This is a genomic window from Candidatus Trichorickettsia mobilis, assembly GCF_963422225.1.
Lineage (GTDB): Bacteria > Pseudomonadota > Alphaproteobacteria > Rickettsiales > Rickettsiaceae > Trichorickettsia > Trichorickettsia mobilis_B.
The window spans coordinates 57,672-288,357 of sequence record NZ_OY728607.1; the positions used below are offsets into that span (position 1 = coordinate 57,672).

The following is a 230,686-nucleotide window of genomic DNA, read 5'->3' on the forward strand; positions in this document are numbered from 1 at the left end:
AACAGGCAGGCTGTTGAAGCGTTGCGTGGCCCTATCTTAGAAGAAAAGGCAGTTCAGCACATCTTTGAGCATGAGCTTTCAATTATCGAAAAAGCATATTTTTTAGAGGAACTAGAAAGCCTTTTAGATCAAGAAAATGATAATGATATCGCTTAATTCTAAAGAGCATTCAATAGACATAGACATCCAGCGTAACCTAGAAATTTGAAGAATTTTTTAAACAAAATGCTGCAGAAGAAGATCACAAGTATCAATAGTACATGCTGCGTCTTGAGTCAAGTTTTGACGACAAAGTAAGCTTCGCGAGTTTCGAAAGAGGTCTAATACCACATACAAGACGTCATCTTTTTCTAAAAACCGTGAACTATAGCTGAAACAGTTGAATTAGCTTAATAAACACTATGTCATCCCGAACTTGTTTCGGGATCTCATGATTGCTTCAGGAGATGCTGAAATGAATTCAGCATGACTTAATAAAATTAAACGCCAATTCAACTGTTTTAACTATATAAATACGATTACTTAGTAATCACCCCATGAAATAACTGTAAAACCATGGCAACCAGAATAATTTAGAGGTCTAATGAATAAATGGATATATTATTTTGGTACTGGAGTTGCTGAAGGTAGTGATGACATGCAACATCAACTTGGTGGTAAGGGCGCAGGCCTAGCTTGTATGTCCAAATTAAGGATGCCGGTACCCCCAGGTTTTACTATCACTACTGAAGTTTGTAATTATTATTATGAACATCATGATATATTACCATTAAGTTTTCATAATGAATTGCAACATAGTTTACAGCGCTTAGAAAAAGATACTGGAAAACTCTTTGGTGGAACTATCAACCCATTATTGTTATCTGTTCGCTCGGGAGCAGTAGTGTCGATGCCAGGAATGATGGATTCTATCTTAAATCTTGGGATGAATGATGAAGTCTGCAATGCTATAATTAATCAAACTCAAAACAAGCATTTTGCGTTTGACTGTTATCGCCGCTTTTTAGAAATGTATGGATCAATTGTATTAAAGATTCCCTATTACTTATTTGAAGATAGTTTTGAGCTAAATAAAACGCAAACAAGTTTACAACAAACCAATGATATAGTTAGCATTGAATCTTTAGAAAAAACTATAGATGATTTTAAGAAAATTATTATCAAATATTCTGGTCAAGAATTTCCTACCGATCCTTATCTACAGCTACATTCTGCCATTGAAGCGGTATTAAGATCCTGGAAAAATGATCGCGCTATTACATATAGAACACTACATGATATTTCAGAAAAATTAGGAACAGCAGTTAACATCCAATCGATGGTATTTGGCAATACTGGCAATCATTCTGCTACTGGAGTAGTGTTTACTCGTTGTCCGTCTACAGGTGAGAAAAAGCTTTTTGGTGAATTCTTAATAAATGCTCAAGGAGAGGATATAGTCGCCGGGACTAAAACTCCAATGCCGATTATGAATAATCATAATTCCATGCAAGCCCTACTGCCTTCTGCCTTCCAAGAGCTGCAAGATCTTTGTCAGCAGCTTGAACTCCATTATCGTGATGCCCAAGATATAGAATTTACGGTAGAGAATGGTAAATTATATTTATTACAAACTCGTAGTGCTAAAAGAACTGCTAGTGCTGCTATTAAAATAGCAGTAGATATGGTACAAGAAAAATTAATCTCAAAGACTGATGCGCTGATGCGTATTGAACCGGAATCATTAAATCAATTATTGCATAGCCGGGTTGATTATAGTAAGCCATTGGAAGTAATAGCTCAAGGTCTACCGGCTTCTCCAGGAGCAGCAACTGGTATTGTGGTGTTTTCTACGCAAGAAGCTGAATTAATGGCTGCACATCATAAAGTAATCCTGGTACGTAATGATACCAGCCCAGAAGATATAAAAGGAATACATGTCTCTGCAGGGATAGCTACTGCTCGCGGAGGAATGACTTCACATGCTGCAGTGGTCACCAGAGGTCTTGGCAAGCCTTGTATATGTGGCATCAGCGGTAGCACTATTGATGAAACCAATAAGGTTTTTAAAATTGGTGACATAATGATTAAACAAGGTGACGAAATCACTATTGACGGCACTAGTGGGAAAGTATTTTTAGGTAGAGTTCCATTAGTTCATCCAGTATTTTCTGATGAATTTATCACCCTACTTGACTGGGCTGATGAGGTTCGTGACTTAAAAGTTAGAGCTAATGCAGAAACAGCACTAGACGCCAAAATGGCTTTAAAATTTGGTGCGCAAGGTATTGGCTTATGTCGTACCGAACATATGTTTTTTGATGCCGATAAAATTCCATTAATAAGAGAAATAATTGTAGCACCTGATATCACACGGCGGAAATCAGCAATAGCAAGATTATTGCCCTTACAAATTGAAGATTTTAAAGAACTATTTCGCATTATGAATGGCTTGCCTGTAAATATCAGATTACTTGACCCACCATTGCATGAATTTTTACCAATACAGGAAGTTGATAAAATAGCCTTAGCAAAAAGCCTAGATCTCCCTTTGGCTATTATACAACAAAGGCTACACGCTTTGCATGAGGTCAATCCAATGCTTGGCCATCGAGGATGTAGACTAGGTATTTCCTATCCTGAAATTTATCAAATGCAGGTACGAGCAATTTTAGGCGCAATTCAAGCCTTACAAGAAGAACCAACACCAGTACCAGTAATTCTTGAGCTGATGATCCCGTTAATTAGCAATGTTAATGAGCTAAAAACACTAAAACTATATATCCAGGAAGTTGTTAATGATTTTCCTCAAATATCAGCACCTATTTTAAATTGCACGAATGAGTCTCCAGAAACTGCTACCATACATTTCACTATCGGCACGATGATCGAGTTACCAAGGGCAGCTTTGCAAGCTGGAATAATAGCTGAAGAAGTAGAATATTTCAGTTTTGGCACTAATGATTTAACACAAACTACTTACGGTATTTCCAGAGATGACATTGCTTCCTTTCTTCCTGATTATTTAGCTCAACAAATTTTTCCACACGACCCATTTATTCAATTGGATGAAGTTGGAGTAGGAGAATTGATTAGCATTGCTGTAGAGCGTGGTAGGTTGCGTAATTCCAAGCTGAAGTTAGGAGTGTGTGGAGAGCACGCTGGTAATCCACAATCAATAAAATTTTTCCATAAATTAGGATTAGATTATATTTCCTGTTCTCCTTACCGCATCCCGATTGCCAGAGTGGCTGCAGCGCAAGCAAAAATATTAGGATCATCCAGGAATAATAATTCAGGAATATCATGAGTTTTATAGACAATCTGGATAAAATTCTACAAAAACATCACGAATTAACGGAAAAACTTGCTAGCGGTATTACTGGCGATGAATTTATCAAAGCTTCAAAAGAATATGCTGAGCTAGTTACTATAGTCTTTACCATCAATCAATATCACAAAGCCTTAGCTGATTTAAAAGATACTCAGGAATTAGCGAGAGATACTAATTTGGATTCAGCGACACAAACGATGATCGAAGAAGAATTACGCACTCTTGAAGGGCTTATTCCAAATCTGGAGCACCAGGTAAAAATTGCGTTACTGCCAAAAGATGAAGCAGATAGCAAAAGTGCAATTATCGAAGTACGAGCCGGTAGTGGTGGTGAAGAAGCAGCGCTATTTGCTGCACAATTATTTAATATGTATCAAAAATATGCGGAATTAAAAGGGTGGAAGTTTGAGATACTCTCTATCTCTGATACTGGAATTGGTGGTTATAAGGAGGCAACAGCTTCTATTAATGGCAATAGTGTATTTGCTAAATTAAAATTTGAATCAGGAGTACACCGAGTTCAGCGTGTGCCTGAAACCGAATCTAGCGGTAGAATTCATACTTCTGCAGCAACAGTTGCTGTATTGCCGGAAGCAGAAGAAATTGATATTAAGCTTGAAGATAAAGACTTAAAAATAGATACCTACAGAGCTTCTGGGGCTGGTGGGCAACATGTAAATACTACTGATTCAGCGGTACGAATTACTCACCTGCCAACAGGCATTGTGGTCGCCTTACAAGATGAAAAATCGCAACATAAAAATAAAGCTAAGGCTTTAAAGATTTTACGCTCTAGAGTATATGAAGCAGAACGACACCAGAAAGAAATGGAAAGATCTTTATCAAGAAAAGGCCAAGTAGGCTCTGGAGACCGTTCTGAACGAATTCGTACTTATAATTTCCCGCAAGGACGGGTGTCTGACCACCGCATTAATCTAACATTGTATAAAATAGATGAAGTTGTAAGGGAAGGGCAATTAGATGAATTTGTTGAAGCCTTAATTGCTGATGATGAGGCTAGAAAACTAGTGGAGGCTAGTATAGCGTTATAGCATCAGCCAGTTGAACATGCTGGATGACCTCAGTTCAAAAAAATTTGTAAATCAAAACAGCTCGCAACCACAACAATGTTGTTGTTCATCTAAGCGTCCTACAAGCGGTGTCTGATTTAATTCAAATTCAAGAAATGCACTACCTATAAAATCTACTTCAGCTTCTATTTTCGATTTTTTATCGTTGTACTCTGAGGTAAAATGTAAATTACCTATGCTATCAGTGGTTAGAACTTTTATTATTCTCGTATCAGCATTTGGTAATCCATTACGAAATGCATTACCTATTCCGTGGATCCATGCAGCAGGGTTAAAAATTTGTACACTATCAATTGCTTTATCGATGTATGATGTACTTTTGCTAAATTTATTTTGAAAACCCTTAAGTGAAAACTCTTGTAGCTTTAGATCCTCTGGACTTGATTCATAATAGACCTCTTTCGAAACTCATTTACCAAGCTCCCAATTATATAAACCAGCAATTAAATTGAACCTAAGACCAAATCTTTTGCGTCTATTTCGATATTTATCAGCAATTATTTTAAAACGCTTTAACATACCGATAACATTTTCATTTAATACTCTGTCACTTGCTAAACTTCTATTATTTTTCTTATCTTCTTTAGTTAAAGCATTCTTTTTACTCTTTTTCTTTGGTAGCTCAGAATTTGTATGAATCTTCTGTAAGCCTTGATAACCAGTATCAGTAATCACTTTAACCTCAGGCAGTATATGGGTTCTTGATTCTTTAAATAATTTAAAATCATGACGCTTACCATTGGAAAAAGAAGTGCATATGACTCGTTTGCTTTTCTTATCTACTACTATTTGAGTCTTTAACGTATGTCTTTTCTTTTTACCTGAGTAATAGTATTTCTGTTTTTTTGGGGTCGCTCTATAGGGCTTTCTGTAGCATCTATTAAAACTAATTCATACTCCATACCGCTTTTAACTAGAGCCTTCTTACCTGGAAGAGCAAAATCCGGATGTTTTATTAGAGTGTCTTCAACAAAACGAATTGTTTTAAATGCACTGCTTTCGCTAACTCCATAATTCTTAGCTATATGAAAATAGGTACGGTATTCCCTTAAATATTCAAGTGTCATTAATAGGCTGTCTTCCATACTAAGACTAGCTCTTCTGCCACCTTGGTACCTCCTATTTATTTGTTTCTCTGTCTTTAAAATCCCTACCATCTTTTCAAATGTACTATTTCTTACCCCTGTTAATCTTCTAAAATGCTCTTCCGATAAAATGCTTAAATTTTTATATCTCATATAGTTCTAAATTAAGTAAATTCGACTTTATAACATATTTAGTCCAGTTTCGAAAGAGGTCTAATGAATATACTTATCACTATTTGATGAAAAAATTACTTTTATTTTTTCTACCCCACGTTTATTGGCACTACTCATCACAGACAATTGATCTTCTTGCAAGCTTAGATTAGTCTGCTTGCCTCCAACCACATTAGTCTCTCGCGGTATGATAATAGTACATTCCTTTACTGGAGCCATAGAATCAGATAAGTGTTCTTTCCATGATAAGTTACTAGTTAATAATTTTGCAGCTTTTGGAGATACAGGCACTACAACCTTTTCAATTCCCTGAAACCGAGCCTTAATTAAACCTGTTTCTACCTTATCTAGCAGTAGATTATTTCTTAACCAAGATTCTTGTCCTATTTGTTCTGCTGATGGCTGCGGAATAACTTTTTCTATAATACTGTTTACCGAGGTGCTTTTAACTTCTTCTATATTTTGTTTTTTCATATGAGCTATACCTTTTTTATAGTTATTTAGCATATATTAAAATAATATGTATTACTTCAATATATTCATATAAAGATATCAAGTCAAATAAATTAAACTAAAAGGTGGAATTTTTTTATTTTATGACCCAATAGTTGTCTAAAATAAATATATCTCATAACTTAATGTCACAGCAAAATTAACCATAGACTCCCTCACAAACTCAAACGTAAAAGAGGTCTAAGTATAATAACTTGCTTTTCATGTCATAACAAAAAATGAACTTAATAAGTAAAAAATATTGAGTTATAAGTTGTTTGTTTACAAAAAATTAACTTCTGAGTTGTATATATATAAATAGTACTTAAATCTATACAAAGTACTTAAGATCACAATCGGAGAAATTAGCGATAATTTCTAGATCACTACTAGATAAAGCTACCGAATTCCTAGGTAATCGGTAGCTTTGACTAATCATTAGCCATGCTTCTGCAAAATCTCCTGGATAATTTTACTTGCAAGTGGTGCTGCTGCTCTGCCACCACTGCCACCGTGATCTACAAATACTGAAATTGCATATTGGGGATCGTTATAGGGTGCAAACCCGATAAATACTGCATGATTACGTTTTTCCCACGAGATAGATTGTCGACTTAGATCATCATTGGCATTCGCCTTTGATTGCACTTGTGCAGTTCCAGTTTTACCTGCAAACTGAAATTTCTCTTCTAGAATACGACTATAATAAGCAGTGCCGCCTAAGCTATTGACCGTTTGATACATTGCTTCTTTGATAAGCCCAAGATGCTCTTGGTTAATATCAATTTGAGTATAATTAGGGGTGTTTTTAGCTAGTCTTGGTGTATAAAGCTTGCCATTATTTGCTATGGCTGCACAAAAACGAGTTAATTGAATAGGGGTAGCTAAAAGAAATCCTTGTCCAATCGATAGGTTTAAGGTATCGCCTAATGTCCAATCTAGTCGTAATTTACTTTTTTTCCATTTTTTGGAAGGAACAAATCCTAGCACTTCCCCTGGTAAATCAATGTCAGTTGGGGTACCAAAACCGAATTTTTTAGCCATGTTAATAATTCGATTGGCACCTATTAATTTTGCAATCTCGTACATATAAGAATTACAAGAACATTTAAGTGCTCCAATCATATCCAAGCCGCCATGCCCTAAACGGCTAGCACAACGGAATCCACTTTTTAAAGCTGGAGTACCATTGCAATACACCACCTTATCTGGAGTGATACCAGCTTCGAGCGCCGCTAGAATAGTAATTATTTTAAATACCGAACCTGGAGGATAAGCATTCTGCACTGCCTTATTAATCAATGGTTTATAGGGATCATTAATTAAACTGTGCCAATATTCTTGTGATAGTTTGGTAAAATTGTTGGGTTCAAAACTAGGGCTAATAGCAAGAATTGGCAGATTACCATTACGGCAATTCATCACAATTGCTGAGCAACCATATTGGTTTAAATAAGGTTCAATTTTGGTATGCAATTCTGCATCAATATTTAAAGTAATATTTTGACCAGGCACACTATTTACTTGTGTTAATTCTCGAATATATTTACCAAAAGCATTAACTTCCATTTGCTTATAGCCAAAACTTCCACGTAGCTCTTCTTCATAATATTTTTCAATGCCTGATTTTCCTATAATAAAATCACGACTACTAACTGGTAATTCTCGAGATTCTTGCTCATTCACTTGTCCAATGTAGCCAAGTATATGTGCGGTTGCATTGTGCACTGGATAAAATCTTACTTGTCCCATATCAATAGAAATAGCACTTAATTTATGTTTATATTCTTCAATAATAGCTATTTGTTCCCAGCTAAGTTGATCAAGAATCATCACCGGCATTCTACGATCAGCTCTTTTTACTTTTTTCTCAATATATTCTTGTTGTTCAAGATTAAGTCCTAAAATTTGACTAATTAATATTAACTCCTGTGAATAGCTTAGTTGACTATTCTTATTCAATAACAACCTAAAACAAAGCTTGTTAGTAGCTAATAATTGACCACTAGTATCATAAATTTGACCACGATTAGGGGGGACTAGTACTAAACTAATCCGATTTTTATCTGATAAAGTAGTGTATTCACTTTTCTTGATACATTGCATATAAAACATTTTGCTTGCGAGTATCGATAGTAATCCTAGCTTACCTGCGCCAAGCAGAAAAGTACGACGTGATATTATTTGATTATGGAATATTTTATTTAGCATGCTTCTTTAAATAGAGTGATGATTTATCAAACAAGATCATTAATAGTGGATAAGAAAAAATAGTCGTTAAATATTGAAATAATATCGTCACTGGATTTAACACAGCTGATGATTTGCTAGTAAAAATTAAATACCTAATAACTAGCGCCAAAAAGGCATAACCACAAAATACGATAAAATTTACCGTGTTTGTTCTAATTATCAGCCAAATGCGTAATTTATTTAATAGCAAATTAGTCAGTAAGAATGTTACTGTACTTGTACCAATAGGAAAATGGTATAGTTGATCAAGGAATATGCCAATAATAAATATTTGCCAATATTTTATTTGATAATTTAAGCTAAAATAATAAATAATAATTATTTCTAATGCCGGAAAAATTTCACTTTCAATACCAAGACGATATAGTACTAATGGCAATAATAATAATAAAAACAAACTTATTATAAAACATAATATAATAAAAATATTAAACAATTTTTTGAACATGGAGTGCATTACTTACAAAACAGTTATAAGTTTAATAATAGTCGTAAACAATGCATAATAACGAACTCCGATTGGGTAGTTTTAGCTAATGCTTTTATAAATTTATGTGTCGGTGTACCTGCACATTCATCACTAAGCCAAACCCTATTAACATTGAAGCCATCATTGTACCACCATAAGATATAAATGGCAATGGCACACCTACTGCCGGCAACATTCCCATCACCATTGCTATATTAATAAATACGTGACTGAAAAAGATTGCGGTTACACCCACAACTATCAGCTTGCCAAAGATACCTTTAGTATTAACCACAATAGTCAGGCAAATTGATATTATTAATGAGTATAGTGTTAATAACCATATCCCGCCAGCAAAACCAAATTCTTCAGCAAAGGTAGCAAAAATAAAATCTGTCTGATGTTCTGGCAAAAAACTTAAATGGCTCTGAGTCCCATTCATTAATCCTTTGCCAAAGGTTCCCCCTGAACCAATAGCAATTTTTGATTGAATTATATTGTACCCAGCATTAAGGGGATCTTTTTCTGGATCAAAGAACACTAATACCCGCTTACGTTGATAATCATACATTAAATGCCAAATTATTGGCAAACTCAGCAGTATACTGACTCCAATAACAATAAATTTCCATAGTCTTACACCAGCTGCAAAAAACATGAAGCCAGCAACAATCAAGGTAATGACTCCTGTACCTAGATCAGGCTGCTTAATAATTAATATAACCGGTATTACTACTCCAATCACTGCCATGCATAATTTTGATATTTTTGTAAGATCTATAATTGGTAGTTGATGAAAATATTTTGCCAGCATTAATACGATCGCAAGTTTTGCTGGTTCTGATGGTTGCACTCTGGTAAAACCAAAATCTATCCAACGTTTTGCACCCATAGCAATAGTACCAAATACTTCAACGCCAATAAGTAATAATAAAATTAAGAAATAGAATAGATAGGCAAATTTAAAAATTATCCTGGGATCAAGAATAGCTATTAAGATGCTAAGCGGCATAAATAAACAAAAATTTATTATTTGCTTATAAGCCCACGGGTATATACTGCCTTCAGCAGCAGAATAAAGTATAATAAAACCACTGCAGCAAAGTACACTAATAATTAATAATAATGTGAGTGGTAATTTAGATAGTAATTCTAAATAATTCGTTTTATACATGCCTAATTATTATAAAAGTGAAGTGTTTACACTGGACAAGGTAGACCAATTTCATTTGATACAGTTATTGAACCATACGCGTCAAGTTAAGGAAAAAAAGACGTAGGAAAGTCTTGCTTGGGCACAATACACCCGTCATTGCGAGACAAAGTCGAAGCAATCCAGAAAGTGGAACGACTATTTAACTGGATTGCTTCGACCACTTAACGTGCTCTCGCAATGACGATGTAGATTCTTTTTCCTTAGCTTGACACATATGATTCATTGAACACTCTCTGATTCTCACTTAGTATTATATATTAGTTTATATTTGGGAAAAATGATCGTTACCTTCGTACCAACATTTGGTTGACTCTTGATTAAAAATGTTGTCTCATGAGCATCAAGCAGCATTTTTACTATTGGTAGGCCAAGACCATATGAATCTATTAAATTATGATTCTTTTTTAAGATAATCCCGTGATTGCTAAGAGCTATTTTTATTTCTTCTTCAGTCATACCTATGCCTTGATCGATAATATCAAGTACCAGACTGTTTGAGATAATTTTAACATCTATAGTAATTATTGTTTCTTCGTTGGAATATTTTATGGCATTACTCAGCAGGTTATTCATTACTTGTATCATACGTCGGCTATCACAAATCAACCCAGGTAATGAATTCGGCATATTAAGATTTATTTTTATTTTTTTCTTATCAGCTCTTGCCTGATTAACATATATAGCTGTTTTTAGTATTTGCGTAATAGAGGTAATATCATTTACGATTTGAAACTTACCTTCAATAATCTGATTCTCATCTAATATGTCAGTAATAAATTTTAATATTACTTCTGCACTTTGATGAATGCCTTTAGCATAATCACAATATGTATCTGATAATGGTCCAAAATATTGTTTAATCATCGCTTCTGATCCAGTGGTAATAAATCCTAACGGTGAACGAATCTCATGAGCTGTAAAAGCTAGGAAATCAGATTTAGCTTTAGTAGCAAGATTTGCAGCAATAGTTGCCTGTTCTGCTTTTTCTCTTAAATAGGTTTCGCGACGATAAATTGAAATTACGATCAACAAAAAAATAGAGACAAATACGGATACTTCAAGAAATTTTTTAATGACGTCATCCAAAATGTTGTTTTTTATTTCATCATCATCTAGATTTACTATTAAGATAAAAGGTAGGTTACTTATTTTTTTTATATAATAATTTACTCCGCTGAGTACATCTAAATATGCTATTTCTTGTTCTGTCTTATTAAAGAAATCAATGCGTTCCAGTACTTCATTTAAATAAGTCGAAATTACGCCATTATCATTAATAATATTATGAATTACTGGTTGAGATTGTGCTATAACCGTATTTTTATTATCTAAAATAATAAAGTTAGTATAATTCTCTTTACTAGCATTTAACCTACGAATTATGGTAGCTATATCATAGCTTAAGACCATGTAGCCAACATACTTGTTATTTTCTGTGTTTTTAGTTCCTGCAATTAATTTAAGACTGTCATTTTTATAAATAGTTTTGCTCATGTAAAACATTATTTGTTCTTGATCACTTAACTCTTTAGTAATGGTTTCCATAAAATCCAATCTTCTTGGATGGGCAATGATTCCTTGAGCACTAGTGACAACTTCACGGAAATTAACATCTACCCAGCTATATTTACGCCATCCAAAGACGGTATTAAATTTTGCTAATTCGCCATAATCTTGCAATACCCTTTGAATATATTGTAAATTCATGTGATAATTACCCAGCTTACGCGTTACAATATTCAAAAAATATGAAGAATAATTTAAATCGGTAGCAAAAACATTGGCTAAGAGCTCAGCTTCTGTCCTAATATCATACATGATACTTTGCTTTTTGCTGGTGTATATTCTGATACAATATATAAACATTACGATTAAAAATACTAAAGTTACAACGAATGTTATAATTCTAATGTTTACATGATAATCAGTCGATTCTTTGCTTAATTTAAAATCCATTTTTATAATCAACTTATAGTTTAATATTAAGGTAATGTCATAAATATTTAAACATATAAAATAAATACATAAAATATATCTGAAAATAAAATGCAATTATTTCTAAATAACACTAAAACCAGAACTAAAGAAATATTTAGACCTATAAATAATAACTTGGTTAAAATGTATGTATGTGGACCAACAGTATATGATCATCCGCATATTGGCAATGGTAGATCAGTAATTATCTATGATATTTTATATCGAATGTTGATTCATCTTTTTGGCAAAGGTCAGGTAGTATATGTACGTAATATCACCGATATTGATGATAAAATCATCGATCGTGCAATGGAATTACAAATTAGTATCGAAGCTTTGACTCAACAAACGACTAAGGATTTCCATGAAGATATGGCTTATCTTCAATGTTTAAATCCTAATATTGAGCCTATAGCTACTGAGCATATTGATTGTATGATTGAGATTATTCAGAAACTCATAGCACTAGGAGCGGCTTATGTAATAGATAATCATGTTTATTTTGATATAACCAGCAGTATAAATTATACCGAATTATCAGGTCGTACCATTGACGAAATGATATATAATGTAAGAGTTGCCGCAGATGAATCGAAAACACATCCAGGAGACTTTGTTTTGTGGAAACCGATGGCCGGTACTGATATATCAGCCAATTTTGATAGTCCTTGGGGATGTGGACGGCCAGGGTGGCATATTGAATGTTCAGCGATGAGTTATAAATATCTTGGTGAAAATTTTGATATTCATGGTGGCGGTGCTGATTTAATTTTTCCACATCATACTAATGAAATTGCGCAAAGCAAATGTGCTTTTCCCGGTTCCAACTATGCCAATTATTGGGTGCATAATGGATTTCTTACTGTTAATGGTGAGAAAATGAGTAAATCTTTAGGTAATTTTATTACCGTTCGTGATTTAATTATTAAGGGAGTAGATGGAGATACAATTCGTTTGGCGCTACTCGGAGCACATTATCATAAGCCATTGGATTTTAATGATAATACTCTTGCGAATGCCACTAAGACACTAAATTATTGGTATCGAGCGGTTGAAGGTATATCATATGACTATTTACCAGAGGTACCATTAAACTTTATTGCCAGTTTGTTGGATGATATGAATACATCTCTAGCTATTAAAATCATTAATGATTATGCAAAATTAACTTATTTATCAACCACTAATAATGAGAAGAAGCTTAACGCTTCATCAATGCTGGCCTGTGCAAGATTTATTGGTCTGATGGAAAAATCAGCTGCAGCATGGTTTAAGCAAGATATTAATGATGAAGCTATTATTAGTTTAATTAATCAACGTACTCAAGCCAAAAGAGATAAAAACTGGCAACTTGCCGATAAAATACGTGAACAACTATCTAAGCAGGGGATAGTATTAGCAGATAAGGCTGATGGTACTACAAGTATACTCGGTAAAAATTGAGAATTGCGTTGTCGAACGCGTAAGAATCTGCGATGCGAAACAAACTAAAGTGTACGCTCCGTTTCGCAGACGGAGGAACTCCTAGCACTTCTTCAATTTTGACCTTTGTCTACCTCGACTCATGCTAATTTAATTTTCGGTAGAGATTCACATATAATGACTAGACTTAGGCAAACATTCTTTGAAAATCATGTGGTGGAAGTAGCGCAAGGGTTGCTTGGCAAAATACTGGTGTTTCAACAATATCAGGGAATTATTACTGAAACCGAAGCTTATAGAGGTACGGATGATGAGGCTTCGCATGCATTCAAGGGACCGACTAATCGTGCTCGAATAATGTTTGGATCTCCAGGGGTAAGTTATGTGTATCTGATTTACGGTATGTACCATTGTCTAAATATTGTTACCGAGCCTTTAGGGCAACCAAGCGCAGTCTTAATTCGTGGTCTTAAGCTATTATCTCCATCTTCTGTATTATTGGATGGTCCAGGAAAAATCTGTCGTACTCTGGGAATTAATTTAATTCATAATGGTATTGATATAACTACAAATGATATATTGTATGTTTTAAATAATGACACGACTTCGCTTACCATCAACCAACAATTTATTGCTACAAAACGAATTGGTATTAACAAGGCTACGGATAAATTATGGCGATTTACTATAACTGCAGATCATGTTTATCCAAAACCTTAAGTCATGCTTACCAATTTTGAAAACCTAAATTCTGTCCAAAAGACAATAAATCCTGCAGCTGCTTGATGGCAAACTACTGTTGCTGGTATAAAACTAAAGACGAGAGTGTTCATTGGGAAGGCGAAGCAATCCAGAAAAAACTCAGGCGTCAATAAAATTGGCTGGATTGCTGTGGCCACTAACGTGGCCTCGCAATGACGATTCTTACTTTAATTGACACAGTTCATTGAACACTCTCCTAAAGACTGATAGTTGCCATGAAATAATTGTAAAATCATGGCAACTGATTTTGCCAGCACTTTAGTTAGTATAATATTTCACAATTGTGAGAACTCTGAATAATCATAATTTTGTTCATCTCTTCCTAATAAAGGTGAAAGCACATCTGGACTCTGTTGATTTTGTGCATCAATAATAATCATAGGTGCAAATTCCTCTAAACTTGAGATTTGTGTTACTTCCCCTAGTTTAGTTTGAAGCAATACTGCCGTTATCGGAGATAGATTAATATAATAGACCTCTTTCGAAACTCATTTACCAAGATCCCAATTATATAAACCAGCAATTAAATTGAACCTAAGACCAAATCTTTTGCGTCTATTTCGATATTTATCAGCAATTATTTTAAAACGCTTTAACATACCTATAACATTTTCATTTAATACTCTGTCACTTGCTAAACTTCTATTATTTTTCTTATCTTCTTTGGTTAAAGCATTCTTTTTACTCTTTTTCTTTGGTAGCTCAGAATTTGTATGAATCTTCTGTAAGCCTTGATAACCAGTATCAGTAATCACTTTAACCTCAGGCAGTATATGGGTTCTTGATTCTTTAAATAATTTAAAATCATGACGCTTACCATTGGAAAAAGAAGTGCATATGACTCGTTTGCTTTTCTTATCTACTACTATTTGAGTCTTTAACGTATGTCTTTTCTTTTTACCTGAGTAATAGTATTTCTGTTTTTTTGGGGTCGCTCTATAGGGCTTTCTGTAGCATCTATTAAAACTAATTCATACTCCATACCGCTTTTAACTAGAGCCTTCTTACCTGGAAGAGCAAAATCCGGATGTTTTATTAGAGTGTCTTCAACAAAACGAATTGTTTTAAATGCACTGCTTTCGCTAACCCCATAATTCTTAGCTATATGAAAATAGGTACGGTATTCCCTTAAATATTCAAGTGTCATTAATAGGCTGTCTTCCATACTAAGACTAGCTCTTCTGCCACCTTGGTACCTCCTATTTATTTGTTTCTCTGTCTTTAAAATCCCTACCATCTTTTCGAATGTACTATTTCTTACCCCAGTTAATCTTCTAAAATGCTCTTCCGATAAAATGCTTAAATTTTTATATCTCATATAGTTCTAAATTAAGTAAATTCGACTTTATAGCATATTTAGTCCAGTTTCGAAAGAGGTCTAATCTTGAAATGTTGTGCGTAATCCTGAATTTTGTTGTAAATTAGCGATTAGTTGTTCCTTAAGCTCTGGATTGTTAGCGACAATATCTAGCAGTTGATCTATGCGTGCAGGATATTTTTCATAAAATTCTAACGTTTTTATATGCAGATTTTGATCCCATTGACTAAATCCACTAAAGCTATTCATGCTATTAAGAACAAACTGATCTCCATCTTTGCTATAGTCTGTTTTTAATAATTCAGGGGCAAGTGTACTTAAGCCTAAGCAATTTAATAGCATACATCCTATATTGAGCTTAACTGTTTTTAGTTCACTTAGAGCTGTCATTAGTTCTGGATTGATTTGTTCTATAAAATTTAGAGATTGTTCTACATTCTGGACTGTCTCAGGAGACTGTTGCATCATATTTATAAACTCGTTAGTAACGCGTTCTTGTAAAGCTGCAAACTGATCTTCTTCTAAACATTCTTTTATATCTATTAAATGTTTTGTAATTTCTGGATTAAGCTTGAATAGATCATTGGCAGTATTACAAGCAAATTCTGGATTAAGTTTGAATAGATCATTGGCAATAATACAAGCAAAAATTTCTCCTAATTTTTGTTGTATGTTTTTTTGTACAGCAAGTTTATATTCATTATCTAACGTGTTTAGTATTGCATGCTGATTATCGAGCACATGAGTTAGCTCATATAATATAGAGTGTTTAGTAGCTGTCTCATAATCTATGTCTGCTCCAACAATTATAAGTTTTTTAGCTAGTATGACTATGTTATCCAGTTCATTATCCAGTTTATCTGTGTACAGCTTACTATTCTCTAATAATTGCTTTATGTGTGCTCCAGCAGTTACAAACTTTTGGTTTAGTGAGAAGATTGCTTTGTCTAGTTCATCTGCATCTAAGCTACTATTTTCTAAACTACGTCTAGCAGTTATAAATTTTTTAGCTAGTGAGATTAGATCATCTAGTTCATTTGTATACAAGCTACTATTTTTTAATATTTTTACTTTATAAGTTATAAATTTAGCTTCAATAAACTTTGAGATTAGTGCGTTTACATCATTAGTCAGTTCATTTGTGTTCTGGAGGTTATCTAATGTGCGCTTTAGTCCAGCAGGTAGTTCAGTCGAAAGTTTAAGGTATTTATTAAATTTGATCCTAAATAGGCCAATTATATCACTTAAATGTTTATTGCATAGGTCGTCACCGCTTCCTCCATTTTCTAGAAACTGTTCAACTGTAGTTTGTATAGAGGTTTCATATTCTACAAGTGATTTGTTGCTAGAATTAGCAAAACTTCTAATTCTAGCAGGTACCTTATGTAATGGCTTACCCTGAAGATTACTCCAATCATCAATATTTATAACCCTCGGCCGTCCTTTCATAATTTTTCTCTCAATATTTAGTTCTATTTAAAAATTATAGATATTATTTTAGTTTCTGTCAAGTATTATTGATATAATTATATAAATAATTAGTTTTATATGTATGTGACCTGATTTTTATTGCGATATAATTTTTTAAGCATGTATTGACGTTAATAAGTATAAGCGACAGATAACGATAACTAGATATAAATATTAATATGATAACAATTGAATTTCAAAATAAAGAGCCGGCTCCGGAACATAGTTAATAGTGATTTGAGGAATGGAGCTTACGAAATTTTGGAAGAGTAATTCTTGAAAGATGCGGAGTATATAGCTATTAATTTATAGGCTTCACTCCTCTTACGTCTAGCACTCAATCCTACTAAATTGACTACTATAACTGAAGATCATGTTTATTCAAAACCTTAAGCCATGCTTGCCAATCTCGAAAACCTAAATTCTGCTCAAAGGACAATAAATCCTGCACTGCTTGCTGACAAACTGCTGTTGACGGTAAGACTAAAGATTGATAATTGCCATGAAATAGGCATTGTGTTTTACAGGCTTGCTCCAAATGATAAGTATAAAACATGGCTTCATGAATAGTGCGACCGGAGGTAATTACACCATGATTGCGTAAAAACATTACGTAATTTTTTTGTAAATCCTGTATTAGATCGACTCCATGTTGCAGCTGATCTAATGCTAATGAATTATAGTTATGATATGAAACTCTATTATAAAAATGTAGCGCCCATTGACTGATAGGTAATAACCCCTCTTTCATTGCAGACACTGCAACTGTAGCTGGAGTATGGATATGAAAAATAGCATTAATATCAGATCGTGCCTGATAAATCGAACCATGAATGACGTATCCTGTTTTATTATATTGCTCTTCGTAACCGTCAATTACCGTGCCATCAAGATTTACTGTCAAGAGATTAGCTACTGTTACTTCTTCAAAGCGTAAACCAAATGGATAAATATAGTAAAAATCTGCTCCTTCAGGTCTTGCCGACAAATGGGTATAAGTATGGTCATCAAGCTGTAGCATTGATAGAATGTGATACCGATTGCAATAATTAACACGGTGTATTTATCCAGTCTCTATACATAATTGATTTTACTAAATCTACATTCTGAGCAAGTTGATTCCAAGCGTAACAAGCCATAGTGACAATATCTTCATATGCACCGTAACATTGGTTAGACAAGAAATGATTTTTGATCCACTCCCAAACTTGTTCCATTGCATTAAGTTCTGGTGCATAAGGCGGAAGCGGTATCAAAGTGATATTGCTTGGAACAGTTAGTTTTTTGGCTGTGTGCCAACCTGCATTATCCATTAGTAAAGCTATATGTCGGTTGCTTTGAGTAGTGAGAGAAAGGTCTTCTAAGAATTTATTCATTGCCCGTGTGTTGGCATATGGTAAAATTAATGCAAAAGATTCTCCCGTATCATGGCAAGCAGCTCCGTAAATGTATGTTGAAATGAATTGCTGTTGCCGAACTTTACGGGGTCTAGTGCCGCGTTTAGCCCATATACGAGTTAAGCTACCTTGTTGCCCAACTCGAGTTTCATCCTGAGACCATATATCAACGTTACATCTATCGATATTTTTTGGTAATAATTCTGTTAACATGTCTGGGAAGTTTTTTTATATGTATTTTGAGTCTCTTGATTTGACTTTGGATGCATTGAACGAGAAGTAATCCAGCTAAAACCAAGGCGATGCATAGTATTGTAGACTGTTTTTAAAGCGCATTTAGCGCCATATTCCTCAAGCAACATGTTATGTAGCTCCTTTGCGGTTATATACCCGCCAGTTTCACTTTCACTGAGCATATTGATTTTATCAAAAAGAGCAGATTCTTGTAGAGTGTTAATCTTCCTAGGAGCGCCGCTTCTTTGTGATTCAAATAAACCTTCAAAACCATGATTTCTAAATCTTCTGAGCCATGATTGCACGGTTTTCCAGTGCAACTTCACTATTGCAGATATGGCTTTAAAAGATTTGCCTAATTGAAGGTGATACATCGCCAATAAACGTATGCGATTCCGACCATGCGGCTCATGTTTCATCATTTTTATAAAATCATGATCATGAAAACCTAGCGGCAATATTAACTTAGCTATTTGAGTACCTTTTATCCGTTAAAAATCCATTTTAGGCCACCGCGTTAATTATTGCAATTGGTATGATAAGCTGCAGCAAGGTTATATTTAATATCGTGAATGTTCATGACTTGATGCTCATGAACTTCATCTACTGACACATATGGCTATTCCCATACCACCACCAATACAAAGTGTTGCCAGCCCTTTTTTAGCCTGACGAGCAATCATGCCATTGATTAATGTTACTAGCACTCTTGCTCCACTAGCACCAATAGGATGACCAAGAGCTATTGCTCCACCACTAACGTTAACTTTACTTAAATCCCATTCTAGTTGTTGATTAACATAAATTGCTTGAGCAGCAAAAGCTTCATTGCATTCAATTAAATCGAGATCGTTAACGTGCCAATCAGCTTTTGCTAAAGCTTTTTTTGCTGCTGGAACGGGGCCAGTACCCATGATACTAGGGTCTACTCCAGCCTCAGCAAAAGATACTATCCGCACTAAAGGAGTTAGATTATATTTTTTGATAGCCGCTTCAGAAGCTAGCATCATTACTGCTGCACCATCATTAATAGTTGAAGCATTACCAGCGGTGACAGTACCATTTGGATCAAATGCCGGACGTAGTTTTGCTAGCGCTGCAATATTGCTATCAACTCTTATACCTTCATCTTGGTCAAATATTATATTTTGTTTTTTTACATTAATTTCTATCGGTACAATCTCATCTTGAAAATATCCAGATTTTTGTGCTTGTGCTGCTTTCTGATGCGATCCCAGTGCGAACTCATCTTGCATTTGCCTAGTAATATTAAATTTTTTAGCAATATTTTCAGCAGTAATTCCCATTAAATTGCCAGAGAATACATCTGTTAACCCGTCATATTGCATTAAATCAATCATATTAATCGATCCTAGTTTAGTACCAGCTCTAATGTAAGCCCCATGAAGGCCAAGCGACATATTTTCCTGACCACCAGCAAGAATAATTTCTCCATTACCTAGAGCTATCGATTGTGCTGCCAAACATACAGTTTTTAAACCCGAACCACATACTTTATTTACCGTAAAAGCTGGTACTTCTTGTGGAATGCCAGCCAAAATTGATGTTTGCCTTGCCGGATTTTGACCGGCGCCACCGGTTAGTACTTGACCGATAATCACTTCATCAATAGCGCTAGGGGCGATGGCACTTGAGTGCAATATTGATTTGATCACTGTTGATCCAAGTTCTGGTGCAGTTAAATTTTTTAAGCTCGATAATAAAGAACCAACGGCTGTTCTTTTTGCATAGGTAATATATACTGCTTTATCATTCATTAGACTTTCCTCCAAACTCTCTGATAGTGGTAATTTTGTTGTCGAAATTCGTCTGCGCTCCTCACGTACAAGTAGTACGTTGCGGTGCTCGTCTATAATTTCTCCTAAAACTTCCTCACTACCAGAGAGTTTGGAAGGAAGTCTATTGTTTTTCCTCAAACCATGATTTATACATTTGAAAAAATTTTCCGTAAGCATTTTTTAGTAAATAACTAATATGCCCACCTTCAACTTCTATTATTGTAGAATGTTTTAAATTTTGAAGCAAAGTCAAAATAGATGACATTGGTGCAATTTTATCTGTTCGTGCTATTATTAAGCTCACTGGAACATTGATTGTTGATGGATCGATAATATTATTATTTATCTGCCAAGAGTTGCGAGCTGGTATATTTGCAGTTACTAGCTCTCCGGTAATCTGAAAATAAGTTGCTGCTGGTAGGTCATAGCCAGACATTAACCAATGCTCAATTTTAAAAAATAATTGCCGATCTTCTTCTAAATCTAAGTCACAATATCTGACAATTTTAGTGTTGAAATATTCTGGCGCTAAAAAAAAGAATAAAATTTTGGTATATATTTTAGGAATTACTGGTAATGATTGGATGTTTTTGTCTAAATCAAGATATTGTTGAATTTGATAATTAGCACTAAAATGAGTGAAATCCCAGGGCGTAGTGAGTAAAGTTAAGGTTTTAACTAGTTCCGGTTTAATTACTTGAGCTGCTATTGATAAATTTCCACCTATACAGTGTCCTATTAAGTTTATCAAATTCTTTGTAGTATTATTTAATATATCTAAAGCATGTGCTAATTCCAATACGTAATCATCAAGCGAATAATCAGCATCGGTAATGGATTGCCAATGAATCAAATATACTGTACCTAACTGTCGGAGCTTGCTGACTAAACCGCCGGTTTTTCCTAAAAATAAAATTTCTGGAGAATTAAAAATCGAAGGTACAACTAAAATTACTCGGTTGGTAACAGTTTGATCAGCTTGATACTTTAAAATTCGAAAATTCTTGCTGGAATATTCAATAGTTGTAGCTTGTAATATGAACTGATTGCCAATGTTATTTTTGTTAATAAAATCATTATATTGGCCAACATATTGTTCGTATTGCTGCATATAATGTATCCTGAGTATCCTGAGCGCACAATGTTCTCGAACACAGATGGTTCATTCTGACAGAAGGGTCATCCCGAACTTGTTTCGGGATCTTATGAAGTCCTGATGAGATCCCGAAACAAGTTCGGGATGATAGCTGTTGTGAGTTCGGGATGACCTTATGTATTCGGATGACAACTCAACCAATCACTAAAACTCCATCCTCTATTGTTATTTTTATAACATCATTACTGTTAACTTTACCAGCTAATAACAATTTTGCCAGCTTATTTTGTAGCTCTCGCTGAATCACTCTTTTTAATGGCCTGGCGCCAAACATTGGTTCATAGCCCTTTGTTGCCAGCCAATTTATTACTGCTTCATCAAATTCTAATTTAATATGCTGTTGCATCAAATTATTACACAAGCCATCCAGCTGAATTTTTACAATATCATGGATATTGCTCCGGCTTAGCCGATGGAATAAAATAATCTCATCTAATCTGTTTAAAAATTCTGGCCTAAACGCTGCACTTACATAAGCCATTACCTGGTCTTTAACTTTACTAGTGTCTTCGTTCTCTGGTTGATTAATTAAAATCTCTGCTCCTAAGTTGGAAGTCAAAATAATAATAGTATTTTTAAAATCAACAGTGACCCCTTGGCTATCAGTTAATCTACCTTCATCTAATATTTGTAACATGACATTAAAAATATCTGGATGCGCTTTTTCAATTTCGTCAAATAAAATTACCTGGTAAGGACGTCTGCGCACTGCCTCAGTTAATATCCCTCCTTGTTCATAGCCAACATATCCTGGTGGGGCGCCAATTAAACGTGAAACTGCGTGCTTCTCCATATATTCGGACATATCAATTCTAAGGCTAGCATGACGATCATCAAACAAAAATTCAGCCAAAGCTTTACTTAATTCAGTTTTACCAACGCCGGTAGGTCCAAGAAATAAAAATGAACCCAAAGGGCGATTAACATCCTGTATACCGGCACGTGAGCGGCGTATTGCATCACTAATTGCTGTTATTGCTTCGTCTTGTCCAATCACTGATTTACGTAATTGTTCTTCCATTTGTAGCAGCTTATCACGCTCACTTGATAACATTTTATCAATTGGAATACCGGTAACTTTGGAAACAATAATCGCAATATCGCTCTCTGAAACTGCTTCTCTTAACAGTTTATTACCACTTGCTGCCTCTGCTTGTTGTAGCTTTTTAGTTAATTCTGGAATGGTGCCATATTTTAATTCACTGGCTATTGCAAGGTCAGCATTACGTTCTGCACGCTCAAGTTCATGGCGAGCACGTTCTAAATCTTCTTTAATTTTTTGACTGATTTGCATGGTTGATTTTTCAGCTTGCCATTTAGCAGTCATATCCAATGATTTAGCTTCCAGTTCATCTAAGGTTTTGATTAATTCAGTAACTTTTTTCTGTGAATGCTCGTCAGTTTCTTTTTTAAGTGCAGCAAGCTCGATTTTGATTTGAATAACTCGACGGTCAAGCTCATCAAGTTCCTCAGGTTTGCTAGATACCTCAATTTTTAAGCGACTTGCTGCTTCGTCCAATAAATCGATCGCTTTATCTGGGAGATAACGATCGGTAATATAGCGATTAGAGAGGGTAGCAGCAGCAATTATCGCATTATCAGAAATTCTAATACCATGATGCAGTTCATAGCGCTCTTTTAACCCACGTAAAATTGAAATAGTATCGGCGACTGTCGGTTCACTGACATATACCGGTTGAAAACGCCTAGCAAGTGCAGCATCTTTTTCAATATATTTCCGGTACTCATCTAAAGTAGTAGCGCCAATACAATGCAACTCACCGCGAGCTAACATCGGCTTGAGTAAGTTTGAGGCATCCATCGCACCGTCAGTTTTACCGGCTCCCACTAATAAATGTAGTTCATCAATAAATAATATGATCTCACCACCGGCATTCTTGATTTCGTTTAATACTGCTTTTAATCTTTCTTCGAATTCACCACGATATTTTGCTCCGGCAATCAACGCACCCATATCAAGCTCAATAATGCGGCAATCACTTAAAGTATCCGGTACATCTTTATTAAAAATTCTAGTGGCTAGACCTTCGATGATTGCAGTCTTGCCAACTCCAGGAGCGCCAATTAATACCGGATTATTTTTGGTACGACGTGACAATACTTGGATAGCTCGTCTAATTTCTTCGTCGCGACCGATAACCGGATCAAGTTTACCTTGTGCTGCTTTCTCGGTAACATCTCGGCCGTATTTTTTTAGTGCCTCATAGGTACTTTCTGCACTTTCACTATCTGCTACTCGTCCTTTTCTAAAACCCGTAATGGCGCTAGTTATTTTTTTTGATTCTCCACCAGCTTGCTGTAAAATCTTGCCAGCAATGGTATTATCGAATGATAAAGCTTCAAATAGACGTTCAATGGTTACAAAACTATCATTATTATTTTTGGCAAGTGTAATAGATTTATCTAATATTTTTAATAATTCTGAAGAAGAATAAAGTTGTCCGCCACCGGTTACCTGTACTTTAGGAAGTTTATTTAATTCAATATCGACATTTTGATTGAGCTGGTTGATATCAATACCAACCAAGTGAGTCAAGTTATTAATAATACCAGTCTCTTCATTTAATAATGCATATAATAAATGTAATGGTAAAACCTGCTGGTGGTCATTAGCAGCTGCTGTATTTTGTGTCTTGCTAAGTATAGATTTTGCGTGAGCAGTAAATTTATCTATATTCATAACTAACTCCTAATCAATTCCAAATAAACATTTAACATTCTTAATATATGATCATCGACAAAATAATTATCAAGTGATAATAATGATTTTAGATCGATCTAAAATTTATACAAATAATTAATTAAAAATGGGTTGTTAATATGGCAAAAGTAACTTTTAACGATAGTAAGACTGAACATGGTAGTATAACTATTACGGGAGCAGCTAACTTGAATCTTAATCCAATTGCTGAACTAGGAGATATTAACCTTGGCGGTGGTAACATAAACTTGCTAGGAGCAGATAACTTAAACTTTTGATTTCTTTAATCATCATCGTCATGATGATAATGATCCTGAAGGTGGTGCAGGAGCATGTGGAGTGCTAGTTGGTGAAGATGCTTCACAAGGAATTGAGGTGTATTAAACTGTTATTACTTTCTTTTTATTTTAATCTGAGTTCAAGCAATGCTTGGGCTCAGATACTTGCTTCAACCAACGCTGCGCTGCTAATCTAAACTAATCAAAAGTTATTTTTCTTACATTAACTTCAGCATAAGACTTGCAATTTAGTCGTGAAATGTTTATTTGATTAATATCAAATTATTTTTTATTGAACTTAAGTGATATTAATCAAATTTTATGTCAAATAACATAGCATTACATGGCACTACTATATTGTGTTTGCGTAAAGGCAATGAAGTAGTCATTGCTGCTGATGGTCAGGTATCATTTGGCAACACTATCTTAAAATCTACTGCCAGAAAATTACGAACATTATCCAATAAAAATATTATTGCCGGTTTTGCCGGTTCTACCGCTGATGCGTTGACGTTATTTGAACGACTGGAGGCAAAGCTTGAGAAACATTCTGGGCAACTGGTTAGAAGTGCGGTAGAGTTGGCAAAAGATTGGCGTACTGACAAATATTTAAGACGCTTGGAAGCAATGCTTATTGTTGCCGACAAGCATAATATCTTGATATTAACTGGTAATGGTGATGTAGTTGAGCCGGAAGATCATATAGCTGCAATTGGTTCTGGTGGATTATACGCTTTGGCGGCAGCTAAAGCTTTAATGACCATAGAGAATAATCTCACTGCAGAAGAAATTGCCTTAAAATCTATGCATATTGCCGCTGATATTTGTGTGTTTTCTAATCATAATATTATTTTAGAGAAAGTAGTATGAGTAAAATTTCCAAGAAAAATATCATGGGGCTAACGCCAGCCCAGATTGTTGCTGAGCTGGATCGATTTATCGTTGGTCAGTTTGATGCTAAAAAAGCTGTGGCAATTGCCTTAAGAAACCGTTATCGCCGTCGGTACGTAGACATCGCAATGCGTCAAGAGATTGTACCAAAAAATATTTTAATGATTGGTCCAACAGGGGTAGGTAAAACTGAAATAGCTAGAAGACTTGCTAAGTTGGCCGGAGCACCGTTCATCAAAGTAGAAGCAACAAAATTCACTGAAGTGGGTTATGTTGGTCGGGATGTGGAGTCAATTATTCGTGATTTGGTTGAGGTGGCTGTAACTACTCAAAAAATTAATGCCAAAAAAGAAGTAATAGCTAAGGCTGAAGCTAAAGCAGTTGAAAGAATCCTTGATGCAGTAGTAGGGAAGTCAGCTACTGAAGAAACCCGTGATAAATTTCGTAGCAAAATTTTAAATAATGAATTGGATAATACCGAAATAGAAATCAATGTTGCGGATACTGCGCCAATCGGTGGTGGTAGCTTTGAAATCCCAGGAATGCCTGGAGCAGCCATGGGAGTTTTAAATATTGGTGATATGCTTGGTAAAGCTTTTGGTGGTAGTAGTAAAACCAAACTACGAAAAATGACTGTTAAAGAAGCCATTGAGGTGATCATCTCAGAAGAATCTGATAAATTAATTGATCAGGATAAAATTACTGCTGCAGCTTTAAGTCTGGTTGAAAATGACGGTATAGTATTTCTTGATGAAATCGATAAGATTAGTTCGCGTAATGAAGCAAAAGGCGGAGAGATCAGTCGTGAAGGGGTGCAAAGAGATTTATTGCCATTAATTGAGGGTACTAATGTTAGTACCAAATACGGGACGATAGCAACTGATCATATATTATTTATTGCTTCTGGCGCTTTTCATTTATCAAAACCATCTGATCTATTGCCTGAGTTACAAGGGCGGTTGCCAATCAGGGTAGAATTAAACCCTTTAACTAAAGACGATTTGGTTAAAATTCTTACTGAGCCTGAAGCTAGTCTAATTAAACAATACATGGCTTTAATGGGCACTGAGGGAGTTAAATTAAAATTTACTGATGCAGCAATAATTAAAATAGCTGATTATGCTACAAGTTTTAATGCTGAAGTTGAAGATATCGGCGCTAGAAGATTACATACTATTTTAGAGAAGTTGTTGGAAGATATTAGCTATAACGCTAGTGAGCTCGAGGATAAGAACATCGTTATTGATGATAATTTTATTGACAAACAATTATCGAACTGGGTTAAGAATATTGATTTGGCACGTTTCATTTTGTAATATATTTAATGATAGTTCATGTAGCAAGCCTAACCTTTAACGGTATCGAGATTATAGACGTAGACGTAGACGTACAAGTACAAATTGCGCCCGGAATTCCCAATTTTATTATCGTCGGCCTTGCGGATAAAACAATTGCAGAGTCACGTGAACGGGTGAAAGCAGCTTTATCTTCTATTGGTCTTGCCCTTCCAGCAAAAAAGATTTTAGTTAATTTAGCACCAGCAGATCTAGTTAAAGAAGGTAGTCATTTTGATCTGGCAATTGCCTGTGCAATTCTTAGCTCTATGAAAATATTGCCCGCAGAAGAGATCATGGAATATTTGATTTTAGGTGAAGTGTCGCTGGATGGCACTATATTGCAAGTTAATGGCGTGCTACCAGCTGCTATTGGTGCTTCCATGAGAGACAAAGGTTTGATCTGCTCTAAATATAATGGTATTGAAGCGGCTTGGTCTGGTAATGAAAAAATTCTGGCACCAGAGAATTTGCTGGAGTTAATTAATCATTTTAAAGGTTCGCAAATATTGGTATCACCTAAAACAGAATTTGATGATACGCCAATAAATTATTTGGATCTTAAAGACATCAAAGGACAGAAAATTGCCAAGAGAGCGCTTGAAATTGCGGCGACTGGTGGTCATAATATGTTGATGTTTGGACCTCCTGGAACCGGTAAATCGATGTTGGCGCAACGTTTGCCTAGTATTTTACCAAATATGAGTGCTAAAGAAATTTTGGAGTGCAGTACTATTGCCAGTATTGCAGGTCTCATTCAAGGTGGTAAACTAACAAGAACTCGTCCATTTCGTGCTCCACATCATTCCTGTTCTATGGCTGCAATGGTTGGCGGTGGTATTGGCAAGAAAGTGCGTCCTGGTGAAATTTCATTAGCTCATAATGGTGTATTATTTTTAGATGAATTACCTGAATTTCCTTCTCACGTCATTGAATCTTTGCGGCAGCCGATTGAAACTGGCGAAGTATTAATTTCCAGAGCCAATGCTCATATAAAATATCCAGCTAACTTCCAATTAATTGCAGCAATGAACCCCTGCAAATGTGGGTATATTGGTGATAGCCATAAAGAATGTGCAAAAGCACCAAAATGTGCTAATGATTATCAGATGAGGATTTCCGGGCCGATTATGGATAGATTTGATCTACATATTGAAGTCGCGGCAAGTAATATTTATCATTATGAGAATCTGGAAAATGATCAGGAAGAAAGTTCGAGCATTATTGCCAATCGGGTTCTTGTTGCCAGAAATATTCAGTTACAAAGATATGATGGTTATAATATTCAAACTAATAATAATTTGGATGGGCAGTTACTAATTGATTATGCCTTGCCGGTTGATGATGGTTTAGAATTGTTAAAACAGGCAACTATAAAATTTCGACTGTCGATGCGAGCACATAATCGTGTACTTAGAGTAGCTAGAACCATTGCTGATCTTGAAGGTGCAAATAGAGTGCATAAACCTCACATTGCTGAAGCCCTATGTTATAAAACATTGACTCTAAAGTGTTAGTATGATCCAGTTAAAATCATTGTTTAAAGGATTATTTAACCTAACTTTAGTTAGAACTTACCTGATTATTCAGTTGATGACTAGGATTGTTTTAACTGTTTATGGGTTGTTAAATGATCAAGTTCAACTAATCGAACTGCCAGCAATATTTTTTATTGGTTTAGTCAATGATCTAATTCCTCTTTGTTACTTTTTGCCACCATTTTTGGTACTATCTGTTTTATTTTATAAATCATCAACTCGCAGCCGTTATTTATTTTCTATCACCACTTATTTTTTTGCAATCATTATCCTGCTGCTTAACGCTATTGCTGAGATCATTTTTTGGGATGAGTTTGGCACACGATTCAATTTTATTGCGGTTGATTACTTAATTTATACTCATGAGATTATCGGTACGATCAGAGAATCTTTGCCTCTACCGTTAATTATCGGTGGTCTTCTGGTTGTAACATTTGTTATTGTTTTTATTACACGACGTTATATATCACAGCAAATCACAAATTTTCAAATTAGTCAGCATTTAATTTACGCAGGAAGTCTACTATTTCTTAGTATTATTACTTTTAACTTTTATGATAGTCTAAAGCTTAGTTTGAGCAGTAATAGATACGCAATAGAGCTTGCTCGCAATGGTTATTACGAACTTTTTTCGGCATTTCGTAATAATAGTTTGGACTATAATAAATTTTATACAATCATTGATGATAATACTGCATTAAATATTGTGCGGGTGAGAATTGGGCAAGATAGTCATGAATTTTTAAATACTCATAATATTGATCGGTATAGTAATAGTGCTGACCATAATGATGGAGCTTCAGTATTTAAAAACTATAATTCGGCAAAGCAGCAGAAATATAATGTAATTCTCATTACCGTTGAAAGTCTAAGCGCTGAATTTATGACTGAATTTGGCAATAAGAATAATATTACACCATATTTGGATAGACTAGCAAAAGCTGGGCTATTTTTTACTAAAATATATGCTACTGGTACCAGAACGGTAAGGGGTTTAGAAGCTATTACTTTATCAACACCACCAACTCCAGGATCATCGATTATTCGTCGGCCTAATAACCAACATTTATTTAATATTAGTAGTGTATTTAAAGAACAGGGTTATGCGATAGATTTTGTCTTTGGTGGCTACAGCTATTTTGATAATTTAGAAAATTATTTTGCTGGTAATAATTATAAAATCACTGACCGCAGTAATTTAAGAGCTGAGGAGATAAGTTTTTCTAATGTTTGGGGAGTAGCTGATGAAGATATTTTATCTAAAGCACTCGAGGTTGCTGATCAGAATTATAAATTAAACCAACCTTTCTTTTCTTTAATTTTAACTACTTCCAATCATCGTCCTTATACTTTTCCCGCAGGAAGAATTGATTTACCTTCTGGTGGTGGTCGTAATGCTGCTGTAAAATATACGGATTATGCTATTGGTAAGTTTATTGAAGCTGCTAGAATTCATCCATGGTTTGCAAATACCATTTTTGTAATTGTAGCCGATCATTGCGCTGCTAGTGCTGGTAAAACTGATCTACCAGTTGAGAAATATCATATTCCACTGATAATCTACGCCCCCGAAATACTACAACCAACAGTAATTAATCACCTGGCTAGTCAGATTGATATAGCACCAACTGTGTTGAGTCTTGCCTTACCTGGATATAGCTATAAAACCAAATTTTTTGGTCAAGATATATTACAAACACCACCAAATCGGGCTTTTATTAGCACATACCAGCTGCTAGGATTTATGAAAGATGATAATCTGGTGATTCTGGCACCAAATTCTTTACCTAATACTTATCAATTAATAGCTAATGAAAAGCATAAGATAGAAAATCTGCCAGCATTAGTGCAAGAAGCAATCAGTTTTTATCAGCTAGCTTATAAATTATATATTAATGATGAGATGCAGGAGTTTAAAGAATAAAACTAAATAATCAAAATAAACAAGCGAAAATTAGAGAACATTCTCCTACAGTGAATTAGCTATAGCTAGAGTAAGCTAGGTGATGACAGTGAAATTTTAAGGTGAGAAAGCGCAAGCAAGGTGAGTGTTATTCACGAGTTTTTAGCCATAAAATAGCTTACCAAAGCATCTAACAAGAATTGTATCTATAGTTTAAAAAAAATAACATTACAACTAATGGATGCAGTACTATCAACATTTACAGCAGCTAGACTCCGCAAGAATTGGATGTGCTAAAAGTACATAATCGGTTACTGCAGTGTAGAATTGAAGAGAATATAAATTCTACATTTTATCAAATCATAGTTGATCCAGCAGTCTTTAATTGACTATAATCCAATTCAAGTAAAGAGTTGGATTTATGATTTTATTACCAAAATTTGTTCTTTTGTAATAGTCTCACCACCTGCTAACTCAAAATATAGTTGTTCATTTTTGACTATTGAGCTTTTTATTAGATCATTAGTAACACTACTAATTTTTGTTGGAGTAATTACAGTTGTAATATTATCGACTGTTGTTGTATGAATTTCATAACGATATTTTCCATTTTCAGCAGGCAGTCCATTTATTAAACCGTCCCAGGAAAATTTAACGATCTCCATATTTTTCAGTTTAGTATTTTCATCACGAACTTGCAGCTGTGTAAACATATTTCCTGCTCTGAATTCTGCTGCAATATAAGGCGCAACATAAGGAGCAACAGCTATTTGATGATCTAAGTTTAAGTCTGTATAATGGTTAAATCCTTGAATCAAGAATTTATTTTTAATGTAATTATCAACCATATCCTTACTAGCTGCATCTAACTGATCATATCTTGGGATAGGTTCTTGATCATGATAACATAAGTCAGCAACTAGCTTTGGCACATCTGCCACTAATTGTTCACCTTTATATATTTTTAGTCGAGCATCGCCCAAACGTTGACCTTCAGCAGGTTTCTGAATCCTTACTTCTCTAGTAAACTGATCACCACTATTATGATTGAAATCACTATTGTCATATTCAACCTGTGTGCCAATATAAGAAGCTGCTAAACCAGTTAAAAATCTTTCTTCTCTTGATTCTCCAATAGTACCAGTTATGTTGGCCAGCGGATAAGTTGCGCTACCTGCAATAATTTTCTTAGCCTTGACATCTACGCCAGTAACATCAACTAACTTTACCTTACCTAACTGTACATTTTGTTGGCTATCTTTGTCTTCCACAAATAATGTACAACTATACTCTCCATCAACAAGCTTATGCTTTCTCGTGTCTAACTCTATAGTACCGACACCTGCTTGCAAAGGTTTATCATACACAACTGTAGTTACCGGTTTACCATTTTTATCTACAATGTCAATTCGTACATTTCCTTGGTGTTCTATCTGAGCCTGATTGTCATAAATAATCTCACCTTTACCTTGCACCACTCTAAAGGTAGATAGATCGATAGTAGCTTGCTTACCAATAAGACCTACACTAGCATTCACTGAAATAGCTCCAGCATCTGCTTTTACATTCTTATATTCAGTGATATTATCTGGGTCAACTAACTTACCATTAACAACCAATAGCCGGTTATCGTCTACTACTCTAATACCATCAACAATACCACTAAGAGAAGAAGTAACATCAATCGGTAGTGTAGCTCTAGTGCCACCCAGGGTAGCTGAAGCTGAAACTTTTATTTTATATTTGCCTTCAGCAACTTCTTGACCTTTGTCGTCTCTACCATTCCAAACAAATTTATTACTACCATTACTACTATTACCTTTACCGTTAAATACCTCTCGACCATCTTCATCAAAAATGCTAATTCTAGCCAACACATTAGTCCCTTGCGGTAAGTCACCATATTTTAATTCATAATCAAAGGTAATATCGCCCTTTCCACTATAATTTCTGATACTATCATCATAATAAATTTCTTTCCCTAGATACAAATCAATTTGAGACTGCTCATTGCTTTCTACTAACCGCTCCATCTGGTTTATTAAAATTCTATTCTGAGCTGTCTCAACAGTCATTTGGCTAAGCTTCATAATAGCATCTTGCTGAGAATTGTTGTTTCCCCCAGAACCATCCCCAGATAGCATACCAACAATGTTTTGATTCTTTAATGATGCAAGAGTTAGTGCTTGAAAGTCGTCCATTATTTTTTGAAAATGTTTTTCTGCTTCTTCAAGACTGTTTCTATCATTATTTAACTTATTATATGCATTAGTATAACCTGCTTGAGTCTTACCACCAAAGGTTTTTGCTAATTCTGGTTCATGTCTTGGATTTAAAACTTTCATTAATTTACCTCAAACTTCAATATCAACACCACCTGCTCTAAGGAGGCTAGCGCCATATCTATTCTTTTTACTATTATCACTAGCTGTATCTTCTTGTAGCATCAAAGGCGTTGATAATATATCTTTCTTATTTTGTTCAGCTTGATGGCTGCTATTACCACTATTATCACCTTTAAAATCAAAACTCAAAGAAGTCTCCCTATCTATATTCACTACTTTACTCAGTTCACGCTCTAAAACAGCAAAATCTTTAGCCAATAACTCACTGGTATTACGATTTTCAGCCATAAACCTTATTGAAACCACTTTTTCATCATTAAATTCAATGATTATACCTACATTTCCCAGGTTATTTGGATGCATTTGTAATGTAATTTTACTATAACCATTTTTGACTGCAGTTTCAACAGCCATTCTCACCTGATCGTTACGATGTGGAATATTTTCCAATTGCTGACTTGCAATCTCTTTAAATGAGATAACCGGCTTCTTATCACTGTCCAGTTGAATAACAAACCCCCTAGAGTTGCTATCTATTAACTCTCTATCACCACTTAACTGATCATTTACATCACCTGTTGCTTCTATCTCTTGCCTCAGCATTTCAACGGCTGGCACAACTATTTTTGCATGAACCAAAAATTCAGGTTTTGCATCATTCTGACCAAAATTCTTCACATCACCACCATCAGACTTAGTGATAATATCAATCTCCACATCTACTTTTTCTTGTTTTTCTTTTCTAATACCCGATAATTGCATTACTTCTACAGATAAAGGATTTTTTATTAGATTATCACTCAAATCTAATAGCTCTGAATCTAAATTCAATTTTTGCACAGATGGTAAAGGCAAAAATTGACTTCCTAATACTAATTCTTGAATTAAATCATCAGTCTTCATACCTTCTTGAGGAAGAATAACATCAATTTCTTTAGCTTGTTTCTCCTTCTCTTCCGGCTTTATTGGTAATTTTATTGGAATATAGCCATCGACATCTGCATCCGCAACAACCAATTCTTGCATAATATCTACCTCTACTATACTCTCTTCATCTACTTTAATTTTTTGTGGCAATATCTGCTGCTGTAAATCAATATCTATCTCTGTTGGATTAACTACAAACATCTCTTGTTGAAGATCTACATCAGTAGCTTCTTTTACTACAAGTTGTTCACTTTCTGTGTTTAAATTAGACAACATAAAACCTTGTATACTATCTTCAACACTATCAGCTTTGCTATTACTTGCAACAAACTCAGGCTCAAGCTCAGCGTTAATATCCTGAGTTTTTTCGGTTTCTTTACTTTCTTGCGCCTCAGGATTTCGTTCTTTTCTGCTTTCAGCTATTTCTGATTTATTACCAGCTTTTTCTAACATTTCCTTGAATTTAAATTTATTATCCCGGCTATTCCGGCTAAAGTCAGATTCAACCGCCAATATTTTATTACTGTTATTACTCATAACACTTAAAACCGCTAAATCAGCCATAACTAAATCCAATCAATGTTTAATATACAATTACGCATAAATCATGCCAAAATTCTAGATAAAAGCAAATAATATTGCTATCACAGATAGAAATTAAAATATATATGCGTTTTTCAAGAGAGTTTTCAATGAACCATACGTGTCAATGAGGTGCTACCACACATAAACTCGCCATTCTTTTGCCATCAACACTACCAAATTCTGGTAGCAAGGCTATCAACGCTTTCATCAATTTAGCCATCAATTGCATCAGTCTTTGCATGACTATAATGGACTGAAGCAGCAAAATTAAAATCAATGCTTACGATTGTGATAGAGGTCTAATGGATTTCCATCCAATTATCTCCTGCTTTTACTTCTACAATTGTTGGAACACTTAAAGGTGAAGCTTGTTCCATGATATTTTTCAATATCGGCAAAACCATTGCGACTTCGTGTTGTGGCACCTCAAATAATAATTCATCATGAATTTGTAAAATTAATTTAGTCTGTAATCGCTGCCGTGATATTTCTTTGTCGATATTAATCATTGCAATTCTGATAATATCTGCGCTTGTACCTTGAATAGGTGCATTAATCGCTGCTCTCTCAGAAAATTGTCTTATATTACTATTTTTATCATTAATTGATGGGATAAAACATTTTCTATCAAACAAGTTTTGAACATATCTATGTTCTCTTGCATAAATCTTGGTAGTTTCCATATATTCTTGAATTTCAGGATATTCTGCAAAATAGCTCTGCATATATTCTGCTGCTTTTTTGGAGGTAATGTTAAGTTGTTTTGCTAGACCGAAAGCGCTAATTCCATAAATTATCCCAAAATTAATTGCTTTAGCTTTACGTCGATGCTCACTTGTTAACTGTGATTGATCCAGTTTGAAAATATTACAGGCAGTTAAACTATGTATATCTAGACCATCCATAAAAGCCTGTTTTAATTTTGCTACATTAGCAACATGACTTAAGATGCGTAGTTCAATTTGAGAATAATCAGCAGAAATCAGCTTATATCCTTGTTCAGCTATAAACACTGCTCTAATTTTATTGCCTTCTTTAGAACGAATAGGAATATTTTGTAAATTAGGATTTTGAGAGCTTAATCTGGCTGTAGTAGTAGAAGTTTGTAAGAAAGTAGTATGTATTCGATGACTTACTGGATTAATATGCGACTGCAAGCCATCGGTATAGGTATTTTTTAGTTTACTTAAAAGCCGCCATCTTAACAATAGGTCTGCGATCATGTAACCATGTTCACTTAAAACCTCTAATATTTCGACATCAGTTACGTAATTTTTGGATTTAGCTGATATTTTACCGAATGGTAGCTGCATTTTCTCAAATAAAACTGTTCCTAATTGTTTAGTAGAAGAAATATTAAATTTAACTCCAGACAAATTAAAAATTTCTTGTTCTAGTGATAAGATTTCAGTAGTAAACTCACTTGATAATCGTTGTAGATAACTTAAATCTACCTTAATACCACTACGCTCCATTTGATAGATAATTTTACTTAACGGCAGATCAATATCACTATATAATTGTAAGATATGATTGCTTCTTAATTCATTGATTAATTGTTGATAATTATCATGAAATTTTGTTACTATTTTTGCTGAATCATTAATAATATCAGCCAGCTTCAAATGTTGTTTTGCCGTCTCAAATATATCTTGCCTGGCAGCTCCGGCAGATAGTATATATTGCATTAATTCTATATCTTCACAAGAATTTATCACTGTAAATAGACTATATAATAATTTTATATTTACCGTAATTTTCTTGATTGCTTTATTTTTTAAATAGGGGGCTATGATTGGTATAAACCAATCATTATCTGCTATCATTGCAAATAAATCTTCGGCTTTGCTATCATGAGACCGAGAAATTATGTAACTTTTATCAGCCTTTACTGATAAAATTAATGCTACTGGCTGATGCTGGTGTTCCATAACATAGATTGACAAAAAACCAATATGCTCTGCTATATGCAATATTGGTGCTAATTCCTCTTTAGTAAAAATTTCCTGGATCACCACTGTATCTACATCAACTAATTGGTGATCGTTAATTTTAATCTGAAATAGACCCTCAGCTCTTTTATATAATGATTTAAAGCCATAGCTTACCAGAAAATCAGACAACTGATTAACATTAGGCGGACTCCATTGAAATTTCTCTAAATCAATTTCAATATCAACATCATGATCTAAACCAACTAATTGCCAAGAGATTAAAGCTTTAGCTTTGGATGCTTCAATTATTGCTCGTTGTTTTATATTGCTGATTTGCTCAGTAGAGCTGAGCATTGCGGCGCATGAGCCAAATTGTCGAATTAAGGTAGCGGCGGTTTTAGGACCAATACCAGGAATTCCTGGTATATTATCCGATTTATCGCCAATTAAAGCCATTACTTCTCTTAAACGATCAGGAGTAACGCCAAATTTCTCTACTACATTATCTGATGATATATATTTATTTTTTATGGGATCATATATTTTAATATGATCACTCATCAACTGTAGCAAGTCTTTGTCTGAAGAAATAATTACTGCATTCTGTTGTTGTTCAGCTACTTTAGTGGCTATAGTTGCGATAACATCATCTGCTTCATAGCCGGATTTTTCAATCACGAAAAAATTAAGACTTCGTGCTGCAGTGCGCATTATCGGCAATTGTGAGATTAACTCTTCAGCTACTGGTGGCCGATGAGCTTTGTATTGATCATAGATTTGATGACGAAAATTCTTATCACCACAATCAAATACCATAACTGCAAAGGTTGGTTTAAAATCATGTAAAATTTTCATCAGCATACTAGTAAACCCATACACCGCACCAACAGGAGTGCCATCTGGTGCAGTTAATGGTGGTTGTACATGATATGCTCTAAAAACAAAACCATAGCCATCTATAATTAATAAAGTATTTTTATCAGTCATCAATAATCATTAATAATATGTGAAATTTATTGGGTAAGGTGGTGGTGTCGTTCTTGCTTGCTATCCCAGTGAACACATGAATGTTATCCCGAACTCAGACGTCATCCTGAATTTATTTCAGGATCTTATGAAGTCCTGATGGAGATCCCGAAACAAGTTCGGGATGACCGCTCGGTTCGGGATAGCATATGAAAGGATTGAAGCACAAAATGACATTAACTATTTACCCCTTGCCTATATAGATAAGGCTTCCAGTATTTTCAGGTGGACTTGTTGTGGATTTAATTGTGCAGCCTCTATTCTGACTATTCTATTTGAAAATTGTTTAGTTATCGCCTGAAATCCTTGGTAAATTTTGTTGTGGAATTCTAAGCCCTCATTCTCGAATTTATTACAATCAAGATTATTTGATATTCTATCTAATGTTTCAGTTGGTGGTACATCAATAAAGAAGGTAATATCTGGCATCAGATTATTAAATATCTCGTCGTGTAATTGGTAAACTTTTTCTGACCCTATATCTGATAAGCCTTGATAACAGGCGGTAGAATCTACAAAGCGATCACAAACCACCCATTGTTTTAAAGTTAGAGCAGGAATAATAATTTTATGAATATGTTCATATCTTGCTGCCATTATTAGTAATAATTCTGAGAAAGGTAACATATGTTCATAAATTACTATATCACGTATCAGTTCTGCAACTCTTGTTCCACCGATTTCCCTAGTTCTGCATACTTCCAAGTTTTTGCCTGATAAATATTCATAAAGCATTTTGCTTTGAGTGGTTTTACCACAGCCAACAACACCTTCAAAAGTAACAAATTTTGGTTGGTTATAGTCTATCATTGCATCTTTCTTAATTATTATTCCGGAAAGTCACCAGCTATAGTCTCTATTATATCGGTTATAGTTACGATGCCAACAAAATTACCAGCTGTATTTGTAACAAAAGCGATGGAGGTTTTTGCTTTTTTAAAAGCGTTCAACATATCCAATACTGAGGTATTTTCTTTAACCGTAAGTACTTGCTGTTTAAGAACTGATGATATTGATATTTCGTTATTACTAAGTAAGCTATTTAGAATGCTTTTCTTGTCTATAATACCAATTGGTTCAGCATCCATCTCTTGGACAACTATAATCTTTGAGAAAGGAGAATCAAGTAGTTTTGCTTTAATGGTTTTAATATCAGCTTGTATACTTATAGTATATAATTTATCGCATGTGGTCATAATGGATTTTGTTGAAAGCTCAGCAAGGCTTAATATTCCGCCAATCATGTTACGTTCATCAGCATTAAAAGCAATAGCTTCGGTTTTTACGCCAGCAATTGCTATAAGATCCTCATTATTTAGATTTATTTTTCCTCCGAGCAAACGATGTATTACCGCAGCTGTTTTTGCTCTTATGCGAGCTTTGGTCAGTGTCTTTCTTCGTTTAGACATGGAACACTGGTTAAATAATTCAACAAGCACTGAGAAAGCAATAGCAGCATAGACATAGCCTTTTGGTACATGATAGCCTAATCCTTCAATTACCAAGCTAAATCCTATCATTAGTAAAAATCCTAAACATAATATAATCAGAGTAGGATGTCGATTTATAAAATTTGTCAGTGGAGTACTGGCAATAAGCATCAGGATTACCGAAATTACTACTGAAGTAATCATTACTGATAATTCGCTAACCATACCAACTGCAGTAATGACTGAATCTATAGAAAACACTGCGTCAATGACAATAATTTGAACTACAATATTCCAGAAACTTGCATGTCCATTAATCTTATGGTCTTCATTATGGTAGCCTTCGAGTCGCTCATGTAATTCCATGGTAGCTTTAAATAATAAAAATACCCCACCAGTGAGCAGGATTAGATCTCGCCCCGACAAAGCTTTTCCTAGGATATGGATACATGGATCGGTAAGAGTAACTATCCAGGAAATGCTAGCTAGCATAGCAATGCGTAGGATGAGCGCAAACCCAAGTCCTATTACTCTTGCTGTTTTTTGTTGATTTTGCGGTAACTTATTCGCAAGAATAGCAATGAAGATCAGATTATCAATACCTAAAATGATTTCTAAAATAATTAATGTAAATAATCCAGCCCACATAGTAGGGTTTGTCATCCATTCCATAATATAGCTTCTAATTTAAAAATATTGTTTTGATGTATTTGTTGAGAGCGTTCGCTGAGCTGTGTCAATTAAAGTAAGATTCGTCATTGAGAGAGCTTTGCCCGAAGCACTCCAGCAAATAGTCGTTTTCACACTTCCTGGATTGCTTCGGGCAAAGCCCTCTCAATGACGATGAGCATAAATTTTCCTTAACTTGACGAGTATAGCTCAGCGAACACTCTCTAATTTGTTAAACTTTGTCAATTTTACCCTAGCTATTATATTTGACCAAAATTTTATCAAGAGTTAGTAGTTTAATTATTTGTTTATGGTGGATATGAGTCGCTATTCATTTCATATAACCTTGAGATTGTACGCTTAAAATCTTCAGCTCGCCGACCTTCTGGGTATATTTTTCCTGGTGTATCCTGTAAGGTAATAAATAATAATACTTTGTAAAAATAGGCGTTATCAATAAAATTGATGAATCTGGTAATAAGGTCATTGTTATTAGCAGAAATTGGGGTAACATTTTTAAGTACTACTACTTTAAATCGCTGACAAATATTGACATAATCAGCATAACCATATTCCTGCATACATAATTCCTGAAAATTGGTTACTAAAATATTTTGATAAGCATGTTGAAATGTTATTGAACGCCCAAACACTTGAAGTGTGATTGAGGTTAAGCTATTATTATGTGTGAGAACGGTAATAATATGTTGAATTTTATCCTGCGTATCTTGAGTTAATGGGTATAAAACACGATCACCTGCGGTAATGAGTTTATCTAACCGATAATCGTGATGGTTATCAAGATGCAATAGCTCAAATTGATGTTGGAGATAATCAATAAAAGATAAAAAAGAATCTCTTTGTAAACCATCTTTGTATAATTCTTCTGGCTTAGTATTACTGGTAATAAAAATGAAGACATTACGTTTATTCAGTTCAACAAATAATTTACCAATAATCATCGCGTCGGTGATGTCTTTGATTTCAAATTCATCTAAACATAATATTTGCCATTCTTTGGCATAGTTGGTAGCCAAGTTAGCGATAATTTTGCTGGTTGTTGTTCCTTGTAAATTATGAAGGTTTTTATGGATAGATAACATAAAATCTTGATAATGAAGCATTGTTTTGGTTAGTTTAAGGTTATTATAAAATGCTTGCATTAACATGGTTTTACCACGCCCAACTCCACCGTATAAATATATTCCGCTCTTAGTATATTTTTTTGATTTAAAGAATTGTGGTATCCACTTGTGTTGAGTTAAAGAGTTTGTAATTGTTTCTATTTTGTCAATAAGAGTTAATTGAACTGTATCTAAATCAAAATCTGGTGGTAAGAAATCTTGGATACTCATACTTAATTAGCGTCCCGAAATGGTAATATTATGCGCTATTAATTTGTAATTTGTCATCTCTTATCTCTGTATAGGTTCAGCAACTTGGTTCCAGAATTGTTAAATTTATATAATCCCAAACATACAATATCATCATTTCGGACATCAATATCATCTTCTGAACACACTAGTCATCCCGAACACCTAATGTCATCCCGAACTTGTTTCGGGATCTTATCAGGATTTCATGAGATCCCGAAACAAGTTCGGGATGACTTGCAAGTTCGGGGTTGACTATTAAGTTCAGATAGTAACTTATAGCGCAGTTTGAAACAGTTTAAAACATTCTCAGATCTCAGGTCTAAACCTATGTTCGTGGATGACATTGGACACTAAGAGCTTGGATTTGTTCTGGTAAGTTAAGATAAGTAGCAATTGCTATTAATAAATGCCAATATAGCTTACGATCAATTTGATTTGATAATTCTTCGTATATGGTATCAGCTGGCATATTAGCAAATTTTATATAAATCTCTGCCATGGCAAAGGAGGGCTCGGCTGTAAATGCTGATTTTAGAATTGAAAGTTGGTTTGTTGTTTTAGGTAAGCTTGCATTTATTGTAAAATATAGATCCAGTGCTTCTAAATATGTAGGATATAGTTCAAGTGCAGATTCCAAGTAATGAACTGCTTCTTTATCTTCACCAAGTTCTAAATAATATTTGGCTGTTGTTAAATAATGTTTGGCAATTTTATTAGCAAGTGTTGTTAATCTTACAGGATTAACTCTGCTAAATTTAGCAACTGTGACTACAAATTTATTCCATAAACCAAGATTAGCATAACAGTCAATTAAGATCTCTAATACCTCACTATCAACTTCAACTAAATTAAACGCTAGAGTGGCGTATTTTTCTGCCTGTTCAAATAACTCACGTTGATGAAAAATCTGAGCAAGTCTCTTTAATGAAAAGTAATTATAATTTTTTGATGAATTTAACTGTTTAAAATACTGTATTTGCTTTTCAAAATCTTTTTCAGTTTCAGCATTGATAATGTCATATAATTCCTGATATTCTGGTTTTATTTTAGCCGGTAATTTTTTAATGATTAGCAAGCTATTTTGTTTATTCCCGAGCATCAGATAAGTCATAGCCTGCGTTAGCAGAGCTACCATCTTTTGTGCATTATTTTTATCTAGCTGTTTATTAATTAAGTATGGTATTTCAAAGAATAATGAAATTATTTTTAAGATTATTATTATTAGGCATACCGTAATAGCTATTAGTCCCAGACTAACAAAGATTGTAGTTTCAATAATATAGTCGTCATAAGCGGTGATAAGAATACGAGAATCTAGTTGTTCAAGTAATATAAAAGATAAATATAACAAAAATAATATGGTGCAAAAGCCTAAAAATCTTAGCATATGTTCATTTACCTTTATTCATTAAAATATTTTGCGACTCTTCTGAATAAATAAAATTAATAAATATCTCTAGGTTAGAAATTATTTTTGTTTTTAGGGCATCTTTATTTTTAAGCTTGTCGCTTTTTTTTGTAATTTTAATCACTCGTTCCACTACACTTGGTTTAACCGGAAAGATTTTTTCATAGTCAGTGTTGTTATTGGCTAATAAATAATTTTTATCATATTCGGTAAAATCTATAATAATGGCTTTGATTTCTGGCGGAAATTCTTGCATGTTAAGCTGGTTTAATTGTTTCAGATAAGATTTGTCCTGTAAGAAATTTGTTACCAAGTACTGGGCATTAGCTAAGTGGCGCCTGTAATTACTAAGCTCTTTTGAGTGAGATATATTTGTTGCTGTTGAGTCCAATGTTGGGTTTGGATCCAGATCTGGAGTAGGGGTGGCAGCAGCTGCATATCCTGGAATATTGTTGATTATTGATGAAATTATTGATTTTGGTTCGTTGGCAATAGTTTTCGATGATTTTATTTCTGAGGTGATAGCTGCTTGTGTCGATGTCACATTCGTATCCTTGCCTATATGCAAGATACTTCTAATTTGTGCAAGTAAACCTCCTTCTTCTGGTATTTCACTCTTAGGCTCGAGTTTTAAAAGAGAGATGCTTTTATCTAAACCTAAGGTGATTTGCTGATAATTATAGAAAGCAAACAATGCAATAATGATTATCGATAATAGTATGAGCCAAAGATAATATTTAGTTTTTATCATAATTAATTAATAAATTTATCATTTGCTGGTGCTCGGCTTGGTCTACATACACAACATTGCTGAAATATATATTTACAATATTAGCTACTTTGGCACTAATGGTAATTACTATCGTATTTTTTAATGTATTTATCAAATTATATTTAGCTAATAGTTTAATTAGGGTTTTTGCGCAGTTTTGAGAGTAGAGTAGTATATAATCAATTCCTGCTATTAGCTCGTTAAAATCTTGAGTTTTTAATGTCTCTTTATAGCTAACTTCATAAATTACTTGTCTTGTAATTGCAGTTGGTAATGAGCTAGTGATTTCGTTAGCAGATAGATAAACAGCTTTATTATATATAGTTTTAGGTAAATTATTAATTAAATCTCTAACATCATTGGCGATATATTGAATCTTTATAAAGGGCATTGATTTTAAAATGACAGCAGATGTGTGACCGACAACCCATAATTCCATATCTTTACTATAATTAGCTGATAAATTATTTAGTGCAGAATATATTAGTTTGGCTGCATGCTTACTGGTAATAATTATATTGGAATAATGGTCAAAAATAGCAACATAATCAATCGGCAAATTTTTATATGTAATTAAAGGGCATGAAATGCAGTTGAAATTATATGGTTCAAGCTGCTTCATTAGTTTCTGATTCTCATTTATACTCCTTGTTAATAAGACTCTGGATTTATATGAAGAAGTGGACATATATAGTAAGTTAAATAGCATTGAATGGTTATAAAATGGTGAGTAAAAGAAAAAAGAGTTAATATTAATCGTCACTGTAAGCAAAATTCGTCATTACGAGTGTAACGAAGCAATCCAGAAAAAATGATATCTAAATAAACTGGATTGCTTCAGTTACTAACGTGGCTCCTCACAATGACGTGTACTTACCTCTAACAAGGTTTGTGCTATGCGTGTTTCTTATTTAAGTATAAGGATTTTTAGTTTTAGTAAAAACAAAACGAATAGGTATACCAGGAAGTGAACAATATTCACGCAAGTCGTTAATTAGATATTTTTTATAACTATCAGTAATTTGATCGGGATTATTAGCAAATATTTTAAAAGTAGGTGGTCTAGTTTTGATCTGAGTCATATATTTTAACCTGAGACGCCTATTACCTACTAATGGCAGCTGGTGTTTTTCAGTCGCTTGGTTTAACCATACATTAAGTTTACCGGTAGAAATTTTGCTGTTCCAAAGCTTATATATTTTTATGCATTCAGTTAATAATAAATCAATATTTTGTTTATTAAGAGCAGAAATAAATACTGTTGGCACTCCTTTTGCTTGTGGTAAACTCTGTGCTAATTGATAATGTAATTCTTCTTTAAAAAGGATTTTATCTTTAATGAGATCCCATTTATTTACCGCAATTATCAGTCCTCTGCCTTGTTCTATTACATATGATGCAATTTTTAAATCTTGTTGTTCAAGAGGATTTCTAGCGTCGAGTATTAATATCACTGTGTTAGCAAAATTAATACTACTTATAGCGTCACTAGCTGATAGTTTTTCTAAATTATCTTTGATCACTGCACGTTTTCTTAAACCAGCTGTATCAATTAGTTTGAGCTTGGTATCTTGATACTGCCAATCAATGGCTATGGACTCTCTGGTGATGCCGGCTTCACTACCGGTAAGCATACGTTCCTGTCCTATAATTGCATTAATAAGAGTTGATTTACCTGCATTTGGTCTGCCGCTTATTACTATCTGTAAGGTATCAGATTTTAGAGGATCTTCTATGGTTGCTTCTGAGTGGTTTTTTTGGGGGTCTTTTGTTTCTTGAATAGTAATATGGTGTTGAATAGCTTCGTATAAATCCATCATGCCGATAGCGTGTTCGGCAGAGATTGCTACTATAGTACTAAAACCTAAAGTATAATATTCTGGATCAATATTAGACTGCTTCTCACATTTATTGATTATTAATATAGAATTATTTGTATATTTTCTGACAAAATTTACAAAAAATTGATCAATAGGAGTGATTTGTTCCCTGCTACTCAACATTAAGCAAGTAATATCTGCTTCCTGGAGCGCAGCAATAGTTTGCTGCATCATGCGGTGTTCAAGTTTGCCATCTTCAGATTCCTCAAGACCCGGTGTGTCGATTACCATAAATTCGAAAGGACCAATACGTGCCTCAGCATATTTACGGTCACGGGTTACTCCTGGCTGATTATGTACTATTGCTTTATTATTGATGCTTAAACGGTTGAATAAGGTAGATTTTCCAACATTTGGTCTGCCAACTAAAGCAATAATTTTTTTCTTCATTTTATTCCTCAGAATATTACTAATTTAAATAAATGATCGGTTTAAGGCTTGCGAACGAATTACCAGTTTATATAATAAAATTGTATAAACTATAGTTATTTAATAAATATTAAACCTTTTCTATGCTATAACAAAAATTGTCATACTAACATGTTTCACAAGGAGAGCTAAATATATGCATAAGTATGTTTCCGATAATTTTAATTATTTGTATTATATGGTTGAAGCATCAAGAATGCAAATGTCTCCGATACGACTTGGTGCGATGTCGTCATTACAATGGTTTGAGAATAGCCATAATCCCATATATAATACCGAATTTGCCAGAACTACTAGAGCATATCTAGAAATTGTTGAACGTATGACTAGAAAATATCAGAAGCCTGATTTTGATATTACCGAATGTAAAGTTGCTGATGAACTTTACAAAATTGAGAAACGAACAATATTAGGTAAAGCTTTTTGCAATCTGCAACATTTTGTTAAGCTTGGTTTAAAACGGCCGCAGCCAAAATTATTAATTATAGCTCCTATGGCTGGACATCATGCGACTTTGTTACGTGGCACAGTGCAGGATACATTACCACATTGTGATGTCTTTATTACCGACTGGATTGATGCTAGTCAAGTACCTTTAAGTCTTGGCGGTTTTGATATGGATGATTTTATTGATTACATCATTGATTTTATGAGAATTCTTGGTCCAGATTTACATGTAATGGCAGTATGTCAACCAACGGTTCCTCTACTTGCTGCTACTGCGATTATGTCTGCAGAACAGGATCCATTGGTGCCAAAATCGATGATTTTAATGGGTGGACCCATTGATGCCAGAAAAAACCCAACCCAAGTCAATGCATTTGCTACTGGTAGAAGTATTGAGTGGTTTGAAAATATGGTAATTACTGTTGTTCCACCCAATTATCCAGGGTATATGCGTCATGTTTATCCGGGGTTTTTACAATTAGCAGGATTTATGAGCCTTAACTTACAACGCCATGTTGATTCTCATTTTGATATGTTTAAGAACTTATTAATTGAAGAAGATGATAAAGCTGATGTGCAAAAGAAATTTTATGATGAATATTTATCAGTGATGGATCTGCCGGCAGAATTTTATTTACAAACTATTAAAGAAGTATTCCAGGAATTTTCTTTAGCTAAGGGTGAACTGGTTTCCAGGGGGCGTAAGGTGGATCTAAAATCTATCACTAATTGTGCTTTACTTGGAATTGAAGGTGAAAAGGATGATATAGCTGCAGTCGGGCAAACTAAAGCGGCTCTTAATTTATGTACCAATATACCACAAGATATGAAAAAATATCATCTACAAAAAGGAGTTGGTCATTATGGAGTATTTAGCGGTAGTAAATTTAGACAATTTATAGTCCCAGAAATTAAAGACTTCATTTATACTCGACACTGAAAACATTATGTTATACTGGTCGATTTATGCGTATTTTTAAGAATATACTTCGCTCACAAACTCATTTTGGCTGTAATTTTGTCGTTGAAACTTGTTTTCGGTTCTCACGTACTTCTATGTACGCTGCGGTTCTTGACTGCGTTTTGCCTAAAAATCCTTCATCCATTTCTGAGTTTGTGAGTGAAGTCTAATGTTCGCGGAAACCTAGGCGTCAAATTTTTCTTAACTTGACGCCTAGGTTTATGAGAACACTCTCTTTTTTCATCTTTTAGTCCTCAATATATACTGCGAGTAAATGAAAAGTTGTCATGACTCTTTGTCATTGCGAGCTTGATATATCCTCACGAATTTGAAGTGGCTAAAAAACACTCCAAAAGCCCGTCGCGGCAAAGAATGTGCGTAAGCACATGACGAAGCAATTCAGAAAAAATCATAACAGTGACACAGCTTTTACTGTGTTAATCTTTCTGAATTGCTTCGTCATAACCTAAAGGCTACTCCTCAGCTCAGACGACATATAGCGCATTTCAGCACTTTCAAATTCGTGGGGATATATCAGCTCGCGATAACATCTTTTGGTTACTACCAACTTTTCATTTACTCACAATATATACATAAATATATATTTATATACATATATTAATCCTTGTTGTTTTTAATAATTCATATTATTATATAATTATATAGTAATATTAAGATTAATAATATGATAGTGAAAAAGACCAAATTATATGATGAACTTGCATGCAGAATAAGCAATGTATACAGAATAAGCAATATGACAGAGCTGTCCCAGTTGACGGTCATGCTGCGTGGTGTTTATTCCACCAAGGGAGAAAGAAATGCAATAGTAGAAAAATTACATGTGCACAAATTACATTTAGATTTACAGTATGATGATAATAGCTTGGGAATTTCGGAAAAATTATGTGATCTATTACGGACTCTCAAGATAGAAGAGTTATCTTTATCACCACAACAACTATCGTTGCAGCATATAAAGCTTTTAATTGCTAACTTACCTAAAACAATTAAGAGTCTAAATTTTGTCGATCATCAACATAGTAATAGACCTCTTTCGAAACTCATTTACCAAGCTCCCAATTATATAAACCAGCAATTAAATTGAACCTAAGACCAAATCTTTTGCGTCTATTTCGATATTTATCAGCAATTATTTTAAAACGCTTTAACATACCGATAACATTTTCATTTAATACTCTGTCACTTGCTAAACTTCTATTATTTTTCTTATCTTCTTTAGTTAAAGCATTCTTTTTACTCTTTTTCTTTGGTAGCTCAGAATTTGTATGAATCTTCTGTAAGCCTTGATAACCAGTATCAGTAATCACTTTAACCTCAGGCAGTATATGGGTTCTTGATTCTTTAAATAATTTAAAATCATGACGCTTACCATTGGAAAAAGAAGTGCATATGACTCGTTTGCTTTTCTTATCTACTACTATTTGAGTCTTTAACGTATGTCTTTTCTTTTTACCTGAGTAATAGTATTTCTGTTTTTTTGGGGTCGCTCTATAGGGCTTTCTGTAGCATCTATTAAAACTAATTCATACTCCATACCGCTTTTAACTAGAGCCTTCTTACCTGGAAGAGCAAAATCCGGATGTTTTATTAGAGTGTCTTCAACAAAACGAATTGTTTTAAATGCACTGCTTTCGCTAACTCCATAATTCTTAGCTATATGAAAATAGGTACGGTATTCCCTTAAATATTCAAGTGTCATTAATAGGCTGTCTTCCATACTAAGACTAGCTCTTCTGCCACCTTGGTACCTCCTATTTATTTGTTTCTCTGTCTTTAAAATCCCTACCATCTTTTCAAATGTACTATTTCTTACCCCTGTTAATCTTCTAAAATGCTCTTCCGATAAAATGCTTAAATTTTTATATCTCATATAGTTCTAAATTAAGTAAATTCGACTTTATAACATATTTAGTCCAGTTTCGAAAGAGGTCTAATGAAGAGATAAAAGAATTAACTGGCATTTTAGGTGCTAAAACGCTTCCGGAACTTACTAGTCTGCGGTTAGATGATATCAATGAAATTGATATACGTAAGCAAAAGAAGTTGTTAGAAGCAATAGAGACTTGTGAGCTTCAAGAATTTAGTGATAAAACTGATCAAATATATAGATTGGCTATTTCACATGCCGCAAAAAATCCTAATACTGCAAAAAATCTTAGAGCCAAAATTCATTTCAAAACTGACGATCAGTGTAATCAAACATATGATAGCATTTTAGAAAAAATAGCTGATTTTGATATAGCTGAATTTGATGAGGTGCCTAGGGATAAAATTTTTGAAGACATTTGTAATAGTTTAATCGAGCATGGATATTTTGCATCTTTAGCTGCATTTCTTTTAGCTGAGGAAAAAAATCTTTCAGCTAAGGAAAAAACTTTGGGCAACACACTTAATTCTACTAGCCTTGTTGGATCAAGGATATTCTCTTTTCACCTATCAGAGCAAAATCAGCAAACAACGCAAATTGCGAAGATATGCTGTAAGTTAATTGAGTTAAAAAAATATGGAGTATTAATAAAGTTTATTAAAAACAATCAAATACTAGATGCAGCTGATATAAAGAATAAAATAGTAGAAGCAAGCATCAGTTTTGAAACATTATGTGCTGCATTTGAGGATAACGGGGAAGTACTTTATAAGACGTTGTCGACTTATGTGGAGCAAGTAATGGATTTTAATACTCCATTGTCAGATTTAGGTAATAATACATTATTACAACATATATTTAGATATGTTAATAATAAAGATCAATTATTAACAGTAATGCAATACTTAAAAGCTTATGAAAATATCGACTGGAATCAAAAGTTACCTTGCACTAACGGTAGCAATATTCTTGAGATAGTATCATATCATAATAATATCCAGCAGGAGGATATTATTACTACATTGCAATTTATTGCTCAAGGGTATGGAATAAAGCTTCACCTAAATAGTTTTAATTTGTTGAGTGCAGTAACAGTAAATTCAAGCAGTGATTTACGTACTGGTATTATTGAAGTCATCAAGGATATTGAAGATGTAGGACATGTAGTTAATGAGGGATTAATGGCTGCTGTCTGTGCTTACAAGCACAAGCTTTCTTTATCCGAAGTATCAAAATTGCTTGATTTCAAGCCTGTTAAAGCACTTCCTAGCAAAATATTCGAGCTTGATGATATATTATGCATAGCTCAAATTGTGGTAACAAGTAATATTCCATTAGGTCATAATAGTAAGAAAGGTAAGAAATATTATGGTAAGAACGTTGACGAAGTAAAAGAGAATTTTAAGAAATTAGCAAAACTGGGTTTTAACCAATGGCAAGATGATTTCGGTGAAGGTAAAAGATTTTTAGATATTATACTGGAACATTGTGCAAGTAGCGTTCAGCTATTATTCGTACTATCAGCTCTCAGTAAATTGCATTCTACTACGTTAGATTTTAATCAAAAGACTTGGGATCTGATATTAACAATATCATCTAAAGATCCTAGTATGCGACTAGTTAAGATAATAGAGGTATTATCCCGATTTGATAATATAAATTGGGATAAATTTGGCTATAAGTTATTCAATGATGAGTTGTTAAAGGTGCATGACCTGAGCTTTATAGAGTTGATGGACTCATTAAAGGATAATAAAGTGGACATGTTCAGAGTTGCAGAAAAAAGTGGCAGCATTTTAATGGACAGGTTGTTATCACAGATAAAAACTACCGAAGAATTAACAAAATTGATCTCTGTATTAACAGAATGTAATGTTGACCTTGATAATTTAGGAATAGAGGTATACAAAATAGCAGAAGACGGCAGCACTTTAATCAGTAGGTTATTATCACAGATAAAAACTACCAAAAAATTAATAGAATTAATGTCTGTATTAACAGAATATAATGTTGACCTCGATCATTTAGAAATAGAGATATACAAAATAGCAGAAGACAAAAGCACTTTAATGGGCAGGTTATTATCACAGGTAAAAACTACCGAAGAATTAATAGAATTAATGTCTGTATTAATAGAGCGATTTAAGATTGACCTTAACCATAAAATTGGGATTAATGAAGATCATATCATAAGCTTAATACCACTACCACTAAAGCTTGGAGAATTAGTGCCGATACTAAATAACTTTGGAATAACAATAAAAGATGATGATTGGTTATCTACTAATAAAGATGGTGTATCTTTATTAGCAAAGATACTGCAAAATAGCAAAGATAATCTGGTCAATAACTACAATTATTTAGTAGAATTATTACCGGTAAAGATTTGGACGCAGCCGTTAGATAAAGACAAAAATACTTTGCCATTCATTCTAGTTAAAATTGGTGGTATGAGTCAAATATGCAAATTATTTAAATTTGCAAATGAGCAGAAGACACCCAATCCAATATGGCATATTAATTATAAAAATCGGCTAGGGGAAACGGTTATGGACCTAGTGGCGGAGGAATATACTAGTGAGTTACGGGTACTCGACCATATTATGGTTCCAAGACATATTCATACTATTAAGCTGATTAAAGATTTACGTACTTTTGGTTCGGATGAGCCAAGAAATATTATTTCAACTGGAAAAGTTAATAAGTTAGATCTCACGAGTAATGGCTTTGAATCGCCAGCTAATAAGCTCAATGCGTATCTCATATTACAGTTATTATACCAGAAATGCCCTTTCTCTGTAGATAAAGATCAAGCTGAGGTTGAGATAGATCAAGAAATAAACTATTTTAAAGATAAATATTTGAGCAATGATAAAGAGTTCCACTGTTGGAGAAATACTCTATGGGATACTACCAGGATATTATCTCTCTCAAATATAATAGATATATAGCTAAACCCCTATAAAACGGTTATAACATGTACTTTTCAAACAGAGTGTCTACGTCACAGCGATATTTCCTTCTTCTAGATTTAGCTTGAGCCCATTTTGGTTCAATAGGATTCAAATCAGGAGAATAAGGCGGTAAGTACTCCAATATATGACCAGCTTTTTCTATCATAGTTTTTAAATACGGACTTTTATGGAAACTTGCATTGTCTGTCACAACCACGGAATTATTAGGTAATTTCGGTATTAAATCTTGTTCTACCCAGCTGTTAAAAATAACTGTATTAACATTGCCGTCAAAAATTGACACGGTTAGCAGCGATTTACCTACTAATGCCCCTATAACATTAGTTCTTTTTGACGGATGCCAATCATGAACACCATAACACCTCTTGCCTTTTGCCGAATATCCGTGAGTTCTAGGCGCGCTATGGACAAACCCGCTCTCATCGGTAAAGACAATAACTTTTTCCTCTGCCTCGTACTTTTTTATCTTATTCTGAAATTCTAACCTCTCTTCTTCTTTTGCCTTCGGATGTTTTAAAGCTTTTTTTATACGTAATGTTCAACTTCTTTAATGCTTTTTGTATTCCAGATTTACTCACTCCTAACCGCTCAGCTCTTTCATATTGATACGCGTCACTATATTGCACCACGTCTTCTCTCAATTTATCAATCGGTATTTTTTTCGAAGCTCTATTCCTATTCTTTAGAGGAGATATTTTTTTAGTCCATACAAATACCGTGTTTTTTCCTACTCCAAAACGTTTTGATATTGATTCAAAACTCATCTTCTCTTTTTCTTTGATAGCCAGTACTTTCTTTCTAAAATCTATCGAATATGTCATAACAATTATTTTAATTATACCCTTTGATTATAACCGTTTTATAGAGGTTTAGCTATATTATCAGAGATGAGGGATGAAAACCAATTTATAGCTGTGCATTGGGACTTTAAAAAAGTACTAGCTGCAATAATATACGTGCTTCGCCATAGCAATAGTGAGGAGACGAGTGCCTATTATTTTGCTGTTTGTTTACAAGAATTACGTATGTGTTCTTTTGGGAAATTAGTTAATCTGCTTTCTATAGTACAAGATCTACTTATTGACGAAAAACAATTCAACTATGAACAGCAAGAATTTTCAAGCTTTTCACCTGTTCTAGATAAAATGATTGAGGAAATAAAATCCAGGCTTGGAAAAGAGCAAGCGCCATCAGCATTAACTGAATGGTTTTTAGATATATCTCGAAGTCATTTTCCTGAAAACTGGACAAGATATACTTTAAAAATCCAAGGGATAATTAATGAAGTGTTTGCTGCAACAGGAGATTACTTTGACAGTAATAATTTCTTTGAATTAAGAAAATACATTATAATGCCCTTAATTGAAAAGCTAATACATACAGAGAAAGTGGAGGTTGACGATCAGCATATTATACAGAAATGGTATGATATATTAAAAGACGGTATAGTCCAGAAAGTGGAAGCATTCTTTAATAAGATAAAAGATACTAATATTGATGACATAGAAAATTTATTTACAGATATATTTGACCATTCTGACGAGCTTTATGGTGATTTTACGTTTATAAACGCAAAAATGATACGACATCATTATGTGCAGATGCAAAAAAACCAAGGGGCAGGTGGAGAAAAAGCCTACAAATTTTTAGAACAGTTAATACTTAATACTAATCTTAATGCAGCAAGCATAGATTATATAAAAGGAGAGCTTAATATAAAATTGTTTGAGCAATTAAAGAACACTCCTGAACAATGTAGCAAAATAATTGATGACTTTGTTGAAAAATTTGAAAAGCACTCAGAATTTAAAAATAAAATCATTGATTTCAGCTTAATCTCTGCAACACAAATAATAGAATTATTACAAGTAGCTACAGGAGAATTAATTAACCTATTAGTTAATAATGAACATATACTAATAAATTGGCTTGCTGTCACTAATACAGATAACACTCCGTTGTGTGAATTAGCGCAGATGAAAGACGGCTGTTATCAATCACAAGCTATGGAGTTATATGATGCTCATCCTGAATGGAGTAATTTAGTTCATGAGAATTGGATTGTTGAACTTAGTGGTGCAGGGAATGAATCAGTCTTGGACTGAAAACATTTTACTTGAAGAAGCCGTTGTTGCTCGCAGGTCAATTCAAAACAAACTTCTATGTACGCTGTGGTTGTGAGCGTCCACGGATTAAAAAATCGTCTGAGCTGAGGAGTGAAACGACGAAGCAATCCAGTTGAAATCAATGTTTTTTAGCTATTTTCTAGATTGCTTCGTCGTTTCACTCCTCAGCTCAGACGGTAGTTGTAGCTTTAGCCGCTGACTTGCGTTCAATCTTAAAAACCAGTGAACAACGCTTACCTGTGGTTACCAGCCTTGCAGTGCAGAAGGAGTCTTCAAGTAAAACTTCGTCTACCAACTTTTCATTTACTGCAGTATACTGGTCAATAAATTGTCTCATAATAATAATGTTTCAGTGTAAAAATCAAGTAGTGTGTTGTCGTCAACTAGAGACCTTCGGTGCCCATATACTTAGGTACATGAGCACCACAAGTTTGATGACTACTAGCACTTCTTGATTTTGACCTTCGTCTAGTAGAGCTTCACTTCAGTATAGTTCATAGAGCTATCCTTAGCTGAAAGGACTTAAGTAAATTAAGCTTCATCCAAGCTAGAATGATCTCCTGCAATTTTTAAATTATCAGTGTGATGATGGTGATGATGACTGTCATCAAGCGCTAATTTTGTTAGTTCTAGCACTACATCTCTATGGTCTGCGACATCATGGGTTTTGCTGTGAGTGTGTTGACTAAACATGCCTGGAATCAACAATTCATTGCCACTACCACCTTGTTTTGCTTCTAACTCTTGTTTAGGAGTATTGTCTTTTGTTGTTGGTGTAAGCGCTGTTTTTTGCTCACCGTTACCCCCTTGTTTTTTCATGTACTCTTGAAATTTTAAATCTTGTGTATCAGAAAAATTAAAAGTAATAGTAGTTTTGTCGTGCGTTACTTTTCCTTTGTGGTGGTGGTGGTCATCTTTGTGTTCAGGATTTGTTAATTTATTATCAAGTTCTACGCTTGGACGTTGTTCTACATCTACTTCCTTAGTAATCACTAAACCAGCTTCTTGTGTTGTTCTTGATCGTATAGTAACCACATGATATACACATGTGCTTATCGAAGTTAAAAATGAGATTATACCGGTTATTAAAGCAACTGTAATGACGGGATCCATAATCGCCTCTTAATTTTGGTTAATTGAGAAAGTAGATAGAAATAATACTTCCTCAATAATAATTATGAGGCATAAACATTAATTATAAGTTAATAAATTAACGATTCGTGCTGATTTATAATTATAATTACAAAATGCCAAAAATTGTATTTTAATTAATTATATTGACAATGGTTAATATAAAAGTTATACATAAGAATACATTGTTAATCTGTAATATAGTCTTTTAAAGAAACAATTAGTCACAAAGTAGCAGAGTGTTTCGTAAACTAAGTACCACCATATCTTTTTCAGAGCGGCTAATATTATTAGCACCATGGATATGTATCTTACTGATAGGAATATTAGCAATCATTTTCTTTGGAACGCGTGTTGGTGCCAGTAAATTTTTAACCCAGGTACATAATCAAAAATTAGCTATTAGTCTTGACCTGGATCAGTTACCCGATCGTTATTCCAACTACTTGCGGTCTACAAAAAATGCCATCGAGAATATAGAGTTAGATGAAAAAAAATTAGCTGCTTTTTTTGTATCAAACAAAGCATTACTATTAGATCAGGCTAATATAACAACCATTTCAGTTACTGATAAGAATTTTAACGTTATTTATTATAATAAATTTTTATATCCTGAATATTCTAATGGCAATTTACTTGATAGAGATTATCAACAACAAATACAAACCTCTGCTGGAGAAATTATTGTTGCTAATAGTATAGCTGGAATTTTGGTTAGAAAACCTATTATTGATTTGGCTATTAGCTTACAAGATAAAAATACCGGTAATTTTATTGGTGCACTAATTGTTAGTATACCATTAACTCACTTAACTCAATTGAGTCAAACTTTTTCGAAATATTATTTACAGCATATTGATTTTGTTGATAGTAAACTTATAAAAGAAGGTGTCAGCATATATGAAGAGCTGGATAATCATCCAGTTCAGTTCTTTTTAACAAAAATATTATTTAATTTAGATAAAACTTACATAGTAGCCTTGGATAATGTTTTTAAAGATAGCACAATTTTATTAACTTATGATTTATCATTGATCAGAAAAAATTTCTTTTATAGATATTTTATAGTGTACTTTATTCTATTAATTGCCATATTGTTAATAACCTGGATTTTATTCAATTATTATATATTAAGACCGCTGTTACCGATCATCTCTTCTCAAAATAATTTGATAATTCCAGGAAGCAAAAATATATTCGCCAAGATACAAGATACAAGAGATAAATACTATTTATCATTTGTTGCAGGAAAAATCTCTAGAATATAAACAATATAATGAGAAATTCATTGCTGTAATAGGCTGTTTTAGTTTTATAGCTAGTCAGATTAATAATAAAGCAGAAATATTAACTGAGGATATAGAAGACATAGTGCTGGCTAATCCTTTATATGACCAATTTCAGGATTGGTACAAAGATACATTAAGAAATATTTATCAGGTTTCGTTAAATAATCGTGAAGAAATGACTGAGATCATGGAGGTAATGACACTCACTATACAAGAAGTATCTCATAACGCAAGAGAATCAGTAGATATAATCCAAATGTTAACTTCAGAACTAAATATTGAGGCGGAGTTAATCATAATAGATAATAATGTGAAATACGAAACATTTTCTGGTATGTTTTTTAAAAAATTGTTGATTCAATCATTACATAGCGCAATTCTCTACGCTAAAGATTGTGGAAATATTATACAGGTGTTATTAACTCAGAATGAATTAATTTATAGTATAAATTTTGTATGCTCACGTTATGATGTTGATGTTCATGGTCAAGAACTTGATTTAATGAAATGTAGAGCTTGGGCACTGGTTAATTGTGCTTCTATAGATGTACATTATACTTCAAATATTATGGCACTTTCTTTTCAGGTTCACAAAATTTTATTTTAGGCTTACATAGCGTAAATGAAAATAGTTTTACTTGAAGAATTGGCGTTGTCTGCCTTGCGATCTGTGGTGCTCCGTATAATATACGCTCTACTCCTCGACTTGGCGCTTCGAGCGGGATCTTCAAGTAAAACGAGTGTACCTCTTATTTGTCGTTAACTAATAAAGGATATAACTTACCTTGATTTATGGTAAATGCCTGTGCAAACATTGATGCAAATCTTTTGCGATTACTAAAAACACAAAGACCGATATTTTTCTGTTTAGTATAATCTATTATTTGTTTTAGTACTTGTGCACCACTCTCATCATCTAGGTAATCAAAAGGTTCATCAATAATTATAAAATCAGTATTAACTAGAATATCCTCGATAGCATAAATTTTTTACTCTCGCCGGATGAAAAAGGTACTTTTTCAAAATTTATAATTTCTTGCGCTAATCCATGTTCAATTTTATTTACTTTTTCTAATAAGCCAACTTTATTCAAAGCATCCGTAATATCAAGATGAGTTACTGATTGGTTATCCAATTTTAAATTATCCAGAATTGTTCCAGTAAAAAATCGTGCTGTTGCTGGAGAAAAATGTATTTTTGATCTAATATCACTTTGACCAAAATTAGCTAATTCTAGATTGTTAATTTCTATTGAACCTTGATGTATTGTCTGTAGTCCAGCAAGGGCATTAAACAATGTAGATTTTCCTGATCCCGGTTTACCATAGATAAAACTATTGTTTTGGCGATCTAAGGTAACATTTAAGTTATCCAATACCATTTCTCTTGAATTGAAACTTATCGATACCGATTTTACGGTAATATTATCTACTCTTTCAAGTGGTAAGCTGGTGGTATGTTCTAATGGTAATTTAGAAAAATTTTCTAAATTAGAAAATAGCATTTTTAATCGATAAAAATTAAATAATAGGCCGGTAATTTTTGATGTTGAAACAGCTCTTGAAGTAAACATGGAGCAGGCGGCTAATTGTCCAATAGTCAGAGTACCTTCAAGAATTTGTACAGCTCCGATTGATACCACAGCGATTAAAGATCCAAACATTATTAAGGTTGAAACATGATTAATACAAGCAAAAATTGTGTTATAATGTAGCCGGTTAGTACCTTTAACCTCTGCTTTTATTTCTTTATTACAAAAATAATTCTCCATATTTGCTAACTTAATAAAGTTGATAGATTGCATTATTTCTGTTTGGATGTGTTTTTTTTCAAAGGTTTTTTCGGTAGAAAGGTGGACAAAGTTTTTTATTGTTGATTGATAAAATAAATTAATTATCACTACAATTGATATAGCTATAATCGTTACATACACCAGATTACCACCGATAAAATAGATCATGAAGATAAACAGCAACATAAAGGGTACGTCAATTACGGCTATTATATGTAATAATCCCATAAACCTAGTCAAGGATTGGCCATCGCTAATAACTTGCGACAAAAATGAATTAACTTCTGGCGTACTACTTGCCTTGACATGTATTAGTCTATTGGTAAAAAATTCATCTACTTGTTCCTCCAACTCTTCAATATTTTCACCTATAAGAAAAGTTAGAGCTGCTCGATTAATAAACCAAATTAATAAAAATACGATTGCAACGAAAAGTAACCATACTAAATTGCTGATAAAGCCATTAGGTAGTACTTTATCAAATACATTCATGTCAAAAAGAGGTACGATAAAGGCAAGGAGGTTGGTGATCAGACCACCAATGAAAATATATACCCCATTTTTGCTAAATAATTGGCGTATAAACCAATTAAAAGTAATTTGCTCTGGTAATGTTGTTATGTGTGCGTGTGCTTGTTTTTGAGGGCAGAAGGTCAGTGTGAATAGTAGTATATTTTTATTATTAATAGTTAGTATGTCGTTATAGTTACAGATCCTTGATTCAGCATTATCTACTGTATTATAAAGTAAATAACTTTCGTTTTCCTGAGCTACGATATCTTTGATATTAGTAATTTCTGTAATATTAAAATGTAAACTTGCTAATCTTAATTTTAATTCTTCCAGGCTAATATCTTCAGCTGATAATTTTTTTTTGATATACTCAACACCATGATTATCTAAATCATATTGTTGTTTTAATTGTGTTATAATATTAAAAAATACTTCCTTGTTCACATTATCTTCCTTATTCATTAGTTATTAAAGATGATTAGTGGTGATCATCGATAAAATTTGCATCTCCATCAGCTCCATCGTCTATTATTGGAGTAATATGATCTTCTATTGGTGTTATCAAGTCTTCTTGCGGTATAAAATCGATAGAAGAAATATCATTTTGATGAATATTGTTAGAAAAATTATCTAGCGTTACCCGAATTGAAGATAGATTTATTGTGCTAATATCTGTGATAGGTGAGGTAAATACTATCGTATGTGAGCTCTCTCCTGCCTGGAATATAATTTGTCCATTATTTAGCTCGGTATCACCGGAATATATCTGATAATTCATTGATGCCTCACCAGAATTATTAGTAATTGTCTGATTAAGCGTGACCATAAATTCTAACTGCATGTTGCCATTATCTATTGATTGTGAATATATATTGGCAGTGTGACCTGGATCTATCGGGAATCCTGTTACCTCAATATCTCCGGTGGCAGTTATATGATATGCATCACCATATGGAGCCTCATTGGGAAATGATATTGATTGTACAGCTGCTTCTTCTGGCATATAAAACACCCCTAGCGCAATAATATAATCACCTGCTGCTAAATCTCCTAAATGTAGAAAAGAATCTAAGCCAGTAGTAGAATTATCATGACCAAAACCACCATCATCATTAAAGCCTACCTGAGTTCCAAATGTGCCATCAGCTGTTTGTTCAAAAACTCGTAAATATGTATCCCAACTATTATTGAAATTGGAACTAACGTCTAAAGTTAGATCGCCGCCATTATGATGTATATGCCATTGATCTACTGAAGAATATCCATTTTCATTAATGATGGTGCCAGCAAGTACTATCCCTGTAGTTACCGGTTCAGTTAGTGATACTGTAGCATCCGATAACTCAATTTCCAATGGTCTGAACACTCCAATTTGAGCTAAGCTGGATACTATATCATCATTGTGCAATTCATTAACATTAATTGATATATCACCTGCTACTAGAGTTTCGATATTTTCTCTGTTTAAATTTATGCTCCAATTACCATTATCTTCTACATTTACGATAGTAGTAACATTATTACCTAAATTATCAACTAGTCTAAGTTCAACATTATTATTCGCTGAAGCAGTGCCGGACAGGGTTAATAGTTCATTATACCCTATGTTATCCCAAGTTAAATTGTAAATAGTCAAAGGGATAGTGTTATCTGGAGGTGTAACATCCGGAGGTGTAACATCCGGAGGTGTAACATCCGGAGGTGTAACATCCGGAGGTGTAACATCTGGAGGTGTAACATCTGGAGGTGTAACATCTGGAGGTGTAACATCTGGAGGTGTAACATCTGGAGGTGTAACATCTGGAGGTGTAACATCTGGAGGTGTAACATCTGGAGGTGTAACATCTGGAGGTGTAACATCTGGAGGTGTAACATCTGGAGGTGTAACATCTGGAGGTGTAACATCTGGAGGTGTAACATCTGGAGGTGTAACATCTGGAGGTGTAACATCTGGAGGTGTAACATCTGGAGGTGTAACATCTGGAGGTGTAACATCTGGAGGTGTAACATCTGGAGGTGTAACATCTGGAGGTGTAACATCTGGAGGTGTGACATCTGGAGGTGTAACATCTGGAATAATTAGTATGGGATTGTCATTGCTATTCGTATTGGCAAGATTTACTGAAGTAGCAGCTGTACTATTTGTATCTTGGATAGATGAATTCGTCTGAGTTATACTATTAACAATATTACTGGTACTGGCACTAGAAAATGTAGATGAAGATGATTCAGAAGTTGCAGCAGCTGCTTGAGTAGACTCAGTGTGATTTTGAGCTTCTTGTTGTTCTTGGCTATCAGATACCACTGAATGATTTTCATTTGGTGCTGCTTCAGAAGTAGAGCTTTCTGAGGCTGTTGATGTTTGTACTTCCTGTTTCACTGTAATATCATTACCAGCCTGCACATTATTAACTTTGCTGAATTCATTGTTGGCATTGCCAGCTGAATTTAAAATTTTGCTATTATTTTCTGTATTACCTTGATCAGCATCGGTATTATATTCGGTTTCGGTGGAGGTATTGGCAGCATTTGTTGATAGTAACTTAGTTGTTTCTTCTTTAGTTTCAGTTGATTCTTGTACCAAGCTATTCATAGCTGAGGTTACAGTAGAAGTATTAATAGTTGTGCGCATAGCTTCTGTGTCATTACCAGTTTTTTTTGACACTTTAACTTCTCCACATATTAATTTAATTTGCTTAATGTTAGGCCCTTGCGCGCAAGAGCTAGCTTATTACTTAACTATTTTACTAAATCATTTTGTTTCTCATAAATAATTTGTGACAATAACTAAATTAGTTTCCATAGTTTTTTATAAAAACCATTAATTTGGCCACAATATATTTACATTTCTAGCAAGGTATCATAAAATTAACATTAAATTTCCATTAATCACAGAGTTTTATGACAGCACAACGAATTATGGGCTTAAGTTTTTTATTATTATGTCTATTGATCGTTATCAGCAATTTTATTTACATCGAAATATTTTCAAGAGCTCAAGGGGAAGTGGTTCCATATAATTCTATCGCTAAAGCTGATTTTTTTGAGGCTGGCATTATTTCTAAGATCAGTGTACAGGAAGGAGATCATGTTAATGAGGGGCAGGTATTGGCAGAACTTGATGCTCAAGAATATTCCCTACAAACAAAATTACTATCTGATAAAATTCAATATATTACACACAAAATAGATTTGCTTAAGGGATTGTTAGTTGATCAACAAAAAATAATTATTAACAATGAAAATAAAGTATTAGGACAAAGTAATTTTGATGAATTAAGAGAAAATTATATTGATCAGATCAAAAATTTTCAGGATTTATTAGCTGCAGACGCACGAGAATATGATGTAGTACAAGCTCTTATTGCTAAAGGTTCACTTGCAAAAATGACCGATATTACTATAAAACAAAGAGTGCTCAAGGATGAGCAATCTTTAGTAAAGGCGATAAAAGATTTTGAGGAAAAAATTATATTTGAAATGGAAAAATATATAGAACAAAAGCAGGATTTAGAAAATAACCTAAAAATTTATCAAGTATATCTTGAAAGATCAACTCTAAAAGCTCCTGCAAATGGAGTTATCGAAAAAATATATTTCGAGCAAGATGGTCAATACGCAGCAAAAGGGGCAACATTCGCTGATATTATTGAAGATACCACAGCTAAATTTAAAATACAATTAAAGGTGAGTACTGATAAGATTGGTAAAATACACGAGAATGCACCAGTATATATCAGAGTTAATACTTATGATCATGGTATCTTTGGCACGATCATGGGTAAAATTATTAATATTAGCATAAATGCTACAGAAGTGACGCAAAGTGAAAAATTTTATTTAATCGATGTTTTACCTGAAAAGCCTTATTTAACTTATAAAAATAAAACCTATCCTTTAAAATATGGAATGTCATTGTATGGTACAATCGGCCGAGGTAAGGTTTCTGCGTTTGCGTATTTTATGAAGCCAGTAATTGAATCTTTTAATGATATTGGAGCATTGTAAATATTACTGGTTTTTTAATAAAGATTATAAATTATTCCTGTCATTCCCAAATATGGGAATGATGTTTATTGGAAGTACACACGAATCTAGAGCAATGTGAGCGTTGTTCACGAGAGTCTATGTCAATCGTCGTTGTAAGCTCTCCATCTTCAAGCTTTGAGACCATTTATGGTCGAAGCAATAGTAAGAGTTAATTACAACCAAGTTTAATTTTGGTATCTTTAGCTCTTTTTATAGAAGCCGCTGGTCTACTAGGAAATTCAGCTTCAAGTTTCGCGAGTACACCACAGGCTTCTTGCTTTTTATTTAGTTCACTTAGTGCAATAGCGAGTTTCAACAAAGAATCAGCAGCCTTGGCTCCTTTTGGAGAATGTTTATATCCTTTAAGATAGTTTATCGTAGCTTTATCAAAGACAGCACTTCTGAAAAAAACCTCTCCATACCAAAAATAAGCATTACTTATTAACGGGCTTTGAGGATTTTTTGTTAAAAATTCAGCAAATTTTTCTTCGGCGATTTGCAATTTATTCTCTTTTAAAGCAGCCAAAGCTAAATCATATTGTTTTTTATCATCTCCAACATCATTAGCAACAACAGAAGATTTAGGCTCCAGCTCTTTAGGCTTGTTATCAGAACTTAATGTTGAAATATCAAATACATCATTTGGATCGCTAGAATCTTGCGGTGATTTAGGCTTCCCTTGACTTAAATTATTGGGTGAGGGGTTGACAGATTTTATTTGCTGCTCAAGAGCAGATATTTTATGTTCCAATAGTTCTACTCTAGATAGTAGAGCTTGAATTTCTTTTTGCTGCTGTTCAATTTGATTATAATCGTTCTCAGCCTCAGCCTTATCAAATTTAAGTTGCTGACTTTGTATGTTGTAATCTTGACTTGCAAGTAAATCAACTGATAAAACACATATGGAAAATAGAAGCAGAGTTTTTCTGAGCATATTCATATTATTCAATTAAATGCAGCTGCATTATACATACGAATCCATAAGAAATCAATTGTTGACTAAATTTATATGGTAATGCTATCTTCATATTTAAAAGTAAGAGTAATAGTAGTTCCTACACCGATAATGCTGGTTAGGTCAAACTTGCCATGCATTAGCTCTACCAGCTTCTTGGTTAAAGGCAGTCCAAGGCCTGTACCTTCATATTTTCTACTTAATTTATTATCAATTTGTCCAAATGTAGATAATGCTTTTGGTATATCTTTTTCACTCATACCAATACCAGTGTCAATTACTTGAATATATACTTCACTCATGCTAGCATCTATTGTTATTTTTAAGGTAATTTTTCCATTCTCAGGAGTAAATTTAACAGAATTTGACAATAGGTTTAATAAAGCCTGCTTCAGTCTTTTGGGATCAGCCTTGATAACGATATGTTCTTTTGGTAAATCTTCAATTAATTGTATTTTTGCTTCATCTGCTCTAGGTTTTACAAAACGCATGCTAGAAGAAGCCAATTTATTGAGATCAAGTTCAACATGTTCAACTTTAAGCTTATCAACCGATGCTTTTGAAAAATCCAGGATGTCATTAATAATACTAAGTAAATGTTTACCAGAATTATTTATATCCTGAACATATTCTGCGTATTGTTTATTCTCTATAGCACCATAGGTTTCAGAGATGATGATTTCAGAAAAGCCAATAATTGCATTGAGTGGCGTGCGTAACTCATGACTGACATTTGCCAAAAACTCTGTTTTTGCAGAGCTTTCAGTTTCTGCACGAATTCTTGCTTCTTCAAGTCCTCGGTTAGCTTCAAATTGTTTGTTAATTATACGTTGAGCATAGTTTGTGTTATACGTTACTATACTAAAAAATATAGAAAAAATAATCAGGAAAGCTGTAAACACTTTTTGTTCAAGGTATGACATATTTTTCCATTGTTCGGTAACATCCGTATCAATTTCCATAACGCTATCAACTATAAAATCACTTAAATCATCATCAATAATAGGGATATAACTGCTAATAAAAGATGCTGAAGTCGATTTCTTATCTTTATTAATTATTAGAGTTTCTGGCCACAGAGCATGAGTTGTTTTACCATGGAAAGCAGATTCTATGGTTTGATTAGTCATTAAATCGCGTAAAAAATATTTATCAATTTTTGCTAAAATCAATCCATAAATACTACTATCATTATGTTTAAGATGAGCTATATTATCCGATTGCATATTGCTGATAAATTTGTTGCCATACATATCAAATAACGAAATTTGAGCATTGATATGTCTAAAAAAAGCTATAGAATCTTTTACAAAATCTATAAAATCTTGATCTTGTAACAAGTTTTGATAGCTATTTTTTTTGAATTTTTTTATAGCCAAGGGGTGCATATCCCAAATATGCTTTTGATAAATCTCGGCAATACGAGAATTTTCTGTTGCTACTTGTTTTACGATTATTTCTTCAATCATAAAATAACGATATAATATTATATTCGCAACAATGTTGAGAAATAACCCGATAAATGATAGTCTGATAACGTATTTATTCTGTATCATAAAAAATCACTTAATCAAAATTATATATGACAGACATCAACTTTACTAGTGCAAAAATAGCAGCCTTAGCATTAGATACGCAAGCATCCACTAATAAAACTTTAACAGATTTACTAAATGAATTGCAAACTGGTTCAATATTAAAAGGAACAGTATCTGAGATAACCAAAGATGGTCATGCTATTTTTACTACAATAGTCGGTAAATTTATCGTAGAAAATAAAAATGATCTTAAAGGTGGTGATCGTATTGCCATCAAAATTCTACAGTCTGATCAACCGCAATTAATTTGCAAATTAGTTTCTATTAATAATGAAAATACTAATAATAGAGCGGCTAAACTAGAATTAACACTGATTACACGCCAAACACCTAATGTTGAACCGCCTCATGTTCATGCTCATGATCCTGCTCCGGTTAACATCCAAAAACCACTATCAACTCTTAAGTCAGTACAAGCAGTGGTAGCTTATAAAAATCTTTCGCAACTTAGTAAAGACTCCAACTTATATGATATTTTTAAAAATTTAGAAGTTGGCGACGCCATAGAATGCGAAGCAGTACATAACATTAACTTAAAAGCTCCAGCCTATCATCAAATTACTGGAAAAGTTATTAATAATGATAATCTATCTAAACAATTAATAAAAACTGTTTTTGGTATCTTATCAATAGAAGCTCCGCTAACTCCATTACCAATAGGTAAAGAACTTCATTTGGCCATAAAAACTATTAATAATATTCCTCTAAATCTAGAACATACTCCTATTAAATTGGATGTAGCAGATTTTTTATTTAAACTTAATCATAGCTTACCAGCTTTAGAGCAGTTGAAAGAAGTAATGTTAAAGTTAACTACGATAAATTCTCCTCAACCTATAAATAATAATATTGTTGATTTTGAGGCAACTCAAACAACAAAATACAGCGAAAATAGTCTGCTATTGACAGAAGATAGCCGCAATGATAAACCACCTATAACTAAAGAGCATAATCGCCAACCTTATAATCAACAATTGAATAATCTAACCTTAGTCAAAGATAATCAACAACTAGGTTTACAAAATATCAGAGAATTATTTAAAATAATAAATGATAAAAGTCAGGTTAAAGAATTAGTAATAGACCTTGAAAAAATCAAATCATCTTTAACTGCCGGTATGGTGGATAGTGATAATAATCTACCGCAATGGTGTGTTTTATATTTGCCAGTTATTGATAATGATCAGCTTAAGAAACACAAGATATTTTTTAAGCGTACAGCGCAATTAGTAAGGTTTATTGTATCGGTGAATGCAGAGCATATGGGAGAATTACAATTAGATGGTTTGTTAAAAATAGCTGCAAACAATAAACAAAAGATAGAAAATTTTGATTTAATCATAAGATTTAAGGGTCTAGTAAACAAGCAATTACAAGAAGATATAGGTCAAATATTTTCATATGGACAAGGAATGAGTGGCATTGCTGGTAGCTTAAACTTTGAAACAGTAGAAGAAATGACACTTCCTGATGATTTATCAGAATCAATGTAAATTGGCAACTGAGGTTTATATTGATTTTAAGAGAGTAAGCACTAGTTACTTATTGCAACATCTCATGAGATGCTACATCCCATGAATATTGGTGATTATTATCGTGGTATAAATCTTTCCCTAATTTGATTATTAATTTGGGATAAAAGTGAGACTGGAAAGCTCTAATTACATAGTTAGTCTGGAGATCAAATATACCGGTGATTGCTATTTTGTAACCGATTTTTTGCAAATTTTGCTGTAATTTAGCGACCTCATCTGATTTATCACCAAAAGAAAACATAATATCAACCACAGAATCAACCACAGAAGTAGATTTGTGAGCGAGGTCTAGATCTACAGGTATTTTATGCCATAATAGGCCTAGCTTATGTTGTGCCAAATATGACCAATTGAAAAATGGTCCAGGGTCAATTTTTCTGTTTGGAGCAATGTCTGAATGACCCAAGATATTAGTTCTTGGAATGTTATATAGCTGTATTAGTTGATTGCATAAGCTAATACAGCTTTGCATTTGCGCTATTGGGTAATTGGTATAACCTAAATTATCTAATTCTATACCGATAGAATATTCATTAATACCACTATAATTTTGCCAGTTGCTGACTCCGGCGTGCCATGCGCTATGTTGATCTTCAACCAGCTTAAACACTTCACCATCAGCCTTAATCACATAATGAGCGCTAACCTTGGCTTCAATATTACATAATTTGCCGATGGCTTCATCAAACTCCATTTCTGTATAATGAATAATGATAAATCTTATCTCACTTTTTCTGACAGAATAATTAGGAGAACAAAATTTTGTAATTATATTCATAAATTGCTAGATTTCATAGTGGTTGTAAACTATTATCGCCTGGTATTGTAGTAAAGCTTTGCAAGCTAAATATATAACATTAAATAGAAGTGTTAAGAAAAATTGACAGCGATCACTGAAAAAAAAATAAATCATACCGTAAATGAAATTAGATCATTAATATATGTTGTTCTAATAGCTCTAACTATCAGAAGTTTGGTGATAGAACTGTTTTTTGTCCCCACCGGCTCAATGAAAGCAACAGTTCTTGAAGGTGAGTATATATTTTCAACAAAATATTCTTATGGTTACAGTAGGTATTCTTTTCCTTTTAGTCCTAATATTTTTAGTGGCAGAGTTTTTGCATCAGCTCCCCAAAGAGGTGATATTATAATTTTCCGTCCACCAATGAATATGGAGCTTAGATATATCAAAAGATTGATTGGTTTGCCGGGTGATAAAATTCAACTTATTAAGGATGTAGTATATATTAATGATAAACCTATAGTGAGATCCGAAATAGGTGATTATACTGATGAACAAGGGCAGAAATATAATAAATATAAAGAAACATTGCCAAATGGAGTCAGCTATACTGCTTATAAACTTGATCAGCAAATGGAAAAATTTACTATGATGGCTAATAAATATAGCAATACTGAAATATTCTATGTACCAAAAGATCATTATTTTTTTCTAGGAGATAATCGTGATTGTTCTAATGATAGTAGAGTAGATTTAGGGTTTGTGCCATTTGAGAATTTTATTGCCAAAGGGCGGGTTATTCTTTTCTCTACTAAAGAACTATTATGGGTAGATAATGGCAGTATAACTGAACGCGTGGCAAGAATATGGTTATGGTTGAAATCTATTAGATTTGACCGGATGTTTAAAAGTATATATTATGAATAAAAATACAAATTCTTTTAATGATAAAAAATGAAACCATTGCTATTCAAACAATAAGTAAAAAGATTGAACAATCGACTGGATATTGTTTTAATAATCTTGAGTTACTAGTTGAATCATTAAGTCACCCTTCTTTAAAGCAAAATATTCCAAAACACTCAATCAATAAAGATTATGAAAGGTTAGAATTACTTGGTGATGCAATACTTAATTTTATTATTACTGAGTATTTGTTCCAAAATTTTACCAAACAAGATGAAGGTACTTTAGCCAGAGTAAGATCATTTCTGGTTTGTAAAGAAACTTTATGTAAGGTGGCTGCAGCAATTAATTTGGCTGATGATATAATAATGACCCACGGTGAAGAAGTTTCTGGTGGCCGTAGCAATCCTAATAATTTAGAAAATGCTATGGAAGCATTAATAGCTGCAATTTATCTGGACAGTAACACTGATACGATTAGGTCTATTATTATCAATCTATGGTCAGAGTTCTTAAATAATATTAATATTAGCCAGACTGATCCTAAAACTACTTTACAGGAGTGGGCTCAAAGTAAAGGATATCATAAACCGGTATATACAGTTGTAAACAAGTCGGGATATGCTCATTCACCATATTTTACTATTATGGCTAAAGTAGCTCATTATCAACAACAAGGGCACGGCAATTCTATTAAAACAGCAGAAAAAGAAGCAGCGCAGAAAATATTGGATATACTCAAATTATAATAAATTTCTAGTCTTACTAGGCATTGCGTACAATATCATGGTCAGCGTTCACGGTTTTTAGAAAAATCGTCATTGCGAGATTTTGTTAAAAATCGAAGCAATCCAGAAAATCTAGTACAAAGAACTGGATTGCTTCAGAGCTAAAGCTCTTCGCAATGACGTTTTGGTCGCCAGCTTTGTAAGTCGTATATTGACGTTCAATTCTAAAAACCGTGAATGTTCACATATCATGAGTGTTGTTTGGTTTTTGTATGCCTCCGATGTCATTGCTGCGTAATACCATCCGCACACCAGTCATTCCTGAACACATAAAGTCATCCAGAAACAAGTTCGGGATGACTTTGTTTTATTCACTACTATCGTATGGATTACTGGAAGCAGTGCCGCCAGCCGGATTGGAATATGGGTTTTGTAGAGTCTGCTGTAGCTTATTGACACTATCAGTTAATGTTTGTTCATCTGCTTCAGGTGTATAGTCTGGCGGATTATCTAGACAACTCCAAAAGTCTCGTAAATTAGCAATCTTTGGAACACAATACTTGGCAACTGATTTTGAATCGGTTAATGCTTTTGAAAAAACTTTTTCTGTAGCGGTTAAGACCCCAGCTTGTTCAAGTCCTTTGAATACCCAAAATGTTACTACTACCGCACCCACTGCTATCATTAGATACCATTTTGTGATTATGCCGTATACAAAGATCCCCATTGGGTTAGCGGTAATCAATCTTTTTAAAGTATTCCACATTGTAAATAACTTGATCAATATATTAGTTGTCAGGTTACTCTATATATATTAACCTGCAAAGTTTTTTTTACCAGACTTTTTACAAAACCTCATTTAAGAGGTAATTTTGTTATCAAAATCAAGTAAGAAATCCTTTTAATAACCATACTAGAGATAACCGACGCTATATTATCAAATGTTGTAAATATTCTTTATTAAATAAGAAGATAAAAAAATAGTACACGGAACCACTATTAAATCAATACCAGTCATAATGGTAAGCAAATAGAAATTAGTTTCCTCTTGTAGAGTAAGGCCTGCCATTATAATATTTGGAATTATTAATGGCATAATTAATATAGATAAAAAATTAGTGTTAGATCTAAAATAACCCTGCATAGCAGCAATTAACACCAACAAAGCGCTTGCCAGTATTACTAATAATATCAGAATTATACTAAGTTTTATTAATGTTGAACTAGTTAAATTAAAAATTATAAAAATAATCGGCATATTTATTATAGCACCAATAGTACTACTGATAAGAATAGCGCCAAATTTTGCCATAACAATTTCGACAGCAGAAAAACTTGACAATAATAATTCCAATGTCCCATCTTCTATATCTTGCTTAAAGATAATGTTGGCAAAACCAATAAAGGATAAGGGGATATAAATTACCGAAAATAATATTCCAAATTTATTAATTTCTTCCTGCTTGTTAATTAATATAATGCTTAAAGCCGAAAATACAAAAAAAGCAATTAAGTATTTGATTAAATTATTAATTTTATGTTGAATAATTAGCTCTTGTCTGAGTAATGATACTAGTTTTTGCAAATTACTATCCTCTTAAATTTAATTACTATAGTAAAATAACTATAGGCTTGTTGCTTAAATCAGTAAAGTTGCTATGCTTATGTATAGTTTCCTATATAAAACCTAGATTTATATGCCAATTAATTATGATGAGCAAGAAGTCTATTGTTATCACTCGCAACAAAATAATAAGTGGGCAAGTAACACATAAATTGACACTTACTGAACATTTACATGAGCTAAAAGTACGAATAATAATAATATTAGCAAGTTTTATTATTGCCTTTATTACTTGCTATTACTTTAGTAATAATATTTATAATTTTTTGCTACAACCATTAGCTGATCTTAATGAAGAGCATCTAAGGCGCATAATTTACACAGGTCTTGCTGAGGCGTTTTTTACTTATCTAAAACTTGCTGCTTTCAGTAGTTTTCTTATTATTGTACCGGTTATAGCCATCCAGAGTTATTTATTCATTAGCCCTGGATTATGCAATTATGAAAAAAAAATGGCTGCTTTTATATTGTTTATGTCGCCTTTATTATTTTGGGGCGGTAGTATTTTTGTATTTTATTATGTGATGCCTCGTGCCTGGCATTTTTTTCTTAGCTTTGAAAATAGTAATGCGGTAATTCCAATAATGTTGGAAGCTAAAATTAGCGAATATTTAAACTTAGTTATTCATTTAGTAGTAGCATTCGGGGTAGCCTTTCAATTGCCAATAATTTTATTAATATTAAATTTATTAAAAATTGTTAGTTCTACAAATTTAATTAATAAACGTCGGTTAGCTGTGGTTATTAATTTTATTATTGCAGGAATATTAACACCTCCTGATATCTTAAGCCAGTTTGCCCTTGCAATACCAATGCTTTTATTATATGAAATTTCAATTATTATGTGTAAATTTGTAGAAAATAGAGGAAGTAATGTTAGACATCAAATGGATTAGAGAACACACCCACGAGTTTGATAATCTGTTAATAAAAAGAGGCATTGCTCCACTATCAACAGAAATTGTTAGGTTAGATGAGGAAAAAAGACAACTTACTACATTGCTTCAACAATTTCAACATGCTAGAAATAAGAAGTCTAAGATGTTGGGTAATATAAAAAATAAAACCACTAAAGAGTTTGAAGAACTTAGGAGTGATGTCGCTCATATTAATGAGAAATTGAATGAGCTTAATCATAAGTTGAATGGCGATAGTAATTTGCAAGATATATTGGATAATTTGCCCAATCTTCCAGCTGATGAAGTGCCATATGGTACTGATGAGAATATGAATAAATTTATTCGAGATTGGCAAAGTAGTAATCAAAACACCTGCTCTAAACAGCATTTTGAGCTTGGAGAGCAACTAGGTATGATGGAGTTTACGCAAACTGCAAAAATATCCGGAAGCAGATTCGTTACTTTAAAACAAGATTTAGCTAAATTGGAACGAGCTCTAATCAATTTTATGATTGATATTCATACCAAGGAATTTGAATATATCGAAATATCACCACCATATTTAGTACGTCCAAGTGCTATGTATAATACTGGCCAATTACCGAAGCTAGCTGAAGATTCTTTTGTTACCACTACCAATTATCGCTTGATTCCAACTGGAGAAGTGCCGCTTACTAATATGGTTGCAGATATGATTTTGCCACGAGAGAAACTACCAATACGCTATACTGCCTATACTCCATGTTTTCGTTCAGAAGCTGGTAGCAGCAGTAGAGATACACGAGGTATGGTTAGGTTACATCAATTTGGCAAAGTTGAATTGGTAAGTATTACCACGCCTGCTGAATCTGAATATGAACACGAATATATGACTAATGCTGCAGAAGAAGTACTGCGTAGGTTAGACTTATCTTATCGCGTGATATTGCTTTGTAGTGGTGATATGGGTTTCTCAGCTAAGAAAACATACGATCTGGAAGTATGGTTGCCAGGTCAGAAACAATATCGTGAAATTTCAAGTTGTTCAAATTGCGGTGATTTCCAAGCAAGAAGGATGAAAGCAAGGTATAAAGAGTTCGGTGCAACTGAAACAACATTTGTGCATACTTTGAATGGTTCAGCGCTAGCGGTTGGTAGAACGATGGTGGCTATTCTGGAGAATTATCAAAATGAAGATGGTTCTATTTCTATTCCAGATTCTCTGGTGCAGTATATGGGCGGACAGAAGAAAATTGAACCAACTTGTATACTCGTTTAGCTGAGAGTATGATTTTTTGTTATTAGATGGTTGATGACGGCGTGGTGCCAAGCAAACTGTATGATCCGTTGAACTTCTCTACTTAAACTCTGTGAATTAAATCACCATTTCAACCAACTAGCTCAAAAAAGTAATCAAACTTCCCTTAGTGATTGACTATTAAAATAGTATAACTTATATGATGATATTTTATATTAATATAATAATATCATGTTTAAACTATTTATTATTATTCTACTATCAACAACCAATTTATGCTATGCCAAAAAATTAGAGCAACCACCACCATTGGTGTTTGTTAATAAAAATAATTACAGCTTGTCTTTTATTAGTAATAACTATCGTGTTGCTGGTAACGGATACAATAAATTTTTAACTGGCGAACAATATTGTAAGTTCGATATTGAAGAGTGGAATAACCAATATAACGAGTATTTTGGAGAAGTTTATGACGGTGATAATCGTGATTATGATTATTATCACCTTAATCGTGATGGAAGCGATAAGTTTGATCATGAATTTAATGAATTCATAACCGGCCCAAAATACTGTAAGCGCGGCAGTACAAGTTAGGATGAGCAATGTCAGGATGCAGTTATGCATCACGTTTATGGTGAAAATTGGAGCGAATTCAAGCGTGTGGCCTTAGAATTTCAACAAGCATTCATTGCCGAGGATAGATGGGGCGTTGCTAGCTTGTGCGCTATGCCTTTGTTGTATGATATACTAGATTATCGTGGAGCAGATTATATTGGAGTCAGCTATTTCAATAGACCTCTTTCGAAACTCATTTACCAAGATCCCAATTATATAAACCAGCAATTAAATTGAACCTAAGACCAAATCTTTTGCGTCTATTTCGATATTTATCAGCAATTATTTTAAAACGCTTTAACATACCTATAACATTTTCATTTAATACTCTGTCACTTGCTAAACTTCTATTATTTTTCTTATCTTCTTTGGTTAAAGCATTCTTTTTACTCTTTTTCTTTGGTAGCTCAGAATTTGTATGAATCTTCTGTAAGCCTTGATAACCAGTATCAGTAATCACTTTAACCTCAGGCAGTATATGGGTTCTTGATTCTTTAAATAATTTAAAATCATGACGCTTACCATTGGAAAAAGAAGTGCATATGACTCGTTTGCTTTTCTTATCTACTACTATTTGAGTCTTTAACGTATGTCTTTTCTTTTTACCTGAGTAATAGTATTTCTGTTTTTTTGGGGTCGCTCTATAGGGCTTTCTGTAGCATCTATTAAAACTAATTCATACTCCATACCGCTTTTAACTAGAGCCTTCTTACCTGGAAGAGCAAAATCCGGATGTTTTATTAGAGTGTCTTCAACAAAACGAATTGTTTTAAATGCACTGCTTTCGCTAACCCCATAATTCTTAGCTATATGAAAATAGGTACGGTATTCCCTTAAATATTCAAGTGTCATTAATAGGCTGTCTTCCATACTAAGACTAGCTCTTCTGCCACCTTGGTACCTCCTATTTATTTGTTTCTCTGTCTTTAAAATCCCTACCATCTTTTCGAATGTACTATTTCTTACCCCAGTTAATCTTCTAAAATGCTCTTCCGATAAAATGCTTAAATTTTTATATCTCATATAGTTCTAAATTAAGTAAATTCGACTTTATAGCATATTTAGTCCAGTTTCGAAAGAGGTCTAATATAGCCTATTACTGGCAGTTTATTGAGAAATATCAAAAATTATTATCGAAATTTGTAAATTACATACGTCACACAAGATATCAAAGTTTCAGTTTTGGCCATATTAGTGGTCGTTTTTCTAACAGGCTTAGGAGGTCAATAACTTTACAATTAAATAAGGAATATTTTGAGATTGAATTTCAATATAGATGTAATCAATTCAAACTTGAACATAATCAAGATAATTTTTGTAATTTTCTACCAAGAATTGCTGCTATTCATATTAACACAAATCGTCGTCAGTGATTGACTATTAAAAAGCTATTATTCGCATTAATTAATATAAATCTATGTCATTATATAAAAATATGTTTAAAACATTTATTATAACTTTACTATTATTAATAAACTTAAGTAGCTCCAAAGGGTTAACACAACCACAGTCTTTAGTTCTTACTAATAAAAGTTATAATTACACTTATGAGAATTATTCTAGTTCTGTTGTTGGTAGCATCGAATTTAACGAGTTCACGACCGGTAAAAAATATTGTAAACGTGATACCAAAGATTGGGATGATCAATGCCAAGATGCGGTGATGTACCATGTTTATGGTAAAAATTGGCGTAAATTCAAAAGAGTCGCTTTGGATTTTGTCAGAGCAGTTCAAAAAGGAGATAGTAAAGCGATTGCAAGTTTATGCACTACGCCAATGACTTTTGTTGTAGGTCGTGGAATATGGCATGCAGAAGATAAAGATCAGATTATGCAAGAACTAAATCATGAGCTTTTGTTAATAATACCGATTGCAATAATTAACACGGTGTATTTATCCAGTCTCTATACATAATTGATTTTACTAAATCTACATTCTGAGCAAGTTGATTCCAAGCGTAACAAGCCATAGTGACAATATCTTCATATGCACCGTAACATTGGTTAGACAAGAAATGATTTTTGATCCACTCCCAAACTTGTTCCATTGCATTAAGTTCTGGTGCATAAGGCGGAAGCGGTATCAAAGTGATATTGCTTGGAACAGTTAGTTTTTTGGCTGTGTGCCAACCTGCATTATCCATTAGTAAAGCTATATGTCGGTTGCTTTGAGTAGTGAGAGAAAGGTCTTCTAAGAATTTATTCATTGCCCGTGTGTTGGCATATGGTAAAATTAATGCAAAAGATTCTCCCGTATCATGGCAAGCAGCTCCGTAAATGTATGTTGAAATGAATTGCTGTTGCCGAACTTTACGGGGTCTAGTGCCGCGTTTAGCCCATATACGAGTTAAGCTACCTTGTTGCCCAACTCGAGTTTCATCCTGAGACCATATATCAACGTTACATCTATCGATATTTTTTGGTAATAATTCTGTTAACATGTCTGGGAAGTTTTTTTATATGTATTTTGAGTCTCTTGATTTGACTTTGGATGCATTGAACGAGAAGTAATCCAGCTAAAACCAAGGCGATGCATAGTATTGTAGACTGTTTTTAAAGCGCATTTAGCGCCATATTCCTCAAGCAACATGTTATGTAGCTCCTTTGCGGTTATATACCCGCCAGTTTCACTTTCACTGAGCATATTGATTTTATCAAAAAGAGCAGATTCTTGTAGAGTGTTAATCTTCCTAGGAGCGCCGCTTCTTTGTGATTCAAATAAACCTTCAAAACCATGATTTCTAAATCTTCTGAGCCATGATTGCACGGTTTTCCAGTGCAACTTCACTATTGCAGATATGGCTTTAAAAGATTTGCCTAATTGAAGGTGATACATCGCCAATAAACGTATGCGATTCCGACCATGCGGCTCATGTTTCATCATTTTTATAAAATCATGATCATGAAAACCTAGCGGCAATATTAACTTAGCTATTTGAGTACCTTTTATCCGTTAAAAATCCATTTTAGGCCACCGCGTTAATTATTGCAATTGGTATAATACAACCTGAATTGCAAGATGCTCAATATAAGAGTTTTGCTGTTCAAGATTGGGGGAACGTTTTTGTTATTCGAGATGCTATGACTCATTATGCAATATATCTAGTTAGGGGCGTTGCTATAGCTTTTGAGTGTAATCAAAAATGCAATAATCACCACTTTATTCCTAAAATTTTGATCATTAGATACTAAACAAAAACGAAATAAACTTAATTTATAGCAGGTAGAAAATGAGTAGATATGACGGTAAAGACAAAGTAGAAGCAGCTAAGTTAATTCGTGATTTAACTCATAATTTAGATATGGAATCACCATTTGGCAAAGCACAATATGACAAACTGCTTAAACCAATGTTTGTTATGCTTGAAGGTATGAAGCTGCAAGTATATCGTGATACTTCTCCTAAAAACTTATGACAATCGCGGGATCGGCTTTAATATGGAAGCTCCTGGTGCTATAGAAGAATGGAATAAGGCATTTAGTAACGTTCTCAACAAACCATCATTTGATGCATTTAAGAGAGATTTTGAAATGTTTGAGAGAGATAAAACTCATAAATTTTTATTATTTACTGAGGAACAAGCGTGGGTATTATTTGATCAAGCTAGAAAATCTAGGCTAGCTCGGATAGAAAAATCATATGGTGCAGATTGGCACGAGCTGCGAGGGAATGAGCGGCAGGCAATTGAGATTCTTTTTTATAACTGTGAAGGCCTTGTATGTAATGGCACAAAATTTAAACACTATCTTCATAATTATATATACACTAAAGATAAAACTTATCTACTCGCTGTGGTAGATCAGGTAAAAAATCATTCCAATAAAGATAACGATCCAAGAATTCAAATCCATCGCAACGTATGTGCAACGTTAATTAATTCTACCGAAAGCCCTTTTTATGTTCCACCTGGTCATCCGCTATTGCCTTTAAAATCGGTAAAGGTAGTATTCGGAAAAACTGTAATTCCGTTGGATTTCAGTCAATATTCGTCACTTTTTCCGATCAACCGGCATCTGTAGTGTTTAATAAAATATTTTAATTGGCAACTGGGGTAGTTTACTAAACATCTTCAATTTTGTGAGTAAAATTAAGCATCAAGCATAAGCTGCTTAAAAAAGTAAGAATTATTGAGAGTGTTCAATAGACCTCTTTCGAAACTGGACTAAATATGCTATAAAGTCGAATTTACTTAATTTAGAACTATATGAGATATAAAAATTTAAGCATTTTATCGGAAGAGCATTTTAGAAGATTAACTGGGGTAAGAAATAGTACATTCGAAAAGATGGTAGGGATTTTAAAGACAGAGAAACAAATAAATAGGAGGTACCAAGGTGGCAGAAGAGCTAGTCTTAGTATGGAAGACAGCCTATTAATGACACTTGAATATTTAAGGGAATACCGTACCTATTTTCATATAGCTAAGAATTATGGGGTTAGCGAAAGCAGTGCATTTAAAACAATTCGTTTTGTTGAAGACACTCTAATAAAACATCCGGATTTTGCTCTTCCAGGTAAGAAGGCTCTAGTTAAAAGCGGTATGGAGTATGAATTAGTTTTAATAGATGCTACAGAAAGCCCTATAGAGCGACCCCAAAAAAACAGAAATACTATTACTCAGGTAAAAAGAAAAGACATACGTTAAAGACTCAAATAGTAGTAGATAAGAAAAGCAAACGAGTCATATGCACTTCTTTTTCCAATGGTAAGCGTCATGATTTTAAATTATTTAAAGAATCAAGAACCCATATACTGCCTGAGGTTAAAGTGATTACTGATACTGGTTATCAAGGCTTACAGAAGATTCATACAAATTCTGAGCTACCAAAGAAAAAGAGTAAAAAGAATGCTTTAACCAAAGAAGATAAGAAAAATAATAGAAGTTTAGCAAGTGACAGAGTATTAAATGAAAATGTTATAGGTATGTTAAAGCGTTTTAAAATAATTGCTGATAAATATCGAAATAGACGCAAAAGATTTGGTCTTAGGTTCAATTTAATTGCTGGTTTATATAATTGGGATCTTGGTAAATGAGTTTCGAAAGAGGTCTAATAAATTGTGTCAGACCGTCTTTCAAAATTCGCTTCTGAGAGAGGATTTGAAAGAGACACGGAATCTTTACTCGCAACGTACTCTAGGTTTGTTTCGGATTCGAGTACTGGCTTGACGTGCAAATCATCCGCAGAAGTAGAGTTTGTAAGAGAAGTCTACTTAACATTCTCAGTTTTGATAACAAAATTACCTCTTATATGAACTTTCAAGACAGGTTCTAATATCTTTTTGTTGTTTCTCCTGGCATTACTACCTCAAAGTCATAGATTCTGGTGCTGTCTTCGAGTAGTGGGTCGTTATTGTCTATTTCTTCTATAATATGTTCATTGGATAAGTAAAATTTGGTTTGTAACACTCCTAAACTATGATGTTGTATCCTAAAATTTAAATGTGCTTTTTCAGCTTTTAAAGCAGGGGGATAGATTGTGATAAAAACAAATTCTCCTTGATTATTGCTGGTAGCCGTGCCTGATCCAGTAAAGCTGGAGCCGTTATCCAAGTTTAACAAATTTTGGTCAATCCTATTACGTAGCGGTTGATAAGGGTATTTACCATCACAACCAACTTGCCATAGATATATTTTTGCATCAGATATTGGTACACAATTTTCATCTAATATTCTACCTTTAATAATAATCTTTGTGCCACAAAAAATTGGCTGTCTGCCTGTGCTTCTAAGCAAATTATTTGTAGCACCAAATTTTTCTGGTTCATAATCATTGATTGCAGATTCAGTTATAGTACAACTATTCAGCTTATTAGGATATATTTTATCATTTATAGCTAAACTATCTGTAATATACATGATGATACAAAAAAGGCTTATTATTATGCGCATGCTACGTGTCTCTATTTAGTAAGTCTAGTATAGCTTCGTTATGCTAGACTCGTAAATATAATTATTATCAGTAAGCTGTTTGCATTACGATAAAAATCTATATTCTGACTTGCTAACAACTGCCCGAATATAAATTTTTAATATCGCTACGTTTGCTTGCTCTTTTACGTTCGCTAGGGTTTAATATTGCCTTACGCAAGCGAATGGATTTTGGCGTAACCTCAACTCGTTCATCGTCTTCTATATAACTGATAGCCTGTTCAAGGGTCATTAGCACCGGTGGTGTAAGACGCATAGCCTCATCTTTGCCAGCAGCGCGAACATTGGATAATTGCTTGGCTTTAATCGGATTTACCTCAAGATCATTATCACGACTATGCTCACCGATAATCATCCCCAAATAGACTTGTACAGAAGGAGTAATAAACATTTTGCCACGATCTTCCAAATTCCATAATGCATAGGCGGAAGCTACTCCATCTTCATTAGAAATTAATACTCCGTTACGGCGTCCTTCTATAGCACCACGGTAAGGAGCGTAATTATGGAAACTACGATTCATGATTCCGGTACCACGAGTCTCAGTAAGAAATTGACCATGATAGCCAATCAAACCACGAGATGGACCTAAGAATATTATGCGTGTCTTACCACTACCGGAAGGTCGCATGTCAGTCATTTCAGCTTTGCGCATACTAAGTGATTTAACGACAACCCCAACAAATTCATCATCAACATCAATTTGAATTTCTTCAATTGGCTCCAAACGCTTATCCTGCTCATCAGTTTTAAACAATACTCGTGGACGACTGATCGATAATTCAAATCCTTCACGACGCATAGTTTCAATAAGGATACCTAATTGCAATTCACCACGTCCGGCGACGGAGAATGAATCCTTGCTAGGACTTTCGGTAACTCGAATAGCAACATTGCCCTCTATTTCACGCGCAAGCCTTTCACCCAAGACTCGTGACGTTAGTTTTGAGCCCTCAAGTCCAGCAAGTGGTGAGTCATTGATAGAGAACATCATCTCTAATGTCGGTGGGTCTATGGGTAGCGATGGTAGTGCCACGCTGATTTCTGGAGCACAAACGGTATCACCAACAGTAGCATTGCCAATTCCAGCAATCGCAATAATATCTCCGCAGCTAGCCGTCTCTATCGCTACTCTCTCTAAACCTGCGAAAGTCAATATTTTGCTGATGCGACCATTCTCCAACAAATTATTTTCACGGTTTAATACTTTAATAGTCTGGTTTACTTTCACTGAACCACTATGTATACGTCCAGTAAGAATACGACCCAAATAAGCATTATATTCGCGAGTAGTAATAAGCATAGAAAAAGGAGCATCAACATTGCCGGTAGGAGCTGGCACATGTGTTAGAATTAATTCGAAAAGAGGAATGATATCTTTACCATTATCTTCTAAATTACGCATGGCAAAACCTGCACGACCTGAAGCATAAATAATCGGGAAATCAAGTTGAGTATCAGTAGCATCAAGCGCCATAAATAGTTCAAATACTTCATCTACCACTTCATCAATTCGGCGATCTGCACGATCAATTTTATTAATAAGCACAATAGGACGCAACCCAAGTTTCAGAGCCTTGGACAACACAAATTTTGTTTGTGGCATTGGCCCCTCAGAAGCATCAACTAATAAGACTACGCCATCAACCATGCTTAAAATACGCTCAACCTCACCACCAAAATCAGCGTGTCCTGGGGTATCTACAATATTTATATGATGATCATTCCATATAATTGAAGTGCATTTTGCTAAAATAGTGATGCCGCGTTCGCGTTCCAGAGCGTTAGAATCCATAGCACAGTCTGCTACTTCTTGATTGTCTCTAAAAGTACCACTTTGCTTTAGCATGCTGTTGATCAGAGTAGTCTTGCCGTGATCAACGTGGGCAATGATGGCAATATTACGAATATCGTACATAATGAAAAAACTCTTTAAATTTTTGTGTTATACCTTACTGTACTGCTTGACTTAATAAGTAAAGTTATATTTTGAATTATTGTATTAGGTTCTGTGAAGTTATATCTAGGCACTTTTGCCATTTTCTGAAAATAATGATAGAGGACGAATTCGTGATTTTATCTCATTCCAATTCTTGCGTTTTATAACACGTATGTCATACTGGGTTTGTAAATTTAGCCACATTCCAGGGGAAGTATTAAAATATTCAGCAAAACGAAGAGCTGTATCTGCAGTTATTGCTCTAGTTCCTTTTATAATTCCATTAATTCTAGAAATAGGTACGTCAATATCTCTAGCTAATTTACTTTGGCTAATATTTAATGGTTCTAAGAACTCATGATCTAGATATTCTCCAGGGGTAATTGGGTCGTAATGTTCAGTCATAAAGCTACTTAATGCTAATGATAATCTACTATTTCAACGTCGTGAGCTGAACCATCATCTCTCCAACTAAAGCAAATCCGCCATTGCTTATTTATACGTATACTATATTGGCCTTTGCGGTCTCCTTTTAAAAATTCCAACTGGTTACCTGGTGGTGATCTTAAATCAGTTATAGAAGTTGCGATATCAAGGCTAAGTATCCTCATTCTAGCAACTTTAGCAATAGAGACAAAGGCTTTTACTTTAGCATCTAAAAACAAGGCTTCTGTATGTTTACATTTAAATGACTTAATCATTATATAGCAAGTATGTTTTTCTGTCAAACAGAAACTATAATACGGAAAACATTATAAATTTCAAGACGCTTGTTTAATTATCTGCACGGCTATTACGTTGAAAGAATCCAACTACCTCCAGATGTGGACTCCAGTAAAATTGGTCTACTGGTGTCACTTCGTTTAATTGATAATTACTTGAGCATAGAATTCGCGCATCTCTAGCAAAGGTTTCCGGATTGCAAGAAATATAACATATTTTATCAATAGTACTAGTTTTAAGTTGATGACATTGAGTTTCAGCACCAGCTCGAGGTGGGTTAATAACCACAGCATTATATGAGTTTAATTCCTGTTCAGTTAACGGCAAAGCAAATAAATCACGTTTTACTAAATTTATCTGGCGATCAGTATTTAATATTGCCTCACCTAAGGCAGATATGGCAGTGTGATCTGATTCAAAACCGTTAACCTTAAAATGACGAGCCAATGGTATGGTATAAGTGCCGCGGCCACAGAATAAATCAGCTACAGCTATATCTTGTTTTTTATCATTAGCCGGCATAAAAAAGCTCAGCACTAGATCTGCTAAAATCTTATCAGATGAGAAGTTGGACTGCAAGAAACCATAAGCATCTATTTTTACGGCTATGGAATCAAAAATAATATAAGGTTGAGCAATTTCTTGAATAATATCAATCAGTTTACGGTAACGAAATATAAATCTGGTAATAGCATGGTCTTTGGCAAAATTTGATAAAATTAGCCGTTGTTGATCATTGAGTGATGATTGTTCTTGAATAGTAAGAGTGATATCAGTGCCATTACTGGCCTCAGTTAAGAAAATTTGAGCTTTTTGTCTATCTTCTAGAATTTGCGTTAAAGCCGCTTTAAGAGGCTCGAGTAAGTTTGATAATTTAGGTAACAGCGCAGGACAACTATCAATATTAATGATCTGGTGCGACCTGAAACGATGAAAACCCAAGAAAATTTGATCATTTTTCTTTATTGCTTCCAAGTTAGCACGACGCCTCATGCCCGCTTGAATAGTAATGATGGGGTTGATATTGGTTTGGATATGAGCTGTTTTTAAGGCTTGGTTTATGGCTTCATATTTGAATTGATAATAATTTTCATCATTGAGATGCTGTAGTAAGCAACCACCACAAACACCAAAATACTTGCAAACTGGTTGCACTCTAGATGCAGAAGGTTCTATAATTGCTTTGAGGATACAGTTTGATTCACGGCGATATTGGTGCCTTTCGAACTCAACTATCTCACCGGGAATTGTATATGGTAATAGAGCAGTGCCTAAATCAGTTTGAGCTACTCCTAAACCCTGGTTGTTTAGCGAAAGAATTTTGCATTTTCCATGCTCGGTAATAGCCATACAATCTCTTAATTTAACAAAATTTTAGTTGAAAATCATGCGTCGGATTTATTTAATAATCTTCTTATGCATCTATGTTTTATATAGTTTTAATATACTAGGAGCTAACAAAAGTAAATTACCTTCATTTATTATTGCTAAAACTGGAAATTTGCAGTTAGATAAAATACTGGCAGCTCATCAACCAGAGCTCGATGAAAATGCTAAAGTTACTACAAGTTTTAATCAGATAGCTTTATGGGAAACTGAAGGTAAGTCATTTTTACTCAAACTATTACGGTCTTTAGGCTATTATTCAGCAACGATTGATATTAAGCATCCTGAGAAGGCTGCTAGACCTACCATTATTTTTCAAATTACTCCAGCAAAGCAATATACTATTAGAAGAATTAGTATAGAGTTACTTGAACCAACAGCTAACATTAGACTTCCCCCACCAACATGGCTAAAACTGACTACCGACATGCCAGCAGTTGCAGCTCAAATTTTAGCAGAGCAAAATAGGCTTTATGATTTTATAGAAAATAATAATTGCTTGCTTAATCTAGAGGTAAATCACCAGGTAATTATAGATCATTCTCAGCATGTGGTAGACCTTAATTTTATCATTAAGGCCTCATCTACGGCAGCATATATTAGTAAATTAAGCTTTGATGGGCTGCAAAAGGTGAATTCAGAATATATGCATAAAATAGTCTCCGTAAAAGAGTATAGTTGTTTCAGACGATCCATAGTTAATGATTATAGGGTCGCTATCCAAAAGAGTGGATTGTTTACGATGGTGGAGCCAATTGTTACTCCTGTAGTTGACGATGATGCTGCCGTTGATATTACCTTTAAAGTAAAAGAACGGGCACATCGTACAGTTAAAGCAGGAATTAGTTATAGCACGGATTTAGGAGTTGGTATTAATGCTGGATGGGAGCATCGCAATTTCTTCGGTCAAGGAGAAAAAGTAAATAGCATGCTTAGCCTGACTAAGGTCGAAAAAAAACTTAATACTCAATTTGAAAAACCGTTTTTTTTAATTGATAATCAAACATTAAAAGTCAATACGCTCTTGGAACAACAGAATAACAAAGCCTATACCAGCCAGGGAGCTTCCTTAGCTGTATTACTCGAGAGAAAAATATCTTCACACTGGACGGCAGGAGCGGGAGGTAAATATGGTTTTAATCGAATTAAAGAAGAATCAAAAAAAGATTTCGCACTATTTTCTATTCCTGCCCACTTAATATATGATACCAGAGATAATACGCTCGACCCTAAAAGCGGTATAGTAGTAAAGGGTGAAGCTTCACCTTTTATTGATACTATTAGCTTTAATAATAAATTTTTAAAAACAGCTATTATTGGTTCCGGTTATTTACCAATAAAAACTGCGCTTGAACCAGTACTTGCTTTACGAGTGGCAGCGGGCAGTACTTTTGGTATTACTACCCCTAAGATACCGGCTACAGAAAGATTTTATACTGGTGGAGCAAGTTCAATCCGCGGATATGGCTATAAGCTGGCTGGACCTTTAAATCAAAAGAATGATCCTATGGGTGGACGTTCAATGATAGAAACATCGGCAGAACTAAGGTTACGCCTGAATAAAGATTTTGGTATTGTGGCTTTTGTTGATGGTGGTAATGTTTTTGACCTGGCTTATCCCAAATTTGGCGGTAAATTATATGTAGGTACAGGCCTCGGATTAAGATATTACACCGGATTTGGACCACTTAGACTAGATGTTGCTGTGCCTCTTAACAAACGTCGTAAAATTGATAGCGCTTTTCATTTATACTTTAGTATTGGGCAAGCATTTTAAATGACAAAAAATAAAGAAATTAGTTTTTGCTTCACTAAGCTATTAATGCGGAGCATAACTTATGGTGGTGGCATATTATTATTAATTATTCTAGGGTTAGGATTTTGGCTCAATACTAATCGAGCTCAGCAGTATATTAGTTTATTGATCATAAATTCTATCAATCAAAACCTTGGTTATAATGTTGAGCTAGATGGTTTAGAATTTAAGTTTCCTTTAAAACTTCTTCTGAAGTCTATAAGATTATCAGATCATAATGGATTATGGTTGGCAGCAAAAAATACGCAGCTTAGTGTTTCTCCAACAAGATTATTTAGTCGCAAGCTAGTAATTGACGAACTGACGTTTGAGTATATAGAGTTGATTCGTATTCCTGAGCAGGTGAGTGTTAGTGCTAGCAGTACTGATAAAGTTGTTGATATCTCTATTAGTAATATTAATATTCTTAATGCTGTAATCAGTCAGCGCATCACTAGCTTGAACTCTGAATTAGCATTAGCTATAACAGGGAATCTATTATGGCAGGGAGCGGAAAGAAATTTAACATTTATCCTTGATTCAATTGTTGCAACAAATTTTATCGATTCATTATTTGAACAAGTTTATTCCTCTCGTGTAGTACACTCTCTGCCATCCCCACATTTTTTGTCATCCCTGCAAAAGCAGGGATCCAGTCGAATCTACATGGATTCCTGCTTTCGCAGGAATGACAGAGGAGAGTACTGGAATGGATGGTTGAGTCATTCCTCCTTGCGCAAAAACCCAATAGATTTTACTGCTAAACTACATATCGCAGGCAATTATTCAATGAAAAATCAGCAGCTTATATTTGATAATTTATTATTGAATTTTAATAATACTATAATCAACGGTAGTAGTAGTATTAACTTTACAACTGAAATGTTGAATGGACAATATACAATATATACTAATATCTTTCATAAACTCGTTAAAGAGATGGATGAAAATAGCACCATGGACGGGAAGCTAACTCTTGCCGGCACTGTAAAAGCTCCGGAGCTTGCAGCTTTTTTGCAGACAAAAAATATAAAGTATATAGATACTTCTATTCCAGATATTTTATGGACAACCATAATCAAATATAATGAGCAAAAACTATCTGGCGAGCTTACCGCAACAACTACACTGAAAGATATGTCAATAAAAACTGATTTTGTTTTAGGAGCAGATAATTTAATTTATTTTAATAATATTATAGGTAACGCTGATTATGTTACTGCTAAAGGTCAAGCTGTTTGGAACAAGTCTAATAATTTGATTAACGGTAATATAAAGATGGTAAGTGATGATTTATCGACATTATCAGCATTTTTATTAATCCCATTAAAAGGAAAGGCTGCCGTAGAAATTAAGATGGAAGCACCTTCACAGCTTCAAGCTTGCATTATTACGGCTAATATTGAGCAATTATTTACCTCGTTAGCGCAAGCCTCAAAAACTTTGATTGACATTAAAGTGAGTGATCTCTGGAAATTAAGGCTAGAAAAGGCAAAAATAGAGTTTCGTGAGGCTTATGTTCAAGGAAAGATTTTTGATCGCTTAATATTAGAAGCAACTGAACATCATACAGGGTGGAACCTTAGTATGATAGGCTTTAATCAAGAAAAACATCATTCTTTCAATCTTAAAGCTTTAATATCTTTATTATTAAAATCAGCACAAGAGTTTTCTAGCTCGCTCTCCAACATCACTGGCAATTATGGTGAGCACAAAATAACCAGTGATCAACCGATGAATTTTGCCTATGATCATGGTAAATTATCATGGGAGATCAAAAAATTAAAACTGGATAATGGTTTTATTACCGGCAATGGTCAGTTAACTGAGAATAAAATCGATGCAATATTAATATTTGAAAAAATCCCAATTTTGTGGTTGCCATTAACAGCCTATTCTCCGCTAAAGCATGCTAAAGCTCATGGTCAACTTACATTAACTGGTAGTCTTTTAGCACCTCAGTTTGCAGGTAATGTGAGAGTTACTAACATTGATCTTGCAAATACTGTAGCTCCTGACTCAATGATGATACTGGAGGCTAAGCTTATGGAACAATTGCTGCACATAAATCTAAAAATAACATCAAGAAATATTGCAGCACTAACTGGAGAATTGACAGTACCAGTTAAAGCCTCATTATCTCCTTTTTTATTTGAAGTGGTGAGAGACGAAAAGATAAAAGGTGCCTTATCGCTTGATACTTTAATTGAGCCCTTTACCAGAACATATTTGCCGGTCATTCATCAACTTACTGGCGTGTTATCTGGACATCTACAATTAAATGGTAGTCTCAATCATCCTAAACTTGATGGAATTCTTACTTTTGCTAAGGGCAGTTATATTTATGATAGATTAGGGTTAAAGTTACAAAATATCCATGGTATTTTTAAAGCTAATAATGGAATTATCAATATAGATGAATTTAAAGCACAAGATAATCAAGGAAATAAACTATCTGCTACCGCCAGGATAATGTTGGATAAGAACGATAAACCTTTTGAAGCCACTTTAGTCACTAATGGCTTTAATTTATTAAATCATCCAAACGTTCGTGGGTTGGTAAAAACTGATTTAGTAATAAAAGGTAATAATGTTGCAGCACAAGCAAGCGGTGCGATAGAAGTCGGATCTTTAGAAATCACTATTCCCGATCAATTTAAACACGATATTCCTACACTAAATATAGTAGAAACAATTCCACATCCACTAGAAAAAGAATTAATTAACTCAAGTTTTTTATCTACCTATCCATTGTCTATGAAAATATCAATATCTACTAAATCTCAGATTTTTGTTAGAGGTTGGGGGCTTAATGCAGAACTTGGAGGTAAGCTACAAGTTAAGGGCACTATCGATCACCCAAACATTGAAGGCAAGCTACAAGTTATTAGAGGGAGGTATCAGGAATTTGGCAAACAATGGAATCTAAAAGAAGGGTCTCTCATTTTTGAAGGAGATATTCCGCCGTCACCATATTTAAATATTAAAGGTATCACTACTACAGAAAATATCGAAATTAGCCCAGTATTGTCTGGGCCATTACTTACCCCAACTCTTGCCATTGAATCTTCTCCGATATTGCCCCAGGAGGAAATATTATCAATACTTTTATTTGGCAAAGAATCGAAGAATATTAGCGCATTTCAAGCAATACAATTAGCTAATAATTTAAAGCGCTTATCAGGACATGGGAGTGCAGTGAGTTTTGATCCTATATCTTCCGCTAGAAAATTGCTTGGTGTGGATGACATCAAAGTAAAAACTAATAAAAATGAGCTGGGACAACAGGAAACAGCTGTTGGAGTCGGCAAATATTTAACTGACAAAGTATATTTTGAAATTGAACGAGGGATGCAGGCTGGTACTGGAAAGGGGAGAATTGAAGTAGAAATAACAAATCATTTGTTTATTGAAAGTTCAAGTGGTGGCAATGATTCAAACTCGATAGGAGTCAATTGGCGCAAGGATTATTGAGAGGTGAGCATTGTTCACGGGTTTTGAAAAAGAGACGAGATGAACCGGCAAGCTTTAGCTGGAGTAGTTGAAATTTAACTCAAGACGAAGCATGTACTAGAATCGTGTAGAGAGTGTTCAATGAATTGTGTCAATAAGATTCGTCATTGCGAGGGCTTTGCCCGAAGCAATCCAGTCAATTTCAAACACCGAGTTTTTCTGGATTGCTTCGACTTCGTCTCGCAATGACAATTTGACACAGTTCATTGAGCACTCTCTACTTGAAGCTCCGTCTGTACATTTTGCCTGAAAAATTCTTCAACCATTTCTAGGTTATGCAAGAGGTCTAATATAATTTAGAAATTATATTTCTGTAATACTTATCTCATTTTCTCCTAGCATTGCGATTTTAAATGGATTGTTGGTATCTAGAAGATAATTTTTAATAAAATTATCTTCTGCATCATATATGCGTATATTACCATGTAATCCTTGAGAGAAAATAGCAGCAGTTATATCAGTGGCAGGACCAAAATTCTCATCATCGTGATGAAGAGAAATTTCTAGGTCTTTAGTATTATCATCACATTTTGTTTCTATAGGTTGGCCAACTTTATCCATGGCAGCTGATTTAGCAAATAATTTTAACATAATAATTCCTCTATATTTATTTTAAATTAAAGCATAATGCCGTAATTTATATGGTGTAGAAGGTGTAGCCTACTCAAACATTAAGTTGTTTTAATGAATATAAAAAAACTCTGTGATCCGGTCAATAAGATTATAGAGTTGACTAGTTGCTAATATTTCTTGTTATTTCGAATTAGGATTTATAACCCCTCGAGTTTTGCTGACAATAAAACTGATCATATTAATCTGATCATTAAATGTTGTTTCAGTTTTTAAGATTGTTAACATCTTTTTTGAGATCGAGTAGTTTGGCATATTCATCATGATGTTAGATTCTCCAGCCATTTTTAGTGCTTTCATTAGTGCAAAAGCACTATTATATTCAAGATCAATTTCTTCAATATCAACAATAATATCCTGGAAATTAGCTTGTTGTAATAAAGGAGCCATGTGATCAAAATGGATAAAGGGAGGTATATGTTGACTGTGAAAATGATTTGCAGCGGTCTCTGCTTCGATTAAGTAATGACGTAAATTTTTAAGGCTCTTGCCGCCGATAAAATTAGCAATAAAAATTCCGTCTGTGGCTAACCAATTATGGATATTCTTTAAAAAACGAGGAACATTATTAATCCAATGTAGACCTAATGAAAAAGTAATCAGATCAAAATTATTGGCCGCAAACTCCAATTCTTCTTCATCTGCCAATAATTTTATTGTACATTCAACTTTATCAATCATCTCAACTGAGATATCGGTGGCAATAAGAGTGGCATTATTATACTTGTTCAGCAAAGCCAACGATAAATAACCATTACGACAACCAATATCTAAAATATTAACAAAATTTCGATCTAACATTTGCAAGTTTTCTACAATATTGTCAGCAGCGTACTTTTCAAGCGGATAATTATTTATGATATTTGCTGCTTTGTTTCTATTGCTGCGTAATCTTTGTCGATTGAATAAGATTGGTTGTTTAGCTAAACGATCCATTAGACCTCTCTCACAAACTTAGCAATGCGGATGATTTGTACACATGTCAGGTACTCGAATCCGAAACAAACCAAAAGTATGCTGCGAGTCGAGGTTTCGTGTCTCCTTCAAATCCTCTCTTTGACGCGATGTGAGAGAGGTCTATTTAATTATTGGGCTACCGGTTGGCGTGGTGGTACTCGTACCATCATATTGTTACGATTTTTGTTATTTAGTGATATTTTTCTATAAGTTGCATTGTTTTTTGCAGTAGCTCTCTTCTGAAGTTCTATTTCCGCGGATGATTTATATATAGGTTTAGTGCTCGAATTCTTACGAGTGCTAACATATGCTTCTGGCTTGCGTGTTCTATCTCCACGATTGTTATTCAAAGCAGCGGTTTTTAAAAAAGCTCTAGCTTTATTTGGTGTTGAAACATAAGTTTTTTCTGGTTTAGTAGCGAGTTTTTGGTAAGAAACTTTAGAAACTGATGGAGGAGGGTGATTATAATAATGTGGATATGAATATGCTTTTAAAGAATATTTGTATTCATTCATATTATTGGCAATTTTTACCACACTTTCTTTGTATTTTGAGCCAAGCTCATGGGTTGCGGAATGGTAATGGGCAATTGCCTGCAACCAATTACCCAGTTGAGCATATTTTTTTTTAAGAAATTCAGCGCCATAAGTAATATTGCTGACCGGATCAAAAGCATGTTCAATAGATTTAAAGGCATCAGGATGATGCTTAAGATTGATCTGCATGCAACCAATATCAATGCTGGTTTTACCAGTGAGTAGCTGTTGTTTGACGAATAACACTGCTTCTTTTTTATTATCAAAAAAATAACCTTGTCCTTCAACATTCACAGTCCAAGGCCAAACAATCCTGATATTATGTTTAGAGTGAGTTTTTCCGGATTCTTGTAAAGAAATTGAGTGCAAAGTATCTAAAGGAATACGGTGTTTTCTTTCGAAATATGAAAATAACCGTGAGCATTTTAATGATTCTGCCATTTCACGATCAAGTACCGCAAGCGTTTGGTAAGGAAAGTACCAAAGGGTAAACGATAAAAATAACCGCAAAAACATCATATTTATAAATTGTATTTAATTAAAGCAGAGCGACTCCATACATAAAAATGTTCCCTGAGCCTTAGTGTTATCTTGAATAGGTGCTTATTGTACAATACAGCTATTATTAGCTAATATAAATCTTTTCATTAAGTAAACTACAATTTTATAATTTGCCGTGGTTTTTGTTGTTAACAAATAATTGTTTACAAAAGTTTATAGTATATGATAGCTAATTTAAGTATTTACGGAGGTGTTATGTCAAAGACTACTACAGAATTAGCTTTATATCAAGATCCTTTGGAGAGTATAAGAAAATATTACAATCAAATGTTTGTAAATTCATTTCAAGCTCAATGGAATGATTTGAAGTTTTTGGATCTGAGTGATGGAATAGAATTATTAAAATATTATAGCTTATTGTCAGATGATATAACAGTCAAAATACCATATATCTATAAATTTTCAAAAAATGAACAGTCATTTCTTACATAATTGGCAATAGTTCGTTGCAATAATAGAGCGTGAACAACGTTCACAATTAACAAGGTAAAATAACTCCAGATTGTTTATTAAGCACTCTCCTCAAATTCAATTAGAACCTGATTGGCAAATACTTGATCTTTTTCATTGACTAATATTTTGGCGATAGTGGAGGTTCGTTCTGCTGTAATTACATTCTCCATCTTCATTGCTGTCAAAATCATAATATCTTGCCCAGGGACTACTTGTTCACCTACTTGCACTTTAATTGCAGCTATTTGTCCAGCTAGAGGAGCGTGTAAAGTTGTTAAAATATCAACATGCGGCTTGGAAATCATTAGTGCTTCCAGCTCTGACATTCTAGGAGAGCGTACAAAAGCATTAACACTAAGCCCTGAGTGCGTTAGCATATAACCAGTGCGAATTCTTTCAATTTTGACATTTACTTTATTGCCATTAACCAAACCACTAAATAAATGACTGCCTAAATTCCAGTTACTGCGGATGTAGATTCTATTTGATCCTTGTCTGATATTATACCCGTCTGCAACCGGTTTGATTAATATTGGAAACAGTTTATCATCGATAGACACTACCCAACGCGTACCAATATTGTTAGTTTGGTCGATAATTTGTCCGAAGATTGATGCGGCTCTTTTTTGTTCCGCAATATATATATATATTGCAGTTGACAGGAATACTTCGGTAATCTCTGAAGTTAAGGCCGCTCCAGAAAAGCCGTCAGGATATTCTTCTGCGATAAAGCCAGTATTAATATCACCGCTAATAAATCGCGGATTTGACATTACTGCTTCCAAAAAACTTATATTATGAGCTATACCCTTAATGATATAAGAACTTAAAGCGGAACGCATCACTTCTATAGCTTGCTCACGAGTGTCATGATAAGTACATAATTTAGCAATCATCGAATCATAAAACATGCTGACTTCACCACCAGAGCCAATGCCATTATCTATTCTGATATTAGAGCTCTTTGGTGGTTCTGAATATTCGGTAATTCTACCGCTGGAAGGCAAGAATCCTCTTGAGGGATCTTCTGCGCAAATTCGTGATTCAATGGCCCAGCCTTTTAAGACTATATCCTGTTGTGAGAAAGCTAATTTTTCTCCGGCAGCAATTTTAATCATTTCTTCAACAATATCGATTCCGGTAACCAACTCAGTTACCGGGTGCTCAACTTGCAGTCTGGTATTCATCTCAAGAAAGTAAAAATTACTATCAGCAGTCACCATAAACTCAACAGTGCCAGCAGAGTAGTATCCTACCTTACGAGATAATGCTATCACTTCAGCATACATTTTTTGCCTAGTATCTTCATTTAAGAACGGGCTTGGGGCTTCTTCAATCACTTTTTGATGATATCGTTGAATTGAACATTCACGTTCACCAAGACACACGGCATTTCCATGTTGATCAGCTAGTAATTGTATTTCAATATGTCGTGGTGACGAGATCAGTTTTTCAATAAATACTCTACCGTCACTAAAACTATTTACTGCTTCTAATCTGGCCGATGAAAAAGCAGCAGTCATTTCTTGTGAGTTTTTGACTACTCGCATCCCTCTACCACCACCGCCAGCAGCAGCTTTTACTATTACCGGGAATCCAATATCTTCTGCTATGTTAATTGCTTGATTTACTGTATTAATGGTGCCCATATAGCCTGGAACTGTAGTTACTCCAGCTTCAATTGCAATTTTTTTAGCAGCTATCTTATCACCCATTTGTTTAATTGCTTGCGCACTAGGGCCAATTAAAGTTACACCCTCTCTTTTTAAAATATTAGCAAAATTTGAATTTTCTGCTAAAAATCCGTATCCTGGATGAACCGCGCTTGCCCCGCTTGCTCTGATGGCATTGATAATATTTTTTATGGATAAATAGCTTTCAGTAGCCGGAGAATTCCCAATATAATAGGCTTCATCGGCATATTGCACATGCATGGCATTGGTATCAGCTTCAGAATAAACGGCAACAGATTTGATGCCCATTTTTTTTAGCGAACGCATAATTCTAAGGGCGATTTCACCTCTGTTAGCGATTAAAACTTTATCAAATAATGGTTTATTCATTGATTACAACGGTAAATTATCATGTTTTTTCCATGGCGTGTGCACCTTTTTATTCTGCAAAAAATTGAGTGCCTTACATATACGCCATCTGGTGTTTTGAGGTTTAATTATGTCATCCAAATGGCCTCTGGAAGCAGCGATAAAAGGTGAGGTAATAGTTTCTCTATATTCTGCAATTTTTTGTTTTTTTAACTCTAAATCCTTACACTCTTCTTTAAATATTATTTCTGCTGCTCCCTCAGCGCCCATAACCGCAATTTCAGAATTAACCCAGGCGTAATTTATATCTCCGCATAGATGTTTTGAATTCATAACTATGTAGGCACCGCCATATGCTTTTCTAGTAATTACAGTAATCTTTGGTACAGTTGCTTCTGCATAAGCATAGAGCAATTTAGCTCCGTGTTTGATAATACCATTATATTCTTGATCTACACCAGGCAAGAATCCTGGAACATCAACTAGTGTCACTAGCGGGATGCTAAAAGCATCGCAAAAGCGGATAAATCGTGCTGCTTTTCTTGAGGCGTTAATATCCAGGCATCCTGCTAAATGCAGTGGTTGATTGGCAACAAAGCCAACTGATCTTCCTTCCATATAGCCAAAGCCGATAATAATATTCTTGGCAAAATTTGGTTGAAGCTCAAAAAACTCTCCTTCATCAACTATACGTTCTAACAATTCAGTCATATCGTAGGGTTTATTCGGATTTGATGGTACTAAGGTAGTAAGAGACATATCGACTCGATCAGCAGGATCTTTAGTATCTCTAATCGGTAGCGGAGCAGTATTGGATAGTGGTAAAAAATTAAAAAATCTTCTAGTTTCTAATAATGCTTCAACGTCATTTTTAAAAGCCAGGTCGGCAACACCACTTTTAGTGGTATGCATTCGAGCGCCGCCAAGTTTTTCTTGGCTCACTTCTTCGCCAGTTACCGTTTTTACTACTTCTGGTCCAGTCACGAACATGTAAGAAGAGTCCTGTACCATGAAGATAAAATCAGTAAGGGCGGGGGAATATACTGCCCCACCGGCACAAGGACCCATGATTAAAGTTATTTGTGGAATGACGCCAGAGGCTAGGACGTTACGGTTAAATAATTCACCGTAGCCACCGAGAGCATCGACTCCTTCCTGAATTCTGGCACCACCAGAATCATTAATTCCAATAACCGGTGCGCCTACCTTTAGTGCAGAATCCATAATATTACAGATTTTTTTGGCATGATATTCACCAAGAGAGCCGCCATGTACCGTAAAATCCTGACTATAAACAAAGACTAACCTACCATTGATAGTACCGTGACCAGTTACTACTCCGTCTCCAGGAAAGATTTTATCGCGCATTCCGAAATTATCGCATCGATGTTCAACGAACATCCCAGTTTCTTCAAAGCTATCTGGATCTAAAAGAACCTCAATCCGTTCTCTGGCAGTTAACTTCCCTTTTGCATGTTGGATAGAAATACGTTTGATTCCTCCACCTTGCCTGGCAATATTTCGTTTTTCATCCAATATATCTTGACTTTGTAATGTGGTTTGATTCATCGTTAATTTAACCAAATTAAATTACCTTAAATTTTAAGATAATAATAGTATTGAATAGTTATACTTGAGTAGTATTAAAATTCAACAAGATTTATATTTTATTATAGTCAAATTCGCATTATGCCTAAATCAAGATAATTTTCGAGCCTGTTCACGGAAACGCGTTGAGGTTAAGGAAAAGAGATGATATAACTCGTTATTGCGAGCCGAAGGCGAAGCAATTTAGGAAATGAACGGATAGTTTAACAGGATTGCTTCGTCACCTGACGGTTCCTCGCAATGACAAGTCTTATTTAATTGACACAGTCATTGAACCATACACGTCCAAGTTAAGGAATAAAGAGACGACACGAACCGTCATTGGTCATTGCGAGACCACGATAGTGGTCGTGGCAATCCAGTTAAACTATCCGTTCATTTCCTGGATTGCTTCGACTTTGTCTCGCAATGACGGTGGTGGCTCGCTTCATTTCCTTAACTTGACGCGTATGGTTCATTGAACATTCTCAAAAAATGACAGAGATTTTATAAAAATAGTAAATTATTTCAAAAAATCTCTATTAATAGCTTAGCGAACATCAATTGCATTAATAATGGTTTTAAGATTATTATTTTCCATACTTAATGTTTTTGCGACAGCTGAAATATCATTGGCATAACCTTGAAGGTCTATCAAGCTCTCGGTAGAATCAATATTTGCTCCTTCCACGCTCCTTGAGATAATAGTTGCTGTACCGGCCACACCAGGCTCTTTAAGAATGACAGGAAACTTGTTGCGATAGCCAGAAGCATAAGCTTCCATGCCATTATCCAGGTCAATCATAGTAGCAATTGGAATTCTATATAATTTTTGGCTAGTACCATTATCATAAATAGCAATGAAATTACCATTTTCATCAATATTGACATCTGTTAAAGTTCCAGCAGTATTACCATTTGCATCAAACATTAATACATTATCAGCAGCTATAACTTGTCTAATACCTTCCCGAGATCCAACTCCAACAAGGTTTCCTGTGCTTCCCCAATCTATAGTAATGCTACCTGGTGCACTACCATTTGTCCATTCTGCTGTAATAGGAGCTGCTAGATCTCCTATAGACTGCAGCGCGCCATTAGGTTCAAATGTTAAGGTTCCAGATTGGAGAACACCATCTGCTCTAGTCGTTTTAACATCAAAAGTACCATCATCATTTTTGATAGCACCTATCTCTACTGTCCAACGATTCTGGCCAAGTCGAGCAAATCTAGCCAAGAGCGTATGTTGTCCACCCAAACTATCAAATACTACAAATGAATGTGAAAAGATACGGTCTATTGAATGATTTCCACTAGATAGACCTAATTTAGTATCGCTAGCACTATAAGTAGGGTCAAATGTAAATTTTTCTTGATTTAAACTTAAATATTCAAAAGCACGGCTGTAATGATCAACTCGGAAACCAGCACCAAGACTAGCAATGTCATAGGTTTGCATACCTACTATGTCATTACCAGTAGCAGCAAAACCGTCATTTATTACTTCAAAGGTGACGTAATTAGGCGCACCAGCTAGTAAAGCTGCTGCATTTGGTATATCTACTACTTTATATCTTACATTATTTCGTACAGTAACGCCATCAACTACTACTGGTGCTGCTAAACCAGTAAGACGGATAGAGTCACCAATGGTGTAATTATGGCTTGGCATAAAGAGTTTTACTCGATTTGAGTTAAGCCCTAGTCCATTAGCACCAAGAGTAGTCACCATAACGTTGGTATTTATAACAGGTAAACCAGCTCCAAGACCAACTTTCCTATAAGTAAAATTTCCAGCAAAAACTTCAGCTGGAGCAGCAGGTACAGGAACAAGTCCACCTGGACCTGCTAAAGCTACGTTACCTGCGACAGTTTCTATTGGAATAATAGTAAATCTATTGGCATCTACTACCGTAGCTACATAGTACCCATCAGGTATGTGAACGTTCGCATTCGCAGCGTTGCCAAAAATTGCTCCACCAACTTGCACTGCTCCTAGACCGCTAATAAAAATTAGGTCATTATTTGCTAATCCATGGCCAACATTAGTAATTTCCATAGCACCACCTGGATTAGCAGCGGTGATACTTGCATTAATAAGGTTAACACTTGGAGCAAAAGCCTGTCCAGCTATTTTTTGCCAAGTAAAATTTCCGTTGATGTTGAGGCCAGCATTTGGCACATTCAGCGCTTCAATATTAACTGGGGTAGCTGCTAAATAAATGAAAAAAGAATCGCTATTAGCTCCACTAACCATATATTTCCCATCTGGAATATTAGGATGCATTCCACCAGTAATATTAACAAAATCTCCAGATTGTAGCCCATGTTTTGGTGAAGTTATTGCTACAGTAGCTTTAGCTCTTTCTGGAGTTAAAAGAATACCATTCAAGCTGATACCAGTACCACCGATAGTTGCCCTAGAAAAATCTCTTATTCCTAATGATTGGCCAGCAATAGTAAATTGTGAGGTTGCAAGTAATGAATGTACATTAACTGAGCCTGATGTTGGATTAAGTTCAGCAAAAAGTCCAGATGTATCTTTGGTAGCATTAATTTTATCACGCAGCATTTGAAGGGTTGAAAATCTCTCAGTATTTGCGGTAGCTGCAGGGATATTAACTAAACCTAAGGTTTCAACCATGTTGCTGCCGCCAAAATTTTGAAATTCAACAGTTGAATTTCCATCTTTTGGAGCAATAACTAGTCGGTTGTCCTTAATTAAGGTGATTAAATCTAGTGATTTTAGTTTTTCTCCCAGAGACTGCAAACTGTTAAACTCAAGCTGACCAGTATTAGCATTATTAGCAACAGCTTTAAAATTACTCCAATCTCCACCAGCTACTCTTACCATAATACCTGAATCTACCTGTAACTCATTAACATTGGCAGGAGCGCCTGGTACTATTCTAAATTGACCACCAACGCTAGTAGCTCCATAAAAAGAAGTTGTAGATATTTGTTTGGACATGGATATTCCGCCATATACAAACGTTCTAGCAGTATTCTGGTCAGCTCTAAGAGTAAATGAATCACCTAGCGTAAGGCTACCAGAGTTACGGATTTCAGGCATTAAAATTTCATCAATTTTGATTGAAGCATTGATACCGGTTTTATTGACTGCGAATACTTCCCCAGCTCCTTCTAGCACGATTTTGTCTGCATTTAAATTTGCGCCAACTGTTATTTTATCACTGGCAGTTGCTTGTGAGCTGCTGCCACTAACATTGATTCTCTCTAAAGAATCTAATAACGAACTATTGGCAGGTAGATTTCCTCCTGCATCCAATTTCCATCCAAGCAACACGCAGCCGCTGGGATTAAGCCAGTCTCCTTTATTGTTTAATCTGAATGAACCATCGCGTGTATAAAGATTAGCTTTAGATGTGGAGCTTTCTTTGACCACTAGCATACCTTTGCCCTGAACTGAGATATCAGAGACAATACCTGTGTTAACGACAGCACCTTGTACATTTATAGTACTTCTCTTTTGTTCAGTTACTATGGAGGCGGTTCCAGAAACAAACTGGGAGAATGAGGTGGTATCTCCTTTAGCAGCGTTAACTCTGGATCTGTTAATGTTAGTGGTCTCTCTTTTACTGGCGTCCATTAACAATCTTAAATAATTATCCGATTTTGACATATATTACTCCTCCTTAAAATCAATCAATACAACTAATATGGTGATATCTTCTGGCTTCTTTAAGAAACCATTGTAATCCAAAGATCAGCATAAATCGTGCCAAACTCTTTAGCAAGACTAAAATTACTCTGGAGTTGTAGCAATAATTACACAAGATTTTAAGATATCACCAAAATATCATAGTAAATATTAATAAACCAACTGTATTTTTTAATATTTTCTTGAAAAAATTACTTGACTAAATGGTGGATATATTACATTCTCCATGTAGTACCATTAAATCCCAAATATACCCAAAATTGAACGTAAATTGATGATATATTTTGTAAGTTATTTGATAATTAATGTCGAGAGTGTTTAATGAACCATACACGTCAAGTGTAAGGAATTAAAGAGACGATATGAACGTCATTGCGAATGGGAATTCGTCATTGCCGAGACCATTTATAGTAGAAGCAATCTAGCTTTGAGTTTTGGAATAGTTTGAAGAAAAAATACGTAATTTATAATTAAGAATTTAAGAAATAATTTAAATAAATATAAAAATACTACAATTGTGCGATTTTATAAAACTGAATGTGATCACAGTAGAAAATGAATATTTTTTTATCAAAATATATTAATAACCTTGATAAAAAGAGCAGAGTCTCAGTGCCTGCGAGTTATAGGCTTGTGTTGTCTGGACAGAATTTCAATGGAATTATTGCGTATCCATCATTCAGAAATAAATGCATAGAAGCTTGTAGTATTGCCAGACTTGAAACTCTTAGTCAGGTTATTCAAAATCTTGATCCATATTCTGAAGAGCGAGATGCTTTTGAAACTATAATCCTTGGTGAGGCGGTACAGTTAGCTTTTGATGGAGAAGGGCGAGTGGTGTTACCGAAATCATTGCTTGAGCATGCTGAAATGGAAGAGCAGGTATGTTTTGTCGGAAAAGGAGTGGTTTTTGAAATGTGGCAACCTCAGAATTTTGATACTTATTTAGTGGCAGCAAGACAAGTTGCGCAAAATAATCGTTTAACATTAAAGGATAGACCTGTTGCATAAGCTGGAAATGGTTATTTTTAGGCAAAATGCAGGCAAAGAAGAGGTCTATAGTGTAATAAAATATGTTAGCCCATACACCAGTGTTATTAAATGAAATGATAAAGTATCTTGCTCCAAGAGTTGGTGAGAATTTTTTAGATTGTACGTTTGGTGCTGGTGGTTACAGCGCAGCGATTCTGAATAGTTGTGAATGTAAGCTAACTGCTATTGATCGAGATCCTGCTGTGCAGGAATATGCTGATAATTGCTCTCGTGAATATAAAGATCGTTTTAAATTTATTAATAGTAGTTTTGCCGAAATAAGCAAAACTTTTACTGGTATTAAGTTTGATGGCATAGTTGCAGATCTTGGCATGTCGAGTATGCAACTTGACATAGGTGCGCGTGGCTTCTCATTTACTCATGATGGGCCGTTGGATATGAGGATGAGTAGCAGAGGTGAAGACGCGGCCGAATTTGTTAATAATGCCAGTGAAGCTGATATTGCTGATGTGATTTATCAATATGGTGATGAGCCTTTTGCTCGAAAGATAGCAAGGTCAATTATTAATGAACGTAAGATTGAGCCAATAACCAATACAGCTAGATTAGCTAAGATAGTGCGTAGTAGCGTAGGATTCAAAAAAGGTAAAATTGATCCAGCAACTAAGAGTTTTCAAGCAATCAGGATTTATGTCAACGATGAATTGAAACAATTAAGAATCTTATTGGAGCAATCGTTAAAGCTATTAGCTCCTAATGGTAGATTAGTAATTGTATCGTTCCATTCTTTGGAGGATCGTATAGTTAAAGATTTTTTAAGAAGCAATTCAGCAAAAATTATGGCTAGATCAAAATATGCTAAACCAATGATAGAAGTTCAAGATTCAGAATTATTAAGAATTCTTACTAAAAAACCGATTTCACCGTTAAGAGATGAGATTTTGATCAATCCAAGATCTAGATCAGCAAAGCTTAGAGCAGCAATAAGGAAAGGAGCAAGTAAATGATCATACGAGTATTTAATTGTATAGTTTTTGCTATATGCTGTGCTACCGTTTATGGGTTGTTTATCATCAAGAGTCAAGTGAGAACTTTTTGTTATCAAATTGATGAATTAAATAAGCAGATATTAGAAGAAAAGGATAACATTCATATGTTGAAGGCAAAAATGGCCTATTTAACATCACCAGATAGATTACGCCAGCTATCTAGTAAGTATCTTGGTTTAGATAATGTGCGTAGTCATCAGATGATAGCAGACCCATTATTACAGACTGTTAATATCAAAGCAGAGAAACAATATGCGGTAGCTAATTTAAGTACCAAGCATCACATTAAATGGCGTTATAAGAAGATCTCAAGCAAGTATATACAACGGGTTGTTGCAACCAAAATTGATAATTATGGACGTATTCAATAAGCTATATCAATATTGGTTACAGATCATATCCGAATTGTGTTTTTTGTCATTCCTGCGTAGGCAGGAATCCAGTAAAACATGCATGGATTCCTGCCTACGCAGGAATGACAAAGAGTACAGGGATAATAGAGAGCACTGGAATGACAATAAAGGTTTCAAGAACGACGTAAGTCAGAAAAGCATATATCAGATTATTTTTGCGTGGGATTTATATGATCATAGTGCCAGATTCAGGATTGTAATAATTATTGGCATTTTTGCTCTGTGCTTTATCGGTTTGGCTTATCGTTTATTGATTGTAACCAATAGTAATCATCTCAAATCCAATGAATATTCAGCTAAAACTAATTTTAGAAAAGAAATAGTAGATCGTTACGGTAAGGTGTTGACTATAAGCGTACCTTCATCATCATTATTTGCATATCCGGCTAAGATAACTGATCCACGACAGTCATTAAATAAATTATCTAAAATCATCCCAAATCTAAATATAGAAAAATTATTGCTTGAATTATCTGGTAATAAAAATTTTGTTTGGATAGCACGTGACCTTAGCCCAGCAATACAAACTGAAATTACTAATCTTGGGTTACCAGGATTTGGTTTTGAGCGTGAACAAAAACGAGTTTATCTTTTTGGTCGAGTACTTTCTCATATTATTGGTTATGTAGGTAGGGATTTAATCGGACTTGCAGGATTAGAAAAGAAATATGATCAATTCTTACGAAATGTTGACCAGGTAAATAGTGATAATAATGCTAATGCAGCATTAGAATTGTCTGTAGATGTCAGGTTACAGACGATCTTAAGCGAGGAATTAGAGTCTACCATACAACAATTTAATGCGATTGGTGGTGCTGCTATTGTTGCAAACCCTCATAACGGCGAAATCTTGGCAATGGTATCTAAACCAGATTTTGATCCTCATCATCCGCAGAAAGCAACGAATACTCAGCTATTTAATACAGCAAGTCATGGAATTTATGAAATTGGTTCGGGTTTTAAGTCGGTAACGATTGCCATAGGATTGGATACAGAAGCAATAACTGTACATGATGCCTATAACATCAGTTATATGCGAGTAGGGAGATTTGAGGTTAAAGATTATCATCCCAGAAGCGGTTGGCATAGTGTTGCTGAGATTTTTCTACATTCTTCTAATATTGGTACTAGTCAAATTATTCTTGAGATTGGTAAGAATAATTTTAAAAAATATCTCAAAAATTTAGGGTTGCTAGAGCAATTAACTATTGAATTGCCGGAACGTGGTACTCCACTTTTTCCTGCTGATAGTCGTTGGACTGATTTAAGTTTGGTCACTATGTCTTATGGTTATGGGATTTCGATTAGTCCGCTACATTTTGTGCAAGCGATGTTACCAGTAGTAAATGGTGGTTATTTATATCCATTAACTTTAATAAAAAAACAAAATAATCAGCTTATTGGGAAAAGAGTATTTAGTGAAGAAACTTCTAGGCAAATGCGAAAATTGCTACGTTTAGTGGTGAAAGAGGGAACTGGAAAAAGAGCAGATGTCAAAGGTTATTTAGTTGGCGGCAAAACCGGTACGGCTAATAAGTCTGTTGCTGGGCGTTATGCTCAAAATAGTAGAATATCATCATTTTTCGGGATGTTGCCGGCATCAAATCCGCAATATGTTATTTATGTGATGCTTGATGATCCAAAAGGCAATAAACAGACCTCCGGACATGCTACCGCCGGCTGGAACGCTGCGCCCTTAGTAAATAAAATTTTTGAACGGATGGTGGCTTTATACGGACTCAGTGCAATTGATGAAGAAAGTTCGGAAATCCAGAATATATTAAATATAGATTATAAAATTGACCATGAAATCTAAACTGCAACTTTTGTTTAAAGAGCATAATATTACCGGCTTAAGCTTTGATTCAAGAAGTGTTAAACCTGGCGATGCTTTTTTCGCTATAGTTGGAGAACATGTTAATGGTAATAATTATATTCAACAGGCCTTTAATGCTGGAGCGCAGGTAGTAATTACTGATGAGCCAAGACAATTACAGGATCGACGGATGGTTTGTGTTGATGATGCCAGAGTCGCTTTAAGTTGTGCTGCTGGTATTTTTTATCCTAAGATCCAAGAACATTTGATTGCAGTTACTGGTACTAATGGCAAAACTTCAGTGGTAGCGTATATACGCCAATTATTTGGTTTGTTAGGGCAGCGTAGTGCTAGTATTGGTACATTAGGAATAGAATTAAATGCAGAAATTAATAATAATATCAATAATACCAAAGGGTTAACTACAGTCGATATACTAACTTTTCGTAAAACCCTCAATGATCTAGCTAGTAATAACATTAATCATGTAGCATTTGAGGCATCTAGCCATGGCTTACAGCAAAAACGCATCTATGGCATTCCCGTTATTGCTGCTGGTTTCACGAGCTTTTCACAAGATCACTTGGATTATCATCTTACTATGGATGAATATTTAGAAGCTAAGCTGAAGTTATTTACTGAAAATTTGCTGCCTAATGGAATTGCAGTAATTAACGCTGATATTGTTAATATTGATTTTATTAAGTCATACTTAAATGAACGAAAAATCCAAGTAATTACTGTTGGCACAAGCGGGGATGTTAGAATTATTAATGCAAATTCCACAGTTAATGGCCAGCTAATAGAATTTTCTTATTTAGGTGAAAGGTATAATATTTATACAGAGGTTATTGGAAGTTTCCAAGGAATTAATCTGCTGATTGCTGCTATTTTAGTTCATAAATCTGGTTTTGTTTTTGCAGATATAGTCGAAAAATTACCGCTAATAAGGGCTGTACGTGGTAGGCTTGAACGAGTGACGGATAAGAATCATCCATTTCATATATTTGTTGATTATGCGCATACTCCTGACGCTTTAGCAAATTCTCTGCTTGAGCTAAAAAAATTAGTTGCCGGCAGCGGTAAGTTAAAAGTGATATTTGGTTGTGGTGGTAATCGTGATCAGTTAAAGCGGCCAATTATGGGAAAACTCGCAGCTGAGATTGCTGATGTAGTAATTATCACTGATGATAATCCAAGAGATGAAGATCCTACTGCCATTCGTCAAGCTATTTTAGTTGAAGCAAAATCAGCAATTGAGATTCCAGATCGTAAACATGCAATAGTTGATACAGTTAAAGGACTGCAAGCAGAAGATATATTGTTGATAGCGGGTAAGGGGCATGAGAATTATCAGATCATTGGGACGATAGTAATAGCAATGGATGATGTGGAAATAGCAAGACAGGCTTTAGGATTGAAGGTGTAGCTTAGTATCATCTCAAGCACCACATGTGTCATTCCAGGGGAGCTATAATATGCATCAAGTTAAGAAAAAAGAGACGGTTCAAATAGTCTTGTTTGAGCCGGAGGCGAAGCAATCCAGTTAAATAGAACCTCCTGGATTGCTTCGCCTTCGGCTCGCAATGACAATTGAGCATCAATTTTTTAAACTTGACGCATATGCATAACGTTATTGAGTGCAAAATATTCAATACTAAATAACAGATTTAAGGAGAAATAATATGATTTGGTCAGCTAAGCAGTTATCTGAGGCCTTGGGGGTTACGGTAGATAGTTCTATTGAGACGGGGCAGGTACAATTTAATTCGCAAGATGTGCAAAAAGATGACTTATTTATTGCACTAAAAGGTAATCGAGATGGGCACATTTATGTTGAAGATGCCTTTGTACGAGGAGCAGCAGCGGCGATCGTAAGTGAAGCCATACCGGGGTTATCTTTAAGTAAAATTATTATAGTAGATGATACTATGAATGCCCTTCATAAGTTAGCGACATATAAGCGGCAGCATTCAAAAGCTAAGTTTATTGGAGTGACTGGTAGTGTAGGCAAAACTACTACTAAGGAGACTATTAAGACTATGCTTGGGGTTTTTGGTAAAGTATTTGCCAGCCGTGGCAATTTTAATAATTATTTGGGTGTACCTATTAATTTAGCTTCGCAACCAGATGATACAGAATACGCAGTTTTTGAAATTGGGATGAATCATGCTGGCGAGATTCGAGAACTAACTGCAATGGTCAGACCAGATATAGCAGTCATTACCTCAGTGTCTGAAGCGCATTTAGAATTTTTTAATTCGATGCTTGAGATAGTTGATGCAAAATGTGAGATCTTTGAGGGTTTAACTGCCAATGGTGCGGCGATCATTAATTTGGATAGTAAGTATTATGGTCGGATGATGTTAAATATTGAGCGATTAAATATAAAATCGGTTTATAATTTTGGCAAGGCTCAAGCTGCTAATGCCAGGCTTAAAACCTATGAAAAATCAGAGGAGAATGTGCGACTAGTATATGTGATCAATGGGGCTGAGGTAACAGCAACTATACCTTTTATACCAGAGCATTATGCTAGAAATTTTGCCGCAGCTTTTATGGTTATCTCATTACTTAAACTTGATCCAGCCATTGCGGCTATGCAATTGTCACAAATAGAACTTACTGTTGGACGCGGCAAAATTATTAAAGCTCGTTCTGGAACAAAAGAATGTAGATTGCTTTGTGATTATTATAATGCCAATCCCGAATCATTAAAAGCTGCTTTTAGCTATTTACAGCAGCTTGAGAGTAATAAGAAAATGGCTATAATCGGTGATATGCTAGAACTAGGCGATACTGCCGTTCAACTACATGAAAGTGTTATTCCTGCGCTTATTGATTCTGGAGTAAAAAAAGTGGTATTAGTAGGGTCAACTATGCAACGGTTAAAAATTTTGTTGCCTGATACTATAGAGTCAATTTGTTTTGATAATGTTGATTTATTGTGTGCAGAGCTGAATAATTTAATAGAAGGTGATGAGTTAATATTGATCAAGGGATCTCGTGGTATACGTCTTGAGAAAATTATCAGTTGTTTTGATCAAGTTCATAATTTAATTGAAGGAGTTAGCAATGCTGTATAATTTACTTGCGCCATATGCCAGTAAATTTCATATTGCTAATTTATTGCATTATATTACTTTTCGTAGTGGGATGGCTGCTCTCATTAGCTTAATTATCTGTGTTGCAGTAGGTCCGGTATTAATTAGATATTTGCGATCTATTCAGAAATACGGACAACCAATAAGAGGAGATATACCAGCTGCACATCAGGCTAAAGTTGGTACTCCTACTATGGGTGGAATGATGATTATCATTGCGGTAATTATCTCTACCTTGTTATTAGTAGATTTGAGTAATCGATATATATGGGTAGTATTACTGGTGTTTATTGGTTTTGGGATATTGGGATTTATTGATGATTATGCCAAAATCACCAAGAATAACCATAAAGGAATTAGTGGTAGGAAAAAATTATTGACGCAAACGGCTATTAGTGTAATCGCCTGTATATCTATACAAACTATCTCTCAACCAGAATATGCTCATCATCTTGCATTACCTTTTTTTAAAAATTTGTTAATTGATCTTGGATATTTTTATATACCATTTTCGATATTTGTGATTGTTGGCAGTTCAAATGCTGTTAACCTTACTGATGGGTTGGATGGTTTGGCTATAGTGCCTATTGCGATTGCTGCGGGCTCTTTTTTAATAATAAGTTATGTCGTCGGCAATAGTTTTTATGCGCATTATTTACAAATTACTTATGTTCCTAATGTTAGTGAATTAAGTATATTTTGTGCTAGCATTATTGGTGGTAGCCTAGGATTTTTATGGTTCAATGCGCAACCGGCAGAAGTATTTATGGGCGATACAGGTAGCCTGAGCCTTGGTGGGGTACTTGGGGTAATCTCGGTAATTACCAAACATGAGATAGTATTAGGGATAATAGGGGGAGTATTTGTCGTGGAAACGTTATCTGTAATCATTCAGGTATATTATTTCAAGTTTTCTGGTGGTAAACGAATATTTAAAATGGCACCATTGCATCATCATTTTGAAAAAATTGGCTGGCCAGAATCAAAGATAGTGGTAAGATTCTGGATTATTGCGATGATATTTGCACTTGTTGGGTTATCTTCACTTAAGTTAAGATAAGGTGTGTACTCGTTTTAGCTGAAGAATTGGCGTTGTCGTCATCAGAGAGCTGCGCTGCTCGCCCCTGTGACTCTTAGCCATTCTTCAACTAAAACTTCGTCTACCAACTTTTCATTTACGAGAGGCGTATAATGTTTGGACAAAATCCAAAAAGATCAGTAGTTACTGGTGATGGTAGTGGTTTAGAGGTCAAGAGTATTTTTAAAACTTTACAAGGAGAGGGGCCTCTTGTCGGCATGCCTGCAGTATTTGTCAGACTTGGCGGTTGTAATCTTGCCTGTAAATTTTGTGATACTGATTTCGAAGATTTTCAAACCGCTAAGCTAGAACAGATTATACAGCAGGTAATGGCATTGAGTGTTGATGAATATGGCGCTAATATAGTTAAGTTAGTGGTAATCACTGGGGGCGAGCCTTTAAGACAGCCAATAGAATTATGTTGTCAGAAATTAATTGATTTGGGATTTACTGTGCAAATAGAAACTAATGGTACGTTACATAGGGCGTTGCCTAAATCGGTGCTGATAGTATGTTCACCGAAGGCAGGAGCTAATGGATATTCCAGAATTCGTGAAGATTTATTACCTCATATTAGTGCAATTAAATTTTTGGTGGCTAAAAATATTCAAAACTACAGTGATATAGCGGAAATAGGACAAAGTGAGTACAATATACCGGTTTTTATCCAACCGATAGATCAAGAGAATTTGCAAATAAATAATGAGAATACCAAATTGGCTTTAGAATTGGCATTACGTACGGGCTACAGGGTGTCGATGCAGTTACATAAAATTTGGGGAATAGAATAAATTTCTTTGTTTTACTTCATCTGAGAGGTAATTTTGTTGTCAAAATCAAACAAAAAATCCTCACGTACTAAAGTACGCTGCGGTTTTTTATTTGATTTTTTCTAAAAATTTCGCTCTCATATTTAGTAAAACAAAGAAGTTTAATAGTATGAGACATAGGTTATAAGATGAAAAAAGCAATAATATTAGTCAGTGGCGGTATTGATTCTTCAACGATATTAGCTATGGTATCTCAGATGGATTATGAGATTTATGCTCTAAGTTTTAATTATTTACAGCGCCATCATATCGAGCTTGAGAAAATAAAAGAATTGATTAAAGGATATAAGATTAGTCAACATAAAATAATTAATATTGATTTACGTAGTTTTGGGGGATCGGCATTAACTGATGATACTATTGCAGTACCAAAATATGCAGACGTTAAAGAGCTTGCTGATGATATACCGGTAACATATGTACCAGCACGAAATACAATATTTTTAAGCTATGCGTTGGGATTTGCTGAAATTATTAAAGGATATGATATCTTTATTGGAGTGCATGCAACGGATTATGCAAATTATCCTGATTGTCGACCGGAGTTTATTAAGAGTTTTGAAGTAATGGCCAATTTTGCTACAGCAATTGGAGTACAAAAGTCGCAAATAAAGATTCATGCGCCATTAATTGATATGACTAAAACTCAAATTGTAGAAGCCGGTCTTAAATTAGGTGTAGACTATAGCAATACGATATCATGTTATGAGCCGACGTCTGACGGATTATCTTGTGGAGAATGTCATGCTTGTTTAATAAGGTTACAGGCGTTTGCTGAAAATAATATGACCGACCCAATAAAGTATAGCAACTCGCGTTAAGGTAGTGGCGTTGAATTTGAAAGCGAGCTTGCGCAGCGTAGATAACTACGTGAGCACAAGCGAGTCCTGATAAATTTAATGTCACTACCTTACTGGTCGAAGCTATATATAGATAACACGGAGTAATTTGTGATTGTACAATATTTATATGGCCCTTTTCCAGTAATTGAGTTAGGTGATATAGTGCTCAGAGAATTAACTGATGAAGATGCTAAAGATTATTTTAATTATATGAGCAGGCCAGAGATGACGGCTTTTTTAACTGAAGCAAATTGTCCTACTACTATGGAGCAAGCTTTAGAAGAAGTTAGGTATTGGGGTAATTTATTTCGCAATAAAAGAAGTTTTTATTGGGGAATTGCACTTAAAAATACTAACCAATTAATTGGTACCGCGGGGTTTAACATTATTTCACCACAGAACTTGCGGGCAGAAATCAGTTATGACCTTGATTATAATTTTTGGGGTAAAGGAGTGATGCTGAAGTCTATTAAAGCAATTTTGAAATTTGCTGATGTAGCTTTAGGTTTGGTAAGGGTACAGGCTACGGTAATAATAGATAACGAACGCTCAATTAAAGTATTGGAAAGATGTGGTTTTAATAGAGAAGGATTGCTTAAAAAATACGAAGTAGTAGAGGGTGAGCATAAGGATTATTATATGTATGCACGAGTGGTGTAGCGTCGGTCATCTAGCTATACTTTAATCGATTATTAGATGTTAGCCATTAATTTATTATTTTATTAGTTGAGAGAGTACAAATGGGTGTGGATGCTAACCAGAAACAGTGGATTTTTATTGAGAGTACAGAAGATGTTAGAGTTAGTGTTCAACCTGAATTTTATGGTGAAGGTTCTAAAATAGAACACAATTCTTTTGTTTGGTTATATAATATTAGAATTGAGAATCTTAGTGCTGCTCCTATTCAAGTTGTAGGGCGCTATTGGCAGATTTTTGATGCGAATGGCAAGATGGAAGAAGTTAAAGGAGCTGGTGTGGTTGGGCAACAACCAATAATTAAGCCAAGGGAGGTGTTTGAATATACTAGCCAGGTACGATTGTTTTCTAGTTCAGGTTTGATGCTGGGAAAGTATTTTGCTGTTAATCTAGCTACAGAGCAGGAATTTGTTATCAATGTTCCGGCTTTTTCTTTGGATGTTAGTAATGATGTACGCAAAATTAATTGATGTTATAGTTTTTTTACACATTCAATGTCATCCCGAACTTGTTTCGGTTAAAAATAACTGAGCCAGGTACGATTGTTTTCTAGTTCAGGTTTGATCTGGGAAAGTATTTTACTGTTAATCTAGCTACGAGAGCAGAAATTTGTTATCAAGTTCCGGATTTTCTTTGTGTTGTTAGGATAACATCGCGTATGTTCGGGATGATTATAGTGCTTTAATTTACCTAAATCATAGAGATATTTTGGATGTTAGTAATGATGTACGCAAAATTAATTGATGTTATAGTTTTTTTACACATTCAATGTCATCCCGAACTTGTTTCGGGATCTTACGAAATTCTGACGAGATCCCGAAACAAGTTCGGGATGACCTTATGTGTTGTTCAGGATAACATCGCGTATGTTCGGGATGATTATAGTGCTAATTTACCTAAATCATAGAGTGCCACCACTCTCGGACAATTATTTAACTAGCTCAGATTAAAAAATTATTACTGGTATGTTTCAGATCATAACTTCTATTGTTTATTTATTAATCAACTTTTGTAGTTTTGCTAGTAGTACTTCTATAGCAACGGACTTGGATGATAAACTTCCGGTATATCTTAAAATTGATGAATCCAATCTAGAAAATAACAATAGCTTAAATATTAATTGGTGTGAAACAAATACTAGTAATTATTGTCGTACCCCTAATCGCGATCTACAGTTAAGTGGTCAAAAGATTACCAAAGGTATTATTATAGAGCCTAAAATTGAGGGTGAATGGCGTTTTAGTGATAATAATTATGGTATTACTTTTATACCAAAAAATTATTGGTTGGCAGGTACTAGTTATAAAGTTACCCTTGATAAAGGAATCTTACCTTATTTTCTGTTGCTTAATCAATATACTATTAGTTTTCAAACTAAGCCATTATTACCAAGGATTTTGGAAATGCAATATCTCCAGGATCCCAATGATATAAATAAAAAATTTGTTCAAACTAAATTAATCTTTAATTATCCGATTGAGCAAAAATCTTTACAATCCAGTATAGTATTCTCTAGTAGTTTGGGATCAAAGACCTTACCGTTTTCCACGGTTTTTAATAATGATAATACTGAAGTTAATTTAGTAACAGAGATAAAAGCTTTAGAAAAAGAAGAAAAAATAGTTTCTGTGGTAGTTAAAGAAGGATTGAAGCCTAATTATGGTGGTATAGCTCTCAATTATAATGCAATTAATGCTGAATTAAAAGCACGAGCGCAAAGATATAGTTGGTCTCAAGAAAGTAAACCATATTACCTATACAAAGAGCAAGTGTTGATTCCAAATATTTATTCCTATTTTAAAGTTACTGCAGCTGAGATCAAGATAATCAAAAATGATCAATACATTCCAGAGCAAATACTGGTTGTACAATTGAATGCTCCTGCAACATCTGCAGAAGTAAAAAGAAATTTAGAATTAGTTTTATTGCCGCAAGATAAGCCAGCGTCTTTTGTTGGTGGTTTTAGCAAAAAAGATTATCAATGGCTGAGTACTGCTGAAATTACTAAAGAGGTTTTAGAAAATAGTCAAGCTGTAGTATTTGAGGTTTTACCAAATGCAGCTGAGTATTCTACCATACATAGTTTTAAAGTTAGTAGTATTCCTAGTAGATATTTATTATTTAAACTAAAACAAGGAATGAGATCTTATGGAGATTTTGTCTTAGGCAAGGATTATGATCAGTTAATAGTGTTACCTGATTTTGCTAAAGAGATTAAGATCTTGTCAGAAGGTTCGATATTATCATTATCTGGTGAGCATAAATTATCGATTTATTCTTTAGGAATAGATAAATTACATGTAGAAATTGGTAGAATCAATTCTAATAATATTAATCATTTGGTTAGCCAAACTTATAAATATGGAAAATTTGAGAATCCAGTTTTTAAGAATTGGGAATTTAATGAATATAATATTGCTCAAATATTTGAAGAGGATATCGCTTTAAATAATAGTAAGGAATGTTTCCCACAATATTCTACTCTGGATCTAAGTAAATATTTAACCGAGAAAAATAAAACAGCTGATAATAAGGGCTTATTTTTTGTCAATATTTCTTATGTTGATCCTAAATCAAAACAAACAATATCGGATAAAAGATTTATTTTGGTTACTGATATTGGTTTTATGGTAAAAACAAATCAGGATGGTTCGCAAAATATATTTGTTTCATCGATTCGTAAGGGTGCTCCTTTAAAAGGAGTAAAAGTAGGAATTATTGGTTTAAATGGGCAAGAGATAGCAGCAGGAGAAACCAATGGAGCTGGCCATTTACTATTACCTTCATTGAGTGGTTTTAATAAAGAAAAGGCTCCTGTAGCATATATAATGAAGTATGGCAATGATTTGTCGTTTATGCCATATGGCAGAATCGACAGAGAAGTTAATTATTCAAAATTTGAGGTCTCGGGAATATTAACTTCACCAGAAGGGCTAAAAGCTTATTTATTTTCTGATCGTGGAATTTATCGACCAGGAGAGCAAGGTAATATTGGTATTATTATCAAGCAAGCTAACTTGCAAAATAGTTTTGCAGGATTACCATTGGAATTAGAAGTCACTAACCCACGGGGACAAATTATTGATAATCAAAAGATTAAGCTTAATCAAGAGGGTTTTGTTGATTATGTCTTTAAAACTCGTGATAGTTCACCAACCGGGAATTACAATATTTTTCTTTATATTACTAAAGATGGATATCGTGGGAGTTGTCTAGGTAGTGTTAATGTTCGAGTAGAAGAATTTATGCCAGATCGGATGAAGATTACTTCCAGTTTTGCCATAAATTCACAAAAACTATGGGTAAAACCTGAAAGTTTAACTGCAACAGTAGATTTAATAAATTTATACGGCACCCCAGCAGTAAAGAAAAAAATTGCTGCTAAAATAAATTTAGTTCCAACTGCTATTGTCGTACCTGGGTTTAAGGATTACAGCTTTTATAGTGGTATCAGCAATAATAAAGATTTTATTCAACAATTAAATGACACTTTAACGGATGAGCAAGGTAGGGCAGATTTTGTCATTGATTTAAAAAACTATAAGGACACAACTTACCGAATGAATTTTATTGCTGAAGGCTTTGATACTGATTCTGGTCGTAGTGTAAGTACAATGAAATCGATTATGGTATCGTCTTTACCGTATGTGCTTGGGCTGAAAGCAAATGGCGATCTGGAATATATTAATCAACAAGATAAACGACAAATTGAATTTATTGCAATTGATAGTGAAGCTAAAAAGATAGCTACTGCAGAATTAGTACTGCAACTGAAAAAGATCGACTATGTTAATAGTTTGACTAAACAGCATGATGGCAGCTATGCTTATCAATCATTACCGGTAGAGAGTTTAATTGATCAAAATTCTATAAGCGTACCAGTTGCTGGATATAGTTATAACTTACCCACTAGTAATGTCGGCGACTATGTAATCTATATTATTGATCAAGATCAAAATAAGCTAGCTCAAGCTAATTTTACAATAGTGGGAGAAGGTAATGTTGCTGCTAAGTTAACTAAAAGTAATATACTTAAAGTTAAAACTAACAAAACAGACTATAAAGCTGGTGATGAGCTAGAAGTAAACATTATTGCCCCATATACTGGTTATGGGCTATTAACTATTGAAACTAATAAAGTTCATAGTTTTAATTGGTTTAAGGCCAACAGTACTAATAGCGTACAAAAAATAAAAATTCCTGAAGATTTTGAAGGTAAAGGATTTTTGAATATCCAATTTATGCGCTCGCGGGAATCGAAAGAGATTTTTACTAGTCCCTTTAGTTATGCTAGCGTACCGTTTACTGCTAATATTGATCGTAGATCACAAAAGATCACTCTTAATGTTCCAAAAATAGTTAAACCAGGAAGTGAATATATAGTGGAATATAGTACCAAGCAAGCTGGTAAGATAGCAGTGTTTGCTATTGATGAAGGCATCTTATTATTTGGTAAATACAAAACTCCGGATCCAATTGGTTATTTTATCAAAAATCGAGCGTTAGAAGTAAATACTAGTCATACATTAGATTTAATTTTGCCGGAATATTCAATGTTAAAAATGAATGCAGCAGTAGGCGGTGATGGTTTCATCAATGACGGTAAGAATCTTAATCCGTTTAAGCGTAAAGATCAGCCAGCAGTAGTATTCTGGTCTGGAATAATTGATTCATCAATGACTCCGCAAAAACTCAAATTTAATATTCCTGATTATTTTAATGGTACCTTACGAGTAATGGCAGTGGCGGTAGCGAATGATGCTGTTGGTAGTGCTGAGGCTACTTCAATCGTGCAAGGGGATTTTGTTATTAATCCAAATATTCCATTATTTGTTACACCAAAAGATGAATTTATTATGCCAGTAACCATAGCCAATAATATTACAGGTTCTGGAAATGCTAAAGTTAAGCTGATGATCGAAGCTAGTGAACATCTGGAAATTATTGAAAAACCTGTGGATGTATTGATCAACGAAGGCAAAGATAATACGGTTAAAGTCAGGATTAGAGCAAAAGATAAATTAGGCGCTGCTTCAATAAAAATTACGGCAATTTCAAGCGACAAACGCTCTATTATTACTACGAGTACTAGTGTACGCCCAGCAGCACCAAAGATAACTACTATAGATACTGCTTATGTTAATGATAAACAGGTTGATATTCCAATATCACGAAAAATATATCCAGAATTTAGCCAAGTTGATTTATCGGTATCTTCATTACCTATTGGAATTATTAACGGTTTACAAGCATATTTATCCAATTATCCTTACGGTTGTACGGAACAGATAATTAGTAAAAATTTTCCCAATGTTTTATTATATGACCAAAGTAATTTAGTAGCGATTAGCAATAATGCTCGTAAAGAGCTAGATAAGACTTTAAATGAAGTGTTTATGTTATTGCGTGAACGGCAAAATTATGATGGTAGCTTTAACGCCTGGGGTAGGTTTGGAGATGCTGATGATTTTATATCAGTATATGCAATGCATTTTTTAACCGAAGCTGCAGCAAGAAATTTACCAATTCCTGATGATGTATTCAAATCTGGGATGAACTATTTAAAAAATATGGCTAATAGATCGATAAATTCTTTAAATGAAGCTAGAGAGAAATCTTATGCTATATATGTACTAACTAGGAATAATGAGATTACTACTAATTATTTAGCCAATGTCATTAATTATCTGGAAGCAGAATATAAGGATAGTTGGCATAATGATTTAGCGGCAGTCTATATCGCAGCCAGTTATCGGATGTTACAAATGGTGCCGGAAGCTAATGTGTTACTAGATAAATTTATTGTAGATGCAAAAGCTGGTCAGCCTAGCTTAGAATATAATTTTTATAATAAACTAATAAAATACTCGCAATATATATATTTATTATCGCAGCATTTTAGTGAAAGATTGAAGAGTCTCGACAAAAAAATCGTTTATGGTATTGCTAATTTAATTGCTGGGTCAAATAATACCATAGCATCTTCGTATGCGATTATGGCAAGTATAGCTTATACTAATGCAATAGATGACGTAGCTGCAGGAATTTTTAAAGTAACAATGTACGATGCACAAGGTATGCAACAGACGCAAAATTTAAGTGATGATTTAATAAAGACTGCAGCTAATTTACAGTCAGCTGCTAAATTAACCTTATCTTCTGATATACCAGGATTTTTTTATCAGTTATTAACCAGTGGATTTGACCGTGAACTAGATAAAACTGAATCTATTAGTGGCCTTGAGTTGCAAAAGCAATATTTGGATGATCAAGGTAAGGAGGTGAAAACAGTGCAACTGGGTGATGTTGTTAATGTATTGGTCACTATTAGATCCGGGAGTGATCGAGATTTAAGTAATATTGCTGTGGTTGACCTGTTGCCAGGAGGTTTTGAATTACAAAATGCAGTTGACCAAAAGACCATAGGCTCACCATGGAATGTTTTTTACGTTGATCGTAGAGAAGATAGAATTATAATGTTTGGTACTGCTCCAACGCAAGCAGCTCAGTATAAATATCAAATTAAAGCAGTGAATCGTGGTAATGTATTGACTCCAGCTATTTATGGTGAATCAATGTATATACCAACTATTTATTATAGAGGCACAGTAGGGGATATGATAATTGAGTAGATTGATGATGTTCAATAAACTGACATGCGTCAAGGTTACTACCGTCATTGCGAGGGCTAGACCCGAAGCAATAGACCTCTTGCGAAACTCGCTTCTGGGTGAGGATTTGAAGGAGACACGGAACCTCGATCCGCAGCGCACTTTTGGTTTGTTTCGGATTCGAGTACCGGCTCGACGTACAAATCATCCGCAGAAGTAGAGTTTCGCAAGAGGTCTAATCCAGAAAATAAGCTACACAAAATCCTTAGGGCTACTGGATTGCTTCGATTTCTTATGAAATCTCGCAATGACGATTGAATCGCTATTTGTCGTGTAAGTCAATAAGTTGTATAGATGAAGTTTAACTTGACTTAAATCTAGTCAATGGTAGTTTATACCCTAAAAAGGAGAAGATAATGTTGATAACAAATGCATATGCTAGTGATGATACTATAGCAATCGAAGGGGCGGAAACTTTGCCAAAAGCGCCAGATCAATTTCAGTCAAGTTGGACTAGCATAGTACCAATGGTACTTATTTTTGTAGTTTTATATTTTTTCTTAATTCGGCCGCAAGAAAAACGCCGTAAGCAACAAGAAGAATTGGTAGGCGGAGTAAAGAAGGGAGAAGAGGTGGTAACATCTAGTGGTATCATGGGTACGGTGACTAAAGTTAGTGATAACAATATTGTAGAAATTGAAGTGGCAAAAGATGTGCAAATTAAAATGTTAAAGAGCGCAATTGTTGATATTACTAGCCGTAAGCTGGAAGTAAAAGATAAAAAAGAGCAAGGTAAGAGTGCAAAATCTGCCTAAATCAAAGTTAATCATCTCTATATTATGTACGCTAATAGCTTTAATATATGCGATGCCAAATTTTACTGTCGTGAGTTCTAAGTGGTTGCCGAGTAATAAGGTGAATCTAGGATTGGATTTAAAAGGCGGTGCGCATCTATTGCTTGATGTAGATTTTTCCAGTTATGTGGATGATGTCATGGAAGTGATAGGTGATAATTTAAGAAAGCTTTTACGTGAAGAAAAGGTAGGTTATAAAAATTTAGTAATAAAACATAATTTGCTGGAATTTGATTTACGAACTGAAAATGATTTTGAGCAAGTAAAAAAAATTATTCATAAGCTTGATCCCAAAATTAACATCGAATCACAGCAACGTCATCTGCAGTTAAAATATGATGAAGCAGAGTTAAAGCAATTGCTTGGTAAAGTAATAGAGCAGTCTATAGAAATTGTTAGAATGAGAGTAGATAGTACCGGTACTACTGAGCCTATTATTCAGCGACAAGGAGATAGGCATATTTTATTACAAGTGCCAGGAGAAGAAAACCCGCAGCAGTTAAAAAATATATTAGGTAAAACTGCCAAACTAACATTTCATTTAGTGGATGAAACAGCAAATTTGGCGGAAGCTCTTAAAGGACATTTACCGGCAGGTTCAGTGCTGATAAGAGGTGAAACTGATAACACGGCGGTAGTTATTAAGAAAAAAGCGATTGTTAGTGGCGATCAGTTAACTAATGCTCAAGCCAGCTTTGATCAAAATTCACGGGCGGTGGTAGCTTTTTCATTTAGTAATCTTGGCGGAAAGATTTTTGCTGAGGTGACTAAAAATAATATTGGTAAAAGACTGGCGATAGTATTAGACAATAGATTGTTAAGTGCGCCAGTAGTTAATGAACCAATTCTTGGTGGTAGTGGTTCTATCTCTGGCAATTTTACCGTGGAATCCGCTAATGAGTTGGCGCTGTTACTTAGAGCTGGAGCTTTACCAGCTCCTTTAAAAATTGTTGAAGAACGAACAATAGGTGCTAATCTTGGCGCGGATTCAATAGCTTCCGGTCTTACTGCTGCGATTATTGGATTTATCGCTGTTGCTATCTTTATGATTTGGTCTTACGGAATACTTGGTATATTTGCTAATATTGCTTTAATGTTGGCTTTATTATATATCTTAGCATTATTATCAATGTTACAAGCTACTTTAACTTTACCTGGTATTGCTGGTATAATCTTAACTATGGGGATGGCAGTAGATGCTAATGTATTAATTTACGAGCGGATAAAAGAAGAATTACGTAATGGAGCTTCTAATTTGCATGCAATTAGAGTAGGTTTCAAGTCTGCTTTTGCAACAATTATGGATTCCAATATTACGACGTTAGTAGTAGCCTTTATATTATATTTGTTTGGGGTAGGAGCGGTTAAGGGTTTTGCCGTAACTTTATCAATTGGAATTATCTCTTCAATGTTTGCAGCAATTATAATTACCAAGTTATTAGTAGACATCTGGGTAAAATATTATCAACCAAAAAGTTTGGGATTATGACTTTTGTAAACGGTAACTCACAATGGATATTACACCTTTATTATTGCATAACCAAAATTCTATAACAGGCTATAATAGCAATGGTGTTAAAGTTAATAATAAGCTGATTAATTATGATATCATTTTATCACCACAAAATTTATTAATATGGCAAAACCAGTTAGGGATTGATGATCCAGGTAGTTATACTCAAATTATTGAAGAAATAGAGAATCAAGCATATAATAATAATCTAATATTAATCATAGGTACGGGGAGTAAGTACGTTCCTAATTCACAATTAGTACGAGCTTTGTTTAAAAAATATAACCTGGCTCCAGAAATAATGTCTACTTCGAATGCTTGTCACACCTATAATGTATTAATAACAGAAGGAAGGGTGGTGTATGCGATGTTGGTTGTACAAGACTAGACCTGCTAAATTACTGGTAACTAATTGATAAAAAAAATCTTAAAAGCAAAATTTATATTTTTAATATTGTTTATAACTTTATTTATAAGCACAATCAATTTTTATGCGGTATATTTATTGACCCCAGGGCCGCTACTGAATCAAAAAATTGTAATTATTCCTAAAAAATTATCAATTCATAAAATTAGTACTCAACTTAAAGCGTTTGATGTTATTAGATATCCTAAACTTTTTTGGCTAATATCTAGCTTATACTCACTTAAATATCCTTTAAAAAGCGGTGAGTACAAATTCACTACAAAAATATCTCCATTACAAGTACTAAATATCTTGTCTACTGGCAAATCTATCGTACATAAGCTTGTAGTTCCAGAAGGAATAATGGTTAGTGAAGTATTAGCAAAAATTAATACAGAAGACCGATTATTTGGTGAAATTATTACCAAAGTTCCAGAAGGGTACTTGATGCCCTCAACTTACTTTTTTTCGTATGGTGATCAAAAAGAGCAAATAGTCGACCAAATGCGTAAATTGATGTCAGCACAGCTAGATATAGCAATGAGCAAATTATCAGCTGATTCACCATTAAAAACGAGAATTGAGGTATTAATTTTAGCTTCAATTGTAGAAAAAGAAACTGGAAATGACGAAGAGCGTCCAATCGTTGCGGCAGTATTTTTAAATCGGCTTAAAAAAGGTATGAAGTTACAAGCTGATCCCACTACTATTTATGGAATTACTGAAGGTAAGTTTAAGCTTCCCAGGCTTCTGACCAGGAAAGATCTGAGTTTGCAATCGCCATATAACACTTATTATATTTTTAATCTTCCCCCAGGCCCTATAGCCTGTCCTGGAATAAAATCATTGCAGGCAGTAGTAAATCCGGCCAAAACCTCAGCTTTATACTTTGTAGTAAATGGTATGGGTGGACATAATTTTTCCAGTACTCTTGAAGATCACAATCAGCATGTAGAAAGTTATAGAAAATTACGTGATAGTAAATAGTTTTGGGTCTTCCGTATTTCCTGTGGTTTTATGCAAAGGCCTTATATCCTCTTAAAGGCCTTTGCATAAAACCACAGGAAATACAGAAAACCCAAGAAAATTTAATATTTCGCAACAATAAAAATTTTTATTGTTAACCGTCGTGTTGTATAGAATTAATTAAATATTAACTTGACGGTGCCATACAATGGTCAATTCACTAAATTAATAACTCAAAGTTAGTAAATCTTTATCAATTTTAATAGTTTTAAAGCGTGAGATTATAGACATTCCCAGTAGTGAAATATCTAGATCACCCTTCCCAACACTAGCTTCAACATTTTCAAATAGTTTGGAACCAACTTGTAAGGTTTGTAATCTTACTGGAGCAGCAGCACTAGTTCCATTAGCAGTAGCATAAGTTTTAGTGTAGCGTAGCTTGGATAAATCAAATCTTAAGGCTTTGGCATCTTTTTTGGTTAAGGCGATATCGCTTGCACCGGTGTCAATCATAAACTTGACTTCAATTCCATTAATTATGGTAGTGGTATAAAATTGACCATCACTACTGCGAGCTATAATAATTTCTCCATTACTATTCCAGCTATATGATGGTATTATTACTGCCAGCACTCGATCTTTTGCTTCACCTAGTTCAAATCTGAAAGCATAACCAACAATTCCTAAGAGGAAAATTATATACCAACTTATTAGCATTTTGGCAAAAGTTGCGATTCCATGAGTGTTTAGGTAACGATAAAACCCGCTAAGCACTATGACCAGACTAATAATCACTGGAGCAATTTGACCTTCACTTAAAGAAAGAGCAGGAAGGCGGTCAGGCATTATTTTAAATAAAAATAATACTAACAACGCACCCAAGGCTAGTATAATAAAAAGTTTGATTATTTGTTTTTCAATCATGGGATGCGCATATTTACACTTGCAAATTCAAGAAAAATATTACGTTCGAGTAAGAGCAAACTATTCTCGTCAGTGATTTTTAAATCTACTATATGCTGTAGTTTTGATAGCACCTGTTTCTGAAAGCTATTATATGAAGATATATCTAATTCCTCACTTAAGTTTATCTGAGGAATAATTATAGATCCTATGCTCGTAGCTTTTGCTGGCAGTTTAATTGTAATGGCGTGATCTAATAACAGATGTTTATTCATAATTATTTGATAATTACTGATACAATAATCTTCCATGAAGTGCTCAGCTGAAGTAGATTTATTATAAGTCAGAATATTTTTAATGTTGTTGATAAGTTTATTTTTATTACCAAGGCTTCGCAAGAACATTTCTTTAATTCCTCCCCAACCAGGAACAAGACCAACGCTAACCTCCACCAGACCAGCATTTAGTTCAGAATGAGCGATTACCATATCAGAATGTAGTAATAATTCACAGCCACCACCAAGTGCAGCGCCTTGTGCACAACTGATAATGTTGATAGTTGAATGTTTAAGTCTGGTCATTGTTTGTTGACCGAGTAATAAAAATTCACTTAAAGCATTCTGATTGTTGTTTTTAACACAATCAGTGATGAACTTTAAATCAGCACCAGCTGAGAAATGAGCGGTAGGTGAAAAAAGATAAAGATTCTGTTGGTTCTTCTCAGCGTAATCAATCGCTGTTAATAGTAAATTAAAAACATTATTATTTAAGCAATTCATTTTAGTGTTAATTGAGAAAACCAAATTATGCTTATAATCTATCAGCTGTGCTGATTCATTTACCATAATAGTGTTTGTATTATGAAATATCGTAGTTTGAGTAGAAATTTTGTGCTTATAGTTAGCTGCTAATTGATTTATTTGAGACTCTGAGATTGCAAGATTCATTAGACCTCTTGCTGTACCATTATTTATTTGTGTAAATAATAACTCGAATGGACCATACTTCCAGCTATAACCTAAGCGCATTGCCAGATCAATATCATCGATATTATTAATTACTGCAGGTGTCAAATTAATAAGATATGTATAAAACTCTGCCAATACTTGATTGAAAAATATACCATAAACATCTTGGCTACTAAGCAGTTCGTCAATTTTTGAAAATTCGACACTGGTTTCTGCTGTTTGTGCATATGATAAATCATTAAAATTAATAACTTCTTTAACTTTTTTATCATTCACAACCGCAAGACGATAAAATCCACCGCCAGTTTTACGTCCGATTAATCCAGCTGCTGCCATTTTATCAATAAGTATCGTCGGCAAATAAATATTTTGATATTGATCAGTCTCAGGTAGATTAGCTAGTAAAGATGTTGATATCAGCTTCATCACATCATGGCCGATTAAATCATATAAGCCAAAAATGCCAGTACTCGGTAATTTGAATAAACTAGAAAATAATTTGTCAATAATAACTGGATTTAAATTATTAGTGATCGCTTTGCGTACCACTAACTCTAATAAGAAACATCCAACTCGGTTAGCGATAAAACCAGGTGTATCATTACATTTGATAATCGTTTTACCAAGAAAATTATGGATAAAATTAGTAGTTCTGTTAATATGATCAACATTGGTTTCAGAATCTGTAACTAATTCCAGTAATTCCATGTATCGTGGTGGGTTAAAGAAATGAAGAATTAGGAACCGTGTTCTAATATTATGTGGTAGCTTGGTTTTTAACTGTGATAGCAATAAAGTAGAAGTGTTTGAGGCTAAAACCGCATTTGTATTGAGATAAGGAATAATTTTATGATATAGTTCCTGCTTGCTAGCGATATTTTCAATAATTGCTTCAATTACCAGATCACATTCCTTGATTAAATTCAAATTATCTTCCAAATTGCCAATAGTAATAAATTGAGCTTTGTTAGAGTGAGTTAGAGCAGGAGGTTTTTGATTCTTGATACGAGTTAAGGCTTGCTCTAATATGGCGTTACGATTTACTGGATCTGGTGCGGCCATATCCAATAAAACCACCTGTAGCCCCGAGTTGGCTATTAGAGCTGCGATGCCTGAACCCATTGCGCCAGCACCGATTACGCATATTTTAGTTATTTCGTTTTTCATGACATTGTTTTATAGTATTTGTAATTTATATTTAGTTATCCTGAACTTGACAGTCATCATGAACAGGTTTTACAGGGACTAGTTATGAATTGACATAAACATAGTTCTTCTGCGTAATAGCAATTTTTAAAATAATGCTAGCACATACTTAAAGAATGTAAAAGTTTTAAGGCTCAATAAATGCAAGTTTATAATTTTATATTGCCACAATATTTAAATAATACCAGATTAGATAAAGCTTTGAATTTACTGATGGTTGATACCTCAAGGAATCAGATCCAGAAAGCAATTAGAGGTAATCGAGTAACAGTAAATAACCAGCCGGCTATTGATATGTCCTGGAAAATTAAAGAACATGATGTAATCACGATTAATCTACAGGAAGTCATTCATAAATTGCCACAACCAACTGCTATAGAGCTGGATATAATTTATGAAGATGAAGATCTAATGGTAATTAATAAACCAAGCGGATTAACAGTACACCCTGGAGCAGGTAATCATCAGGATACATTAGTAAATGCTTTGCTGCACTATACTAATGCATTGTCGGATGTTGGTGAATCTACCAGGCCTGGGATAGTTCATCGTCTAGATAAAGATACTTCCGGATTAATGGTAGTAGCCAAAAACAATTTTACCCATAATCAGCTGGCAGCTCAAATTGTTGAGCGTTCATTAGTGCGTAAATACAAAGCACTAATATGGGGAAGATTAAATCCGACAACAGGAGTAATCCATGGCAATATTGCTAGAAGTAGAATGGATAGAATCAAAATGACAATTGTGAAAGCTGGTGGTAAATATGCTACTACTTACTATCATACTGAAAGCATATTATTGGATGGTCTGATAAGTATGGTAGAATGTAAATTAGACACTGGTAGAACTCATCAAATCAGAGTGCATCTTAGCCATGTTGGACATTCAGTTGTTGGCGATCAGCTATATGGTCATAATCAGCGCAAAATTGCTGGTTGTCCTCAAGCGTTGCATGATGAGCTATTAAATTTCAAACGTCAAGCTTTGCATTCGTGGTATATTGAATTTCTTCATCCGCGTACTGATCAGTGCCTATCTTTCCAAATTGCCCTTGCAACTGATATACAACAGCTTATTAATCATCTTAATTAGAGCTCTGTGGTATTATAAATATTTTAATTGATAACTCGCGCGTTAAATATTATACCCTTGAAAAACCATGAGAAATTAGCTTTAATAGAAGTATAGTTTATTAGAATAAGGGGGAAATATGAAAAATGATCCACGTGCCTTAGCACAGGCTCAAGCAATAAAAGAAGGTATAGTTAATTTGCGTACAATGATAGCTGAAGCTAGTTGTGTTCCCTCTAGCTTCCTACCTACTCTGAACAATAAGTTCCAAGAAGTGGCTAAGAAATGCTATATACCTGAAAACATAAGCATATTAACACATGATGCACAAGTTCATGCAGACCAATATTTAACAGACTTGCTTGGCAATTATTATTCATATTTACAAGAAATGTAGCTAGTCGCTGTCGTGAAATAGGCCAAACCGTCTTAAAGCTACAATTGACACCGTCGAGTTAAATAAATTAACCTTTAAAATCCCATACCATTGTTTTAGGAGAACGTTCAATGAACTGTGTCAATTAAAGCAAGGCTCGTCTGAGCTAAGACCACGTTAGTGGTCAAAGCAATTCAGTCAATTTATTGACCCGCCGAGTTTTTCTGGATTGCTTCGCCTTCGGCTCAAGCAAGACGATTTGACACAGTTCATTGAACACTCTCTAGTAACTCATTGTCATTTGATAGAATTGCTATTAGTCTTTACTATATATGAGACATGACTTATGCCATAAGCAGCTAAATTTAATTCATTGGTTTTTTTAATATGAATTAGTTGTTCTATTATCTCTAAATCTTTATACATATTGATAATCCATTATATAATCACTGGATTACCCCATGCCGCCTACTGGTGTTTTCGATGATGGACATTTGCAAGCGGCGGCTCGTGATGACGACGTAAGGAGTAAAACTATGAAATTACATTTTGATATCTTCAGCAACCCATTCTTTTTCATTGTTGTTATATTTTAAGATACGTGGCTTGGCATCGATAGTATCAAAGGTTATATCGCCAATTAATTGTTCTTGGGATGAAATAAAACCAGCATCATTAGATTGAAATGCTGGGAAATAAGGTTGATAATTCTTGAATTGTACGTTAATAAATTTTTGTTTGGTTATTTCTGGCACATAAGTGATCAGTTCGTTTAAATTAGTAATCTTTTTTCCTGCAATAATATTTATCACCAATCGATAAAAATTTCGATCATCCTGAATAAAGCTAACTGGGATGCTGCTAAAGCTACTGCCAGTTTGTACATTCATAATACTAACAGCATGTAATGGAATGCCCGTCTTGGCGCTAGTAAAATCGTCAGCCTCAAAAAAAGTTGCGCCAGCAAAATTGATCATTTTTTCTATTTTATTGTGATTAACATCATACAAAGCTATGGTTTTTTCTATTCTTTGACCATCACGATAAATAATAAGTTTAACCATATCTGCTTTTGCATTATCCATTGCCTGATCTAGGACAGCTAAGCTACCACCTAATGGTTTACCGTTAATTTCCCAGATAATGTCACCTGCTTGTAACAAACCTTCTGCTGGCGAACCGGGGATAAGGTTACGGATGGATACAGCTCTGTTCCGAGCATCAGGAAATGTTTTCAGAAATGCATCCATTTCGCTTTTAGGGAAGTTACGGTGTTTTACAGCTTTATCCAAAGAGTGAAGCTCGGTGATGATACCACAATGTTTTCTTACTGGAATTATCTCATCTTTGAGACTGGTTAAAGCATGTTGGACATATGCGCCGTTCAGGGCAAATACATAAGTTTTGCCGCCACCATATAACACGCCGATAGCTTCATTTTTTTTGTTTAATACCGGCGAACCGCTAGCACCACCAGCAGAATTAAGATTAATTACGTAAGAACATTGCGGCATTTCTCCGTTAATTTCATACAGACCTGAGACATATCCGGTATGAAATGAGAAATCCTGTCCTTCAGTATTGCCTACTACCAGTACGCTTTCATTTTGTTTTGGCGGCGTTTTGGCAAAGATGATTTGCGTGGCCTCAGCTGGTATATCTTGTGGATCTACCATTAAAATAGCATAATCCTGCCACATATCATAATATACTAATTTGGCTTCAGATTGCTGACCATTATAAAAAGTGACAAAGTAATTACCTATGGATGCTCTGCCGACTACGTGAGCATTGGTAACAATAAATCCGCTTTTGTCGGTAATAAATCCTGTGCCAGTCCAGCTTCCTACATGACGGTAAGCTGATACCGCTACTCTACTATTAATAGTTACAATAGCTTTTTTTGCCTGTTCTAAAACAGTCGAGCTAACCTCAGGGCTTGCACTTACAGTAAAACTTGTCCATAAAACTATAAAAAATAAAAACTTTGTTAATTTTAATAATATCTGCATTGAGCATTCCTTGTACAATTGTCAATTAATACTATATACAAGACTTCGTATAATTAAAATAAAAAATACTTATGTTAATTTCTATATTGTCCTATATGGGTATAGCTTCTTTATATACTAAATATTTTAAGATTAAGTTTACACATTCTCTTCCCACTTCCTTGTCTTTGATTATCGTATTCTTATATATTTCTGCGATGATTGGGGCGTTATCTTTGGCCACTTATTTTTTGTATATTTTAGGTATAGCTAGCTTATTTATATATGCTTATTTGGATAGAAAAGAATTAACACTCTACTTACGGCAATATTTGCTTGAGATTACCGTTTTGCTTAGCGTTATTTTAATTTACGCCTTTTACACCAAGGATGCATATTTTAGTTCTTGGGATGATTTTTCACATTGGGGAGTATTTAGTAAAGAACTACTATTAAGTAGCGCCATAGAAACAAAAACAATGCCGACATCAATATTGTTGTCGCATGCTCACTATCCAAGGGGACCTGCAATATATCATTAGACCTCTTTCGAAACTCATTTACCAAGCTCCCAATTATATAAACCAGCAATTAAATTGAACCTAAGACCAAATCTTTTGCGTCTATTTCGATGCAATTATTTTAAAACGCTTTAACATAATTTATCACCGATAACATTTTCATTTAATACTCTGTCACTTGCTAAACTTCTATTATTTTTCTTATCTTCTTTAGTTAAAGCATTCTTTTTACTCTTTTTCTTTGGTAGCTCAGAATTTGTATGAATCTTCTGTAAGCCTTGATAACCAGTATCAGTAATCACTTTAACCTCAGGCAGTATATGGGTTCTTGATTCTTTAAATAATTTAAAATCATGACGCTTACCATTGGAAAAAGAAGTGCATATGACTCGTTTGCTTTTCTTATCTACTACTATTTGAGTCTTTAACGTATGTCTTTTCTTTTTACCTGAGTAATAGTATTTCTGTTTTTTTGGGGTCGCTCTATAGGGCTTTCTGTAGCATCTATTAAAACTAATTCATACTCCATACCGCTTTTAACTAGAGCCTTCTTACCTGGAAGAGCAAAATCCGGATGTTTTATTAGAGTGTCTTCAACAAAACGAATTGTTTTAAATGCACTGCTTTCGCTAACTCCATAATTCTTAGCTATATGAAAATAGGTACGGTATTCCCTTAAATATTCAAGTGTCATTAATAGGCTGTCTTCCATACTAAGACTAGCTCTTCTGCCACCTTGGTACCTCCTATTTATTTGTTTCTCTGTCTTTAAAATCCCTACCATCTTTTCAAATGTACTATTTCTTACCCCTGTTAATCTTCTAAAATGCTCTTCCGATAAAATGCTTAAATTTTTATATCTCATATAGTTCTAAATTAAGTAAATTCGACTTTATAACATATTTAGTCCAGTTTCGAAAGAGGTCTATTATTTTATGTTAGCAGCTTCCAGTTATTCTGAGGCTACACTCTTACTGGCGCATTTTATTTTGCATTTAATTTTCTTGGCGCCATTAATGGCTAATAGAAAATTTTGGCATAGTTTCTTTATAATTACTCCAATATTAGCAGTAATTATGTTGTATACCACAGGTATTAGGTCAATTTATAATGACAGTACCATTGGTTTAATGTTTTGCACAATTATTGCTATCTATATTTTGGAGAGCAACAAAAAGAGAGCCATCATCACATCTTTGCCAATTTTTATATTGCTGCCCTTATTTAGAGAGATCGGTTTTATACTAGCTATGATTGCGGCATTAATGATTATTTTAAAAGAAATTAATGGATCAAAGCAATCAATTCAGTATCATTTTATTCTTTATATTTTAATATTTGTGGCTCCTATTATAAGTAATTTTATTTGGGCTAATTATTTTAAAGCCACCCATAATTTTTTTGGCAGAACAGAACATAGCTTTAGTAATTTATGGCTATTAATCAAATCATTTAATGAACAGAACCAACTGCTTGTCCTGCATTATCTTAAATTTTTGTTTAAATTTTTGATTCAAGAAGGAAGTTTAGTAACTTTAACGTTAATTGGCATTAGTTGGTATGCCGTGCGGAGAAGAAGTCGGGAATATATTCAAGAATATAAGTTTTATTTTAAAAGCGCTTTAATATTTTTTGTTACTTTTTGTCTTTGGAGACTATATCTGTATTTCTTTACTTTCTCTTATGTTGAAGCAATAAAAGCAGCGTCTTTAATAAGATATTTAGGCTGCTATTGCTTAATCTTTGCAGTGATAGCTGCTGTATATATTAAAAAATGGTTGTCAGAGTATGATCTAAAGAGCAAAGAATTAGCTGCTTTACTATTAGTGTTCACCACATCTTTGTTAATTGTAATCAATAAAACAACACGAATAGAAACTAACGTAAGTTATTCACAACGAGAATTTATTTTAAACGCTAAGAATACAAGTTTGTTAATTAAACAAGGTATAAAACCACAATTTGATTTTATCAATAAGAAAGAATTGTTTAGTTGTTTTTGGCTGAATTATGAAATGTCTCCGTATTTAAGTACCGAAGAGTTTAAAAAATGTGTTGCTGCTCCAATAAATTACGATCCAGAACATAAGGTGCTATTTCAGAATTTAAAGCATGAGTATCTTGAAGAGTGTATTCATAACAAAGAAAATTGTAAGGTAAAATATTACCCATTTAACAATAAGGTAGAAATTTATTTTGATTAAGGCTTTAGCTGATAATCTAATGAAAGACACCATTAATAATATCTTTAAGGATGGCTTGTATAATGGTTTTCAACAAAGATTATATAAAATTTTGTTAATTTTAATAATTTTTGCATTGAGCAACTCTTGTAAAATCGTGTATCAACACTATATCTAAGCTTATAGCTAACTAAAATAAAAATTTAGTAATTTAAATATATTATTTGAGGAATTCATGGGAAAAGTAATAGGGATAGATTTAGGTACAACTAATTCTTGTGTTGCAGTTATGGAAGGTAAAGAGCCAAGGGTGATACCTAACGCTGAAGGAGCAAGAATCACCCCGTCAATAGTTGCATTTGCCGCTAACGGTGAAATATTAATAGGAGATCCGGCTAAAAGACAGGCGGTGACTAATCCAAAGCGCACATTATATGCCATTAAACGATTGATGGGTAGAACATTTAATGATCCAATGGTAAAAAAAGATCAGGATTTGGTGCCTTATACTATAGTAAAAGCTGATAATAGCGATGCTTGGGTTGAGGTAGATGGTAAAAAATATTCTCCAAGTCAAATTAGTGCATATATATTGCAGAAGATGAAAGAAACTGCTGAAAACTATTTAGGAGAGAAAGTAACTCAGGCGATTGTTACCGTACCAGCATATTTTAACGACGCTCAGCGTCAGGCGACCAAAGATGCCGGCAGAATAGCTGGCCTTGAGGTATTGCGGATTATTAATGAACCAACTGCAGCAGCCCTTGCTTACGGCTTTGATAAATCTGGAAGTAAAACAATTGTAGTTTATGATTTGGGTGGCGGAACTTTTGATGTATCAATTTTAGAGATTGGCGAAGGTGTATTTGAAGTTAAAGCGACAAATGGTGATACTTTTCTGGGAGGAGAGGATTTTGACATTAGAGTTCTTGATTATTTACTGGAAGAATTTAAAAAAGAAAGTGGTCTTGATTTAAGGAAAGACCCGCTAGCGTTGCAACGTCTGAGAGAAGCCGCGGAAAAGGCCAAAAAAGAGTTGTCATCAACACAGCAGACAGAAATTAATTTACCTTATATTACCGCGGATAGTAATGGTCCTAAACATTTGAATATTAAACTGACTAGAGCAAAATTAGAAGCTTTAGTAATGGATTTAATTGACAAAACTATGGAACCTTGTCGCCTTGCTCTAAAAGATGCTGGTTTTAAAGCTGCAAATATTGATGAGGTAGTATTAGTTGGTGGCATGACTAGAATGCCAAAAGTTATTGAAAAAGTTAAGGAATTCTTTGGCCGTGAACCACATCGTGGAGTTAATCCTGATGAAGTAGTGGCACTGGGCGCTGCCATTCAAGGTGGGGTATTAAATAAAGATGTTACCGATATATTATTGTTGGACGTAACGCCTTTATCTTTGGGTATAGAAACCTTAGGTGGAGTATTTACCAGGTTGATTGACCGTAATACGACGATACCAACCAAGAAAAGTCAGACATTCTCTACTGCTGATGATAATCAACATGCTGTAACTATTAGGGTATTTCAGGGTGAGAGAGATATTGCAGTTGAAAATAAATTGTTGGGACAGTTTAATTTAGAAGGAATTCCGCCAGCTCAGCGTGGTATGCCACAAATCGAAGTTACTTTTGATATAGATGCTAATGGTATAGTTCATGTTTCTGCCAGAGATAAAGCTAGCGGCAAAGAGCAGAAAGTGACGATTCAAGCATCAGGAGGCTTAAGTGATCTAGAAATCGAAAAAATGGTTAAAGATGCTGAAGCTAACGCTAGTAGTGATAAAAAACGCAAAGAGTTAATAGAGGCTAAAAACAACGCTGATAGCTTAATTTATTCTACCGAGAAAAGTATTAAAGAGTATGAGGAGAAGATTCCTGTAAAAGATAAAGAAGAAGTACAACAGGCAATTAGCTCATTACAAGAGGCGTTAAGTTCTGAGGATGTAGAGCAAATTACCGCAAAAACAGCTCATCTAACTACTGTTAGTATGAAAATAGGTGAGATTATGTATAAAGATCATCAGCATGATCCAGCTGCAGCTGCGACTGGAACTGGAACTGAAGATGCAGGAGATGATAAGGTGGTAGACGCTAATTATCAGGATTTAGGCAAAAAATAGGTATACTCGATCAAAATCTGCGGATTGCGGTGTCGTCAATCAGAGATCTGCGGTGCTCACGTATGAAGTAACTGCTTGCGCTCCTCGACTCTGTGACTCCTAGCACTCCTTGATTTTGACCTTCGTCTACTCTTGGTGAAAATTGAGAATGCGATCTATACGCATCAAGTTAAGGAAAAAGGGATAATATGAACCGTCACCGTCATTGCGAGGGCTCTGCCTGAAGCAATCCAGTCCATATTACTGGATTGCTTCGACCATAAACGGTCTCGCAATGACAGTGTGAGTGGATCAAAGCTTGACGACTTGACACAGTTCAGTTCAGCATGCCTGAATTCAAAAGCTTCAGTAAAATAAACAAAAATTATTATATATGTCATCAGAAGATTTTTACGCTGTACTTGGAGTTAGCAGATCCGCTACCCAACAGGAAATTAAAAAAGCTTACCATAAGTTGGCAATGCAATATCATCCTGATCGTAATTCAGATAATAGTGAAGCAGAAAAAAAGTTTAAAAAGATAAACGAAGCATATGACGTGCTTAAAGATGAGCAAAAAAAAGCTGCTTATGATAAATTTGGGCATAATGCTTTTCAGAATTCAGGAGGTGGCGGAGGTTTTAATAGAGGCGCTGGTGGCGGTGGTGGAGAATTTCATGATATTAATGATATATTTGGTGATTTTTTTAGTGATTTTATGGGTGGAAAATCACGAACAACAAAATCTTCAGGCAAAATAAAAGGAGCGGATCTCAAATATAACATGACCATCACTCTTGACGAAGCATATAAAGGTGTAGATAAAAATATTAATTTTACCACTGAAATAAAATGTAACTCTTGTAATGGTAGCGGTAGCGAGGGTGATGGTAGCGTAACTACTTGCGATATGTGTCATGGCCGTGGAGTAAACAGAATGCAACAAGGATTTTTTACTTTGGAGCAAACCTGCGGTAAATGCCAAGGTATGGGGCAAATAATTAAAACGCCATGTAAAAAATGTTTTGGTAATGGTCGTCATTCGCAAGTCAAAAATTTATTAGTCAATATTCCAGCGGGTATTGAAGATGGAACCAAGATACGTCTGATTGGAGAAGGAGAAGCCGGTATTCGTGGTGGCAATAGCGGTGATTTATATATTTTTGTTACGATTAAGCAGCATGAGATTTTTAAAGCTGATTCAGCAAATTTACATTGTAGATTACCAATTAGTTTTACCAAAGCAGCATTAGGTGGAGAGATTGAGGTGCCAATTATTGAAGGCGGCAAAGTAAGTCTGAAAATCCCAGCTGGTACTCAGAATGGTGATCAATTAAAGCTACGTGGTAAAGGGATGTCTAAAGTAAGGCTCGCAACGAGAGGTGATATGATTGCGCATGTTTACGTTGAGGTGCCTAAATCTTTAACCAAGAAGCAGCGAGAATTACTTGAATTACTAGATAAGGAATTAGATGATGGTAAAGGTGATGATGTTAGTTTCTTTAATAAAATGAAAAATCTATGGTCTTAAAGAGTAATGTTAAAGGTTACTTCCGGCAATAGCCATATAACACTAGCTAAGCAATTGAGCCAACAGCTTAATATAGAGTATATTGCTGCTGATATCCAGAAATTTGCTGATGAGGAATTACGCATACAATTCACTACTCCATTATATACAGATGATATTATTATTGTTCAATCGACATCAAACCCAGCAAATGATTACTTAATGGAATTGTTGTTGCTAGTTGATGCGGTAAAATGTGCAGGGGCACAACGTATAATTGCAGTAATGCCTTACTTTGGATATAGTCGCCAGGATCGCCCGTCTTATGATTACGGCCCAATTTCCGCGCGTTTAATTGCCACTTTACTGGAAGCTGCTGGAGTTGATCAACTCATTACTATTGACTTACATTCCAGTCAAATCGAAGGATTCTTTAAGATTGGTGTACAAAACATTAACTCTATTCCTCTATTTACCACAAGTATCACTGAAAATCAGAATTTAGTTGTAGTATCTCCAGATATCGGCGGCATAAATCGTGCACAAAAATTGAGCTCATATCTTGGTGTTGATATAGCTATAATTAATAAAATTAGAAATACTTATAATAAATGTTCTATGCAGCAATTAATTGGCAATGTTTCTGGTAAAAAATGTTTGCTTATTGATGATATTGTTGATACTGGAAATACCATATGTCAAGCAACAGACTTATTATTAGACAAAGGGGCTGTTGCCGTAGAAGCTTTCATAACTCATGCAGTATTATCTGAACCGGCAATATCGAATATCATGCAATCTCGGCTGGAGAAGATTAGCATTACTAATAGTATTGTTCATCATCATCTACCTAGAAAATTTAAAGTTATTGGTTTAAATTCTTTACTTGCACAAGCAATCCAAAAGATAAACTCGCAATTAGCTATTAGTTGATAAAGCTCATGGTAATATATTACGAAGTATTTTAATTGGCAACTTACGTTACTTAATAGTACGCTGCGGTACTCGACTTCGTTTTTCCTAAAAATTCCTCTCTTATATCTACTGATCTTACATGCTCTGGTATAACCCATTGTAAATTATTAGTTATGACAGTAATTTCTCTGTCTCTTTTATTAATCGGTCAGCGAATACGATAGTCATAATTGAGCTTTTAGTGAGTTCTATTGCAGCTTTAAAGTTATTTGCATCATCTTCATAATTAGTATTTAGATAATCACTTGCAGTACTATCATTGACTTGTATAGAAACTACTAAAGCAGATAAGGCATTTTTTAACCTTTCAATTTGTCCACCAATCATTGAGAGACCATTAATTACGAATTTATTAACACTATCATTTGCTTGATTAGGGTCAGCGATAATGTTTTGAGCATTAGCCTGATTAATTGGGGTCAATATATCTGTAGGAACACCAAGACCAGTTGTAGGTAATGACAAATCAGGTGTGGTAATCTGAATAACTTCACTCATTAATATATTAACTCTAACATCTATTGGCGCAGCACTGACGGATGTAAGGTCAGCAGCGTCAAAGAGATTTCTGCTGTCAAAAGTAGCTGTGATGAATTGACGATTAAGATCAGCTATGCTTGATAAATATAAATTATTTAAAGCTGTCAACAATGTAGGGTTTGCTGTATTAGCTTGAGCAATAATATCTTGTATTTTTATGAGTTGTTGCTTATTTGATAATAATATTGATCGTGCTATTGTAAGCAGATTAATGCTATAAGCAATATTTTTGGCTAAGCTCTTAAGGATAGGTACATTATTTCGTAATTGTGAACCTACAATGTAGTCTACAATACTAGCTTTACTTCTATCACCACTAGCCATACGCTCGCCACTATCACGTAATTTTATAGTAGCTATTTTAAGCGCGAGGCTAGAGTGGTTGCTAACTGGATTAAGAAAACTAACCATAAACGAACTATGTTTTTAGATAAATTTGTGTTAATTCTATAATAAAATCAAGCAGTGCATTTAATAAATATGCTCGAATCTTAGATTGATTCGCAACCAAAATATTAATTTTTTAGTGTAGCTTAATTATTTAAGTCATTATAGCAATTAGCATGATTTAAGCCAAAATATTATCTATGATCAATCATTTTTAGCGCCTGATTGCGATAGAAGTTGCTAAATTAGATATAGTTCTTCTTACCTAATGTTAGTATTCATATAATATGTTGTAAAGTTCACCATTCTGGTTTAGAAAAACTTGAACTTAGTTCCACGTTGCAAGACATATAACCGTGAGTCACTTTGGTTAAATAGGAAAATTTCTGATTATACTTTCATATTCTGTTTGCACGTTTCCAATATACAACAAAACCTTACACAAATGACAGAACAATAAAATAATATAATTATGACCTCAAATTATGTTGACCAAGGCATTCTATTGTCATAAAAAACTGCTTGATTAAATTTTTTAGCCCCCATATTAATTAAGTTTAAATGTAGTGCATTTATTGCATGTCTTAGGTTTTTAATATCTTTGTTAAAATTCTTAATGTTTATCTTGATAAATACAAAATGTTCAATATACTATTTTCATCAAATTTAAATAATAACTACTACCACCCTCATAGGGTGTTTAAAATATATTTAAGCGCATTAAATTTTAAACATATCAATATAGGAAGAAAGAATTATGGAAAAGAAACCAAAATTTCTTAAAAATTTACTAACTACCGCCTCAGCGATTGCAGTAATCGCAGGTGGGTTAAGTAGCACGGCGTTGGGTGCTACGCATACTACTACAGGCACTCCTGCTGATTTACATATTGGTGGAGTTAGTGATAATGGTTTGCTAGGCTTTGCAGCAAATGACGTTTTAAAAATTGGTGTTGCTGGAAATGTTGTGGTTAATGCTGGTAGTGCTGTTGGTCCAATTGAAGCTATTGAGGTAGCGTTTGCTGGTGCTAACTTTGTAGATAATAAAGGTATGACTATTGGTGCTATAGGAGCAGCTGGTAATACCATGACTTTAAATGTCAATGGTGCTGTCACAACAACATTAATTGGTACTGCAAGTGGTGATGCAGTCAATGCAGCAAGTTCAAATGTTGTAAATCAGTATGATGGTCTAGGTGATGTTACTTTAACTGGAGTTGGTGCTACGTTGGCTATTGCTCCTGCCGCTCCTGGCGCTATTGTTTTAGGCGGCAATATAGCAGGTGCTGGTGCTGGTCAAGGTATATTGACCATAACTAATGATGGTAATACAACAACATTCAATGGAACAATTGGTGCTGGTGTGGGTTCGCTGGCAGCAATAAATATTGGAGCCCCTGGAGCAGCAGCAAGCAATACGGCAATACTGAAAGGAACAGCAATTAAAGCGACTACAATAACACTTCATGCTGACCTTGCTGCTGCTGGTGGTCCTCATGCTTCGACCTTAACTCTTGACAGCACTAACGGTGCACAGACAGTGACTGGAGCGATTGATGCGACTGCAGCTACTAACGGCGGGACGAGTGTATTAAACTTTATTGGTGCTAACGGTACAACCGTAACTGGAGCTATTGGTACAACTGCGCCATTGACGGCAATCAACCTAGGCGTAGCTAATGGAGCTACTGCTTATGCAGCAAAATTAGAAGGTGCAGCAATTAAAGCGACTACAATAACACTTCATGCTGATCTTGCTGGAGCTACTGCTTCGACCTTAACTCTTGACAGCACTAACGGTGCACAGACAGTGACTGGAGCGATTGATGCGACTGCAGCTACTAATGGCGGGACGAGTGTATTAAACTTTATTGGTGCTAACGGTACAACCGTAACTGGAGCTATTGGTACGACTGCGCCATTGACGGCAATCAACCTAGGCGTAGCTAATGGAGCTACTGCTTATGCAGCAAAATTAGAAGGTGCAGCAATTAAAGCGACTACAATAACACTTCATGCTGATCTTGCTGGAGCTACTGCTTCGACCTTAACTCTTGACAGCACTAACGGTGCACAGACAGTGACTGGAGCGATTGATGCGACTGCAGCTACTAATGGCGGGACGAGTGTATTAAACTTTATTGGTGCTAACGGTACAACCGTAACTGGAGCTATTGGTACGACTGCGCCATTGACGGCAATCAACCTAGGCGTAGCTAATGGAGCTACTGCTTATGCAGCAAAATTAGAAGGTGCAGCAATTAAAGCGACTACAATAACACTTCATGCTGATCTTGCTGGAGCTACTGCTTCGACCTTAACTCTTGACAGCACTAACGGTGCACAGACAGTGACTGGAGCGATTGATGCGACTGCAGCTACTAATGGCGGGACGAGTGTATTAAACTTTATTGGTGCTAACGGTACAACCGTAACTGGAGCTATTGGTACGACTGCGCCATTGACGGCAATCAACCTAGGCGTAGCTAATGGAGCTACTGCTTATGCAGCAAAATTAGAAGGTGCAGCAATTAAAGCGACTACAATAACACTTCATGCTGATCTTGCTGGAGCTACTGCTTCGACCTTAACTCTTGACAGCACTAACGGTGCACAGACAGTGACTGGAGCGATTGATGCGACTGCAGCTACTAACGGCGGGACGAGTGTATTGAACTTTATTGGTGCTAACGGTACAACCGTAACTGGAGCTATTGGTACGACTGCGCCATTGACGGCAATCAACCTAGGCGTAGCTAATGGAGCTACTGCTTATGCAGCGAAATTAGAAGGTGCAGCAATTAAAGCGACTACAATAACACTTCATGCTGATCTTGCTGGAGCTACTGCTTCGACCTTAACTCTTGACAGCACTAACGGTGCACAGACAGTGACTGGAGCGATTGATGCGACTGCAGCTACTAACGGCGGGACGAGTGTATTGAACTTTATTGGTGCTAACGGTACAACCGTAACTGGAGCTATTGGTACAACTGCGCCATTGACGGCAATCAACCTAGGCGTAGCTAATGGAGCTACTGCTTATGCAGCGAAATTAGAAGGTGCAGCAATTAAAGCGACTACAATAACACTTCATGCTGATCTTGCTGGAGCTACTGCTTCGACCTTAACTCTTGACAGCACTAACGGTGCACAGACAGTGACTGGAGCGATTGATGCGACTGCAGCTACTAACGGCGGGACGAGTGTATTGAACTTTATTGGTGCTAACGGTACAACCGTAACTGGAGCTATTGGTACGACTGCGCCATTGACGGCAATCAACCTAGGCGTAGCTAATGGAGCTACTGCTTATGCAGCGAAATTAGAAGGTGCAGCAATTAAAGCGACTACAATAACACTTCATGCTGATCTTGCTGGAGCTACTGCTTCGACCTTAACTCTTGACAGCACTAACGGTGCACAGACAGTGACTGGAGCGATTGATGCGACTGCAGCTACTAACGGCGGGACGAGTGTATTAAACTTTATTGGTGCTAACGGTACAACCGTAACTGGAGCTATTGGTACAACTGCGCCATTGACGGCAATAAACGTAAAAGCCTTAGCTACTGCTACTTTGTCAGACGCAGTAGTGAACGCTACCACCATCACTATTGGTGAAGTTGTGAATACAGGTACATTAATACGCGGTGGAAATGTAAATTTTGATCTTAATCCTGGTGCAGCAGTTCAAACAGTTTTTGCTAATGCTGATTCGGTGTTAAAATTACAGAGTACAGCTGGTGCCATACAAACAGTTACTGTACAAAATCACGTGGATCCAGGAGCAAATAAAGGAATAATAGAATTGCATACACAAGGTGCTGGCAGTCAGTTGGTAATTACTGGTGGTGCTGCTGGTAAAACTTTGGGTACTGCTATCAATAAGTTAAAAGAATTGAAAGTGACCAGTACCGGCACTAATACTGAGTCAGTAACTATTGCTGGTGGAGCTAATGCAGTTAATCTTGCTAACATTGATGTATTGAACATAAAGAGAGGCGCAGTACTTTGGAATAAAAGTGGGACTGCTGCTGTGACAACTAATATTGGTGAAGCTGGTGGTGGTGGTGCCGCTGGTTTAGCTCTGGATGCCACTGAAGCTGATCTTGCTTTGCTTAATGGTACAGCGATTAACTTTGTCAATGCTGACTCGAAGTTAATGCTCGGTCACAATAATGCTGGGGCAAATAGAACTATTACATTACATGGTAATCTAGTAGGTGGCGCAGACGATAAGGGAATAGTAGTACTTATGTCCAAGCAAGCGGGTAAGCAATTAATTATTGATTCAATTGGTGGTGCTCAATCAATTGGCCAAGCTGCCGGCAATAGATTTAAAAATTTAGTTATTAAAGGTCTTGGAGATACTGTAATTAATACCAAGGTTTATGCTAAGACTTTAACTTTAGATGGTGGAAATGTTAATTTTACAGCCGGAATTGATCAAGGAACTAATAGTGCTATTACAGTAAATAATAGCACTATAGTGTGTGGTAATATTGGCAATACTGGTGGCAACGCCACTATTACTTTAGGTAAAAACGCTTTAACATATCAGAATGGTATAGCAGCTTTCTCTGGCAACGTAGTAATTAATACCACCATAGATCAGGGTGTAGGGGTTGGTCATATAGTAATTGATGGCGGTGTTGGAGCAGCTAATCTAAATCTTGCTGGAGTACAGGCAATTACAATTAATGTGGATGGTACTTCAAATATAAATGATATTGGTCAATCCTACCCACTTCTACAAATTGTTAATGCTGGTACAATTACACCGCCAGCAGGAGTAGCGCCTGCGTTAAACAACAATGACTTAGCTAACCCAAAACCAGCTTGGGCTTATAACGCTGCTACGGCTATGTTATCAAATCATGCTGGTGGCGGTGGTGATGAAGACGAAGGAGATGAAGGGGATGATGAAGGAGACAATGATGATAATAATGAACCTAAACCAGAGGATCTTAATCCTAAACAAGAAGATCTTATTCGTGACGCAATTGCTAAGACTATGGAAATAGCTGAGTTCAAAAATAAAACAAATGCTTATGTTGGCTATACAGTTGATGCTGGTGGTAATCTAATACCAGTGAACAAGATAAAAGCGGGATTAGAGAAAGATTTTGGTAAAACTAATCCTGGAATAGTGACAGCTTTTGCTGGTGTTAACGTCCATGACAATAGTGATGCTAGTGATGTAGTTAATGAGTTAGGCAAGTTATCTATAACTGATCCAGAACGTCAAAAAAAGATGGCCGATGGATTAAGCGTAGCAGCACCTACTGCAGCTGTAGCAACAGTGACTACTGGGTTGGTACAAGCCGCACAAAGTGCAATCGGCGCCAGGATGGATAATGTAGCTGGAGGAGCTGGTAATAACTTTAAAGTTTCCGAAGGTTTAGGTGTTGCTGCTGGTGATGAGTTGTCAGCAGAGCGTTATGGTATCTGGGGTACTCCATTTTATGCTCAATCAACACAAAAGAAAAAAGGTAGCACTCCTGGATATAAAAGTAAGGCTGGTGGTGGCACTATCGGCTTCGATTGTTTAGCTAATGATAATTTAACTTTGGGTCTGGCTTTCACGGCTATTAGTACCAAGCTTGATCATAAAAATCAAAAAGCAGGTGATACCACAAAAGTTGAAAGTACGTTATTTTCTATATATGGAGCACAGCAATTGCCAAGTAACTTATTTGTCCAAGGTATTGTTTCATTTGGTTCAAGCAGAGTACGTAACTATGAAAAGCGTATAATAAATCTGACTTTAGATCAGACTGCGCTCGGAAAATATAACTCGACTTCATATAGCGGAGAAGTATTAGGTGGTTATAGGTATATACTGCCGGATACGCATACCGTGCTTACTCCAATGCTTGGTTTGAGATATGCCAAATTTAATGATAGTGGTTATACGGAAACTGGTACAACTCGTAGAAATATGAATGTCAGTAAAAAATCAGTTGATAAAATTGAAGGAATTATTGGCGGCAGGGCTTCATTTCAGTCTCAGATAAAAGAGGTGTTATTAATGCCGGAGGTGCATGGTTTTGTCAATTATGATTTTAAAGGTAAAGCACCAAAGGTTGAAGCAAGACTAGGTGGTGCATCGGCACCAATGCCAACAAAAGCTTCCAAACCTGAAAAAACCTTTGTCAACCTTGGTACGAGCTTAACTATAAAATATCGAATGATGGAATATGGTTTTGGCTATGATGCTAATTTGGCAAAAAAATATGTAGGACATCAAGGTACTTTAAAAATTAGAGTTAATTTTTAAGTTCTGACTCTTGGTCTATAGCTTCAACCATTTAAGGTAGGAGAGTGTTGTAAGTTTAAAATCGGATATAATAAATCTAGAAGTCAATATAAGCTGAGGTTTATATTGACTTCTACAAAATTGCTTCTTGGTTCGTAATCATTTAGAGGTCTGGCAAAAAAGCATAACAAAGTACACTTTAAGTGGTAAAAGTATTTATTAGCATCGCTTAAAGTTTAGTAAATCAGATACAAAATCTTTTAGAAATCTGTTGACATTTAGAGCAGAGAATGAAATTTTGAGAGCGGAAAATAAAGCACTTAAAATAAAGAATGGTGAACTTAAAGAAAAACTAGAATTAAATTCGAAAAACTCATCTCTACCAAGTTCGAAAGATTTATACAAGCTAATAAAAGAAAATCAAAATCTGGTAACCATTGTAAGTCTAAGAGGGTAGATGTAAACAAAAAATTCAATTAATGTTTTGTTTACATCTACCCTCTAATTACCACAATTTTAGCACCCCATACCCCACCTGAGCTGAGACCACGATAGTGGTCGAAAATATTTCGTTCATTTACTGGATTGCTTCGACTTCGTCTCGCAATGACGGAGATTGCTCACTTCATTTTCTTAACTTGACGCTTATGGTTTCAGCGAACACTCTCGAATTAATAATCAATTAATGACATTAGTATAGCACATACAAGCCGTCATCAAGAGCTGATCCGAGATCAGCCTGAGTGCGTTTCGTACTTTAACAAAATCTCGCAATGACAACTTTTTCTGACAACCTTAACACTCTTCTCTTTGAAACCTTAATCTTAAACTAAAATCCGAACATTGCTGTTGGTTGCGTGGCTACAAAGCCAATTACATTACTCAATTTATCAAAATTAGGTAATAGTGATAGTTCTATAGTAGAATGTGTATTTTGCTTGTTTACAGAGTAAGTAATACTGGCAAGCTTCCCACTTAATACATTTGCTATAGGCAGCAGACATTTTTCATACTCATCAACCGGTATAATATTTTGTACAGTAATATTAGTAAGTATCAGCTCTTTATTAGTGCTAGGCAGTAAAGTCTTACATATATTGCTCAAATATAAAATCTCTTTACGTTCATTAGCATAAAAAAATACCTGCATGGCATCTTGTAATAAACGTAAACAAAAGCTGCTATTCAAGAAACGATTTTCTTCATTTACAGATTGATTATAGTTTAAGATAAAATTTTTGGTAGTATCCAACAATACATCCAATGAAAAATTTAAACCATAATTTTGGTATATTTCTAAATATTTGACTAATTTATATATACCTATATCTGGTCCTAATATTTCCCATGATCTTATTGTTACAGCTGGAATATTGTAAGTTTTCTCAATATATTCCCTACTTAATCCAGCTTGTTTACGTATATATTGAAGTCTTGATCCGAGTTGTTTTAAATCCATATGAATAACTTGTTTAATATATTTAAATAATTAGTATTATATAACACACTGTCTATTATTATACAACACTTATAATTATCTTTATAGAGTTTATTAAATATTATTTTATATTTGTATATAACAAGACAATAGTACCATAATATAAAATATTATTATTGATTTCCATCCTAAAATAGAGTACTTCCTGCTTATAGATAGAATATTAAAATATCATTTTACTAAACAGCGTGATATATAATTATATGGTACATTATGACACAAACTAATACAACTACTTTTAACAAAGAAGTATTACAAAATATATTTGAGGACTTGATTAAAGATTCATTAATAAAGTTGGCAAAAGATTTAGCTGACAGGATATTATTAGTAGAGTTACAATATTTATATATCAATAAGATTTATAATAATTACGAAGATTCTTCAAAATTCATAGATAAGTTTATAATAGATGTAGATTTAATAATTTCTAAATCTTATCATACAATATCATCTGATATTGATAAAGCCATAGACACTTTAATAGTTGAGATGCGTGCTTAAGGACACTTAGCTGCATAAGACAGAGAGCCGGCTTAATTCAGAAATTTAATAGAACTCAATACTGTTTCTAGAATCATGCCAGCAGCAATAGCATCATCTTGCTGATTTCTCTTGTTTCTTTTTAAACCCAAAGATTTTAGCAAATTATTTGCTGCTCTGGAGGTTAATCGCTCATCTTGCATATATATTGGTAAATCAGTTGTAGTAGATAAATAATTTGTAAAATTTTGTACTGATAGCGCCTGATTACTAACAGTACCATCCATCATAATCGGCAACCCTATAATTAAAGCGCAAGCTGAATACTCATCAACAAAACTTAATATTATTTTTATTTTTTCTGAGTCATTGATACAATTTAACGTTTTTAGAGGCATGGAGATCGTATAATTTGGATCAGATATTGCTAGTCCAAGTTTCTTCTGTCCATAATCTATAGCAAGTATTGGCTTGCTGTTCTGAAGTAACTGGTGGAATTCTTGTAAATTAGATATTATCACAGAACCTAAGGAGTTATAGCAAGATTATATTTTAAATTTACTAATTTAACATGACAATTAATACTACAATGTTTACGTTTTGCTTTATGAGCTGTTCTTGAACCTTCTTTAGGATTTAATGCAATTTTTTTTAGGAAATCTTGAGTTTCTTTATGCATATATTGTACCCGTACTTTAGCAATTCCTTGTCTTTTAAAAGACAGAACATGAGCTGCAGCCTCAGAAACATCCAATATACGATTTTTGTTGAATGGTCCTCGGTCGTTTACCATTAGGATTACTGATTTGTTATTTTCCAAGTTTGTTACTTTGACTAAACTTGGTAGCGGTAATGTTGGGTGCGCTGCTGTTAATGTATATTTATTATAGAGGTCACCATTTGCGGTGTTTTTTCCATGAAACCCGTGCTTACTACCATACCAGGAAGCAACACCGCTTTGATCATATTTAATATTTTTTTCTGGTGTATAGCTATTACCTTTAATGCTATATTCCTTACCTATTTTATAATGTCCTTGATAATTAATATTTTTAGGATCTTCTTTTGATAATTTTTTATGCAACCTATCTTGTTGACTCATGCAACCGGTCAGTAAAAAAAGTAAAATTATGTATACCTTTGATACTTCAAGATTTGGGGTGTCGGACATCGGGTCTCGGTTGTGCTCACGTACTAACGTACGCTGTGCAACCTCGCCACTCGTCCTTTTACCAACTCTTGAAGTATCTGCGGTATATACTCGATGCACTTCAAAGCAGCGCTCGACCATTGAATTAATTTTAGAATGCAAATATTTAAGTATTTTCATCGGCAAGTCTATCTGCAACAGTGTCATTACTTGAAGGTTCTATTATTTTAACATTAGATATAACTTTTTTGACACCATGTACTTTTGATGCAATATCTGCTATTAGCTCTAATTCTTCTTCTGACCTAGCACTACCAAATAAATACACAATATCACTAACAGTTATTACCGTATAATTTACAAACTTAATCTCCCGCTTTAAGAAAGCTTTCGATTTAATTTGAGTAGTAATCATACTATCTCTTGTATATTGCACCAAGTCAAAGTGACCACTGTTTTTATCAACTATCAACTCATTTACTACTTCTTTAACATCCTTCTGATTCCAGGCGATTTGTACAGCAGTTAGCATATCCTCTTCTTTATCGACAGTACCAGTATATAAAACACGAGCATTTAATACGCTAATAGAGATTTTGGTATATAATTCTCTGAAATTGCTTTTCATAAAGTCCGCTTTAATTCTTGCAGCAATTTTGGCATCATCAATTGCAGTGCCTACAGACCGGTCTCCAGCAACAGCCATAGTTGAGCTAACAGCACCAGTAAAAATAGCTGGCATACAGCCACTCAACATTAAGGTTATAATAAAAATGGGCAAAAAATAAATTTTATACATCTATACTTTATAAATAAATTATGTTACGAAAGCAATAAATTTTATATGGCGTTATCCACAAACCTGGCAATCTAGTTATAGTTATTTGCTTTACTAGATTGCTTCGGGCTTTAGCCCTCGCAATGACGTGTAGGCAACGCAACCAAGGTATCTTCAAACATTGAATGATTTGCCACAGCCGCATTTTCCTTTTTCATTAGGATTAACAAATACAAATCCAGATTTGAATTGATCATTATGATAATCCATCTCAGTGCCAATTAGGTACATTAATGCTTTGGGATCAATTAAAATAGTGACGCCATGCTGTTCTATTACTTCATCAAATGGTTTTTTCTCATCTGCATATTCAAAGTAATAGCTATAACCAGAACAACCGCCTGATTTAACGCCAATTCTAATACCAACCACTGGTTTCTGGTTATTTTTAAGTAACAGTTTGATTTGTTCTACTGCTGACTCAGTTAGCACAAGTGCTTGTTTAGGTTTTATTGCTGTCATATTGCAGATTTTGCTTGTTTATCTTTATAGTCTTTTATGGCTGCTTTTACCGCATCTTCAGCCAATAAAGAACAATGAAGCTTTACCGGTGGTAGCGATAAGTACTCTGCAATTTCAGTATTTCTAATTGCTTCTGCTTCATCTACCGATTTACCCTTGATCCATTCAGTTACTAAAGAGCTGGAGGCAATTGCTGAACCACAACCAAAAGTTTTAAATTTTGCTTCTTCAATCATACCTTCTGCGTTAACTCTAATTTGCAATTTCATTACATCTCCACAAGCAGGTGCACCAACCAAACCAGTACCTACAGTAGTATCTGTTTTATCTAAAGATCCTACGTTACGTGGATTCTCATAATGATCTAATACTTTTTTATCATATGTCATAATTTTTACCTCACAGGTTTAAAAAAGTCTCGTATTTGTTCTTATTAAACCTCCTGCCTTACTATATATGAGAGTGGAATTTTTAGGAAAAATCAAACGAAAAACCGCAGCATACTTTAGTATGTGAGGATTTTAAGCTTGATTTTGACGACAAAATTACCTCTCAGATGAAGTAAGACAGGAGGTTTAATGAGTTGCCCACTTAATCTGCTTTAAGTCCACACCCTCCTGCACCATTTCCCAGAGTGGACTCATTTCTCTCAAAAATTTGATTTTAGAAATTATAAGTTCTACCGCGTACTCAATCTCATCTTCACGAGTAAATCTTCCTACTCCAAATCTAAGAGAAGTGTGTGCCAGTTCTTCATCTACTCCAAGTGCTCGTAATACATACGAAGGCTCTAGAGAAGAGGAGGTACAGGCTGAACCAGAGGATACTGCTAAATCTTTGACTGCCAGAATCATCGATTCACCCTCAATATAAGCAAAACTCAAATTAATACTACCAGGGTAACGTTGATCTCGATCACCATTTAAATAAACATCAGGAATTTGACTGGTAATTAGACCTACAAATTTATTAAATAAATTTTTGACATGTAAATAGTCTTGATCCATTTCAGCCAGAGCAATCTCAGCAGCTTTACCAAGCCCTACGATTAGCGGTGAGGCCAGAGTACCTGACCTCATGCCTCGCTCCTGTCCGCCACCGTTGATGATAGGACTTAGGCGGACACGAGGTTTTTTACGCACATATAAGGCTCCAACACCTTTCGGTCCATAAATTTTATGACCAGAAATGCTAGCAAGATCAATATTACATTCATCAACATCAATTGGAATTTTGCCGTAGCCTTGAGCGATATCTGAATGAAAAAACACTCCATTGGAACGACAGATTTTACCAATTTGTGCTAGTGGTTGAATTACGCCGATTTCATTATGTACAGCCATTATTGAAACTAGCATTGTATTTGCGGTAATAGTTTGTTGTAACAATTCTAAATCAACTAAACCATTCTGTTTTACTGGTAGATAAGTTACCTGAAATCCATCCTGTTCAGCATGTCTACATGCATCCAAGACGCATTTATGTTCAGTAGCTAAGGTAATTATATGATTTTTTTTATTACCATAAAATTTCGATATTCCTTTTATCGCCAAATTATTGGATTCTGTCGCCCCAGAGGTAAAAATAATTTCCCTTGGTGTTGCATTAATTAGTTTGGCTACTTGAGCGCGTGCCAGCTCAACTGCTTCCTCTGCCTCCCAGCCAAAAGCATGGCTACGAGAATGAGGGTTACCAAATTTAGTGGTGAAATATGGTAGCATTGCTTCCAATACTCTAGGATCCATAGGCGTAGTGGCCTGATAATCCAGGTAAATTGGAAATGTACAACCATTTGCCAGTAATTTTTGTCTTAGTTGTTCAAGTTTACTCATATTATCTTTTTTAATTATGTATTTCTTTGAAGGCATTAATAAAACCGTCAATATCCTCTACTGAATTATCTGGTGATGTCGAAATTCTGATTGCTGATACTGCAATTTCGGAATTAACACCCATCGCTTCTAATACATGAGATTTATTGACTTTACCGGAAGAGCAGGCAGAGCCAGAACTAACTGCTATATCACGTAAATCTAAAGCTATCAGTTGCAATGAAGATAACACGCCAGGTAAGCTAATAAGGGATGTATTAGGAATGCGTGGAGCAATTGATGATAATATAGTAATTTGTGGAAATATATTATCTAAATTACTTTCTAACCTTTGTTGCAGTAGTCGCATATGCTGAATCCGTTGTGAGAGTTCTTCTTTAGCGATTTTTGCTGCCAACCCTAATCCTGCTATTGCAGCAACATTCTCAGTGCCAGCACGTAAGCCCGTTTCTTGTTTGCCACCAATAATATGGGGCACCAGATGATGTTTGGTTTTAGCAATTAATGCTGCAGCGCCCATTGATCCACCAAATTTATGTCCTGAGATCACCGCAAAATCTAGATCAAGATCAGTGATATCTACTACCATCTTTCCGACAGCTTGTACGCAGTCACTATGTATCAAAGCACCAAATTGTTTAGCAATTTTTGCTATATTTTTTAGCGGTTGAATTGCTCCAGTTTCATTGTTTGCAAGCATTACTGAAACCAGCTTCTTGCTTTTTTTACTTTGGCTCAATAATTGAGTCAGAGAATCAAGATTAACGATACCATGATCATTGACAGCAATAGTTTTTATATCAGGGTAACGATCTTGTTGGCTCAAGATTGATAAATGCTCTACTGTCGAAATAAAAACATCGCCATCAATAAAATTAGATAATATCAAATTATTGGCTTCCGTCCCGGTAGCTGTAAAGATTATGCTATATTCACGAGAGTACGGAGCAATCCCCATTAACTCTTTAATTTGTATTCGTGCTTGTTCCATAATATTTTTGGCATTACGACCACCAGCATGTATAGATGAGGGATTTAATGGTTGTTTTATCATGTTATACATCAAATCTGCAACGTCTTGATGAATGGCTGTGGTTGCGTTATTATCAAGATAAATCATGGTTACAATATATCTGCAACTGAAATTGCAGTAAAATAACTTCTAATATGCTCACTCAAGCCATGCCATAAATCATGTGTCCTACATTTGACGTGATCTGGCATACATCCAGGATATGAGTTAATTTTACATCTAGTCATTTCAATATTTTCTTCTACCGCATCAATGATAGCAGCGATAGTTAGCTGGTTTAGTTCTATATTAATAGTATAACCGCCACCTGGTCCCTTAATTGCATTAACTAAACCAGCTTTTCTAAGTTTAGCAAAAATTTGTTCTAAATAATTTAGAGCGATATTCTGCCGTGCAGCGATTTCAGCCAGACTAGTGGGTTTTTGCGTATCTTGTGTTGCCATATCTAAAATGGCCATAACCGCATATCTGCCTTTAGTGCTAAGCATCATATATAGACCTCTTACATAACCTATTCTGCTACATGTACTAGGTTAATGTTATATTAACCTAGTAATTCAGTCAAGTATTATCAAGTATAATTTGATAGACCTTATCAACTTGCTCAAAAAAGAAATAAACAATTTTATTAAATTTTATCTAAAATTCTAACTATCCGTAATTCGTATATTAAACCTCATCAATATGCTTTCCTTTTATTAACCTATCTAGAGCATAATTCATCCGCTGTGTGATGAATAATTCTGAAATTTGTTGTAAAGAGTTAATGTTTGCAATAATTAATTCACGATTATTAGAGGTGAGGCTGGTATGCAGGGCAATTATTGCTTGTTGTATTTGATGCATTTGGTCGTAAGATAATAGTTCTGGGGTTTCGGTAATAGCTTTTTCCAAATGATAAATTAACGATTTTGCTTCAATAATCGTTTCGCTTATTAGTTTAGTATGATGATCACTAATTGCGTTAATATATGCACTCTCTAAAATTTTATTTATTTCAGAATCATCAAGGCCATAGGTGGGTTTTAATTCCACTATCTGTGAGATACCAGTAGTTTTTTCAAGAGCTGACACCGATAATACACCATCAACATCAATAGAAAATATTACTTCTACTTTAATCAGGCCAGCAACAGCTGGTGGCAGTCCCTTAAGTTCAAAATGAGCTAGTGATCTACAATCATCGGCTTTCTCACGCTCTCCTTGGACAATATGAAATTGCATTGCAGTCTGATTATCAACATAAGTAGTAAATTCTTTGGTAATTGATAATGGTATAGGGCTATTACGCAAGATTATTTTTTCAACAATACCACCATATAACTCGATTCCTAAAGATAAAGGTACGACATCAATTAATATAGAATTAGAATTTTTGCTAGCTGTAGTCAAATTTTCTGCTTGTAATGCAGCGCCAAATACTACAGCTTTATCCGGATCAATCTCAGAAAGAATAGGGGTATTAAAATTTTGTTGTAATAAATTTGTGATTAATGGAATTTTGGTTGATCCACCAACTAGAATAATATTGCTAAGCTCAGGAGCTCCAGCCAGTTGCAGTGCTTCTTGCGTGATTAGAATAGTTTTTTGTAATAGTGGTAAAATTAATTGCTCAAATTCCAGACGGGTTATGTATATTACTACATTACCATATTCCATTATCACTTGATCCTGAACGCTTAATAATTCCTTAATATGTCGAGCAATAATAATTAATTTTGAAGAATAGAGTAATTGGTACTTACTGATGAAATAATCGGCCATTAGTTGGTCTATATCGTCTCCACCAAGCATATTATCACCGGCAGTAGCTATAACCTGCAATATTCCAGTTTGCATATATAATATCGAGACATCAAAAGTACCGCCACCTAGATCATATATTAGATGACAACCAGACATTTCATTATTTAATCCATAAGCATAAGCGGCAGCAGTAGGCTCGCTCATTAGTCTGATTATATTTAAGCCGGCTATTTTTGCTGCTAGCATTACCTCGCCTTTGGCAGCGTCATCAAAATAAGCTGGTACTGTTACTACTGCTTGAGTAATTTTAATGGATAAAGCATCCTCAGCAGTTGTTTTTAAATATTTAAATATTTCTGCGGCAATCATTGGTAAAACCATCAGTTGGCCGTCAAGGTTTAATTTGGGGATGTGATTTTCAGTATCAAGCAAGGATTTTATTAATTTGGATAAAGCCGGATTTTGTTTGATTTCTTGAGTTGATTTTCCCAGTAATCTTTTGATGGAAAAAATAGTATTTTTTGTTTGAGTAGGGTCACCAATGATAAAATTATTGTTTTTAAAAGTAATAATTGATGGAATAAGCTCTAATTTATGTTGATCAGCAATAACAAAAGGTATTTTTTGTTGTGAAATTGCTATTAAAGAATGAGTGGTGCCAAAATCAATACCAACTGCTAATTGTTGATCATCTCTGGTTGTATTTGTATTTAGGTTATCGCTAATTTCTATTACTTGCATAATATATTAATTTTAAATTTTATATTATTAATTAGATTAACCAGATATTTTAGGCGTATTGTTAGATCAACCACAAGAGACCATTGTTTATCTGCAAAAGCTTTGGTTAAATTAACCAATATTTCTGCTTTTACAAGTTGTTGATGTTGGTACTCTAATTCCAGAATCTTATAATCTGAGATTTCTTCAACTTTTTCTAAGTTCTGCCATATATTTTGTAATTCTATTGCAGAAAGTCTAGTTCTGAAGTTAGCGGCATTAATATCAATACTATATAATGATAATAGGTATTCTGCTCTTAAAACTTCATCTTTAAGTATTTTATAGGCATTATTTAGATCAATCGAAACTGATATATTATCTTTTTTGTTATCAGTGGTAATGTTATCTGGATGATGAATTATTTGTAAAGATAAATATTGTTGATGTAGTTGATCAAGATCAACATCATACCCTTCTTTTATGTTCAATAGTTTAAAGTAGTTCATTTGTATCTCAGTATCTCTAAAAAACAAGATATTCAATTAATAATTGAGTATCTAAAATTTGATAAATGTATTAATATAAGCATATGAATCTCATAATGTATACACCAATTAATATAAACTTATAAGTAAAAATATGAGCAAAGATGATTCAGATAATAAAGTTAATGAACTAAGCAATGAGCAATATAAACGACGATCATCTTTCTCTGGTGAAAAAACTAGTTTTTCATCTTTTATAGAAGAAACAAAAGAACCGGAACCTTCAGTACCAAAATCACTTTGGCAACGATTTAAAGGTGGTTTATCCAACATTTATAATAAAGTAAAATCAGCAATTATCGATCCAATAATTAATTCAAAACCTTTTAAAGCAGTTACTGATAGCACGATTTTTAAAATAGTTACTGGTAGTGCAATTGGTAGAGCGGTTGCTATTGGCTTAGCCGTCGCTGGTGTAGTAGCAGCGGCTCCGGTAGCAGTTCCATTCGCTGCAGTAGGGCTTGCTGCTGCAGGAATATCGGTAGGAGTAGGAGTAGTTAAAGATACTTTACAAACCAGAAGCACTCGTAAATTAGATAAAGAACATCAGCTACTTACTCAAAATAATGATAATTTTGCTGCTCAGGAGACACGATTTATAATAGATCCCAAATTAAAAACTGTTTTGGCCAGTGAATTATATACTCCAACAAAAACTGGTAAAAAATCAGTAACTGAGAGATATGTTGAGGGTAAGGAAAGTTCATCAGGTTTTAAGAGTACTGTTAAAATTATCGGTGAAAGAGCTGGGCCGATAGCAGTAAATATTGTTGCAAACGCAACAAATCCAGCAAAGCTTGCTGAAACTGTAGTAAAAACCGCAATTACTGGTGGGCTAGGGGTATATGGACAGCAAGGAATAGATCAAAAACGTTTTGAATTGAAGCAAGGAATAGATACCGAACGTGGAAAACTCGGTGCGCCAGGATATAATAATATTACCGAGTTAAAGCAAGCAAAACACGAACAACAAAAGCAAACCATGGCGATTAAACAGCTTATGGCTGATAAGAATTATCTTAAAATGTCTGATCAGCAAAAATTAGATAAATTTAAGGAAATTAAAGGACAATTAGAACAAAAAGTAGAAAAAGTACAAAAGGTCAAGCCTGGCTTTTTCGCTCGTATATTCCGTGATGTTAAGAGAGCACATAATCCTTTTGACAAATATGCTCCAGGTAATGTCGCAAAAATAGAACTGACAAAAAAAACACCAATATCTCAAGCTTGGGATAAAGCTGAAAAAGTAAATACAGCAATAAATACTACGAGTTTAGTTAATGAAGCTCAGGTAACTAAAAAACAAGTGAATGAAGCTTATGAACTAAACCAGAAAGAGTTGACTGGTATCGAAACTATAGCAAAGAAAATTGGCGCTAATTTATTTGGTGATGGTAATAGAGAAAGCGATAGCAAGCTTATTGAGAGCAGTTTAAAAGATATTATTCAGCAGATTAAGATAGAAAATAAAGGAAAAGATATAACAGAGGTAATGACAGAAAAAAATGCAGAGCAGATCATCGGAACATTAGAACAAAAACTTACTAAATTATATCTTGACCAAGGAGTAAGCAATACCGCAGACGGTACCGGTGGAAAACAGCTTGAGCAAGCTAAAATTAGTAAAGATGCTTTTAAGGCTTCGGTAAATAAAATGGTTGGAGATACAGTACGGCCAATTCTAGTATTAGGACAAAGCTTAGATACTATAAAACCAATATCTAAAAATCAAAATCGTGAAATCAGTGAAACTGATTTGAGTAGAAAACGTTCTGCTTCTGTTGCTCCTCGCTCACAGAGGGGTATCTAAGAACCAATTCAATACCTAGGTTCTTGTGCGCGAACATTCTCTACGTGTGAAACATTAAAAATTAATTGCACGTTTTGCTACCGCAAGAGCGGCTTCTCTAACTGCTTCGCTAAGAGTTGGATGAGCGTGACAGGTTCTAGCAATATCTTCTGCTGCTCCGCCAAATTCCATAACTGCAGCAACCTCAGCAATTAATGTTCCAGCATCACGACCAATTATATGAGCACCTAATATCTGGTCAGTTTTACTATCAGCTAGAATTTTGACCAGGCCATCGGTTGCGCACATGGTGCGTGCTCTACTATTGGCAAGAAATGGAAATTTTCCGATATTATAACTAATGCCTGCAGCCTTCAGTTCAGCTTCATTTAGGCCAACAGAGGCAACTTCCGGTGAGGTATAAACTACGCTAGGGATTATTTTATAGTTTACGTGACCGGCGTGCCCTGCCATAATTTCTACTGCGGCAATAGCTTCTTCTTCAGCCTTATGGGCAAGCATTGACCCTTTTATAACATCACCCACCGCATAAATATTTTTAATAGCAGTCTGGAAATATGAATTTACCTCGATTCTACCGCGTTCATCTGCAGTAATGCCAACTGCTTCTAATTTTAGATCTTCAGTATAAGCCTTTCTACCTACAGCTACTAACACTACATCAGCGGTTAATTGTTCTTGCTTACTACCAGTTACTTCTTGCGTTGTCAAAATCACTTTATCAGCTTTTTGTTCTGCACTAACTACTTTAGTATTTAGCTTGAAACTAAAGCCCTGTTTTTGTAAAATTGTTGTAAATTGTTTGCCAATTTCGTCGTCTAGAGCCGGAACAATACGATCAGCATATTCAACTACAGTAATTTTACTACCAAGCCGACGCCATACTGAACCGAGTTCCAAACCTATATAACCACCGCCAATCACAATTAAAGTTTCTGGTACCTGTTGTAGATTTAGAGCTCCAGCTGAGGAGATAATTGATGTTTCATTAATATCGACACCTGGGATCTTGATTATATCAGAGCCAGTTGCAATTAAAATATTTTTGGCAGTAATTTGTTCTTTTCCTGATTCATTATTTATTTCAATGGTTGTAGGTGATATTAGCATCGCCGTGCCAACCAACTTAGTAATTTTATTTTTTGTAAATAATCCATCTATTCCTTTGCACAGATCACTAACTACCTGGTTTTTTTTACTTATCATTTTCGTTAGATCAAGGCTAGCGTTAGTATTAATACCAATATCCGCAAAATGATGCTTAGCTTCTTCGTATTTTTCAGAAAAATTTAGCAAAGCTTTGGAAGGGATACAACCTACATTCAAGCAAGTTCCACCTAAAGATCGTCGCTTATCAATGCAAGCTACTTTCATTCCAAGTTGTGCAGCACGTATAGCACCAGTATATCCCGCTGGGCCACCACCAATAATTACTAAATCAAATTGTTGCATAATATTGGAAACCTATATCTTTAATAAACATAATTACCGTAGCAATTTTTACAGAAAACTTGCATCAGGTCAAGCTATACTAGCAATATAGAAAATCTCCTAAGAAACTTTTTTATATTTGGTGATGGAAGTATCGTATACCAAAATTAATATCATTTCTTCTGCTACTATAGATTGCTGAGGTCACCTCAGTGACCTCAGCTCAAATGGATTCTCCCTAACTTGATGCATATGGTTTATTGGATACTCTATAATAATTTATTGTTTCTTTATATTACTTATTGACTGATGTAATAAATAACTCAATATATATAATATATTAACTTGAACAGAGGATATTGATATATTCAATTACTCTTTTAAAGCTTCATATCAACTACTAGACATTATTTTAAAGATCCTATACTACAGCAGTATTCGGAGCTCTTTTTCCTCTCGCGTCTACCTATCGCGTCTATATATTATATCATATTTTTATCTTACAATTGCTTCGATTTTTAACAAAATCTGTGATGACTTTTTCTAAAAATCGTGACCGCTTACTAGCAAAAAGCTGCTCGTTTCAGTCGATCGTTGATCGCAAACCCTATACCGTGATTTGGAATTGGAGCAACTGCAATCTGAGTAATGTTATTATTTAGTGAATAATTATCTAACACTCGCAAGAAACTATATAAATTAGCTGCCGCCTCCATCATATTACTAGTTTTACTCAAATTTATCGTATAGATGCTATCTAGGTTACTATTGCCGAAATTTAATCCTATTTCGTCGGTAGTTATACTATCAGCATTGAGCCGCAACCTGGTTTTTGGTGCATAATGCTTATCCAGCATTCCTGGTGCTTTGATTAGGTGAGTTGGTGGTAGTAGATTTGTTATTTTTTTACCTAAAGCTAACTCTATTGCTTCAGGAGTAATAAAACCATAGCGTAAGATTGTTGGAGTAGCAGAGGTGGTATCAATGATGGTAGATTCTAAGCCTAATATTGCCAAAGTATTATTATCATCGATGATAAAAACTTCAGTATCAGCAAAATCAGTAGCTACATGCCCAGCATTGGTAGCACTAATATAACCTGAAGGGTTGGCACTTGGAGCTGCAATGGGACAATTGGCTAAGGCTATTAACTGACGAGCAAGATCATGAGCGGGAACTCTAATGGCAACAGTCGGTAGCCCAGCTAACACTGAGTTAGCAATATGATGTCCTGGTTTTAGTGGAGCTATAATAGTTAGCGGTCCTGGCCAAAATTGACTTAAAGCGTAAGCATCTTCATTAAAATGAGCAATAGATTCTGCTTGGGTAATATTTGTAACATGTACGATTAAAGGGTTAATCTGCGGGCGATTTTTTATTTGAAAGATTTTTTGTACCGCTTGTTGATTGGTAGCATCTGCTCCAAGCCCGTATACAGTTTCTGTTGGGAATGCAACAACTCCACCTTGTTTGATGATATTTGCCGCTTTTATTAATTCGTGCATTATAAATAATCAAAATTAGCTATTTGCAGAAATATTTGCTTAATATTATATAAAAGCGATAAGCGATTTTGTCGTAGTTCAGAATTTTCATCATTTACCAGTACTTTGTCAAAAAAACTATCAAGATATGGAATTATTTTGATGAGTAATTCGAGGTTTGAAGCAAAAGTCGAAGTAAGCTCCCTGGTAATGTTATTTAGAGCCTCATTTAACTCGACTTCTGCTGTTGTTTGCAATAATTTTGGTTGGATAGCTGCGCCGATAAAATTATTAGCCAATATATTATTGATCCTTTTATATGCTGAGATCAAAGCTTGCCCTTCATTACTGCCAGTAAAAGTTTGTAAGATTTCGAGTTTTGCTGCAATAGCTAATAAATCTTGTTTACGAAGATCTAATACAGCATTAATTAAAGCAAGATCATATTGTTCTTTGAAATAAAATTTTACTCTTTCTTGTAAGAACTCGAGAAAGCTAGAAAAATTACTATCATTAATATTTAGAAGCTCAAATATCATTGATAAATCTTTTGAGCTTATTAAAAACTTATTAGTTAAGATGATTCTGATAATTGCTATTGCGTATCTTCGGAGAGCATAAGGATCTTTTGAACCAGTTGCTTTTTCTCCGACGGACATTAGAGTAATCAGACTGTCTAATTTATCAGCGAGAGCCAGTCGTGCTGCCATACCAGTAGGTGCATTATCTGACAGTCCTTGAGGTTTATAATGATCTCTGATTGCAATTGCTATTTCTTCGTGAAGGCCAGCGGATTTGGCATAATAATATCCCATGATGCCTTGCAACTCTGGAAATTCTTGCACCATTTCTGAAACCAGATCAGCTTTACATAGTCTGGCAGCTATTTGTAAATCTTCATTTTTTGGAAAAAGATAATTACAAATCTGTGCAATTCGTTCGCTTTTATCAAACATGCTGCCAAGTTTTGCATGAAATACAGTTTGCTTAAGTTGCTTAGCTTTATGCTCAGCAGTTGTTTTTAAATCCTGCTCATAAAAATACAAAGCATCAGATAATCTTGCAGACAATACTTTCTCATTACCAGCAATAATATTATCTTGATGTTGTGATAAATTATTACTGACAAATAGAAAATACGGCGCAAAGTTGCCGTGTTTGTCAAAGGCGGTGATGTATTTTTGATGAGTTCGCATTGAAGTAATTAGAACTTCAGGTGGTAATTTTAAAAATTTAGCAGCGATTGTACCAATCATTACCGTTGGATATTCAATCAGACCTATTATTTCCTCCAATAATTTAGGATCATGATTCAGAGTGAGCTCATAGCACTTAGTCAGCTGCTGTAATTGCTCATCGATCATTTTCTTGCGCTCAAATCTATCAATTATAACTTTATTTTGTGCTAATCTTTGCTGGTAATCATGAAAAGATTGCATGTTTTCTAATTTACCCTTCGATAGAAATTTATGTCCGTAAGTGTAGTTGTTGGCAGTCAGATGCGCTAGTTTTATAGGTAATAATTGCCGATCATGAATACATAAAATATTGGTTAATGGCCTAACCCATGCGAGCGAATAATTATTCCAATACATAGATTTTGGCCATGAATAACTACTGATGGCTTTAGGTAATAACTCAAGCAGCAACTGCTTTATTTCAGTTGCTGCTTGCTGTTTTTTATGAATATAAAATAAATTATGCGGGGTTAACTGTTCTTTGGTGATCAAGTGAGCTTTACAAAAGCTTGCGATTACTGATTCAGTGGCATCAAGACGTGGCCCTTTGATTTCCAGTATTTTTGCCGGTAAGGTTTCTGGTAAACCGGTTACATATAATGTAATACGACGTGATCCTGCAAAAACTTTTAAACTATCAAATGCTATTTCATTATCTGTAAAAGTTTTAGTAAAGATTTCCAGATAGCTCGTTGCAGCTGCTGTTTGCATTAATGCTGGAATTTCTTCGCTTAGTAGTTCTAGTAATAATTCACTCATAATGTATAGCTCATGATTATTGCGAATAGTATAATTATTGTGCTGAACACCATGGTAACATTCTGAACACACAATGTCATCCCGAACTTGTTTCGGGATCTTGTGAAGTCATGATAAGATCCCGAAACAAGTTCGTGATGACCCTTTGTGTTCGTGATGACATTGTGTTAGTTCGGAATAACAAAATATATGGTTTATTGAACGCTCTCAACAAATTTGATATAGTTTACTTAATACTCTTCTAGTTCAAGCCATTTAACACAACATTGTTTAGCGAGATCACGAATTTTTGCAATATAGGAAGCACGTTCAGTGACACTAATTGCTCCCCTGGCATCCAGAATATTAAAAAAATGACTAGCTTTAATGCAATAATCGTAAGCAACTATAGGTAATTCTTGTTTAATCAGGTTCTGAACCTGTTGTTCACTATCTTTAAACTGACAGCGTAAGAATTCTACATCGGCAATTTCTAAATTGAATATCGAGAACTGTTTTTCTGCCGCAAAGTCAATTTCACCATAAGTTAATTTATGCTTATCAGTTCTACCGTTCCAATTTATATTCTTTACCTCATCAATCCCTTGAATATAAAGAGCAAGTCGTTCTAAACCATAGGTAATTTCACCAGCTACCGGTCTGCAATCAATGCCGCCTATTTGCTGCATATAAGTAAATTGTGATACTTCCATGCCGTTACACCACACTTCCCAGCCACGCCCTGCGGCACCAAGCGTTGGTGATTCCCAATCATCTTCAACAAATCTGATATCATGTTTGGTTAAATTAATACCAATCTCCTGCAAGCTGTTTAAATATAGCTCTTGAATATTATCTGGTGATGGCTTTAAAATTACTTGGAATTGATAATAATGCTGCATGCGATTAGGGTGATTTCCGTATCTACTATCCGTTGGTCTTCTGGACGGTTGGACAAAGGCAACATTCCATGATTTCTGACTTAAGGTTCTAAGTACAGTCGCTGGGTGAAAAGTACCAGCTCCCATTTCAAGATCATAAGGTTGGAGAATAGCGCAACCATGGTGATGCCAATAATATTGCAGAGTTAAAATAATTTCTTGAAATGATAAAAATTTGTTGTTCATAAAATAATATTATTAATATATAGAGCTGAATGACGCTAATTATATAACAGTTCACTGATGAAAATGCAACAATTGCAAAAAACTCTTTCAAGGTTTAAGGATAGTTGCAAACATATGGCGTATTATTTGTGTTACTCTATATAAAATAGTTAAGATCATAAAGATATAAAAATGCCTCCAGCTAATTCGCATCATTTTCCAGCAAAAGTTTCACATAAAACCATGGGGTTAATTACCTTCTTGACGTTTAGTGTCGTAGTAGGCGAATTAATAGTTGGGTATCTGGCTAATAGTTTGGCAGTGATTTCAGATGCGGCTCATAATTTTGCTGATGCAATTGCCGTTGCAAGTTCGTGGTATTCAATGTGGATTGCTGGAAGTCCAGTGACAGATAAACGTACGTTTGGTTTTCATCGCACTGGGATTATTGCTACATTTGTTAATGCCCTTATTTTAATTGTAATGGCGTTGATCATTTGTTATGAAGCCTATCATCGTTATCTTAATCCAGTTGCAGTGGAAGGGATGGTAGTTATTATTGTGGCATTTTGTGCTGCAAGTGTAAATTTATTTAATGGCATGTTATTACATAAAGCTTCAAAAGATGATATTAACATTCGCAGTGCTTTCCTACATATAATAGGAGATGTAGCTACTGCTCTTGGTGTAGTGGTGGCTGGAATTTTTATAATATTAACTGATATATCGATTATTGATCCAATAGTATCTTTTATCGTTGGGCTGTTTATATTATGGAGCTCAATAGGGTTGCTAAAAGATTCTACTGCAGTATTAATGGAAGGAGCACCGTCTAGTGTTAATATAACAGAATTAGAGCAAGCTATTAATAGTACCTCAGGAGTAATTCGTTGTTATGATCTACATGTGTGGGTTATTACCTCAGGATTTATTGCTTGCAGTTTTCACCTGGTTACTGATAAACATACTTTAAAAGATAGTCAAATTGTGCTAAGAAGTTTAGAGCAGGAATTAGCGGCTAAATTTAATATTACTCACACCACAATTCAAATTGAAATATAGATAAAACTCGGTGAAAATTAAGAATTACTGCGTCATCACTAGAGATCTGCGATGCTCACGTATTAAATATACGCTGCGCTCCTCGACTCTGTGATTCCTAGTACTTCTTGATTTTGACCTTCGTTTGCCTAATGTACTTATAGATCTAATACACTTAAGACGGAGAAACATATAATGGATATTATTAATAATATTGGTATTACGAATATAGTTCTTGGCATAGCTGGACTTGTATTGATTATAGTATTTTTTGTAAAAAGATCGGGTGGCAGTAGAGGGCAAAAAGCGGTAGATAGCAATAAAGATGGTCAGTCTGCAGCATATTACCAAAAAAAGCAAAATAATGATCAAAAACTGACTCTACAAGAGAAATTGGAATTATCATGGAAGTTTTTATATGAAATTACTGAAGTAGTAGTAAATAAATTTTCACCGCAGGATAGACAAACAGTGCAAGAAATAGGTAAGGATCTAGTAAATGGCGGAATGAAATATGATCATGTTATTGATTTAGGTATTAAGCCAGAAGTTATTAGAGTGCAGAATTTGGAGCAGGAGAAAAAACAAGATCAAAGTATAGGAAGATAAATTTATGATTAAGAATACAAGAGATGAATATGGAATGGTATCGAAATTATTACATTGGACAATTGCTATAGTTATAATAGGGATGATAGTAGTTGGTTTTGTGATGTCTGGTATGGCTAATTCTGAATTAAAATTTCAAGTTTATGGCATACATAAAGCTACTGGAGCAGTGCTGATATTTTTTATCTTCTTAAGATTAATTTGGAAATTAATTAATGTTAGTGTAGTTGTTGAGATGCCTTCATTGCATCATTTTGCAGCAAAAGCAGGTCATATATTACTATATATATTAATGTTTGCAATGCCAATTAGTGGCATATTAATGTCATTAATGGGTGGTCATGATATAAGTATTTATGGGTTTTATACAATTGAAGCAATAACCAAGGATGAGTTAATTGGTAAAACTTCATGGATATTACATGGTTATTTTGCGTGGATTCTTGTCGGGGTAATTGCAGGACATGTCTTGGCTGCACTATATCATCATTTTATAAGAAAAGATAATGTGCTGAAAAATATGATGTGATTATATAGCTAACACTCATTTATATCTAAACGCGAGCGTTGTTCACGAGTTTTCAGCCTCGAATAAAAGCTATACGCACGCTAACTGCAAACTAAATCTGTTACAAAGGGATTACGAGAGCAGCTCTGAAAAGTCGTGAACACTCACAAATTATCAATTAGATAGTTTTATTATGGTTATAAAATATACTAATATAATCATAATAACTAGTATGCATAGTACAACTATATTCTTTTGTTTTTGCTTATTGTTTTCCGGCGAAGTCATTTGATTATACTTTTAGGAATAACATTGGTTTTAATATCATTAAATTATGCTTAAAAGAAGGTGAGCGTTCACGGATTTAAAAAATCGTCATTGCGAGGAGAGAAACGACGAAGCAATACAGTTAAAACCAATGTTTTCTGGATTGCTTCGTCGTTTCTCTCCTCGCAATGACTGTGGTTGTAGCTTTGTAAGCCGCTGACTTGTATTCAATCTTGCAACTCGTGAACGCTCACAAAAGAAGTCTATATGTGAGTGTTCACGAGTTGTAAGTTTGAACGTTATATATGTGGTGGCGCGGCTTACAAAACTACAACCATTGATTGCGCGAGGCTCCCCCAGCCGAAGCAATCCAGAAAAGCTCACAAACTTTAATTTGCTAGATTAACACGTTCGCCGCGCCCTCTTTCGCAATGACAACTTTTTTAAAAACCGTGAAACTGGTCACCTATTAAATTAAGATCCTGTAACAGTGCATCTAGAGGTAATTTTGTCGTCAAAACTGTTTCTCTTTCCCCACAAACAAACAAAAGACTGCTTGTGGTGCTCGATTTTCGTTTTGACTAAATTCCTCTCTTATATCACTCACTTTCAAGACATGCTCTAAGCCTTCAAAGCAACGTTATCTAATGTCTGATATAATTTACAAATAATAATCTCGGTATTATCTAATTTTTCAGCAACTATTTTTAATATTTTTTCTGATGATTTTTCCGGCAGTTGCATTAATGCACGCAATTGTTCAGCAATTTTATTAAGAGATTCTTGAGCCTCAGTAAAAGATTTCTTTAACTGATTTTTTACAGAAATAGAAGAATTTTCTAATTCATTTAATTTAACATACAGATGCTCTAATAATCGATCTACTTTATTTTGCAGTACGCTTGCCTGTTGTTTTCTCCATTCGACATAATATTTGTTAGTTTCATTCAATTTAGCCTGAATTCTTACTTCTGGAGTACGATCTAAGTCCCATACTAATCCAGCTTTGCTCATTAAGAAAATAATCCACTTATGAACATCAAAATGATACCACTTAACCCCATTACGATAATCAGATGGAAAGGCATGATGAAAATTATGCCAATTTTCACCCAACAAAAATAGTGCCATCCACCAGATATCACCTGCGGTACCTTTATAATATTCTTTGGTGCCGACAAAGTGGCATAAAGAATTCACACAAAACGTGGCCTGTTGTTGTAAAGCTCGACCAATACCAATAAATAGAAAAGCAGTATAACAAGATAATAAGCTGCCTCCTATGCAATAGCCTATTAACATTGGCAATATAACATTCATAAATACTGCAATTTGCCAATAATATTTTAATTGCCACTTAAGCAGGTTATTCCTACCAAGTTTAACCATAGTAAGACGATCGATGGACTTGTAACTACCTTCTCCTGAAAGCATCCATCCAATATGAGACCAAAAAAAGCCAATTATACGGTTTTCAAATTTAAGGGGACTATGTGGATCCTGTTCTTTGTCAGTATAAGTATGGTGCTTATAATGATTTGATGCCCAGGATAATGCTGGCCCTTGCAAGGTGCCCGCTGATAGCATTACTAAAATAAATTCTACAAACTTATTTATTTTGAAAGCATTATGTGACCATAGGCGGTGCAATCCAACGCCAACCGATATATTTGCACCATAGTAACTGATGATTATTAGGGTTATTTCTGTAACACCAACCTGATAATTGGCAGCATAATAAATAAAAAGAGCTATAAGAACTATAGGATAAATAATTAAAGTGAAAAACGCCGGCAAATTAATATTTTTAAATATATTAAACATGGCTATACCTTATCTAAAATCTACGATATGAACACTTATAAAGTATAACACGACTTTAATAAAAAGGCGAAATAAAACTTTATTTGTTATCAAAATTAATATTTAAATCTAATTAGACAAGATTTGTATATTAAACTAACTTAACTACAAAATAACAATGGAGCGGGCGAAGGGATTCGAACCCTCGACTTCGACCTTGGCAAGGTAGCGCTCTACCCCTGAGCTACGCCCGCTAAATATAGATCATTGCTTTCTAGACAATTAGCACTAGCCAAGATACATTATAACAGCAAAAGATCAAGGACAAATTGATAAATAATACTTATAATTTAGAGAAAGATATTATGTTAACGCAAGTTGCCAATTAAAATTGCCAAAAACTCCCGTTTCCACGTCTGAGCTAAAGCTACCTCAAGCAATGACGGCTAGAACTGACCTCTATTTACCAATACAAAAATTACTAAATATTTCTCCCAATATTTCTTCGACAGTAATATTACCAGTAATATTACTCAAAGTACGAATAGCCATTCGAATATCTTCGGTTGCTAACACTAGATCACCTAGCGGATCGCAGCTTGCTAAATGTACCAAAGCTTCTTCTAGTTGATGCCGATGACGGGCTCTGGTAATCGGTGGTTCCTCAGTAAGGCCAGAAATATTACTTGCTATCAACTCAATTTCTTTGAGTAAGTTATCTAGCCCTAAATGTTTGGTTATTGAGATAGGTATAAATTTTTTACTATTATAATTCTCATGTTCCTGATCACTGATCAGATCAATTTTATTGACTACAATTATAGTATGATTATCAATTACGTTAATCAGGATATCTGGGATATTTTGATTTTGTACTTCTATCATCAATATTTTGATGTCCGCAGTGTTAGCAACTGTTAGCGCTCTATTCATTCCTTCTTGCTCAATAACATCATTGCACGATAACCTGATACCAGCAGTATCCTGCAAGATAATTGGATAGCCACCAATGTCTAAATGTGCCTCGATAACATCACGGGTGGTACCAGCAATATTGGAAACAATTGCTACTTCTCTTTGCGTCAGAAAGTTTATTAGACTTGACTTACCAACATTGGGAGCTCCGATAATAGCAAGCTTGAGGCCATTACGTAATAATTCTCCACGTCTATTATCATTGAGGTATTTTGTGATCGTATATTGTAATTTTTCTAGATTAGTTTGTACTTGCTCCAATATGATTGGGGGAACTTCTTCATCAGGAAAATCAATATAAGCTTCCAATAAACTAATGATAGTCAACAAATCTTGTCGCCACTGACCAAAAAGCCGGTGCAGACTACCACCCATTTGTTGGATTGCTTGTTTATGTTGTAAAATAGTTTCAGCTTCAATCAAATCAGCCAACCCTTCAGCGCTAGTTAAATCTAGTTTATTATTAAGAAAAGCTCGGCGAGTAAATTCCCCAGGCTCAGCACAGCTTAAACCTTCTATTTTTAATAAAGCGGTATAAAGCATATTAGTAATTGCGATGCTACCATGAGTGTGTATTTCAACTGTATCTTCTCCGGTGAAGCTTGCTGGAGATTTAAAATATACAACCATTGCAGCATCAATTAACTCAAGGCTTATAGGGTCATAGATTTTTTGATAATACATATATCTTGGAATAATTTTATCTATAGGATTATTATACAATAGTTGCTGTAGTGCATATAAACTCTGAGTTCCAGAGATTCTGAATACTGCAACTCCTGCTTTACCTGATTTCGAACTTTGTGCAAAAATGGTTGGTCTCATTTAGGTCCTTACTTGCGTGCAATAATGATTTAAGGTAGTATTTACGCGAGTTACTAATTAAAATATTTTAATTGGCAACCCACATTATTTAGACTAGTGAAAAATTTATTTAATTATAAATAGGATCCAATGATATGTCTGTTACTTCTTCTTTAGCTCTAAGTCGGCTTACTTGTCATATTCCTGATTATCAAGCAGAAATTCTTAAATTAATCCAAGCTAAGGGTGGGGATCCACTTTATGTCGAATTTATTCGTCAGTTTTTTATATATTTACCAGTTGACTACCAAATACGGGAGCAATTCGAGCTATTTACCAATTTCTCTGACAAAGCGTTTCTATTTTTTAAAAACAGAAAAATTGGCCAAAGAAAAATTACTATTACTCAGTCAAGTTTGTATTCTGATCCCGCAATTACTATCTTATTAATTAATGATAATAAGCCTTTTATCGTCGATTCACTAAGCTGTTTGTTTACAAGGCTTGCGCTCCAACCAAGATTTATACTACACCCGGTGATTTATTGCACTAGAGATAGTAATGGAGAATTACAAAAAATAGTTAATAAGCAACACGATCAGTCAGCTGAATCTTTATTATACATAAAAATACTTGGTAATTATGATCAAGCAATGATTTCTTTGTTGGACAAAGAAATTAATCATACCTTAGACCAGGTAGATGCTACTTATAACACCTGGCCAGTTTTATTACAAAAAATACAAGGTTTGGTAAAAGGAGTAAAAAATAATGAAATAATTTATGAAAATATCGGATTACGCTCATATTCTGCCGAAATAGTAAGTTTTCTAGAATGGTTACAGCATAATAACTTCACTTTTTTAGGTAGCATTGATTTTGATATATCATCAAAAAACTTTATCAGTGAGCAGGGTGCTACCTCAATTTGGCAAGATAATATCGAAGAACTGCAAAATATTATTAACTTCTCAAGCCAAAATATATACCAAAATACCATGCTTATACTTGGTAAAATCAACCGTCTGTCACCTGTTCATCGTAGCAACTTAGTAGATTATATTCTGGTTAAAAAGCTTGACCAGCACGGCAAATATACTTCAGGCACTATAATTCTAGGGTTATATGGTTCAGCAATTTACTATCAATCTATTATCAACATTCCTATTCTTAGACAAAAATTACGTTTTGTTTTGGATAGATCTGGGTTTCCACTAGGAGGTTATAATTCCAAAAAACTTAAAATTATTATCGAATCTTTACCTAGAGAAGCCTTAATTCAAATTGATGAAACTGATTTGTATTGTATGTGCTTACATATGTTATCAAGTATGATGAGCCGTAAGCTTAAATTATTTATCCAACAGGATTGGTCTGGAGCTTTTATTAATGTGCTCATTTTTTTACCGAAAGCACGACTAACCCCAGAAATCCACAATAGCATTAATATATATTTAGCTGCAAAATTGAAGGGCAAGATATTATTGGATAATGTTACTGAAGTAGTGCAGGATTTTTCGCATTTGTTTGTAACTCTAGCTGTACAGGAGAAGATCGAATTTAAAGTAGAAGAAATAGAAAATGATGTCGATCAATTATCTACCAGTTGGGGAGAGTCTTTTTATCATCAGTTATGTAAAAATTTTGGTGAGTACCAAGCTAGTCTTAATTTCAAGATTTTTGAACAGACTTTTCCAGCTGATTATCGGCATAAATTTACAGCCACCATTGCCGTGCAGGATCTGATATCTTTACAAAAAGCATCTAGCAATGGACACGCAGTATTTAACTTAATTCCTATAAATAATATAGATTTTCAATTAAAGATTTATAGCCCAGAGAAAAAATTAATATTATCCAACATTTTGCCATTTATAGAAAATTTAGGATTTAAAGCGATTGATGAACAAAGTTTTATGATTGCAGCTAGTGGTAATGTTAAAGAGAGTTGGATCTATCAATTTCTTCTATCAGCAGGAGCTCCAATTGAACGCGATCTGCAAGAATTAGCAGTCAATGTTGAAGATGCATTAGATAAAATGGCTCAAGGTCATTTGAGTGCAGATTCTTTAAGTAAATTAGTAGTATTATGTGGCTTTAACTGGCATCGTATTAGGTTACTTCGAGCTTTAACCAGGTATCTGCATCAAACAGGTTTTGCTTATGGTAAAGGATATGTGCAGTTAACTTTAATTAAGCATTATAATTTTACCGAACTGTTGATTGCTTTGTTTGAAGCAAAATTTAATCCATTCACTGCCAATATGGATGTAGTAAATCAGATAACAGACAAGGTAATCGTTTACTTGGATACAGTAACCAATAGTACCGAAGACAAAGTATTGCGTAGCATGTTCAATTTATTGGAAGCAATGGTTAGAACTAATTATTATCAATTTATTGATGGTGCCATTAAGAGTTACTTATCATTTAAATTTAACTCTAAAAAGATCAAAGGGCTGCCATTGCCACTGCCTTATGCTGAGATTTTTGTTTATTCCAATGATTTTGAAGCTATCCATTTGCGTGGCGGTAAGGTGGCACGTGGCGGCATTAGGTGGTCTGATCGTGGTGAAGATTACAGAATTGAAGTGCTTGGGTTAATGAAAGCGCAAATGACTAAAAATGCTGTTATTGTTCCAGTTGGTTCAAAAGGTGGCTTTGTGGTGTTCTTTGGTCAAGATGGTCTCAGTTACCAAGAATATATGGCTAAAATTATTGAATGTTATCAAAATTTTTTACGAGGCTTATTGGATATCACCGATAACATTATCGACGGTAAGATCACTCACCCCATAAATACCATTATTTATGATGACCAAGATCCATATTTAGTGGTTGCTGCTGATAAAGGTACCGCCACATTCTCTGATTATGCTAATGGAATTTCTGCAGAATATGGTTTCTGGCTCAGAGATGCTTTCGCTTCCGGTGGTTCCAGCGGTTATGATCACAAGAAAATGGCGATTACTGCAAAAGGAGCATGGATTTCGGTGCAACAACATTTTCAGGAAATAGCAATCGATGTCCAGAATCATCCAATTACAGTTGTGGGTATTGGGGATATGTCCGGTGATGTTTTTGGCAATGGGATGTTAAGCTCGGAATCAATAAAACTGGTGGCTGCATTTAATCATCAGCATATTTTCATTGATCCAGATCCTGATATGGCAGCAAGTTTTAAAGAAAGGTTACGATTATTTAGTTTACCAAGATCAAAATGGTCGGATTATAATATTAAATTAATCTCAAAGGGTGGTGGCATCTTTGAACGGGCAGCAAAATTAATTACAATATCAGCTGAAATGAAACGGTTACTAGACATTCAAGCTGATAGATTATCTCCTGAAGAATTAATCAAAGTTATTTTACAGGCACAGGTAGATTTAATCTGGAATGGTGGCATCGGTACTTATATTAAGGCTTCGTATGAAAATAATTTTGAAATAGGTGATAAAGCCAATGATAATTTGCGTTGTGATGCGCTAGATATCAGAGCAACTGTGATTGCAGAAGGTGGTAATCTTGGAGTTTCGCAACAAGGAAGAATTGAATATAGTAAGTGTGGTGGACGTATCAACACTGATTTTATTGATAATTCTGCTGGAGTTGATTGTTCTGATCATGAAGTAAACATTAAAATAGCTTTAAATAATGCGGTGGCAAATGGCAAGTTAACGATAGTAGAACGTGATGCATTGTTAGTTAACATGACTAATCAAGTTGAATCATTGGTACTTATGGATAATTATAAGCAAACTCAAGCTATAACTATTACACAATTATCAACTGCTCTCAATATCGAAATGTTTAGCCAGTTAATTAGTGGATTGGAAGAAGAAAAATTATTAGATCGTGCAGTCGAGTTTTTACCAGATACTGCAGAATTAGCTAAAAGATCAATTGCTAAAGAACATCTAACCAGGCCAGAGCTAGCGATATTATTATCTTATAGTAAAATGTCAGTTTGCAATGAGTTGGTTAATGCCAAATTAACTGAAGATAAGTATTTTGAGACCTATTTAATTGATTATTTTCCGCAAATTATGCGTGATAAATTCCAAGCTGAAATACTATCACATCCATTGAAGAATGAAATTATTAGAACAGTCGTCACCAATAAAATTGTTAATCAGTTAAGTGGGCCGATTATTAATACTATTAAACGTGAAACAGGTGGAGTAGTTTGTGACATCGTGCGAGCTTATATTATTGTTTGTTGCATCTTTGATTTAGATAATTTATGGAAATCTATAGAATCATTGGGAACTAATGTCAATAATACGATAAAAATTGACATGTTATCAGAACTTGCAAAAATTATGCGTCGGGGCAGTTCATGGTTTATCCGCAACCTAGAACATCCAATTGATATATTAAAAACAATCAATGAATTTGCTGAACCGGCAAGACATCTAAATTCAATTATTGCGTCACTGTTATTAGGTGAAGCTAAACGTAAATTTGATGATCGAATAGAAAAATATACTGCAGCAGGAGTAGAGTTGCGTATATCTCACGCAATTGCAACAGTAGATAGTTTGGTATCAGCTTTTGATATTATATATGTTGCCAAACAAACTAACATCAGTGCTGCTGAAGTAGCTAAACTTTATTTTGCTGTCGGCAATAGATTTAACATCGATTGGTTACGTAAATCATGTGAAAAACAAATTGATGATTCATATTGGAATAGATTATCGATTCAATCATTGAAGGATGATTTATATGATAAACAAAGGCGATTGCTAGTTAAAATTATCAATCAATCACCGATAGCTAATATTGACCTTGACCAATGGCTCAACAATTATCAAGGAATAGCTAACATATTTTTTAATTTTGTTGAGAAAATCAAACTGCAAGAGGATGTGAATCTTAATATGATGATTCTTGCCAATAAAAAATTTGAAATGTTTTTACGTAAGCTTGGATAATACTTAAATATGCCATCACAATTAAAGCAAGCTAGAATAAAAATGGGATGCTCAACCTCAGAAGCAGCGCAAGCTCTGCGTATTAGAGAGCAATACTTAATTGCTCTTGAAGAAAATGATTTTTCTGCTATTCCTGGTAAAGTATATGTAGATGGATATCTAAAATTATATTCTCGGTATCTGGGAGTTAATTTAACGATCAATTCTATCGATACCCCCTATAATGGCATGGCACAAGGCAAAATAGCGGTCGAGCACAAATTTTCTAAATATCTAGTTATTGTTTCAATTTTAATGTTAATTATTACTATCATTAGCTACAATTCTGTACTGCGAAGTAATGTAGATATTGATGTAATGTCTATAGTAGAAAACACAGAAAAAATTTCTGAAACAGATTATAATATTGGCATCAAATATAATGAAAAGTAGAGAGTATTAAATAGACCTCTTCGGAAACTGTATCTAAGAGGTAATTTTGTCGTCAAAACTTGTCTCCGCTCCGAAACAAACAAGAGTACGCTGCGGTGCTCGCCTTCGTTCTTCCTAAAACTTCCTCTCTTACATGCAGTTTCCGGAGAGGTCTAATAAATCATACGTGTCAATATAGTAATCAGAAAACCGAAAAACCGTGAACAACGCTCACTCTAAACTACAATATTTATTATCTTTTGTGGGACTATAATAATTTTTTTAATTGCCTTGCCTGCGATATGTTTTTGCACCTCAGGTAAATTTATTGCCAAATTTTTTATCTCTTCATCAGGGGTCACATTAGCAATATCACTAACAGCTCGTAACTTACCGTTTACCTGTATGGCAATGGTGTAAGTGGCAGATACCAGGAATTTTTCATCGAATAGAGGCCAATTAGTTAAATAAAGTGGAGTGGTGTGGCCAAGAATCTGCCATATTTCTTCGGCATAATGTGGAGTAAATGGGTTAATCAATTGAATTAAAACAGTATAACCTTCTTTTATTAGTTGAATATCAGTAGTGCTAGCCGCTAGCTCATCTGATAATTTATTAAATAATTCACGGATATGAGCGATGGCTTTATTTAATTTGAAACTAGCTATCTCATCAGTAACTTGCTTGATAGTGTAATGAATTGAACTCCGTAAGCTAGAGCTAGTATCTACTGAATTTATGTTTGTGGTAGATTGCTCTTTTGATGTAATTTCATTACACATATTATATAATTTGGTAATAAATTTGGAGCAACCTTCAAGTCCATTGGTAGACCATTCTAAATCTTTTTCTGGAGGACTGTCTGATAATACAAAAAGACGCATCGCATCTGCTCCGTATTGTTTAAGCATCGATTCTAGATCAACGACATTTTTCTTTGATTTACTCATTTTTTCTACTTTGCCTAAAAATACTTCAAGGCCGCTTTCCTGATGGATAAGCATATTATCCTTTTTAACTACTTCATCTGGATAGACCCAATTACCTTGTGTATCCTGATAAGTAGCGTGTAATACCATGCCTTGAGTTAATAGACTGCTAAAAGGTTCGCGAATGTTGACATATCCCTGTTCATTCATGATTTTGGTAAAAAATCTGGCATATAGTAAATGTAGCACTGCATGTTCAACACCACCAATATACTGATCTACTGGTAACCAATAATCGCATGCAGTGCGGTTAGTCATTTCTGGTGCTGATGGGTCGCAATATCTGGTAAAATACCATGATGATTCAAAAAAAGTATCAAAAGTATCAGTTTCTCGGACGCTTGAGCAATTACATTTTGGGCACTCGACATGTTTCCAGTTTGGATGGTTAGAGAGCGGATTACCGCGGCCATCAAAAATGACATCTTGAGGTAAAGTTACTGGTAGTTGGTGGTCTGGCACTGCTACTGTACCACAGCTAGAACAATGAATAATGGGAATAGGGCAGCCCCAAAAACGTTGTCTAGATACTCCCCAATCTTTTAGGCGGTAATTAGATTTGCGTACCCCACATTGTAATTTTTCAAGTTCAATAATAATTTTTTGCTTTGCCTCTACAAGATTCAATTTGTCTAGTAGCTGTGAGTTTATCATTACTCCATCACCAGTGTAAGCTTCTTGATTAACATCAATTGTAATACCAGCATTATCAATTACCTGCTTAATTGGTAATTGTAGAAATTTGGCTAATTCATGATCACGTTCATCATGTGCTGGACAACCAAAAACTGCACCAGTTCCGTAATCAGCCAACACATAATTTGCAATAATTATTGGAATTGCTATCTTTTCGTCAAAAGGGTGTATGGCATGAAGACCGGTAAATATTCCTTGTTTCTGAACTTTGTCGATAGAATTTGCTCCATGATCTAGCAGAGAGCACTGAGTAATAAAAGCCTTGAATTTAGCTAATGCTGCACGCTCCTTGTCATCTTTCTCGTATTCATTGTCATCCGAACGTACATTGTCATCCCGAACTTGTTTCGGGATCTTACGCAGTCCTGACGAGATCTCGAAACAAGTTCGGGATGACAATGAGGAGCTAGATGACAATGAGGGTTGGATAATCATTTTAACCAATGGATGATTATAAGCAATCCCAATAAAACTGGCGCCAAAAATAGTTTCAGGTCGCGTCGAAAATACTTCAATTGATTCGTTTAATTCTTTGATTTTAAATTTGATCTGAGCGCCAATTGATTTGCCAATCCATTTTTCTTGCATCACTCGCACACTTTCTGGCCATTGGGACAAGTTTTTAATCTCGTTTAGTAACTCTTCAGCATAGTTGGTGATTTTTAAGAACCATTGTTTTAGATAACGCTTTTCGACAATGGCACCACTGCGCCAACCTTTACCGTCTACTACCTGCTCATTGGCTAATACAGTCTGGTCTACGGGATCCCAGTTTACTACCGATTCTTTTTGGTAAGCCAAACCTCTTTCATATAGTTCAAGAAAAAATTTCTGTTCATGTTTATAATAATCAGGGGCGCAACTAGTGATTTCTTTAGACCAATCATAAGACAATCCTATTGACTTTAGTTGATCACGCATGGTTGCAATATTATTATAAGTCCATGTGGCTGGATGAGCATTATTGCTAATAGCGGCATTTTCAGCTGGTAAACCAAATGCGTCCCAGCCCATGGGGTGTAATATATTATAACCACGTGCCCTCATGAAACGAGCAAAGCAATCGCCAATCGCATAGTTTCGTAAGTGACCAACATGAATTTTTCCAGAAGGGTAGGGCAGCATCTCAAGGACGTAATATTTTGGCTGTTCTTTGTTAATATCTGCTACAAAAGCTCTTTGTTCCTGCCAAATTTTCTGCCATTTATGTTCGATATTTTTCATATTATTTACTATTCCTTGCGCTCAGATTGAATATATAATTCTCGTGCTCGTCTTAGAATTTTATCTTCTAACACGGCAGCTAGATCTGAAGGCTTATCATTTTGAATCCAGTTACCGTTTTTTAATGTTTTAGAAAAAACTTTCACTTCTATGGCATCTGGACTAATTACTATATCTTTAATAAATAAATTAATCTTAAAGCTAAATTGTAGTTTATTTTTTGGACTATGCCATTCAGTGATAATTACTCCGCCAGTGCTATCAATTGCGGCAAGTGGTGCAAAATTTAAGGTTTCAATGGCAGCTTGCCATAAATATTTGTTTACAAAGCCAACTGAGGTTTTAGTAGATTCATTTTTAATTTTACCAGGTGTAAATACAATGCCGTCGCCACCTAACATTGAACCCATTTCTTCTGCTTTTCGTTCTTCTCGAGTTTTAGGGTAATTATCGTTTGTAGCTAAAACGTTATTAGTAAATAAGCAGATAAAAAAGCTGATGAGGAGGTGATATGAAATATTTTTCATGTATGCATTAATAATGACATTAGAGGTTAGCTAGAGCCTCAATATAAAATAGTACTGATAGTTAGTCAAAAGGAAAAAGTAAATTAATGATGTCGTTCCTCTCTACCTGTTTAAATAACATAAAAGCATCAAAAATATTAACATTACATTTATTTGTTGGATAAAACACAATTAGCAATTGTAGCGATTATTAGTTGATTATATAACTTAGGTTATTCCATGACCTTTAACTAAAAGCTTAATAGTAATGATTATTACATATTTAAATCAAGATAATGCGCTTAAGAAAAGTGAGAATTATGTTCTCGATGAATCAACAATATGGATAGATTTATTTAATATTTCCGATGATGAAGAAAGATTGGTGGAAAGCTTTCTTGGTATTGATGTACCAACTCTAGAAGAAGTAAAACAGATTGAGGTTTCTCGTAGATTATACGTTGAAAATGAAGCGCTATATATAACTACTGTACAATTAACTGTTGCTGAGAGTGATATTCCTACTACTCATTCTGTAACCTTTATTCTTCATAAACATCGCTTAATTACTGTTCGTTATACTGAGCTTAAGGTTTTTAGTGTCTTTGCCAATAAATTAGGTAAGCAATTAATTAATTGTTATTATACGGCAGATGATATTTTTTTAGAATTATTGCGAAGTGTAGTAGAAAGATTAGCTGATATCCTAGAATCCATTCGTGAAGAAATAGACTTATGCAGTAAAAAGATATTTGCTAAAAACATGCCAAACGAAAAGGTAGAGTATCGCGAAATATTGGAAAGAATAGGGTGTAGTGGAGATTTGCTTTCAAAAAGTCGTGAAAGTTTGGTCTCTTTAATGAGAGCGGTGCACCATGTGCTGCAATCTTCGGATTTTTGTTGTGACGAACAAAAAATGATTTGTCTACAAACCATATTTACTGATATTAATTCACTTAGTGATTTTGCTCATTTTTTATCTGGGGAGCTAAATTTTATTTTAGACGCAACTCTTGGTATGATAGCCATTGAACAAAATGACATTATTAGAATTTTCTCAATAGTTGCTGTACTATTTTTGCCTCCTACTTTAATAGCAAGTATTTATGGTATGAATTTTGATTTTATGCCTGAATTAAAGTACCATTATGGCTACCCAATAGCTATATTATTGATGTTACTTTCAATATTTCTAACTTATAAATTTTTTAAAAATAAAAAATGGATGTAGGTTTTGAAAGTGTCTCTCTAATGCTCTTGTTGCATGTCATTTCGTCTTTGAATCTTTTAAGCGGTTCTATGACCAAAATGTCTGTTAATCTAATTGTGAGCAAGACACCTTCATCAAACCTAAAGCACTAAGGTAAAGTGTTTTAGTACTTTGTTATCAGAACAAAATACTGTATTATTTAGATATCAAGCATTAATTTTGGAAATTATGAGAATTATAATTGCTTTATTAACTATTATTTTAAGTGGTGCGGCGTTTGCCTCTGAGCCATTGCCGTGGCAAATGCTATTACAGCCGGCGGCAAGTCCAATTATGGAAGAGTTAAACTGGTTGCATAATTTTTTGTTGGTAGTAAGTGCATTTATAGTATTTGTAGTACTAGCGCTTCTGGTTTATGTGTGTATTAAATTTAATGCTAAAGCTAATCCGATACCAGCAACATTTTCTCATAATGTTTTGATAGAGGTAATTTGGACTGTTGTTCCGGTGATAATTTTGATAGCTGTAGCTATTCCGTCTTTTCGTATTTTACGTATGGAGAATGAGATGCCTCCTGCTGAAATTACTATTAAAGTAGTTGGTTATCAGTGGTATTGGAATTATAGTTACCCAGATCATGGTAATATTGGTTTTGATAGTTATGTAATTGCCAAAGATAAGTTAAAACCAGGTCAAAGGCGATTGTTAGAGGTTGATAATCGTTTAGTAATTCCGGAGAATACTATTGTAAAATTTTTGATTACGGCAGCTGATGTAATCCATAGTTGGTCTGTACCAGCTCTTGGTATTAAAACCGATGCGGTGCCTGGTCGAGTGAATGAAGCTTGGACCAAGGTGACCAAAAAAGGGGTTTATTATGGGCAATGCTCAGAATTATGTGGTGTGGATCATGGGTTTATGCCAATTGCGCTTGAGGTGGTGAGTAAAGATGAATTTGATCGTTGGTTGATCCAAGCAAAAAGTAAATTTGTTCGTAATGATACTAAAATAGCAATAGACTTCTCGTATAACCAAAGATACTGAGGAACTTTTAGTAGCAAGCTTTGCTTAATAGACCTCTTTTTAAACCAGTTTCTGGTAGTCAAATACTAGGAGATTTAGGCGCGCAGAACCGGAGTGTACTTTAACGTACATGAGGATTCGAGCACGAAATCGACAACGTAGTTGGCAGCAGAAACTGGTTTAAAAAGAGGTCTCTAATGTACACAAGTATATAAAAACAAAGGCAAGCATGCAAAAATTATCAACTAGATTAAGTTATACGATAGGTCTAATAATCTACAAATTATTAATATGGTAAATCCAGATATACATTATCCTCATACTTACTTAAAAACTGTAAAAGAAACAGTGTTTTTAAAGCATTTTGTGCATAATCCTAATATTGAGATAGGAGATTATACATACTACCATGATTTAAATAATCCTGAAGATTTTGAATATAAAAATGTAAGAGGTGCATTCTATGTCAAATTAATTATTGGAAAGTTTGGGCAAATTGCGATGAACACCATTTTTATTTTGAGTGAGATGAATCATCATATGCATGGTTTTACAACCTACCCATTTTTTCTGTTCGAACAATGGGATCAATATGCACCAGAAATTGGCTTGAAAGGTAATACTGAAGTGGGTAATGATGTATGGTTTGGAACTAATGCAGTAATTATGCCTGGAGTGCGAATTGGAGATGGTGCCATTATCGGTGCCTATGCAGTGGTTACTAAAGATGTGGCGCCATATAGTGTAGTTGCTGGTAATCCAGCTAGAGTAGTTAAACAAAGGTTCTCTGATGCTATCATTGCAGATTTGTTAGAAATTCAATGGTGGAATTGGGATTATGATAAAATTACTAGAAATGTTAATTTAATAGTTGGTGGTGATATTAAAAAATTAAAGGTAGCGATCTAGCTATTGTGTACAAAATTTAATGGCTTATTTATAGGTTTTTTGTCTGCTAAACAGATTTTATGAAATAGCTGAACTAATTCTTGCAGAATCTTGTTATTTTTAGATTAAGAATAACTATAAATAATCTCCATAAAATTTGTATGCAATGCCTAGAATTTAACAATTAAACTATGGTAATTATGGCTCAAGCTAACGTAAGCGATCATCATACGCCACACGGGTGGAGACGATGGTTGTTATCTACAAATCATAAAGATATTGGCAGCATGTATATCATGTTTGGTATTCTTGCCGGAATTATAGGTGGCTTATTTTCTTTTTTGTTTAGATTGCAATTAGCGGTTCCTGGTAATGATTTTATTGAGAATCACCAGTTGTACAATGTTTTGATTACAGCGCATGCTATAATCATGGTATTTTTTATGATTATGCCAGCTTTGTTTGGTGGTTTTGGCAATTGGTTTGTACCACTGATGATTGGTGCTCCAGATATGGCTTTTCCAAGAATGAATAATATTAGTTTTTGGTTACTTGTGCCTTCTTTTATTCTGTTATTGGGCTCTGCCCTTGTTGATGGTGGAGCAGGTACTGGGTGGACTATGTATCCGCCACTTAGTAATGTGGCAGGACATCCAAGTGCTGCGGTAGATATGGCTATTTTTAGTTTGCACCTTGCTGGTATATCGTCAATCCTTGGCGCTATTAATATGATAGTCACTATTTTTAACATGAGAGCCCCGGGTATGGGATTATTTAAAATGCCATTATTTGTGTGGTCTATTTTAATTACGGCTTTTTTGTTAATACTGGCACTACCGGTATTAGGTGGGGCAATTACTATGTTGCTTACAGATCGTAATTTTGGCACTTCCTTTTTTAAACCCGATGGCGGTGGTGATCCGGTATTATTTCAGCATTTATTTTGGTTTTTTGGGCATCCTGAGGTGTATGTAGTGATTTTACCTGGTTTTGGGATAGTTAGTCAGATTATATCTACATTTTCTCGTAAACCGGTGTTTGGTTATTTAGGTATGGTAGCTGCTATGGCTGCTATCGGATTTGTTGGTTTCTTGGTATGGGCGCACCACATGTTTACGGTAGGACTTTCTTATAATGCTTTGATATATTTTACTGCTGGTACTATGATTATTGCGGTACCAACTGGTATTAAAATTTTTAGTTGGATTGCTACGATGTGGGGTGGGTCTATAGAGTTTAAAACCCCAATGTTATTCTCTATAGGGTTCATTTTATTATTTACCATTGGTGGAGTAACTGGAATAGTATTATCAAATTCTTCGATTGATAGAGTGTTGCACGATACTTATTATGTAGTTGCTCATTTTCATTATACTATGTCACTTGGCGCTTTATTTACTGCCTTTGCCGGCTTTTACTACTGGTTTGGCAAAATGTCTGGTCATCAATATCCGGAAACGATGGGTAAAATCCACTTTTGGATTACTTTTATTGGTGTGAATCTTACTTTTTTCCCGCAACATTTTTTAGGATTGGCCGGAATGCCACGGCGTATACCTGATTATCCTGATGCTTTTGCTGGTTGGAATATGGTGTCATCTATTGGTTCTGGGATTTCAATGCTTGCTGCTCTTTACTTTGTATACATAGTATTGTATAGCTTGAAATATGGAGAAAAATGTCCAGCAAATCCATGGGGTAGTGGTGCCGATACTCTTGAATGGACGTTGACATCACCACCGCCTTATCATTCTTTTGAAAGTCAACCAGAAGTAAAATAGACCTCTTACATAACCTAGAAATGATTGAGGAATTTTTAGGAAAAATGTAGGAGAGGATCGCAAGTGTACTTCTAAGTGTACTCTATAGTATATGAGAACCGGGGTCAAATTTTGACAACAAAATTACCAATCAGAATAGGTTAGGCAAGAGGTCTAATGACTGCTATAACAAGTTTAAAATATTATAGTTCGATAAAAGATTATATCGCTTTAATGAAGCCACGTGTAATGTCTTTAGTAGTGTTTACTGCTTATGTAGGAGCACAAAGCGCACCGGGGCATATTCATCCTTTGATAGCGGCTACAGCGATAATATGCATTACTTTAGGTGCTGGTAGTGCTGCTGCAATTAATATGTGGTATGATCTGGATATCGATTCTATAATGTCCAGGACGCAAGGGCGGCCAGTAGTTACAGGTAAGATTGCTCCTGAGGAAGCATTGTCTTTTGGTATCATATTAGGTTTTTTTTCCAGTTTTATGATGGCATTATGTGTAAATTTATGTGCTGCCGGATTATTAGCATTTACTATTTTGTATTATGTTTTTGTTTATACTATTTGGTTAAAGCGACGTAGTCCACAAAATGTGGTGATTGGTGGAGTGGCCGGCGCTCTCCCACCTATGATTGGATGGGCGGCTGTAACAGGAGGGGTTGCTATAGAGCCAATAATATTATCTGCAATTATTTTTATGTGGACCCCACCACATTCATGGGCTCTTGCTTTATACCGAATCAAAGATTATAAAAATTGCAATGTTCCAATGATGCCAATAGCAAAAGGTGTGTATTATTGCAAAATCCAAATTCTTCTTTATACCTTTCTAATGATTGGTACATCGCTGTTACCATTTTTTATAAATATGGCTGGTATGATTTACCTTATGGTAGCTAGTTGTGCTGGCCTGATGTTTCTATATTATAGTATAGCTTTGTTTAGTGATGACGCTAATAATAAAGCGGCAAGAAAATTATTTATTTATTCTATATTATATCTATTTGTTATATTTTTAAGCCTGCTTAACCCAGTTTGAAGCAGTTTATTGGAATTGTTTCAAAAACTCTGAACTGTTCAAGGAAAAAAAGACGATATAAACCGTTTTGCTTAGAGACATAACCCCCCACGTCATTGCGAACTGATATATCCCTACGAATTTGAAAGTGCTGAAATGCGTTATGTATCGTCTGAGCTGAGGAGTAGCTTTTAGGTTACGACGAAGCAATCCAGAAAGATTAACACAGTAAAAGCTGTGTCACTGTTATGATTTTTCTGGATTGCTTCGTCATGTGCTTACGCACATTCCTCGCAATGACGGGCTTTTGGAGTGTTTTTTAGCCACTTCAAATTCGGGGGATATATCAGATTGCGAGGAGCCGTCAGGTGACGAAGCAATCCCGTAAAAAACATATCATTCTTGGATTGCTTCGACCATAAATGGTCTCAGCTGACGGTGTTGGTGTTTGACAGTGTGGTGCACAAGCAAGACTGTTCCTACGTCTTTTTTTCCTTAACTTGACGTATATGGTTCAATGAACTGTGTCAATTAAAGTAAGATTCGTCATTGCCAGACCGCTGAATGTGCCGTTCAGCAAAATTATGGCTCTATCTCACCATTTTTGGTAAAAAGCCACATCATCTCAGTGATTTTAAAATATTATTTGCAACTCGCTGTGCTTGTCACCAAGTAATTACTTAATTTGTTTCGCACATTACCTTAAAATTTAATTGTTACCACCTAACACTGACTGCACTATACGCCGTAATACTATTGTAGATCCATTTGTATTTGATTATCTCCTAATATACTAAGCATAATCTCAGAAATAGCTAAATCAAATGGTGTTTGATTTTCATTATTTCTTAGGTTTGGGTTAGCACCATTTATCATCAAGCATTCAGCAATTTCTAGTTCGTGGTTTTGAGAAGCATAATGTAGGCCTGTGTTACCATCAGCATCTTGTAAATCCAGATTAATCTCTATTCCTTCCTTTCGTAGTGCCATTAATAATTCAACTGTTTCTGGTTTACCATCTACTATAGTTTCTATTAATACAGTACTACCTTCATCATTTTGTATATTTAATAAATCTTTATTTGCTTTTGTAAGTTCTCGAATAATGTTTATGTCTAACTTATCTTCTCTGGCAAATATTAGTGCAGCAGTATCTCCACTAGCGTTGTTTTGTAGGCCTATTATTATTGAATTTATTTGGGTATTAACTATAGATGCACTAGGTACTGCATTATTTTTTGGTATTGGTGCTAATGCTAATTGTTCATCAACTAAATTAGATAAAAAAGCTGGAATTCTTAGATCACTTTGTTGATCAGGATATTGAATATTATCAATATCTTGCATTTCCTCATCATCATTAATTGGAGGTTTAGCAAGATAGTTTTTAGAGATAATTTTTTCAGCTTTCTTATGTGATTCATCTATTAATATTTTTTGTATTACTGAACCTTCTTTAGCATAAGTTAAAGCTATATTACCATCATTATTACGAACGTATATGTCAGTCTGAGAATAACCCAGCAATAACTGCACCTTTGACTGTAGATTATTTTTAACGGCGAGTATTAAGGCTGAATCATTGTCATGATTACGATCATTTATACGAGCGCCTGCATTAATTAAAGCCTTAATTATTTCTGAATTACGAGCTAGCATTAATGGTGTATTACCAAGGCTATTTGGTTTATTTACATCACATGTTGGTATAAGTTTTTCTACTTTTATAAGACTACCTGCAATTGCAGCATTTATTAAATCAGTAGAATCAATTTTATTTTTTGCTTTCATATTTTCTCCTAAAGAATAATTAATTACGTTGTATTCTTGTTAATTCTTCTTAAAAACCTTAAACATAAATACTAAATCATCAGCAGTTTCTTTTAAATAGTCAAAACGTCCTGAGGCTCCTGCATGTCCTGCTTCCATGTTAGTTTTTAGCACTATCAGATTATCATCAGTTTTGGTTGCTCTAAGTCTTGCTACCCATTTTGCTGCTTCCCAATAACCAACTCTTGGGTCAGATAAGCCAGCGGTTACCATAATAGTAGGATAATTTTGGGCGCTGACATTATCATATGGAGAATATGATTTTATATAATTAAAATACTCCAATTCTTTTGGGTTACCCCATTCTTTAAATTCACCAGGAGTTAATGGTAAGCTCTCATCAAGCATAGTATTAAGGACGTCAACAAATGGCACGTGAGCGATTGCTGCTTTAAATAATTCCGGAGCCTGATTTAATACTGTGCCAATTAATAATCCGCCAGCACTGCCGCCACAAATTACTATATTACCAATGCTTGTATATTTTTCTGCAATTAATTTCTTAGCAGAAGCAATGAAATCATTAAAAGTTCTGGTTTTATTAAGGAATTTTGCTGCTTCATACCACTCATGTCCAAGTTCATCTCCGCCTCGAATATGAGCAATGGCAAATACGAAACCACGATTAACCATTGATACGGCAGCATTGCGGAATACTAACGGTATACCATATCCATATGAACCATAGCCATATAGATATAGTGGATTAGAACCATCTTTCTTGAATAAAGATTTTTTATAGAATAAGGTAATTGGGACTTTAACATTGTCGGTATCGACAAAGATTCTTTCTACCGTATATTCATCAGGATTAAATCCACTAGGGATTTCCTGTACTTTCAGTATTGATAATGAATCTTGAAGAAAATCATATTTATAAGTAGTGTTTGGTCTAGCTAATGAAGAGTAGGTAACTCTGAGATCATCTTCATCAAAATTAGTGGAACCAGCATTTGCTGCATATGCTTGATCAGGAAAATGGATGATTTTTAGCTGTAATGTATTGAGATCCAAGATCTTAATTAGCGATAGCCCAAGTACAGTATAATTTAAAATTAGATAATTTTGAGTAATATCAAAATTTGTCAGATATTGCTCTTGCTCTTCAGTGATATAATTTTCCCAGTTATTATTTGCAAAATCATCAATAGCTACTCGAGCAATTCGAAATTTTTTTGCTTGTTCATTGGTTTTAATATAAAAATAATTACCGTGATGCTCTAGATCATAGAATATGCCATCTTGACGTGCCTTAACGAGTACAGGTATGAAATTTTGTTCTGACATTCCGAACACATAAGTCTCATTACTATCATGCCCTCCAACATTGATTATAATATATTGTCGGCTAGCTGATTTTGCGACATTAACGTTGTATAAGCTATTTGGTTCATGCAATATTACCTTATCAGCTTGCTTGTCACCTAGCATATGAAACATTACGGTATCACAGCGCCAGTTTTCATTTGTTGGGGTATAGAAAAATCCTGGCATATGTTCATGCCAAACGATGTCACCAAGAGTATTATTGATTTCATCAGCTAAATATTCTTTATTGATAAGATCATAAACATAGATAGTGTAACGCTCATCGCCACTAAAATCTGCAGCATAGGCCATTAGTTTGTGGTCAGGAGATATGGAAAGAGCAGAAATTTTGGTAAATTTCTTGCTTGCTGCAAGTTTGTTAACATCCAGCAAAATCTCTTCTGCTGCTTCAGTATTGTTCATTTTACGACAATGAATAGGATATTCTTTGTCAGCTTCAGTTCTGGTGTAATAGTAATAATTATCCCGCTTGATATAAGGAGATTGATCATCAAGTTTGATTCTGGCTTTTAATTCTTCAAAAATTTGTTCTTTTTGTGACTTGCTGTCAGCAAAAAACTGCTCAAAATAGTTATTTTCATTAATAAGATGCTGTAATATCTTGGGATCCTTAACTATTGGCCAATTTTTATCGCGCAACCATTCATATTCATCATTGATTGTTTGGTTGTGAATGGTTAGGCTATGAGCTATTTTTTCTGTTTGTGGTGGGATCATGTCGTTTTCCTTTTGTTGACAGCTTTGTAGCAGTAGGGTAATACAAATAAAGATTATTGAGTAGCGCATTTTTAGGTAACATTTTTTAGGTAATATTAAATATTATAATCATACTAATAAGTAAACAGAAAACTATAGCAATAGCCAGTTGTTGGTTATGAATGGTAGCTGATTTCCTGCAATAGCTGGTGATAAACCATAAAAGGCTGAGATCATTGAATTTATCTTTTTGGTTCTGATATTTACTATAACGTTTTTTTACCTGGCCAAACATTTTTTTAAGTAACTTTAATTTTGTGAATTTAATTGGATTACGTGAAATTTTTAGAAAAATAGTTGTGATTACCCCTGCTAAAACTATCATAATTTGTTTGCTAATGTCGCTTGTGATTGATGATGCGGTTGATAAATAAGTTTTAATAAGTTGAAAGTTAATAAAGATCATTGTTATGGTAGGAATGATGATACTAAGAAGCTGTAAATTACTAATCTTAATCGACAAAATTTCTTTACTATCAAAATATTCTCTTATTGGTATAGCAGTAAATAATATTAGATTAAATATTATTAACGTATAAGCAGTTAAATTTTCTGTGATTGTTGTTGATAAGGTCAGTTTTAAGATAAAGCTGGAGCTCAAGGGAAAATTGGACAACATTAATATAACGATAATCGTAGTAATGATCCATAGATAGTTCTTGACCCGTTTTAGCTCGGAACAATAAGCAATATTGGCATTATCAGCAAGAATTGCAACCAGTATCGCAAATATAGCATTATAAATTATGTGATTTGTAATATAAGATGTTAGCGCTAGCGGCTGGGTATTGGTGGCAATCACTGTCATAATAACTCCAAGTTGAGCTATTGCTAAATAACATAATAAACGTTTTAAATTATTTTCCTTACATGCATAAAATGCTCCATAAATGATCATTAATATGCCAAAATATTTTAGTGGAGTAAATCCACAGAATAATTTTATTAAAATTATTATTGAAATTTTAGTAGTAAAGGTAGATAAATAAATAAAGCTTGAATTATCAGCAGCCGGATAGCAATTGACCATCCAACTGGAAAATGGTACAGCAGCAACATTAATTAAACAGCCGGTAAGTATAATAACTCCAATGATAATCTCGTGATTATTGCCAGAAAATAATCCAGTCAAAGAAATTATTTGATTATCATTAGTAGTGATAATCAAATAGCTGATAGCAATTAGCAACAAGCTGCTACTAGTTAAATGAGTAATGAAATATTGTTTGGTAGCAAGTAATCTATCTTTGCTATTGCTAGCATAAATTAAGGTACAGGCGGTGAGCATCATGCATTCAAGAGCAATAAAAAGGCTAATAAAATCATTGGCGTATAAGCAGTAACAGGCCGCGGCAAAATAAAATCCACCCCAAATAACAGTCCATTGTTGTTGTTGGCTTAAACTATAATAATTAGCCGCAATGGTTACCGTAGCAAATGCAACAATGATAGTTCTGTTTTCAAAATTAAAGTGCATTGCTAAATTAATATCAAATATTCTAAATAATTCGACACCAGTATTTTCGGGTAATAATAGCAAAATAACTATTGGATAGAGAATCGCTGCAAAAGCAAAAATTTTCTTTAATAGACCTCTTTCGAAACTCATTTACCAAGATCCCAATTATATAAACCAGCAATTAAATTGAACCTAAGACCAAATCTTTTGCGTCTATTTCGATATTTATCAGCAATTATTTTAAAACGCTTTAACATACCTATAACATTTTCATTTAATACTCTGTCACTTGCTAAACTTCTATTATTTTTCTTATCTTCTTTGGTTAAAGCATTCTTTTTACTCTTTTTCTTTGGTAGCTCAGAATTTGTATGAATCTTCTGTAAGCCTTGATAACCAGTATCAGTAATCACTTTAACCTCAGGCAGTATATGGGTTCTTGATTCTTTAAATAATTTAAAATCATGACGCTTACCATTGGAAAAAGAAGTGCATATGACTCGTTTGCTTTTCTTATCTACTACTATTTGAGTCTTTAACGTATGTCTTTTCTTTTTACCTGAGTAATAGTATTTCTGTTTTTTTGGGGTCGCTCTATAGGGCTTTCTGTAGCATCTATTAAAACTAATTCATACTCCATACCGCTTTTAACTAGAGCCTTCTTACCTGGAAGAGCAAAATCCGGATGTTTTATTAGAGTGTCTTCAACAAAACGAATTGTTTTAAATGCACTGCTTTCGCTAACCCCATAATTCTTAGCTATATGAAAATAGGTACGGTATTCCCTTAAATATTCAAGTGTCATTAATAGGCTGTCTTCCATACTAAGACTAGCTCTTCTGCCACCTTGGTACCTCCTATTTATTTGTTTCTCTGTCTTTAAAATCCCTACCATCTTTTCGAATGTACTATTTCTTACCCCAGTTAATCTTCTAAAATGCTCTTCCGATAAAATGCTTAAATTTTTATATCTCATATAGTTCTAAATTAAGTAAATTCGACTTTATAGCATATTTAGTCCAGTTTCGAAAGAGGTCTAATTTAAAACAGGATAATAAAATCATCATTGAAATAATGATTAGTAGAGTAGGGTGCTGATGCATATATTATTGGTTATAAAGCAGATAAGATGATATCGCAACTATGTTTTGGAAAAGGGGAATTCTATTGATTAATAGATGTAAAACTGTTACATTAGCAAATAAAAGGTGGGGGTGTATAATGGCTAAAAACCAAAGAATTAATGTTACCTTAAGCGAAGAAACTATATGTGTGTTATCTTATTTAGCAAAACGCAAACATAAATCTATAGCTGGGTTAACAAAAGAGCTTATAGAACAAGCTTTAGAACTTCAGGAAGATAAGGCTTTGTCTAGAATTGCCAATGAGCTTGATATAGAAGGAGTGAAGACATATAGCCATGAAGAAGCATGGAAATAAAATATACGATTATCTATCAAGAAGATGTGGTGCATATACATATTCCAAATCTTCCTACAGCAATAAGAAGAACGATCAAAACTGCGATTGAAGAGCGTCTAACTACTAATCCTATAGAATTAGGAAAACCTCTTAGATACAGTTGGAAAGGACATAGGAGGTTGAGAGTAGGTGATTATCGTATTATCTATCGTATTGATTTTACATATAATACAGTAATCATTGTTGCTATAGAACACCGGAAAGATGTATATTAAAACCAAGCTATCTTAAATATATACTAAAAATCTGCTAATTAATTTTTGAATCAAGAAGAAACCAATAACTCCTGCAATACAAATAACGATGCTAATCAGCATTGATAATGGCAATTTATCCTCTAAATTATGATTAGTTGGAGTATTGGTTTTATAAATGAATATCAAAATTTTAGTCATATATAAAGCTGATAAAATTGTACTAATTGCTATTATAACCATAATGAGCAATTGTTGCTGTTGTGCTGCGGCCAGCATGATATAAAATTTACTGATGAATCCAGCAAACGGTGGCAGCCCAATTAATGATAAACTGGCAATGAGCATGATCAGGCTGGTTTTTGGCATCGCAACCTTAATTCCCAATAAATCTTTGATTTGACTAGTATGGTTTATACTATAGTAAGAACCTGCAGCAAAAAATAAACAAATTTTCGTTATGGAATGTGAGACCATATGCAAAATTGCAGCGGCGATAGATTTTTGGGTAAACATAAATGCACTCAAAAGTGCTAGCGCTAATTGATTGATTGTCGAATAAGCTAAAATCATTTTTATATTATTCGCTTGCAGCCCTTTAAAAGCACTATAAAAAATAGTAATTATCGGTAATAAAATTATCCAGTTAAAGGGAGTAAATAATGAGTGTAAATATTTAAGCCCAAAAACATATATAATTATTTTAAAAATACAAAATAATCCAGCCTTTACCACTACTACGGCATGTAATAATGCACTTACCGGATATGTAGCAACCATTGCTGTTGGTAGCCATCCATGTAAAGGATATATAGCTGCTTTACTGATACCGAAAATAAACATTAAAAATAAAAAAATTGCTTGAGTATCAGAAAAATTATCCTGGATAAAACCGTCGTAAATAAAACTTCCATGATCTACTTTTGCATAAATAATTAAAATAGCTGGAAAAAACAGCAACATAGAGCTGCCCATTAGTATTGTTAGATATTGATAGAGTTTATCGTATATTGCTCCAGCTTTAACATGGATAATTAAAGGTATAGTTGCCAGAGTAAGGAGTTCATAGCAGCAAAACATAGTAAATAAATTTGCTGATAATGATAATAGTGCTCCCATCAAGATGATGAGGTTGAAAAAAAACAGAAATCTTGATGAATTTGCAATATTATTGATTACCAAATACTTAGTAGTATATAGCAAAGCACAAATCCATAAGCTTCCTAGTAAATTAAGAAAGATAATACCGACAGCTTCTAGATGTAAGCTAAAAGCATAATGATCAAAGGCGAAAAGTATGATATTTGCCCGAATACCATGAAGGAATAGCCAATCAATAATTATAATATTGATTAGAAATATAGTGCTGATTAATAGCAATAATATATTACGGATATTACTATCCTCTTTAGTAATAAAAGGAGTAAGTAAATTGACGCTACCAATTATTAGGGTAGAAATAACCGAAAAGTTAGCGGTAATAAAATTTTCTAAGATCATAATAATGGTAATGTAATAAGCTGTAATATTATAATTAAGTAAAATGCATACGGTTTTGTATGTAGTTTATGTTCTTCTGTATCATAGCTAGGTTTAGCATTGCTAAAAAGGAGTAAACTAGCAATTCTATAATGATATAGTAGGGACAGTGTGGAGCCGATAATAACTGTAAAAAATTCAAGCCATTTACCATCGCTAATCAATAAATCAAGCATTTTGATTTTTATAATAAACATCGGACTCAAAGGAAGACCACTACTACAAAATAGTATACCGATGATTGTGCTATACAAAAGCGGTCTCCTTTTTATCAACGATAGATAATTACTGTTAACTTCAGTATAAGCGATAATCATGAATAAGCCGGCTTTATTCAGCCCATCGATAAATAATAATTGATATAGAATAGGAGATATCTGGGCAGAAGTAATGGTTAATAGTAACATGGCATAGCCTACCCCAGCAGCGGCACCATAGATAACAATCTTTTTTATATTGACTGATATAGTAGCAAACCATGAGACTAGTATTATTGTTGCTAATGCTAAAGGAGTGATGAAGTTAGCGATAGTCTGTAATTGTTGTTGATCTTCAATCACAAAGTAAATGAATCTAATGCAAATATAACTGCCAACAATAGTTGATATACTGCCAAGGTAAGCTAAGATGCTTGCTGGGGTTGATGAGTATGCGCGCATCATCCAGAAATGCATGGGAAAGAACGCTATTTTTAGTAATACTCCAATCAAAATAAAGCTTACCGCAGCAATTACTATCCTTGAATCGTATAAACCAATTAAACGTTGATGAATATCTGAGATGTTCAGGCTACCAGTTTGATTTAAGATAAAACCAATGCCAATTAAAATAAGAGTAGCGCCAATAGTACCAAGCATTAAATAATCGAAAGCACCAATAACTGCGCGTGAATTACCACCAGTCGCCATCAATACATAAGTGCTTAGTGAAGAAATCTCGATGAACACATAGAGGTTGAATAAATCATTGGTACTAATAATTCCTATATAGCCTGCATGTGCGAACAATAATATTGCATAAAATAAATGTTGCCTATTGCTGGGAATAAATTTAATTATCGATTCCTGGATAAAATAATGACCAGCGGTTAAACAAAATAATAGGATACAATTAATATAAATAATTATCGGTTGATTGAGATAATCCAGCCGATATTCAATACCAATCGGCGCCTGCCAATTACCAAAATTGTAAGATAATATATTATTTTGTAATATCAATATTCCATAAATACTTATTGCTGAGTTTAATATAAGCGCAAACACACTAAGTGCTCTGGCAATGCTGGATTTACTACTTAGAGCTACGAGTAGAGCGCTAGAGAAGGGGATCAGTACTTGTAGAGCAGGGAGGTGCTTTGCTATTAACATTCAGGCCTGTCTATATCAGTTTCTTTTAATAAAATCTCATTTTCAGAAATAGTATTATATTGTTGGTATATTCGATAAATCAAAGCTAGTCCAACCGCAAAAGTTGCAAAACCAACTACAATAGCCGTAAGCACTAATATGTGTGGCAGTGGGTTAGAATATGTGTGTAAGCATGAATTAGAATCTGCAATACACCGGTCAATTGGTGGTATACCATTTTTAATTTTTGCAAACGCAATATAAAAAATTAATACAGCGCTTTGAAAAATGCCTAATCCAATAATTTTACGTAGATAATTATCACTAGCTAGCATAATGAATAGGCCACTAGTCATTATTATTACTGCGCAACAATAAATCCAATGATGCATATAAAATATACCTCTTTTAACAGACAAAATTTGTAAGACTCTATTGAGTATACTTTAAATAATCTAAAAGCATAAAACTACACTCAAAAAATTTATAGAGCAAGAAGTCTAATACATTCATGGTTTTTTTGTATAGATCTTAATTTAGTGGGCTTTTGTTTAAAAAAACTCTAGACCATTGTCTAAAGATTTGCTATATAAGTTACTACTTCAAAGAGTATGTGATATATAGTTCTTAATACTAGCTCTACAAATCTAAGTTAGTTTGATTAATTCAAAAATCTTAAGGAAAGTAGGTATATGAAAAATAATGAAGATACTGATGAAGATAACGTTCCATCTAGCGCTATTTCACTTGCTAAAAGAGAAAACAATCGTTTAAAACAGGAACTACAAACACTAAAAGATGAAACTGCAAGAGTACAGGCAGAGCAGGCAGAAATTGATAGGATTAACCAAGAATCTTTGGAGAACCAAAAGGTTATTTTGGCGCTTAAAGAAACAATATTTAATAATGAAGCTTTAATATTGGGACATATATTGTTACCGGATAATGATGAAGTTGAGTGATATTTCTGTGTTTACAATTCATTAATTTACTCAATTTTTGTTAAACATTAAGTTTACGTCGAAATATCTGCACAATATTTTTTGTCCTTTATTCCTTAATCCTCGGTAGCTCAGTGGTAGAGCAAACGGCTGTTAACCGTTCGGTCGCTGGTTCGAATCCGGCCCGGGGAGCCAATAATTATATTAGCCTCATAAATTTCTATAAAATTTGTTCATACCCCACGGTTCAATTTCAAAAAATATAGCTAGAGTCAGTAGGTGGTGATAGTTGAATTTTAAAGTGAGTGCGTGCAAGCAAGTACTTAATTTGTTTCGCACAAACCTTACATTAAAATTTGACTATCATCACCTACTGACTCTAGCTATACCGTAATCAACTTAGGGAGTTGTGTTTATTTTGTGTGCTGCATTAATTACAGCAACCACCACCACCGGATTCAGAGCTGCTTCCATTATTTGCGTCTGCTGGATAGGTTTTATTAACTTTATTAGCATTGCATGCTGAGAACATTATACATAGTATAAAATAGAGCAGAACAGACTTTTTCATTTCTTTACCAAACCTTAACTTAATTATATTGATTTATACCTGTTTAATTTCGTCATTGAAATTTAACTACACATCATAAATCGATTTGGCAAGAAATCTATATAATATTAAATGTTTTATATATATTTATAGTTTCTCTAGTTGAGTTATCACAAATATTATTAATCAGTGAAACTCATTTGCTATAGCCTACGTCACTTATGTAATGACAATGGTTTTGTCAGAATCAAAAGGTATGCTTTATAAAAAAAGGGTGAGTTTCTACAACATTAAAAGAAACTCACTACTTTTTTTGACAAAGCCAATCGCGAAAGAACTTTTAGGCTTATTAATAAATATCAGCTCCTTCATTAAGTTGTCCGATGGCATTCACAAGTATAACATCTGCAATTTGTTGATTTTCAGCATTAAGTAAATCTAGATTTGCTGGTAAACCAAAATTGTGAGCTTGTTCTTGGAAGATATCATTCAATATTTGTAGAGTGGTAGGATTAGCAGTATTAGCCTGAGCAGTTAGTTCTCTTAACTCAGTTAGAGCTTCGGTTATTGTAAGATGTGCAAAATGCTCATGAGCATCATGTAAAGCTATATCATGCTGCGTTTGATTTAGAGTAATCGCTACAGCAGTAGCTGCAGTTGCTTGATTTTCAGCAGTAAGTAAATCTAGATTTGCTGGTAGACCAAGATTGTGAGCTTGTTCTTGGAAGATATCATTCAATGTTTGTAGAGTGGTAGGATTAGCAGTATTAGCTTGAGCAATTATATCCATTAACCCAGTAAGTGCTTGAATTGGTGTAAGATTTTCAAAAGTCTCACGAGCATTAAGTAAAGCCATATCATGTTGTGTTTGATTTAGAGTAATCTCGACGGCAGTAGCTGCAGTTACTTGATTTGTAGCATTAAGTAAATCTAGATTTGTTGGTAGACCAAGAATGTGAGCTTGTTCTTGGAAGATATCATTCAATGTTTGTAGGGTATTAGGATTAGCGGTATTAGCTTGAGCAATTATATCCATTAACCCAGTAAGTGCTTGAATTGGTGTAAGATTTTCAAAAGTCTCACGAGCATTAAGTAAAGCCATATCATGTTGTGTTTGATTTAGAGTAATCTCTACAGTAGTAGCTGCAGTTGCTTGATTTTCAGCAGTAAGTAAATCTAGATTTGCTGGTAAACCAAGAATGTGAGCTTGTTCTTGGAAGATATCATTCAATGTTTGTAGGGTATTAGGATTAGCGGTATTAGCTTGAGCAATTATATCCATTAACCCAGTAAGTACTTGAATTGGTGTAAGATTTTCAAAAGTCTCACGAGCATTAAGTAAAGCCATATCATGTTGTGTTTGATTTAGAGTAATCTCTACAGTAGTAGCTGCAGTTGCTTGATTTTCAGCAGTAAGTAAATCTAGATTTGCTGGTAAACCAAGAATGTGAGCTTGTTCTTGGAAGATATCATTCAATGTTTGTAGGGTATCAAGATTAGCGGTATTAGCTTGAACAATTATATTTCTCAGTTCGATAAGTTTAATAATAGTATCTATCATAATTTCTTCCGCTTATAAGTTATTTAATATATATATCATAAAAATTAACAAGAGTCAAGTACCATTTGTTAGTTTATTTGTTTGATAATTAATTTTAATACAAATAAATTATTATAGTTGTAAATTAATTAAGATTTAGGTACAATATTTTTTTGCTTTTAGCTAGATGTAGATAGTTACTTTTAGAATAATTATGCTATGATAAACTTTAATTTAAAGTGAATTTATTTTAGAATCTATTATTCAGCCATTGAGAATCTTTGGAATTTTTTGCTACTGCATTTTGTACAAGATATCTTCTCCTCGTATTTTTAATTACCATTTAATTAAGCAATAAAGTTATATAAATGATTACTGTTATTAATCTTGCCATGCAATATGGGCCTAAATTATTATTCTTGGATGTGAATCTTAACCTCAATACTGGCAACAGATACGGGTTAGTCGGTGCAAATGGTGCTGGTAAATCTACATTTTTTAGGGTTATTACTAAAGAGGAAGAACCAAGCGGTGGTACTATTAATATTGTAAAAAATTCTCGTATTGGTTGTCTAAAACAAGATCAATTTCTATTTGAAAATACTTCAGTAATTAATAGTGTGATTGCTGGAAGAAAGGAATTGTGGCAAGCATTGCAAGAAAAAGAGAAGTTGCTTGCACTAGATATTTGTGATGAGGAAACTGGTTATAGACTCGGAGAATTAGAACAAATTATCTATGATAATGATGGCTATACTGCAGAAATTTTTGCAGCGGATTTACTAGTTGGGCTTGGTATAAAAGAAGAATACCACTATCAGCCGCTTGGTTGTTTATCTGGTGGTTATAAACTCCGAGTATTGCTGGCGCAAAGCCTGTTTAATAACCCTGATGTTTTATTACTTGATGAACCAACCAATCACCTTGATATAATTTCAATTTATTGGTTAGAAAACTATCTTAAGCAAAATTTAGGGGAGTATTAATATTTATCTCACATGATATGATGTTTCTTAATAATGTAGCCACAAGTATTTTAGATATAGATTATGGCGAAATAAGACAATATGTTGGTAATTATAATAAATTTATTGTCGAAAAACAGCTGATTAGTGAGCAAAAGCTTAATGAAGCTAATTATCTTGAGAAAAAAATAGCTGGTATGCAGATGTTTGTTGATAAGTTTCGTGCAGGAACTAGGTCAAGACAAGCGCAATCACGTGAGAAGCAAATTGAAAAGATAGAATTACCGGATATACAAAAAACTTCACGTATTAGCCCATATTTTCATTTTAAGCAAAAGAGACCTTCTGGAAAATCGGTGCTAAAAGTCGAGCAAATATCCAAGAATTATGCTGAACAAAAAGTACTACGTTCGGTAAATTTTACTCTGCAATGCGGAGAAAAAATAATCATTATTGGACCGAATGGAATTGGTAAATCCACTTTACTTAAAATTATTTTGGGAAAAATAGCTGCGGATATTGGTAGTTATGAGTGGGGATATGAAGCGCAAATATCTTACTTTGCTCAAGATCATCATGAATTATTGAATGAGAATATTAGTGTTATTGATTGGCTATCAAAACAAGTAGAAGATAAGTTGATTAACAGTTTGCGTAATGTTCTTGGACAAGTATTGTTTCGTCAAGATGAAGCTAATAAGAATATTTTAAACTTAAGTGGTGGTGAAGGTGCTCGTCTATTACTGGCAAAAATTATCCTTGAAGAAAGTAATATACTGGTACTAGATGAACCTACTAACCATTTAGATATTGAAGCTAAAGAAACATTGAAAAAAGCCTTAGTAAATTATCCTGGCACCTTAATATTAGTCACCCATGATAGAGATTTTGCAAGTCATATAGCCGGTAGAGTCATAGCTCTAAATAATAAAGGGATTATCGATTTTAAGGGTACATATCAAGAATATTTAGTTAGATATGGTAATGATTATTTGGATAGTAACTGGGTGCTAGCGAACAAAGCTTAATTGTATAGAAGAAATAAATAAAAAGTTAAGTAAAATAGTATTTAATCACTCAATTTTAGAATTAAACACATATATACGAGTAAGTCCGTGTTAATATGAATAATTAATTAATGGGTTAAGAATATGAAAGATGACGAAAACAAAAAAAGGAGATCTTCAGTTTCAGAACGGCCTAAAAGTAATTGGGATAATCAAACTAAACAAGAAGAAGAGAAAAAACAAGCGGAAAAACAATCCTGGCGTAAGCAAGCGCTAAAAACGTTAAAGGGATTAAATATGTTAACTAATGCAGCAATTGGAAAAAATAATCTTCAAATTGGTATAGCCACCACAGGAATAGCTCTTGGGTTAGCTCAAGGAGAGGGAAAAGAAGAGCCTAAAAAATGGTATCAGAAAGCATGGTCGGCAGTAGTTGGGGGAGTGAATGCTGCTTATAAAGCAGTTACAGGAAACGTTGCTACAATCGCTATAACTGGATTAGCTCTTGCGGCTGGGGTAGCAAACTGGAGGAGTGGTGCCTATAGTGGTAGGTGCTGTTACATTGGGACTAAAAGTAGCTAAAACTGCTGTAGATGCCAATAAGGCTATACAAACTCGTAAATTAAATGAAGAAAATAACGCATTAGTTGATTATGCAACACAAGCAATTATCCAAAAAGAAATACTAAAGCTTGAGCCTAAACTGGACTTAGTCAAAGAACAGTTGCAAGGAACAGTAAAATCAGGTCAACCAGATAAAGCCAGTAAGCAAGAGCTGACACTTAGTAAAGGAACAGCATTAGTAGAGAAAGTTCTCGGAATATTAGAACGTACAGTAGGCACTACTGGTGCAGTTATTACGAATCCAGCGCAAGCAGCTATGACTATTGGCAAAGCGGTGGGTTTCTATGCTAAGGATACTATTATAGGAGAAATTACTAAAACTCCAGAATTAAGAGCAGAATTGGTAAGATTAATAAATAATGAAAGAAATGGTAAAGATGCAGGTTATGATAATATTCAGGATCTACAAGAGCAAACGCGTAAACTAAAGATAGATAATGCGGCGTTAAAAGAAACTATAAAGGGGACAGATGTTCTTTTACTTACTAGCCAAGATATTCAAAATAAATTTATAGATAAGCGGAAAGAAATAGAGAAGGAAACACCAGAGGTGCGGTATGAAAAACAAAGTGGCGGCAAAGCAATTTTGCAAGGTATTGGGGATGCATTAAACCCATATAGTCAATTTAATGTAAAAGAACATTCAGGATTAGTAAAAGCTACAAGAAAAGAAGAAGTAACCCTTAAGCAAGAGGCTACTATTGATACCACTAATATTACGCCTAGACCAAGAGCTCAGAGTATGAGTGATATTAGCCATAACTCAAAAGGACAACTAGAGTCTATAAAAACAGATTTACAGAAAACTTTGAAAGTTGAAAGCAAGGAGCCTACTCTTAATAATCAAAATAAAAAACAATCTCAAGGTAAAGATACTGGTAGCGGTAGATCTTCCATATAAAAATAAGGTCTATTGAAAAAGTGGGGATTTAACTTGATGATGGTTATAGTGAGATTCACAGACATTGTTTCAATTTTTTGTCTCTATGTTCTGTTGATCTGCACTTTTCTTAGGAGAAGAATGAGGCTTGCGACTAAGCTCTTTTAATCCCATACCTTCTTCTGCATAACGTTTTAACCATTTGCGTGTCGAGAAATGCCACATCTGCTACATACAATCCCTGCGTCTTTTACTTCTTGATATAACTTTAATCCAATCTAAACGCGTTTTTTGTAATTTATCCATTCATGGATTTTAGCACATCTAAAAATTGAAACAATGTCTATAAATCATATACATTAGAATCAGGTATAATACCTTACATCCCAGGTAACTCAAAGCCTACATAATCATTTTGCGTCAAGCGCAAGATCCTTAACTGAAGCCCTATTCGTAGTTGCCCTAGAAAACAAAATTTAAAGTATGGTGAAGCCTTATTTATTTAACTTGACGGTATCCTCTGTAGTCATATAAAGTAAATTTATGAACAATAATTAATATTATTAATATGAAAATTATGAAGATTTACGCTGTTATTTTTTTGATTACAATACTTTGTGCTTCAATTTTTGTTATAACTAATTCTGCTATGACTAAACAGGATAATAACCACACTATTTTCTTGCCTAATAACAATTCTGCTAGTTTTAAAAAATAATATTAATTAGGCCTCTTTTACAAGTGTGGACTCATTAGACCTCTTTCGAAACTCATTTACCAAGATCCCAATTATATAAACCAGCAATTAAATTGAACCTAATACCGATTGCAATAATTAACACGGTGTATTTATCCAGTCTCTATACATAATTGATTTTACTAAATCTACATTCTGAGCAAGTTGATTCCAAGCGTAACAAGCCATAGTGACAATATCTTCATATGCACCGTAACATTGGTTAGACAAGAAATGATTTTTGATCCACTCCCAAACTTGTTCCATTGCATTAAGTTCTGGTGCATAAGGCGGAAGCGGTATCAAAGTGATATTGCTTGGAACAGTTAGTTTTTTGGCTGTGTGCCAACCTGCATTATCCATTAGTAAAGCTATATGTCGGTTGCTTTGAGTAGTGAGAGAAAGGTCTTCTAAGAATTTATTCATTGCCCGTGTGTTGGCATATGGTAAAATTAATGCAAAAGATTCTCCCGTATCATGGCAAGCAGCTCCGTAAATGTATGTTGAAATGAATTGCTGTTGCCGAACTTTACGGGGTCTAGTGCCGCGTTTAGCCCATATACGAGTTAAGCTACCTTGTTGCCCAACTCGAGTTTCATCCTGAGACCATATATCAACGTTACATCTATCGATATTTTTTGGTAATAATTCTGTTAACATGTCTGGGAAGTTTTTTTATATGTATTTTGAGTCTCTTGATTTGACTTTGGATGCATTGAACGAGAAGTAATCCAGCTAAAACCAAGGCGATGCATAGTATTGTAGACTGTTTTTAAAGCGCATTTAGCGCCATATTCCTCAAGCAACATGTTATGTAGCTCCTTTGCGGTTATATACCCGCCAGTTTCACTTTCACTGAGCATATTGATTTTATCAAAAAGAGCAGATTCTTGTAGAGTGTTAATCTTCCTAGGAGCGCCGCTTCTTTGTGATTCAAATAAACCTTCAAAACCATGATTTCTAAATCTTCTGAGCCATGATTGCACGGTTTTCCAGTGCAACTTCACTATTGCAGATATGGCTTTAAAAGATTTGCCTAATTGAAGGTGATACATCGCCAATAAACGTATGCGATTCCGACCATGCGGCTCATGTTTCATCATTTTTATAAAATCATGATCATGAAAACCTAGCGGCAATATTAACTTAGCTATTTGAGTACCTTTTATCCGTTAAAAATCCATTTTAGGCCACCGCGTTAATTATTGCAATTGGTATAAGACCAAATCTTTTGCATCTATTTCGATATTTATCAGCAATTATTTTAAAACGCTTTAACATACCTATAACATTTTCATTTAATACTCTGTCACTTGCTAAACTTCTATTATTTTTCTTATCTTCTTTGGTTAAAGCATTCTTTTTACTCTTTTTCTTTGGTAGCTCAGAATTTGTATGAATCTTCTGTAAGCCTTGATAACCAGTATCAGTAATCACTTTAACCTCAGGCAGTATATGGGTTCTTGATTCTTTAAATAATTTAAAATCATGACGCTTACCATTGGAAAAAGAAGTGCATATGACTCGTTTGCTTTTCTTATCTACTACTATTTGAGTCTTTAACGTATGTCTTTTCTTTTTACCTGAGTAATAGTATTTCTGTTTTTTTGGGGTCGCTCTATAGGGCTTTCTGTAGCATCTATTAAAACTAATTCATACTCCATACCGCTTTTAACTAGAGCCTTCTTACCTGGAAGAGCAAAATCCGGATGTTTTATTAGAGTGTCTTCAACAAAACGAATTGTTTTAAATGCACTGCTTTCGCTAACCCCATAATTCTTAGCTATATGAAAATAGGTACGGTATTCCCTTAAATATTCAAGTGTCATTAATAGGCTGTCTTCCATACTAAGACTAGCTCTTCTGCCACCTTGGTACCTCCTATTTATTTGTTTCTCTGTCTTTAAAATCCCTACCATCTTTTCGAATGTACTATTTCTTACCCCAGTTAATCTTCTAAAATGCTCTTCCGATAAAATGCTTAAATTTTTATATCTCATATAGTTCTAAATTAAGTAAATTCGACTTTATAGCATATTTAGTCCAGTTTCGAAAGAGGTCTATTATAATTTAATGACATTAAAGTTTTGCCGAACTTTGAATATTATTTTGCATTTTCTGAATAAAAATATATAGTAACCAATACATAAGCAGTGGTTATTATATGAGTGCCCAAAATGAATTTGCTGCCGCTAGACTGTCAATTGCAGAAGCAGGTAATATACTTAATGTGTCTTTAGATACTATAAGACGCTGGGAAAAAAAAGGTCTTGTTAAAGCACATCGCGATAAAAACAAGCACCGTTTTTTTAATTTTGAAGAGCTAAAACGGCTTAAAACAAAATTATCAGGTGAAAATAATATTGGGTTTAAAATACTAACATCAGAACAAAAGACTCCTTTTAAAGTTGTCGAACTATTTGCCGGAGCCGGTGGATTAGCACTAGGTCTACATAACGCCGGTCTTGGTTGTGAAATGCTTGTTGAGATTGATAAAAATGCTGCTACAACTCTTAAAATAAATAAGCCGGACTGGAATGTCATTAATTCTGATATTGGCAATATTGATTTTAGTTTAGTAAAAGCAGAAGTACTCTCAGGCGGTTTTCCGTGTCAGGCTTTTAGCTACGCAGGTAAACGTCTTGGTTTTGAAGATACCAGGGGTACTTTATTTTTTGAATATGCAAGAGCGGTTAAACAAATAAAACCTCAAATTATACTAGCAGAGAATGTCAAAGGCTTAGAAAAGCATGATAATGGTAGAACTTTATCAACTATGCTAGAAATATTAAGCGAATTAGGCTACCGACTTGCCTACCGAATCTTGCGTGCACAATATCTTGATGTAGCACAAAAAAGAGAAAGGCTTGTAATAATCGGAGTCAGAAATGATTTACAAACTCACATTGCTTTCCCTAGAGAACAAGATTATACAATTAGTATTCGCGAAGCTTTACATAATGTGCCGGTTTCAAATGGACAAAATTACACCGATCGTAAAAAACAGATAATGCAGTTGGTATCTGAAGGTGGATATTGGAGGGATTTGCCGGAAGAAGTTCGGAAAAAATATATGGGGGCAAGTTATTATCTAAGTGGAGGAAAGACCGGCATGGCTAGAAGATTGTCATGGGATGAGCCTTCTCTAACTCTTACATGCAATCCGGCTCAGAAACAAACTGAACGCTGTCATCCTGCAGAGACACGCCCTTTAACTATCCGTGAATATGCTCGCATCCAATCCTTTCCCGATTCTTGGCAATTTCATGGTTCTGTTGGTTGCCAGTACAAGCAAATTGGCAATGCCGTACCGGTTAATCTAGGTTACCATATCGGTAGATGTATTATTGCTATGCTAAATAATAGTTTTGATGAACACAATATGGTTATCTTATCCGAACGCTGATTTAAAAAACACTTGAATAAATTCCCGGTTAGCTAGTTTAAATTCAGGTTTTAACTTCAATATTACTGTTGGAATTACTGCAAATAATTGTTCCAAAGCATTATCAATCCCTGTTACTAGCGCATAAAAACTATACCCATCTATCTGCCTAATCAAAGAGTTCGAGAAACATTTTGATCCTGTACTAGCATTAGATGGGGTAAATTCTATGTTGTAACGCTGTGATTTTTTGGGTACTATCTCTATATAGTATGATGTATATCCCTTATACATATGACCTTTACGCATTACTAAATCCTCTAGTTTAAAGTATAGCGCAGCTCTGTCAGAAGCTTTAAGAGTATTATGTTTGTTTTTTATTTCACCAATAATTTTTCTTTCGTTATTAATAATATCTACTATTTGCCCGCTGCCTAAAGATTTCCACTCATTTACCGAGCCCAATATACGTTGGTGAAAATTACCTATATGATTGGATAGGCTTTTTTGTGCCTGACGTATCTTTTCATTATTGATCCATTCTTTAGCTTCTATTCCAAAACTAGCCATTTCAAGTATTACTGAAAATGGATCAATAACATTACGATCAAACTTGCTCTCTGCTTTATATATGGCTTCTTGACCCTTATCAAGAATTTCTCCAATTATTTCTTCGAGTATTTTATCTTCTATAAAGCTTAAGTAAGGCATATATTTTTTCTTCTAAATGTAGTAACATTCTAATTATTAGTCAAATCATGTGCTTTATCAATAAAAGTACTTTTTCTATTGATAAAGCATGAAGTAATTTTAGATTATAGATATAATATATTCTTCATTATTTTTTTCAACGGCGAGTTTTTTACTATCGATAAAAGTTTGCATAGGCGTTTTGCCATAACAGAACTTTCCTGAGTGCAGACGTTCATAATTATAATAATTTAGCCAGATATCAAGATCTTGTTGTAGCACTCAATAGAAGTGTAAATTTTTTTACGCATAGCAGTTTCAAAAAACTCTTGTTTCATAGTTTTATTAAATTGTGTGATTCGTATACATTGTTACAATTCAATTATCCGAGAAAGTTAAAACTAACTGTTAAAAATATTAGTAGAGCTTTAATAGAAATACTTCAAGAATGATTTTAAAAATTAGGTTATGTGGTAGAATATGTGAGGTTGTGGGTAACTGCTAAAGTTATCCATCAAACCCACATATTGGAATAGGAGCCATAGTTAATCTTTACTTGACCCTACATTTTTGTTGTAACGATGTATATGAATCATACAATAATAATCCAAGGACATCTCCGCTATATGTCGCTTACGTCCTTATATCTAACGTTCTTGGTCTTCCATTCGGTTTTGCTTCGGGAATTAGCAGCTCAATAATATCCCATTGCTCATTCGTTAAGTCCAAAGAGTAAATTTTGTTTGATATAATTTTTGTCTCTTCATTTTTGAGGTACTATGTCATAAATTTTTGCTTCCGGAATTAAGTAAATATCCAAACCTCTACCTTTTTGGACACGCTCTAAAACTACTTTCTCCGGAACCTTGTCATCTAGAAAAGTGCAATCTCAAAAAAACGAGATTACGCTAAAATGTAAAATATTAAACATATTTGCAGCCTTGACCGTTAACACATTGGATCATGCCATCTAAAGTTTGGGAAAAGGGGAATCTTATACACTTTGTAGCGATTCATTCAACAACGGGTTCCAATAATCTCTCAGTTTTTTGGACTAGTCTATCAGCTAATACGATAGTTGCAATTGAGCCTTTAATACGAGCTACCGCTTCTTTAAAGTTATTTGAATCATCTTCATAGTTAGTATTCAAATAACTATTAGCTGCATTATCCTGTGCTTGAATAGAATTAGCTAACGCAGCTGAAGCATTATTAAAACTTTCAATCTGACCACCAATTAATAATAAACCATTAGTTATCCTAACCATTACACTATTCTTAGTTGGATCAGGGTCAGCGATAAGCTCTTGTGCGTTTCGCTGCTCAGCGGGACTTAAAATGTCTGGTGGAGCTGCTAACCCAGTTGTATTTTCAGATAGCTCTGGCATTTTAAGTTGAATAACATCTATCGTTAACGCTCCTACTCTCACATTAAGCGGAACTTTAGCTATAGAGGTATTATACCAATTACAATAATTAACACGGTGTATTTATCCAGTCTCTATACATAATTGATTTTACTAAATCTACATTCTGAGCAAGTTGATTCCAAGCGTAACAAGCCATAGTGACAATATCTTCATATGCACCGTAACATTGGTTAGACAAGAAATGATTTTTGATCCACTCCCAAACTTGTTCCATTGCATTAAGTTCTGGTGCATAAGGCGGAAGCGGTATCAAAGTGATATTGCTTGGAACAGTTAGTTTTTTGGCTGTGTGCCAACCTGCATTATCCATTAGTAAAGCTATATGTCGGTTGCTTTGAGTAGTGAGAGAAAGGTCTTCTAAGAATTTATACCAATCGCAATAATTAACGCGGTGGCCTAAAATGGATTTTTAACGGATAAAAGGTACTCAAATAGCTAAGTTAATATTGCCGCTAGGTTTTCATGATCATGATTTTATAAAAATGATGAAACATGAGCCGCATGGTCGGAATCGCATACGTTTATTGGCGATGTATCACCTTCAATTAGGCAAATCTTTTAAAGCCATATCTGCAATAGTGAAGTTGCACTGGAAAACCGTGCAATCATGGCTCAGAAGATTTAGAAATCATGGTTTTGAAGGTTTATTTGAATCACAAAGAAGCGGCGCTCCTAGGAAGATTAACACTCTACAAGAATCTGCTCTTTTTGATAAAATCAATATGCTCAGTGAAAGTGAAACTGGCGGGTATATAACCGCAAAGGAGCTACATAACATGTTGCTTGAGGAATATGGCGCTAAATGCGCTTTAAAAACAGTCTACAATACTATGCATCGCCTTGGTTTTAGCTGGATTACTTCTCGTTCAATGCATCCAAAGTCAAATCAAGAGACTCAAAATACATATAAAAAAACTTCCCAGACATGTTAACAGAATTATTACCAAAAAATATCGATAGATGTAACGTTGATATATGGTCTCAGGATGAAACTCGAGTTGGGCAACAAGGTAGCTTAACTCGTATATGGGCTAAACGCGGCACTAGACCCCGTAAAGTTCGGCAACAGCAATTCATTTCAACATACATTTACGGAGCTGCTTGCCATGATACGGGAGAATCTTTTGCATTAATTTTACCATATGCCAACACACGGGCAATGAATAAATTCTTAGAAGACCTTTCTCTCACTACTCAAAGCAACCGACATATAGCTTTACTAATGGATAATGCAGGTTGGCACACAGCCAAAAAACTAACTGTTCCAAGCAATATCACTTTGATACCGCTTCCGCCTTATGCACCAGAACTTAATGCAATGGAACAAGTTTGGGAGTGGATCAAAAATCATTTCTTGTCTAACCAATGTTACGGTGCATATGAAGATATTGTCACTATGGCTTGTTACGCTTGGAATCAACTTGCTCAGAATGTAGATTTAGTAAAATCAATTATGTATAGAGACTGGATAAATACACCGTGTTAATTATTGCAATCGGTATTATTCATTGCCCGTGTGTTGGCATATGGTAAAATTAATGCAAAAGATTCTCCCGTATCATGGCAAGCAGCTCCGTAAATGTATGTTGAAATGAATTGCTGTTGCCGAACTTTACGGGGTCTAGTGCCGCGTTTAGCCCATATACGAGTTAAGCTACCCTTGTTGCCCAACTCGAGTTTCATCCTGAGACCATATATCAACGTTACATCTATCGATATTTTTTGGTAATAATTCTGTTAACATGTCTGGGAAGTTTTTTTATATGTATTTTGAGTCTCTTGATTTGACTTTGGATGCATTGAACGAGAAGTAATCCAGCTAAAACCAAGGCGATGCATAGTATTGTAGACTGTTTTTAAAGCGCATTTAGCGCCATATTCCTCAAGCAACATGTTATGTAGCTCCTTTGCGGTTATATACCGCCAGTTTCACTTTCACTGAGCATATTGATTTTATCAAAAAGAGCAGATTTTTGTAGAGTGTTAATCTTCCTAGGAGCGCCGCTTCTTTGTGATTCAAATAAACCTTCAAAACCATGATTTCTAAATCTTCTGAGCCATGATTGCACGGTTTTCCAGTGCAACTTCACTATTGCAGATATGGCTTTAAAAGATTTGCCTAATTGAAGGTGATACATCGCCAATAAACGTATGCGATTCCGACCATGCGGCTCATGTTTCATCATTTTTATAAAATCATGATCATGAAAACCTAGCGGCAATATTAACTTAGCTATTTGAGTACCTTTTATCCGTTAAAAATCCATTTTAGGCCACCGCGTTAATTATTGCAATTGGTATTATCCGTTCCGTTAAAAAGGTTTCTTCTATCAAAGCTAGCATTTTGAAGTTGATAATTAATATTGATAATATTTGCTACATACGAAGCATTTAGAACTTCTAATGTTGCAGGGTTTGCTGTATTTGCTTGAGCTATAATGTTTTGTAATTGCACTACCTGCTGTTTGCCAGATAGTAATGCTGATTGAGCAGTTTTAAGCAAGCTAATGCCATAAGTAGTACTTTTACTTTTTAGTACTGTTGCTGTATCACGTAGCTGTGAACCTACAACGTTAATCTACGATATTAGCTTTACCTCTATCACCTGTAGCCAAGCGCTCACCAGCATCACGTAATTTTAAAGTTGCTGCTTTCATTGCATAACCAGCAACCTGGCTAATTGGGTTAATAAAATCTGTCATATTATTTATTTTTTCTAAGAGTTGTTTTTTAGAGATTAGTATCATAAGGTATGATTGCATATTTTTTAGATAATGCAATTATGTTTTCTTGACTATTTTTAATTGTGAGACGAACCATCTCTGTCGTTTTGGTGCATCCCCATGTAGTATTTGCCCTATAAATCCCGTTGTTGAATGAATCGCTACAAAGTGTATATAATCCCCTTTTCCCAAACTTTAGACGGCATGATTCCACTCTGATACGAATCCAGATGATCTAAGATTAACAGAATATTCAGCTGCAGATTTTCAAACTTTGTGTACTCGCAGGAGTATTATTGAAAATTTTGAGCAGGTTTCACAAAAAATTGGCGAGTTATTCGGTATGATTAATAATGATAGAGCTTGCTTCAAGAGCTATCAACAACTGATATAGGAGTAAAGTTGTAGCCAGGACAAGGATCATTTAATTTAAATATATTACCGCCATTGGCACAACAAGTATATTATACAATGATGAGTGCTCAAGTAAACCAAAGCGGTACAATTATCAATTATAAAAGCTTGGAATAATTTACAACGTTCACAGTGCACGTAGGTAGGGTGAGCTGTGTCTCCTTCAAAACTGACTGCTAACCTTTATTTAAGTTGTTATTGCTCCACTGAACTTCTAAATTTTTTAGAAATCTTATTAAAAATAATAGCAAAGGCGCCGTTCCCAGTAACATTTGCAGCAGTGCCAAAAGGATCGAATAATACATAGATTCCAGTAATTAGAGCCAGCATATCTCCGCTAAAATGAAGATATGATTCAATTAATGGCGCTACTACTAGAATTACTCCTCCTGGAACTCCGGCAACTGCAAATTTTGATACTGCATAGAATAACGCAAAAATATAAAATTCACTAAATTTAGGAACTTCCATACCAAAGGCTGAAATGGTAGTCATGCACAAAATGGTTATTGCTAATGCGCTGCCTAAAGTATGAATATTAATTGATGCTGGAACAATAATTCTTGCCGCAAGTTCATTACCGAGATTTTTTTCTGAGGCCATCACCAGAATAGGCAAAGACGAAGCGCTTGAGGAAGTACTAAAACCAATTAAAGTTGCTGGCAGGATATTTTTGATATATTGCAAAAATAAAGAAAGTTGAAATTTTGAGGCGATTAAATATAGCATGGTTAAATATAAGATTTGAGCGGAAACAACAATAAATAAAATTTTACCATATATATGTAGCGCTTCTGTTAATAAACCATCATGTTGTAATTTAAACATCGAGCCAAGGATAAAGATTGGTAAAATTGGTATAAAGAAATATTTTAAAATATTTGTAGAAATATTGTTTAATATTTTGCTGAGAGTGTATATCTTTTGAGACGGATATATTGAGCAGATAATGCCTAAAATAAAGCCTGAAATTAGCGCTTGCTCATTAGCTATTAATGGTTTAAAGCCGAAATGCCAAAGTGGCTGTAATGTAGTACGTGCTGTCGATAATTCTAGAGGCGGTATATCTATAAAGTAGGTCAATGATCTACCAATAAAGTAGCCAGTTAATATGCCAAGTAAGTTAGAAATAAAAACACAACCAATCAGTAAGAAAACAAACCTTATGGCTTTTTTTGCATTTAAATTTATTAGAGAACAAAAAATAAAACAAAATATTATAAATGGTAATATAGTGATGATTAATGATTTAATGGTAATACTTAATGTATAGCTAAATAATATAAATTTTTGTGGAATAAAACCACTGCAAAATATTGGTATTATTATAGATAATATTGTAAAAAATAAGAATTTAGCTTTTTTCATTATTTAAGGATTTATATAATTACATAAGATTTAGTTATATTTGATATCATTCCTAACATCAAGCAGGAATGACATCAAATGAGTGAATGACAAGCAAAAGCTTGGAAATTACATGTAGGAGGTAGAAATTCTAAATTAACACCTATTTACAAAAGTAGCAGTGGTTTTTGCAATAATCTCATCCAAAGTAACTCCATCGGCCTTACGAATCAAGTGCATTTCATCGTTAATAATATCAAAAATTCCTAAATCAGTAATTATTCGATCTACTACACGAGCTCCAGTAAGAGGTAAGTTACATTTATCGACTAATTTTGGGCTACCATCTTTAGCTGTATGTTCCATTAACACCACGATACGTTTAACATTAGCTACTAAATCCATAGCTCCACCCATACCTTTAACCATTTTACCAGGTATAGTCCAATTAGCCAAATCTCCAGTCTGAGATACTTGTAGTGCTCCTAAAATAGTAAGGTCAAGGTGAGCTCCTCTAATCATCGCAAAAGATGTGGCGCTATCGAAGTAACTACTATCAGCTAAGGCAGTAACGGTTTGTTTGCCAGCATTAATTAAATCTGGGTCTTCTTCTCCTGGATAAGGGAATGGTCCCATACCAAGCATACCATTTTCACTTTGAAAGACTACGTTTATACCTTGAGGAATGTAATTTGCAACATCTGTAGGTATCCCAATACCTAGATTAACGTAACTACCATTTTTTAATTCAAGATCTGCAGCTATTTTGCACATTTGTTCTTTAGTCCACGGCATATTTCTACCTATTTCGGTTGGTAATGCGTTCTATACGTTTTTCATATTTCTCACCTAATATCAACCTGTGAATAAAAATACCAGGGGTGTGAATGTTATTAGGATCCAGTGAGCCAACTTCCACTATTTCTTCCACTTCACATAATGTCATTGTTGCTGCGGTAGCCATTACTGGGTTAAAATTTCTAGCAGTCTTGTCATAAATAACATTTCCAGATTTATCAGCCTTCCATCCTTTGATAATCGCAACGTCCGCAGATAAAGCGGTTTCCATTAAATAGTTTTCACCATTAAATTTACGTATTTCTTTCCCAACTTCCGCGATAGTACCAATGCCGGTTTTAGTATAAAATGCTGGAATACCGGCGCCGCCGGCTCTAATGCGTTCTGCTAGAGTACCTTGAGGATTTAATTCTAATTCCAGAGTACCGTCTAAGTAATTTTGTTCAAAAATCCGATTTTCTCCTACGTAAGAAGAGATCATTTTTTTTATTTGACCATTCTTGAGCAGTAAGCCGAGTCCAAAATCATCGATGCCACAATTATTGCTAATGACAGTTAAATCCCTGACTTTGGTACGTAATATGGCGCTAATTAGATTTTCAGGGATGCCACAAAGGCCAAAGCCACCAGCCATTATTGTCATTCCGTTGCGTAACAAGCCTGCAAGAGCTGCATCAGCAGAAGTATAAATTTTATTCATAGGAGTTTATTTGAAATCTAAGTTTGTTTTGTAGATAACATTAATTCTATTAATTCAATATTTATCTAATTTAGATAATGTGATAGTCTAGATAATATTATCAAAGAGTCAAACATAAATGAGGATTTATGATTTTATGAGAACAAATTTAGATATAGAGTGTAATAAAATTGAGCAAGAACTCATAGTATTTCTACCATGAGTTCTTTTTAAGTTAATCAATTATTTTCAAAAAAGTTAGACTGTTCACCAGCATTTTTGATTTGTATATCTTCTGGGACATGATTAAAATCCAGTTCCATTTGCTCTTGTTGAAAATTAGCTTCTTCCATTTGCATTTGTTGTTTTTGTATGTATTCAGCTTCTACTTTTTTTAGAACATTTTCTACAAAACCTCGTTGCTCCTGATTTTTACAATTGTTAAGAACAGCTGCTGTAAATTTCAAATCATTAGTATCAAGGTAATCTGACCATTGATTAAAACCAAATTTTACTAAAGCATTTATATTAGCACTTATCCAATTATCTTTATTATTAATGATCATATCAATTATTATTGGTAAATTTGATGATGGCATTTTAGTATATTTTACTTCTGGGAAAATGGATAAAGCTTCTGATAAAGTAAAGTTGTTGTGTTTAGCAAATTGAACTAGCATTAAACCTTCGTTAACTTTAAATCCCAATTCTTTTATTGGTTTAGTAATTTCTTGAAGAGATTTATCAAAAGTTATTTGCTCTACTAATTTATTTAATATTAATGAAGTATTAAGTGTAAAGGTAAGATTATATTTTTCCTTAGTAATTTGTAACAATTTAACTAGATCATTATTGTTTCCTATTTTTTCGAAATGAGCAATTTTCTCTAATACCAAGCCACCACCTAGATCTTCTAGTTGTTGAGTTAACTCTATATTCTTAAGTGCTTTTAATACTTTTATTAATTGCTGCAATGATAATTGATCTGGACAATTGTTTATTAAAGTGCCAAATAAATTATTTTTATTCAACTCCAAAAATTTACTAAATAATTCCGTTATATTATTAAATTTGTCAGTTTTATTACCTTCCGGAGTTAAAGATAATTTTGATAACATAATCAGAGACTCATAAAGAGTTTTAGGGTTACTCATAATGGCAGAAATTAATGATTCTTGTTGTTCAAAGGGTATGTCCTGATTCAGCATTACCATGACATCCTCATCAAATGAGAATGAATTGCCAGTCAGGAGCTTAAAGGTTTTATTATAATCTTGTTTAAATAGCGTTTCTCTGAATTCATTCTTTAAAAAATGCGGTTTTAGTTGTTGTTCTAGATGATTGTCTCCAACACTACAATGTTGTAAATGTTTGTTAGCTTTAATCATATTTAGTATAGTTTGACTATCTTTGTAGTTAAAGTAACCAGCAATATAAAATTGTTTTAAGTGTGTATTATTGGCAAACATTTTATAAGCTTTTTCTAATACTATTGGCAAGTTGTTATAGTACTCTGCTGTACTCATATTATTTTGTGTATCACGGTAATATAAGTATATTGTTTCAATATTCTGGTTTTTATTTTCAGCTAAAAAATCTAAAACTAATGAATATAAGTATTCATTGACAACGTTAGCAATACCCGGAGTAAGTATAGTAGTTAGACTTTTTGTATTTAATAAGTCTAAATATTGCTTGTTAGATGTTATAGTTAGATTACCAACATATATTGTCGATATCGTGCCACCAGATAGTGTGATAATATTTAATATTTGTTCAGCTGAAGCTCTATCAGACCAGATACCATTTGCTCCTGTTATCTCTGAATCATTAGATATATTTTGGTAATCCTTGGTAAGCTGATAATCATCAGATCTTAAAACTATCGTCTTTCCAGAGACACCATAACCGCTACTTGAGTAACCTTTTTCTTCAATTTTGTACTTCACAACATACCATACTGTTAATATTAATAGAACATTGTTATATTTTTATTAATAAATGTCAATAACTTTCTGTTGTGAAATTTTAAGTGAAGAGGATGAGTAGTTTTGTTTTTATAAACACCATAAAAATAAAAAATTTTATGACTAATCAGTAATTTTTATTATTGTATCATATAATTGTGATATATGCTTCTTAAGACGTTATTAAGTAATACCGATTGCAATAATTAACACGGTCAGGACTTCCGCAAGACTAATGAAATTAGATAAGAATCGAGATATTATGGGAGTATAATGTAATTTAGATTGTGAGTATAAGATGACTACAAGAATAGATTATTGTCAGTATTTATTATCGAGCCAGACAAATTATACTATTACAAATTTTGCTGATCATGTAGAAGGTTTAAGCGACGACAGGGTCAGAAGATATCTAGCGAATGCTAAATTATCACCAAGATTAATATGGGAACACGGTAAAGAAGAGATTATCTTCAGCGCTAACGGCAAGTTGCTATTTGACGATAGCGTATTAGATAAAAGTTACTCGAATAATATAGATGAAGTCAGGTATCAATATAGCGGCAATGCCAAGGAAGTAATAAAAGGCATAGGTATTGTGACCTGTGTTTATGTTAATCCTGAAGAGAATAAGTTTTGGATAATAGATTATAGGATATTCAATCCCGATAAAGACGGTTTAACTAAAATAGATCACGTTAAAGAAATGCTGCGTAATGCTCATTATAGCAAAAAGGTTGCATTTAACACAGTACTTATGGATAGTTGGTATGCGACAACCTCGATTCTACTTCAAATAGAAACTATCGGTAAATATTACTATTGTCCTATCAAAAGTAATCGTTTAGTAGACGATAGCAACGGTAATAAGGCTTACTGTAGAGTTGATTCTTTGGATTGGAGTACTGATGATATTAGCAACGGTAAGATTATCAAGATTCATAAATTTCCTAAAGATCATAAAGTGAAATTATTCAGAGTAACTGTTTCTACCAACAGAACTGACTATGTCGTCACAAACGACATGGCTCAAAATTCGCTTGATGCTGTACAACAAGAGTATGGCTTCAGGTGGAAGATTGAGGAATTTCATCGTGAAGTCAAGCAAGTCACCGGTATTGAAAAGTGCCAATGTAGAATAGGAAGAATACAGAGAAATCATATAGCTTGCGCTATCATGGTCTGGAATTGTTTGAAAAAAGCTGCAAATGCTGCTTCTAGCACCGTATATCAGCTAAAGAGCGGGTTATTAAGGAACTATTTAATCCAGGAATTAAAGAGCCCTGTCGTGCGATTTGCGTAAGTCCTGACGGTGTATTTATCCAGTCTCTATACATAATTGATTTTACTAAATCTACATTCTGAGCAAGTTGATTCCAAGCGTAACAAGCCATAGTGACAATATCTTCATATGCACCGTAACATTGGTTAGACAAGAAATGATTTTTGATCCACTCCCAAACTTGTTCCATTGCATTAAGTTCTGGTGCATAAGGCGGAAGCGGTATCAAAGTGATATTGCTTGGAACAGTTAGTTTTTTGGCTGTGTGCCAACCTGCATTATCCATTAGTAAAGCTATATGTCGGTTGCTTTGAGTAGTGAGAGAAAGGTCTTCTAAGAATTTATTCATTGCCCGTGTGTTGGCATATGGTAAAATTAATGCAAAAGATTCTCCCGTATCATGGCAAGCAGCTCCGTAAATGTATGTTGAAATGAATTGCTGTTGCCGAACTTTACGGGGTCTAGTGCCGCGTTTAGCCCATATACGAGTTAAGCTACCTTGTTGCCCAACTCGAGTTTCATCCTGAGACCATATATCAACGTTACATCTATCGATATTTTTTGGTAATAATTCTGTTAACATGTCTGGGAAGTTTTTTTATATGTATTTTGAGTCTCTTGATTTGACTTTGGATGCATTGAACGAGAAGTAATCCAGCTAAAACCAAGGCGATGCATAGTATTGTAGACTGTTTTTAAAGCGCATTTAGCGCCATATTCCTCAAGCAACATGTTATGTAGCTCCTTTGCGGTTATATACCCGCCAGTTTCACTTTCACTGAGCATATTGATTTTATCAAAAAGAGCAGATTCTTGTAGAGTGTTAATCTTCCTAGGAGCGCCGCTTCTTTGTGATTCAAATAAACCTTCAAAACCATGATTTCTAAATCTTCTGAGCCATGATTGCACGGTTTTCCAGTGCAACTTCACTATTGCAGATATGGCTTTAAAAGATTTGCCTAATTGAAGGTGATACATCGCCAATAAACGTATGCGATTCCGACCATGCGGCTCATGTTTCATCATTTTTATAAAATCATGATCATGAAAACCTAGCGGCAATATTAACTTAGCTATTTGAGTACCTTTTATCCGTTAAAAATCCATTTTAGGCCACCGCGTTAATTATTGCAATTGGTATAACGTCAGTTACCAATTAAAATATTTTATTAAAACTATAGAAGCCAGTTCTAGCCGTCATTGCAAGGGAGCGGGAGTTTCTAACAATTTTAATTGGCAACTGGCGTTAAGTACAAAAATAATCAAATGATCAGCAATAGGTCTCTTGCATAACCTAAAAATGGTTGAGGAATTTTTCAGACAAAGATACAGACAAGTATCACAAGTGTCGCTATAGTACATGCTGCGACTTAAGTAAAATTTTGACAACATAAATTATAAATCAGATATAGTTTGCAAGAGGTCTAATGAGTATTGATAAAAATTTACCAAATTATCTTACAGTAGCAAGAATTGTTATTATTCCAATTATTGTACTTACTTTTTATTTTGAGGATGCTAAATTCGCTCATAGAGTAGGAGCCTTATTATTTATTTTTGCGAGTATCACTGATTTTTTTGACGGTTATTTGGCGCGTAAATTTCATTTAATATCAAGTTTTGGAAAAATGTTTGATCCAATAGCGGATAAACTATTGGTTGGTTGTGTAATTGTAATGCTAGTAAAAAAAGGGCGTGCCGGAGAAATTCCTTGTTTGCTGATTTTGGCACGTGAATTTGTAGTAGCGGGTTTACGAGAATTTTTAGCTCAAGTTCGAATCAGTGTACCAGTATCCAGGCTTGCTAAAATCAAGACATTTGTCCAAATGTTTGCGCTAAGCATATTAATTCTTGGTTCTCGTGGATCTGGTATCGAATGTTTAGATACATTGGGTCAAATATCATTATGGGTAGCAGCTTTGCTTACAGTAATTACTGGGTTTTCATATTTAAAGGCTTGTAGTAAGTATTTTTAGCTAAATCTGTATAACAGCAGGAGTAAAATAGAAATGGAATTGTTAAATTTTATTAATGGTAAAAATTATATTGCAGGGAACTGGGTAAAAGTAGTTGATCAATTGTCAGTAATTAATCCAGCAACTGGAGAAGCCATTGCTACTGTTCCAAATTTAACAGATGAGCTGGTATTGGCAGCTGTTGATAATAGTGTTGCGGGTTTTAGTATTTGGTCACAAATGACTGTCGAGCAAAGAGCAAAGATTTTACGATCATGGCATCAGCTGGTGCTTGAGCATATCACAGAGCTGACTTATATTGTAACCATTGAGAATGGTAAAATATTGGAAGATGCAAAACGTGAAATATTATATGGCGCAGCTTTTATTGAGTGGTTTACTGATATAATAGGTCAGGTAAGTGGCGCAATCATTCATGGTAATAATTTTAGACATAAAGTAATTACTGAATATGAGCCAGTTGGACCTGTGGCTGCCATCACTCCATGGAATTTTCCAAGTGCTATGGTTGCCAGAAAATTAGCACCAGCTCTGGCTGCTGGCTGTAGCGTCATTTTAAAACCTTCTGGACTTACTCCACTATCGGCTTTGGCGTTAGTAAAATTAGCAGCTGATGCCGGTTTGCCGGCTGGAGTAGTCAACGTTATTACCGGAGATTCCAATAAAATTGGTAAGATTATTACTCAAGATTTTCGTATTAGAAAATTATCTTTTACCGGTTCAACAGAAGTAGGGAAAAAGCTTTATCAGGATTGTGCCGGTACGATCAAGCGTTTATCATTAGAATTAGGAGGAAATGCACCATTCATAATATTTGCTGATGCTGATTTAGAAAAAGCAGCTACCGATTTAATTACTGCAAAAATACGTAGTGGAGGGCAGTCTTGCGTTTCTCCTAACCGAGTTTTTGTTGAGGAGGCAATTTATGATCAATTCATTGCAATTCTAGTAGGTAAATTCGCTGCTTTAAAAGTAGGTAATGGTATAGAAAGCACCTCTGATATTGGTCCATTAATTAATGCTAAAGCAGTAGAAAAGATTTTAGCTTTATTAAGTGATGCGACTGATGTTGGAGCAAAAATTATTTGTGGTGGCAAGGCTTTAAAGAATTTTTTAGATCCAACTATAGTAGTAGATTGTAATGAGCAGATGAAAATTTTTCATACTGAAATTTTTGGTCCGGTAATTGCTTGCTATAAATTTAAAACAATTGAACAGGTGATAGAGTTAGCTAATAAAACTGAATATGGTCTACAATCTTATATATACTCCTCTAAGCTTGAGATTATTCATAAAATGTCGGCGCAATTAGATTTTGGCATGGTGTCAATTAATTCACCACTGCCGACCAATGCGAAAGCAGCTTTTGCAGGGCGCAAGGCCTCCGGTTTTGGTATTGAAGGCTCTAGAGATGGAATATTTGAGTATTTAAATACTAAATATGTGAATCTAACGATCTAACAATGCTCTTAAACTAAGAGTGTTCAATAAACCTATATACGTCAAGTTAAGGAAAAAGAGACGATAACCAAATCGTCATTGCAAGCTGCTCCTCTCCGCCCCATGTCATTGCGAGACCATGTTAGTTCCCCCTACGCATTGCTAGCGCTTCCTCGTCATTGCGAGGCTTTAGCCGAAGCATCTTACTATAACTGGATTGCTTCGACCATAAATGGTCTCGCAATGACGTGCTCTATTTTTATATTGACACAGTTCATTGTACACTCTCGAATTATTGACATGATAAACATTCCTCATATAATACAGTATCTTTGTCTTGTAATATTTTATCATGTTGTTGTTCGATATCTTTGAAATCTACCTTAATTACTTCATGCGATACTTTATCAGCTCGTTGAATTGAAGTTGATCTACAGTAATATAAGCTTTTGATGCCGCATTTCCAAGCTTTGAAATGCAAATCATGCAAGTACTTTTTACTAACGTCACCCAATAGAAAAATATTTAGCGATTGTGCCTGTGAAATATAAGGTGTACGATCACTAGCAAGCTCTATCAGCCAGTTCTGGTCTATTTCATAAGCAGTTTTAAAAATATCTTTTTCATGCGCTGATAAAAAGGTTAAGTGTTGTACTGAGCCTTCGTGTGTTGAAATTGAGGACCACACCTGATCATTATTAAATCCTTTTTGTTGCAGTAACTGTTCCAGATTTTTATTACGTACATTAAATGACCCAGTTAGAGTTTTTTGAGTAAAGCTATTGGCGGCAAAAGGTTCAATACCTGGTGAGGCATTACCTGCTATTATAGATATTGAAGCAGTGGGAGCGATAGCGGTTTTGTTGCTGAACCGTTCAGTTTTTTCAGCGTCGATAGCGTCTAAACATGCGCCACGTTCAACTGCGAGTATTAGTGACGATTTATCTACCTCGCTGGCAATATGTTTAAAAATCTTTTTATTCCATACTTTGGCCATTACTGATTCGATCGGCACATTATGTGCTTGTAGAAATGAGTGAAAGCCCATTACCCCAAGACCAACACTACGTTCACGCATTGCTGAATATTTAGCTTGAGTCATGGTATCTGGAGCAGTATTGATAAAATCTTCCAATACATTATCCAGAAATCGCATTACTGCTGGAATAAATTCCTGATCGTTTTGCCATAAATCAAAAGTTTCAAGATTTAGAGAAGATAAACAGCATACTGCTGTTCTAATATTACCCAAATGGTCTATACCAGTTGGTAAGGTAATTTCACTACATAAATTGGAGGTCTTGACTTTTAGGCCAAGTTGCTGGTGGTGATCAGGAATTTGTCGATTTACAGCGTCAATAAATAATAAATATGGCTCGCCAGTTTCAATTCTGGTAGTTAATAGCCTGACCCATAATTCTCGAGCTTTGACTGTATTTACTACTCTTTTATCAACGGGGCTAAGCAGCTTCCAATCACTATTATTTTCAACTGCATGCATAAAAGCATCAGGAATAACTACACCATGATGAATATTTAGAGCTCGGCGATTAGTATCGCCGCCTGTTGGTCGACGCAAATCAATAAATTCTTCAATTTCTGGGTGGTCGATCGGTAAGTACACCGCTGAGCTGCCACGTCTGATTGATCCTTGGGAAATAGCTAAAGTTAACGAATCTGCAACTTTAATAAATGGTAATATCCCTGAAGAGCTGCCTTTGCCTTGGATTGCTTCGTTGATTGAACGAACATTACCCCAATAGCTGCCAATACCACCCCCACGCGAGGCTAGCCATACATTCTCAGTCCATAAACCGACTATTCCTTCTAAACTATCATCAGTTTCATTCAAGAAACATGAAATCGGCATGCCACGATTAGTTCCACCGTTACTAAGTATCGGAGTAGCCGGCATAAACCATAATTTACTAATATAGTCATATAATTGCTCAGCATGTTTAATATCATCAGCATAATGGCTAGCAACTCGAGCAAATAGATCCTGAAAATCTTCGCCATCTAATAAATATCTATCTTGTAATACTGCTTTACCAAAATTGCTCAGTAAATTATTGCGTTCCTGGTTAGTTTGAATTTGAAATTTCAACGATTTTTGGTGAGTCATAGGATTAATTGTATCTGGTTTGGTTTGATAATTGATATTAATATAGTTAAATATATTACTTTAGGCAAACAAATAATTAGTACATTTGGTATGTTTTTTGTATTGACATACTATATATAGGGATCATTTGATTAGTCGGTTAATGGTATTTAAGCTTAATTAAACCTATATCAGGTAATATTCTATTAAATTATTTCAATTGAATTTAATAGATGTAGTGGTATAGTTTAGTATTTAGGAGTATCATGGAAAATATATTGCTTGGTAAAAGGACGGCGTATAAGGATGAATACGATCCTACATTACTATATCCAATTGCTCGCAAGCTTGCCAGAGATCAAATAGGGGTGGTGTCTCCTCTACCGTTTAAGGGATTTGATGTTTGGAATTGTTATGAAGTATCCTGGCTTCAGTATAGTGGTAAGCCTGAGGTAAGAGTGATGGAGATTATTATCCCAGCTGATTCTGAAAATATTATTGAATCAAAATCATTAAAATTATACCTGAATTCATTGAATAACACTAAATTTAATGATGATAATCAAGTGGTAGAGTTAATGCAAAGTGATCTAAGTAAGACGATAAAATCTCCGGTTACGATTCATTGTCAAACTTTAGATGCATATAGTAATTTAGAATTAAGCAATTTTACTGGTGTTAATATCGATTTGTTGGATGTTAGCATTGGTGATTATAATATAAATACCAATTTATTATCGCTATCTAAAGAAAAACTACTGGTAGAAGAGGTGCTGTACTCAAATTTACTAAAATCAAATTGTTGTGTAACTGGTCAACCTGATTGGGCTTCAATTCAAATTAGTTATAAAGGACTAAAAATAGATCATTCTGCGTTGTTGAAGTATTTAATATCTTTTCGTAATCATCAAGAATTCCACGAGCAATGCGTAGAGCGGGTCTTTACTGATATAAAAAATAGATGTAATCCTGAGAAACTTACGGTGTATGCAAGATATACTAGGCGAGGGGGAGTGGATATTAACCCTATTCGTTCAACTGATTTAAATGTAACGCATATAGAAAACTTACGACAGATTCGTCAATAATTTTTGACTATATTAGTAAATGTAGATGATCATTCTGAAATAGCAACACATTTAGATAGAAGGTATATTTATGCATAAACATAAGTCAAATGTCACCAAGTTACATAAGTCAAGAATTAAGAAAATAGCTTCTACTGACATTAATATTGACGAAGAAGATCAGGAGATGGTACAAGAGGAAGTTTTTTCATTACCAAATACAATGAAGGTTAGATCAGTAGATGATAATAGCAGTGAGTCGCTAGCGGTTTCTGGTAATATTAGACTTCCTCATAAACTAAAGCATGAGAGTGAAGGAGGCGCGGAACCTCGACCAGCAGCGTATGTTTGTTTTGTTTCGGATTCGAGTACTACGCAAAAGCACAAATCATCTGCAGAAGTAGAGTTTGTGAGGAAATCTATTTTAAAATGTGATATTATAGAAGGCGTAAATAAAGTAGTTAATAATTATACGCAGGTTACTAATAATACTATTGATAAGCTAGTTGATGATGCAAATATAAATATATATTTTGCCAAAGAAGTATTGAGCGCTTGTACCACCATGTTTGATCATGCTATACAAGAAAATATGATTATTAGTAAAGATATGCTCCAATTGCGAGATGTTTCTGATGTACTAAATTTTCAACGTAAGGTTGTTAGTGAGAGTTTCAATAATTTTGCTGATTTATTTTTAAATATTAGTAATATTGGCCAAAATTTGATCAATAAAAAAATGGAAAATTCCGCAAGCTTTGTTGATAAACATATTAAATGATTTAAAAGAGTGTTCGCGGAAATCTACGCGTCAAATTAAGGAAAAGAGACGATATAACCGTCATTGCTTCGACCATAAATGGTTTGAGCTGAGGACTGGGTGGGATCTGCTTCATTTCCTTAACTTGATGCGTAGACTCAAGCAAGACGAGTCTTAATTTAATTGGCAACTGGTGTTAATTAGAGTATAGATGCAAACAAAACGTTGACTAGACCTCTTGTATTTTTATATTTCAAGTAAAATTTTATTCTAATAGACTGCTATTATCATAAGATTTGCCTTAAAATATAAAAATATCATCTTGATGTTGTATTTACATCTATCCTCATGGCTAATTATGCTATAACATTCGTGGACTAATAAATATTTTTCTTTGTATATATGTCAACGAGCACACTTAAAAAAAAATTTTTTGCCACCTTTAAAGAGGTAATATGGCCAATAGAAAAAGGAGAAATGAGGCTCTTTTTACCTATGGCGTTAATGATGTTGTGTGTGCTATTTAATTTTGCTGCGCTTAGATCGTTGAAAGATGGTTTGGTAGTACCGGAGGTAGGGGCGGAAGCAATAAGTTTTCTTAAATTATGGCTTGTATTGCCGTCGTCCGTGATATTTACTATAGTTTATGCTAAACTGAGTAATATCTTTAGTTTTGAGCGTGTTTTTTATATAGTGATAACTATTTTTTTGTGTATTTTTTTGTTATTTGCATATTTGCTTTATCCTAATCAAGCTTCTTATCATCCAGATGCTGCTTTAATTCATAAATTAGCCTTGCACTATTCAAATCTAAAGTGGTTTATACAAATAGCTGGCAAATGGAGCTATGCTTTAATGTATATATTTTCTGAATTGTGGAGCGTGGTAATAATTAATCTGATGTTTTGGCAATTTGCTAATCATATTTTTGATACTGCTCAAGCAAAGCGCTTTTACCCAATTCTGGGGATGGTTGGTAATTTTGGTTTGATTCTTGCTGGTAATGTGTTAATGACTTTCTCAGATGTTGCCGAAGTATTGGATTACACGACCCCAGAGTACCAGATGCAATGTCAAAAAATGCTGCAGCCAATAATATTATCAATAGTTTTTGCCGGCATTGCTGCAATGATTTTATTTAAGATTATTAATAGCATCATCTTAAAAGAAGAAGGTTTTCGTGATAAATTTCATCGGGTAACAGAAGATAGTAAGACTAGGCTTTCTTTAATTGAAAGTATTAGATTAATAATGAATTCCAGGTATATATGCCATATCGTAGTTTTGGTACTATGCTATGGTTTAGTAATTAATTTATTAGAGGGACCGTGGAAAGCAAAATTACGGGAATGTTATCCAAATACTATTGAGTATGTTAATTTTATGGGGCAATTCAATATTTATATGGGAATTGCTAGTATTACATTTATGATTATCGGTAGCAATGTTTTGCGGAAATTGAGCTGGATTACGGCCGCTTTATTTACCCCAGCAATGATTTTTATTACTGGTACAATATTTTTTACTTTTATAATTTTTGCCAAAGAAATTACTATTTGGGATATTACAGTAAATCCAGTTTTTGCGGCAGTAATAGTTGGAGCAATACAAAATATTTTAAGTAAATCGACAAAATATTCCTTATTTGATTCTACCAAGGAGATGGCTTATATTCCTTTATCTCTTGAGTTGCGTACTAAAGGAAAAGCAACTGCTGAGATCATAGGCCTTAAGTTTGGTAAATCTTTAGGTGCTTTTGTACAGTCTGGTATTTTTATAATACTACCGATGGCCAGCTTTAACTCAATATCATTTTATTTGATGATTATTTTTATGATATTTATTGTAATTTGGGTTCGGAGTGTAATTAGTTTAAATAAAGAATATCTGGCAGTATGTAATACCAATCATTATAATTAACTATCACGTTGTCAAACTTCATTACTTGCGATGCTCACGTACTCGAGTGTACGCTGCGCTTCTTGACCTTTGTTTTACTAGTGCTAGTTTAATTCTAATGATTGGTATCGGCTGATTTTGTTGTGTGTAGTATGGAAACAAAGAGTGCTGTGATTTTATACAGTTTATTAAGAGGTAGCTTTGTATAGAAGTTCTTATTTAAAAAGATTCTTAAAATATTGTTTTTGGACAATATGTTCTTTAGTTATAGTTTATAGCTTAACTTGGTTTGTATCGCTTAATCTAATTTCAGCTTCTATAAACAGGCAATATGCTAATCAGCAAATAAATATAGTTGAGCCAAGCCATGGCTTGGAATATTATATAAAATTTGATAAAGTGATTCCGGTTGGATATCCTTTTAAAATTGCGATTAAATTTATAAATTGGAATGAAGAAGGTAAGTCTAATAAAATTGAATATAAAGATCCTCTTATCATTGGCTATGATTTGCTTAAAAACAGAATATTTATTCATTTTGCTGGTGAAATCAATGCCTGGTATAAACCCGTACAATCTAAATTTGGATCAAAAATTGTCATAGGTGATTCTTATAATAGTTTTAGATTACCATTTAGTAGTAAATTAATAAAAACTATTGCAAATAAAAACAATTGGTTTGAAATTATAAATTTTATCAAAGATTTTGAATCGAGATTATCAACCGTACAAATTTTTGATTTAGTAGATAATGAAAGATTATATGATGCTGATTATCAACTGATTAAATTATTTTTTAGTAAAAAGAAGTTTTACACCAGTTTAGAAGATTTCTTACAACATATACCACAAAGACTTGATATTACATACTCTACAAAAGTTAATCATGCAATTTCCGGCAGAAGATTTGCTCCAGAAAATTTGCTGCATAATTTTATATTGCCTTTTGCGTTTAATGGTGAGAGTAAAATTTATATAACAACTGAAGCTACAAATTTTACTGATCTAAAGAATGATTTAGTCATAGGTGTAACTTATGCTCCAGACGATTCAGTGGTGCATAAATTCAAGCCTAATATATTTTATAAACATAAGCATGATGGTGTTAATACTGATCTAATTGTAAATTGTGATGTAAATCTTGCTTTGAAAACCGGATTCTTTGATGGAGTGTTTGAATTATTGAAATATGTTATTGTCAATATTCCTACTAATCCTATGACTACTATATTTAAAGTTTGGTTAGAATATACCGTTGATAATAAAGATAAATTTAAATTAGGAATATTAGAAAATAGAGAGTACAATTTTGATTTAGATTTTTCTTTTGCTCGTCGGAAAGATGATTTGCAGTTGCAGATTAATAATTTTAGTATAACTTCTGGTAGAAGTAGCATCCGCCTTACTAATGAGAGCATAATCAAAGCTGGCATAGAATCTGATAAAAATTGGCATAGTAAAGGTTTAGGCGTTATTAATAATTATCAGAAGGTCGTAGATTTATTATTAGAGAATGCTTATGTATTCAAAAAATTTGGTGGAGAGACGGAAGCTAGTAGATTATTATATTCTGATACAGCAAAGCATTTTTTGAAAACTATTTCTGATTATCCTGATTCCACATCAGATGACTTAAGTTTAGAATATAATTTCAATTCTAATAATTTAATCAAAAGCAAAATTGGTAATACGGAATTAGGAAAAATTAAACTCTTGTACTATCTGGCTTTATATAGAAAAACAGTTGAGCAAATTAAAGCTGGAGATAATATTTTAGATAAAATGAGAGAATTTGCGCCGGAACTAGACCAAGATCAAAAACAGTTTTTAGAACAATTAATGCTTAAGCCATTTGAATTGAAACAGGATACTTGGCAGCAACTTATTGAGTAAACAGATACTTGTTGACTGACCGACGCTATATATATCAAGATCTTTAATGTTTATGTAAGGCTGTTTGCACTTCCTAAGGTTCTATTGTTTTCGGCACTTGTTTGATGTTAGTCTTTAACTACTCACACTCTTTATCATTTTCATGGAGCATATAATTTGGGCCTTATTCGAGATATCCAGAAAAATTTAACTGAAGATCTTAGCGCTATGAATGATATAATAGCAAGCTATTTAGTAGCGCGAGAAGAATTAGTAGCTTTGGTAGGTAAGTACTTAATTGATGGTGGTGGTAAAAGAATCAGGCCGTTACTTACTATATTATCCAGTAAAATGTTTGAGTATAGTGGAGAGAATCATATTCGGCTTGCGGCTGCAGTTGAGTTTATCCATACAGCTACTTTATTACATGATGATGTGGTAGACGAGAGCACAGTGCGTAGATTTAAACCGACAGCCAATGTGATCTGGGGTAGTAAGTCTAGTATTCTGGTTGGTGATTTCTTGTTTAGTCAGTCTTTTAAATTAATGGTTGAGACTAGGTCGATTGCAGCAATGCAGTCATTATCAAAAGCTTCGGCTATTATTGCTGAAGGAGAAGTAGCACAGTTAGTAAAACTAAAAGAAAGGCGCTTAATTACTATAGAAGAATATCAAGGAGTAATCGCTGCGAAAACCGCTGAGCTATTTGCAGCTGCTTGCGAAGTTGGAGCTATTATTGCTGATCAGCCATTAGCGAACTGTAAGATTTTATGGAATTTTGGAATGGTGTTAGGTAATATTTTTCAAATTATTGATGATTTACTTGATTATTTTGGTAGTGAACAAGAGATTGGCAAGAATATTGCTGATGATTTTTTAGAGGGTAAAGTTACTTTACCGCTAATTTTACTTTATGATAGTTTAGTGCCAGAAGAGCAGGCTAAGTTAGTAGCGATGATTGAGAATGATAACAGATCTTGGGATGATTTTTTATTAATCAAGAAATTATTAGACCAATATGCTATAAAAGAGCAGATAATGGTCTATTTGGAGTCTTTAAAGCTTGAAGCACATTCCTGGTTAAAGCAAATTAGTGTTACTAATATATATAAGGATTATTTAGCTGATTTAGTTGAGTTTACTGTAAACCGGTCATTTTAATTATATTTATCAATGCTATTACTACTTAATCGACATCAAAAGAATTATTTAATAATTGTGAGCGTTCACGAGTTTTTAAGTTTGAACGTTAGTATATCACATACAAGGTGTCATCACGAGGAGTCGTTAGACTCTGTGGTGATCCAGAAATCAGCTAGAGTGAGGAGAAGCGTACCTTATCAAGACTGGATTGCTTTGATTTTTAATAAAATCTCGCAATGACGATTTTTTCTAAAAACCGTGAATACTCACTAATAATTTGGTTAAGCATATGCTCTTTGATGGTAATCTTAATGATTTTTCTTGGAGGGTTAACCAGGCTAACCAACTCTGGGTTGTCGATAGTAGAATGGCAACCAATTTCAGGAATTATACCACCGCTAACTGACAACCATTGGTTAGAAGAATTTGCTAAATATCAGCGCTCTCCAGAATATTTACAACTTAATAATAGTATGAGTCTAGCCGAATTTAAATTTATTTTTTGGTTAGAATTTGTTCATCGGCTAGCTGGAAGAGTAACCGGATTAGTATATTTATTGCCTTTATTATATTTTTATCGACAAGGAATAATTGCTAGAACCACTAAAGTGTATCTAATAATATTATTATTATTTGCTGTTCAAGGGTTTATTGGCTGGTATATGGTAAAAAGTGGTTTAGAGAAGATGCCTTATGTTAGTCATTTTAGGTTAGCATTACATTTAATTATAGCTTTTATAATTTATACTTTATTATTTTGGCAGTTAATGATTAATGCTTGCAAAAATAAAATGCTTTTGCCTGGAGTTAATTTACAACCACTTAAATTATTATGCGGGTTATCACTAGCGATGATGTATTTGCAAATTATTATTGGCGGACTGACAGCCGGCCTTGATGCTGGTTTAGTCTATAACAGTTTTCCACTAATGGGGACAAAATTTATTGCAGAAGAAATCAGCATAAGTGCTGTTGGTTTTGAAAGTCTTAATGATCCGGTATTTGTTCAGTTCTTGCATAGAAGTTGTGCATATTTAATCATGGTAATAGTGAGTATAATTATTATTAAGTTGTGTTATATAAATAATTCCAAGTTACGTATAATTAATTACTGTATAATATTAGCTTTGTTATTGCAGGTTCTTGTTGGCGTTCTAACGATTATATACGCTGTTCCTATCACCCTAGCTTTGATTCATCAAATTGGAGCTGTTATATTGTTATCTTGTTTATTGTGGTGTTATTATAGTATTAGTAGTTATAACAGCTAAGCTCTGCTTATACGAGCTACTGTGGTATTTTCCACGATTGTGAATCGCTTGCAATCAATAGACCTCTTTCGAAACTCTACATTCTGTGGATGATTTGTACGTCGATCCGGTACTCGAATCCTCACGCACCAAAAAGTGCGCTGCGGGTCGAGGTTCCATGTCTCCTTCAAATCCTCTCCCTTCGCTGAGTTTCGAAAGAGGTCTAATTTTTGATGAAATTTTTTGCAAAAAGAGAAAAATGGTTGATTTTTTCTGCAAAGAATTCACACGCTATTAATTAATTGTTAATTTATCCTTATGTGTTATACGAAGGTAACAATCTTATTCAAGAGAGTTTGATGGCAGAAGAATCAGAGTTAGAGAAAAAGAAGAAATCATGGCAGGGCATTCAGAATGCGTTGGATAGTGTACTTTCTGGGAAAACTGATAGTTTATTAGGTAGTATAATCAAAGACTTTACTCCGAATGAAACTACTGGCAAAGCTCCAGGTATAAGTTTCGGTTCTATCTGGAAAGCCATAAAATTTGCTGTTACTCATCCTATAGATACCTTTAACATGATAAAATTAGCGCGATCAGATCCAGCAATTTATAAAGACCCGGATTTTCAGAAAGAGGTATTAGGAAACCAAAAATTATGGGATAAGGTCAAAGAAAAAGCTGATGGTTTACCTGCAGTTGGCAAAATGTTGGATGGATTTGGAATTAAAGAATTTAGTAAAGATGGTATCTTAGATCAAAATGGACTTAAAAATATTGGTGCTGCTCTAAAAAATGAAGAAACCTTAAAAGATATCAAAAATATTGCGCTTAATGCAATTTCACCTAATGCCGATTTCATGAAGATTACCTCGGATGGTCTAGGGTTATTAGCTAAAGACCCAAATATGACACAGTACTTGAAGAATAATGGTAAAGCAATCGGTGAATATACAACAGCTAAGTTGACTACTGTCGCTCAAACGGATGTTACAAGAACTCTTGACAATATATCCAAGGATGCTAAATACTCTTCAGCACAAACTCTGTTGCAAGGTAACCCAGGACTTAAAAATCAGTTTACTCAAATAATAGCCAATAATCTTGCCTATCCTGAACAAAAACAGGTTTTTGATACAATAGACCTCTTTCGAAACTCATTTACCAAGCTCCCAATTATATAAACCAGCAATTAAATTGAACCTAAGACCAAATCTTTTGCGTCTATTTCGATATTTATCAGCAATTATTTTAAAACGCTTTAACATACCGATAACATTTTCATTTAATACTCTGTCACTTGCTAAACTTCTATTATTTTTCTTATCTTCTTTAGTTAAAGCATTCTTTTTACTCTTTTTCTTTGGTAGCTCAGAATTTGTATGAATCTTCTGTAAGCCTTGATAACCAGTATCAGTAATCACTTTAACCTCAGGCAGTATATGGGTTCTTGATTCTTTAAATAATTTAAAATCATGACGCTTACCATTGGAAAAAGAAGTGCATATGACTCGTTTGCTTTTCTTATCTACTACTATTTGAGTCTTTAACGTATGTCTTTTCTTTTTACCTGAGTAATAGTATTTCTGTTTTTTTGGGGTCGCTCTATAGGGCTTTCTGTAGCATCTATTAAAACTAATTCATACTCCATACCGCTTTTAACTAGAGCCTTCTTACCTGGAAGAGCAAAATCCGGATGTTTTATTAGAGTGTCTTCAACAAAACGAATTGTTTTAAATGCACTGCTTTCGCTAACTCCATAATTCTTAGCTATATGAAAATAGGTACGGTATTCCCTTAAATATTCAAGTGTCATTAATAGGCTGTCTTCCATACTAAGACTAGCTCTTCTGCCACCTTGGTACCTCCTATTTATTTGTTTCTCTGTCTTTAAAATCCCTACCATCTTTTCAAATGTACTATTTCTTACCCCTGTTAATCTTCTAAAATGCTCTTCCGATAAAATGCTTAAATTTTTATATCTCATATAGTTCTAAATTAAGTAAATTCGACTTTATAACATATTTAGTCCAGTTTCGAAAGAGGTCTAATTCCTGAATTCAAAAAATTGACAGCCCTACAACAAGATAACCTAAAATCATTATCAGAAGAAACTTCATCTAAAACACAACCATTTTTACAAGAAGCGTATGGCCTTGATAAAGCTAAAGCTGGTGCTCTTGCAGGTATTGTTCCAATTTTACTGGATTCACCAAAAGATTTAAAAACAGTATTTGATGGATTTCAAGCTGGTAATTACACCAAAATGACGACAGATTTACTGTCTATGGTTGATAAAAAGCCAGAAATTGCAGAATATTTTAAGGGCAATCGCGATATATTTGTAGATGTTTTAAATAAAACCTTTGAAAATACGCCAGCACTTAAAGACCTAAATCTTAAAGGAGAGTTATACGATATAGTACCGGCTCTGCTAAAACATCCCAAGGAACTAACCGATATTATTAATATCCAAAATACCGGTAATTACGGTGAAGTCGGTAAAAAATTTATCGATCTGGTACAAAGCGATCCGGAGATTAAAGGGTATTTTACCGAAAAAGGAGGATTGCTGGCGCAAATCTCAACCAAAGCGATGGGGATGGAAGCATATGGCATTAAAGATGATGAGGTTGGTAAGATTTTTGAAAGATTAATGGACAAGGAAAATGCACCAAAACTTCAAGGAGTCCTTGAATCCTATCAGAAAGGTGAGTGGACTAAAGTGATCATCTCAACTTGTGATCTGATAGACAAAGACCCGCAGTTTAAGCAATATATGAAAGATAACAAAGAAAATTTTGCTAAAATAGTAACTGCAGTCATTGATAGATCACCAAATTTTAAAAGCTATACCAACGGTGCTGATGTGGGGCATGTGGCCAGTGGTATTCTAGAAAATCCTAAAGTAATCAAAGATTTAGTAGAAGGATATGAAAAATATGCGAATAGTAAAGGCAAAATAGAAACGGTAGTTGCTGCCACCTCAATTGGTGTTGCGGGACTAAAAATTGCCGCGCAAAATGCTGGGGCAATATATGGTGCTGTAACTGGGTGGATATCAGGAGCAGATTCTGCGAAACAAAATCTGGTTAATGGTATTGTCCAGGAATTATCTGCTGTGGATCGCAGTAATGTTACAGAACCATTGAAACTTAATGATTTAGTAAAAAATAGTATTGCTAATAGTAATTTAAATCAAGAAAACCAAATTAAGGTAGATGCTTTAATTAATAAAAACATCTTATTTGATGGTGTTAATATTAAAGATAGCAAATTAGAAAATTTAACCATTGAAGGAAATAGCTTTGTTAATTCTACTATAGAAAAAACATCGTTTAAGAATACGGTATTTAGCAATGTCGGATTTAATGGTGCTAAACTAAAAGAGGTAGATTTTGCCGGAGCAACTATAGATGCTACTACTTTAAAAAATATGCTCGACTCTGTCAAGAAAGGTGGTATTGCTTTGGATGGAGTAAAGATAGTTGGCGATATATCTGGAGTTGATTTGTCTGGAGTATCGTTAAAAGGTGCTGATCTTAGTAAAGTTACTGCAATGAAAGATGTGAATCTTAAAGACACTAATTTAACTGATGGCAAATTTCCAGAAAATCAAAAATTATTAACCGATACCTATAACCTTGATAAGGCAGTGGTTACTGTTGGTGCAATTGCTCCGGAAACAATTAAAGAACAGCAAAATAAAGTAGTTGATAAAGCAGTAGAGCAAATTGCTAGCGTTGCTGATACAGTTGGCGAAAAAAAAATGAGTATCGAGCAAAAAACTAATCTTGGCCTCACCATAAAAGAACTTATCCAGGATGGTGGCGTTGTTGGTAAATATATACAAGATGGGTTAAGTGCAACTCCTAATGACGCAATCAATAAAAACTTTCCAATTAAGCCAGAACAAATAAGCCATGTTGCTGATTACAATGGTAAAACTAATAATATGATGACAATTCTTTTGGACAACAAAGATGGTGATCGCAAAACAATCAGTAATGCCGTAGCTGCTAATGTTATAGCTGATATCGTAACCACAAATTTATTTCAAGACGGCAAAGATAGAGGTAAAGACGGTTTGCTGATTAAAGAAGCAATGAAACAGGTGGTAACCAAATTTACTCAGGAAAATCCTGGTGCTGATCTTAATAAATCTTTAGGAACTCCTGAGGGACAGAATTTAATTGGAGAAATTAGTAAAGAGCTACAATCTAAAACTAAATACACCACTATTGGCAAAGTTACTGGAGGAATTTATCTACCACCGGAGGCTATTACTGAACCATTAGTAAATAAGTTAAAAGTACAAATGAATGATAGTTGTGGTACCACTAAATTCAATGAGCAAGAGCTAGCAAATATTAGAACCATGGCAGATAAAATCGGCACAAATTTATTTGGCACAGGAACAGAGGGTGCCAGAAAAAGTGATACCAAGCTTATTGAGCAGAATTTAAAAGATACATTTTATCAATTGAAAAAAGAGAATAAAGGAATAGATTTATCAGATACGATCAGCCAACAAACAGGTGAACTGGTAGGAACAGTAGATAAAAGATTGATTTCGACTGCTAGAACAGGGCTTACCGAATTATACTATAAAAACTCAACCTACACCAGTGCTGGGATGATAGGCACTGGCGGTATATATCTTGACGAAGCTAAAATTGGTAAAGAAGATTTTAGTGGGAAAATAAAACAAATGGTAAAAGATTCAGTGCAACCATCAATAGATAAAAAGGTAAAAATGTCTGAACTAGCAGAGCAGGCAATGATACAAAACCCGGAAATCAAAGGATTAATTAAACCTCAAACTGGTGATAAATCCCATCACCAGGAAATACCTATAAACCAAGATTTAAAGAAAAAAAATCCTTCTGTTACTGAAAGATAGTTTGAAGAGAGGATAGCTGTTAGTCACACAAGGAGTAGTATTGAATTTTAAGGTAATGTTAAGTGTGAAGCGGTGGTTCGGAGCGTTCACGGATTAAAAAATCGTCTGAGCTGAGGAGTGAAACGACGAAGCAATCCAGTTGGAATCAGTGTTTTTTAGCTATTTTCTGGATTGCTTCGTCGTTTCACTTCTCAGCTCAGACGGTGGTTGTAGCTTTGTAAGCCGCTGACTTGCGTTCAATCTTAAAAATCTATGAACGCTTATGTAATATTAGGAGTTATATCAAGATTGAAGATTGCTTTACGATTTTTTCGTGAATTATAGACACCGTCCAAAAACTCATTATGCTACCTGAAAGCTTTATTCATACGGTCTTCGCAATATTAACGAGCTTTTTTATCTCCGGCTTTAACAAGATTGTTTCATTCCTATTGCCGGGTACAAAAGGTGCTATAACGTTGCAATTCCTATCACTCAAGGAACAACCTTGTCGGGGTTTATGTCCAAGTTATATAGAAGATGTAGATAAACGCACTGTACAATAGTATTTTCATTAAACCACGAATAAGTTCTGTAAAAGCTACT

The 230,686-nt window shown here is 34.3% G+C and carries 186 protein-coding genes, 2 tRNA genes and 3 pseudogenes (2 of these 191 only partly in view); 88 read left to right on the forward strand and 103 right to left on the reverse strand.

What is annotated here, in order from left to right; all coding sequences use genetic code 11:
• The 3 genes from tig to prfA form a co-directional block, all read left to right on the forward strand.
• On the forward strand, positions 1–156 hold the end of the coding sequence (gene tig / locus R2I74_RS00265) for a trigger factor (protein ID WP_316353056.1). 1,176 nt of this gene lie to the left of the window's left edge; 156 of the gene's 1,332 nt are visible here — the last part of the coding sequence; its start codon lies off the left edge, out of view; the stop codon is at positions 154–156.
• 427 nt (positions 157–583) lie between these two features.
• Positions 584–3,289 carry a pyruvate, phosphate dikinase gene (gene ppdK / locus R2I74_RS00270; RefSeq protein ID WP_316353059.1) on the forward strand — a complete coding sequence of 902 codons (2,706 nt, stop codon included), beginning with the start codon at positions 584–586 and terminating at the stop codon, positions 3,287–3,289.
• Complete coding sequence (gene prfA, locus R2I74_RS00275) at positions 3,286–4,365, forward strand: peptide chain release factor 1 (protein WP_316353061.1); 1,080 nt, start codon at positions 3,286–3,288, stop codon at positions 4,363–4,365. The genes ppdK and prfA overlap by 4 nt, the downstream gene beginning before the upstream one ends.
• Before the next feature lie 447 nt (positions 4,366–4,812).
• Here prfA and R2I74_RS00280 read toward each other — a convergent pair.
• The 6 genes from R2I74_RS00280 to R2I74_RS00305 form a co-directional block, all read right to left on the reverse strand.
• Positions 4,813–5,642 (reverse strand): IS5 family transposase gene (locus tag R2I74_RS00280; protein ID WP_316353063.1). Its coding sequence is split into 2 segments (ribosomal slippage): positions 4,813–5,252 and positions 5,252–5,642, totalling 831 coding nucleotides; the frame shifts between segments, so codons are not numbered across the junction.
• Between the two features lie 60 nt (positions 5,643–5,702).
• Complete coding sequence (locus R2I74_RS00285) at positions 5,703–6,137, reverse strand: hypothetical protein (RefSeq protein ID WP_316353066.1); 435 nt, start codon at positions 6,135–6,137, stop codon at positions 5,703–5,705.
• A 456-nt stretch (positions 6,138–6,593) separates the two neighbouring features.
• Positions 6,594–8,366 carry a penicillin-binding protein 2 gene (gene mrdA / locus R2I74_RS00290; RefSeq protein ID WP_316353069.1) on the reverse strand — a complete coding sequence of 591 codons (1,773 nt, stop codon included), beginning with the start codon at positions 8,364–8,366 and terminating at the stop codon, positions 6,594–6,596.
• A complete protein-coding gene (locus tag R2I74_RS00295; RefSeq protein ID WP_316353071.1) occupies positions 8,356–8,856 on the reverse strand; it encodes a hypothetical protein in 501 nt (166 codons plus the stop codon). The genes mrdA and R2I74_RS00295 overlap by 11 nt, the downstream gene beginning before the upstream one ends.
• Positions 8,857–8,950: 94 nt before the next feature.
• On the reverse strand, positions 8,951–10,051 hold the full coding sequence (gene rodA, locus R2I74_RS00300; RefSeq protein WP_316353073.1) for a rod shape-determining protein RodA: 1,101 nt from the start codon (positions 10,049–10,051) through the stop codon (positions 8,951–8,953).
• Positions 10,052–10,333: 282 nt separating this feature from the next.
• Positions 10,334–12,049 (reverse strand): sensor histidine kinase, encoded by a 1,716-nt coding sequence (locus R2I74_RS00305; protein WP_316353075.1) that lies wholly within the window; start codon positions 12,047–12,049, stop codon positions 10,334–10,336.
• 90 nt (positions 12,050–12,139) lie between these two features.
• On the opposite strand from R2I74_RS00305, the gene cysS reads away from it, so the two are divergent.
• Positions 12,140–13,516 carry a cysteine--tRNA ligase gene (gene cysS, locus R2I74_RS00310; protein WP_316353077.1) on the forward strand — a complete coding sequence of 459 codons (1,377 nt, stop codon included), beginning with the start codon at positions 12,140–12,142 and terminating at the stop codon, positions 13,514–13,516.
• 153 nt (positions 13,517–13,669) lie between these two features.
• Positions 13,670–14,215, forward strand: a complete 546-nt coding sequence (locus tag R2I74_RS00315) for a DNA-3-methyladenine glycosylase (protein ID WP_316355226.1) — start codon at positions 13,670–13,672, stop codon at positions 14,213–14,215.
• 530 nt (positions 14,216–14,745) lie between these two features.
• On the opposite strand, the gene R2I74_RS00320 is transcribed toward R2I74_RS00315, so the two are convergent.
• The 8 genes from R2I74_RS00320 to clpB form a co-directional block, all read right to left on the reverse strand.
• Positions 14,746–15,575 (reverse strand): IS5 family transposase gene (locus R2I74_RS00320; RefSeq protein ID WP_316353078.1). Its coding sequence is split into 2 segments (ribosomal slippage): positions 14,746–15,185 and positions 15,185–15,575, totalling 831 coding nucleotides; the frame shifts between segments, so codons are not numbered across the junction.
• A gap of 60 nt (positions 15,576–15,635) precedes the next feature.
• Positions 15,636–17,024 carry a hypothetical protein gene (locus R2I74_RS00325; protein WP_316353079.1) on the reverse strand — a complete coding sequence of 463 codons (1,389 nt, stop codon included), beginning with the start codon at positions 17,022–17,024 and terminating at the stop codon, positions 15,636–15,638.
• Positions 17,025–17,403: 379 nt separating this feature from the next.
• Positions 17,404–18,108: a class II aldolase/adducin family protein gene (locus R2I74_RS00330; protein ID WP_316355229.1), complete on the reverse strand. Its 705-nt coding sequence runs from the start codon at positions 18,106–18,108 to the stop codon at positions 17,404–17,406.
• Complete coding sequence (locus R2I74_RS00335; RefSeq protein WP_316353004.1) at positions 18,095–18,655, reverse strand: IS630 family transposase; 561 nt, start codon at positions 18,653–18,655, stop codon at positions 18,095–18,097. Before R2I74_RS00335 ends, R2I74_RS00330 begins: the two co-directional genes overlap by 14 nt.
• Entirely contained in the window at positions 18,649–19,134 is a 486-nt protein-coding gene (locus R2I74_RS00340) for a helix-turn-helix domain-containing protein (RefSeq protein ID WP_316353080.1), read from the reverse strand. Before R2I74_RS00340 ends, R2I74_RS00335 begins: the two co-directional genes overlap by 7 nt.
• A 141-nt stretch (positions 19,135–19,275) precedes the next feature.
• Positions 19,276–20,454 carry an acetyl-CoA C-acyltransferase gene (locus R2I74_RS00345; protein ID WP_316353082.1) on the reverse strand — a complete coding sequence of 393 codons (1,179 nt, stop codon included), beginning with the start codon at positions 20,452–20,454 and terminating at the stop codon, positions 19,276–19,278.
• 142 nt (positions 20,455–20,596) lie between these two features.
• Positions 20,597–21,586, reverse strand: coding sequence for an alpha/beta fold hydrolase (locus R2I74_RS00350; RefSeq protein WP_316353084.1), 990 nt, complete (start codon positions 21,584–21,586; stop codon positions 20,597–20,599).
• A gap of 178 nt (positions 21,587–21,764) precedes the next feature.
• The gene (clpB, locus tag R2I74_RS00355; RefSeq protein ID WP_316353086.1) at positions 21,765–24,332 is read right to left on the reverse strand and encodes an ATP-dependent chaperone ClpB; all 2,568 of its coding nucleotides are present in this window, start codon (positions 24,330–24,332) and stop codon (positions 21,765–21,767) included.
• A 140-nt stretch (positions 24,333–24,472) separates the two neighbouring features.
• Here clpB and R2I74_RS00360 point away from each other — a divergent pair, with 140 nt between their 5' ends.
• The 5 genes from R2I74_RS00360 (at position 24,473) to R2I74_RS00380 (ending at position 30,318) form a co-directional block, all read left to right on the forward strand.
• A complete protein-coding gene (locus tag R2I74_RS00360; RefSeq protein ID WP_316353087.1) occupies positions 24,473–24,631 on the forward strand; it encodes a hypothetical protein in 159 nt (52 codons plus the stop codon).
• A gap of 321 nt (positions 24,632–24,952) precedes the next feature.
• Entirely contained in the window at positions 24,953–25,501 is a 549-nt protein-coding gene (gene hslV / locus R2I74_RS00365) for an ATP-dependent protease subunit HslV (RefSeq protein WP_316353089.1), read from the forward strand.
• Positions 25,498–26,838, forward strand: a complete 1,341-nt coding sequence (hslU, locus tag R2I74_RS00370) for an ATP-dependent protease ATPase subunit HslU (protein WP_316353091.1) — start codon at positions 25,498–25,500, stop codon at positions 26,836–26,838. The genes hslV and hslU overlap by 4 nt, the downstream gene beginning before the upstream one ends.
• An 8-nt stretch (positions 26,839–26,846) precedes the next feature.
• Positions 26,847–28,373, forward strand: a complete 1,527-nt coding sequence (locus R2I74_RS00375) for a YifB family Mg chelatase-like AAA ATPase (RefSeq protein ID WP_316353092.1) — start codon at positions 26,847–26,849, stop codon at positions 28,371–28,373.
• 1 nt (position 28,374) lies between these two features.
• Positions 28,375–30,318, forward strand: coding sequence for an LTA synthase family protein (locus R2I74_RS00380; RefSeq protein WP_316353094.1), 1,944 nt, complete (start codon positions 28,375–28,377; stop codon positions 30,316–30,318).
• 398 nt (positions 30,319–30,716) lie between these two features.
• Here R2I74_RS00380 and R2I74_RS00385 read toward each other — a convergent pair whose 3' ends face one another.
• The 10 genes from R2I74_RS00385 to der all read right to left on the reverse strand — a co-directional run bounded on the left by R2I74_RS00385 (position 30,717) and on the right by der (position 45,039).
• The gene (locus R2I74_RS00385) at positions 30,717–32,642 is read right to left on the reverse strand and encodes a FlgD immunoglobulin-like domain containing protein (protein ID WP_316353095.1); all 1,926 of its coding nucleotides are present in this window, start codon (positions 32,640–32,642) and stop codon (positions 30,717–30,719) included.
• 9 nt (positions 32,643–32,651) lie between these two features.
• On the reverse strand, positions 32,652–34,145 hold the full coding sequence (locus R2I74_RS00390; RefSeq protein WP_316353097.1) for a flagellar hook-length control protein FliK: 1,494 nt from the start codon (positions 34,143–34,145) through the stop codon (positions 32,652–32,654).
• 308 nt (positions 34,146–34,453) lie between these two features.
• A complete protein-coding gene (gene polA, locus R2I74_RS00395; protein WP_316353098.1) occupies positions 34,454–37,075 on the reverse strand; it encodes a DNA polymerase I in 2,622 nt (873 codons plus the stop codon).
• Between the two features lie 234 nt (positions 37,076–37,309).
• Positions 37,310–37,924, reverse strand: coding sequence for a dTMP kinase (gene tmk / locus R2I74_RS00400; RefSeq protein WP_316353099.1), 615 nt, complete (start codon positions 37,922–37,924; stop codon positions 37,310–37,312).
• Positions 37,925–37,941: 17 nt separating this feature from the next.
• Complete coding sequence (locus tag R2I74_RS00405; RefSeq protein WP_316353101.1) at positions 37,942–39,207, reverse strand: TerC family protein; 1,266 nt, start codon at positions 39,205–39,207, stop codon at positions 37,942–37,944.
• A 314-nt stretch (positions 39,208–39,521) separates the two neighbouring features.
• A complete protein-coding gene (gene zapE, locus R2I74_RS00410; RefSeq protein WP_316353103.1) occupies positions 39,522–40,568 on the reverse strand; it encodes a cell division protein ZapE in 1,047 nt (348 codons plus the stop codon).
• Positions 40,569–40,914: 346 nt separating this feature from the next.
• Positions 40,915–41,976, reverse strand: coding sequence for a tetratricopeptide repeat protein (locus tag R2I74_RS00415; RefSeq protein ID WP_316353105.1), 1,062 nt, complete (start codon positions 41,974–41,976; stop codon positions 40,915–40,917).
• Positions 41,977–41,980: 4 nt separating this feature from the next.
• Positions 41,981–42,748, reverse strand: a complete 768-nt coding sequence (locus R2I74_RS00420) for a hypothetical protein (protein WP_316353106.1) — start codon at positions 42,746–42,748, stop codon at positions 41,981–41,983.
• Complete coding sequence (locus R2I74_RS00425; RefSeq protein ID WP_316353107.1) at positions 42,735–43,391, reverse strand: uroporphyrinogen-III synthase; 657 nt, start codon at positions 43,389–43,391, stop codon at positions 42,735–42,737. The genes R2I74_RS00420 and R2I74_RS00425 overlap by 14 nt, the downstream gene beginning before the upstream one ends.
• A gap of 289 nt (positions 43,392–43,680) precedes the next feature.
• Complete coding sequence (gene der, locus R2I74_RS00430) at positions 43,681–45,039, reverse strand: ribosome biogenesis GTPase Der (protein WP_316353108.1); 1,359 nt, start codon at positions 45,037–45,039, stop codon at positions 43,681–43,683.
• Between the two features lie 175 nt (positions 45,040–45,214).
• Between der and R2I74_RS00435 the strand changes: the two genes are divergently transcribed.
• Positions 45,215–46,465, forward strand: coding sequence for a polyhydroxyalkanoate depolymerase (locus R2I74_RS00435; RefSeq protein WP_316353109.1), 1,251 nt, complete (start codon positions 45,215–45,217; stop codon positions 46,463–46,465).
• A gap of 712 nt (positions 46,466–47,177) precedes the next feature.
• Positions 47,178–47,594, forward strand: coding sequence for a hypothetical protein (locus tag R2I74_RS00440; protein WP_316353111.1), 417 nt, complete (start codon positions 47,178–47,180; stop codon positions 47,592–47,594).
• Here R2I74_RS00440 and R2I74_RS00445 read toward each other — a convergent pair.
• Positions 47,551–48,380, reverse strand: a protein-coding gene (locus tag R2I74_RS00445; protein WP_316353063.1) for an IS5 family transposase whose coding sequence is annotated in 2 segments (ribosomal slippage) — positions 47,551–47,990 and positions 47,990–48,380 — 831 coding nt in all. Because the reading frame shifts where the segments join, the coding sequence is not laid out codon by codon here. The two genes, R2I74_RS00440 and R2I74_RS00445, sit on opposite strands and share 44 nt — an antisense overlap.
• Before the next feature lie 173 nt (positions 48,381–48,553).
• On the opposite strand from R2I74_RS00445, the gene R2I74_RS00450 reads away from it, so the two are divergent.
• Positions 48,554–51,328 (forward strand): hypothetical protein, encoded by a 2,775-nt coding sequence (locus R2I74_RS00450; RefSeq protein WP_316353112.1) that lies wholly within the window; start codon positions 48,554–48,556, stop codon positions 51,326–51,328.
• A 19-nt stretch (positions 51,329–51,347) separates the two neighbouring features.
• Here the strand turns inward: R2I74_RS00450 and R2I74_RS00455 are convergent, their stop codons facing one another.
• A complete protein-coding gene (locus R2I74_RS00455) occupies positions 51,348–51,881 on the reverse strand; it encodes an IS630 family transposase (protein ID WP_316355231.1) in 534 nt (177 codons plus the stop codon).
• A complete protein-coding gene (locus R2I74_RS00460) occupies positions 51,820–52,173 on the reverse strand; it encodes an IS630 transposase-related protein (protein ID WP_316353116.1) in 354 nt (117 codons plus the stop codon). Before R2I74_RS00460 ends, R2I74_RS00455 begins: the two co-directional genes overlap by 62 nt.
• A 66-nt stretch (positions 52,174–52,239) precedes the next feature.
• Here R2I74_RS00460 and R2I74_RS00465 point away from each other — a divergent pair, with 66 nt between their 5' ends.
• Positions 52,240–53,457, forward strand: coding sequence for a hypothetical protein (locus tag R2I74_RS00465; protein WP_316353118.1), 1,218 nt, complete (start codon positions 52,240–52,242; stop codon positions 53,455–53,457).
• A gap of 552 nt (positions 53,458–54,009) precedes the next feature.
• Here the strand turns inward: R2I74_RS00465 and R2I74_RS00470 are convergent.
• Positions 54,010–54,591 carry a hypothetical protein gene (locus R2I74_RS00470; RefSeq protein WP_316353120.1) on the reverse strand — a complete coding sequence of 194 codons (582 nt, stop codon included), beginning with the start codon at positions 54,589–54,591 and terminating at the stop codon, positions 54,010–54,012.
• Positions 54,592–54,848: 257 nt separating this feature from the next.
• Here R2I74_RS00470 and R2I74_RS00475 point away from each other — a divergent pair, with 257 nt between their 5' ends.
• A complete protein-coding gene (locus R2I74_RS00475; RefSeq protein ID WP_316353122.1) occupies positions 54,849–55,877 on the forward strand; it encodes a PDC sensor domain-containing protein in 1,029 nt (342 codons plus the stop codon).
• On the forward strand, positions 55,849–56,505 hold the full coding sequence (locus R2I74_RS00480) for a hypothetical protein (protein WP_316353123.1): 657 nt from the start codon (positions 55,849–55,851) through the stop codon (positions 56,503–56,505). Before R2I74_RS00475 ends, R2I74_RS00480 begins: the two co-directional genes overlap by 29 nt.
• 354 nt (positions 56,506–56,859) lie before the next feature.
• Here the strand turns inward: R2I74_RS00480 and R2I74_RS00485 are convergent, their stop codons facing one another.
• Positions 56,860–58,647 carry an ATP-binding cassette domain-containing protein gene (locus R2I74_RS00485; RefSeq protein ID WP_316353126.1) on the reverse strand — a complete coding sequence of 596 codons (1,788 nt, stop codon included), beginning with the start codon at positions 58,645–58,647 and terminating at the stop codon, positions 56,860–56,862.
• A 34-nt stretch (positions 58,648–58,681) separates the two neighbouring features.
• Positions 58,682–60,868: a hypothetical protein gene (locus R2I74_RS00490; RefSeq protein WP_316353129.1), complete on the reverse strand. Its 2,187-nt coding sequence runs from the start codon at positions 60,866–60,868 to the stop codon at positions 58,682–58,684.
• 236 nt (positions 60,869–61,104) lie between these two features.
• On the opposite strand from R2I74_RS00490, the gene R2I74_RS00495 reads away from it, so the two are divergent.
• Entirely contained in the window at positions 61,105–62,211 is a 1,107-nt protein-coding gene (locus tag R2I74_RS00495; RefSeq protein ID WP_316353130.1) for an HlyD family efflux transporter periplasmic adaptor subunit, read from the forward strand.
• Positions 62,212–62,401: 190 nt separating this feature from the next.
• Here R2I74_RS00495 and ybgF read toward each other — a convergent pair whose 3' ends face one another.
• Positions 62,402–63,166: a tol-pal system protein YbgF gene (gene ybgF / locus R2I74_RS00500; protein ID WP_316353132.1), complete on the reverse strand. Its 765-nt coding sequence runs from the start codon at positions 63,164–63,166 to the stop codon at positions 62,402–62,404.
• A 71-nt stretch (positions 63,167–63,237) separates the two neighbouring features.
• Positions 63,238–64,743, reverse strand: a complete 1,506-nt coding sequence (locus tag R2I74_RS00505; protein WP_316353134.1) for a sensor histidine kinase — start codon at positions 64,741–64,743, stop codon at positions 63,238–63,240.
• 26 nt (positions 64,744–64,769) lie between these two features.
• Here R2I74_RS00505 and R2I74_RS00510 point away from each other — a divergent pair, with 26 nt between their 5' ends.
• Positions 64,770–66,278 (forward strand): hypothetical protein, encoded by a 1,509-nt coding sequence (locus R2I74_RS00510; RefSeq protein ID WP_316353135.1) that lies wholly within the window; start codon positions 64,770–64,772, stop codon positions 66,276–66,278.
• A gap of 49 nt (positions 66,279–66,327) precedes the next feature.
• On the opposite strand, the gene R2I74_RS00515 is transcribed toward R2I74_RS00510, so the two are convergent.
• Positions 66,328–67,098 (reverse strand): peptidoglycan recognition protein family protein, encoded by a 771-nt coding sequence (locus tag R2I74_RS00515; RefSeq protein ID WP_316353138.1) that lies wholly within the window; start codon positions 67,096–67,098, stop codon positions 66,328–66,330.
• Positions 67,099–67,209: 111 nt separating this feature from the next.
• Between R2I74_RS00515 and lepB the strand changes: the two genes are divergently transcribed.
• Both lepB and rnc read left to right on the forward strand, forming a co-directional pair.
• The gene (lepB, locus tag R2I74_RS00520) at positions 67,210–67,989 is read left to right on the forward strand and encodes a signal peptidase I (protein ID WP_394355841.1); all 780 of its coding nucleotides are present in this window, start codon (positions 67,210–67,212) and stop codon (positions 67,987–67,989) included.
• Positions 67,990–68,006: 17 nt separating this feature from the next.
• Positions 68,007–68,717, forward strand: coding sequence for a ribonuclease III (rnc, locus tag R2I74_RS00525; RefSeq protein WP_316353141.1), 711 nt, complete (start codon positions 68,007–68,009; stop codon positions 68,715–68,717).
• A gap of 346 nt (positions 68,718–69,063) precedes the next feature.
• Here rnc and R2I74_RS00530 read toward each other — a convergent pair whose 3' ends face one another.
• The gene (locus R2I74_RS00530; protein WP_316353142.1) at positions 69,064–69,480 is read right to left on the reverse strand and encodes a DUF2670 domain-containing protein; all 417 of its coding nucleotides are present in this window, start codon (positions 69,478–69,480) and stop codon (positions 69,064–69,066) included.
• 153 nt (positions 69,481–69,633) lie between these two features.
• Positions 69,634–70,281 (reverse strand): heme exporter protein CcmB, encoded by a 648-nt coding sequence (locus tag R2I74_RS00535; RefSeq protein WP_316353144.1) that lies wholly within the window; start codon positions 70,279–70,281, stop codon positions 69,634–69,636.
• A gap of 128 nt (positions 70,282–70,409) precedes the next feature.
• Here R2I74_RS00535 and tatC point away from each other — a divergent pair, with 128 nt between their 5' ends.
• The 3 genes from tatC to R2I74_RS00550 all read left to right on the forward strand — a co-directional run bounded on the left by tatC (position 70,410) and on the right by R2I74_RS00550 (position 73,050).
• Positions 70,410–71,216 carry a twin-arginine translocase subunit TatC gene (gene tatC / locus R2I74_RS00540; protein ID WP_316353146.1) on the forward strand — a complete coding sequence of 269 codons (807 nt, stop codon included), beginning with the start codon at positions 70,410–70,412 and terminating at the stop codon, positions 71,214–71,216.
• Positions 71,194–72,477, forward strand: a complete 1,284-nt coding sequence (gene serS, locus R2I74_RS00545) for a serine--tRNA ligase (RefSeq protein ID WP_316353148.1) — start codon at positions 71,194–71,196, stop codon at positions 72,475–72,477. The genes tatC and serS overlap by 23 nt, the downstream gene beginning before the upstream one ends.
• A gap of 210 nt (positions 72,478–72,687) precedes the next feature.
• A complete protein-coding gene (locus R2I74_RS00550; RefSeq protein WP_316353150.1) occupies positions 72,688–73,050 on the forward strand; it encodes a hypothetical protein in 363 nt (120 codons plus the stop codon).
• A gap of 214 nt (positions 73,051–73,264) precedes the next feature.
• Here R2I74_RS00550 and R2I74_RS00555 read toward each other — a convergent pair.
• A protein-coding gene (locus tag R2I74_RS00555) for an IS5 family transposase (RefSeq protein ID WP_316353078.1) occupies positions 73,265–74,094 on the reverse strand; the annotation gives its coding sequence in 2 pieces (ribosomal slippage) (positions 73,265–73,704 and positions 73,704–74,094; 831 coding nt in all).
• A gap of 412 nt (positions 74,095–74,506) precedes the next feature.
• On the opposite strand from R2I74_RS00555, the gene R2I74_RS00560 reads away from it, so the two are divergent.
• Positions 74,507–74,986 carry a hypothetical protein gene (locus R2I74_RS00560; RefSeq protein WP_316353151.1) on the forward strand — a complete coding sequence of 160 codons (480 nt, stop codon included), beginning with the start codon at positions 74,507–74,509 and terminating at the stop codon, positions 74,984–74,986.
• Here R2I74_RS00560 and R2I74_RS00565 read toward each other — a convergent pair.
• A complete protein-coding gene (locus tag R2I74_RS00565) occupies positions 74,952–75,512 on the reverse strand; it encodes an IS630 family transposase (protein ID WP_316353004.1) in 561 nt (186 codons plus the stop codon). The two genes, R2I74_RS00560 and R2I74_RS00565, sit on opposite strands and share 35 nt — an antisense overlap.
• Complete coding sequence (locus tag R2I74_RS00570) at positions 75,506–75,991, reverse strand: helix-turn-helix domain-containing protein (RefSeq protein ID WP_316353080.1); 486 nt, start codon at positions 75,989–75,991, stop codon at positions 75,506–75,508. Before R2I74_RS00570 ends, R2I74_RS00565 begins: the two co-directional genes overlap by 7 nt.
• A 310-nt stretch (positions 75,992–76,301) precedes the next feature.
• Here R2I74_RS00570 and R2I74_RS00575 point away from each other — a divergent pair, with 310 nt between their 5' ends.
• From R2I74_RS00575 to R2I74_RS00585, 3 genes are all read left to right on the forward strand, one after another.
• Positions 76,302–76,487, forward strand: coding sequence for a hypothetical protein (locus tag R2I74_RS00575; RefSeq protein WP_316353153.1), 186 nt, complete (start codon positions 76,302–76,304; stop codon positions 76,485–76,487).
• A 22-nt stretch (positions 76,488–76,509) separates the two neighbouring features.
• Positions 76,510–77,091, forward strand: a complete 582-nt coding sequence (locus R2I74_RS00580) for a hypothetical protein (RefSeq protein ID WP_316353154.1) — start codon at positions 76,510–76,512, stop codon at positions 77,089–77,091.
• 185 nt (positions 77,092–77,276) lie between these two features.
• A protein-coding gene (locus R2I74_RS00585; protein ID WP_316353078.1) for an IS5 family transposase occupies positions 77,277–78,106 on the forward strand; the annotation gives its coding sequence in 2 pieces (ribosomal slippage) (positions 77,277–77,667 and positions 77,667–78,106; 831 coding nt in all).
• Positions 78,107–78,341: 235 nt separating this feature from the next.
• Here the strand turns inward: R2I74_RS00585 and R2I74_RS00590 are convergent.
• The 5 genes from R2I74_RS00590 to R2I74_RS00610 form a co-directional block, all read right to left on the reverse strand.
• Positions 78,342–78,929, reverse strand: coding sequence for a dioxygenase family protein (locus R2I74_RS00590; RefSeq protein WP_316353155.1), 588 nt, complete (start codon positions 78,927–78,929; stop codon positions 78,342–78,344).
• Positions 78,930–79,074: 145 nt separating this feature from the next.
• Entirely contained in the window at positions 79,075–80,919 is a 1,845-nt protein-coding gene (typA, locus tag R2I74_RS00595; RefSeq protein ID WP_316353156.1) for a translational GTPase TypA, read from the reverse strand.
• Positions 80,920–81,024: 105 nt separating this feature from the next.
• The gene (locus tag R2I74_RS00600) at positions 81,025–81,345 is read right to left on the reverse strand and encodes a HigA family addiction module antitoxin (protein ID WP_316353157.1); all 321 of its coding nucleotides are present in this window, start codon (positions 81,343–81,345) and stop codon (positions 81,025–81,027) included.
• 14 nt (positions 81,346–81,359) lie between these two features.
• Positions 81,360–81,641, reverse strand: a complete 282-nt coding sequence (locus R2I74_RS00605) for a type II toxin-antitoxin system RelE/ParE family toxin (RefSeq protein ID WP_316353159.1) — start codon at positions 81,639–81,641, stop codon at positions 81,360–81,362.
• A 73-nt stretch (positions 81,642–81,714) separates the two neighbouring features.
• Entirely contained in the window at positions 81,715–83,013 is a 1,299-nt protein-coding gene (locus R2I74_RS00610; RefSeq protein ID WP_316353160.1) for a class I SAM-dependent RNA methyltransferase, read from the reverse strand.
• Positions 83,014–83,050: 37 nt separating this feature from the next.
• Here R2I74_RS00610 and R2I74_RS00615 point away from each other — a divergent pair, with 37 nt between their 5' ends.
• Both R2I74_RS00615 and R2I74_RS00620 read left to right on the forward strand, forming a co-directional pair.
• Positions 83,051–84,826, forward strand: a complete 1,776-nt coding sequence (locus R2I74_RS00615) for an autotransporter assembly complex protein TamA (RefSeq protein WP_316355233.1) — start codon at positions 83,051–83,053, stop codon at positions 84,824–84,826.
• On the forward strand, positions 84,827–88,318 hold the full coding sequence (locus tag R2I74_RS00620) for a translocation/assembly module TamB domain-containing protein (protein ID WP_316353162.1): 3,492 nt from the start codon (positions 84,827–84,829) through the stop codon (positions 88,316–88,318).
• Between the two features lie 342 nt (positions 88,319–88,660).
• Here R2I74_RS00620 and R2I74_RS00625 read toward each other — a convergent pair whose 3' ends face one another.
• The 3 genes and pseudogenes from R2I74_RS00625 to R2I74_RS00635 all read right to left on the reverse strand — a co-directional run.
• Complete coding sequence (locus tag R2I74_RS00625; protein ID WP_316353164.1) at positions 88,661–88,948, reverse strand: hypothetical protein; 288 nt, start codon at positions 88,946–88,948, stop codon at positions 88,661–88,663.
• A gap of 162 nt (positions 88,949–89,110) precedes the next feature.
• Entirely contained in the window at positions 89,111–89,923 is an 813-nt protein-coding gene (locus R2I74_RS00630; RefSeq protein ID WP_316353165.1) for a methyltransferase domain-containing protein, read from the reverse strand.
• Positions 89,924–90,426: 503 nt separating this feature from the next.
• Positions 90,427–90,999 (reverse strand): annotated as a pseudogene (locus R2I74_RS00635) (lytic transglycosylase domain-containing protein); the annotation flags it as partial.
• A 237-nt stretch (positions 91,000–91,236) separates the two neighbouring features.
• On the opposite strand from R2I74_RS00635, the gene R2I74_RS00640 reads away from it, so the two are divergent.
• Positions 91,237–91,473 (forward strand): hypothetical protein, encoded by a 237-nt coding sequence (locus tag R2I74_RS00640; RefSeq protein WP_316353166.1) that lies wholly within the window; start codon positions 91,237–91,239, stop codon positions 91,471–91,473.
• A gap of 77 nt (positions 91,474–91,550) precedes the next feature.
• On the opposite strand, the gene R2I74_RS00645 is transcribed toward R2I74_RS00640, so the two are convergent.
• The 3 genes from R2I74_RS00645 to R2I74_RS00655 all read right to left on the reverse strand — a co-directional run bounded on the left by R2I74_RS00645 (position 91,551) and on the right by R2I74_RS00655 (position 98,766).
• Positions 91,551–93,557, reverse strand: coding sequence for an acetyl/propionyl/methylcrotonyl-CoA carboxylase subunit alpha (locus R2I74_RS00645; protein ID WP_316353168.1), 2,007 nt, complete (start codon positions 93,555–93,557; stop codon positions 91,551–91,553).
• A gap of 3 nt (positions 93,558–93,560) precedes the next feature.
• Positions 93,561–95,105: an acyl-CoA carboxylase subunit beta gene (locus R2I74_RS00650; protein ID WP_316353169.1), complete on the reverse strand. Its 1,545-nt coding sequence runs from the start codon at positions 95,103–95,105 to the stop codon at positions 93,561–93,563.
• A gap of 568 nt (positions 95,106–95,673) precedes the next feature.
• Positions 95,674–98,766, reverse strand: coding sequence for a flagellar basal body FlgE domain-containing protein (locus R2I74_RS00655; RefSeq protein WP_316353170.1), 3,093 nt, complete (start codon positions 98,764–98,766; stop codon positions 95,674–95,676).
• A 594-nt stretch (positions 98,767–99,360) separates the two neighbouring features.
• On the opposite strand from R2I74_RS00655, the gene R2I74_RS00660 reads away from it, so the two are divergent.
• From R2I74_RS00660 to mltG, 16 genes are all read left to right on the forward strand, one after another.
• Positions 99,361–99,816 (forward strand): division/cell wall cluster transcriptional repressor MraZ, encoded by a 456-nt coding sequence (locus R2I74_RS00660; protein WP_316353171.1) that lies wholly within the window; start codon positions 99,361–99,363, stop codon positions 99,814–99,816.
• A 62-nt stretch (positions 99,817–99,878) separates the two neighbouring features.
• The gene (gene rsmH / locus R2I74_RS00665) at positions 99,879–100,805 is read left to right on the forward strand and encodes a 16S rRNA (cytosine(1402)-N(4))-methyltransferase RsmH (protein WP_316353172.1); all 927 of its coding nucleotides are present in this window, start codon (positions 99,879–99,881) and stop codon (positions 100,803–100,805) included.
• Positions 100,802–101,218, forward strand: a complete 417-nt coding sequence (ftsL, locus tag R2I74_RS00670; protein WP_316353173.1) for a cell division protein FtsL — start codon at positions 100,802–100,804, stop codon at positions 101,216–101,218. The genes rsmH and ftsL overlap by 4 nt, the downstream gene beginning before the upstream one ends.
• A gap of 82 nt (positions 101,219–101,300) precedes the next feature.
• Complete coding sequence (locus tag R2I74_RS00675) at positions 101,301–103,076, forward strand: peptidoglycan D,D-transpeptidase FtsI family protein (protein ID WP_316353174.1); 1,776 nt, start codon at positions 101,301–101,303, stop codon at positions 103,074–103,076.
• Entirely contained in the window at positions 103,066–104,505 is a 1,440-nt protein-coding gene (locus R2I74_RS00680; protein ID WP_316353175.1) for a UDP-N-acetylmuramoyl-L-alanyl-D-glutamate--2,6-diaminopimelate ligase, read from the forward strand. Before R2I74_RS00675 ends, R2I74_RS00680 begins: the two co-directional genes overlap by 11 nt.
• A gap of 256 nt (positions 104,506–104,761) precedes the next feature.
• The gene (locus tag R2I74_RS00685; protein WP_316353176.1) at positions 104,762–106,162 is read left to right on the forward strand and encodes a UDP-N-acetylmuramoyl-tripeptide--D-alanyl-D-alanine ligase; all 1,401 of its coding nucleotides are present in this window, start codon (positions 104,762–104,764) and stop codon (positions 106,160–106,162) included.
• A complete protein-coding gene (gene mraY / locus R2I74_RS00690; protein WP_316353177.1) occupies positions 106,152–107,240 on the forward strand; it encodes a phospho-N-acetylmuramoyl-pentapeptide-transferase in 1,089 nt (362 codons plus the stop codon). The genes R2I74_RS00685 and mraY overlap by 11 nt, the downstream gene beginning before the upstream one ends.
• 131 nt (positions 107,241–107,371) lie before the next feature.
• A complete protein-coding gene (locus R2I74_RS00695; protein ID WP_316353178.1) occupies positions 107,372–108,049 on the forward strand; it encodes a 7-carboxy-7-deazaguanine synthase QueE in 678 nt (225 codons plus the stop codon).
• Positions 108,050–108,216: 167 nt separating this feature from the next.
• Positions 108,217–108,909 carry a 7-cyano-7-deazaguanine synthase QueC gene (gene queC / locus R2I74_RS00700; RefSeq protein WP_316353180.1) on the forward strand — a complete coding sequence of 231 codons (693 nt, stop codon included), beginning with the start codon at positions 108,217–108,219 and terminating at the stop codon, positions 108,907–108,909.
• A 129-nt stretch (positions 108,910–109,038) separates the two neighbouring features.
• A complete protein-coding gene (locus R2I74_RS00705; protein ID WP_316353181.1) occupies positions 109,039–109,590 on the forward strand; it encodes a GNAT family N-acetyltransferase in 552 nt (183 codons plus the stop codon).
• A gap of 86 nt (positions 109,591–109,676) precedes the next feature.
• Complete coding sequence (apaG, locus tag R2I74_RS00710) at positions 109,677–110,096, forward strand: Co2+/Mg2+ efflux protein ApaG (RefSeq protein ID WP_316353182.1); 420 nt, start codon at positions 109,677–109,679, stop codon at positions 110,094–110,096.
• A 495-nt stretch (positions 110,097–110,591) separates the two neighbouring features.
• Entirely contained in the window at positions 110,592–116,258 is a 5,667-nt protein-coding gene (locus tag R2I74_RS00715; RefSeq protein WP_316353183.1) for an alpha-2-macroglobulin family protein, read from the forward strand.
• A 395-nt stretch (positions 116,259–116,653) separates the two neighbouring features.
• Entirely contained in the window at positions 116,654–117,052 is a 399-nt protein-coding gene (gene yajC, locus R2I74_RS00720; protein WP_316353184.1) for a preprotein translocase subunit YajC, read from the forward strand.
• Positions 117,036–118,580 (forward strand): protein translocase subunit SecD, encoded by a 1,545-nt coding sequence (gene secD / locus R2I74_RS00725; RefSeq protein ID WP_316353185.1) that lies wholly within the window; start codon positions 117,036–117,038, stop codon positions 118,578–118,580. Before yajC ends, secD begins: the two co-directional genes overlap by 17 nt.
• A 22-nt stretch (positions 118,581–118,602) precedes the next feature.
• Positions 118,603–118,992 (forward strand): Mth938-like domain-containing protein, encoded by a 390-nt coding sequence (locus tag R2I74_RS00730; RefSeq protein ID WP_316353187.1) that lies wholly within the window; start codon positions 118,603–118,605, stop codon positions 118,990–118,992.
• 24 nt (positions 118,993–119,016) lie between these two features.
• Positions 119,017–119,997, forward strand: a complete 981-nt coding sequence (gene mltG, locus R2I74_RS00735) for an endolytic transglycosylase MltG (RefSeq protein WP_316353188.1) — start codon at positions 119,017–119,019, stop codon at positions 119,995–119,997.
• A gap of 204 nt (positions 119,998–120,201) precedes the next feature.
• Here the strand turns inward: mltG and R2I74_RS00740 are convergent, their stop codons facing one another.
• Together R2I74_RS00740 and R2I74_RS00745 are read right to left on the reverse strand one after the other, a co-directional pair.
• Positions 120,202–120,900 carry a retropepsin-like aspartic protease family protein gene (locus tag R2I74_RS00740; RefSeq protein ID WP_316353189.1) on the reverse strand — a complete coding sequence of 233 codons (699 nt, stop codon included), beginning with the start codon at positions 120,898–120,900 and terminating at the stop codon, positions 120,202–120,204.
• Positions 120,897–123,014 (reverse strand): 3-hydroxyacyl-CoA dehydrogenase/enoyl-CoA hydratase family protein, encoded by a 2,118-nt coding sequence (locus R2I74_RS00745; RefSeq protein WP_316353190.1) that lies wholly within the window; start codon positions 123,012–123,014, stop codon positions 120,897–120,899. The genes R2I74_RS00740 and R2I74_RS00745 overlap by 4 nt, the downstream gene beginning before the upstream one ends.
• Before the next feature lie 180 nt (positions 123,015–123,194).
• Between R2I74_RS00745 and R2I74_RS00750 the strand changes: the two genes are divergently transcribed.
• Both R2I74_RS00750 and R2I74_RS00755 read left to right on the forward strand, forming a co-directional pair.
• Complete coding sequence (locus R2I74_RS00750; protein ID WP_316353191.1) at positions 123,195–124,148, forward strand: RluA family pseudouridine synthase; 954 nt, start codon at positions 123,195–123,197, stop codon at positions 124,146–124,148.
• A gap of 118 nt (positions 124,149–124,266) precedes the next feature.
• Positions 124,267–124,524 carry a hypothetical protein gene (locus tag R2I74_RS00755; RefSeq protein WP_316353192.1) on the forward strand — a complete coding sequence of 86 codons (258 nt, stop codon included), beginning with the start codon at positions 124,267–124,269 and terminating at the stop codon, positions 124,522–124,524.
• A gap of 521 nt (positions 124,525–125,045) precedes the next feature.
• Here R2I74_RS00755 and R2I74_RS00760 read toward each other — a convergent pair.
• Complete coding sequence (locus tag R2I74_RS00760) at positions 125,046–126,515, reverse strand: S1C family serine protease (RefSeq protein WP_316353194.1); 1,470 nt, start codon at positions 126,513–126,515, stop codon at positions 125,046–125,048.
• 71 nt (positions 126,516–126,586) lie between these two features.
• On the opposite strand from R2I74_RS00760, the gene R2I74_RS00765 reads away from it, so the two are divergent.
• Positions 126,587–127,036 carry a hypothetical protein gene (locus tag R2I74_RS00765; protein ID WP_316353196.1) on the forward strand — a complete coding sequence of 150 codons (450 nt, stop codon included), beginning with the start codon at positions 126,587–126,589 and terminating at the stop codon, positions 127,034–127,036.
• 14 nt (positions 127,037–127,050) lie between these two features.
• On the opposite strand, the pseudogene R2I74_RS00770 reads toward R2I74_RS00765, so the two are convergent.
• A pseudogene (locus R2I74_RS00770) lies at positions 127,051–127,880 on the reverse strand (IS5 family transposase).
• Between the two features lie 70 nt (positions 127,881–127,950).
• Between R2I74_RS00770 and R2I74_RS00775 the strand changes: the two are divergent.
• From R2I74_RS00775 to R2I74_RS00790, 4 genes are all read left to right on the forward strand, one after another.
• Positions 127,951–129,219 carry a hypothetical protein gene (locus R2I74_RS00775; RefSeq protein WP_316353197.1) on the forward strand — a complete coding sequence of 423 codons (1,269 nt, stop codon included), beginning with the start codon at positions 127,951–127,953 and terminating at the stop codon, positions 129,217–129,219.
• Between the two features lie 214 nt (positions 129,220–129,433).
• Positions 129,434–131,335, forward strand: coding sequence for a molecular chaperone DnaK (gene dnaK, locus R2I74_RS00780; RefSeq protein ID WP_316353199.1), 1,902 nt, complete (start codon positions 129,434–129,436; stop codon positions 131,333–131,335).
• A 373-nt stretch (positions 131,336–131,708) separates the two neighbouring features.
• The gene (dnaJ, locus tag R2I74_RS00785) at positions 131,709–132,845 is read left to right on the forward strand and encodes a molecular chaperone DnaJ (protein WP_316353200.1); all 1,137 of its coding nucleotides are present in this window, start codon (positions 131,709–131,711) and stop codon (positions 132,843–132,845) included.
• Positions 132,846–132,851: 6 nt separating this feature from the next.
• Positions 132,852–133,757, forward strand: a complete 906-nt coding sequence (locus R2I74_RS00790; protein ID WP_316353201.1) for a ribose-phosphate diphosphokinase — start codon at positions 132,852–132,854, stop codon at positions 133,755–133,757.
• 153 nt (positions 133,758–133,910) lie between these two features.
• Here R2I74_RS00790 and R2I74_RS00795 read toward each other — a convergent pair whose 3' ends face one another.
• Positions 133,911–134,750, reverse strand: coding sequence for a hypothetical protein (locus R2I74_RS00795; protein WP_316353202.1), 840 nt, complete (start codon positions 134,748–134,750; stop codon positions 133,911–133,913).
• A gap of 733 nt (positions 134,751–135,483) precedes the next feature.
• Between R2I74_RS00795 and R2I74_RS00800 the strand changes: the two genes are divergently transcribed.
• On the forward strand, positions 135,484–141,009 hold the full coding sequence (locus R2I74_RS00800) for a beta strand repeat-containing protein (RefSeq protein WP_316353204.1): 5,526 nt from the start codon (positions 135,484–135,486) through the stop codon (positions 141,007–141,009).
• 808 nt (positions 141,010–141,817) lie between these two features.
• Here R2I74_RS00800 and R2I74_RS00810 read toward each other — a convergent pair.
• On the reverse strand, positions 141,818–142,447 hold the full coding sequence (locus R2I74_RS00810; RefSeq protein ID WP_316353205.1) for a hypothetical protein: 630 nt from the start codon (positions 142,445–142,447) through the stop codon (positions 141,818–141,820).
• Between the two features lie 252 nt (positions 142,448–142,699).
• On the opposite strand from R2I74_RS00810, the gene R2I74_RS00815 reads away from it, so the two are divergent.
• Positions 142,700–142,990, forward strand: coding sequence for a hypothetical protein (locus tag R2I74_RS00815; protein WP_316353206.1), 291 nt, complete (start codon positions 142,700–142,702; stop codon positions 142,988–142,990).
• Positions 142,991–143,022: 32 nt separating this feature from the next.
• On the opposite strand, the gene ruvX is transcribed toward R2I74_RS00815, so the two are convergent.
• The 10 genes from ruvX to hscB form a co-directional block, all read right to left on the reverse strand.
• A complete protein-coding gene (ruvX, locus tag R2I74_RS00820) occupies positions 143,023–143,490 on the reverse strand; it encodes a Holliday junction resolvase RuvX (protein WP_316353208.1) in 468 nt (155 codons plus the stop codon).
• Between the two features lie 5 nt (positions 143,491–143,495).
• Positions 143,496–144,260 carry a septal ring lytic transglycosylase RlpA family protein gene (locus tag R2I74_RS00825; protein ID WP_458693306.1) on the reverse strand — a complete coding sequence of 255 codons (765 nt, stop codon included), beginning with the start codon at positions 144,258–144,260 and terminating at the stop codon, positions 143,496–143,498.
• Positions 144,261–144,285: 25 nt separating this feature from the next.
• Entirely contained in the window at positions 144,286–144,861 is a 576-nt protein-coding gene (locus R2I74_RS00830; protein WP_316353210.1) for a BON domain-containing protein, read from the reverse strand.
• A 210-nt stretch (positions 144,862–145,071) separates the two neighbouring features.
• Entirely contained in the window at positions 145,072–145,419 is a 348-nt protein-coding gene (locus R2I74_RS00835) for a HesB/IscA family protein (protein WP_316353211.1), read from the reverse strand.
• On the reverse strand, positions 145,416–145,808 hold the full coding sequence (gene iscU / locus R2I74_RS00840) for a Fe-S cluster assembly scaffold IscU (protein ID WP_316353212.1): 393 nt from the start codon (positions 145,806–145,808) through the stop codon (positions 145,416–145,418). Before iscU ends, R2I74_RS00835 begins: the two co-directional genes overlap by 4 nt.
• A gap of 186 nt (positions 145,809–145,994) precedes the next feature.
• On the reverse strand, positions 145,995–147,251 hold the full coding sequence (locus R2I74_RS00845; RefSeq protein WP_316353213.1) for an IscS subfamily cysteine desulfurase: 1,257 nt from the start codon (positions 147,249–147,251) through the stop codon (positions 145,995–145,997).
• A gap of 10 nt (positions 147,252–147,261) precedes the next feature.
• Positions 147,262–148,371, reverse strand: coding sequence for a cysteine desulfurase family protein (locus R2I74_RS00850; RefSeq protein WP_316353214.1), 1,110 nt, complete (start codon positions 148,369–148,371; stop codon positions 147,262–147,264).
• Positions 148,372–148,373: 2 nt separating this feature from the next.
• A complete protein-coding gene (locus R2I74_RS00855; protein WP_316353215.1) occupies positions 148,374–148,775 on the reverse strand; it encodes an Rrf2 family transcriptional regulator in 402 nt (133 codons plus the stop codon).
• Positions 148,776–148,953: 178 nt separating this feature from the next.
• Positions 148,954–150,771 carry a Fe-S protein assembly chaperone HscA gene (gene hscA / locus R2I74_RS00860; RefSeq protein WP_316353216.1) on the reverse strand — a complete coding sequence of 606 codons (1,818 nt, stop codon included), beginning with the start codon at positions 150,769–150,771 and terminating at the stop codon, positions 148,954–148,956.
• On the reverse strand, positions 150,762–151,259 hold the full coding sequence (hscB, locus tag R2I74_RS00865) for a Fe-S protein assembly co-chaperone HscB (RefSeq protein WP_316353217.1): 498 nt from the start codon (positions 151,257–151,259) through the stop codon (positions 150,762–150,764). The genes hscA and hscB overlap by 10 nt, the downstream gene beginning before the upstream one ends.
• Before the next feature lie 133 nt (positions 151,260–151,392).
• Between hscB and R2I74_RS00870 the strand changes: the two genes are divergently transcribed.
• Complete coding sequence (locus R2I74_RS00870) at positions 151,393–153,108, forward strand: hypothetical protein (RefSeq protein WP_316353218.1); 1,716 nt, start codon at positions 151,393–151,395, stop codon at positions 153,106–153,108.
• 54 nt (positions 153,109–153,162) lie between these two features.
• Here the strand turns inward: R2I74_RS00870 and lpdA are convergent, their stop codons facing one another.
• From lpdA to R2I74_RS00890, 4 genes are all read right to left on the reverse strand, one after another.
• On the reverse strand, positions 153,163–154,560 hold the full coding sequence (lpdA, locus tag R2I74_RS00875; protein ID WP_316353219.1) for a dihydrolipoyl dehydrogenase: 1,398 nt from the start codon (positions 154,558–154,560) through the stop codon (positions 153,163–153,165).
• Positions 154,561–155,102: 542 nt separating this feature from the next.
• Positions 155,103–156,044, reverse strand: coding sequence for an L-threonylcarbamoyladenylate synthase (locus R2I74_RS00880; protein WP_316353220.1), 942 nt, complete (start codon positions 156,042–156,044; stop codon positions 155,103–155,105).
• Entirely contained in the window at positions 156,044–158,020 is a 1,977-nt protein-coding gene (glyS, locus tag R2I74_RS00885; protein WP_316353221.1) for a glycine--tRNA ligase subunit beta, read from the reverse strand. Before glyS ends, R2I74_RS00880 begins: the two co-directional genes overlap by 1 nt.
• Before the next feature lie 230 nt (positions 158,021–158,250).
• Positions 158,251–159,126 (reverse strand): glycine--tRNA ligase subunit alpha, encoded by an 876-nt coding sequence (locus R2I74_RS00890; RefSeq protein ID WP_316353222.1) that lies wholly within the window; start codon positions 159,124–159,126, stop codon positions 158,251–158,253.
• A gap of 171 nt (positions 159,127–159,297) precedes the next feature.
• Here R2I74_RS00890 and R2I74_RS00895 point away from each other — a divergent pair, with 171 nt between their 5' ends.
• The 3 genes from R2I74_RS00895 (at position 159,298) to R2I74_RS00905 (ending at position 161,284) form a co-directional block, all read left to right on the forward strand.
• The gene (locus R2I74_RS00895; RefSeq protein WP_316353223.1) at positions 159,298–160,167 is read left to right on the forward strand and encodes a cation diffusion facilitator family transporter; all 870 of its coding nucleotides are present in this window, start codon (positions 159,298–159,300) and stop codon (positions 160,165–160,167) included.
• 174 nt (positions 160,168–160,341) lie between these two features.
• Positions 160,342–160,755 (forward strand): DUF2660 domain-containing protein, encoded by a 414-nt coding sequence (locus R2I74_RS00900; protein ID WP_316353224.1) that lies wholly within the window; start codon positions 160,342–160,344, stop codon positions 160,753–160,755.
• A gap of 4 nt (positions 160,756–160,759) precedes the next feature.
• On the forward strand, positions 160,760–161,284 hold the full coding sequence (locus R2I74_RS00905; protein ID WP_316353226.1) for a cytochrome b: 525 nt from the start codon (positions 160,760–160,762) through the stop codon (positions 161,282–161,284).
• An 867-nt stretch (positions 161,285–162,151) separates the two neighbouring features.
• Here R2I74_RS00905 and R2I74_RS00910 read toward each other — a convergent pair.
• The 3 genes from R2I74_RS00910 to mnmE all read right to left on the reverse strand — a co-directional run bounded on the left by R2I74_RS00910 (position 162,152) and on the right by mnmE (position 165,133).
• A complete protein-coding gene (locus R2I74_RS00910) occupies positions 162,152–163,345 on the reverse strand; it encodes an acyl-CoA desaturase (protein ID WP_316355234.1) in 1,194 nt (397 codons plus the stop codon).
• A gap of 167 nt (positions 163,346–163,512) precedes the next feature.
• Positions 163,513–163,587: transfer RNA gene (locus R2I74_RS00915), tRNA-Gly, on the reverse strand.
• Between the two features lie 205 nt (positions 163,588–163,792).
• Positions 163,793–165,133, reverse strand: a complete 1,341-nt coding sequence (gene mnmE, locus R2I74_RS00920; protein WP_316353227.1) for a tRNA uridine-5-carboxymethylaminomethyl(34) synthesis GTPase MnmE — start codon at positions 165,131–165,133, stop codon at positions 163,793–163,795.
• Positions 165,134–165,267: 134 nt separating this feature from the next.
• On the opposite strand from mnmE, the gene R2I74_RS00925 reads away from it, so the two are divergent.
• Positions 165,268–170,049 carry an NAD-glutamate dehydrogenase gene (locus tag R2I74_RS00925; RefSeq protein ID WP_316353229.1) on the forward strand — a complete coding sequence of 1,594 codons (4,782 nt, stop codon included), beginning with the start codon at positions 165,268–165,270 and terminating at the stop codon, positions 170,047–170,049.
• Positions 170,050–170,058: 9 nt separating this feature from the next.
• Entirely contained in the window at positions 170,059–170,481 is a 423-nt protein-coding gene (locus R2I74_RS00930; RefSeq protein ID WP_316353231.1) for a helix-turn-helix domain-containing protein, read from the forward strand.
• A gap of 215 nt (positions 170,482–170,696) precedes the next feature.
• Here the strand turns inward: R2I74_RS00930 and leuS are convergent, their stop codons facing one another.
• Both leuS and R2I74_RS00940 read right to left on the reverse strand, forming a co-directional pair.
• Complete coding sequence (gene leuS / locus R2I74_RS00935; protein ID WP_316353232.1) at positions 170,697–173,369, reverse strand: leucine--tRNA ligase; 2,673 nt, start codon at positions 173,367–173,369, stop codon at positions 170,697–170,699.
• A gap of 8 nt (positions 173,370–173,377) precedes the next feature.
• Complete coding sequence (locus R2I74_RS00940) at positions 173,378–173,896, reverse strand: DUF3576 domain-containing protein (protein ID WP_316353233.1); 519 nt, start codon at positions 173,894–173,896, stop codon at positions 173,378–173,380.
• A 247-nt stretch (positions 173,897–174,143) separates the two neighbouring features.
• Between R2I74_RS00940 and R2I74_RS00945 the strand changes: the two genes are divergently transcribed.
• From R2I74_RS00945 to cyoE, 5 genes are all read left to right on the forward strand, one after another.
• The gene (locus R2I74_RS00945; RefSeq protein WP_316353234.1) at positions 174,144–175,106 is read left to right on the forward strand and encodes a magnesium transporter CorA family protein; all 963 of its coding nucleotides are present in this window, start codon (positions 174,144–174,146) and stop codon (positions 175,104–175,106) included.
• A 207-nt stretch (positions 175,107–175,313) separates the two neighbouring features.
• Positions 175,314–176,129: a cytochrome c oxidase subunit II gene (coxB, locus tag R2I74_RS00950; RefSeq protein WP_316353235.1), complete on the forward strand. Its 816-nt coding sequence runs from the start codon at positions 175,314–175,316 to the stop codon at positions 176,127–176,129.
• A 270-nt stretch (positions 176,130–176,399) separates the two neighbouring features.
• Entirely contained in the window at positions 176,400–177,017 is a 618-nt protein-coding gene (locus tag R2I74_RS00955) for a CatB-related O-acetyltransferase (RefSeq protein WP_316353236.1), read from the forward strand.
• A gap of 179 nt (positions 177,018–177,196) precedes the next feature.
• Positions 177,197–178,777 carry a cytochrome c oxidase subunit I gene (ctaD, locus tag R2I74_RS00960; protein WP_316353237.1) on the forward strand — a complete coding sequence of 527 codons (1,581 nt, stop codon included), beginning with the start codon at positions 177,197–177,199 and terminating at the stop codon, positions 178,775–178,777.
• A gap of 156 nt (positions 178,778–178,933) precedes the next feature.
• Entirely contained in the window at positions 178,934–179,812 is an 879-nt protein-coding gene (cyoE, locus tag R2I74_RS00965) for a heme o synthase (protein ID WP_316353238.1), read from the forward strand.
• 732 nt (positions 179,813–180,544) lie between these two features.
• Here the strand turns inward: cyoE and R2I74_RS00970 are convergent.
• The 4 genes from R2I74_RS00970 to R2I74_RS00985 form a co-directional block, all read right to left on the reverse strand.
• On the reverse strand, positions 180,545–181,606 hold the full coding sequence (locus tag R2I74_RS00970; protein WP_394355842.1) for an ankyrin repeat domain-containing protein: 1,062 nt from the start codon (positions 181,604–181,606) through the stop codon (positions 180,545–180,547).
• A 15-nt stretch (positions 181,607–181,621) separates the two neighbouring features.
• Positions 181,622–183,667 carry a S9 family peptidase gene (locus tag R2I74_RS00975; RefSeq protein WP_316353240.1) on the reverse strand — a complete coding sequence of 682 codons (2,046 nt, stop codon included), beginning with the start codon at positions 183,665–183,667 and terminating at the stop codon, positions 181,622–181,624.
• Positions 183,668–183,752: 85 nt separating this feature from the next.
• Positions 183,753–185,315, reverse strand: a complete 1,563-nt coding sequence (locus tag R2I74_RS00980) for a proton-conducting transporter transmembrane domain-containing protein (protein WP_316353241.1) — start codon at positions 185,313–185,315, stop codon at positions 183,753–183,755.
• A protein-coding gene (locus R2I74_RS00985) for an IS5 family transposase (protein WP_316353078.1) occupies positions 185,312–186,141 on the reverse strand; the annotation gives its coding sequence in 2 pieces (ribosomal slippage) (positions 185,312–185,751 and positions 185,751–186,141; 831 coding nt in all). Before R2I74_RS00985 ends, R2I74_RS00980 begins: the two co-directional genes overlap by 4 nt.
• Positions 186,142–186,386: 245 nt before the next feature.
• On the opposite strand from R2I74_RS00985, the gene R2I74_RS00990 reads away from it, so the two are divergent.
• Both R2I74_RS00990 and R2I74_RS00995 read left to right on the forward strand, forming a co-directional pair.
• Positions 186,387–186,605 carry a hypothetical protein gene (locus R2I74_RS00990; RefSeq protein ID WP_316353242.1) on the forward strand — a complete coding sequence of 73 codons (219 nt, stop codon included), beginning with the start codon at positions 186,387–186,389 and terminating at the stop codon, positions 186,603–186,605.
• Positions 186,596–186,862, forward strand: a complete 267-nt coding sequence (locus R2I74_RS00995; RefSeq protein ID WP_316353243.1) for a type II toxin-antitoxin system RelE family toxin — start codon at positions 186,596–186,598, stop codon at positions 186,860–186,862. The genes R2I74_RS00990 and R2I74_RS00995 overlap by 10 nt, the downstream gene beginning before the upstream one ends.
• Before the next feature lie 12 nt (positions 186,863–186,874).
• Here R2I74_RS00995 and R2I74_RS01000 read toward each other — a convergent pair whose 3' ends face one another.
• The 3 genes from R2I74_RS01000 to R2I74_RS01010 are packed head-to-tail and all read right to left on the reverse strand — an operon-like array spanning position 186,875 to position 190,121.
• Positions 186,875–188,338 (reverse strand): proton-conducting transporter transmembrane domain-containing protein, encoded by a 1,464-nt coding sequence (locus tag R2I74_RS01000; RefSeq protein ID WP_394355843.1) that lies wholly within the window; start codon positions 188,336–188,338, stop codon positions 186,875–186,877.
• Entirely contained in the window at positions 188,338–189,750 is a 1,413-nt protein-coding gene (locus R2I74_RS01005; protein ID WP_316353246.1) for a proton-conducting transporter transmembrane domain-containing protein, read from the reverse strand. The genes R2I74_RS01000 and R2I74_RS01005 overlap by 1 nt, the downstream gene beginning before the upstream one ends.
• Positions 189,744–190,121: a Na+/H+ antiporter subunit C gene (locus tag R2I74_RS01010; RefSeq protein ID WP_316353248.1), complete on the reverse strand. Its 378-nt coding sequence runs from the start codon at positions 190,119–190,121 to the stop codon at positions 189,744–189,746. Before R2I74_RS01010 ends, R2I74_RS01005 begins: the two co-directional genes overlap by 7 nt.
• Positions 190,122–190,421: 300 nt before the next feature.
• On the opposite strand from R2I74_RS01010, the gene R2I74_RS01015 reads away from it, so the two are divergent.
• Both R2I74_RS01015 and R2I74_RS01020 read left to right on the forward strand, forming a co-directional pair.
• Positions 190,422–190,691, forward strand: coding sequence for a hypothetical protein (locus R2I74_RS01015; protein WP_316353249.1), 270 nt, complete (start codon positions 190,422–190,424; stop codon positions 190,689–190,691).
• A 99-nt stretch (positions 190,692–190,790) separates the two neighbouring features.
• Positions 190,791–190,865, forward strand: a tRNA-Asn gene (locus R2I74_RS01020).
• A 704-nt stretch (positions 190,866–191,569) separates the two neighbouring features.
• Here the strand turns inward: R2I74_RS01020 and R2I74_RS01025 are convergent.
• A complete protein-coding gene (locus tag R2I74_RS01025; protein ID WP_316353251.1) occupies positions 191,570–192,781 on the reverse strand; it encodes a hypothetical protein in 1,212 nt (403 codons plus the stop codon).
• 347 nt (positions 192,782–193,128) lie between these two features.
• Between R2I74_RS01025 and R2I74_RS01030 the strand changes: the two genes are divergently transcribed.
• The 4 genes from R2I74_RS01030 to R2I74_RS01045 all read left to right on the forward strand — a co-directional run bounded on the left by R2I74_RS01030 (position 193,129) and on the right by R2I74_RS01045 (position 196,257).
• Positions 193,129–193,746 carry an ATP-binding cassette domain-containing protein gene (locus tag R2I74_RS01030; RefSeq protein WP_316353252.1) on the forward strand — a complete coding sequence of 206 codons (618 nt, stop codon included), beginning with the start codon at positions 193,129–193,131 and terminating at the stop codon, positions 193,744–193,746.
• Between the two features lie 17 nt (positions 193,747–193,763).
• Positions 193,764–194,753, forward strand: a complete 990-nt coding sequence (locus R2I74_RS01035; RefSeq protein ID WP_316353254.1) for an ABC-F family ATP-binding cassette domain-containing protein — start codon at positions 193,764–193,766, stop codon at positions 194,751–194,753.
• Positions 194,754–194,876: 123 nt separating this feature from the next.
• Complete coding sequence (locus R2I74_RS01040) at positions 194,877–195,314, forward strand: hypothetical protein (RefSeq protein WP_316353256.1); 438 nt, start codon at positions 194,877–194,879, stop codon at positions 195,312–195,314.
• Positions 195,268–196,257, forward strand: a complete 990-nt coding sequence (locus R2I74_RS01045) for a hypothetical protein (RefSeq protein WP_316353257.1) — start codon at positions 195,268–195,270, stop codon at positions 196,255–196,257. Before R2I74_RS01040 ends, R2I74_RS01045 begins: the two co-directional genes overlap by 47 nt.
• 814 nt (positions 196,258–197,071) lie before the next feature.
• Here R2I74_RS01045 and R2I74_RS01050 read toward each other — a convergent pair.
• The 3 genes from R2I74_RS01050 to R2I74_RS01060 all read right to left on the reverse strand — a co-directional run bounded on the left by R2I74_RS01050 (position 197,072) and on the right by R2I74_RS01060 (position 198,972).
• On the reverse strand, positions 197,072–197,632 hold the full coding sequence (locus R2I74_RS01050; RefSeq protein WP_316353004.1) for an IS630 family transposase: 561 nt from the start codon (positions 197,630–197,632) through the stop codon (positions 197,072–197,074).
• The gene (locus tag R2I74_RS01055) at positions 197,626–198,111 is read right to left on the reverse strand and encodes a helix-turn-helix domain-containing protein (RefSeq protein ID WP_316353080.1); all 486 of its coding nucleotides are present in this window, start codon (positions 198,109–198,111) and stop codon (positions 197,626–197,628) included. The genes R2I74_RS01050 and R2I74_RS01055 overlap by 7 nt, the downstream gene beginning before the upstream one ends.
• A gap of 46 nt (positions 198,112–198,157) precedes the next feature.
• Positions 198,158–198,972 (reverse strand): IS5 family transposase gene (locus R2I74_RS01060; protein WP_316353258.1). Its coding sequence is split into 2 segments (ribosomal slippage): positions 198,158–198,582 and positions 198,582–198,972, totalling 816 coding nucleotides; the frame shifts between segments, so codons are not numbered across the junction.
• A gap of 164 nt (positions 198,973–199,136) precedes the next feature.
• Here R2I74_RS01060 and dcm point away from each other — a divergent pair.
• A complete protein-coding gene (gene dcm / locus R2I74_RS01065) occupies positions 199,137–200,378 on the forward strand; it encodes a DNA (cytosine-5-)-methyltransferase (protein ID WP_316353259.1) in 1,242 nt (413 codons plus the stop codon).
• Here dcm and R2I74_RS01070 read toward each other — a convergent pair.
• The 4 genes and pseudogenes from R2I74_RS01070 to R2I74_RS01085 form a co-directional block, all read right to left on the reverse strand.
• Positions 200,364–201,068, reverse strand: coding sequence for an Eco47II family restriction endonuclease (locus R2I74_RS01070; protein ID WP_316353260.1), 705 nt, complete (start codon positions 201,066–201,068; stop codon positions 200,364–200,366). The genes dcm and R2I74_RS01070 overlap by 15 nt on opposite strands.
• A 99-nt stretch (positions 201,069–201,167) precedes the next feature.
• A pseudogene (locus R2I74_RS01075) lies at positions 201,168–201,400 on the reverse strand (integrase core domain-containing protein); the annotation flags it as partial.
• A gap of 660 nt (positions 201,401–202,060) precedes the next feature.
• A complete protein-coding gene (locus tag R2I74_RS01080; protein ID WP_316353262.1) occupies positions 202,061–202,435 on the reverse strand; it encodes a hypothetical protein in 375 nt (124 codons plus the stop codon).
• Between the two features lie 88 nt (positions 202,436–202,523).
• Positions 202,524–202,880, reverse strand: a complete 357-nt coding sequence (locus R2I74_RS01085; protein ID WP_316355236.1) for a transposase — start codon at positions 202,878–202,880, stop codon at positions 202,524–202,526.
• A 43-nt stretch (positions 202,881–202,923) separates the two neighbouring features.
• Between R2I74_RS01085 and R2I74_RS01090 the strand changes: the two genes are divergently transcribed.
• Together R2I74_RS01090 and R2I74_RS01095 are read left to right on the forward strand one after the other, a co-directional pair.
• Positions 202,924–203,409 carry a helix-turn-helix domain-containing protein gene (locus R2I74_RS01090; protein ID WP_316353080.1) on the forward strand — a complete coding sequence of 162 codons (486 nt, stop codon included), beginning with the start codon at positions 202,924–202,926 and terminating at the stop codon, positions 203,407–203,409.
• On the forward strand, positions 203,403–203,963 hold the full coding sequence (locus tag R2I74_RS01095; protein ID WP_316353004.1) for an IS630 family transposase: 561 nt from the start codon (positions 203,403–203,405) through the stop codon (positions 203,961–203,963). The genes R2I74_RS01090 and R2I74_RS01095 overlap by 7 nt, the downstream gene beginning before the upstream one ends.
• Here R2I74_RS01095 and R2I74_RS01100 read toward each other — a convergent pair.
• The 9 genes from R2I74_RS01100 to R2I74_RS01140 all read right to left on the reverse strand — a co-directional run bounded on the left by R2I74_RS01100 (position 203,960) and on the right by R2I74_RS01140 (position 210,387).
• Positions 203,960–204,160 (reverse strand): hypothetical protein, encoded by a 201-nt coding sequence (locus R2I74_RS01100; RefSeq protein ID WP_316353264.1) that lies wholly within the window; start codon positions 204,158–204,160, stop codon positions 203,960–203,962. The genes R2I74_RS01095 and R2I74_RS01100 overlap by 4 nt on opposite strands.
• Positions 204,161–204,214: 54 nt before the next feature.
• Entirely contained in the window at positions 204,215–204,370 is a 156-nt protein-coding gene (locus R2I74_RS01105; RefSeq protein WP_316353265.1) for a helix-turn-helix domain-containing protein, read from the reverse strand.
• A gap of 20 nt (positions 204,371–204,390) precedes the next feature.
• Entirely contained in the window at positions 204,391–204,699 is a 309-nt protein-coding gene (locus R2I74_RS01110) for a helix-turn-helix domain-containing protein (RefSeq protein ID WP_316353007.1), read from the reverse strand.
• A gap of 59 nt (positions 204,700–204,758) precedes the next feature.
• Positions 204,759–204,980: a hypothetical protein gene (locus R2I74_RS01115; protein WP_316353266.1), complete on the reverse strand. Its 222-nt coding sequence runs from the start codon at positions 204,978–204,980 to the stop codon at positions 204,759–204,761.
• 70 nt (positions 204,981–205,050) lie between these two features.
• On the reverse strand, positions 205,051–205,179 hold the full coding sequence (locus R2I74_RS01120; protein ID WP_316353267.1) for a hypothetical protein: 129 nt from the start codon (positions 205,177–205,179) through the stop codon (positions 205,051–205,053).
• Between the two features lie 630 nt (positions 205,180–205,809).
• Positions 205,810–206,982 carry a cation:dicarboxylate symporter family transporter gene (locus R2I74_RS01125; protein WP_316353269.1) on the reverse strand — a complete coding sequence of 391 codons (1,173 nt, stop codon included), beginning with the start codon at positions 206,980–206,982 and terminating at the stop codon, positions 205,810–205,812.
• A gap of 135 nt (positions 206,983–207,117) precedes the next feature.
• Positions 207,118–207,756: a 3-oxoacid CoA-transferase subunit B gene (locus R2I74_RS01130; protein ID WP_316353270.1), complete on the reverse strand. Its 639-nt coding sequence runs from the start codon at positions 207,754–207,756 to the stop codon at positions 207,118–207,120.
• Between the two features lie 4 nt (positions 207,757–207,760).
• Positions 207,761–208,459 carry a CoA transferase subunit A gene (locus R2I74_RS01135; protein WP_316353271.1) on the reverse strand — a complete coding sequence of 233 codons (699 nt, stop codon included), beginning with the start codon at positions 208,457–208,459 and terminating at the stop codon, positions 207,761–207,763.
• A 218-nt stretch (positions 208,460–208,677) separates the two neighbouring features.
• Complete coding sequence (locus R2I74_RS01140; protein WP_316353272.1) at positions 208,678–210,387, reverse strand: hypothetical protein; 1,710 nt, start codon at positions 210,385–210,387, stop codon at positions 208,678–208,680.
• A 316-nt stretch (positions 210,388–210,703) separates the two neighbouring features.
• On the opposite strand from R2I74_RS01140, the gene R2I74_RS01145 reads away from it, so the two are divergent.
• Positions 210,704–211,708: an IS701 family transposase gene (locus R2I74_RS01145; protein ID WP_316353273.1), complete on the forward strand. Its 1,005-nt coding sequence runs from the start codon at positions 210,704–210,706 to the stop codon at positions 211,706–211,708.
• On the opposite strand, the gene R2I74_RS01150 is transcribed toward R2I74_RS01145, so the two are convergent.
• On the reverse strand, positions 211,623–212,270 hold the full coding sequence (locus R2I74_RS01150; RefSeq protein ID WP_316353274.1) for an IS630 family transposase: 648 nt from the start codon (positions 212,268–212,270) through the stop codon (positions 211,623–211,625). The genes R2I74_RS01145 and R2I74_RS01150 overlap by 86 nt on opposite strands.
• Positions 212,264–212,749 carry a helix-turn-helix domain-containing protein gene (locus R2I74_RS01155; RefSeq protein WP_316353080.1) on the reverse strand — a complete coding sequence of 162 codons (486 nt, stop codon included), beginning with the start codon at positions 212,747–212,749 and terminating at the stop codon, positions 212,264–212,266. The genes R2I74_RS01150 and R2I74_RS01155 overlap by 7 nt, the downstream gene beginning before the upstream one ends.
• Before the next feature lie 365 nt (positions 212,750–213,114).
• Here R2I74_RS01155 and pgsA point away from each other — a divergent pair, with 365 nt between their 5' ends.
• Both pgsA and R2I74_RS01165 read left to right on the forward strand, forming a co-directional pair.
• Complete coding sequence (gene pgsA / locus R2I74_RS01160) at positions 213,115–213,663, forward strand: CDP-diacylglycerol--glycerol-3-phosphate 3-phosphatidyltransferase (RefSeq protein ID WP_316353275.1); 549 nt, start codon at positions 213,115–213,117, stop codon at positions 213,661–213,663.
• Between the two features lie 33 nt (positions 213,664–213,696).
• The gene (locus R2I74_RS01165) at positions 213,697–215,124 is read left to right on the forward strand and encodes an NAD-dependent succinate-semialdehyde dehydrogenase (RefSeq protein WP_316353276.1); all 1,428 of its coding nucleotides are present in this window, start codon (positions 213,697–213,699) and stop codon (positions 215,122–215,124) included.
• 271 nt (positions 215,125–215,395) lie between these two features.
• Here the strand turns inward: R2I74_RS01165 and R2I74_RS01170 are convergent, their stop codons facing one another.
• Entirely contained in the window at positions 215,396–217,228 is a 1,833-nt protein-coding gene (locus R2I74_RS01170) for a ribonucleoside-diphosphate reductase subunit alpha (protein ID WP_316353277.1), read from the reverse strand.
• A 245-nt stretch (positions 217,229–217,473) separates the two neighbouring features.
• Here R2I74_RS01170 and queF point away from each other — a divergent pair, with 245 nt between their 5' ends.
• The 7 genes from queF (at position 217,474) to R2I74_RS01210 (ending at position 226,382) form a co-directional block, all read left to right on the forward strand.
• The gene (gene queF / locus R2I74_RS01175) at positions 217,474–218,295 is read left to right on the forward strand and encodes an NADPH-dependent 7-cyano-7-deazaguanine reductase QueF (protein ID WP_316353279.1); all 822 of its coding nucleotides are present in this window, start codon (positions 217,474–217,476) and stop codon (positions 218,293–218,295) included.
• Positions 218,296–218,365: 70 nt separating this feature from the next.
• Positions 218,366–219,055, forward strand: coding sequence for a hypothetical protein (locus R2I74_RS01180; protein ID WP_316353280.1), 690 nt, complete (start codon positions 218,366–218,368; stop codon positions 219,053–219,055).
• Positions 219,056–219,436: 381 nt separating this feature from the next.
• Complete coding sequence (locus R2I74_RS01185; protein ID WP_316353281.1) at positions 219,437–220,954, forward strand: Npt1/Npt2 family nucleotide transporter; 1,518 nt, start codon at positions 219,437–219,439, stop codon at positions 220,952–220,954.
• Positions 220,955–221,134: 180 nt separating this feature from the next.
• Entirely contained in the window at positions 221,135–222,826 is a 1,692-nt protein-coding gene (locus R2I74_RS01190) for a hypothetical protein (RefSeq protein WP_316353282.1), read from the forward strand.
• A gap of 156 nt (positions 222,827–222,982) precedes the next feature.
• Positions 222,983–223,966, forward strand: a complete 984-nt coding sequence (locus R2I74_RS01195; protein ID WP_316353283.1) for a polyprenyl synthetase family protein — start codon at positions 222,983–222,985, stop codon at positions 223,964–223,966.
• A 218-nt stretch (positions 223,967–224,184) separates the two neighbouring features.
• A complete protein-coding gene (locus R2I74_RS01200) occupies positions 224,185–225,219 on the forward strand; it encodes a COX15/CtaA family protein (protein WP_316353284.1) in 1,035 nt (344 codons plus the stop codon).
• Positions 225,220–225,557: 338 nt separating this feature from the next.
• On the forward strand, positions 225,558–226,382 hold the full coding sequence (locus R2I74_RS01210) for a hypothetical protein (protein WP_316353286.1): 825 nt from the start codon (positions 225,558–225,560) through the stop codon (positions 226,380–226,382).
• Here the strand turns inward: R2I74_RS01210 and R2I74_RS01215 are convergent.
• Positions 226,356–227,185, reverse strand: a protein-coding gene (locus R2I74_RS01215) for an IS5 family transposase (protein ID WP_316353063.1) whose coding sequence is annotated in 2 segments (ribosomal slippage) — positions 226,356–226,795 and positions 226,795–227,185 — 831 coding nt in all. Because the reading frame shifts where the segments join, the coding sequence is not laid out codon by codon here. The two genes, R2I74_RS01210 and R2I74_RS01215, sit on opposite strands and share 27 nt — an antisense overlap.
• 81 nt (positions 227,186–227,266) lie before the next feature.
• Between R2I74_RS01215 and R2I74_RS01220 the strand changes: the two genes are divergently transcribed.
• Positions 227,267–230,101 (forward strand): pentapeptide repeat-containing protein, encoded by a 2,835-nt coding sequence (locus R2I74_RS01220; protein WP_316353287.1) that lies wholly within the window; start codon positions 227,267–227,269, stop codon positions 230,099–230,101.
• Between the two features lie 497 nt (positions 230,102–230,598).
• Here R2I74_RS01220 and R2I74_RS01225 read toward each other — a convergent pair whose 3' ends face one another.
• Positions 230,599–230,686, reverse strand: the final stretch of a protein-coding gene (locus R2I74_RS01225; RefSeq protein ID WP_316353289.1) for a TMEM43 family protein. Its footprint extends 1,097 nt past the window's final position; 88 of the gene's 1,185 nt are visible here — the last part of the coding sequence; its start codon lies off the right edge, out of view — the gene reads right to left on this strand; it ends in the stop codon at positions 230,599–230,601.

Excerpts from the sequence above, each read along its gene's own strand:
- R2I74_RS01120 (WP_316353267.1), bottom strand. The coding sequence starts at position 205,179 with ATGACAGATTTTATTAACCCAATTAGCCAGGTTGCTGGTTATGCAATG.
- R2I74_RS00640 (WP_316353166.1), top strand. The coding sequence starts at position 91,237 with ATGTCAAAGACTACTACAGAATTAGCTTTATATCAAGATCCTTTGGAG.
- R2I74_RS01070 (WP_316353260.1), bottom strand. The coding sequence starts at position 201,068 with ATGCCTTACTTAAGCTTTATAGAAGATAAAATACTCGAAGAAATAATT.
- R2I74_RS00685 (WP_316353176.1), top strand. The coding sequence starts at position 104,762 with ATGATTTGGTCAGCTAAGCAGTTATCTGAGGCCTTGGGGGTTACGGTA.
- coxB (WP_316353235.1), top strand. The coding sequence starts at position 175,314 with ATGAGAATTATAATTGCTTTATTAACTATTATTTTAAGTGGTGCGGCG.
- R2I74_RS00550 (WP_316353150.1), top strand. The coding sequence starts at position 72,688 with ATGTTTAAACTATTTATTATTATTCTACTATCAACAACCAATTTATGC.
- polA (WP_316353098.1), bottom strand. The coding sequence starts at position 37,075 with ATGACTGATAAAAATACTTTATTAATTATAGATGGCTATGGTTTTGTT.
- typA (WP_316353156.1), bottom strand. The coding sequence starts at position 80,919 with ATGTACGATATTCGTAATATTGCCATCATTGCCCACGTTGATCACGGC.
- cysS (WP_316353077.1), top strand. The coding sequence starts at position 12,140 with ATGCAATTATTTCTAAATAACACTAAAACCAGAACTAAAGAAATATTT.
- R2I74_RS00285 (WP_316353066.1), bottom strand. The coding sequence starts at position 6,137 with ATGAAAAAACAAAATATAGAAGAAGTTAAAAGCACCTCGGTAAACAGT.
- R2I74_RS01200 (WP_316353284.1), top strand. The coding sequence starts at position 224,185 with ATGACGATTTTTTCTAAAAACCGTGAATACTCACTAATAATTTGGTTA.
- R2I74_RS00630 (WP_316353165.1), bottom strand. The coding sequence starts at position 89,923 with ATGGATCGTTTAGCTAAACAACCAATCTTATTCAATCGACAAAGATTA.
- mraY (WP_316353177.1), top strand. The coding sequence starts at position 106,152 with ATGCTGTATAATTTACTTGCGCCATATGCCAGTAAATTTCATATTGCT.
- R2I74_RS00435 (WP_316353109.1), top strand. The coding sequence starts at position 45,215 with ATGCATAAGTATGTTTCCGATAATTTTAATTATTTGTATTATATGGTT.
- R2I74_RS00855 (WP_316353215.1), bottom strand. The coding sequence starts at position 148,775 with ATGATGCTTAGCACTAAAGGCAGATATGCGGTTATGGCCATTTTAGAT.
- R2I74_RS01010 (WP_316353248.1), bottom strand. The coding sequence starts at position 190,121 with ATGCATCATTGGATTTATTGTTGCGCAGTAATAATAATGACTAGTGGC.
- tmk (WP_316353099.1), bottom strand. The coding sequence starts at position 37,924 with ATGATAGACTATAACCAACCAAAATTTGTTACTTTTGAAGGTGTTGTT.
- ftsL (WP_316353173.1), top strand. The coding sequence starts at position 100,802 with ATGATCATACGAGTATTTAATTGTATAGTTTTTGCTATATGCTGTGCT.
- R2I74_RS01105 (WP_316353265.1), bottom strand. The coding sequence starts at position 204,370 with ATGTTGCTTGAGGAATATGGCGCTAAATGCGCTTTAAAAACAGTCTAC.
- R2I74_RS00975 (WP_316353240.1), bottom strand. The coding sequence starts at position 183,667 with ATGATCCCACCACAAACAGAAAAAATAGCTCATAGCCTAACCATTCAC.
- mnmE (WP_316353227.1), bottom strand. The coding sequence starts at position 165,133 with ATGAGACCAACCATTTTTGCACAAAGTTCGAAATCAGGTAAAGCAGGA.
- R2I74_RS00755 (WP_316353192.1), top strand. The coding sequence starts at position 124,267 with ATGAAAAATGATCCACGTGCCTTAGCACAGGCTCAAGCAATAAAAGAA.
- iscU (WP_316353212.1), bottom strand. The coding sequence starts at position 145,808 with ATGACATATGATAAAAAAGTATTAGATCATTATGAGAATCCACGTAAC.
- R2I74_RS00580 (WP_316353154.1), top strand. The coding sequence starts at position 76,510 with ATGGAAGCTCCTGGTGCTATAGAAGAATGGAATAAGGCATTTAGTAAC.
- R2I74_RS00945 (WP_316353234.1), top strand. The coding sequence starts at position 174,144 with ATGATTATTACATATTTAAATCAAGATAATGCGCTTAAGAAAAGTGAG.
- R2I74_RS00845 (WP_316353213.1), bottom strand. The coding sequence starts at position 147,251 with ATGAGTAAACTTGAACAACTAAGACAAAAATTACTGGCAAATGGTTGT.
- rodA (WP_316353073.1), bottom strand. The coding sequence starts at position 10,051 with ATGTATAAAACGAATTATTTAGAATTACTATCTAAATTACCACTCACA.
- R2I74_RS00515 (WP_316353138.1), bottom strand. The coding sequence starts at position 67,098 with ATGAATATAATTACAAAATTTTGTTCTCCTAATTATTCTGTCAGAAAA.
- R2I74_RS01165 (WP_316353276.1), top strand. The coding sequence starts at position 213,697 with ATGGAATTGTTAAATTTTATTAATGGTAAAAATTATATTGCAGGGAAC.
- R2I74_RS01005 (WP_316353246.1), bottom strand. The coding sequence starts at position 189,750 with ATGTTAATAGCAAAGCACCTCCCTGCTCTACAAGTACTGATCCCCTTC.
- R2I74_RS01130 (WP_316353270.1), bottom strand. The coding sequence starts at position 207,756 with ATGCCGTGGACTAAAGAACAAATGTGCAAAATAGCTGCAGATCTTGAA.
- ctaD (WP_316353237.1), top strand. The coding sequence starts at position 177,197 with ATGGCTCAAGCTAACGTAAGCGATCATCATACGCCACACGGGTGGAGA.
- prfA (WP_316353061.1), top strand. The coding sequence starts at position 3,286 with ATGAGTTTTATAGACAATCTGGATAAAATTCTACAAAAACATCACGAA.
- hscA (WP_316353216.1), bottom strand. The coding sequence starts at position 150,771 with ATGCAAGTAATAGAAATTAGCGATAACCTAAATACAAATACAACCAGA.
- R2I74_RS01080 (WP_316353262.1), bottom strand. The coding sequence starts at position 202,435 with ATGCCAGAGCTATCTGAAAATACAACTGGGTTAGCAGCTCCACCAGAC.
- glyS (WP_316353221.1), bottom strand. The coding sequence starts at position 158,020 with ATGAGTGAATTATTACTAGAACTACTAAGCGAAGAAATTCCAGCATTA.
- ybgF (WP_316353132.1), bottom strand. The coding sequence starts at position 63,166 with ATGCTCAGAAAAACTCTGCTTCTATTTTCCATATGTGTTTTATCAGTT.
- R2I74_RS00730 (WP_316353187.1), top strand. The coding sequence starts at position 118,603 with ATGGATATTACACCTTTATTATTGCATAACCAAAATTCTATAACAGGC.
- R2I74_RS01150 (WP_316353274.1), bottom strand. The coding sequence starts at position 212,270 with ATGTTAACAGAATTATTACCAAAAAATATCGATAGATGTAACGTTGAT.
- R2I74_RS01100 (WP_316353264.1), bottom strand. The coding sequence starts at position 204,160 with ATGAAACTCGAGTTGGGCAACAAGGGTAGCTTAACTCGTATATGGGCT.
- R2I74_RS00760 (WP_316353194.1), bottom strand. The coding sequence starts at position 126,515 with ATGCAGATATTATTAAAATTAACAAAGTTTTTATTTTTTATAGTTTTA.
- R2I74_RS00345 (WP_316353082.1), bottom strand. The coding sequence starts at position 20,454 with ATGAATGATAAAGCAGTATATATTACCTATGCAAAAAGAACAGCCGTT.
- R2I74_RS00610 (WP_316353160.1), bottom strand. The coding sequence starts at position 83,013 with ATGGCTATTACCGAGCATGGAAAATGCAAAATTCTTTCGCTAAACAAC.
- R2I74_RS00305 (WP_316353075.1), bottom strand. The coding sequence starts at position 12,049 with ATGGATTTTAAATTAAGCAAAGAATCGACTGATTATCATGTAAACATT.
- R2I74_RS00905 (WP_316353226.1), top strand. The coding sequence starts at position 160,760 with ATGATTAAGAATACAAGAGATGAATATGGAATGGTATCGAAATTATTA.
- R2I74_RS00995 (WP_316353243.1), top strand. The coding sequence starts at position 186,596 with ATGGAAATAAAATATACGATTATCTATCAAGAAGATGTGGTGCATATA.
- R2I74_RS01185 (WP_316353281.1), top strand. The coding sequence starts at position 219,437 with ATGTCAACGAGCACACTTAAAAAAAAATTTTTTGCCACCTTTAAAGAG.
- R2I74_RS00645 (WP_316353168.1), bottom strand. The coding sequence starts at position 93,557 with ATGAATAAACCATTATTTGATAAAGTTTTAATCGCTAACAGAGGTGAA.
- R2I74_RS01040 (WP_316353256.1), top strand. The coding sequence starts at position 194,877 with ATGAAAGATGACGAAAACAAAAAAAGGAGATCTTCAGTTTCAGAACGG.
- R2I74_RS00620 (WP_316353162.1), top strand. The coding sequence starts at position 84,827 with ATGACAAAAAATAAAGAAATTAGTTTTTGCTTCACTAAGCTATTAATG.
- R2I74_RS01170 (WP_316353277.1), bottom strand. The coding sequence starts at position 217,228 with ATGACTCACCAAAAATCGTTGAAATTTCAAATTCAAACTAACCAGGAA.
- R2I74_RS00745 (WP_316353190.1), bottom strand. The coding sequence starts at position 123,014 with ATGAAAAACGAAATAACTAAAATATGCGTAATCGGTGCTGGCGCAATG.
- rnc (WP_316353141.1), top strand. The coding sequence starts at position 68,007 with ATGATAAAAAATGAAACCATTGCTATTCAAACAATAAGTAAAAAGATT.
- mrdA (WP_316353069.1), bottom strand. The coding sequence starts at position 8,366 with ATGCTAAATAAAATATTCCATAATCAAATAATATCACGTCGTACTTTT.
- R2I74_RS01095 (WP_316353004.1), top strand. The coding sequence starts at position 203,403 with ATGTTAACAGAATTATTACCAAAAAATATCGATAGATGTAACGTTGAT.
- dnaK (WP_316353199.1), top strand. The coding sequence starts at position 129,434 with ATGGGAAAAGTAATAGGGATAGATTTAGGTACAACTAATTCTTGTGTT.
- R2I74_RS00375 (WP_316353092.1), top strand. The coding sequence starts at position 26,847 with ATGATAGTTCATGTAGCAAGCCTAACCTTTAACGGTATCGAGATTATA.
- R2I74_RS00505 (WP_316353134.1), bottom strand. The coding sequence starts at position 64,743 with ATGATACAGAATAAATACGTTATCAGACTATCATTTATCGGGTTATTT.
- R2I74_RS00425 (WP_316353107.1), bottom strand. The coding sequence starts at position 43,391 with ATGAAGCAGCTTGAACCATATAATTTCAACTGCATTTCATGCCCTTTA.
- R2I74_RS00810 (WP_316353205.1), bottom strand. The coding sequence starts at position 142,447 with ATGGATTTAAAACAACTCGGATCAAGACTTCAATATATACGTAAACAA.
- R2I74_RS00775 (WP_316353197.1), top strand. The coding sequence starts at position 127,951 with ATGTTAGCAGCTTCCAGTTATTCTGAGGCTACACTCTTACTGGCGCAT.
- R2I74_RS00415 (WP_316353105.1), bottom strand. The coding sequence starts at position 41,976 with ATGCTAAGATTTTTAGGCTTTTGCACCATATTATTTTTGTTATATTTA.
- R2I74_RS00470 (WP_316353120.1), bottom strand. The coding sequence starts at position 54,591 with ATGGATCCCGTCATTACAGTTGCTTTAATAACCGGTATAATCTCATTT.
- R2I74_RS00990 (WP_316353242.1), top strand. The coding sequence starts at position 186,387 with ATGGCTAAAAACCAAAGAATTAATGTTACCTTAAGCGAAGAAACTATA.
- pgsA (WP_316353275.1), top strand. The coding sequence starts at position 213,115 with ATGAGTATTGATAAAAATTTACCAAATTATCTTACAGTAGCAAGAATT.
- zapE (WP_316353103.1), bottom strand. The coding sequence starts at position 40,568 with ATGAGTATCCAAGATTTCTTACCACCAGATTTTGATTTAGATACAGTT.
- R2I74_RS00360 (WP_316353087.1), top strand. The coding sequence starts at position 24,473 with ATGGCAAAAGTAACTTTTAACGATAGTAAGACTGAACATGGTAGTATA.
- R2I74_RS00835 (WP_316353211.1), bottom strand. The coding sequence starts at position 145,419 with ATGACAGCAATAAAACCTAAACAAGCACTTGTGCTAACTGAGTCAGCA.
- R2I74_RS00575 (WP_316353153.1), top strand. The coding sequence starts at position 76,302 with ATGAGTAGATATGACGGTAAAGACAAAGTAGAAGCAGCTAAGTTAATT.
- R2I74_RS00350 (WP_316353084.1), bottom strand. The coding sequence starts at position 21,586 with ATGCAGCAATACGAACAATATGTTGGCCAATATAATGATTTTATTAAC.
- der (WP_316353108.1), bottom strand. The coding sequence starts at position 45,039 with ATGAAGAAAAAAATTATTGCTTTAGTTGGCAGACCAAATGTTGGAAAA.
- cyoE (WP_316353238.1), top strand. The coding sequence starts at position 178,934 with ATGACTGCTATAACAAGTTTAAAATATTATAGTTCGATAAAAGATTAT.
- R2I74_RS01210 (WP_316353286.1), top strand. The coding sequence starts at position 225,558 with ATGGCAGAAGAATCAGAGTTAGAGAAAAAGAAGAAATCATGGCAGGGC.
- R2I74_RS00955 (WP_316353236.1), top strand. The coding sequence starts at position 176,400 with ATGGTAAATCCAGATATACATTATCCTCATACTTACTTAAAAACTGTA.
- R2I74_RS00870 (WP_316353218.1), top strand. The coding sequence starts at position 151,393 with ATGAGCAAAGATGATTCAGATAATAAAGTTAATGAACTAAGCAATGAG.
- R2I74_RS00625 (WP_316353164.1), bottom strand. The coding sequence starts at position 88,948 with ATGTTAAAATTATTTGCTAAATCAGCTGCCATGGATAAAGTTGGCCAA.
- R2I74_RS00660 (WP_316353171.1), top strand. The coding sequence starts at position 99,361 with ATGAATATTTTTTTATCAAAATATATTAATAACCTTGATAAAAAGAGC.
- yajC (WP_316353184.1), top strand. The coding sequence starts at position 116,654 with ATGTTGATAACAAATGCATATGCTAGTGATGATACTATAGCAATCGAA.
- dnaJ (WP_316353200.1), top strand. The coding sequence starts at position 131,709 with ATGTCATCAGAAGATTTTTACGCTGTACTTGGAGTTAGCAGATCCGCT.
- R2I74_RS01125 (WP_316353269.1), bottom strand. The coding sequence starts at position 206,982 with ATGAAAAAAGCTAAATTCTTATTTTTTACAATATTATCTATAATAATA.
- R2I74_RS00675 (WP_316353174.1), top strand. The coding sequence starts at position 101,301 with ATGGATTCCTGCCTACGCAGGAATGACAAAGAGTACAGGGATAATAGA.
- R2I74_RS01030 (WP_316353252.1), top strand. The coding sequence starts at position 193,129 with ATGATTACTGTTATTAATCTTGCCATGCAATATGGGCCTAAATTATTA.
- R2I74_RS00600 (WP_316353157.1), bottom strand. The coding sequence starts at position 81,345 with ATGACTGAACATTACGACCCAATTACCCCTGGAGAATATCTAGATCAT.
- R2I74_RS00405 (WP_316353101.1), bottom strand. The coding sequence starts at position 39,207 with ATGACAAACCCTACTATGTGGGCTGGATTATTTACATTAATTATTTTA.
- R2I74_RS00325 (WP_316353079.1), bottom strand. The coding sequence starts at position 17,024 with ATGAAAGGACGGCCGAGGGTTATAAATATTGATGATTGGAGTAATCTT.
- R2I74_RS00940 (WP_316353233.1), bottom strand. The coding sequence starts at position 173,896 with ATGAAAAATATTTCATATCACCTCCTCATCAGCTTTTTTATCTGCTTA.
- R2I74_RS00900 (WP_316353224.1), top strand. The coding sequence starts at position 160,342 with ATGGATATTATTAATAATATTGGTATTACGAATATAGTTCTTGGCATA.
- R2I74_RS00510 (WP_316353135.1), top strand. The coding sequence starts at position 64,770 with ATGACAGACATCAACTTTACTAGTGCAAAAATAGCAGCCTTAGCATTA.
- R2I74_RS00815 (WP_316353206.1), top strand. The coding sequence starts at position 142,700 with ATGACACAAACTAATACAACTACTTTTAACAAAGAAGTATTACAAAAT.
- R2I74_RS01050 (WP_316353004.1), bottom strand. The coding sequence starts at position 197,632 with ATGTTAACAGAATTATTACCAAAAAATATCGATAGATGTAACGTTGAT.
- hslU (WP_316353091.1), top strand. The coding sequence starts at position 25,498 with ATGAGTAAAATTTCCAAGAAAAATATCATGGGGCTAACGCCAGCCCAG.
- serS (WP_316353148.1), top strand. The coding sequence starts at position 71,194 with ATGTTAGACATCAAATGGATTAGAGAACACACCCACGAGTTTGATAAT.
- R2I74_RS00715 (WP_316353183.1), top strand. The coding sequence starts at position 110,592 with ATGTTTCAGATCATAACTTCTATTGTTTATTTATTAATCAACTTTTGT.
- R2I74_RS00380 (WP_316353094.1), top strand. The coding sequence starts at position 28,375 with ATGATCCAGTTAAAATCATTGTTTAAAGGATTATTTAACCTAACTTTA.
- R2I74_RS00495 (WP_316353130.1), top strand. The coding sequence starts at position 61,105 with ATGACAGCACAACGAATTATGGGCTTAAGTTTTTTATTATTATGTCTA.
- R2I74_RS00750 (WP_316353191.1), top strand. The coding sequence starts at position 123,195 with ATGCAAGTTTATAATTTTATATTGCCACAATATTTAAATAATACCAGA.
- queF (WP_316353279.1), top strand. The coding sequence starts at position 217,474 with ATGGAAAATATATTGCTTGGTAAAAGGACGGCGTATAAGGATGAATAC.
- dcm (WP_316353259.1), top strand. The coding sequence starts at position 199,137 with ATGAGTGCCCAAAATGAATTTGCTGCCGCTAGACTGTCAATTGCAGAA.
- rsmH (WP_316353172.1), top strand. The coding sequence starts at position 99,879 with ATGTTAGCCCATACACCAGTGTTATTAAATGAAATGATAAAGTATCTT.
- tatC (WP_316353146.1), top strand. The coding sequence starts at position 70,410 with ATGAGCAAGAAGTCTATTGTTATCACTCGCAACAAAATAATAAGTGGG.
- R2I74_RS00465 (WP_316353118.1), top strand. The coding sequence starts at position 52,240 with ATGAGGGATGAAAACCAATTTATAGCTGTGCATTGGGACTTTAAAAAA.
- R2I74_RS01180 (WP_316353280.1), top strand. The coding sequence starts at position 218,366 with ATGCATAAACATAAGTCAAATGTCACCAAGTTACATAAGTCAAGAATT.
- R2I74_RS00590 (WP_316353155.1), bottom strand. The coding sequence starts at position 78,929 with ATGTATATTACAGATAGTTTAGCTATAAATGATAAAATATATCCTAAT.
- R2I74_RS00800 (WP_316353204.1), top strand. The coding sequence starts at position 135,484 with ATGGAAAAGAAACCAAAATTTCTTAAAAATTTACTAACTACCGCCTCA.
- lpdA (WP_316353219.1), bottom strand. The coding sequence starts at position 154,560 with ATGCAACAATTTGATTTAGTAATTATTGGTGGTGGCCCAGCGGGATAT.
- R2I74_RS00850 (WP_316353214.1), bottom strand. The coding sequence starts at position 148,371 with ATGATTTATCTTGATAATAACGCAACCACAGCCATTCATCAAGACGTT.
- R2I74_RS00460 (WP_316353116.1), bottom strand. The coding sequence starts at position 52,173 with ATGACATATTCGATAGATTTTAGAAAGAAAGTACTGGCTATCAAAGAA.
- R2I74_RS00825 (WP_458693306.1), bottom strand. The coding sequence starts at position 144,260 with ATGGTCGAGCGCTGCTTTGAAGTGCATCGAGTATATACCGCAGATACT.
- R2I74_RS00650 (WP_316353169.1), bottom strand. The coding sequence starts at position 95,105 with ATGAATCAAACCACATTACAAAGTCAAGATATATTGGATGAAAAACGA.
- ppdK (WP_316353059.1), top strand. The coding sequence starts at position 584 with ATGAATAAATGGATATATTATTTTGGTACTGGAGTTGCTGAAGGTAGT.
- R2I74_RS00655 (WP_316353170.1), bottom strand. The coding sequence starts at position 98,766 with ATGTCAAAATCGGATAATTATTTAAGATTGTTAATGGACGCCAGTAAA.
- R2I74_RS00925 (WP_316353229.1), top strand. The coding sequence starts at position 165,268 with ATGTCTGTTACTTCTTCTTTAGCTCTAAGTCGGCTTACTTGTCATATT.
- R2I74_RS00295 (WP_316353071.1), bottom strand. The coding sequence starts at position 8,856 with ATGTTCAAAAAATTGTTTAATATTTTTATTATATTATGTTTTATAATA.
- queC (WP_316353180.1), top strand. The coding sequence starts at position 108,217 with ATGAAAAAAGCAATAATATTAGTCAGTGGCGGTATTGATTCTTCAACG.
- R2I74_RS00680 (WP_316353175.1), top strand. The coding sequence starts at position 103,066 with ATGAAATCTAAACTGCAACTTTTGTTTAAAGAGCATAATATTACCGGC.
- R2I74_RS00895 (WP_316353223.1), top strand. The coding sequence starts at position 159,298 with ATGCCTCCAGCTAATTCGCATCATTTTCCAGCAAAAGTTTCACATAAA.
- leuS (WP_316353232.1), bottom strand. The coding sequence starts at position 173,369 with ATGAAAAATATCGAACATAAATGGCAGAAAATTTGGCAGGAACAAAGA.
- R2I74_RS00615 (WP_316355233.1), top strand. The coding sequence starts at position 83,051 with ATGCGTCGGATTTATTTAATAATCTTCTTATGCATCTATGTTTTATAT.
- R2I74_RS00565 (WP_316353004.1), bottom strand. The coding sequence starts at position 75,512 with ATGTTAACAGAATTATTACCAAAAAATATCGATAGATGTAACGTTGAT.
- R2I74_RS00890 (WP_316353222.1), bottom strand. The coding sequence starts at position 159,126 with ATGAACAACAAATTTTTATCATTTCAAGAAATTATTTTAACTCTGCAA.
- R2I74_RS00880 (WP_316353220.1), bottom strand. The coding sequence starts at position 156,044 with ATGCACGAATTAATAAAAGCGGCAAATATCATCAAACAAGGTGGAGTT.
- R2I74_RS01015 (WP_316353249.1), top strand. The coding sequence starts at position 190,422 with ATGAAAAATAATGAAGATACTGATGAAGATAACGTTCCATCTAGCGCT.
- R2I74_RS00335 (WP_316353004.1), bottom strand. The coding sequence starts at position 18,655 with ATGTTAACAGAATTATTACCAAAAAATATCGATAGATGTAACGTTGAT.
- R2I74_RS00830 (WP_316353210.1), bottom strand. The coding sequence starts at position 144,861 with ATGCCAGCTATTTTTACTGGTGCTGTTAGCTCAACTATGGCTGTTGCT.
- hslV (WP_316353089.1), top strand. The coding sequence starts at position 24,953 with ATGTCAAATAACATAGCATTACATGGCACTACTATATTGTGTTTGCGT.
- hscB (WP_316353217.1), bottom strand. The coding sequence starts at position 151,259 with ATGAACTACTTTAAACTATTGAACATAAAAGAAGGGTATGATGTTGAT.
- R2I74_RS00695 (WP_316353178.1), top strand. The coding sequence starts at position 107,372 with ATGTTTGGACAAAATCCAAAAAGATCAGTAGTTACTGGTGATGGTAGT.
- R2I74_RS00930 (WP_316353231.1), top strand. The coding sequence starts at position 170,059 with ATGCCATCACAATTAAAGCAAGCTAGAATAAAAATGGGATGCTCAACC.
- R2I74_RS00795 (WP_316353202.1), bottom strand. The coding sequence starts at position 134,750 with ATGGTTAGTTTTCTTAATCCAGTTAGCAACCACTCTAGCCTCGCGCTT.
- R2I74_RS01145 (WP_316353273.1), top strand. The coding sequence starts at position 210,704 with ATGACTACAAGAATAGATTATTGTCAGTATTTATTATCGAGCCAGACA.
- R2I74_RS00560 (WP_316353151.1), top strand. The coding sequence starts at position 74,507 with ATGTTTAAAACATTTATTATAACTTTACTATTATTAATAAACTTAAGT.
- R2I74_RS00765 (WP_316353196.1), top strand. The coding sequence starts at position 126,587 with ATGTTAATTTCTATATTGTCCTATATGGGTATAGCTTCTTTATATACT.
- clpB (WP_316353086.1), bottom strand. The coding sequence starts at position 24,332 with ATGAATATAGATAAATTTACTGCTCACGCAAAATCTATACTTAGCAAG.
- R2I74_RS01135 (WP_316353271.1), bottom strand. The coding sequence starts at position 208,459 with ATGAATAAAATTTATACTTCTGCTGATGCAGCTCTTGCAGGCTTGTTA.
- R2I74_RS01025 (WP_316353251.1), bottom strand. The coding sequence starts at position 192,781 with ATGATAGATACTATTATTAAACTTATCGAACTGAGAAATATAATTGTT.
- R2I74_RS00605 (WP_316353159.1), bottom strand. The coding sequence starts at position 81,641 with ATGATTAAGTCATTTAAATGTAAACATACAGAAGCCTTGTTTTTAGAT.
- R2I74_RS00740 (WP_316353189.1), bottom strand. The coding sequence starts at position 120,900 with ATGATTGAAAAACAAATAATCAAACTTTTTATTATACTAGCCTTGGGT.
- R2I74_RS00385 (WP_316353095.1), bottom strand. The coding sequence starts at position 32,642 with ATGAAAGTTTTAAATCCAAGACATGAACCAGAATTAGCAAAAACCTTT.
- R2I74_RS00420 (WP_316353106.1), bottom strand. The coding sequence starts at position 42,748 with ATGATAAAAACTAAATATTATCTTTGGCTCATACTATTATCGATAATC.
- R2I74_RS00980 (WP_316353241.1), bottom strand. The coding sequence starts at position 185,315 with ATGAGTTTCGAAAGAGGTCTATTAAAGAAAATTTTTGCTTTTGCAGCG.
- R2I74_RS00790 (WP_316353201.1), top strand. The coding sequence starts at position 132,852 with ATGTTAAAGGTTACTTCCGGCAATAGCCATATAACACTAGCTAAGCAA.
- R2I74_RS01035 (WP_316353254.1), top strand. The coding sequence starts at position 193,764 with ATGATGTTTCTTAATAATGTAGCCACAAGTATTTTAGATATAGATTAT.